145 protein-coding genes, 5 tRNA genes and 1 riboswitch (2 of these 151 cut by a window edge) are annotated in these 181,916 nt (G+C 51.5%); of the genes, 105 read left to right on the plus strand and 45 right to left on the minus strand.

The genetic code is table 11. The features are described from left to right. Window positions 1-35, minus strand: the start of a protein-coding gene (locus C7382_RS00230; RefSeq protein WP_116678311.1) for a M23 family metallopeptidase. The gene continues 967 nt to the left of window position 1, outside the view; only the first 35 of its 1,002 coding nucleotides appear in the window; the start codon lies at window positions 33-35; its stop codon lies off the left edge, out of view. Beyond that, on the minus strand, window positions 1-598 hold the 5' portion of the coding sequence (locus C7382_RS10040; protein WP_165815095.1) for a hypothetical protein. Its footprint begins 41 nt before the window's first position; only the first 598 of its 639 coding nucleotides appear in the window; the start codon lies at window positions 596-598; the stop codon falls past the left edge of the window. The genes C7382_RS00230 and C7382_RS10040 overlap by 76 nt, the downstream gene beginning before the upstream one ends. Window positions 599-688: 90 nt before the next feature. Here C7382_RS10040 and C7382_RS00235 point away from each other — a divergent pair. Continuing rightward, window positions 689-761 (plus strand) — tRNA-Pro (locus C7382_RS00235). A 129-nt stretch (window positions 762-890) separates the two neighbouring features. On the opposite strand, the gene C7382_RS00240 is transcribed toward C7382_RS00235, so the two are convergent. Genes C7382_RS00240 through C7382_RS00260 form a run of 5 tightly spaced genes read right to left on the minus strand, consistent with a single transcriptional unit; the run spans window position 891 to window position 8,330 of the window. Further along, window positions 891-2,315, minus strand: a complete 1,425-nt coding sequence (locus C7382_RS00240; RefSeq protein ID WP_116678312.1) for an alpha/beta hydrolase — start codon at window positions 2,313-2,315, stop codon at window positions 891-893. A gap of 13 nt (window positions 2,316-2,328) precedes the next feature. Beyond that, entirely contained in the window at window positions 2,329-5,814 is a 3,486-nt protein-coding gene (porW, locus tag C7382_RS00245) for a type IX secretion system periplasmic lipoprotein PorW/SprE (protein WP_116678313.1), read from the minus strand. Continuing rightward, window positions 5,801-6,613: a metal ABC transporter permease gene (locus C7382_RS00250; protein ID WP_116678314.1), complete on the minus strand. Its 813-nt coding sequence runs from the start codon at window positions 6,611-6,613 to the stop codon at window positions 5,801-5,803. Before C7382_RS00250 ends, porW begins: the two co-directional genes overlap by 14 nt. Then, window positions 6,606-7,049: a phospholipase gene (locus C7382_RS00255; RefSeq protein WP_116678315.1), complete on the minus strand. Its 444-nt coding sequence runs from the start codon at window positions 7,047-7,049 to the stop codon at window positions 6,606-6,608. Before C7382_RS00255 ends, C7382_RS00250 begins: the two co-directional genes overlap by 8 nt. A gap of 21 nt (window positions 7,050-7,070) precedes the next feature. Beyond that, complete coding sequence (locus C7382_RS00260) at window positions 7,071-8,330, minus strand: 3-phosphoshikimate 1-carboxyvinyltransferase (RefSeq protein WP_116678316.1); 1,260 nt, start codon at window positions 8,328-8,330, stop codon at window positions 7,071-7,073. A gap of 495 nt (window positions 8,331-8,825) precedes the next feature. Between C7382_RS00260 and C7382_RS00265 the strand changes: the two genes are divergently transcribed. Further along, window positions 8,826-9,455, plus strand: a complete 630-nt coding sequence (locus C7382_RS00265; RefSeq protein ID WP_116678317.1) for a peroxiredoxin — start codon at window positions 8,826-8,828, stop codon at window positions 9,453-9,455. A 168-nt stretch (window positions 9,456-9,623) separates the two neighbouring features. On the opposite strand, the gene C7382_RS00270 is transcribed toward C7382_RS00265, so the two are convergent. Further along, window positions 9,624-10,907, minus strand: a complete 1,284-nt coding sequence (locus tag C7382_RS00270; protein WP_116678318.1) for a T9SS type A sorting domain-containing protein — start codon at window positions 10,905-10,907, stop codon at window positions 9,624-9,626. A 617-nt stretch (window positions 10,908-11,524) separates the two neighbouring features. On the opposite strand from C7382_RS00270, the gene C7382_RS00280 reads away from it, so the two are divergent. The 4 genes from C7382_RS00280 (at window position 11,525) to C7382_RS00295 (ending at window position 14,392) form a co-directional block, all read left to right on the plus strand. After that, a tRNA-Asn gene (locus C7382_RS00280) sits at window positions 11,525-11,601 on the plus strand. Window positions 11,602-11,618: 17 nt separating this feature from the next. After that, a tRNA-Asn gene (locus C7382_RS00285) sits at window positions 11,619-11,692 on the plus strand. Between the two features lie 129 nt (window positions 11,693-11,821). Next, a complete protein-coding gene (locus C7382_RS00290) occupies window positions 11,822-13,201 on the plus strand; it encodes an MATE family efflux transporter (protein WP_116678320.1) in 1,380 nt (459 codons plus the stop codon). A 51-nt stretch (window positions 13,202-13,252) separates the two neighbouring features. Further along, on the plus strand, window positions 13,253-14,392 hold the full coding sequence (locus C7382_RS00295) for a metallophosphoesterase (protein WP_116678321.1): 1,140 nt from the start codon (window positions 13,253-13,255) through the stop codon (window positions 14,390-14,392). Window positions 14,393-14,480: 88 nt separating this feature from the next. On the opposite strand, the gene C7382_RS00300 is transcribed toward C7382_RS00295, so the two are convergent. Further along, the gene (locus tag C7382_RS00300; RefSeq protein ID WP_116678322.1) at window positions 14,481-15,185 is read right to left on the minus strand and encodes an SIR2 family NAD-dependent protein deacylase; all 705 of its coding nucleotides are present in this window, start codon (window positions 15,183-15,185) and stop codon (window positions 14,481-14,483) included. Between the two features lie 77 nt (window positions 15,186-15,262). Here C7382_RS00300 and C7382_RS00305 point away from each other — a divergent pair, with 77 nt between their 5' ends. Further along, complete coding sequence (locus C7382_RS00305; protein WP_116678323.1) at window positions 15,263-16,282, plus strand: acyltransferase; 1,020 nt, start codon at window positions 15,263-15,265, stop codon at window positions 16,280-16,282. A 2-nt stretch (window positions 16,283-16,284) separates the two neighbouring features. Here the strand turns inward: C7382_RS00305 and C7382_RS00310 are convergent, their stop codons facing one another. The 3 genes from C7382_RS00310 to nhaA form a co-directional block, all read right to left on the minus strand. Next, entirely contained in the window at window positions 16,285-16,857 is a 573-nt protein-coding gene (locus C7382_RS00310; protein ID WP_116678324.1) for an acyltransferase, read from the minus strand. 14 nt (window positions 16,858-16,871) lie between these two features. Continuing rightward, window positions 16,872-18,290 carry a chromosomal replication initiator protein DnaA gene (dnaA, locus tag C7382_RS00315; RefSeq protein WP_116678325.1) on the minus strand — a complete coding sequence of 473 codons (1,419 nt, stop codon included), beginning with the start codon at window positions 18,288-18,290 and terminating at the stop codon, window positions 16,872-16,874. Between the two features lie 955 nt (window positions 18,291-19,245). Beyond that, the gene (gene nhaA / locus C7382_RS00320) at window positions 19,246-20,598 is read right to left on the minus strand and encodes a Na+/H+ antiporter NhaA (RefSeq protein ID WP_116678326.1); all 1,353 of its coding nucleotides are present in this window, start codon (window positions 20,596-20,598) and stop codon (window positions 19,246-19,248) included. A gap of 136 nt (window positions 20,599-20,734) precedes the next feature. On the opposite strand from nhaA, the gene cysS reads away from it, so the two are divergent. From cysS to C7382_RS00350, 7 genes are all read left to right on the plus strand, one after another. After that, window positions 20,735-22,207, plus strand: a complete 1,473-nt coding sequence (gene cysS / locus C7382_RS00325) for a cysteine--tRNA ligase (RefSeq protein WP_116678327.1) — start codon at window positions 20,735-20,737, stop codon at window positions 22,205-22,207. Window positions 22,208-22,257: 50 nt separating this feature from the next. After that, window positions 22,258-23,277, plus strand: coding sequence for a patatin-like phospholipase family protein (locus tag C7382_RS00330; RefSeq protein ID WP_116678328.1), 1,020 nt, complete (start codon window positions 22,258-22,260; stop codon window positions 23,275-23,277). A 17-nt stretch (window positions 23,278-23,294) separates the two neighbouring features. Next, window positions 23,295-24,308: a glycosyltransferase gene (locus tag C7382_RS00335; RefSeq protein WP_116678329.1), complete on the plus strand. Its 1,014-nt coding sequence runs from the start codon at window positions 23,295-23,297 to the stop codon at window positions 24,306-24,308. Between the two features lie 122 nt (window positions 24,309-24,430). After that, a complete protein-coding gene (locus C7382_RS00340; protein WP_116678330.1) occupies window positions 24,431-25,108 on the plus strand; it encodes a hypothetical protein in 678 nt (225 codons plus the stop codon). Window positions 25,109-25,162: 54 nt separating this feature from the next. Next, window positions 25,163-27,400: a DUF5686 family protein gene (locus tag C7382_RS00345; RefSeq protein WP_116678331.1), complete on the plus strand. Its 2,238-nt coding sequence runs from the start codon at window positions 25,163-25,165 to the stop codon at window positions 27,398-27,400. Between the two features lie 135 nt (window positions 27,401-27,535). Continuing rightward, the gene (locus tag C7382_RS09980) at window positions 27,536-27,916 is read left to right on the plus strand and encodes a hypothetical protein (RefSeq protein ID WP_207772681.1); all 381 of its coding nucleotides are present in this window, start codon (window positions 27,536-27,538) and stop codon (window positions 27,914-27,916) included. Between the two features lie 29 nt (window positions 27,917-27,945). Next, a complete protein-coding gene (locus tag C7382_RS00350) occupies window positions 27,946-28,644 on the plus strand; it encodes a MarR family winged helix-turn-helix transcriptional regulator (protein ID WP_116678332.1) in 699 nt (232 codons plus the stop codon). On the opposite strand, the gene dusB is transcribed toward C7382_RS00350, so the two are convergent. Next, window positions 28,604-29,593, minus strand: coding sequence for a tRNA dihydrouridine synthase DusB (gene dusB, locus C7382_RS00355; protein WP_116678333.1), 990 nt, complete (start codon window positions 29,591-29,593; stop codon window positions 28,604-28,606). The genes C7382_RS00350 and dusB overlap by 41 nt on opposite strands. After that, entirely contained in the window at window positions 29,590-31,263 is a 1,674-nt protein-coding gene (locus C7382_RS00360; protein WP_116678334.1) for a SulP family inorganic anion transporter, read from the minus strand. The genes dusB and C7382_RS00360 overlap by 4 nt, the downstream gene beginning before the upstream one ends. Before the next feature lie 541 nt (window positions 31,264-31,804). Between C7382_RS00360 and C7382_RS00365 the strand changes: the two genes are divergently transcribed. The 5 genes from C7382_RS00365 to ispF all read left to right on the plus strand — a co-directional run bounded on the left by C7382_RS00365 (window position 31,805) and on the right by ispF (window position 38,417). Then, window positions 31,805-32,461 (plus strand): redox-sensing transcriptional repressor Rex, encoded by a 657-nt coding sequence (locus tag C7382_RS00365; RefSeq protein ID WP_116678335.1) that lies wholly within the window; start codon window positions 31,805-31,807, stop codon window positions 32,459-32,461. A 74-nt stretch (window positions 32,462-32,535) separates the two neighbouring features. After that, on the plus strand, window positions 32,536-33,201 hold the full coding sequence (locus tag C7382_RS00370; protein ID WP_116678336.1) for a fumarylacetoacetate hydrolase family protein: 666 nt from the start codon (window positions 32,536-32,538) through the stop codon (window positions 33,199-33,201). Between the two features lie 12 nt (window positions 33,202-33,213). Then, window positions 33,214-36,690: a type IX secretion system sortase PorU gene (gene porU / locus C7382_RS00375; protein ID WP_116678337.1), complete on the plus strand. Its 3,477-nt coding sequence runs from the start codon at window positions 33,214-33,216 to the stop codon at window positions 36,688-36,690. A gap of 66 nt (window positions 36,691-36,756) precedes the next feature. Then, window positions 36,757-37,932, plus strand: coding sequence for a type IX secretion system outer membrane channel protein PorV (porV, locus tag C7382_RS00380; protein WP_116678338.1), 1,176 nt, complete (start codon window positions 36,757-36,759; stop codon window positions 37,930-37,932). After that, window positions 37,932-38,417 carry a 2-C-methyl-D-erythritol 2,4-cyclodiphosphate synthase gene (ispF, locus tag C7382_RS00385; RefSeq protein ID WP_165815099.1) on the plus strand — a complete coding sequence of 162 codons (486 nt, stop codon included), beginning with the start codon at window positions 37,932-37,934 and terminating at the stop codon, window positions 38,415-38,417. Before porV ends, ispF begins: the two co-directional genes overlap by 1 nt. Before the next feature lie 102 nt (window positions 38,418-38,519). On the opposite strand, the gene C7382_RS00390 is transcribed toward ispF, so the two are convergent. After that, the gene (locus C7382_RS00390; RefSeq protein ID WP_116678340.1) at window positions 38,520-39,062 is read right to left on the minus strand and encodes an RNA methyltransferase; all 543 of its coding nucleotides are present in this window, start codon (window positions 39,060-39,062) and stop codon (window positions 38,520-38,522) included. Window positions 39,063-39,357: 295 nt separating this feature from the next. Between C7382_RS00390 and C7382_RS00395 the strand changes: the two genes are divergently transcribed. The 17 genes from C7382_RS00395 (at window position 39,358) to secDF (ending at window position 60,908) form a co-directional block, all read left to right on the plus strand. Further along, a complete protein-coding gene (locus C7382_RS00395; RefSeq protein ID WP_116678341.1) occupies window positions 39,358-39,951 on the plus strand; it encodes a DUF3575 domain-containing protein in 594 nt (197 codons plus the stop codon). 35 nt (window positions 39,952-39,986) lie between these two features. After that, a complete protein-coding gene (locus tag C7382_RS00400; protein ID WP_116678342.1) occupies window positions 39,987-41,426 on the plus strand; it encodes a DUF3868 domain-containing protein in 1,440 nt (479 codons plus the stop codon). A 238-nt stretch (window positions 41,427-41,664) separates the two neighbouring features. Further along, window positions 41,665-43,107 carry a fimbria major subunit gene (locus C7382_RS00405; RefSeq protein WP_116678343.1) on the plus strand — a complete coding sequence of 481 codons (1,443 nt, stop codon included), beginning with the start codon at window positions 41,665-41,667 and terminating at the stop codon, window positions 43,105-43,107. 441 nt (window positions 43,108-43,548) lie between these two features. Then, window positions 43,549-44,103 carry a YceD family protein gene (locus tag C7382_RS00410; RefSeq protein WP_116678344.1) on the plus strand — a complete coding sequence of 185 codons (555 nt, stop codon included), beginning with the start codon at window positions 43,549-43,551 and terminating at the stop codon, window positions 44,101-44,103. Window positions 44,104-44,105: 2 nt separating this feature from the next. Next, the gene (rpmF, locus tag C7382_RS00415; protein WP_116678345.1) at window positions 44,106-44,291 is read left to right on the plus strand and encodes a 50S ribosomal protein L32; all 186 of its coding nucleotides are present in this window, start codon (window positions 44,106-44,108) and stop codon (window positions 44,289-44,291) included. A 185-nt stretch (window positions 44,292-44,476) separates the two neighbouring features. Further along, window positions 44,477-45,484, plus strand: coding sequence for a beta-ketoacyl-ACP synthase III (locus C7382_RS00420; protein WP_116678346.1), 1,008 nt, complete (start codon window positions 44,477-44,479; stop codon window positions 45,482-45,484). Window positions 45,485-45,556: 72 nt separating this feature from the next. Beyond that, window positions 45,557-46,462: a GTPase Era gene (gene era / locus C7382_RS00425; RefSeq protein ID WP_116678347.1), complete on the plus strand. Its 906-nt coding sequence runs from the start codon at window positions 45,557-45,559 to the stop codon at window positions 46,460-46,462. A gap of 56 nt (window positions 46,463-46,518) precedes the next feature. Next, window positions 46,519-47,832: a ribosome biogenesis GTPase Der gene (gene der / locus C7382_RS00430; protein WP_116678348.1), complete on the plus strand. Its 1,314-nt coding sequence runs from the start codon at window positions 46,519-46,521 to the stop codon at window positions 47,830-47,832. A 47-nt stretch (window positions 47,833-47,879) separates the two neighbouring features. Next, entirely contained in the window at window positions 47,880-51,173 is a 3,294-nt protein-coding gene (locus C7382_RS00435) for a glycosyltransferase family 117 protein (RefSeq protein WP_116678349.1), read from the plus strand. A 15-nt stretch (window positions 51,174-51,188) separates the two neighbouring features. Continuing rightward, entirely contained in the window at window positions 51,189-51,836 is a 648-nt protein-coding gene (locus C7382_RS00440; RefSeq protein ID WP_116678350.1) for a polysaccharide deacetylase family protein, read from the plus strand. Between the two features lie 24 nt (window positions 51,837-51,860). Next, window positions 51,861-52,532: a tRNA (5-methylaminomethyl-2-thiouridine)(34)-methyltransferase MnmD gene (mnmD, locus tag C7382_RS00445; RefSeq protein ID WP_116678351.1), complete on the plus strand. Its 672-nt coding sequence runs from the start codon at window positions 51,861-51,863 to the stop codon at window positions 52,530-52,532. A gap of 1,300 nt (window positions 52,533-53,832) precedes the next feature. Next, entirely contained in the window at window positions 53,833-55,023 is a 1,191-nt protein-coding gene (locus C7382_RS00450; RefSeq protein WP_116678352.1) for a T9SS-dependent choice-of-anchor J family protein, read from the plus strand. 211 nt (window positions 55,024-55,234) lie between these two features. Continuing rightward, window positions 55,235-55,504, plus strand: a complete 270-nt coding sequence (gene rpsO, locus C7382_RS00455; RefSeq protein ID WP_116678353.1) for a 30S ribosomal protein S15 — start codon at window positions 55,235-55,237, stop codon at window positions 55,502-55,504. A 173-nt stretch (window positions 55,505-55,677) separates the two neighbouring features. Beyond that, the gene (locus C7382_RS00460; protein ID WP_116678354.1) at window positions 55,678-56,616 is read left to right on the plus strand and encodes a metal ABC transporter solute-binding protein, Zn/Mn family; all 939 of its coding nucleotides are present in this window, start codon (window positions 55,678-55,680) and stop codon (window positions 56,614-56,616) included. Then, window positions 56,606-57,235, plus strand: coding sequence for a metal ABC transporter ATP-binding protein (locus C7382_RS00465; RefSeq protein ID WP_116678355.1), 630 nt, complete (start codon window positions 56,606-56,608; stop codon window positions 57,233-57,235). Before C7382_RS00460 ends, C7382_RS00465 begins: the two co-directional genes overlap by 11 nt. 4 nt (window positions 57,236-57,239) lie before the next feature. Next, the gene (locus C7382_RS00470) at window positions 57,240-57,737 is read left to right on the plus strand and encodes a GNAT family N-acetyltransferase (RefSeq protein ID WP_243405605.1); all 498 of its coding nucleotides are present in this window, start codon (window positions 57,240-57,242) and stop codon (window positions 57,735-57,737) included. Between the two features lie 228 nt (window positions 57,738-57,965). Beyond that, window positions 57,966-60,908, plus strand: coding sequence for a protein translocase subunit SecDF (secDF, locus tag C7382_RS00475; protein WP_116678356.1), 2,943 nt, complete (start codon window positions 57,966-57,968; stop codon window positions 60,906-60,908). A 117-nt stretch (window positions 60,909-61,025) separates the two neighbouring features. Here secDF and rnc read toward each other — a convergent pair whose 3' ends face one another. From rnc to C7382_RS00490, 3 genes are read right to left on the minus strand one after another with little or no spacing between them, the layout of a single operon-like run. Further along, window positions 61,026-61,805, minus strand: a complete 780-nt coding sequence (gene rnc / locus C7382_RS00480) for a ribonuclease III (protein ID WP_243405606.1) — start codon at window positions 61,803-61,805, stop codon at window positions 61,026-61,028. 21 nt (window positions 61,806-61,826) lie between these two features. Beyond that, the gene (fabF, locus tag C7382_RS00485) at window positions 61,827-63,083 is read right to left on the minus strand and encodes a beta-ketoacyl-ACP synthase II (protein ID WP_116678358.1); all 1,257 of its coding nucleotides are present in this window, start codon (window positions 63,081-63,083) and stop codon (window positions 61,827-61,829) included. A 10-nt stretch (window positions 63,084-63,093) separates the two neighbouring features. After that, a complete protein-coding gene (locus C7382_RS00490) occupies window positions 63,094-63,330 on the minus strand; it encodes an acyl carrier protein (protein WP_116678359.1) in 237 nt (78 codons plus the stop codon). A gap of 171 nt (window positions 63,331-63,501) precedes the next feature. Between C7382_RS00490 and purN the strand changes: the two genes are divergently transcribed. The 8 genes from purN to C7382_RS00535 all read left to right on the plus strand — a co-directional run bounded on the left by purN (window position 63,502) and on the right by C7382_RS00535 (window position 72,578). Further along, window positions 63,502-64,083 (plus strand): phosphoribosylglycinamide formyltransferase, encoded by a 582-nt coding sequence (purN, locus tag C7382_RS00495; protein WP_116678360.1) that lies wholly within the window; start codon window positions 63,502-63,504, stop codon window positions 64,081-64,083. Beyond that, entirely contained in the window at window positions 64,080-65,120 is a 1,041-nt protein-coding gene (locus tag C7382_RS00500; RefSeq protein WP_116678361.1) for a TlpA family protein disulfide reductase, read from the plus strand. Before purN ends, C7382_RS00500 begins: the two co-directional genes overlap by 4 nt. A 29-nt stretch (window positions 65,121-65,149) precedes the next feature. Next, complete coding sequence (locus tag C7382_RS00505) at window positions 65,150-66,691, plus strand: YifB family Mg chelatase-like AAA ATPase (RefSeq protein WP_116678362.1); 1,542 nt, start codon at window positions 65,150-65,152, stop codon at window positions 66,689-66,691. Between the two features lie 16 nt (window positions 66,692-66,707). Continuing rightward, complete coding sequence (locus C7382_RS00510; RefSeq protein WP_116678450.1) at window positions 66,708-67,022, plus strand: hypothetical protein; 315 nt, start codon at window positions 66,708-66,710, stop codon at window positions 67,020-67,022. Window positions 67,023-67,654: 632 nt separating this feature from the next. Next, window positions 67,655-68,782: an aminotransferase class V-fold PLP-dependent enzyme gene (locus C7382_RS00520; protein WP_116678364.1), complete on the plus strand. Its 1,128-nt coding sequence runs from the start codon at window positions 67,655-67,657 to the stop codon at window positions 68,780-68,782. Beyond that, entirely contained in the window at window positions 68,766-68,990 is a 225-nt protein-coding gene (locus C7382_RS00525; protein ID WP_116678365.1) for a DUF3343 domain-containing protein, read from the plus strand. Before C7382_RS00520 ends, C7382_RS00525 begins: the two co-directional genes overlap by 17 nt. After that, the gene (gene selD / locus C7382_RS00530; protein WP_116678366.1) at window positions 68,987-70,033 is read left to right on the plus strand and encodes a selenide, water dikinase SelD; all 1,047 of its coding nucleotides are present in this window, start codon (window positions 68,987-68,989) and stop codon (window positions 70,031-70,033) included. Before C7382_RS00525 ends, selD begins: the two co-directional genes overlap by 4 nt. Window positions 70,034-70,046: 13 nt before the next feature. After that, window positions 70,047-72,578, plus strand: coding sequence for an alpha/beta hydrolase family protein (locus C7382_RS00535; RefSeq protein ID WP_116678367.1), 2,532 nt, complete (start codon window positions 70,047-70,049; stop codon window positions 72,576-72,578). A 104-nt stretch (window positions 72,579-72,682) separates the two neighbouring features. Here C7382_RS00535 and C7382_RS00540 read toward each other — a convergent pair whose 3' ends face one another. Next, window positions 72,683-73,564: a fructose bisphosphate aldolase gene (locus tag C7382_RS00540; protein ID WP_116678368.1), complete on the minus strand. Its 882-nt coding sequence runs from the start codon at window positions 73,562-73,564 to the stop codon at window positions 72,683-72,685. Window positions 73,565-74,171: 607 nt separating this feature from the next. On the opposite strand from C7382_RS00540, the gene C7382_RS00545 reads away from it, so the two are divergent. Continuing rightward, complete coding sequence (locus tag C7382_RS00545) at window positions 74,172-76,106, plus strand: DNA topoisomerase IV subunit B (protein WP_116678369.1); 1,935 nt, start codon at window positions 74,172-74,174, stop codon at window positions 76,104-76,106. A gap of 34 nt (window positions 76,107-76,140) precedes the next feature. Continuing rightward, complete coding sequence (coaD, locus tag C7382_RS00550) at window positions 76,141-76,599, plus strand: pantetheine-phosphate adenylyltransferase (RefSeq protein WP_116678370.1); 459 nt, start codon at window positions 76,141-76,143, stop codon at window positions 76,597-76,599. A gap of 81 nt (window positions 76,600-76,680) precedes the next feature. On the opposite strand, the gene C7382_RS00555 is transcribed toward coaD, so the two are convergent. Then, on the minus strand, window positions 76,681-77,307 hold the full coding sequence (locus tag C7382_RS00555) for a hypothetical protein (RefSeq protein WP_116678371.1): 627 nt from the start codon (window positions 77,305-77,307) through the stop codon (window positions 76,681-76,683). A gap of 289 nt (window positions 77,308-77,596) precedes the next feature. On the opposite strand from C7382_RS00555, the gene C7382_RS00560 reads away from it, so the two are divergent. The 4 genes from C7382_RS00560 (at window position 77,597) to C7382_RS00575 (ending at window position 82,601) form a co-directional block, all read left to right on the plus strand. Next, entirely contained in the window at window positions 77,597-79,201 is a 1,605-nt protein-coding gene (locus C7382_RS00560) for a S41 family peptidase (RefSeq protein ID WP_116678451.1), read from the plus strand. Window positions 79,202-79,248: 47 nt separating this feature from the next. Then, on the plus strand, window positions 79,249-80,769 hold the full coding sequence (locus C7382_RS00565; protein ID WP_116678372.1) for a right-handed parallel beta-helix repeat-containing protein: 1,521 nt from the start codon (window positions 79,249-79,251) through the stop codon (window positions 80,767-80,769). A 45-nt stretch (window positions 80,770-80,814) separates the two neighbouring features. Continuing rightward, the gene (ung, locus tag C7382_RS00570; RefSeq protein WP_116678373.1) at window positions 80,815-81,483 is read left to right on the plus strand and encodes a uracil-DNA glycosylase; all 669 of its coding nucleotides are present in this window, start codon (window positions 80,815-80,817) and stop codon (window positions 81,481-81,483) included. 71 nt (window positions 81,484-81,554) lie between these two features. Continuing rightward, entirely contained in the window at window positions 81,555-82,601 is a 1,047-nt protein-coding gene (locus C7382_RS00575; protein WP_243405607.1) for an endonuclease/exonuclease/phosphatase family protein, read from the plus strand. On the opposite strand, the gene C7382_RS00580 is transcribed toward C7382_RS00575, so the two are convergent. From C7382_RS00580 to C7382_RS00600, 5 genes are all read right to left on the minus strand, one after another. Further along, window positions 82,585-83,454 (minus strand): 4-hydroxy-3-methylbut-2-enyl diphosphate reductase, encoded by an 870-nt coding sequence (locus C7382_RS00580; protein ID WP_116678375.1) that lies wholly within the window; start codon window positions 83,452-83,454, stop codon window positions 82,585-82,587. The two genes, C7382_RS00575 and C7382_RS00580, sit on opposite strands and share 17 nt — an antisense overlap. Then, the gene (gene cmk / locus C7382_RS00585; protein ID WP_116678376.1) at window positions 83,451-84,146 is read right to left on the minus strand and encodes a (d)CMP kinase; all 696 of its coding nucleotides are present in this window, start codon (window positions 84,144-84,146) and stop codon (window positions 83,451-83,453) included. The genes C7382_RS00580 and cmk overlap by 4 nt, the downstream gene beginning before the upstream one ends. Before the next feature lie 13 nt (window positions 84,147-84,159). Further along, window positions 84,160-85,197 (minus strand): type IX secretion system protein PorQ, encoded by a 1,038-nt coding sequence (gene porQ, locus C7382_RS00590; RefSeq protein ID WP_243405608.1) that lies wholly within the window; start codon window positions 85,195-85,197, stop codon window positions 84,160-84,162. A 196-nt stretch (window positions 85,198-85,393) separates the two neighbouring features. Continuing rightward, window positions 85,394-86,002, minus strand: a complete 609-nt coding sequence (locus C7382_RS00595) for a C40 family peptidase (protein ID WP_116678377.1) — start codon at window positions 86,000-86,002, stop codon at window positions 85,394-85,396. 208 nt (window positions 86,003-86,210) lie between these two features. Beyond that, window positions 86,211-86,408, minus strand: a complete 198-nt coding sequence (locus C7382_RS00600; RefSeq protein WP_116678378.1) for a hypothetical protein — start codon at window positions 86,406-86,408, stop codon at window positions 86,211-86,213. A 189-nt stretch (window positions 86,409-86,597) separates the two neighbouring features. Between C7382_RS00600 and lon the strand changes: the two genes are divergently transcribed. From lon to folE, 6 genes are all read left to right on the plus strand, one after another. Beyond that, the gene (gene lon / locus C7382_RS00610) at window positions 86,598-89,108 is read left to right on the plus strand and encodes an endopeptidase La (RefSeq protein WP_116678453.1); all 2,511 of its coding nucleotides are present in this window, start codon (window positions 86,598-86,600) and stop codon (window positions 89,106-89,108) included. Window positions 89,109-89,113: 5 nt separating this feature from the next. Further along, window positions 89,114-89,650 carry a DUF1599 domain-containing protein gene (locus C7382_RS00615; protein ID WP_116678380.1) on the plus strand — a complete coding sequence of 179 codons (537 nt, stop codon included), beginning with the start codon at window positions 89,114-89,116 and terminating at the stop codon, window positions 89,648-89,650. Then, window positions 89,647-90,903 (plus strand): BT_3928 family protein, encoded by a 1,257-nt coding sequence (locus C7382_RS00620; protein WP_116678381.1) that lies wholly within the window; start codon window positions 89,647-89,649, stop codon window positions 90,901-90,903. The genes C7382_RS00615 and C7382_RS00620 overlap by 4 nt, the downstream gene beginning before the upstream one ends. 68 nt (window positions 90,904-90,971) lie before the next feature. Then, the gene (tpiA, locus tag C7382_RS00625) at window positions 90,972-91,727 is read left to right on the plus strand and encodes a triose-phosphate isomerase (protein ID WP_116678382.1); all 756 of its coding nucleotides are present in this window, start codon (window positions 90,972-90,974) and stop codon (window positions 91,725-91,727) included. A 61-nt stretch (window positions 91,728-91,788) separates the two neighbouring features. Beyond that, entirely contained in the window at window positions 91,789-92,295 is a 507-nt protein-coding gene (locus tag C7382_RS00630; RefSeq protein ID WP_116678383.1) for an SPOR domain-containing protein, read from the plus strand. 4 nt (window positions 92,296-92,299) lie between these two features. After that, window positions 92,300-92,881 carry a GTP cyclohydrolase I FolE gene (folE, locus tag C7382_RS00635; protein WP_116678384.1) on the plus strand — a complete coding sequence of 194 codons (582 nt, stop codon included), beginning with the start codon at window positions 92,300-92,302 and terminating at the stop codon, window positions 92,879-92,881. 99 nt (window positions 92,882-92,980) lie between these two features. On the opposite strand, the gene C7382_RS00640 is transcribed toward folE, so the two are convergent. Further along, on the minus strand, window positions 92,981-93,370 hold the full coding sequence (locus tag C7382_RS00640) for an HIT family protein (RefSeq protein ID WP_116678385.1): 390 nt from the start codon (window positions 93,368-93,370) through the stop codon (window positions 92,981-92,983). Between the two features lie 12 nt (window positions 93,371-93,382). Next, the gene (greA, locus tag C7382_RS00645; protein ID WP_116678386.1) at window positions 93,383-93,853 is read right to left on the minus strand and encodes a transcription elongation factor GreA; all 471 of its coding nucleotides are present in this window, start codon (window positions 93,851-93,853) and stop codon (window positions 93,383-93,385) included. Window positions 93,854-94,583: 730 nt separating this feature from the next. Between greA and C7382_RS00650 the strand changes: the two genes are divergently transcribed. The 8 genes from C7382_RS00650 to polA all read left to right on the plus strand — a co-directional run bounded on the left by C7382_RS00650 (window position 94,584) and on the right by polA (window position 107,334). Next, window positions 94,584-96,668, plus strand: a complete 2,085-nt coding sequence (locus tag C7382_RS00650; RefSeq protein ID WP_116678454.1) for an RNA degradosome polyphosphate kinase — start codon at window positions 94,584-94,586, stop codon at window positions 96,666-96,668. Window positions 96,669-96,741: 73 nt separating this feature from the next. After that, entirely contained in the window at window positions 96,742-98,766 is a 2,025-nt protein-coding gene (locus C7382_RS00655) for an alpha-L-fucosidase (RefSeq protein WP_373701130.1), read from the plus strand. A 133-nt stretch (window positions 98,767-98,899) separates the two neighbouring features. Continuing rightward, window positions 98,900-98,974, plus strand: a tRNA-Val gene (locus C7382_RS00660). A gap of 40 nt (window positions 98,975-99,014) precedes the next feature. Next, a tRNA-Val gene (locus tag C7382_RS00665) sits at window positions 99,015-99,089 on the plus strand. A gap of 72 nt (window positions 99,090-99,161) precedes the next feature. Beyond that, window positions 99,162-100,040, plus strand: a complete 879-nt coding sequence (locus tag C7382_RS00670) for a DUF3078 domain-containing protein (RefSeq protein ID WP_116678455.1) — start codon at window positions 99,162-99,164, stop codon at window positions 100,038-100,040. A gap of 133 nt (window positions 100,041-100,173) precedes the next feature. Then, a complete protein-coding gene (locus C7382_RS00675; protein ID WP_116678388.1) occupies window positions 100,174-102,480 on the plus strand; it encodes a cation:proton antiporter in 2,307 nt (768 codons plus the stop codon). Beyond that, entirely contained in the window at window positions 102,477-104,489 is a 2,013-nt protein-coding gene (locus C7382_RS00680; protein ID WP_116678389.1) for an alpha amylase C-terminal domain-containing protein, read from the plus strand. Before C7382_RS00675 ends, C7382_RS00680 begins: the two co-directional genes overlap by 4 nt. 52 nt (window positions 104,490-104,541) lie before the next feature. Beyond that, window positions 104,542-107,334, plus strand: a complete 2,793-nt coding sequence (gene polA, locus C7382_RS00685) for a DNA polymerase I (protein WP_116678390.1) — start codon at window positions 104,542-104,544, stop codon at window positions 107,332-107,334. 121 nt (window positions 107,335-107,455) lie between these two features. On the opposite strand, the gene C7382_RS00690 is transcribed toward polA, so the two are convergent. Beyond that, window positions 107,456-108,124 (minus strand): hypothetical protein, encoded by a 669-nt coding sequence (locus tag C7382_RS00690; RefSeq protein ID WP_116678391.1) that lies wholly within the window; start codon window positions 108,122-108,124, stop codon window positions 107,456-107,458. A 655-nt stretch (window positions 108,125-108,779) separates the two neighbouring features. Here C7382_RS00690 and C7382_RS00695 point away from each other — a divergent pair. The 7 genes from C7382_RS00695 (at window position 108,780) to C7382_RS00725 (ending at window position 118,741) form a co-directional block, all read left to right on the plus strand. Further along, window positions 108,780-109,751, plus strand: a complete 972-nt coding sequence (locus tag C7382_RS00695) for a DUF6261 family protein (RefSeq protein WP_133241521.1) — start codon at window positions 108,780-108,782, stop codon at window positions 109,749-109,751. Window positions 109,752-109,889: 138 nt separating this feature from the next. Further along, window positions 109,890-110,414: a PH domain-containing protein gene (locus C7382_RS00700; protein WP_116678456.1), complete on the plus strand. Its 525-nt coding sequence runs from the start codon at window positions 109,890-109,892 to the stop codon at window positions 110,412-110,414. Then, a complete protein-coding gene (locus tag C7382_RS00705; RefSeq protein WP_165815100.1) occupies window positions 110,398-111,924 on the plus strand; it encodes a PH domain-containing protein in 1,527 nt (508 codons plus the stop codon). The genes C7382_RS00700 and C7382_RS00705 overlap by 17 nt, the downstream gene beginning before the upstream one ends. A gap of 78 nt (window positions 111,925-112,002) precedes the next feature. Continuing rightward, window positions 112,003-114,987: a tetratricopeptide repeat protein gene (locus C7382_RS00710; RefSeq protein WP_116678394.1), complete on the plus strand. Its 2,985-nt coding sequence runs from the start codon at window positions 112,003-112,005 to the stop codon at window positions 114,985-114,987. A gap of 47 nt (window positions 114,988-115,034) precedes the next feature. Beyond that, window positions 115,035-116,810 carry a TonB-dependent receptor gene (locus C7382_RS00715; protein ID WP_116678395.1) on the plus strand — a complete coding sequence of 592 codons (1,776 nt, stop codon included), beginning with the start codon at window positions 115,035-115,037 and terminating at the stop codon, window positions 116,808-116,810. A gap of 21 nt (window positions 116,811-116,831) precedes the next feature. After that, window positions 116,832-118,055, plus strand: coding sequence for a Cof-type HAD-IIB family hydrolase (locus C7382_RS00720; protein WP_116678396.1), 1,224 nt, complete (start codon window positions 116,832-116,834; stop codon window positions 118,053-118,055). Window positions 118,056-118,069: 14 nt separating this feature from the next. Then, on the plus strand, window positions 118,070-118,741 hold the full coding sequence (locus C7382_RS00725) for a M15 family metallopeptidase (protein ID WP_116678397.1): 672 nt from the start codon (window positions 118,070-118,072) through the stop codon (window positions 118,739-118,741). A 25-nt stretch (window positions 118,742-118,766) separates the two neighbouring features. Here C7382_RS00725 and C7382_RS00730 read toward each other — a convergent pair whose 3' ends face one another. After that, on the minus strand, window positions 118,767-119,246 hold the full coding sequence (locus C7382_RS00730) for an S-ribosylhomocysteine lyase (protein ID WP_116678398.1): 480 nt from the start codon (window positions 119,244-119,246) through the stop codon (window positions 118,767-118,769). 24 nt (window positions 119,247-119,270) lie between these two features. After that, entirely contained in the window at window positions 119,271-119,957 is a 687-nt protein-coding gene (locus C7382_RS00735) for a 5'-methylthioadenosine/adenosylhomocysteine nucleosidase (protein WP_116678399.1), read from the minus strand. Between the two features lie 469 nt (window positions 119,958-120,426). Here C7382_RS00735 and nrfH point away from each other — a divergent pair, with 469 nt between their 5' ends. The 23 genes from nrfH (at window position 120,427) to mfd (ending at window position 151,750) form a co-directional block, all read left to right on the plus strand. Further along, entirely contained in the window at window positions 120,427-121,062 is a 636-nt protein-coding gene (nrfH, locus tag C7382_RS00745) for a cytochrome c nitrite reductase small subunit (protein ID WP_116678401.1), read from the plus strand. Continuing rightward, window positions 121,059-122,555 (plus strand): ammonia-forming cytochrome c nitrite reductase, encoded by a 1,497-nt coding sequence (nrfA, locus tag C7382_RS00750; RefSeq protein ID WP_116678402.1) that lies wholly within the window; start codon window positions 121,059-121,061, stop codon window positions 122,553-122,555. The genes nrfH and nrfA overlap by 4 nt, the downstream gene beginning before the upstream one ends. Window positions 122,556-122,634: 79 nt before the next feature. Then, complete coding sequence (locus tag C7382_RS00755; protein ID WP_116678403.1) at window positions 122,635-123,909, plus strand: cytochrome c biogenesis protein ResB; 1,275 nt, start codon at window positions 122,635-122,637, stop codon at window positions 123,907-123,909. 5 nt (window positions 123,910-123,914) lie between these two features. Further along, a complete protein-coding gene (locus C7382_RS00760; protein ID WP_116678404.1) occupies window positions 123,915-124,727 on the plus strand; it encodes a cytochrome c biogenesis protein in 813 nt (270 codons plus the stop codon). 126 nt (window positions 124,728-124,853) lie between these two features. Further along, window positions 124,854-125,063, plus strand: a riboswitch (cobalamin riboswitch). Between the two features lie 149 nt (window positions 125,064-125,212). After that, the gene (locus C7382_RS00765; protein WP_116678405.1) at window positions 125,213-126,388 is read left to right on the plus strand and encodes an ABC transporter substrate-binding protein; all 1,176 of its coding nucleotides are present in this window, start codon (window positions 125,213-125,215) and stop codon (window positions 126,386-126,388) included. Then, complete coding sequence (locus C7382_RS00770) at window positions 126,385-127,413, plus strand: FecCD family ABC transporter permease (RefSeq protein ID WP_116678406.1); 1,029 nt, start codon at window positions 126,385-126,387, stop codon at window positions 127,411-127,413. The genes C7382_RS00765 and C7382_RS00770 overlap by 4 nt, the downstream gene beginning before the upstream one ends. A gap of 9 nt (window positions 127,414-127,422) precedes the next feature. Next, a complete protein-coding gene (locus C7382_RS00775; protein WP_116678407.1) occupies window positions 127,423-128,430 on the plus strand; it encodes an ABC transporter ATP-binding protein in 1,008 nt (335 codons plus the stop codon). 22 nt (window positions 128,431-128,452) lie between these two features. Then, window positions 128,453-129,604, plus strand: coding sequence for an adenosylcobinamide amidohydrolase (locus C7382_RS00780; RefSeq protein WP_243405610.1), 1,152 nt, complete (start codon window positions 128,453-128,455; stop codon window positions 129,602-129,604). A 27-nt stretch (window positions 129,605-129,631) separates the two neighbouring features. After that, window positions 129,632-131,746 (plus strand): TonB-dependent hemoglobin/transferrin/lactoferrin family receptor, encoded by a 2,115-nt coding sequence (locus tag C7382_RS00785; protein WP_116678408.1) that lies wholly within the window; start codon window positions 129,632-129,634, stop codon window positions 131,744-131,746. An 851-nt stretch (window positions 131,747-132,597) separates the two neighbouring features. Continuing rightward, a complete protein-coding gene (locus C7382_RS00790) occupies window positions 132,598-134,214 on the plus strand; it encodes a S8/S53 family peptidase (RefSeq protein ID WP_116678409.1) in 1,617 nt (538 codons plus the stop codon). 230 nt (window positions 134,215-134,444) lie between these two features. Further along, window positions 134,445-134,810, plus strand: a complete 366-nt coding sequence (gene rplS / locus C7382_RS00795) for a 50S ribosomal protein L19 (protein WP_116678410.1) — start codon at window positions 134,445-134,447, stop codon at window positions 134,808-134,810. A 216-nt stretch (window positions 134,811-135,026) separates the two neighbouring features. After that, window positions 135,027-136,010, plus strand: coding sequence for a tryptophan--tRNA ligase (trpS, locus tag C7382_RS00800; RefSeq protein ID WP_116678411.1), 984 nt, complete (start codon window positions 135,027-135,029; stop codon window positions 136,008-136,010). A gap of 62 nt (window positions 136,011-136,072) precedes the next feature. Then, complete coding sequence (locus C7382_RS00805) at window positions 136,073-136,489, plus strand: DUF3127 domain-containing protein (protein WP_116678412.1); 417 nt, start codon at window positions 136,073-136,075, stop codon at window positions 136,487-136,489. Beyond that, window positions 136,489-136,962, plus strand: a complete 474-nt coding sequence (rlmH, locus tag C7382_RS00810; protein ID WP_116678413.1) for a 23S rRNA (pseudouridine(1915)-N(3))-methyltransferase RlmH — start codon at window positions 136,489-136,491, stop codon at window positions 136,960-136,962. Before C7382_RS00805 ends, rlmH begins: the two co-directional genes overlap by 1 nt. Before the next feature lie 65 nt (window positions 136,963-137,027). Further along, complete coding sequence (gene msrB / locus C7382_RS00815) at window positions 137,028-138,092, plus strand: peptide-methionine (R)-S-oxide reductase MsrB (RefSeq protein WP_116678458.1); 1,065 nt, start codon at window positions 137,028-137,030, stop codon at window positions 138,090-138,092. Between the two features lie 23 nt (window positions 138,093-138,115). Further along, on the plus strand, window positions 138,116-139,306 hold the full coding sequence (locus tag C7382_RS00820) for a hypothetical protein (RefSeq protein WP_116678414.1): 1,191 nt from the start codon (window positions 138,116-138,118) through the stop codon (window positions 139,304-139,306). Window positions 139,307-139,649: 343 nt separating this feature from the next. Continuing rightward, the gene (locus C7382_RS00825; RefSeq protein WP_116678415.1) at window positions 139,650-140,564 is read left to right on the plus strand and encodes a cation diffusion facilitator family transporter; all 915 of its coding nucleotides are present in this window, start codon (window positions 139,650-139,652) and stop codon (window positions 140,562-140,564) included. Beyond that, on the plus strand, window positions 140,564-140,917 hold the full coding sequence (folB, locus tag C7382_RS00830) for a dihydroneopterin aldolase (protein ID WP_116678416.1): 354 nt from the start codon (window positions 140,564-140,566) through the stop codon (window positions 140,915-140,917). Before C7382_RS00825 ends, folB begins: the two co-directional genes overlap by 1 nt. A gap of 317 nt (window positions 140,918-141,234) precedes the next feature. Further along, window positions 141,235-144,321, plus strand: a complete 3,087-nt coding sequence (locus C7382_RS00835; protein WP_243405611.1) for a SusC/RagA family TonB-linked outer membrane protein — start codon at window positions 141,235-141,237, stop codon at window positions 144,319-144,321. 29 nt (window positions 144,322-144,350) lie between these two features. After that, window positions 144,351-145,850 carry a RagB/SusD family nutrient uptake outer membrane protein gene (locus C7382_RS00840; RefSeq protein ID WP_116678418.1) on the plus strand — a complete coding sequence of 500 codons (1,500 nt, stop codon included), beginning with the start codon at window positions 144,351-144,353 and terminating at the stop codon, window positions 145,848-145,850. 358 nt (window positions 145,851-146,208) lie between these two features. Further along, window positions 146,209-146,580, plus strand: a complete 372-nt coding sequence (locus C7382_RS00845; protein WP_116678419.1) for a hypothetical protein — start codon at window positions 146,209-146,211, stop codon at window positions 146,578-146,580. A gap of 86 nt (window positions 146,581-146,666) precedes the next feature. Then, window positions 146,667-147,518 carry a GLPGLI family protein gene (locus C7382_RS00850; protein ID WP_165815101.1) on the plus strand — a complete coding sequence of 284 codons (852 nt, stop codon included), beginning with the start codon at window positions 146,667-146,669 and terminating at the stop codon, window positions 147,516-147,518. Between the two features lie 884 nt (window positions 147,519-148,402). Next, a complete protein-coding gene (gene mfd / locus C7382_RS00855) occupies window positions 148,403-151,750 on the plus strand; it encodes a transcription-repair coupling factor (RefSeq protein ID WP_243405612.1) in 3,348 nt (1,115 codons plus the stop codon). 483 nt (window positions 151,751-152,233) lie between these two features. Here the strand turns inward: mfd and C7382_RS00860 are convergent, their stop codons facing one another. From C7382_RS00860 to pheS, 3 genes are all read right to left on the minus strand, one after another. After that, window positions 152,234-153,553, minus strand: coding sequence for a phosphatase PAP2 family protein (locus C7382_RS00860; RefSeq protein ID WP_116678422.1), 1,320 nt, complete (start codon window positions 153,551-153,553; stop codon window positions 152,234-152,236). A 75-nt stretch (window positions 153,554-153,628) separates the two neighbouring features. Further along, the gene (nth, locus tag C7382_RS00865) at window positions 153,629-154,306 is read right to left on the minus strand and encodes an endonuclease III (protein ID WP_116678423.1); all 678 of its coding nucleotides are present in this window, start codon (window positions 154,304-154,306) and stop codon (window positions 153,629-153,631) included. A gap of 26 nt (window positions 154,307-154,332) precedes the next feature. Then, the gene (gene pheS / locus C7382_RS00870; protein WP_116678424.1) at window positions 154,333-155,358 is read right to left on the minus strand and encodes a phenylalanine--tRNA ligase subunit alpha; all 1,026 of its coding nucleotides are present in this window, start codon (window positions 155,356-155,358) and stop codon (window positions 154,333-154,335) included. Window positions 155,359-155,501: 143 nt separating this feature from the next. On the opposite strand from pheS, the gene C7382_RS00875 reads away from it, so the two are divergent. Both C7382_RS00875 and C7382_RS00880 read left to right on the plus strand, forming a co-directional pair. Next, on the plus strand, window positions 155,502-156,104 hold the full coding sequence (locus C7382_RS00875) for a hypothetical protein (protein WP_243405613.1): 603 nt from the start codon (window positions 155,502-155,504) through the stop codon (window positions 156,102-156,104). A gap of 248 nt (window positions 156,105-156,352) precedes the next feature. After that, entirely contained in the window at window positions 156,353-156,859 is a 507-nt protein-coding gene (locus C7382_RS00880) for a methylated-DNA--[protein]-cysteine S-methyltransferase (RefSeq protein ID WP_116678425.1), read from the plus strand. A 263-nt stretch (window positions 156,860-157,122) separates the two neighbouring features. On the opposite strand, the gene fabD is transcribed toward C7382_RS00880, so the two are convergent. From fabD to C7382_RS00895, 3 genes are all read right to left on the minus strand, one after another. Further along, window positions 157,123-158,004, minus strand: coding sequence for an ACP S-malonyltransferase (gene fabD, locus C7382_RS00885; RefSeq protein ID WP_116678426.1), 882 nt, complete (start codon window positions 158,002-158,004; stop codon window positions 157,123-157,125). A gap of 111 nt (window positions 158,005-158,115) precedes the next feature. Continuing rightward, entirely contained in the window at window positions 158,116-159,570 is a 1,455-nt protein-coding gene (gene pepD, locus C7382_RS00890; protein WP_116678427.1) for an aminoacyl-histidine dipeptidase, read from the minus strand. A 27-nt stretch (window positions 159,571-159,597) separates the two neighbouring features. Beyond that, complete coding sequence (locus C7382_RS00895) at window positions 159,598-160,647, minus strand: lysylphosphatidylglycerol synthase transmembrane domain-containing protein (protein WP_116678428.1); 1,050 nt, start codon at window positions 160,645-160,647, stop codon at window positions 159,598-159,600. A 130-nt stretch (window positions 160,648-160,777) separates the two neighbouring features. Between C7382_RS00895 and rsmA the strand changes: the two genes are divergently transcribed. Genes rsmA through C7382_RS00915 form a run of 4 tightly spaced genes read left to right on the plus strand, consistent with a single transcriptional unit; the run spans window position 160,778 to window position 165,776 of the window. Next, entirely contained in the window at window positions 160,778-161,554 is a 777-nt protein-coding gene (rsmA, locus tag C7382_RS00900) for a 16S rRNA (adenine(1518)-N(6)/adenine(1519)-N(6))-dimethyltransferase RsmA (protein ID WP_116678429.1), read from the plus strand. A 35-nt stretch (window positions 161,555-161,589) separates the two neighbouring features. Further along, window positions 161,590-162,942 carry a magnesium transporter gene (gene mgtE, locus C7382_RS00905; RefSeq protein WP_116678430.1) on the plus strand — a complete coding sequence of 451 codons (1,353 nt, stop codon included), beginning with the start codon at window positions 161,590-161,592 and terminating at the stop codon, window positions 162,940-162,942. Window positions 162,943-162,972: 30 nt separating this feature from the next. Continuing rightward, on the plus strand, window positions 162,973-164,478 hold the full coding sequence (locus C7382_RS00910; RefSeq protein WP_116678431.1) for a polysaccharide biosynthesis C-terminal domain-containing protein: 1,506 nt from the start codon (window positions 162,973-162,975) through the stop codon (window positions 164,476-164,478). Further along, on the plus strand, window positions 164,475-165,776 hold the full coding sequence (locus tag C7382_RS00915; protein WP_116678432.1) for a hypothetical protein: 1,302 nt from the start codon (window positions 164,475-164,477) through the stop codon (window positions 165,774-165,776). The genes C7382_RS00910 and C7382_RS00915 overlap by 4 nt, the downstream gene beginning before the upstream one ends. Window positions 165,777-165,804: 28 nt before the next feature. Here the strand turns inward: C7382_RS00915 and C7382_RS00920 are convergent, their stop codons facing one another. The 8 genes from C7382_RS00920 to C7382_RS00955 all read right to left on the minus strand — a co-directional run bounded on the left by C7382_RS00920 (window position 165,805) and on the right by C7382_RS00955 (window position 175,913). Then, entirely contained in the window at window positions 165,805-168,183 is a 2,379-nt protein-coding gene (locus C7382_RS00920; protein ID WP_116678433.1) for a toll/interleukin-1 receptor domain-containing protein, read from the minus strand. A gap of 1,118 nt (window positions 168,184-169,301) precedes the next feature. Further along, window positions 169,302-169,730, minus strand: a complete 429-nt coding sequence (locus tag C7382_RS00925) for an acetyl-CoA carboxylase biotin carboxyl carrier protein subunit (RefSeq protein WP_116678434.1) — start codon at window positions 169,728-169,730, stop codon at window positions 169,302-169,304. A gap of 31 nt (window positions 169,731-169,761) precedes the next feature. After that, the gene (locus C7382_RS00930) at window positions 169,762-169,995 is read right to left on the minus strand and encodes a hypothetical protein (RefSeq protein ID WP_116678435.1); all 234 of its coding nucleotides are present in this window, start codon (window positions 169,993-169,995) and stop codon (window positions 169,762-169,764) included. Window positions 169,996-170,159: 164 nt separating this feature from the next. After that, window positions 170,160-171,713 carry an acyl-CoA carboxylase subunit beta gene (locus C7382_RS00935; protein WP_116678436.1) on the minus strand — a complete coding sequence of 518 codons (1,554 nt, stop codon included), beginning with the start codon at window positions 171,711-171,713 and terminating at the stop codon, window positions 170,160-170,162. Between the two features lie 108 nt (window positions 171,714-171,821). After that, complete coding sequence (gene mce / locus C7382_RS00940; protein WP_116678437.1) at window positions 171,822-172,226, minus strand: methylmalonyl-CoA epimerase; 405 nt, start codon at window positions 172,224-172,226, stop codon at window positions 171,822-171,824. 232 nt (window positions 172,227-172,458) lie between these two features. Continuing rightward, window positions 172,459-173,214 carry a succinate dehydrogenase/fumarate reductase iron-sulfur subunit gene (locus tag C7382_RS00945; RefSeq protein WP_116678438.1) on the minus strand — a complete coding sequence of 252 codons (756 nt, stop codon included), beginning with the start codon at window positions 173,212-173,214 and terminating at the stop codon, window positions 172,459-172,461. Window positions 173,215-173,243: 29 nt separating this feature from the next. Beyond that, window positions 173,244-175,187, minus strand: coding sequence for a fumarate reductase/succinate dehydrogenase flavoprotein subunit (locus tag C7382_RS00950; RefSeq protein WP_116678439.1), 1,944 nt, complete (start codon window positions 175,185-175,187; stop codon window positions 173,244-173,246). A gap of 33 nt (window positions 175,188-175,220) precedes the next feature. After that, complete coding sequence (locus tag C7382_RS00955; RefSeq protein WP_116678440.1) at window positions 175,221-175,913, minus strand: succinate dehydrogenase/fumarate reductase cytochrome b subunit; 693 nt, start codon at window positions 175,911-175,913, stop codon at window positions 175,221-175,223. 519 nt (window positions 175,914-176,432) lie between these two features. Here C7382_RS00955 and C7382_RS00960 point away from each other — a divergent pair. The 4 genes from C7382_RS00960 to C7382_RS00975 are packed head-to-tail and all read left to right on the plus strand — an operon-like array spanning window position 176,433 to window position 180,730. Continuing rightward, window positions 176,433-176,642 carry a heavy-metal-associated domain-containing protein gene (locus tag C7382_RS00960; RefSeq protein WP_243405614.1) on the plus strand — a complete coding sequence of 70 codons (210 nt, stop codon included), beginning with the start codon at window positions 176,433-176,435 and terminating at the stop codon, window positions 176,640-176,642. A 33-nt stretch (window positions 176,643-176,675) separates the two neighbouring features. Next, on the plus strand, window positions 176,676-178,883 hold the full coding sequence (locus C7382_RS00965; RefSeq protein WP_116678442.1) for a heavy metal translocating P-type ATPase: 2,208 nt from the start codon (window positions 176,676-176,678) through the stop codon (window positions 178,881-178,883). 16 nt (window positions 178,884-178,899) lie between these two features. Continuing rightward, window positions 178,900-179,388, plus strand: a complete 489-nt coding sequence (locus C7382_RS00970) for a low molecular weight protein-tyrosine-phosphatase (protein ID WP_116678443.1) — start codon at window positions 178,900-178,902, stop codon at window positions 179,386-179,388. 4 nt (window positions 179,389-179,392) lie between these two features. Then, window positions 179,393-180,730 carry an MATE family efflux transporter gene (locus C7382_RS00975; RefSeq protein WP_116678444.1) on the plus strand — a complete coding sequence of 446 codons (1,338 nt, stop codon included), beginning with the start codon at window positions 179,393-179,395 and terminating at the stop codon, window positions 180,728-180,730. Window positions 180,731-180,799: 69 nt separating this feature from the next. On the opposite strand, the gene C7382_RS00980 is transcribed toward C7382_RS00975, so the two are convergent. Then, a complete protein-coding gene (locus tag C7382_RS00980) occupies window positions 180,800-181,006 on the minus strand; it encodes a hypothetical protein (protein ID WP_133241523.1) in 207 nt (68 codons plus the stop codon). A gap of 239 nt (window positions 181,007-181,245) precedes the next feature. Here C7382_RS00980 and C7382_RS00985 point away from each other — a divergent pair, with 239 nt between their 5' ends. Beyond that, on the plus strand, window positions 181,246-181,725 hold the full coding sequence (locus tag C7382_RS00985) for a Dps family protein (RefSeq protein WP_116678446.1): 480 nt from the start codon (window positions 181,246-181,248) through the stop codon (window positions 181,723-181,725). The last annotated feature ends 191 nt before the right edge of the window (window positions 181,726-181,916 follow it).

Here is a 181,916-nt window from a genome sequence, read left to right on the forward strand (position 1 = left end):
GAACAGCAAAGCAGAAGGATCGATTTTTTCGACATATTTCTGTTCCTGTTTTTAGTGTACCAGACAGTCGGCTCCACGCTGAAAAGGTTGTGGCTGATAGCGCTCCCGAGTCTGTCTTTGAAAAAAATTTCGCCCAAAGATGTGACAAAAAAACGAGCTTACCAAGCTTTTGGCGCGTTTTTTTTGCCTTTTGCACACATATTGCCATGGAGTGCAGGGCCATTTCGATGCATTTTGTCACGCAGTTTGCACGGAAAATGAGCAATGGGGATGAATGCTGTGTGCAGTTAATAACGAGCAGTAAACCTGTCTTATTGTCCACCAACTGCACATAAAGAAAGTCTCTTCTGACTTCACTTCTATGTCTTGTCGGATTGTCCTTTGAGGGCGTGTGGGCATCGTGCACGAAATGTCGGGCTGAAAAACGCGAGAATATGGTGCGGGCAATCCGGTACAACTCGCGCCAAAACATTTTTGATTTGGCGCCAAATTTTTTCAGAAATGGCACCAGAATAATTTTGAAATGGCGCGAGTTTTTTGACGATTCACAAGAGAAGGTGATTCTGGCAGATCCGCCTGCTTTCTCGCCGGAGTTCAATCTTCTTTGAAGGATGGAATGTGCTGTGTAGAAAGAAAACGAATTTCTTCCTTTGCTGTATCAAATAATTAGTATATTTGCACCCGCTATCGGGATGTAGCACAGTTGGTAGCGCGCCACGTTCGGGACGTGGAGGTCGGAAGTTCGAGTCTTCTCATCCCGACAGACGCCGTCAGTGTTCCTTGGAGGAATGTTGACGGCGTTTTTCGTCCGACAGCACAAAAAAGACGGAGACAGCTGAGCCTCAAACTCAGCTGTCTCCGTCTTTTTGCGTGGTGGTATGTATCCTCGTTTATAGACTGTCCAGAAAGTCTTTGATGGTTTGGATCAGTTCGGGGGCTACTGTCGCATCGAGGAATCCGTATTCGTTGGGTGTGCCCATGATGGCACGCTGCATGATGTGATTGATTTCGGGCAGATAGACGACTTTATTCCGCGAGCCGGTGCCATTCACACCGAGAAGTTCTTTCATCAGTGGCATATTCACTTCTTGCAGTACTTGCGTGTCCACTCCGCCGTATATGGCCAAAGTGGCAGGGAGAGGGTGCTTGGTGTATTCCGCTGATGCGATGTCCAGCACGCGGGCAGGGTCATAGGTGAGGAAATGCTTGATCCACGGATTGCTCATTTGTGCCGTAATCAGTTTGATGCCTTGCTCTCTCATCTCTTCTGTCAGCTCGGACGGGAGCAGGATGGATGCGTTCGCACGGCTATAGGCTTCGATGCGTTTGCTCACTTCTGTGGAGTCGCCCGGAAGTGTTGCGAGCCGTATCAACTCTTCCATGGCTGCGCGTTTGGCAGGACTTTGAGGTTGTCCTGTGGTCGCTTCCTCGATGGCTGCATTTTGTGAGAGGAGTATTTCCGACCCCTTGACGGAGGGAGCACCCACGAGAACCAGTCCGGTGACACCTCCGATCTGGCGCGCCACGATGGGGGCGATGATGCCTCCCTCGCTATGCCCCAGGAGGAATACTTTCTTGGTGAGCTGGGGGTAATGCTTGCGCATGAAGGCCAATTCGCTCTCTATGTCGGTTGCCAGTGTGTCGGTCGTCGCCAGTGCAGCATCGCCCGTGCTCTCGCCGAAGTTGCGGTCGTCGCAGCGCAGGACAGCGTAGCCGTGACGGGTGAGTTCGTCAGCCAAGACTGCAAACGGCTTGTGCTCGAATATCGTCTCATCTCGGTCCTGCAGACCGCTACCGCTGATGAGGATGACGGTTCCTTTGGTGTGGGCTGTCTCCTTGGGGTAGGTGAGCGTGCCCACGATGGTGATGTCTGCCGACTTATGGGGTATGTCCACGTCTTCTACCTCGTAAGGGAAGGGTGGCACGGGTGTCTGCGGGCGGTATGCCTTGGCTCCGTCGAGTCCGCGATAGAGTGTCATAGCCGTGCCGAAGCGCCCCTGACGGAACTCTCCTACGATGGAGTCGTTCTGTAGTTTGCCACGATAGGACAGCAAGAGATTCTCTATGGTTAGGCTCAGACTATCCCCTATGACAGTGACGGTGGATAAGGGTATGCCGAAAGCTTTCTGATCTGGGCTGTCCATCGTCCCCTGCCAGGCGTTACCTGTCTGTTGGAGGTGGAGGACCAGTGGTGTGGAGCCGAGACCTTGAGGGATGCGTCCGCTCCAGTCTCCGGCTAACTTCTGTGATTTACAACTTGCTGTGCTCATAACGAAGGCTATGATACTGACGATAGCCAAAAAACGATACTTCATAATGGTGATGCACTTATGTCCTTCCTATTTTATTCGAGTTGGTCTTGTTCTGACCGTCCTTCAGTCTTTGCTTTCTTTCCTTTTCTTTCGCTTTGCGTTCTTGTTCGCGTTGGCGCAACTTCTCCTTGCGTTCTCGTTCCTTTTGTTTCAGTTTTTCTTCGCGCTCTTTCTGCTTCTGACGCTGTTCTTTGAGTTTCTTGCGACGTGCTTGTTCGCGCTCTTGCTCTCGTTTTTTGAGTTCGCGTTTCCGGTCGCGCTCCTTCTCTCGTTTGGCTTTTTCGAGTGCTTTCTTCTCGTCTTTCTCGTTTTGGGCACGATCCTTGGCCAGACGTTGTATCTGCTCTGCGGAGACGCCCTTGCCCTCTTGCTGTCGGAGCGATGGCAGATCAGCCTTTGCTGCAATGGAGTCGGTGGCTGTCGTATCAGCAGTAGCGGGTATTGCGCTTGAAGTAATCTGCTCCCTGTCGATGTCGAAGGTGATAGGTGCTGCCACCTGCAGACTATCATGCTGCTGCTTCACGGGTGTGATCGGTCGGCTTGTCGCAGGAGCAGTCGAGTCGGGTCGGGTGATTGCCGGCTCTGGAAGCTCTTCCTCTTCAGTAACAGGAGAGCCTGGCGTCACTTCGTCCTCGTCCTCCTTGCCTGCCGCTTGGGCCCGGCCGCTGATCTGTTGCCAGCGATCCAGTACGAATGCCGTCTCTGGAACTTCTTCTTGGGCGAGGAAAGCCATATATTGGCCGATGCCTTTTCCTTGTATGAGAAGCTGGTAATTCGTTTCTGATATGGGGAAGAGAAGACTATTCTCTCCCATGGCGGACATGAATCCTTCGGGTGAGAATGCATCTTTAATGTATTGCCATCCCAAGCGCGTGTTCGGGAGCGAACTCATCAACCACTGGTCGAATCCGCCCACGGTGCTCTGTGTGATCTCCAACGTATGCTCCGTGAAGCGAGAGAAGTTGAACGACGCCAATGCAAAGAGTACTCTGTTCTGATTCAGCGTACCTGAGGGAGCCAAAAGGATGAGGCGCGTGCGTTCGAATGTTCTTGGCTTGACGAAGGGCGGTAATGAGTCGGGCGAAATGCTGTCCGCCTCTGCTCCTCCCCACTGGAAGTCCCAATTGATACCGCTATACCCTCCCTGCACAATCGAACGTCCGCGAAGCAATTCCGCCAGCATGGACGATGCCAACTCGGTGACTTCTGCCTTCGGGTAGTCTTTTACAAGAGCTTTGAGTGCATCTGAGAAGCCCTTGGCATCGCCATCAAGCACGTAACAGAGCGCGTTGAGGAAGTCGAACTGCGGAGCCAGCTCCGATAACGGGAAGCGTTCGCGGCATTCGTTGCGATTCCTGCGCACTGTCTGCACCGCTCCTCGGAGGTATGCTTCGAAAGCTTCGTCATATAATTGGTTTTGTCGTCGGTCCATCGTGGCCAACTCCTGCAGGTAATTAGGATTGCTGAGGGCTTTAGCCAGATTGTCTTGGGGATAATGTTGGAGGATGAGCGAGCGACATCGTTCGGCCTCTCGGTGCATATTCATACGAGTGTAGAGCATGAAGAGGCGATAGAGGACATCCATACGCTTCTCGTAGTTCGGATAGCGGCGCAGCAACGTCTCGTATGTGGCGGCCGATTCGTCGAACTTCTCCATTCGTTCGTTGAATACCGTACCCATTCCGAAGAGACCTTCCGCGATAAGTTTGCCCGCAGCTTCTTTCGCGTCCTCCGTCATGGGTAATTGAGCCAGATAATAAGCTCGATTGCGAGGGTCGGATGCTGCCGAGTCAGCGGCTGCAGCTTGTAATTCTTCTTCGGTCATCAAAGCTCCTGTCTGAGCTTCTTCTCCTTCTTCGGCGGCAGTATTTTCGTCTGTCGGTGTGTCAAAGTTGGCCTGCTTGCGTCTGCGCCTCCAATCATCTTCGAGTACACGTTTTCCCCATTTCCGCTCGAAAGCAGTCTTTCCTTGTGCGATCAATAGAGGATTGTAAAAGTAGAATTCTCCCGAACCCGTCTGCTGCGGCGCTTGAGGCATGCCTTGGTTTTGCGTCGGGCGGTTTATGAGACCATCGCTTTCTGCATTGAAAGCTTCTTGATTCTGTTTCAATTTTTCTATTTCCTCTTCATCTTTCAGCTTCTTTTCAGCCTCAATGTAGGCTTTGATGACACTGTCGATAACAGCCAGCCGCTGCTCTTCAGGCATGGCAGCCAGCGTCAGCAGACTATCCTGATCGTGTACGATGCGGGCATGACCCACCAGTTCATCCAGCTGGGAGGACAGTTCGGTCACGCGTTTGTAGTCGGGATTGAGACGATTGAGGGTTCCTGCAGCAGCCGAGAAACAGGGCTGTGCGAGGAGATACTGCCGCCTTTGCATATAGATGTCACCCAAACGAATTTGGCAAAGGGCATAATCCGTACCACGAGTCGTACTCTTTTCAATACCGGCCAAGAACGATTTGATGGCAGAGGTCGTATCGGATATGCTCATGAAGATGTTGCCGGCGGAAAAGAATATCTGATCCTGCACATCCTGATATTTGCTGCGTTTGGCCATTCGCTCCAGTTGATTGGCTACAGAACGAGGGTTCTTTTTGCTATCCAACTCCATCTTGCGGAGGCGTGCAGCGAAGTCCAATGCAAAAGGCGGCGTCGCGCCCAGAACTTTCGTGTAAGCCTTGCGTGCCTCGTCCTGCCTTTCTTCGTCCTGCAAAAGCTGTCCGAGTAAGTAGTACATGCGGGCACGTTGGTGACGATTCTTCTCCTTGGCGGCAGCCTGACGGAGGTAAGGAATGGCAGCACTCTTCTCTCCCGCGAGGATAAAACGCTCCGCCACGGCTTTGGAGTAGAGCCCGCGACGAACTGTATGCGGCTGATCTTTGGGGATGCGTTCCAATAGTCGCTGTCCTTCGTGGAGCCATCCCATCTCGCTATAGCAGCGCACCTGCCACAAGCGTGCCTCATCCCGAATGGCGGGTTCGTTGCTGTAGAGGCGGGCGATGTAAGAAAATGTAGCCTGCGCTTGGAGGAAATCGGCGTTGTAGAACTGCGATTTGCCCACGAGCATCCACGCATTGTGTAGGAAAGTATTGTACTCTCGTTTGTTTTGGAAGGCTACGGCTTTCGGATCGTTCTGCCATCCTTGTTTGCGTTCCGGTTTGGTGCGAATGCTGTGTAGCTGGATAGCTTTGCGCCCTTTGATGATAGCACCGTCAAAAGCTCCCCCCGTTTTGGCCTTTTCTTGTCCCGACTGCGCCGTGATGGGGTCCAGAAATATCTCTTCTGAATACCCTTCTGTATGGTTTTGGAGCATACCGACATAAGCATCGTTGTATGCTTTATCCCCGTTGTAGAACACATTGTAGCGCGTGGTGAAGTTGTGATAGAAGCGTGATCCCGCCGTGTTCTTTGACGTCGAGCACGAGAGGATGCCCAAAGCAGCGGCCGTGAGGATGGCCAGACGGGACAAAAGCGGATAGAGAGAACTATGATTGCGCATGGACAAAGTGCTTAATGGTTTTGGCCAGTAGGAACAAACAGACCAAAACCAAGATGATGAATGCTCCCGATGGGATGCCCAATGTATAACTTCCCCACAATCCGATCAGTGCGGCTACGGCAGCCAGCACTACCGAACCAACCAAAATGGCGGAGAAGCGGGAGGTAAAGAGATTCATGATGCTCTGTGGTAGTGTCAGTAGAGACATCAGAAGCATGATACCTACGAGGCGAATGCTTAACACGATACCCAGAGCGATGGCTACGGACATGAGCATCTCTACAAGCTGTACCCGCACACCCCTTGTTCGGGCAAAGTCCGGATCGAAAGCCGTGTACAGGATGGTGCGAAAGCCGAAGATGAATGCAGCGATCGTTAACAACGCCATGCCGCTGAGCAGGAATAGGTCGGTATGTGACACCAAAAGGATGTTGCCGAAGAGAAAAGCCGAGAGCCCTGTGCTGTACCCGGGTGTGAGAGCTACGAAGAGCGTGCCCAACGCCATTCCCAGCGACCAGAAAGCCGCAATGGCCGAGTCCTCCCGAAGTAGTCCTGTGCGAGCAGCCCCCTGTACGCCCAGTGCCGAGAGAACGGCGAAACCTGCCGCCGAGAGGAGTGGATTGATACCTAAGTATAGTCCCATTCCTATCCCGCCGAAAGATGCATGTGTGATCCCCCCGCTCACGAAAACCATCCGACGAGCAACTACATAGCTGCCCAAAAGCCCGCACACGATGGCCGTGAGCAGGCTGCCGAGGATGGCATTGCGGAAGAATCCGTACTCAAGAGCTTCAATCATCGTGTCTGTGTTGGATGCGGTGTTCGGATACAATCAGCAAGGCTTGCTCCTTGATGGTGAGCGGCATCTCTATCTGGCGTAGCTGAAGACTGCGTATCCACGCGGACACTTCCTCCTCTTGCAGGGTGGCGAGGACTTCTTCAAATTCCTCCACAGCCTCGTCTTCATATTCCTCGGGGCGTATGCCGGCATAGCGGTCGAGCTCTTCATCGTCGTAGTAAACGATGCTCTTGCTCACGGCTGTGAGCAAGCTGTCTTTTTCGCATGTGATGTGCATGCCGCAGCAGCCTTCCGGTATCACCCGCACCGACTCCTCTTCCAAGGGCTTGCCTTGTGCAGCGGCGGCTCTGCGCTTGCGTGCGTAGAGGATTTCCGTCAGAGCGGCGATAAGTCCGAGTGCGACCATGCCGATTATCAGTATCCAGATGTTGCTCATCTTCGGTGTTCTCTGTCTTCTTTATACTTCTTCCCATTTCAGTCCCAGCAGCTCAGTCGCGCCGAGGAAATCAGGGAAACTCTTGCCTACTACGGAGGCGTCTTCTAAGACGATCCCGCTTGTCGTTGTCATGGCTGCTGCTGCAAAAGCCATCGCCAGACGGTGATCCTTGTACACGCGGATCACCGGATTCTCTTCCGCCTTGTGTCGCTCTCCATCCCAGTAGAGAGCATCGCCATCGGCATGGACGGCGTAACCCAATCGTCCGGCTTCCGTGCAGATGGCTTCGAGACGGTCGCTCTCCTTCAGTCGCAGGTGTCCTATGCCCGTCAAACGGAACGGTACGCCTTTCAGCAAGCAGCATACGGTCAATGCAGGTACGAGGTCAGGACAATCTCGCATATTGGCTGAGCCGAAGTCTTCTGCCTGGCGTTCATGCCTGTAGCAGAGCGCAATGCCGCGCTCGGTCGGTATTGTAAGAACGCCCAGCCGCCCGAAAAGTTCGGCCGCACGGCTGTCGGCTTGCATACTGTCGGGCGGGAGGACCAGACCATCCAGCCGCACCTTCCCTTTGATTGCACCTGCCGATACCATATTATATATATAGCTCGCAGATGACCAGTCGGCCGTGGCCGAAAGATTATCAGGAGGAGCTAACGTTCCGGGGCGTACCACGATGGTGCTTCCCTCTCGTCTGAGATCGATGCCATAGGCAGTCAACAGGCGGCAAGTCATCTCCGTATAGGGAGCCGATACCTCACGGCTTGTCAGTTCGATGTGCAGCCCGTCCGGAAGGGTGGGAGCAATGAGCAACAATGCACTGACAAACTGCGAACTCATCCCCGCATCTATCCTTATCTTACCTTCACGCATGGCAGCCGGACGCACCGATAACGGAGGAAACCCCTCTGCGCCTTCGTATGACAGATCTGCCCCCAAAGATCTCAAAGCCTCCACTAATGGCCCGATGGGACGTGCATGCATCCGTTCAGTCCCCTGCAGGAGCACTGGCGAAGTGGCAAAGCGAGCTGCATAGGCTGTTAGGAAGCGCATGGCGGTACCTGCGTCCTGTACATCTATCCGACCCGCAAGTCCCGATGTCAATGCACGGTGCACCACTTGCACATCCGTGGGAGCATTGCCCGAGAGCGGCGCGAGTGCCTCTCCGCTCATGGCACGAAGCAGCAGTAGCCTTATCCATTCGCTCTTGGATGATGGCAGTGTCAGACTGACTTCGGGAGCCATCCCTATGGGATTAAACGTGCAGTGTAGGCTTTTCATTGCATCGGTGATTGTCGCTTTTGAGGGATGAATACCATTTGGAACTCCCCTCTCTGTACAATTCCTAAGCAACAAAGTTAGTAAAAAGCCTGTCTGTCTCTGCCCACGTAGTTTGTTTGTCCCTTGAGCAAGATTGGCCGTGGTTGATCCTCTGTAGTTCCGTCCCTTCTCCCAAGAAGACTTGTTCCCATATTTCTCTTCGCGCAGAAACTTCCTCAATCTCTGCTCTGTTTTCTGACTTTTTTCGCCTGTAGGTGCATGGATGGAGAGCAGAATGAGTGCAGAAGAGACGACTTTTTTATCCCACAGGATAGCTGATTAAGGCGTTGTTTATAAGTGGATTAGATTGTTTAGGAGTAGTCCTTATAGTGCGTGTCTATGAGAGCATAGAAATATTCGATGAATCTTCTATTGTGGGAGTGGACGTCGGCTCCTACATTTGCAACGGTTAAATGATACAAACAATTATCAATCAGAACAAAAAACAACATCAATATGACAACTTTGGTAGGAAAGAAAGCTCCGGTATTCCGAGCAACAGCTGTTAAAGGCAGCGAGATCATTCAAGACTTTTCGCTTGAGCAGTATTTGGGCAAGAAGTATGTAGTATTTTTCTTCTATCCGATGGACTTCACTTTCGTATGTCCTACGGAGCTGCATGCCTTCCAAGAAAAGAAAGCAGAGTTCGAAAAGCGCGATGTAGCTGTAGTAGGCTGCTCGGTGGACTCTGAGTTCTCTCACTTCCAATGGTTGCAGATGGACAAGAAGTTCGGAGGCATCAAGGGTGTGGAATACCCCATCGTGGCTGACTTCTCCAAGACCATCTCAGAAAACTACGGTGTATTGGCTTCCGAATTCGGCTACGACGACGAAGGCAATGCCGTGAGCGAAGGTGCTCCCGTATCCTACAGAGGTCTCTTCCTCATCGACAAGGAAGGTGTGGTGCGTCACATCACTATCAACGACCTGCCCCTCGGCCGTAACGTGGACGAAGCACTCCGTATGGTCGATGCACTGCGTCACTTCGAGCAGTATGGCGAGGTATGCCCCGCCAACTGGAGCGAAGGTAAGGATGCCATGAAGGCTACCAACGAAGGCGTAGCCGGCTACCTGAGCAACCACTAAGCATAGCAACAAATAATTTTTTCTCAGACCGTATATTTTTTGAATGTATGTAAAGGCAACTTCTCTCTACAGTTGTCGCCTTTATCTAAATAGCAAATCCCGCCTGCGAAGGCGGGATTTACTTTTTTATGTTCTATGGTAAAAGGCGGGAGGCTCGTTTTGTGCGGCTTACTGGTGCAAAACTTTGGCAAAGGCAGTGCCCACTCGGAGGATGTACACCCCTTGCGGATAATTGCTCAGGTCGATGCGGAAAGATCTCTCAACCGAGGGCAGCGTAAGAACGGTCTTTCCTGCAACATTGCTAAGGGTGACAGTCGCTCCTGCAAGAGCTTCGGGCAGACATACATGGACGACAGAAGTCGTAGGATTAGGGTAGATGAAAAGCTTGGGTTGAGCCCAAATTTCTGTCAGTCCAGTCGTGCCCGCATAAGGGATACGATCAATCACTATTCCTTCACTGTTGAAAATCTCCTCCATGGCAGTCCATCCACGTTCGGCGGCCTCCTGTACCTGCGTTGTGGTACATATATTGTTCTCGTCGGACAGATTGGAGAAGACAACAAATTTTTTCGATTCGCTTGCCGAATTGGTGTGCAACGAGGCGATCAGTTCATCCAGGGATTCGCCTGAGAGACCGAGGCTGTAACATGCTACGGTTTTCAGCTTGGTATTCGGTGAGAGGGAGAGTTGCGGAATGTGGTTCCGGCTACAGTCGAGAATGGTGAGATTCGTATTCTTGCCCAGATCGAGCTTGGTCAGTTTATTGGCAGAGCAAGTCAGCCCGAGGAGGTTGGTATTATTTGAGAGGTCTATCTCTTCGATTTCGTTCTCGTCAATGTATAGATAGTGTAGGTTGGGCAGTTGCCTCACATCCAATGTCTTTAGCCTATTCACAAAGCAGTCCACACGAGTCAGCTTGTCTGTAGCAGGGAGGATCAGCGTTTCGAGGACTTTATTGCGGTCGCAGTAGATCTCGGTAGCATTAAGCAGGGACGAGCAGTCAAGAGATTGTATCCGGTTGTATCCGCAGTCCAACGTTGTGAGGGAATGACTCTTGGAGAGATCCAGAGCTGTGAGCAGATTTTGTTGGCAGAAGAGGACTTCGAGCATTTCGTTGTGCGAGATGTCGAGTGAGAGGAGGTCGTTAAAGGGGCAATCCAGCTCCACCACGTCGCCATAGATGGTGATGGTCTTGCTCGTAACCGGATGGATTTCGGCGTAAGACTCTTCGCCGGTGTCGTATTGTTCATTGCCATTCCAGTCCACCCACACATTTTGTGCACCGCTCTGGGGCGTGATTGTCAGCATCCATACGGCATTATTGTCTTTAGCATCCCAGCCGCCTTCTGTCGTCATACGGATGTAGGGTGCATCCGTTGTGTAGTTTTGTGCATGGAGAGGAAAGGTGCTGAGAGGGAGAATCAGCGAGAGAAATAGAGTTCGTAGTCTCATAATTTGGTTTGTTTTGATGTTAGACAAATGGTTTTGCTAAAAAACAAAAATAAGAATTCTCGCCCCAAATGTATCGATTTGACATCGAACCAAAGAGAAATATGCTCCTAAATCGAATCCTTCCTCCCCCCCACTGTAGGGATGGAAACACGCATGTGAAAAAACGTATAGGAGAGTTGCGAATTTCAACCTATGCCAATAGTCGAGAAAACTCACGCCAAAAAAATATTGTTTTGGTGCCATTTCGGGAAGAATCATGCGCCGGATCGAAAAAGTTTTGGCGCGAAATTCCCTGATTTCCGGTGCCATTTTTCGCTGATTTTCGGCCCATAATTTTGAAAAGTGCGCTCTTGTGGCGTCAACGAGCTGTAGCGAGTTAAGAAAAGTGATGCTCCTTAGTATTTTCTGAGGACTCGGGGGGGGGAGTGGTATTGTCTGTGCGATAGGTCATTGTCGTCTCAGAAGAAACCGGAGACCTAATGGAAACGGATCACGTTTTTGCGACGGTAAAAGCATTTATCGCGAGAGAAAAGTCGCTTTTGGGACACAAACTTTTTGCGGAACTGTTTGCAGGTTTGAGATATTGCACTACATTTGCATCACGAAAAGCGAAAAATGCTTTCTTAGCTCAGTCGGTTAGAGCATCTGACTGTTAATCAGAGGGTCCTTGGTTCGAGCCCAAGAGAAAGCGCCAAACAGAAGTTTTTCCATTCTTCCTTAGCTCAGTTGGTTAGAGCATCTGACTGTTAATCAGAGGGTCCTTGGTTCAAGTCCAAGAGGAAGAGCAAAAGAAAAGACCGAAAGTCCGTGAGGGCTTTCGGTCTCTTTTGTATGGACGGGGCGTTTCTGTGCATTATCTTTGCAATCGCTCCTCGTCTGTATGAAATGAGAGAACAAGAGGAAGGAACAGCCGTATGTCGTCCCAGCAGATCCAAGCATTAGAATCGAAAAAAATCCCCAAGCTCCTGTTCAGCTATGCCTTGCCGGCAGTAGTGGGTACGGTGCTCAACTCTATTTATAACATCGTGGACCGTATCTTCATCGGGCAGGGTGTGAGCGAGTATGCACTCTCGGGGCTGGCCATTACATTCCCGATACTGATCTTCCTGCAAGCCTTCGGGATGCTGGTGGGTGCCGGAGCTTCTGTGCGCGTATCCATCCAATTGGGCCAAAAAAATATACGCGGTGCGGAGCATACATTGGCCAATGCCATCTTTCTGACGCTCTTCACGCAATTCATCACTATCGTCCCATGCTTTCTGTTCATGGAGCCGCTATTGCGCCTCTTCGGGGCGAGCGACCGCACGCTGCCGTATGCCATGGAGTATCTGCAGATAGTGATTCCTGCCAATATCTTCTCTACCCTGAGCTTCGGATACAACTCCGTCATGCGTGCCTCGGGCTATCCCCGCAAGGCCATGACGACTATGATCATAGGCGCATTGACCAATGTGGTGCTGGACTACGTATTCATCTATCCGCTTGATATGGGGATTCGGGGTGCTGCCATAGCTACTGCTATTTCGATGATGGTCTGCTCGTTTTATGTGCTGGCCCACTTTTTCCGGCGCGACAGTATCGTGCGTTTTCGTCGATCGGCCTTTAAGCTGTCTCTCCCTGCCATAGGCGGCATCACAGCCATAGGGGTGGCTCCTTTCGCCATGCAGTTGACGGGTAGTCTGGTCAACGTCATCATGAACCGATCTTTCGTTGCATACGGTGATACGCCTGAGACGACGGACTTGGCTATCGGAGCCTTCGGGATCATCAATAGCTATGCGATGCTCTTTTTTATGATCATCATGGGTGTCGCACAGGGGATGCAGCCGATCGTGGGCTTCAACTACGGGGCACAGGATATGGAGCGGGTGAAGACGACCTATCGCTACAGCTGTACTGTCAATCTTCTTGTCAGCATTGTGGGCTTTACGCTGGCGATGCTGATGCCTCGTGCCATTGTGGGGATGTTTACGAGCAGCAAGCCGATGGTGGACCTCTGTGCTCCGGCGCTGCGTATGACGCTTGCGGGCTTCTCTCTGCTCGGTTTTCAGATTACGACGACGCAGTTTTTCCAGAGTATCGGTCTGAGCAGGAAAGCGATTTTCCTGAGTCTGACGCGTCAGATACTCTTCTTGATTCCTTGTTTGCTCATCATTCCTCGTTTCCTCGGGCTGAATGGTGTGTGGTGGAGTCTGCCGATCAGTGATATGGCTTCGGTCATCTTGGCATTCTTCATGATCACGATTCATATGAAACGAATCGGGTATGCCGAGAAACCTGCTGCTGCCGAATGAAGTGAGGCGACTGAGCCGTTTCCCCATTAGGACTGTTATTAGGTTATAACGATGAAAGTATTTCTCGAAGCTTTTCTCCTCCAATATCTCCTGACCCTCTATATCGCATATCGCGGAGGGCAGGCTTTGCCGGCCCGAGGGGCTTGGCGCAAGATGTTCTATGCCCTGATGGCAGCCATATTCGGACTGTATGTCGTAGGTTTTGCAGGTAATAGGGTGTTGCCCGATGCCCTGATGAGCGGGATTATGTCCGTGACTGGATTTTGGTTTTTCATGGCGATCTATGTGATGTTCGCTCTGGTACTCGTCGAAATAGTCCGACTGATCGATCGTCGGTGGGTACATGGATATGCCCGATTGACTCAGAACGGGCGAGCACGCGTCCGTCTCATCCTCTTCTTCCTTATCGGATCTGTCTCGGCGGGGCTTATGATCAAGGGTATGCACATCGTGCGTTTCCCTGAAGTAAAGCACATGACTGTACAGCTCGATCGTCCTGCCATAGACGGCAGGCAGTCGATGCGTGTGGCTTTGCTGACCGATATTCACATCAGTGAGACCGTGACGGCTCCATACATTCGCTATGTAGTGGAGCGAACGCTGGCAGAACGTCCCGATGTGGTGCTCGTGGGCGGGGATGTGATCGACTACCACGGCAGATATGCCCGTCGCAATGGCATTACGGAAATGATGCGCCGCTTGCAGGATGAGACGCCGATGGGAGCATATTATGTGTTGGGCAATCACGAATATCGGGCCGACGAGGTGGAGAAACGTGAGTGGTTCCGCTCCATCGGTCATCTGCTCATTGACGAGGTGGCGACCCCGGGCGGGGTATTCTATCTGGTGGGAAGGGATGATAGTACGAATGTATTCCGTGCTCCGCTGCACGAACTAATGCCGCAGGTGGACACGACCAAAGCATCGATTCTGCTGGATCATCAGCCTCATGTGCTCGACAGTGTGGCGATGACTGGTGTGGATTTGGCTCTCTATGGGCACACGCATAACGGACAGATCTGGCCGTTTACGCTGCTGACACGACTGGCTTTTGAAAATCCGTGGGGCTATCAGCGGAAAGGACACACGCAGTTTTTCGTCAGTTCCGGTGTAGGAGCTGCCGGTCCGGCGATCCGTGTTTTTACCCGAAGCGAGATCGTTATACTGGATATTCAGTTTGCCAAAGAATAACCGTAGTCCGTCGGTCTGCATCCATTCGGACAAGAAACAACAAACCCCAAGCCCTGTGTGAACGATCAGATGCTTGGGGTTTTCTTTTTTAGTAGTCCGCTTCTTGTAGTGCTTGGCGCAAGAGACGGACGCCTTCGGTGGCAGTGGCTTGTATATAGCGGATGTCCTGCCGTGAGGTGCTGTGCACCGGCTTGGGGTCGATGAGGTAGATCGGACAGTTGTGCGGGGCGTAGTTGAGCAGACCTGCAGCCGGATAGACGTTGAGAGAGGTGCCGATAACCACTAATATATCTGCCTCGGACACTTCTTTGATGGCCGGCTCGATCATCGGAACGGCCTCTCCGAACCATACGATAAAGGGGCGTAGCTGAAAGCCATCGGGCGCCAAGTCGCCCACATGTAGGTCGGGCTGAGCCGGATCCACGGGGTAGAGTATGGTGTCCGTAGCTACGGAACGATTCTTCATCAGCTCGCCATGCAAATGAATGACGGATGTGCTACCTGCCTGCTCGTGCAAGTCGTCCACGTTTTGCGTGACAATGCGCATATCATATTCTCGTTCCATTTCCGCCAAACCGATGTGACCGGCGTTGGGATGACAGCCGAGGTAGTCGCGGCGACGCGCGTTATAGAACTTGAGGACGAGTGCGGGGTTGCGATGGAAGCCATCAATGGAGGCTACATCTTCCACGGGATAATTCTCCCACAGCCCGTTGGAGTCGCGAAAAGTAGAGATGCCGCTTTCGGCACTCATGCCGGCTCCGCTGAGAACAACGATTCTTTTCTTTTTCATATCGGGTTCTGCGTTTAGGGGTTATTAGCAAAGATAAAGAGAAGTCCGCGTATATTTGTCCCAATAATCAGATACTTATGACAGCAAAAGGGCGAAATGGTGCTATAGATGTCCTCCGTGTTTTGGCCGGATTGATGGTAATTGGGATTCATACATCGGGTGAGTATGTGCTCGAAGGCGTGAATGATGGAGCCAATTTCCTCGCGGGCCTCTGCTGGGAAGCAGTCGTGCAGCCGGCCGTTCCTCTCTTTGTGATCATCAGCGGTGCCTTTGTTTTGGGTCGGTATGAGGCATGGGGCATTTTCTATCGGAAGCGAATGCCACGACTGCTGGGCATACTTCTCTTTTGGTTACCCTTCTATTGGTTATGGATGTGGGTTAAGGGAAATGATATCGGTAGCTATCTGGCCGGGTTTTGGCAAGGGCGATCATTCGTGCATCTGTGGTATGTGGTGATGCTTTTGGGACTGTACGCTTTCGTACCTCTCCTGAACGAGGTGATCCGACGGTGCGAAGTCGATGGAGAAAACACCGCACGCAAACGTCTTTGGGCGCTAAGTGTTTCTTTCCTTTTGGTGGGAATCCTCTCCAATACGTATGACTATGTGTTGGGGTACAACCGTTTCTTCCCGCTCCTTTGGGTGGATTATATCGGCTACTTCCTCATCGGTTATACGCTCCGGCGCTATCCTCCCGTCCGGACGCTCCCCATCCTGTGCCTATATCTGCTCTCCTCTGTGGCCTTATACGCCGCCAGTCGTTATGCTTTTGATCGCGGAGAGGGGTTGTATCTGTACCGCAATCTTTCGCCGCTCATCGTCCTTTCGGCGGTGAGTTTCTTTGCTTTCTTCGTCTCTTTGCGCAGGTGTAACCCGAAGATCGAGCGAATCGGGCAGATGCAGGGAGATATATTGGGGATTTATTTGGTCCACATCGCAGTACTGAATGTGGTGACAAAGGTGCTCGTGCTCACGACTCCCGTCCTGATGCAGCACGCATGGCTCAATATCCCTGTGCGGGTAGCCTTAGTTTTTCTTATTTCTTGGGGAGTGGTGCGGCTGATGAAGCGACTGCCCGTCGCCCGCAGCTTGGTATAACTTCAGTCCACCAGTGGTTCTATTCCGTCGTTTTCTTGACTTTTTCTGTAACGCTCTCCCGTCTCGGGACAGGTAGCAAGGCCGTCCTTGTCGAACGTAAGGCGGTGTCCCGACCGGCTGATCCATCCGATTTGTCGGGCAGGGTTGCCCACAACCAGAGCATAAGGAGCTACATCGTGCAGCACAACTGCTCCCGCTCCCACCATAGCATAGGCGCCAATCGTCACACCGCAGAGAATCGTGGCGTTCGCTCCGATGCTCGCTCCTGTCGCAACGAACGTAGGTTTATACTCGGATTTGCGTTCGACAAAGGCTCGCGGATTGATCACGTTGGTGAAGACGCAGCTCGGACCCAGAAATACACCGTCCTCACATACAACCCCAGTGTACAACGATACGTTGTTCTGCACCTTACATCCATTGCCTAAACGAGCACCCGGCATCATGACAACATTTTGCCCGATGTTGCAATTCTCTCCTACTATGGCACCGCTCATCAGATGAGAGAAGTGCCAAACGCGCGTGCCCTGACCCAGGATGCAACCGTCTTCTACTATGGCGGTGGGATGAATCATAAGGGGCGTATTTGTTAATGGGCGATCATTTGCTCGGCTCGCTCCACCGTGTTGCGGAACGAAGCGTTCATCTCCATTTCATTGGTCACGCAACGGCAACCGTGCAATACGGTAGCATGATTGCGACCGCCCATTAGTTCGCCGATGGCTGACAGGGATTGTCCCGTGTATTTCTTCGAGAGGAACATGATGACTTGGCGCGCTTGCACGATGTCTTGCTTGCGACTCTTGCCTTTGATCTGTTCGGCCTGTACTTGGAACACCTTGCATACGGCTTGCTGGATGCACTCCACTGTGACTTCCTTCTTCTCCAGACGCACGGCCTGACGTACGATGCGCTTGGCAAAGCTCAAGTCTATTTCCTTGCCGATGACTACCGAATTGGTGATCAGAGAGACGAGGGTGCCTTCGAGCTCGCGTACATTGTCGCATACGTTCTCGGCTATGAAGTTCAATACAGACTCGTCCAACGATACACCGCTCTGGATGGTGCGTTGCTGCAGAATCTCGCGGCGCAAGCGCAAATCCGGACGCTCAATCTTCACGCAAGTGGCACCCGCCATACGCGTCACGAGGCGCTCCTCCATGCCGTTGAGATCCACGGGCGGCTTGTCCGAGGTGAGCACGATCTGCTTGCTGAGCATATAGAGGTGATTGAAGACCTGGAAGAATGCCAGCTGTGTCTTCTTCTTGCCGATGAGCCACTGGATGTCGTCGATGATGAGCACATCCACTTGCTGATAGAAGGCGATGAAGTCGTTGATCGTACCGGCGCGTGCAGCTGTGGTAAACTGCATCTCGAAGAGGTGGCTCGATACATATAATACTTTCAGACGAGGGTGCGTCTCTCGCACGCGCAGTCCGAGTGCATGACAGAGGTGGGTCTTGCCCACGCCTGAAGGTCCGTATATAAAGAAGGGGTTCATGGGCGTATTGCCCGGGCTGGAGGCAATGGCCTCTGCCACGGAACGTGCCACATAGTTACAGTCGCTCTGATAGAAGTTGCGGAAGCTGAGTTTGCTATTGAGTTGCGTGTCGAAGTCTTGCGCTTCAGTATGCGTGGCGGTATGGGGCATACCTTGCCGCATCTGGTCTGCCTCAAGCTGCTCTGTCGTCCCTTCTTGGGTACATCCTGCCAACGTCACTGTGCGAGGATGCTTGGGAGAGCTGTTATCCACGAGGGCATTATACTGGAGTGATGCATTGGGGCCGATCACGCGACCCAATACGGTGCGCAGCTGCTCAACGAAGTTGCCTTCCAAAAATTCACAGAAGAACTGGCTGGGTACCTGCAACGTAAGCGTATCTCCTTCGATGGATACGGGTACGATGGGTACAAACCAGGTCTGATAAGCCCGCTCATCCACTATATCTTGCAGGATATGGAGGCAGGCATTCCATATATCATTTACATTGGTCGAGTGATAGTTCATATATAATTCTCCGCTTGATGTGGAGCATGTGCTCACTTGTCTTTCGGGAAAACAAAGGTTCAAACAAAAGAGCAAAAAAACAACCGCCGAAAAGTGTAGCAAAATTCAAAAGAATTGTATCTATATTGTTTTCAATGTGTTACGGTTGTCAAGTATCAACAACGAACGTATTTTCCGTAATTCGTTGTTTTTCAGTGGATTAAATTGGTTGCATGGGTTGGTTGGTTAAGTTATTAACAACGAATGAGTAGCCCTGAGTTGCCTATGTATAAAGCATTTGCGAGGGGTGAGAAAAAAACTTTTCAACAGCCCTGTTATTTATACTGATTCCAAATAAGAAAAGCAGTGATTTGAAAATTTTTTGCCTCTTGTCGGACGATTTTCTGCACACTTGGCCGAATTTTGTTCACTCCCGACTCCGATTTTGCCTCGGAAGGGGTCATGAGCTGCAAACCAGAAGCATTTTCTCATTTCACAAAGGTAGTATAGATGGGTGGAGAAGCTGCATTCATGCGCGATTAGTGGGTTCCTTCGGCACCGTCTGATGGGGGCTGAGATGTTTATTCTGTCGATGCTTGTCTGAAAACACGCGTATTTCGCAGCGATTTTGGCGCAATGAATGCAAGAGATCCGGCGCATAATTTTTTGAGAAATGGCGCCAGTTCCGAAAAAAATATGCGCGTAAATGAAAAAGAAATGGCGCGTCTTTTTCGTTCAAACCCGCGCCAAAAGGCGCCGCAATTATGCGCCATATTCTCCGATTGTTTGGCTGTTCGGTTGCAAGTCTTTGTGTATGTGGCTTTGTGATTTTGATTGATCATTCACGTTGTTCGGGAGAATCATCCGTCCGAGTCAAGCATAATCGTAAAAAAGCCTCCGCTCATCCGAGCAGAGGCTTGCACCATATCTAATTGGGGAGGGGGTGGAGTCTTGTCCTAAAAGAAATCGTCCTATTTTACTTCGTGGACGCAGAATTGCGATTGAGTGTGTAGCGCAGTACTACCATACCTGCCACGGCTGCCAAGATGGACGACGTGAAGATGCCGAGCTTGGCTTCATTGAGGAAGTGCAAATGCTCAGCAGACGTATAGGAAAGAGTCGCGATAAAGAGCGAGACGGTGAATCCGATACCGCCCAATATGGACAGGCCGAAGAGATTCAGGCGGTTCATTCCTTGGGGCCAGGGACAAAGCTTGAGCTTGAGGAAGCCCACTGTAAAGAAGTATATACCCACCGGTTTGCCGACGAAGAGACCCAGGAAAATGGCCAATGGTACACCCCATAGCGCATCCGCCGTGACGCCGCCGAGCGTGATGCCGGCATTGGCGAAGGCAAATAGTGGCAAGACGAAATAGCCGACAATCGGACTGAGAATTCCTTCCATCAGCTGCATGGGGCTGATAGCGTTGCGTGTCCGCTGACGCATGGAGTTGATGACGCTGATCTGGGTGTGGCTGAGGACAAGTGAATTGCCTGCCTGTCGAATCTTATCGTCCGGCATGGCTTCAAAGAGAGAGCGCAACTCGGCTCGAAGATTCTTGGCATGCAGCCCCGGGCGAGCCGGAATGGTGAAAGCGGCCAGCACACCGGCGATAGTCGTGTGGATACCACTCTGGAGGAAGAAGAGCCATACGAAGAAGGTGCCTACGAAGTAGAACAAGAGACTGTTCACGCGCATACACCCCATGATGTACATAAATGCCAAGATGGCGAAGGCGATGGCTAACATACCAAAGTGAATATGCGAGCTGTAGAAGATGGCGATGATGATAATGCCCCCTATGTCGTCGGCCACGGCCAGCGCGGTGAGGAAAATCTTGAGACTCGTCGGGACGCGACTGCCCAGAGCAGCCAAGACGGCAAGAGCGAAGGCTATATCTGTAGCCATGGGGATGGCTGCGCCTCGCATACCGGGGCCTTCGTGCATGACAAGCAGGAAGAAAAGTATGGGGATGATCATCCCTCCCGTAGCTCCTACGATGGGAAGGAGGGCTTTCTTGACGGAGGATAGTTCGCCGACGAGGATTTCTTGCTTGATCTCAAGCCCCACAGCCAAGAAGAAGATAACCATGAGGACGTCATTGACGAACTGTAGGAGTGTCATCGTCTCGCCATGGTGGTAGAAGACTTCTTGCCCTCCGATTTGAAGACTGATGGGATAGTCGAGGATTTCGTAATAGATGCCGCTGAGCGAACTGTTGGCCATGATGACAGCGAGTACCGTGGCGATGAACAACATCATCGTGGCACTAGGTCTGAATTGGGTTATCCGTTCGAGGGGTTTAATAAAACGAAAAGCTTGTTTCATACGCTATTTCAATGAATAGGAGACCTAAAAAATGATAACAACTTTTTTGCGAACCTGTTTTTGCGCGCGACTGTTCGCAAAGTTAATTAAAAACTGTGCTACCTTTGCCATTATTGCAATAAAACCAATGATTACAATGGAACACTCCTTAGAGATTTATAATACGCTTAATCGTCGCAAAGAACGATTTGTCCCCCTCCACGAACCACACGTCGGACTCTACGTATGCGGCCCGACAGTCTATGGCGATGCCCACTTGGGACATGCTCGTCCGGCGATCACGTTCGACCTCCTTTTCCGCTACTTGCAGCATCTGGGATATAAGGTGCGCTATGTGCGCAATATCACCGACGTGGGACATCTGGAGCACGATGCCGACGAGGGGGAAGACAAAATAGCCAAGAAGGCACGACTCGAACAGCTCGAACCCATGGAAGTGGTGCAGCATTATCTGACGCGCTACCGCCATGCCATGGAGGCGTTGAACGTTTTGCCTCCGAGCATCGAGCCGATGGCTTCGGGACATATCATCGAACAGATAGAGCTGGTGAAGCAAATCCTTGAAGCGGGTTACGCCTATGAGAGTGCCGGCTCAGTTTATTTCGATGTAGAGAAGTACAATCGCGATCATCACTATGGCGTGCTGAGTGGTCGCAACATTGAGGAAATGATCAATAATACCCGCTCCCTCGACGGCCAGGACGAGAAGCGAAACGGTGTGGACTTCGCTCTTTGGAAAGCTGCTCAGCCCGAGCATATCATGCGTTGGCCCAGTCCGTGGAGTGAAGGGTTCCCCGGGTGGCACTGCGAGTGTACGGCTATGGGGCGTAAGTATCTGGGAGAGGAGTTTGACATTCACGGAGGAGGCATGGATCTCGTCTTCCCGCATCACGAATGTGAGATAGCTCAGGCAGTGGCTTCGCACGGCCATCCCATCGTGCGCTACTGGATGCACAACAATATGATTACGATCAACGGGCAGAAAATGGGTAAGAGCTTGGGAAACTTCATCACGCTGGAGCAGTTCTTTACTGGTGACCACCCCAATCTCTACAAGCCCTATTCGCCTATGACGATCCGCTTCTTCATCCTCGGCGCTCAGTATCGCGGTACGGTGGACTTCAGCAACGAAGCTCTCGAAGCTGCAGAGAAGGGGATGGAACGTCTGCTCGATGCCGCGGCTCTCTTGGACGGACTTAAGACAGCGGATGCGACCTCTGTGGAAGTAGCTGGGCTGCGTAAGCGTTGCTACGACGCCATGAACGACGATTTGAACAGCCCTATGGTTATCGCGGCACTGTTTGATGCGGCACGAGCCATCAATGCAGTCCACAATGGGCAAGGCACGATCACACAGGCCGATCTCGACGAGTTGCGTGAGGTATTCCGTCTCTTCCTCTTCGATCTGCTCGGCATGCGCGACGAACGTGCGTCGAGAGCTTCCGGCAATGAGGCCTTTGCCAAAGCGATGGATCTCCTACTGAATATCCGCGCAGAGGCCAAGGCGCGCAAAGATTGGGCTACGAGCGACAAGATTCGCGACGAACTGACTGATCTCGGCTTCACCATCAAGGACACGAAGGACGGTGCCGAGTGGAAATTGAACTAAGTCGTCGGTCACACACCACTGAGCATTAACAACTTTAATACTGATATACAATGGCTTATTTTTTCAAGAATCTGGTTTTTGAAGGTGGCGGTGTCAAAGGCATTGCCTATGTGGGTGCTCTTGAGGTCTTGCAGGAGGAAAAGATCTATCCTAAGATCAAACGAGTGGCAGGCACTTCGGTGGGTGCAATCGTCGCAGTTCTGGTTGGTTTGGGGTATACACCGTCGGAAATCAAATCGATCATGTGGGATCTGAACTTTAAGAACTTCTTGGATGATTCTTGGGGTATCATCCGCGATTCCAAGAGGCTGATTGAAGAGTATGGCTGGTACAAAGGTGATTTCTTCCGTAAATGGATCGGCAGTTTCATCAAGGCCAAAACGGGTAACTCGGAGACGACCTTTGCAGATTTGGCTGCCAGAAAGGGAGATCATTCTTTCCTCAATCTTTTCCTCATCGGGACCAATCTTTCCACGGGCTATGTCGAGATTTTCTCGGCCGAGCACACTCCTCGCGTCTGTATCGCCGATGCTGCTCGCATCTCTATGTCAATTCCACTTTTCTTTGCTGCCAAGCGGAGTATGCGTGGCGATGTGTATGTTGATGGAGCAGTGGTGGACAATTATCCCATCAAGGTGTTTGATCGTACAAAGTATGTTGCCAAAAACTTTACACGTACGTCCTACTATGAGCCTACCAACAAGAAGCTTGTCAAGAAGAATAGAAAGATAGCCGAATACGTATATAATAAGGAAACGTTGGGGTTTCGCCTTGATAGTAAGGAGGAGATAGCCATGTTTCGCGACAATGCCGAGCCACCTATCCGCCAGATTGATAGTTTCTTCGACTACACAGTGGCTCTTTTCGACACACTGATATCTGCTCAGAATAGTGCGCACCTCCACAGTGATGACTGGCAACGTACGATTTACATTGATACGCTGGGTGTCGGAGCTACGGATTTTTCTATCACTGAAGCCAAGAAGAAAGCTTTGTTGGAATCGGGCCGCGCCTATACCAAGTCTTATTTTGAGTGGTACAATAACGAAGAGGCCAAGTCAAATAAATAACTTAAGTCATTTGGCACATGAACTCTTCTGTCCCCATTACGTTCTCTATCGTAGTTCCCGTTTACAATCGGCCAAATGAGGTGCGAGAACTTCTGGAGAGTTTGCTGTATCAGACCTCACGCAACTTTGAAGTGATTATTGTTGAAGATGGTTCCTCACTCCGTTGCGATCGCGTTGTCGATCTATTCAGAGGCGACTTCAACCTTAATTATGTCTTGGTTCCCAATGGCGGACCCGCCGCAGCGCGCAATCTCGGAGCAAGAATGGCGAGAGGAGAGTACATTCTGATCTTGGATTCGGATGTCATCTTGCCGAGAGGCTATATAGCTGCCGTGCAGAAAGGTATCGAACAGACTCGTGCTGATGCTTTCGGCGGCCCCGACGCTGCTGCCGACGGGTTCACCCCCGTGCAAAAAGCTATCAACTATGCAATGACTTCGTTCTTCACGACCGGAGGAATACGCGGTGGTAAAGGTGTACGATTGGACAAGTTTTATCCTCGTAGCTTCAATTTAGGTTGCCGACGTTCAGTCTATGAAAGTCTCGGTGGCTTCTCAGAAGAGATGCGTTTCGGAGAGGATATTGACTTCAGTCTACGACTCTTCGGTGCGGGATGCATGGTGCGCCTCTTTCCCGAAGCCTTTGTCTTCCATAAGCGGCGAGTGGACTTTCGCAAGTTTTTCCGTCAGGTATATAATTCTGGTATTGCTCGTATTCACCTGCAGAGGCGTCATCCCGGAAGCATGAAGCTCGTACATATTCTGCCGGCTCTCTTCACGTTGGTGAGTGTGGTGCTGCTGGTCGGACAATTCTTCTGCTCGTGGTCACTGCTCCCGCTTGTTTTGTTGGCCATGCTTTTCTTCTTAGATGCGTGGCGCACCGGCCTCACACCGCGCAGCGCCCTCCTCGCAGTCCCAGCCTCTTTCGTCCAGTTGTGGGGATATGGAAGCGGCTTTCTCGTTGCATGTTGGAGGTGCTATGTATTGGGACATCGGGAGTTCAAAGCTTTTGACAAGACTTTTTACGATTGAGATTGCTTCGTTGTGTCCTTTGCGACAGAGGTTCTCTTTTTCTTGTGAAGTACTCTTTCAAGACCCTTTATCCCCAAACCTTTAGGACAATAACCACTAAACAATAAAAAACAAAAAATACAATGATGAAAAGAACCCTGTTACTGATTCCGTTCCTACTCGTTCTGTTCGCTTCTTGCAATACAACGAAGATGCTAACTTCCGGAGTGAAAGCCGGAGAAGTGACTGACTTGCAACTTATGGAACCATTGAGTTTTGTCGCGCTTATTCAGCAAGGTAGCGAACCCGTCCATAACGACTCTCTGTCGCGCATAGGCTCTCTCATGCTGGATGAGATTTTGTCTAAGCAAAGTCTCCTACCAGTAATGGGGAGAATAGACTTCTCTAATGATTGGCTTAGGCATCAAGTTAAAAATGAAGTGTTAGATCTTTGTGCGAGAATAGAAAAACAGAAAACGCTCGACAATGTAGTCTTGGGTTCGACCGTGGACTCGCTCCTTGAGGCCTCGGGCAAGCGCTTTGGCCTTTTCGTCCTTTTGCAAGGAGTGACCAGAACAAAGCGTAACTATCTCAACCAGTCAATCAAAGGAGGGGTTGTTGGTCTCTTGTCTTTGGGTATGTTTATACCCGTTCCCATCAAAGCTCAAACGAGAGTTTTGGCTCTTGTCGTAGATGCTGAGAAGAATGATGTAGCTTTTTTTCGTTCCACGGTTTTCAAGAACAAAGAGCCTTTGGACATAGAAGTACTCAAGTCGGATGTTGAGGATCTGTTCGAGAAGTATTTCTGGGTCACGAAATAGTTTCTAACACTACGCGAAGTAGTCCGAATGGCATGCACCTGTGTCCCTGTGTAGATGAAGCAAAAGTTTTGTTTTTGGCTCTTGACACTTTTGCTGCTCGGGTCTTCGCTCCGAGCAGAGGGACAGACTTTGCATTCGGGAGGGACGGAAGAGGAACGGAACAAGTATTCGGACAATAGTAATCCCTTCCTCAATCGGGCAACATCCGACTCCATCGCATTAGCAAGCGTCCGACTCATATCCGTCATGGCGCCGCACCTCTACCGTATGGCAGAGGGGCGCAGTTGGCGGGCTGAGGTGAACGGCCGTTCGTGGGCGTCGCGTGTTCTCCCCATGGCTCGCGGTTTTCGCCACGGAGGCATCCCTTGGCGGCGCTATCTCTCTCCTGATACTTTGTCCATGCATGCCGAAGTGTATGGCCGATACGACTCTGTTTCCGGAGCGTATCGTCGTGGCATTGTCTCTTTCCGTTCCGATGTGCCACAGCGCGACAAGCCCGATGATCTTGCTGCCTTTGCCCTTATGGGACAGAATATCTATGCATCAGATTTCGACTTTGGCGGGCGCCAAACCTTCCCCAATCCCCTCCGTCAAGGAGCCGAAGCATTCTATTATTATCAACTGGACAGCTTATTCGAAGCTGACGGATCCGAATATCGTCTGATCCGCTTCCGTTCTTTGAGTGGCTTGGCGCATGGACGGATGACGATTGATGCGTCGCGAGCGATACTCACCGACCTCGAAATCACCGTGATGATGAAAGGGGTCGTAAACGAGACCTACCGCGTCCGACTGGAAGAGGTGGAGCCCGGCCTCCCTCTTCCCGCACATGTCTCAGTTCTTGTCGGGCACAATACTCTTTTCGCTTCGCTCCGTAACAGCTATTCGGCCACGATGGATTATACCGGCGAACGGGTCGATCTGGCATCTATTCCCTCTCGTTTCCGTCCCGACAGCAGCCAGTATCGTCTCTCGGACGAGCTGCCGGTGGCTGCTATTCGGGCCGATCGTGGTGCCTTTGGAGTGCAAGACAGCTCCACGTTCTGGAAGCACGTTGTTGTCACCCGAGACCAAAAACTTAGCCAGCACGTGCCTTGGCATAAAGCTCTGTTCTGGGGACATAAATACCGCTTGAACGACCGTTGGCGACTTGGCAACGAAGGTCTCGTCTGGTCACAGTTCTATTACAATTATGCCGACCACCTATGGTTGGGACAGGCCGTTACGGCTATCTATGACTTTGCTCCCGGTTACCGCTGGGAATTGAAGCCCGGCCTGTATTATGTTACGAAGCGCCGCAAAGCCGTCTGGACGCTGGATAGCAAACTTCACTATGCACCCTCGCGCAGAGGCCTCTTGGAACTGTCGGCAGGGCATCGCTCTTTCGATCTCTATAGCACGCGCGACAAGATCGATCGGCTGACCGATTTGATGATGAACCTGCTCGACGGGCAAGGCCCCACGACTCGCTATGATGATTTATTCGTGCGCCTCACTAACAGCTTCGACCTGTATCCGAAGCTCACGGCCGAGCTGAGTCTGATGCTTTCCGATCGCAATCCGCTACCGCACGGCGAAACGTGGGGACTCTTCGGCGGGAGCATTACGGACATCTTGAATATAAGCAACTCCGATCCCGACATCCCCCGCATTGTCCCGCCGCATCGTTTGCTGGAGTTCCGGGCCAAAGCCACTTTCAACCCCCGTCCATTTTATCGCTATTCGGTCGACGGCTTCCTCCAGCGGACAGGTGAAGGCGTGTATGCACCGCTCATAGCCCTATCCTATCGGGGAGCCTTCGGGATGGGACGGAAAGAGGATGCGCGCTTCCATCACCTTGATCTGAGTGTGCAGCAGCGACTCATTCTCTCCACCGCCTCGTCGTTCTATTATCAGCTGAACATGGGAGGCTATCTTAGCAGAGAGGTGATCTATCCGAGCGAATACTTCTTCCTTAAAGGGAGCAACGCCTTCTGGCGATTTGGCGATAGCATGGAAGCCGCTTTCCAGACGCTGCCCCCCTATACGGCTACGGCGCAGAAGCATCTGATTCTGCAGACCAGCTACCGCACATCTCGGCTGCTCGTCAATTTCCTTCCCTTTTCCTTTTTGAAGACCAATGACGAAACCCTGCACTTCAAGTCACGCTGGGACATGGTTTCTCGTAAGCCGTATTTGGAAGTGGGTTACTCACAGAGCATCGGCACGCTCATGCAAGCCGGCATCTTCTTCGGCGGATACAACTTCTTTTACGAGCGTGGCTTGGCCATTCGTTTCACGTTCAATATGTAGTCCGTCAAATAAGGCTACATCCTCTCCCGACTACATAGAAAAGACGAAAGGTGTATCACCTTTTTTAACATGCCGCTGCAAATTGAGAGCAGTGGAGCGTATTCGTCGAATTTATGGGCTGAAAATCCGGAGAATATGGCGCCGGAAATTCGGAGCAACTCGCGCCAAAAGTTTTTCGATTTGGCGCATGAATTTTTCCGAAATGGCGCGAAAAAATTTTCTTTTTGGCGCAAGTTTTTTCGACCATCTGCACAGGTTGGAGAAAATAACACATCTGCATACTTTTTTACATCGTGTCCTCATTTCTTCGGACTGATGTATCATGACTATTCTTTGATGGATGGAATGTATATCATGCCGTGCGGACTTGTAAGGGTGAACCTCCGTCTTCCTCTTGCCCATCGCAGTCAGGCAATGCCAAGATTATCATGCATTCTCGATGCTATTCCGGTGGAATGGATTTTTGGTTGTGCGGAAAAATGTAATTTTACAGCATTGCTAAAGGTTACATCCTAAGAGGATCTATTATTGTCAGGACTAAGTATATGAAGCATAAGAAACTGCTTATCGAGCTTATCGACTATCTCGACGCTTTCGAAAGCGTACACGAAGGTGCACGCTACGAGCCGGACATCAAGGACTTTGCCGACTTTCTGCTCTGGCGGAGCGAGAAGAAAAAACAGGAAGAAGAACGGGTGACTGTGGAGCAACGACGTGCTGCCTCAGCCAAGGATACGGCGCGTGGCATCAGTCTGCTGCATCGCTATTCGCGCTTCTACATCAAGAAGGCATTGGCAGACTCTCCTTTGCAAACCGAGGACGAATACACCTATTTGGTTTGTCTGATGGGGGGTGAGAGCATGACGAAGACAGAGCTGAACAATCTCAATGCCATGGAGAAAACATCCGGTGCAGAAGTGATGCGCCGCTTGCTCAAGGCCAATCTGATCCAGCAGCGACCAGACGAAGAGGATCGTCGCAGTATGCGCGTCTCCATCACGCCGGAGGGGCGCAAGGTGCTGCTTAATCTATTCCCCAATCTGCGTCTCTGTGCCGATACGCTTGTCTCGGCTTTGTCAGACGAGCAGCTCATCGCCTTCGATCATCTGCTGTGGCTACTGTGCGAACGGCACAATGAAATCTTCACCGATAAGCACGATGTCGATCTGCGTGAGCTCCATACCGAAGCTCGCAACCTGAAACTTACTGAGGTGCAGCCATCATCTTTTCCACGTCGTCCATGATGGCGAATAGCTCCGTCTGTGTCGTCGCGCGGAGCATGGCCACACGTGTGGGTTTGAAATTGGGGATACCTTTGAAAATAGGACTCGCGGCGATGTGTCTGCGTGTGTGCAAGATGCCTCGCCGCTCGTCCAGCTTTTTGATGTTGTTGAGCGTCTGGCGGCGGAGTATCTCCATATAGTAAGAGAACGGACGCTGTGGAAGCGTCTCTCCCGTGTGGAGGAAGTGCTTCATTTCCTCGAATATCCAGGGCTGTCCTATGGAGGCTCTTCCCACCATGACGGCATCGACTCCGTACTCATCGAAGGCTCTTCGCGCTTCTTGTGGTGTGGTGATGTCTCCGTTCCCGATGATGGGTATATGCATGCGGGGGTTATTTTTCACGGCACCGATGAGCGTCCAGTCAGCCGTGCCCGTGTACATTTGGGCGCGGGTGCGACCGTGGATGGTCAGCGCGGCGATACCACAATCCTGTAGTTGTTCGGCCAGATCGACGATGATCTTGCTGTCATTATCCCAGCCCAATCGGGTCTTTACCGTTACGGGAAGGCTTACAGCCCGTACCACCTCCCTCGTTATTTCTATCATGAGCGGTACGTTGCGCAGCATGCCACTGCCCGCACCTTTGCCCGCGACACGCTTGACGGGGCATCCGAAGTTGAGGTCGATGAGGTTCGGCCCCGCCGCTTCGCACACGCGTGCTGCCTCCACCATGGAAGCCACATCGCGTCCGTATATCTGCACGGCCATGGGACGCTCGGCTTCGTCTATCACCATTTTGCGGAAGGTGCCGGCCACCTGACGGATGAGAGCATCGGCACTGAGAAACTCGGAATAGACCAGATCGGCACCGAACTGTTTGCACATGAGACGGAAAGCCACGTCCGTCACATCCTCCATCGGCGCCAACAGCAACGGCTCCGTGCCAAGATCGATCGCGCCTATCCTCATTTTTTCGTGATCAGATGTGCCTGTTGCAGAGCTAACTGGATGTCGGCGCAAACATTCTTCTCGCCCAATAGCTCGACAATACCCGCCTGAGTCAACTCTTCGCGGACCTGTTCACGGACACCCGAGAGGACAATATCGGTGCCTTCTCGGCGGCTCATTCGTATCAGGTTGCCCAAGTTGTGCAGACCGGTTGAGTCCATGAAGGGCACGCGACGCATCCGGATGATACGCACTCGGGGCCTGTCGCCGATCGTTGCCATCGTCTCTTCGAACCGATTGGCGATACCGAAAAAGAACGGTCCCTCGATTTCATATACCTCCACACCCTCAGGGATGTCCAGCACCTCGTCGTGGTGGGCTATCTCTCCCGCACGGGTGAGGTCAAGCTTCCCTTTGGACACGGTGATCCGTGTGCTCTCCGTGACGCGTTTCATGAAGAGAAGCATGGCCAAGAGGAGTCCTATTTCGATGGCGATGGTGAGGTCGAGAATGACCGTCAGCAGGAAAGTCACCAGCATGACGAGGCTGTCGCTGCGCGGTCCTTTACCAATATTGATAACAGAGCGCCAACCGCTCATATTGTAGGAGACCATGATGAGCACGCCGGCGAGGCATGCCATCGGGATGTAAGCCGTGAGCGGGCCGAGGAAGAGAAGTATGAGGAGTAGTACAACGGCGTGCACGATGCCGGCGATGGGGGTGCGACCACCGTTGTTAATGTTCGTCATTGTGCGGGCGATGGCTCCGGTCACGGGAATACCGCCGAAGAAAGGCACCACGATGTTGGCTGCCCCCTGCGCTATCAGCTCTGTATTGCTGTTGTGCTTCTCGCTGATCACACCATCAGCCACGCTGGCCGAGAGGAGCGACTCGATCGCACCGAGCAATGCTATGGTGAAAGCAGAGGGAAATAGTAGCCGGATAGTCTCCAGATTGAGCTCTACACCCACAGGCTTGGGGAGCTGTGCCGAGATCGTGAAGCGGTCGCCAATGGTCTCGAATGCACCTATGCCCTGCATCCTCAGTAGATAGGCTGTCACCGTCATTAGGACGATGGCGATGAGTGAGCCGGGGATCTTGTGCGTGAGTCGCGGACTATATATAATGATGCCGATGCTGAGCAGTCCCATGCCCAACGCCCAGAAGTTGACCGAAGAGAAGTGCGTGAAGTAAGTCCACCACTTACTGATGAAGTCGCCCGGCATATCCGTAATGCCAAGACCGAACAGGTCGTTCATCTGCGTGGAGAAGATCGTGAGGGCGATCCCCGCCGTGAATCCCACGACTATGGGGTAGGGGATAAACTTGATGAGCGTCCCCAGTCGCAGCAAACCCATCACGAGGAGTAGAACACCCGCAATAAAGGTGGCGATGATGAGGCCATCGATGCCGTACTTATGGATGATGCCATAGACGATGACGATGAAAGCGCCCGTGGGGCCTCCGATCTGGACTGACGAGCCTCCCAGGAATGATACGATGAAGCCGCCGATAATGGCTGTCACGAGACCGGTCTCCGGTGACACTCCACTGGCTATACCGAAAGCGATGGCGAGCGGTAGAGCGACGATGCCGACAATGATACCGGCCATAAGGTCTGCCATGAAACGTTCGCGGTTGTATCCGCGTATGGCATCAAAAAGCTTGGGTCTGAAAAACGATTCGTTCATAAAAACAAGGTTGTCAGAGTCGAAATTTGCTGCAAAGGTAGATATTTACTGATTGAGCCAATCGGACAAATCCCATAACGACACTGAGAAGAATAAAGGAGTGTCACCATTTTTACGCCGCTGCGACGTTTGGAGAGCAGTGGAATATCTTTCCTGAAATAGCAGGCCAAAAACTCACAGAATATGGCGCCAGATCCTTGGACAAACTTGCGCCAAAACTTTTTCGATTTGGCGCATAAATTTTTCAGAAATGGCGCGAAAATATTTTCCTTTTGGCGCGAGTTTTTTCGACAATCTGCCCAGAGGGGGGGTAGATTGGTGCTGTCTCTGCACTCTTTTCTGCAGGAATGGACTTGTTCCTTCAAAGGGTGATACGTGATGATGGAGCCTACTTCAGCTTCGTTGCGTGGCATACACGCTATCGTGGATGAGTGAGAGCGGAGAGCCAATACCTGTTTTCAGGAATATACATACCTATTATATAATAGGTCTTAGACTGTGATTACATATATTTGTAGTCAAATAATCTGCTAAGAACAGAATGAAAACGACTGCGAACGAGTCTTCTGCATCATCCCCAAGGGTGCCCGAACCCACACTGAGGCGTCTGCCTTGGTACCTGTCTTACGTCCAGCTGCTCCATGCAGACGGATGCGAGTCGGTCTCTTCTACGCGGATCGCTCAAGCCGTCGGGGTGGACCCTTCCCTTGTCGCCAAGGATCTCTCCTATGTGTCGGTGGACGGGCGCACGCGTGTAGGCTATCGTGTGGCGGATATGGTGGCGGTGCTCAACAATTTTCTGGGCTTCACACACCTACACAGAGCCTGTCTCTTCGGGGTGGGTAGCTTGGGTGCAGCCCTGTTGCAGGACTCAGGTCTGATCCACTTCGGACTGGAAATAGTGGCGGGCTTCGATGTGGATACTGAGCGTGTGAACACTAATATCAATGGTATTCCCGTTTATCATAATAGCCAAGCTGCAGATATCTGTGCCCGCGAGCAAGTGGAAATAGGTATCTTGGCCGTTCCGATTCGATCGGCACAGTCGGTCGCCGACGAGATGATCGCGGCCGGCATTAAGGCTATTTGGAACTTTACTCCGTGGCGTATCAGTGCTCCCGAGGGTGTGGTCGTACAGAATACGTCCATGTATGCCCATCTGGCTGTGATGTTCAATCGGATGAAGTCGTTACCCTGAGTGGTGCGCGCAGGAAGCGGAGGCCTTATTGGGTCACTCTTCTCACAGCGATGAGCCGCTCTTATACATGAACGATGAAGATAATTGCTGTCGGCATGAACTATAGTGCGCACGTGAGCGAAATGCAGCGTGCGGATCTTTTGCCCCTCAGTCCGGCTGCTGCCGACAGGGCGGGCAGGCGGATTGATGCAGAGCCTGAACCCGTGTTCTTCCTCAAGGGGGACACGCTATTGCGTGAAGGCTACCCTTTCTTCTATCCGGACTTCTCCGATGAGATTCACTACGAGACCGAGTTGGTGGTGCGCATCGACCGCGTGGGCAAGTGCATTGCCGAGCGTTTTGCCCACCGCTACTATAGCGAAGTGTCCGTAGGCATCGACTTTACGGCTCGTGACTTGCAGCGTCGTGCCAAGGCCGAGGGCCTTCCGTGGACGACGGCCAAGGCTTTCGACAATGCGGCAGCCGTGGGGCAGTGGGTGAAGAAGGAGACGTTGCAGCACGATGTTCAGGAACTGGACTTCCGACTCGATGTGGACGGACACACTGTTCAGTCGGGCAATACGCGAGACATGCTGCACTCGGTGGATCGTCTCGTGGCGTATGCCAGTCGTTTCTTTATGCTCCGAATGGGAGACATTCTCTTCACAGGTACGCCTGCGGGGGTGGGGCCTATCGCCATAGGGCAGCATTTGGAGGCCTTCTTGGAGGGTCGCAAGCTGCTTGATATTTCCATCAAATAAGCTATTTTTCAGATGAAAAGAATACTTTCTTTCATAGCTCTAATTCTCTTTGCCCTCTCTTCCGGGCTATCCTTGTCGGCTCAGCGGCCGCGGGGCGAGACTGCTACGCGCTCTCTCATGGCGTCGGGGCGCTGGGTCAAGATCAGAGTGCAGAACAGCGGACTATACCGCCTGACAGACGATGAGTTGCGAGCCAATGGCTTCAGCGATCCGTCCAAAGTGGGGGTGTACGGCTACGGTGGCGGGGTGTTGCCCGAAGATCTGAGCCGTATAGCGGCAGACGATATGCCGCCGGTGCCTGTGCTGCGTAGCGGCAATGCCATCTACTTCTATGCCGTGGGGCCTAATACATGGTTCTACAACCCCCAACAGAAAGTGATGGAGCATACGGTCAACACCTATAGCAGCTACGGCTACTATTTCCTGTCCGATGCCGCGGGAGCACCGCTCCAGATGTCCGACTACAGCGGGGGCGGGGGTGTACCCGTAGGAGACGTGGATTACTATGACGACTTGCAGCTTCATGAGCAAGAGCTCTACTCTCCCAAGGAGTCGGGACGCGATCTTTATGGAGAATCTTTCTCCGGTGTCAGCACCCGTACGATTAAGTTTCCTCTCAGAGGTAACGTGCGTTCATCGGGCAATCTCGGTACAGTCTTCGCCTATATTGGCAAGAGCAAATCGGCCGGAGGCGGACGCGAGATGTCGCTCATGGCCAACGGTATTTTGGTTTTCACGGATCCGTTTTCGATGACTGCCGGTGAGGTGAACAATGGTTATCTGGCGGGGAAAAAGCGCCGGCTCTATCATAGCACGCCGCTCACGGGCTTGGCTAATGAACTGCGACTGGATGTGAACTATAGTATGACGGGCGATGCCGTCAATCTGGACTTTATAGAGATCTCCACACAGAACGATCTCCGGTACGACGGTGCGCCGATGAGCATCCGTCGGTTCTCGAATTTGAACACGATGGCGGGTGATGTGTATCGTTATGTGATAAGCGGAGTGCCTGAGTCGTTGGTGGTTCTGCATGCCAATTCGTCGTTGACGACCTCGATCGTGCGCACGCAGTCAGCAGGCGACAAGGCGATCACCTTTACGGCTCCTCCGATAGAAGGAGACCGAAGAACCGTCAATCAGTTCTACGCTGTCGATCTCGCTCAGGCGGCTCGTCCTGAGATTGTCGGAGCAGTGCCCAATCAGAATTTGCACGGCGAGGAGATCCCCGATCTTATCATCGTCTCCACACTGGCTCTCATGTCTGAGGCCGAGCGTCTGGCGGCTTATCACCGCGAGCGGGATGGGCTGAAGGTGTTAGTCGTGTGGCAGGAATTGATTTTCAATGAATTCTCCGGTGGTACGCCCGATGCTACGGCCTATCGCTTGTTTGCCAAGATGTTCTACGACAGATGGAAGGCAACAGCTTCTGCGGGACAGACCTTCCCGATGCAGATGCTGCTCTTCGGAGACGGCTCGCACGACAATAGGAAGGTCTCTTTGGCCTGGCAGAAGCCTTACTTGCAGGGGATTGAATTCCTGCTGACGTTCCAAGCGGTCAATTCCACCAACGTGAGCAGTTACGTGACGGACGACTACTTCGGCTTGCTGGACGACCAACCGGCTTCTGTCAATATCGGTTGGCGCAATTACAATATGGCCGTGGGGCGTTTCCCTGTGCGCACGCTGGCCGAGGCTCGTATAGCTGTCGACAAAACCATCCGCTACGTAGAAGATAGAGAGAGTGGCGCATGGCGCATCCGCTCGTGCTTCGTGGCAGATAATGGAGACGCTCATGGTGTAGAGAGTTCACGTCTGATCGATACCGTCAAGCGTTATGCACCGGCCATCATGCCCGTACGTGTTTTCCAAGATGTCTACCCTCATGTGATCGAAAACGGATTGCATAGCATCCCGGGGGCTAAGAAGAAGATGTTCGAGACGCTCCAGTCGGGTGTGGTCCTCCTGAACTATACCGGTCACGGTGGTCCTGCAGGATGGGCAGACGAACACCTACTCACGCTCAACGATATTCACAACCTCAATTATAAGCACATGCCCGTGTGGCTGACGGCTACTTGTGACTTCTCCAATTTCGACAGCCAAAATACTTCGGGCGGAGAAGAAGTCTTCCTACATGAGAAGAGTGGTTCGCCGATATTGCTGACGACGACCCGTGTGGTCTATAATACGCAGAATGAAAAGATCAACGGATTCATGCTCAGACGTATGTTTGAAAAAGGTAAAGATGGTCAATTCCGCACAATGGGAGAGGTGATACGCTCGGCTAAGCAGGCGATGCTCAGCACTGTGTTCCCCGACTCGATCAACCAACTCAGTTTCTTCCTTATGGGTGATCCCGCAGTGCGTCTCTCGCTGCCAACCCATCATGTACAGCTGACGGATATAAACGGGAAAACTCCCGGCGGTCCCTATGGCTCCATTGCACTCAAATCATTGGAGAAAGTGACTCTGAAAGGAAAGATAATTGACGATGCGGGAATGACGGAAGAGGCGTTTTCGGGACAAGTCTATCTGACGGTTTTTGGTGGGCGCAAGACTATCTCGGCTCTGCAAGAGGAGGGAAACAACCTCTCTCTGAAGTATGAAGATTATCCCAACGTCATGTATGCCGGCATCGCAGAGGTGAAGGATGGATGGTTTGAGACCTCGTTTATCGTGCCCAAGGATGTGAACTACTCAGATAACGAGGGGCGCATCAACCTCTATGCCTACGACAAGGATACGAAGACCGAAGCCATGGGCGTGGACTACTCCATCAGTGTCAAACCCGGCACACCGGACGAAGTGTTGGAGGATACGACTCCTCCCGAAATCAAGAGCTGCTTCCTCAACGACAGTACGTTCCGATCCGGCGACGTGGTCAATGCTACGCCCCTACTCGTTGCAGAGGTTTTCGATCTCAATGGCATCAATATCTCCGGTAGTGGGGTGGGGCATGATATTACGCTCTGCATAGACGGACGTGCCGACTTGACTTACAATCTCAATGCATACTATGTCAATTCTGCGACGGATGCGGGACTCGGATCGATCCACTTCATGTTGCCTGCATTGGCAGAGGGCGATCATACAGCTCGCCTCACTGTGTGGGACATCTTCAACAACGTCACCGTTCACGACTTCTCGTTCCGTGTGGTAGATGGCATTGCACCCGATGTGGCGGACGTGATCCTCTATCCCAATCCGGTAAAGGACAATGGTACGTTCAGAGTCTACCATAACCGTCCGGAGAGCGATCTGGAAGTAACGGTCGAGATATACGACTTCACAGGTCGTCTCATCCGCACACTTCCTGCCAATACCTATAATTCGTCCTATGGAGAGCCTCTGGAGATCAAGTGGGATATGACATCTAATTATGGAGTGAAGGTGCCTAATGGCTTCTATCTATACCGTTGTGTAGTCGGTTCGTCCGGTGGACAGACGGCTTCGAAGGCCAAGAAAATGATCGTTGTAGGGCAATAGTCGGCGGCCTCCGAGCGTTAGAGACATAATTCAGAAACGAAAGAATACAAAAAGAAAAGAATAAAGATGATTATCAAAAGATTGATGAAACTCGGATGGCTCCCCATAGCGATAGTGTTGTTCGTGGCCCCGACCTCTTTGATGGCTCAAGAGCAACTCAATGTGGTGCATACTTCTGTACCCTCTATGAATATCAGTCCTGATGCTCGTGCTGCAGGTATGGGTGATATCGGTGTGGCTACAACGCCGGATGCCTATTCGCAATACTGGAATCCGAGTAAATATGCTTTTATGGATACGAAGGCCGGTATCAGTTTCTCGTATACCCCTTGGCTTTCTAAGCTGGTTAATGACATCGCTTTGATGCAGATGACAGGATTCTATAAGTTGGGTACGGAAGAGAATCAGGCCATTAGTGCTTCGCTTCGTTACTTCACGTTGGGTAAATTGGAGACATTCAACGAAATGGGTGACTCCATGGGTGAGGCACACCCCAATGAATTTGCTTTTGATTTGGGTTATAGTCGTCAGCTGTCGGAGGACTTCTCTATGGCTGTGGCATTGCGTTACATCCGTTCGGATCAGAGCACACAAAGCACCGGAGAGAATCAAGCGGGTAATGCCTTTGCTGCAGATATCGCAGGTTATTTGCAGAAGTACGTGGTGCTTGGCAATGCAGAGAGTTTGTGGTCGTTTGGTTTCAATGTCAAGAATATCGGTACAAAAATCTCCTATGACGGTGGAGCGACGACACTCTTTATCCCTACCTCTCTTAATATAGGTACGGGTTTGCTCTATCCTGTGGACGACTACAACAGCATTAGCTTCAATCTGGAAGCAAGTAAGTTGCTCGTGCCTACGCCTCCCATCATGGATCAGAACGATCAAGCTGCCTACGATGCTGCTTTCAAGAAGTACCAAGAAACATCTTCTATCAGCGGTATCTTCTCTTCATTTGGCGATGCTCCGGGCGGGATCAAAGAGGAGTTTCGTGAGATTACTTGGGCTTTCGGTGCCGAGTATAGCTATGATGATAAGTTCTTCGTTCGTGCAGGATATTCTTATCTGCACCCCACGAAGGGTAATCTGCAGTACTTCACTGCGGGAGCAGGCTTTAAGATGAATATCTTCCGTATTGACGCTTCTTATCTCCTCTCTACGATCCAGAGCAATCCGTTAGACCAGACGCTTCGCTTTACGCTGGCATTCGATATGGATGGTCTGCGTAATCTCTTCCACTGATGAAGCCTTTTCGTATTGGTTTCGGCTTCGATGTTCATCGCTTGTCCGAGGGTTATCCTTTATGGCTGGGAGGCATTCGTCTGGAGCATACGTCCGGTTTGATAGGCCATTCGGATGCCGATGTCCTCATTCATGCGCTTTGTGATGCATTGCTCGGGGCAGTAGCTTTGCGGGATATAGGTTATCATTTCCCGCCGTCTGACGAACAGTATAAAGGGATCGACAGTAAGATTCTGCTCCGTCGTGTGATGGAATTAGTGAGAGAAGAGGGCTATGAATTAGGTAATGTAGATGCTACTATCGCGGCAGAGCGACCAAAGCTCAAAGAACATATCCCTGCTATGCAACAGACTCTCGCTGAAGTCATGGGAGCGGAAGTATCAGAGGTGTCAATCAAAGCCACAACGACAGAAGGACTTGGGTTCACAGGTAGAGAAGAAGGCATCTCCGCCTATGTTGTGGCTCTGCTGATAGCCAAGGAGTAGAAACGAAGTTTTACTGTTGTAGAGACAGATAGCATAAATATGATGCGCCTCCGACGGAATACAAATTCCATCGGAGGCGTTCTTTTTTATATGCGAATGATTCTATGGCCGAAGCAAAGAGAGCATGGGTGCAACCATCTGCCAGATGACGATGCCTGCAGTGACACTTACATTGAGTGAGTGCTTGGTGCCGAATTGGGGTATCTCCAAACAGCAGTTGCACATATTGATGACGTTTTGACGGACACCTTTCACCTCATTGCCCAATATAAGAGCATAGCGCTTGCCTATTTCGGGATGAAATGTTTCCAAACTGATGCTGCCGTGGGCTTGTTCTACAGCACAGAGAGAGTAACCTTGACACAAAAGATCCTCTACGGCAGCCATTGTGCTCGGGTAATATTGCCAAGGGACACTCTCTTCCGCTCCCAAAGCTGTCTTGTGGATGTCAGGATGGGGAGGTCGTGCAGTAATGCCACATAGACAGATACCTTCGAGCCGGAATGCATCAGCTGTGCGGAAGATGGAGCCCACATTATTCATGCTGCGCACGTCGTCCAGAACGATTGTGAGAGGAAGTTTCTTGCTCTTGATGTATTCCTCTGTTCCGAGACGTTGCATTTCTGTGATTTTTAGCTTTTGCATAGGCTGTTTTTAGTTGCGACAAACTGTTATTCTTTCTGAGTTGAGGAGTGGTGCCGTTGTCATAATTTTATCATTGTTTGCAAAGATACAACAGCTCGTTGCATTATTCTTCTCCGTACGTTTGGTGTGTTTTTCTGTTGATTATTATGGTGATAAGTGTATTAATCCGTATTTTTTGTGCACCTTTGTGCTGAAAAGTGGCTTATTCACTTTTTAGATTTGTTAGAAGTCAAGTGTAATGTATAAGAATGCATGGGTAACATGCAGGTTATTTAGACATCAAAGTTTAAAGCGTATGAAGAAGAATTTGATTTTCTTGGTGTTGTTATTGAGTGCGATGTTTGGCGCATCGGCTCAGCGCGTAGCTCTTAAGAACAATTTGCTATACGATGCAACAGCCACTCCCAACTTGGCCTTAGAGGTTGGACTGGGGCCCAGAGTAACGATTGACCTGTTGGCGGGTGTGAATCCGTTCAAGATCAGTAATGATCACTTCTGGAAGCATTGGTTGGCACAGCCGGAGCTTCGTTATTGGTTTTGTGAGAAGTTCAATGGCACTTTTATTGGTGTTCACGGACATGCCGGTCAGATGAACGTAGCCGGTATCTCTGTTCTACCAGTTGGTTCTATCCATCCGAAGTCTGATTTCGACGATGCGAAGTATCATCGCTATCAAGGATGGTTTTATGGTGGCGGTGTGAGCATTGGTCGTCAGTGGATCCTTGGCAATCACTGGAATCTGGAAGCAAGTATCGGTGCCGGTTATATCCATTTCGAGTATGACAAGTATGAATGCAAAGATTGCGGTCTGAAAGTAGGAATTGATAAGAAAGCGGATTACTTCGGAGTGACGCGCGCTACTCTCTCTCTGATCTATCTGTTCAAATGATTTCAAACTCATAAACACAAAAGAAAGAGGCTTTTATGAAAAGAATAAAACTTACACTCATTACTCTCTTCGCTGCCATCGCCGGGTTGGCTGCTCAGAATGCATACGAAGGAGTTATTTCTTATAATGCAGGACTCGACAAGGTCGGTAATAAGGTGATCCTCAAAGGTGCCGCAGACCTGTCCAATATGAGTCTGAATACTAGCCAAATGCTTATCCTCACGCCCATTCTTCGTTCTGAGGATGGTACGAGCCGTGTCGAATTTCCTTCTGTGGTGATCACAGGGCGCAACCGTACCAAGGCTCTCAAGCGCGAGATCGCTTTCAAGTCTGCACTGCCGCAAGCCTATAATGCTGCTCAGTATATGCGTCGTCACAACGGTAAGAGCGAGGGGATTGCCTTAAACGGAGAGTGCCCTTATGCTCCTTGGATGATGAATGCCAAGTTGGTCGTTCGCGAGGAGGTGAGAGGTTGTGCCAAGTGCCCCATGGGATTGGGCGAAAACGCTATCCCGTTCACTCCGTTGTTCAACCCCGCCGAGGCTCCATACGTGCTGGCTCAGGTAACTCCTGCCGAGGAGGTGGAGAAGCACCGCGAGTCTCACTTCGATGCATACATCAACTTCAAGGTTGATAAGGCCGATGTGCTCAATGACTATCGCAACAACAGAGCCGAACTTCAGAAGGTGCATGACTTTATCACTACGGTAAAAAGCAATGCGAACTACTCTGTGAATAAGATGATCATCGAAGGTTTCGCTTCGCCTGAGGCTTCAATTGCGCACAATAAGTCTCTGTCTGAGCGTCGTGCCAAGAGCCTAGCGACAGTGCTTGAGAAGCAATACGGCAATTCGCTGCCTAAGGTGACTACCAAGTTTGGCGGTGAAGACTGGGCCGGTCTGAAGGCTGCTGTGGACAAGAGTGGCATCGCCGATCGCGACCGTGCTATGGAGATCATCAACTCTACGCAGTATGCCAATGATGACTTGCGTGAGCAGGCTCTGAAGCAGTTGTCTTCTTATAAGTATATGCTTAACGAGTTCTATCCCAATCTCCGTCGCAACTCGATCACGATGGGTTATATCGTGCGTGATTATACGCTCGAAGAAGCTCGTGGAGTCATCAAGACTGCTCCGCAAGAACTCAGCGAAGCTGAAATGTTCCGTGTGGCTATGTCTTATCCCGAAGGTCATCCCGAACGTTTGTTCGCTTTGAATACGACGCTGAAGTACTTCCCCGCAAGCGTAACCGGTCGCATCAACTTGGCTGTGGCTGCATTCAATGCTGGAGATGCACAGCAGGCGATCGCATTGCTCAGCCCCCTACAGGGTGAGAAGGGCGTAAGCAACATTTTGGGAGCGGCTTATGCTCGCATGGGCGACTTCCAGCGTGCCGAAGCATACTTTAAGAAAGCTATCCAAGAAGGAGATGCCAATGCTCAGCAGAATTTGGATTTGCTGCTCGGTAATAAGTAATAGGTCATTCTGATTTTTGCAAGCTGCCCGGATCTTGGATTCGGGCAGCTTTTTTATATCCTTTCGGCGGTTCTGTTCTTGTCTTTTTGCGCTTTTTTGTGCATCAAAAGGGTATTTTTGTGTGCTGATGGTGAATTTTGTGGTTTTTTTCGTGCCAAAACCCTTTGTGAATGCGGAAAAACGGGCATCTTTGCACCCTAAAAAGCAATCCCAACCACTTATTTAATACAATACTATAATGAAGCTAAAGCTATTATTTGCAAGCCTCGCTCTGATGTGTTTGAGCATTGCTTGCTCCGACCACCCCACACTCACCTACATCGACGAACCGGAACAGCCTGCTGATTCGGGCTACGTGTCCATCGACCTGCGCACCAACGAGCAGACGTCTCGAGGTCTGAGAGCTCACGATCCGTTGCAATCCGTTCGTCACATCACCTTCCTTTTCTTCCACGAGACGGAGTCCAGGCTTTTGTTTAGTCGCACCATGGAACCTACAAGCAGCCTCACCTTCGAACTCAAGATACCCAAACAAAACTACCGTTTGGCAGTCGTGCTCAATGCCGGTGATATCTATACAAAAGTTTTTCCCGAACTTCTCAGTCCTACTGCCTCCATCCTTGCTACTACGGAGGGGTTCTTGGATTCTTACCTTCTCATGACTAATGGTGGTGCCCCTGCCCCTGCCGATGCGGATCGTGCTGTCACCATGGCCAATGACCAAGGCTTGGTCACCCTCTCCTCTGCTCAAATCGTCAACAAAAAGACCGAACTGACAGATGAGAACCGCCTGAAAGTTCGCGTGGAGCCCTGTCTCGCACGCGTACTCGTCGTTGGTAAGCCCACCGTCCAAGGTGGTACTTATGAGTCCGACTCCACCTACTACGCTATTGATGTGGTGCCACTCAGGATCTATCCTCTGCGTCATTTGTCCAAGCTGGCCAATGGTGCCAATGAGTTGGCCGGCGACGGATCTCTACCCCAGGACCGTTACGCGCTCAGTTGGGCTGAGGCGTCTCTTACAGCAGGTGCGACTTACTCAGATGTATATAAGTATGTCAAGGCTTCGCATTTTGCCAGTGCCGTAGTGGCAGCCAAGATGCAAGAGAAAAAAGAAAACTACAATCTCAATAGCCCTGCAATCTATGCCAAGGAAGTCTCTGTCGCTCCCACCTACTACTACACGGCCTATGTGCCGAGAGTGGTGCTCCGTGCGGTGTACGTGCCTCACGGCATAGCAGGAGTAAACCCGAAAGAGGGTTGGGTCGAATTCCAAGGTCGAAAGATGAGCCTTGCAAAGTTCAAGGGTTTCGTGGACGAACCTACTACTGCCGATGCGGCGTTGGCCGAAAGCATCCGGAAGGCGCAGACAGATGGCGCATTGGTCTTCACCTCAGGCTTTAGTAGCCACGGTATCAATTTCTATCATCAGTCGCATAACTATTACGCCATTCCCATTCGTCACTTCGATGACGATAAGGCTCCGAATCAAAACTCCTACGGACGCTTTGGTCTGATCCGCAACAACGAATATCTCCTCACCGTCAAGAGTATTACCGGACCCGGATCTTCTGTTATCCCTGCCGTCTCTGCTACAGAGGCTGTGGAGAAAGACGGCTACGCCTCCGCTGCCATCACGGTGAATCAGACGACCGGACACCAACAGGATGTAGACCTGTAGTGAGTCGGAGGAGCTCTCCTTTTTCTACAGACGGCTCTGCCCTCCCTTACGATCTTGCCCCATCGCCCTGTTATGGCGGTGGGGCATTTGTTTTTTTACGCCTGACTTTTCGTGTGATTGTGGCGCCAATTCAAGTGAGAAAGACGCGCCATTTCTCTTTTGAAATGGCGCGTCTTCGGTGAAAAATATGCGCCAAATCGAAAAAGAAATGGCGCAAGTTCTTGTCGAATTCCGGCGCGTGATTTCACCGATTTACGGCCTCAAAAATATCTTTTTTGACCTTTGCAGAGAGAAGGTTTGCCCCATGATACGACTACAAGAGTCTCTTCTCGATGAGAGGAGATAGGCAATGGAGCACCGCTCCGCGGTATAAAAAAGTACGCGGTTGTTTGGAATCTCATTCTAAAACCTTACTTTTGCAAAGTTTTTCACTTATGCGAAATGGCACAACACGGAGGATATCAACTCAATCTGAAGTTGCTGTCGCAAGGCAGACACCGATTCGAATACGAATTGGATGGTGATTTTTTCGCACAGGCAGAGAGCTACGATATAGTCGGCGGAGCGATAAGCGCAGTCGTTGACTTGGAACGCAGCAGCGATGTATTCCATCTCACCATCACATTGGATGGTGTGGTACGTACAGCCTGCGATCGTTGTCTCGAAGAAGTGGAGATACCCGTGAGCGAAGAGGTCAAGCTCGTAGTGCGATTCGGCGAAAGCTATGAAGAGCTGAGCGACGACCTGCTGGTGCTCCCTCTGGCGGAGGGTGTGCTGGATCTGGGGTCGCTCTTGTACGAATACTCCGAGCTGGCTCTCCCCATGCAGCGTATGCACGAGGAAGGCGGGTGCAATCCTGATATGATGGATCGCATAGGGCACATCATGGCAGTCGATGCCACAGAGGCCGAGGGGGATGATGTCCCGGAAGCCCACGATGCCAGATGGGACGTGCTCGGTCAATTACTGGAACAAAAGAACAATTTAAACAAATAAAAATGGCACATCCTAAAAGAAGACAGTCCAAGACGAGAACCGCCAAGCGGAGAACTCATGACAAGGCCGCTATGCCGACTCTGGCCAAGTGTCCCAACTGTGGCGCATGGCACATCTACCACACCGTGTGTGGCGAATGCGGTTATTACAGAGGCAAGTTGGCAATCGAGAAAGAAGTAGCCGTATAACGGCTGCCGACGCTCGATCATCGTCCTGCCGCGCCGAGTGGCAGTAAGAGAGCAAAAGAGTCCCGAGGAGTCATTCTTTGGGACTTTTTTTATACTTTAGCACCCAAATGTAATCTTCACGGATGGGATGGTTGGGGGCTTTCCTGGTCAGCAACCTATCGCGTCTATTATGCAACACTTCGATTATGAACAAAATAAACGCAGCGATTACAGCTGTCGGAGGTTATCTCCCTGAGGATGTTATTACCAATGCCGATTTGGAGAAATTGGTTGATACCAATGACGAGTGGATCATGACTCGTGTAGGCATTAAGGAGCGTCGCGTCTTGCGTGACAAGGACAAGGGCGCATCCTATCTGGCCATACGTGCAGCGCAAGATCTCTTCGACCGTCACGGCATCGACCCCACAAGCATCGACGGCCTCATCCTGGCGACCAATACTGCAGACTATCACTTCCCCTCTACAGCCAGTATAGTGGCACATGAGCTTGGCTGTGGTGACATCTTCACTTTCGACATGCAGGCTGCCTGTCCTTCGTTCATCTATGCTCTGGAGGTGGGGGCCAACTTCATTCGTTCGGGACGCTACACCAAAATTTTGGTCGTAGCGACAGAGAAAATGACAGCTGCGACCGACTACCAGGACAGGGCTACCTGTCCGCTCTTCGGCGATGGCGCCGGCTGTGTCTTGCTCGAGGCTACAGAGGAGGAGCTGGGCGTTATGGATGCCGTCTTGCACTCCAATGGCATCGGCAAGGATCACCTCATCATGAAAGCCGGAGGCTCGGCATGCCCTGCCACGCACGAGACTGTGGACAATCGCTGGCACTACGTCTATCAGGAAGGACAAGTCGTGTTCAAGCATGCAGTCGTGGATATGTGCAACAGCTGCGTTGAGGTCATGGAACGCAACAACCTCACGCACGAGAACATCACATGGGTGATCCCCCATCAGGCCAACCTCCGCATCATCGACGCCGTAGCTCGTCGTATGGGCGTACCCTATGAGAAAGTAATGGTCAATATCGAGCGATATGGCAATACAAGTTCTGCTACCATCCCCATCTGTCTGTGGGAATGGGAGCATAAGCTCAAGAAGGGAGACGTCCTTGTGATGACCTCTTTTGGAGCCGGATTCACCTGGGGAGCTGTCTATGTGAAGTGGGCATACGACGGCAGTACGGTTCGATAATCAACAGAAACGAGGACAAGGGGCTGCTTTGCCACAATGGCAGCAGCCCCTTATTCGTACACCATATAGCGCATGGATAAGCAAACAGAAGGCACATCCCATCGTTCCGGATTTGTCAATATCGTCGGGAACCCCAATGTAGGCAAGAGTACGCTGATGAATTTGCTCGTAGGCGAGCGCATCTCCATCATCACCTCCAAGGCGCAGACCACCCGGCACAGGATCATGGGTATCGTCAATACGCCCGAGATGCAGATCGTCTATTCGGATACGCCCGGGGTGCTTCGTCCCAATTACAAGCTCCAGCAGGAAATGCGAGAGTTCTCGGAGTCTGCACTCGGTGATGCCGATGTGCTGATCTACGTGACCGACGTGGTGGAAAAGGCCGATAAGAATGCCGATTTCCTCGCTCGTGTTTCGCGCATGGAGTGTCCTGTGTTGTTGGTCATCAATAAGATCGACCTGAGCGATCAGGCTGCATTGGAAAAGCTCGTGGAGGAGTGGCGCAGCGTCCTACCCCATGCGGAGATACATCCCATCTCAGCGACCAACAACTTCAACGTGGGACTCCTCCAGCGCCGCATCGAGAGTCTGATACCGCCTTCCCCCCCCTACTTCGAGAAGGATGCGCTCACGGACAAGCCGGCACGCTTCTTCGTGACGGAGATTATCCGAGAGAAAATCCTCCTATACTATCAGAAGGAGATTCCCTATGCTTCGGAGGTTGTGGTAGAAGAGTTCAAGGAGGAGAAGTCGATCATCCGTATTCGGGCGTTGATCATTGTCGAGCGCGATTCGCAGAAGGGAATCATCATCGGCCCCAAAGGAGTGGCCATCAAGCGCGTCGGCTCTATGGCTCGGCGCGATCTGGAGCGTTTCTTTGAGAAAAAAATCTATCTGGAGATGTTCGTCAAGGTGGAGAAAGATTGGCGCAACAGGGACAATCTCCTTCGCTCATTTGGCTATCAGCTCGATTAATTTCGAGAAGCAACATCACGGAACAACCATCTACAATACACTATTAAGTACAGAATATGGGAGCATTAGTCGCCATCGTCGGCCGCCCGAATGTGGGTAAGAGTACGCTTTTCAACCGTCTGACACAGAGTCGGCAGGCCATCGTGGCCGAAGAAGCCGGCACTACGCGCGACAGACAGTACGGTCTGGTCCACTGGAATGGTCGCGAATTCTCCATCGTCGATACGGGTGGTTGGGTCGTCAACTCCGAGGATGTTTTCGAGGAAGAGATCAACAAGCAAGTACACATAGCAGTGGAAGAAGCCGACGTGGTGCTTTTCCTCGTGGACAACCAGACGGGTATCGTTTCGTTGGATGAGCAGGTCGCCGAAATCCTGCGCAGAAGCAAGAAACCCGTAGTCCTCGTAGCGAACAAAGTGGACAATACCGAGGACTATTATTCGTCTTCGGAGTTCTACTCTTTCGGTCTGGGCGATCCATATTGTGTGGCTGCTGTGAGTGGCTCCGGCACGGGCGATTTGTTGGATAGGGTGCTGGAACTTCTGCCCGAGGAGGGTGCTCCGTCCGAGTTGGAGGAGTCGGTTCCCCGCATTGCCATCGTAGGCCGTCCCAATGCCGGCAAGAGTTCTCTGCTGAATGCTTTCATCGGAGAAGATCGCTTCATCGTCACGGATATAGCCGGTACCACGCGCGACTCCATATATACGCGCTACGATAAGTTCGGATTCAACTTCTATCTCGTCGATACTGCTGGTATCCGCAAGAAGGGGAAGGTCAATGAAGACTTGGAGTACTATTCCGTTATCCGCTCCATCCGTGCCATCGAAAATTCAGATGTGTGCGTCCTGATGATTGATGCCACACGCGGAATCGAGGCACAGGACCTGAATATCTTCCAGATCATCCAGCGCAATAGCAAAGGGCTGGTCGTATGTGTGAATAAATGGGACCTTGTGGAGGACAAGAGCCAGATCGTGATCAAAACTTTTGAGAACGCCATTCGGCAGCGTTTTGCACCATTCACCGATTTCCCCATCCTATTTATATCGGCGATGACCAAGCAGCGTATTTTCAAAGTGCTGGAGACGGTCAATCAAGTCTATGCACGCCGCTCCACGCGCGTGCCCACTCACAAACTCAATGAGGTGATGCTTCCCATCATCGAAGCGACACCACCTCCCGCCACTAAGGGCAAGTATATCAAGATCAAGTACGTGATGCAGTTGCCTACGGCGGTGCCTTCATTTGCTTTTTTCGCCAATCTGCCTCAGTGGGTGAAAGAGCCGTATAAGCGTTTCTTGGAGAATCAAATACGTGAGCACTGGGACTTCTGCGGCACACCCATCAATATCTTTATCCGCGAGAAGTAAACAGTCTCATGACTGACGGACTGTAAACAAAGAAGAATACTAACGATATGGATCTGAAACGATTTAGATTTCTGAACAACGTAGCCGGCTGGGCAGTCTTTGCCGTTGCAGCTATTGTTTATCTGATGACGATCGAGCCTACAGCCAGCTTGTGGGATTGCGCCGAGTTCATCGTCTGCGTCAATAAGTTGGAGATCGGTCACCCGCCCGGAGCACCCTTCTTCATGCTCGTTTACAATGTTGTCTCGCACTTTACCAGCGATCCTGCACAGGTGGCGTGGTTCGCCAATGCTACGAGTGCGCTGGCCAGTGCTTTTACAATCCTTTTCCTCTTTTGGACTATAACGCACCTTGTCCGTCGTATGCTTGTGCCCCTTGCACGCAATGCTTCGGGCATGGAAGAACCGGCTCGCTCCATCAGCTTGGCGCATGTGATCGCTATTTTGGGGAGTGGTGCCGTGGGCGCATTAGCCTATACGTTCAGCGATACGTTTTGGTTCAGCGCAGTTGAGGCTGAGGTTTATGCCTTGAGTTCTTTCTTTACGGCTGCAGTCTTTTGGCTGATGCTCAAATGGGAGGAACGGGCTGACAATCCGCGTAGTGACCGTTGGCTCGTGCTCATTGCATATATGATGGGACTTAGCATTGGTGTGCACCTGCTCAATCTCCTCTGCATCCCTGCCATGGCATTGGTGTATTACTATCGTCGTTCTGCCAAGCCGACAAACAAGGGCGCTTTTATTGCACTTATAGTTTCTTTTGTGCTCATCATCGTGATGATGTACGGTGTGATTCAGGGTATTCCCAAGGTAGCGGGAGTTTTCGATGTCTTTGCCGTTAATACGCTTGGGCTTAGCTTTAATAGTGGTCTCTACTTCTATTTCTTCTTGTTGGCAGCCATCCTTATTTGGTCTGTGAGTGAAACTTACACCTCATTGGGCACAGGTGACAAGAAGAGCTCGACAAAAGGTATTCGTATGCGCGTGGCCACGCTCCTGAGTATAGTCCTCATGGGTATTCCTTTCATCGGTAGCGGAGTTGTTCTTGGCATTATTCTCACCGGAGCCATTGCCTATTGGTTGTTCGCTTCCAAGCATTTGAATGTGCGTTTCCTGCATACGGCTCTTATGAGTATGCTCGTCATCCTCGTGGGATTCTCTTCTTATGGTGTAATCCTCGTTCGTGCCGTGGCCAATCCCCCGATGAATGAGAATGCACCCTCTAACGCTTTCTCTCTGCGAAGCTATCTGGCTCGTGAGCAATACGGCAGCACGCCGCTTTTCTATGGCCCTACTTTTGCTTCCCAACCCGTCGGACTAAAGGACGGAGAGTCGGTAACCGGCCCTTCGCCCAAACAAAGCCCTGGGGACAAAGACCAGTACGAAACGCTCTATACGCAGCGAGAATATGACTATGGGGATACTGGTATGATGCTCTTTCCTCGTGTTTACTCCTCTGCTGACGGACATCCCCAAGCCTATAACATCTGGATGGGACGTTCCGAGACGGATAGCAGCATACCCACTTTCGGAGAGAACTTGAAGTTTTTCTTCAATTATCAGGTCAATTATATGTACTGGCGTTACTTCCTTTGGAACTTCGTCGGTCGACAGAACGACTTGCAAGGTGATGGAGGTCTTTTGCGTGGTAATGCGATGACGGGTATCCCCTTCATTGATAAGATGCTAATCGGCCCCACGGATGATATGCCGGACTTTATCGCTAAGAACCCCGGGCACAACGTTTACTATATGTTGCCGCTCTTGCTTGGTCTCATCGGGATTTCTTTCCAGTTGATGCGCAAGGAGAAAGGCACGCAGAGCTTCTGGATTACCTTCCTTCTCTTCTTCATGACGGGATTGGCCATCGTGCTATATCTCAATCAACCTCCCGGTCAGCCTCGTGAGCGGGACTATGCCTATGCGGGATCTTTCTATGCATTCTGTATCTGGATTGGTTTCGGTGTGGCCGGATTAGCCGATCTCTTGCGCCGTGCCAAGTTGAGCGAAACGGCTGCTGCTGTCGTTGCTTCAGTCGTAGCATTGCTTATCCCTTTGCAAATGGCTGGTCAGAACTGGGACGACCACGATCGGTCCGGCCGCTATGTGGGGCGTGACTTCGGTGTGAACTATCTGGAGAGTTGCGAGCCTAATGCGATTATTTTCACCTATGGCGACAATGATACCTTCCCTCTTTGGTACGCGCAAGAGGTAGAAAGCATTCGCACCGATGTACGAGTAAGCAACCTGAGTTACCTCGGTGCGGACTGGTATGTGCGCCAGATGAAGCAACAAGCCTACTTGTCTGCTCCGCTGCCGCTCAATGAGATGAGCGATGCATTCATCAGCCGGAATGCCTTTGTGCGTGTCGATCCCACCTATTCTTCCCGAGATCCTGAGCTGCGCATTATGTCTCTTCCGGGTACTTCGCTTACAGCTGATGGCAAACCCATCATGCATCTGTCTGAAGCGGTAAAGATCGCGACGCGTCCCGTACCCTATGGCAACGGTGTGATGCCGTCCGAGAATTTGTATCTGCCTGTTGATTCGCAAGCTCTGGGTGAGGTCTTCGGCGATTCGGCCAAGGTGCATATGCGTAGTGTGATGGATCTTTCATTGGCAGGCAAGGGCATTCTGTCTTTAGCCGATCTGAGCATACTCGACCTCATTGCCAATAACGAATGGAAACGACCCATCTATTGGGCTGTTACCTCCCCGAGCAATTCATTCTCGAACCTGCCCGACTATTTGCGACAGACCGGTATGGCCAATCAGTTGGTGCCCTTCAAGGCGCGCAGAGTAGGGGACAACATCGATGTTGAACGGATGTACACCAACGTGATGACCAAGTTCCGTTTCGGCGGAGCCAACAACCCGAAAGTGTATTTCGACGAGAATATCCGCAATTCGACCAACACCTACCGTGTGGCCGTCTTCGCTCCGTTGGCGATGGCACTCATCAAGCAAGGGGATATGGAACGTGCACGAAAGGTTCTCGCCAAGTGTTTGAAGGAGATCAGCCCCGTCACGGTGCCCTACGACTATCGTTCGCTTGTCTTCGCACAAGCCCTGTACGAAGCCGGCATGCGTACTGAGGCCGATGCTGTTGTGCATAGCATCGCTGCTTCTTCCATGCGCACGCTCGACTGGTTCTTCCGTCTGTCAGAATCCCGTTTCATGCAGATGATCGCCGACGGTGACATGGAACGAGAGTTGCAGACCGTGGGAACGGCACTGCGGCTGAGCACCGCTTTCGAAAGCAACGTGATGGACGAATTCCTGCCCAAGTTCCAATCCTATTACAATTCGCTCTACGGCTCGCAGAGCGGCGGCGAGCAATAGACGCTGCAACGGCCTATGTCCCTCCGACTCGTTGAGCGGTTTATCTGTCGTGTGCCCATGTGGTACCGGGCTTTATTCCCCGGTGCCACATGGCGCATTCCGGCCAAGAGCGGGAAGAGCATCTATCTCACTTTCGATGACGGCCCTATTCCGGAGGTCACTCCGTGGGTGTTAGATACGCTTGACGAGCTTGGCGTCAAGGCTACATTCTTCTGTGTGGCAGACAATGTGTGCCGCTATCCCGAGTTGTTTGCCGAGATACAGCGGCGCGGACACCAAGTGGGTAACCACACCTTCCACCATCTTCAGGGGCTCAAGGTGCGTACCCAAAACTATCTTCGCGATGTGAAGGCTGCCGACGAGTTGATCAATTCGCGCTTCTTCCGACCGCCCCATGGGCATATGCGCTTCATGCAGACCATCTTGCTGAGCAACCACTATGACATCATCATGTGGGATGTGATCACACGCGACTACAACAAGCGCCTCTCTCCCGACCAAGTCTTTGGTTCTGTCCGGCGTTATGCTCGTAATGGCTCCATCATCACTTTCCACGACTCCCTCAAGGCCATCTCCAATATGCAGGTTGCCATGCCGCGTGCTGTCCGATGGTTGTTGGACGAGGGCTATGTCTTCAAGCGCTTGGGTGATCCTGCTGACTGACTCGCTCTCCTCTCTCCCTTTCTCATGATTGTATATACAGAAGACGGTTCACCCACGATCCTTTCATCTCATTATGGCGAACACTACCATTCCATTCACGGTGCTCGTGCTGAGAGCGAGCATATATTCATCCGTTGCGGTCTCTTGCATCGACTTGGCGCGTGGGAACGCACCGAGGAACTACATCTTTTTGAAGTCGGATTCGGCACAGGCTTGAATACCTTGCTCACCCTTCGCGAGCAACAAACGTCCCATCTGAAACTCCGCTACAGCACCATAGAGAAGTATCCGCTTGGAGAGGATGTTTACAATCATCTCCATTTCTCAGTAGATCTACCCGAAGAGGATACCCTCCTACAAGCCCTTCATCGTGCACCGTGGGGAGAAGACAAGGTGTTACAGGCGGGCTTTACCTTGCATAAGTATTCCGACGACCTCACCGCCTTTGTTTTCCCTCCCGATATCGACCTTATCTATTTCGATGCCTTCTCTCCCGACACCCAACCCGATCTGTGGAGTGAGGATGTCTTTGCTCGTCTGGCAGCTTCGTGTCGTCCGGGTGCCGTCTTGGTCACCTACTGCGCCAAGGGCGAAGTGCGCCGCCGGTTGGCTCGTGCAGGCTTTCGCATGGAGCGTCTCGCAGGACCTCCGGGTAAACGTGAAATCCTGCGCGGCACCTATTGCCCGTTGGTATAGTCCCAATCTCCCCCCCCCCCCCCCCGACAAAAGAAGAAGTTACATCGTGGCTATCCTTCCGAAGAGGTTTTCGTGTTTGCTATCATGCTTTTGCTGACAAAGCCTTTCTACCGGTATTTTCGCAATTTCCACAGCAAATCAAATCTTGTCCTATACAAAGTCCGAATGGTCGAGTCTGTCGAGAACAGGATTCGTGTTAATTCCTGTTATTCGCATCGTTCTTTAATTATGTGCCAAAAAAGTTTTCAACACCGAATGGTTGTTTAGATCTATTCTAAATAAGACATATTAGGGTAGGGTGCCAGACGAACAAAAAGAGCCTCAATGAGCAATTTCGGTCGTTGAAAAAGGTGGGCTTCAAGAGCGGATGACGAACTTTATAAAAATCAGAATCAATCTTTATAAAGATCACTTCCAAACAATCAGATTATCGCTGACAACTTTTATAAAGTTTGCATCCTTAAGGTTATAAAGATTGCAACACACGAAAGCCTCTTTGGGTGGGTAGAGAAAGAGAAGTCCCCGCTTCGTTCGACTACGAACGAAGCGGGGACTTTATGCTTTCGACGAGGTCCGTCGCCCTTTATCCCACGCTATTGTGCACTATCGATCAAACAGTTTTTTACACACTCATCTGCACAGAACGCAAGCTGTGCAGGCACGGAAAGGGACAAAAGGGGGAGAGCAGAACAAATCCTGCCGGTTACTGATGCGTTTCTTCGGATCATAATCACAGTCATTTACTACTATATTGTGTGGGCTTATCGGCGATGCTGTTTGACATTCAACTATTTACCTTCACAGCACCCGCCTGCCAACGTGCAAATGTAACAAAAAGGGAAATACAGAGAAACGTATGCAAAGCTCTTGGCCGCATCCGATTTTTTTCTACCTTTATCGCGTTGGCATAACCATGCTTATACATAGCGTTTCTTGCTAAAAGTACTGACACTGCGCACATGGTGAGCAAGGTGGTGTAATACAAAATAAGACTTGACAATGTCACAGTGATGAGGACGAAAATGTGTCACTCGTATAACTGCTGAAAACATTGTTTGAGAATACAACTCTGTGGATTTCAATGACTGCTATACAAGTCGCCACATCAATGTTTCAACCAGTCGCTGGGGATAATGAACAGTTTGGCCCAAATCATATTTTAATATGCCTGACTTATTCATTTGGACACCTTTTGGGGACGGACTGCCAACGGGGAAATCAAGCGATAGTACTCCGGAAGAGGCAGAATTTCAAATGGCACTAAGGTTCATTATTACTAATCAAATAATCAATTGTCATCATGAGAAAGATTGTTTTTTTTAGATTATTCGTAACGCTTTTACTCTTTTGGTTGGCGGCTACTTCACTTTCTGCTCAAAACGCTAACGTTGCAAAAACGAGTGATCCCCTCCCTGCCAAATCGGATGTTATTTTATCTGAGGATTTTGAAAATGTAGCGTTCTATCCTGAGTATTTTGCCCCGATCAATTGGAGTGTCATAGATGCTGACGGAGATGGTATTTATTGGAATTTGTTTCTTTACTACAATTTCCCTGGGCACAATAGCAATCACTGTGCCCATTCCGCTTCATACGTCGGAGGCATTGGCCCTGTAACCCCGGATAACTACCTGATTACACCCCTTGTTGAAGGAGCCAGGCGCGTCACCTATTGGGTAAGTGTACAAGATGCCGATTACGCTGCCGAACACTACGCCGTGATGGTTTCGACAACGGGGACAGCCATTGAGGATTTCGCCCCATTGTTTGAAGAAACCATGACCGCGAAGCCGGCCGGTGCGTGGTATGAGAGAACGATCAACCTGCCCGAAGGAACTAAATATATCGCGTGGCGGCATTACAACTGCACGGATATGTTTGCCTTGAAATTGGATGACGTCACCATATATAGCTCGGCAGCAGAAGCCAACCCTGTTACTGACTTCGTCGCAACCCTTCTTGAGAACAACAAGGGACAATTGAAATGGAACTATCCCGAAGGTTATCAACCGAAGAGTAAAGACCAAGGAACGATGCAACTCACGGGCTATAACATCTATGCAAACGGTTCGCTCTTGGCCAAGATAGAGGATGCGACGACGTTGGAATACATCGACAGCACCTATATGATGCGAGACGAGTCGCTACAGGTGGAGTACTGTGTCAAGGCTGTTTACAATGATAGTGTTGAGTCAGCGGCCGTATGTGGCACACTGCAATACGTCATCACCTCGACAGAAGCAATTCAGTCCGAACTTCGTCTGCGAATCTTCCCCAATCCTGCATCGGACATCTTGCGAGTCGAAGGAATGAATGCGGATGGGTCTGCCTTTGAGTTGTATGACACAAGCGGTATTCGTGTCCTCAGCAGAGAGGTGAACGGGGCCAATACGACGATAGACGTCTCTCGACTGAGTAGTGGATTCTACCTGATCAAAGTCGTCAGCGGCAACCAAGTACATACCGAAAAGATAGAAATCACAAGGGACTAAGCGTTTCCTAATCAAGCTTTAATCCGAAGTTTACTGCCGGCGTTTGTATTCCGCAAAACACATGTGTCGGCAGTTTTTTTTCCATACCTATCGAGTTGTGTATATGTAAGGTGTGTATTGCGTATCAGTATTTGTATTACCTTTGCAGCCAGATCTATGACCGTAGTAGCGGGAGTAGTTATTGTTTAACACGTTAAAAAAACGGAAGAAAATGTATTTGGATTCAGCTAAGAAAGCGGAACTCTTCGAGAAGTATGGCAAGTCCGGCAAGGACACGGGTAGCCCCGAAAGCCAGATTGCACTGTTCACATTTCGCATCGCCCACCTGACGGAGCATCTGCGTGAGAACAAGAAAGACTTCGCCACAGAGCGTTCGCTGAAGATGTTGGTTGGTAAGCGTCGTCGTATGCTTGACTATCTGATCAAGGTGGACATTGAGCGCTATCGTGCCATCATCAAGGAACTCGGCATCCGTCGCTAATTCTCGCAGAATGCCTCTTGTGCATTCTCCCGAATAAAGAAACCTATCGGAGGCTGTGTCGTAAATGCAATTTACGGCGCAGCCTCTTCGGGTATCAAAGGGGTGGAGCAGAGCAGCCCAGCAGACTCGGCCCCATACAGCTATACATCAATTGATAATATGTGGTATACAAGATGATCAGAACTATTCTCTTGCGACTTTTCTCCTACAAGGATTCTTCCACCTATAGGTTGCTCACTGTAGTGCTCTCCATTGCAGCTATCAGTACTCTGGCTGCCTGCAAGCAGCACACAGATAAGCGTGCCGATCGCATCGTGGCGGTGACCATCGCTCCACAGCGTTTTTTTATCGAAGCCATAGCAGACTCTGCCGTACAGGTCGTACCCTTAGTTCCTGCCGGCAGCAATCCGGAGGAATACGATCCCTCTCCCTCCGTCATGAAGCAGTTGGCCGATGCCGATGCTTACTTCTACATAGGAGGATTGGGATTTGAGCAGAGAAATCTACAAGCTATTCGAGACAATAATCCTCGGCTCTCAATATTTGAGATGGGCGAGGCATTGAGTCATGCGGCCCATGAAGATCACGGAGAGGCATGTACGCATGATTCGCACGGACACTCGGGCGGTCACGATCCTCACTATTGGACCAGCATCATCGGTGCCAAAGCATTGGGACATGCTGCCTATAAAGCTCTCGTGGAGCTGTATCCCGATCAAGAGCATCGTTGGTCCGAAGGCTACGGTCGCCTTGAGAAAAGAATCGACAGTGTGTGGGCCGTTATCGACAATCTCTTTGCCGGAGGCCGGATGGACAAGGCTTTTGTCATTTACCATCCGTCATTGGGCTACTTCGCAGAGGAGTTCGGTCTCCGTCAGATCGTCATTGAACAGGATGGTAAGGAGCCTTCGGCGGCACATCTGCATCAGGTGATCGATCAGGCGCGAGCCGATAACGTCAGAATCGTGTTCATACAACCGGAGTTCGAGACCCGGCAGGCCGAGGAGGTGGCGCGCGCCATCGGTGCGGAGATGATCCGCATCAACCCCCTTCGCGGCTCATGGGAGGAAGAGATCCTGCATATAGCCCGTTCGCTTGTACATGGAAAATAATCGGCTACTGAGTCTCCGTTCGGCCTCTGTCGGTTACGGCAACAGAGACGTCCTACGGGACTACTCTCTGGATGTGGCTCGTGGCGAGCTGCTCGGCATTGTGGGACGCAATGGGGGCGGGAAGAGCACGCTGGTGAAAGCGCTCATCGGTTTGTTGCCTCTGCGCACAGGTAGTCTTACCTTCTACGATCGGCAAGGACAGCCCTCTATCCGTCCTTCCATCGGTTATCTGCCTCAGCTCAACCGTATCGACCGAGCTTTCCCTATTCAAGTAGGAGAGGTGATCGGTTCGGGGCTGACCGGCTACGTCGGAGGCGAGGAGCCAAGTGTCCTCCTGCAGCGTGCGGCAACGGACTTGCAGATAGCTGATTTGTTGCCACGGCCCATATCAGATTTGAGTGGCGGGCAGTTGCAGCGTGTCTTGCTCGCCAGAGCCATCGTATCCTGTCCCGAGTTGCTTATCTTGGACGAACCTAATAGCTATTTGGATGAATCGGCGGAGTTGCTTGTGTGCGAAGCCATCACCCAAAGACATAAACAAGGTGCGACTATTCTGCTGATTTCCCACGACAGAGAGAGCGTGGGACAACAGGCCAATCGCATAATATCCCTCGATTGACATTATGCATATCCGCCGCGCACTGCCTTCCGACTACGACCGTATTCTCTCCCTCTGGGAGGATGCGCGCCAAACGATGTTAGCCGCCGGCAATCCGCAGTGGCAAGGTGCTTACCCGGGAGTTGAAGAAGCTCGGGAGGATATAGCAGCGGGAGACGCATATCTGCTGGAAATAGACGGAGAGGCGATGGGCATCATGGCCGTGAACGACACTGTGCCCGCGGAGTATGCCCCTCTCCCTTGGCAAACGACAGGACTGGCCTATACGATACACCGTTTGGGGGTGCACTCTTCTTTATTGCGTCAGGGCTATGCTGCGACTATGCTGCTCCGTGCTGAGGCTATAGCTCGAGAGCAGGGGGCAACCTGTATTCACATAGACACGTATAGCCCTAATGTGGGGGCTCAGCAGCTATTTGAACAGCTTGGCTATCGTCGTGTAGGCCCTTTCGAAATGAAGCAGAAGCCATTGCCGTATATTGCCTTCGAGAAGGCGCTTTGAAGCAGCTTTCATCTCTCCTCGGTTACGCTTCTATGTATAAAATTTGGTGCTCGGTTGTGTCCTGATACGGGGTTTTTGCCTTGTGAATCCGTGTTATTAGTGTGATTTTGCATGTATTTTCTATATGTAAAGTGAGATGTGGTGTGAAAAAAAACGTAACTTTGCGCCCTATGAATATGCCGATAAATGGATGAGAAAATTCTAACAATAAAATAAGTAACAGACAAAATGCAAAACAAAGGATTTGTGATTGTTATCACATCGGCTCTGGCCATCATCTGTGCGTTTTACCTGTCATTCTCTTTCGTCACGAATCGATACGAGAAGAAGGCTAAGGCGATGGGCGATGTTGCCGGGATGGCCTATCTCGATTCTATGTCGAATGAGAAGGTCTGGTTCGGCTACACGCTGAAAGAAGCTCAAGCCCAGCAAATTGGTCTCGGCCTTGACTTGAAGGGGGGTATGAACGTGATTCTGAAGCTCAACGCAAGTGACCTGCTTCGCAATCTCTCTAACAAGAGTCAGGATCCCAATTTCAACAAAGCTCTGGAGAATGCCACCAAGAGTACCGAGCAAAATGACTTCGTTGACATCTTTGTCAAAGAATATCGCAAGCTCGACCCCAACGGACGATTGGCAGTTGTCTTCGGATCGGGTGATCTGCGTGATCAAATCTCAGCTAAGTCCACCGATGAAGAGGTGGTGGAGCTGCTGAAACAGAAATATAATAGTGCCGTAGAAGCTTCGTTCAACGTGCTTCGCACTCGTATTGACGCCTTCGGTGTAGTTGCTCCTAACCTGCAACGTCTCGAAGGTCAGGGTCGGATCCTTGTTGAGCTTCCGGGTGTTAAGGATCCGGAGCGTGTGCGAGCCCTCTTGCAGCGTAGTGCTAATCTCCAGTTCTGGCGCACTTATAACTTTGAGGAGGTAAGTGGCGACCTTATGGCTGCCAACGCTCGCTTGAGTGAGCTTGCTATGAACAAGAAGACTACTTCTGCGGTACCTGACACAACAGCTCTTGCGGTAGACTCTACCGGTCTTGCAGCAGACTCTGCCGCTGTCGCTGCTGACAGTGCAGCTACACAGCAAGTACAAACTGCCGATGCTACACGTACGGATGTCCTCTTTTCTCTGCTCACTCCGGTTAACCGTGGTGGTGCAGTGGTGGGTGTGGCACGTCGTGCCAATTTGGCTCAGATTTCCGAAATGTTGCAACAGGCGCATGACCTCAAGGTGACACGTGAGGACGTGCAATTCCTCTGGGGTGCCAAGGCAATTGTCGATCCCGAGACAAAGAAAGAAACGGATATGTACGAGCTTTATGCCATCCGCACAAACCGTACGGGCGATCCGGACCTCGGTGGTGAGGTTGTTACTTCTGCCAAGAGCGACATCCAGAATGACTTCGGTCGTTCAGAGCCTATCGTTTCGATGACAATGAACGAGGAGGGGGCTCGTAAATGGGCTCGTATCACGAAGGACAATGTGGGTCGTGCCATCGCCATCGTGCTGGATGGCGTAGTTTACTCTGCTCCGAATGTCAATGACGAAATCACGGGCGGACGCTCTCAAATATCCGGTAGTTTCACTGTCGAAGAAGCAGGCGACCTTGCCAATGTGCTCAACTCAGGCCGTATGGATGCTACTGTAAGTATCGAACAAGAGAATGTTATCGGCCCGACGCTGGGTTCCGAATCAATCAAGGCCGGATTCATTTCCTTCCTTTTGGCTCTTGTCATTCTGATGTGTTATATGTGTCTCGTTTACGGCTTCCTGCCGGGTATGATCGCAAACTCTGCACTTGTCGTTAATAGTTTCTTCACGTTGGGCGTATTGGCGTCATTCCACGCTGTGCTCACGCTCTCGGGTATTGCCGGTCTTGTGTTGACGCTCGGTATGGCAGTGGATGCTAACGTACTTATCTTCGAACGAATCAAGGAAGAGCTCCGTGCCGGTAAGTCTCCCATTCGTGCGGTGGCCGATGGTTATAACAATGCATTCTCTGCCATCTTTGACTCGAATGTGACGACGATTATTACCGGTGTCATCCTCTTCCTCTACGGAACAGGTCCTATCCGTGGTTTTGCCACGACGTTGATCATCGGTCTTATTGCATCGTTCATCACGGCTGTATTCCTCACGCGTATCGTATTCGAGAGTCTGGCCAAGAAAGGGCGTTTGGACAAAATACCTTTCACGACAAAGCTTACTCGTAACCTGCTCGTAGATCCTACTTTCAATTTCTTGGATAAGCGTAAGGTGGGTATCGCCATTCCGCTTGTAATCATTGCACTCGGTTTGGTCGCCGCATTCACTGTCGGCTTGAACAGAGGTATCGAATTCTCTGGTGGTAGAAACTATGTGGTTCAATTTGACCAACCGGTTTCTTCTGAGGCCGTACGTTCTGCCCTCAGCACTCCGCTTGAAGAAAAGGTTTTGGTTACCTCCATCGGTACAGATGGTATGCAGGTGCGTATCTCTACTAACTATATGATAGCAGAAGAGAACGAACAGACTGAAGAAGTGATCACTGGTAAGATGTACGAAAGTCTCAAGAGGCTCTACAAGCAAGAACCTACAGTAGATCGGTTCAAGGACAATATCATCAGCTCTCAGAAGGTAAGCCCGAGTATGTCGAGTGACATTACCCGCGGCGCTATCTGGGCAGTGTTCCTATCCATGATCTTCATGGCTATTTATATTCTGATTCGTTTCCGTGATATCTCTTTCTCTGCAGGTGTATTTGCGTCAGTGGCTGCGACTACGTTCTCAATCATCGCGCTCTATGCTATGCTTTGGAAGATTCTTCCGTTCACGATGGAAATTGATCAGAATTTCATTGCAGCAATCTTGGCTATCATCGGTTACTCACTTAACGATACCGTGGTCGTCTTTGACCGTATCCGTGAGACGACGAAGCTATATCCTCATCGTGATCGCTATCAAGTGATCAACGGTGCGCTCAATTCGACGCTTTCGCGTACGATGAATACTGGTTTGACTACTTTGGTGGTAATGTTGGTGATCTTCATCTTCGGAGGTGCTACGATGCGTAGTTTCACATTCTCCATCATTTTGGGTGTCATCATCGGTACCTACTGTACGCTCTTTGTGGCAACGCCGATTGCCTATGAGCTCCAGAAGCGCAAACTCAACAAAGCAAAGAAATAAGAGACAGTTAGTCTATGCACAAAAAAGCCCCGACGCTAATACCGTCGGGGCTTTTTGTTGAAAATAAAACAAAATGTAATCTCGTTCTCCTCAATTAGAAAAGGATTGTGAAGCTCTTTAATGCGCTGGGGACACGGAGCGAGAGGTATCCGCCTTTTGGCGGGAATCACGTGCTCGTTTGAGCTTCTCTAAAGCATCATGAGCTGCATTCTGATGTGCTTCTTTTTTGCTCATACCGATTCCGCTACCGATGCGATGACCATCAACAAAGACTGCATAATTGAAATGACCATGTGCACGCTTGGGTTCCGAAATGAGTCGAAACTCCAATTCTAAATGATGCTTCTGTGCCCATTCGAGCAGTAGCGACTTGTAGTTGGTCGTCGCGTTGGTCATGCTATCTTCCATTTCAAGGAAGATGGGGATAAAGCGCGTGAGGACAAATCTCTCAGCCATCTCATATCCTCTATCCAGATAGATGGCACCGATCAATGCTTCGAGTGTATTGCCCATAATGTCGGGACTCATCTGTGATACTTCGCCTCGGACGATCAGTAATCGTTCGAGGCCAAGCTCGCGAGCTACCACATTGTTGATTTGTCTCTTTACGACCGCGCTTCGACGTTGGCTCATATCTCCTTCATCCCAATGTGGATGTTTTCGATACAAATAACCGCTTATTGCCGTAGCAAGGACTGAGTCGCCCAAGAATTCCAGACGCTCGTTGTTCACGCGATACCCGCTGTCATCCACCAAACTGCATGAACTATGCCGGAATGCAAGTTCGTAGAAAGCAGTCTGCCGCGGTTTGAATCCGAGAATAGTCGGAAGCAAAACAAAAGACCCCCTCGGCTTGCGCCAAGGGAGTCTTGATAGATATGTACTTAAAGACAACATTGCAGTTATCTAAAGGATCGCTTATTTCTCGAACTTCTTAAATACAACGCTAGCATTGTGTCCACCGAATCCGAATGTATTCGACAAGGCAACACGTACCGGACGCTTTTGAGCTTCGTTGAATGTAAAGTTCAGGTTATAATCGATTTCGGGGTCACGATCATCATCCTGATGGTTGATTGTCGGCGGCACGATGTCCTCATGAACAGCCTTCACACATACCATCGCTTCAACAGCACCGGCAGCTCCGAGGAGGTGGCCAGTCATACTCTTGGTTGAGCTGATGTTCAAGTTGAATGCATGTTCGCCGAATACATCTTTGATTGCTTTTGCCTCAGAAATATCACCCACAGGCGTAGAAGTACCGTGTACATTGACATAGTCAACGTCCTCCGGCTTCAGTCCCGCATCTTCGATGGCATTGGACATAACGAGCTTGGCGCCTAATCCGTCGGGGTGACTGGCTGTCAGGTGATAAGCATCAGCAGAAAGTCCGGTTCCTACGAGCTCCGCGTAGATGTGTGCACCACGCTTGATGGCGTGTTCCATCTCCTCGAGAACCATGCATGCAGCACCTTCGCCCATGACGAAGCCATCACGGCTGGCACTGAACGGACGGCTCGCCTCTTGGGGAGCGTCGTTGCGGGTCGAGAGCGCATTCATTGCGTTGAATCCACCCACACCGGCAGCACATATAGAAGCCTCAGAACCACCGGCAATGATCACATCTGCCTTGCCCAAACGGATCAGATGACAAGCATCTATCACTGCATTGGTGGACGAAGCACATGCCGATGCAATAGAATAGTTAGGACCATGGAAGCCGTACTTGATTGAGATCTGACCGGCTGCTATGTCCGAAATCATCTTGGGGATGAAAAACGGATTGAAGCGTGGGCCGTTCTCCGGATTGTAGTCGCGTACTTCACTTTCGAAGGTCGCAAGACCGCCGATACCGGCAGATACGATCACGCCTACACGGTTTTTATCCACCGTTTCCAAGTCAAGGCCGGAGTCTTGTACACTCTCGTCGGCCGCTACTTGTGCAAGCTGCGCGTAGCGATCCAACTTACGCACCTCCTTGCGGTCAAAATACTGCAAAGGATCGAAACCCTTTACTTCACAGGCAAACTGTGTTTTGAACTTGGAGGCATCAAAGAGCGTGATAGGACCGGCACCACTCTTGCCGGCAACCAAGCTCTCCCACGTCTCGGGGGCAGAGTTGCCGAGCGGAGTCATGGCTCCTAACCCTGTTACTACTACTCTTTTCAGTTCCATCAGAGGTATCTTACTTCAGGTTTCTTTCGATGTAGTCGATAGCATCGCCTACAGTCTTGATCTCCTGAGCTTGGTCATCGGGGATAGACATGTTGAATTCCTTTTCGAAATTCATCATCAGCTCTACCGTGTCAAGAGAGTCGGCGCCGAGATCATTTGAGAAACTTGCCTCACGAGTTACTTCAGAAGGCTCTACATTCAATTTGTCAACTACGAGGTCGATTACTTTTTTTTCTACTTCAGACATAGTCTTGTTCTTTAAAATGGTTATTACAAATAATCTTCTTACTTATCTTTGCGCAATATTTGGCGCCATAACTCAGTATTACCACGAGGAAAAGCCCTGTAATAATGTTGATGTCTAAGCCACAAATTTGCACAATCACAATAGTTGTGTGCAGCAAAAGTAGTAAATAAAATGAGAAAAGTAGCGGTTTTTGCCTCAGGCAGCGGTTCGAATGCAGAAAATCTGTTCCATTTCTTCTCAAAAAGTGGTTCGGCGTGCATATCGGCCATTATCAGTAACCATGCTGACGCTGGTGTAATGACGCGTGCAGAGCAGCTCGGTATCCCCGCATATTCCTTTACCAGACGGGAGATGCTTGACGGCGCCAAGCCCATAGGCCTGCTACAAGAGTTAGGTGTTGAGCTTATTGTGTTGGCCGGATATATGTGCTTTGTCACGACTCCCTATTTACAAGCTTTCCCCGATCGGATCGTCAATATCCATCCCGCTCTCCTGCCCAAATATGGAGGTCAGGGCATGTACGGCCATCATGTACACGAAGCCGTGATAGCAGCCCGAGAGCAAGAAAGTGGTATCACCATCCACCTTGTCGATGAGCAGTACGACCACGGCAAGATCCTGCGTCAGGCTACCTGTGCAGTGCTGCCCGATGATACGCCCGACACCCTTGCCGAGCGTATCCATGCGTTGGAGTACGCGCATTATCCCGAGACGGTGGAAGAATATCTACGCCAACTCCCGCCCCGAAAATGAAGCATACCATCTCCCTACACTCTCTCCTCGTACACCTATATTATATAGGTATAGCAGTAGCTCTATTCCTGCTTACTTCCTGCGGGAGGGACCCCGAGGTGAGCCGACTGAGGATCGATCTTGAGAATCTCAGCCCCGCTGATAGCGTCCTTACGCTCAGAATAGAGGGACATTCGTTCTTCGACACAGAAGAGATACGGGTCACTCCCCCCAAAGGGCGCATCCGTCACCAAGTCAAAGGAGACAATGACCGTGTCCTTCTCTACTATAACGGAGGCAATAGCTTCCTCATTCTTTATCCGGAGAAGGGCCGAGACCTTAAGGTCACCCTCGATATCCGCCGTCCGCTCTTCCCCGAAATAAAAGGTAGTGACACACATGCGACGCTCAATGAGTTCGCTCGCGAGGCAGAAGAAGAGCTCCGTCAGTACCAAAGTCTGCTGCCATCGGCCGACTATGCAGCCAAGGCAGCTGCGCTGCGAACCCTCCGCCTCAAAGCCCTCGACTACTATTTCGCTCATCCCACAGCCGTGGGGATTCATCGCATCGCCGAGGTATATGAACTCTATGATGCCCGTTTCCTGAATGACTGTGGTGTAGCCCCCGACAAATTGCCACAACCTCTCGCGCTGTTTTTGCGTGGTGATGGATCCACATCGGTCGGAAGCTCGGCTCCCGATTTCCAAGTGAGAGATATTCAAGGCAAACCTTTCACCCTTTCGTGGCATAACAAAAAGGATATTCTCCTCCACTTCACGGACAATCCCGATGCCCGCACCTCCGCATTGCTAAAGACTTGGAAGGAAAAACATCCGAATGCTACAACCGAAATCCTCACTCTTTCGCTCCTTCCGTCAGACTCTACCACGAAGAAATATGTGAGCACACTGGCACTGCCCGGCCTCTTCGTCACCGACAGCATGGGGCAGGTCTCCACCCTGATGGAGCAGTATCATATCCACGCCCTGCCTCATACCATTCACATTGATACCCTCGGACTCGTCCGCGAACGTCTCACCGGCTACGACCTTCCGTAGCAGCCAACCTCTTTTGCCTGCCTCTTTCCATGTTAGTCAAGACCTTTGCCGCAGCACTGCATAGCATTGATGCCCTCACTGTCACCATTGAAGTCAATATCACCCGAGGCTGCTATCTCAGCCTCGTAGGTCTGCCTGATGCGGCTGTCCGTGAGAGTCTGGACAGGATACGCTCCACCTTCGACACCCTCGGCATCACTTTCCCGCAGAAGAGTGTGACCATCAACCTCAGCCCTGCCGACCTCAAGAAAGAAGGGACCGCTTATGATCTGCCCATCGCCCTTGCTCTTATGGCTGCCGACGGGGTCTTTGCCGGCGATGCCCTTCCCCGTTATATGATCATGGGCGAGCTGTCGTTGGACGGCTCGTTGCGCCCGATCAAGGGTGCTCTGCCCATCGCCATTCAGGCGCGAGCCGCAGGATTTGAAGGGCTTATTCTCCCGATGGATAATGCACGTGAGGCAGCAGTGGTGAACAACCTCGCCGTTTACGGCGTGCAGCACATATCCGAAGTCATCAGTCACTTCAATGGCAGTGGCGCACTCACCCCCACTGTAGTCGATACCCGCAAGGAGTTCTACGACCGACAGCAGCAGATACCCTTCGATTTCTCCGAGGTCAAGGGGCAAGAGAAGGTGAAGCGCGCCCTCGAAGTGGCGGCAGCCGGCGGGCACAATCTCATCATGGTCGGCAGCCCGGGCAGTGGCAAGTCCATGATGGCCAAGCGCATGCCCGGCATCCTGCCGCCCTTCACGCTAAGCGAATCGCTGGAGACCACGAAGATTTATTCCGTCGCGGGCAAGCTCGGACTCAACGCCATGCTCCTCACCCAGCGTCCTTTCCGCTCGCCCCATCACTCCATTTCGTCTGCGGCACTTGTGGGCGGCGGCACTTACCCTCAGCCCGGCGAAATCAGTCTGGCACACAACGGCGTACTCTTTTTGGACGAGTTGGCCGAGTTCAACCGCTCTGTCCTCGAAGTAATGCGCCAGCCGCTGGAGGATCGGCACATCACTGTCTCGCGCGCCAAGATGACAGTCGATTATCCTGCGGGCTTCATGCTCGTAGCAGCCATGAATCCCTGCCCTTGCGGTTACTACAATCATCCCACCCGCCCGTGTACCTGTCCGCCGGGGCAGGTAGAGAAGTATCTCAGCCGCATCTCTGGTCCGCTGCTCGATCGCATCGACATCCAAGTGGAGATCACCCCCGTCCCCTTCGAGAAGATATCCGACGAACGCCCTGCCGAGAGTAGCGACGCCATCCGTAGTCGCGTGATCGCGGCTCGCGAGATACAGAGCCGACGCTTCGCCGACCACGCAGGCGTGCACTGCAATGCGCAGATGGATGACAAGCTGATGAACCGCTATGCCCTTCCCGATGAGCAGGGACTCCACCGACTCCGAGTCGCCATGGAGCGTTTCGACCTCTCGGCGCGCGCCTATGGACGCATCCTCAAGGTAGCACGTACGATCGCCGATTTGGCGGGTAGTGCCGATGTCTGTGCCGATCATATAGCCGAGGCTATCGGCTATCGCAATCTGGATCGGAGCAATTGGGGCAAGGTCTGATGTGATGGTACGCTCTATGGCTGCTCTCCCTCCCGCGCTGGCCGCTCATCGCCTGATCATAGGAAACAAGTGTTTTTCCTATCCCCTGCTTCGACAAGCGGCCGATACCGACCGCTATGAGCTGAATGTTTTCGATCACGAAGGCGAGGCCACGATCTTTCTGTCGGGTACGCTTCTGCTTCTCTCAGCTGATCTTCCGCCACAGCTACCCCTTGCGACCGAGAGCATTGCACTCCCCGCTATGCAAGCCCTGCTTGATGAATTACAGGGCGCGCCCACACATCTCTATCTCTTCGCCACCCCCAACGCCCGTCCCGTCCTGATCCGTTGAATTGCGTTTCGTATTGCTCAGAGTGATCGGGACTGTCTGAGTGATCCGAGCAACCTGAATCGTCCGATTTTTTGGGTTGCACGGATTCTCCTTCTTGTTTATCTCTCAGGAGAGCGTCCTGCCCTTGTGAAAAAATCTGTAGATGTGTTATGATTCCACCTTCGTGCAGATCGTCGAAAAAACACGCACCAAAAAGAAATTTTTTTGGCGCCTTTTCCGAAAAATTTATGCGCCAAATCGAAAATGTTTTGGCGCGTGTTCTTCCGGATTTTTGGCGCCATCTTGTCCGGATTCTTGCTGCGTAATTCTGGAAAATGCGTTCCTCTGTTTGAGAGACACTGCGGTAAGTTAAAAAAAAACGTGATGCTGTATGGATCAAATCCCTATTGCCGGGATCTTGGTTTATTGGCCGCTTACTTCGGTGCGGACTCGCTTTGTCGTATATTTGGCGTTAACAGACTGAATGCCCGCAGTGCAGACGGCAATCATGCAGTCGTTTCTCTCGAAGAGATAGGGGTGCTAATCGCAGACTGAGACAAGAATCGGGCGGCAGACTCGCAGGATATGGCTACCTTTGACAGACGTAAGAGCGGGGAGCACCGACACTTTGCTTGACCGCATACCACAAGAACATGAACACCTACTACGATAACGCCACTACTTCCTATCCCAAGCCTTCGGCCATGCGCGAAGCTTTGGCGCACTTCTACGATGAGCCGGTGGGGAGCTACGGACGCAGTCACGACCGCGCGACGCTTCGTGTCGTGGCCGAGATAGAGGAGTTGCGCGATGTCGTGGCCTCTCTGTTGGGTGTGGCGGAGCCGTCGCACATCTGTTTCTGCGACAATGCCACGACAGGTCTCAACGCCATTTTGCGCGGAGTGTTACAAGAGGGCGACACGGTTCTCGTGAGTCCGATGGAGCATAATGCGGTGATGCGTCCTCTGCATTTCTTGTCAGAGACGCGTGGCGTCCGTGTGGAGGTGATGCCGGCTCTGCCCGACGGACGTGTGGATACGCAGCGACTGGCCGCAGCCATACCGACTGCTTGTGCGCTGGCGGTGGTGAATCTGCAGAGCAATGTAAACGGCATCATCCAGCCGATAGCGGAAATCTCTCGCATCCTGAAGCAACGTGGTGTACGTATCCTCGCCGATGCGACACAGTGCCTCGGCTCCATGCGACTGCAAACCGATGCATGGAACATAGACTATCTGGCATTTACGGGACATAAAGGGCTGCTCGGGCCGAGTGGGACCGGCGGCTTTTATATGCGTCGGCCACTCGATGTGAGTCCGCTCACGCTTGGCGGAAACGGACTGCACTCCTCTCTTTTGTCGATGGGTACAGAGATGCCGGAGCGATTTATGGCCGGTACGGCGAATGTTCTCGGACTCACGGCTCTGTTGGCTGCCGTGCGTCATCTGCCGTCTTACCGACTTTCCCATGACGAATGGCAGGACTATCTGCTGCGTATGCGCGAGTTGTCCGGTTTGCGGGTGTATAGTTCATCTGATGGGACTGCTCAGGGTTTTCTCTGTTCGCTTACGCACGAACGGCTCTCTCCTGCCGAATTGAGCGACGCTCTCTATCACGGTCACGGCATTATCACGCGAGCCGGTTTGCATTGTGCACCGTTGGCACACGAGACAATCGGTACGGCAGCGACGGGCACGACACGCATTTCGCTTTCTCCTTATCATACGGCCAAAGATTTGGACCACCTATTAGAAGCTCTCCGCGATGTCGTACGCCGCTGACAGTCGTTTCGTCCTTTTCGCCACGACGCGCGACTTCATCCACGCCATGCAGGCTGCCGAACGCATAGGGTTGCCCCATCGCGTCATCGCGGTACCCGTCCATTTGAGAGCGGATTGCGGTATGTGTCTGCACATAGATGCGGCCGAACAGGAACGTTTAGAAATTGTTTTACGACAAATCCCCATAGCATACGAGATAGGACTATGAAATCAGCTACATTCGATCTGCTTACCACGGTGGAGTATGGCGGCTGCTCGGCGAAGCTCGACCCCGCCAAACTGGAAGAATTGCTGCGCGATATACCATTACCAACGGACAGTCGGATACTGGTCGATGCGCGCACACACGACGATGCAGGTGTATATCAACTCAATGACGAGACGGCTCTCATCGTGACGACCGACTTCTTCCCGCCTCTTTGCTCTGATGCTTATACTTTCGGGCGCATAGCTGCTGCCAACGCGCTGTCGGATGTATATGCGATGGGTGGCCGCCCTTTGTTGGCACTCAATCTGACAATGTTTCCCTCTGCAGGCATTCCCGCCGAAGTGTTGGTGCAGATACTTCGTGGTGGACAGCAGAGCATAGACGAGAGTGGGGCGTTCACGATGGGCGGGCACACGATCGATGACGCGACGCCCAAGTACGGATTGGCGGTGACCGGTACGGTGCATCCGCAACATCTGGTCACGAATGCAGGAGTGCGCGAGGGGCAACGACTCGTTCTCACCAAACCTTTGGGTACAGGTGTAGCTATGGCCGGGCATCGACTTGGGCTCTTGAGCGGGGAAGCATACGAGGCAGCTATCGAACAGATGTGTCTCCTTAATAAAACGGGTGCGGAGCTGATGTTGCGTTACGGCGTGAAAGGTGCAACGGATATCACGGGTTTCGGATTGCTGGGGCATGCCAAGGAATTGGCGGAGGCGTCGCAAGTGACGCTCCATATTGACAGTCAAGTAGTGCCGGCGTTGCCGGAATGTCTGCAATTGCTGCGCGACGGCTGTATTCCGGGGGCGGCCTTTCGCAATTTGCGCTTCGTGGGCGAACAACTCGAAGCGAGCTGCTCCACGGAATATAAGATGCTATTGGCCGATGCACAGACCTCCGGCGGACTGCTGATGGCGGTGGATGCCGATCGCGCTGATGCGCTGGTCGCCGATCTGCATGCGACGGGGTTGCATCCCCATGCAGCTGTGATAGGTTATGCCACCGCAGAAGAAGGAAAAACAAGAATCATAATCACATAATTCAAGATTTCTGATGAAAAAACAACTTTTACTGGTTTGGGTTCTGGCTGCTGCGGCTACGTGTGCAGTGCAGGGGCAAACGTTGCAGCGAGCTAAGGTGGGAGGCCCCTGGCCTGTGCGCGCTGCCATCCTCACGGATACCGTGGGAATGAACGGAGCGAAGTATAATCCGTCCGATCTACTGCGTCAGTCTTATGACGTGACGGGCAAGTCGCTGCGCGAGATCACGGCAGATAAGGAGGGACGCTTTGTCGGTCAACGGAGCAGCACGAGCAAAGCTTCGACTTCGGAGATGACAGTTTACACATTTTCCCTCACGGCAGAGCGTTTTGCCAAAGGCGATATCGAAGTGTATGGTCAGGGACGAATGTCGCTTTGGCAGGACAACAAACAAATCGGAATAAGCGAGGGTACTAACGCCAAGGGCGACAGTACGGTGCGATTCACGGCACCGCTTACGCTTGTGCCGGGTACACATGAGTTTGTTCTCAAGAGTTTATTGCTCGAAGGAGACAGCACTTTGACGGATGTACGTCTCGTACTCAAACCAAAGACGGCCCGTGATTCAACGGTGCTCTACCCGAATTATACGGGAAAGCGACGCCTGACGCTGGATTATATGATGAACGGTACATTCATAGGTGGCGGCAGTTTGTCTCCTTCGGGGAAGTACGTTGTCACATCGTATCGTGTAGGACGTGACAATAAAGCTGCGGTGACGTACTCTCAACTGCGTGATGCCAAAGGCCGTGTCCTCACAGATATAAACGACCGTGACGTCATCGGCTGGATGCCACATGAAGATTTGCTGATGGCTATTCGCAAAGAAGGAAATGTAAAACGTCTGATCGCTTTCGATCCGATGGGCCAAAGCGAACGAACGCTCATCGCTGATATGCCTGAGACTTCCTTCAGAATGTCGCCGGACGGAAAGTACTTTATCTTCATGAAAGAGGAGAAAGGACCAGGTAAGGACGCGCTTTTTGTGCGTAATATAGATCCCGATGACCGTCAGAACGGCTGGCGCAATCGAGCACAACTCTTCCTTCTTAATGCCGAAAACGGTGTGTACAGTCCGCTCACCTTCGGTTATTCCAATACATATATATACGACATCGCACCGGACAGCAAGCGTGTTTTGTTGGGAACACTGTCTACAGATTGGACGAAGAGTCCTTATCGATTCGTGACAGTGACAGAATATCATCTGGAGACAGGCAAGATCGATACGCTTGTGGTGCGTGATCCCTCCATCGACCAACTGCAATACACTCCCGACGGTAAGCGTCTTGTCGTCACGGCTGCTGCCGATGCTTTCGGCGGTGCGGGTGTCAATCTGCCTACCGGTATGACAGTTAATGGCTATGACAAGCAGTTTTTCCTCTTTGACATAGCGACGCGGAAAGTGACTCCGCTTACGAAGAACTTCGATCCCAGTGTTCAGTCTGGTCGTTTCGACAACAAAAACGGTTACTATTACTTCATTGCAGAGAAAGGTGCTCGCAAAGCGCTCTATCGTCTCAACCTGTCTTCGCAGGAGATCAGAGAGATACAGACGGGCGAAGATGTGGTGCGTTGGTTTGCAGTCGCTGCGGACAACGGCGCGCTCTGGTATGCCGGACAAAGTGCCAACAACGCCGACCGCCTTTATCGTCTCGACGGCAACCGCGGACAACTTGTCTGGGATCTCTCTGCCGAAAAGCTGGCTAATGTAGACTTTACGCCTGCCCGAGACTGGAATTACACGGCTCCGGACGGCACTGTTGTGGAAGGTTGGTATTACCTGCCGCCGCAGTTCGATCCTATGAAGAAGTATCCTATGCTCGTATATTACTACGGCGGAACCAGTCCGACGAGCCGTACATTGGAGGGACATTACTCGTTGGCGATGTATGCAGCGCAAGGCTATGTCGTTTATACGCTCAATCCGAGCGGTAGTACAGGCTATGGACAGGAATATGCCGCCCGTCACGTGAATGCATGGGGCGACCGAACTGCAGACGAGATCATCGGTGCGACGAAGGAATTTGTGCGTCAGCACAACTTCGTCGATGGCAAAAAGATCGGATGTTTCGGTGCCAGCTATGGCGGATTCATGACACAGTACCTGCAAACTAAGACGGATATTTTCGCCGCTGCGGTCAGCCATGCCGGCATCAGCTCCATCAGCAACTATTGGGGTAGCGGATATTGGGGTATGGGATACAGTACCGTGGCAAGCGCAGGGAGCTATCCGTGGAATAATCCTGAGCTGTACGCCAACCACAGTCCGCTCTTCCGTGCCGATAAGATCCACACGCCGTTGCTCCTACTGCACGGATCGGTGGACACGAACGTGCCGAAAGCAGAGAGCGTGAACCTCTACAATGCGCTCAAGATACTGGGACGCGAAGTTGAATTCATCGAATTTACCGAACAGGATCACTTCATCCTCGAACCGGAACGTCGTATCCGCTGGACCAATTCGATCTTTGCTTGGTTTGCGCGTTGGCTGCAAGACGACCCGACATGGTGGAACGAACTTTATCCGCCGACTAATCTGTAGCGGTCGTTCTACACGCCTAAAAACAGCAGGGGCTGTGCTTAAGGAAAATCCTTGGCACAGCCCCTGTTTCTATTGATGCTCGCCGCGACGAGCAGGGTGTTTGTTTAGGTGATTGAAGCCTTGTAAACGCCGTTGATCGAAGCTTCAAGCATGGCGTTGAAGTCAGCATCGCTTTGCTGAGCAGAGAGTCCTTCTACGAGTGCACGAGAGAAGGATGCGATGATTCCATGGTTGCGGCTGAGCAAATCGTTGGCATGCTCACGTGAGTAACCACCGGAGAGAGCCACGACGCGCAACATCATAGGATGCTCGATAACCTCCTTGTAGTAGTTTTCTACTGTCGGAATCGTGATTTTGAGCATTACCGGCTCAGTCATTTTGTCAAGCTGTGCGAGCAGTTCGCGTTTGAGGATCTCTTCAGCTTTGGCCTTGTCGGGGCAGTGAATATCCACCTCGGGTTCGAGGATCGGCATCAAGCCGTGGGCAAGAATCTCCTTACCCCATTGGAATTGTTGTTCCACGATGTCGCGAATACCTTGTTCATTGGCCTGCTTGATCACGCTGCGCATCTTCGTGCCGAATACATGGAAGTTTACGGCTTCGTCGCAGAGCTTACCCAGACCGGGGAAAGGCTTCATCAGCTGTACGCCGTTAGCCTCTTCTTCCAACCCCTTGTCCACTTTGAGGAAGGGAACGATGTGTCTTTTCTCCCAGAGGTAGTCCGCCGTGTGCATTCCTTCGATCTGGCCACGCATGGTACGCTCGAAGAGGATAACACCGATGATCTTACCTGTGGCGAAAGCCGGAGAGGTGATCATACGGGTGCGCATTTGGTGGATGAGGTCAAACATCTCTTCTTCCGATGCGTATGCATCCGGCTCGATGCCGTATGCTTTCAGTGCTTTGGGCGTAGAGCCACCACTCTGGTCCAGTGCTCCGATGAAGCCCGGAGCCTGACGCATCTGTTGCATTTGTTCTTTGTTCATAGCTTGTGTATTTGAATATGATAAGAGAGTTATTCTCAGAGTTCTTCTGCATTCAGCCCAAAGGTATAGATTATTTGTGAGAGGCATCCTCCCAAAGAGAATAATCCATCCGAAATGAAAGAAAACGGCTTCGGGGGCGCTCGCCGCGAGGTCTGTCTTCCGAAGCCGTAGACTGAAAGCCGGGTCGGTCTCTTGCTTGATGTCCGATGGAGTCCTACTGTCTATCCGATAGCGCCCCTTTTAATTAGAATCGGACATGCCGCTGAAGGTCTGCTTGATGACCATGTCGTGTATTTCTTTATTGCTGGCAACGCCAAGATAGGCCTATATAATAATGGCGCCAGAAAACAGCGAAAACTTGCGCCTAATTCTGCGAAAAATGGCACCAAATTATTTTTGATTTGGCGCCAAAAAAATTTCAAAATCGCGCCGTTTCCCGAAAGAATATGCGCCACGTTTTTTGACGCGATGTCTCATTTTTTTTACGGGCGTAATCAGAAGTGTGCCATCGGGGCGGTCGCGAAGTGTTGCGGCGCGCCCGAGGATGATGGGACGAAGCCGGTGAATTGGAACAAATGTTGTACTTTTATGCCTCATTCAGAACACCATGGAGCAAGAGCTACAACTGCAAACGGAGTATATCGAGAGCGACATCAAAACCCTGGAGTGGGACGAGCATATTCGCCGTCGCCCGGGTATGTACATCGGTAAGCTGGGCGACGGCACGCATGCCGACGATGGCATTTACGTACTGTTGAAAGAGGTGCTGGACAATTCGGTGGACGAATTCGTCATGGGTGCCGGCAAGCATATCGACATTACGATAGCAGACGGCACGGTCACCGTGCGCGACTACGGCCGCGGCATCCCGCTCGGCAAGCTGGTGGACGCTACCTGCAAGATGAATACGGGAGGGAAAATCGACTCGAAAGCCTTCAAAAAATCGGTGGGGCTGAACGGCGTCGGCATCAAGGCCGTGAATGCCCTCTCTACAGACTTCGTGGTCACGGTGTGGCGCGACGGCCTGACGAAGCGCGTGCGCTACAGCCGTGCCGCACTCTTGGAGGAGACCGATCCCGAGCCATCGACCGAGCTGTCGGGTACAGAGGTGCGCTTCACGCCGGATGAGACACTTTTCCGCAACTATCGGTATGCCGAGGAGTTTGTGCTCTCGATGATCAAGAATTACACTTTCCTCAATACAGGGCTCACCTTCCTATACAACGGTAAGAAGTTCGTCAGCCGCAAGGGTTTGGAGGATCTGCTTGCCGAGAACATGACGGGTGACGCTCTCTATCCCATCATTCACCTGAGCGATACTGACATCGAGGTCGTGGTGACCCATACGCAGCAGTATGGCGATGAGTTCTACAGCTTCGTCAACGGGCAGAACACAACTCAGGGTGGGACGCACCTGAGTGCTTTTCGTGAGGCGGTGGCACGCACGATCAAGGAGTTCTACTCCAAGAATTTCGAGTACAGCGACATCCGCAGTGGCATGGCGGCAGCCATCAGCATCAAGGTGGAAGAACCTGTCTTCGAGAGTCAGACCAAGACCAAGTTGGGCAGCCGCGACATGGGGCCTGACGGTCCGTCTATTCAGAAATTTGTGGGCGACTTTCTCAAGAAAGAATTGGACGACTACCTCCACATCCATACGGAGACGGCGGAGGAGATGCTGCGCAAGATACAGCAGAGCGAGCGCGAGCGCAAGGCCATGAGCGGAGTGACCAAGCTGGCTCGCGAGCGTGCCAAGAAGTCGAACCTCCACAACAAAAAGCTGCGCGACTGTACCATTCACCTCAACGACCCTAAGGCCAAGGAACCGGAGCGTACCAGTATCTTCATCACCGAGGGTAATTCGGCCAGCGGTTCCATCACCACTTGTCGCGATGCGAACTATCAGGCGGTCTTCAGCCTGCGTGGTAAGCCGCTCAACTGCTTCGGTCTCACCAAAAAGGTCGTGTACGAGAACGAAGAGTTCAACCTCCTCCAGGCGGCTCTCAACATAGAAGACGGGCTGGAAGGCCTGCGTTACAACCGCGTCATCATCGCCACTGATGCCGATGACGACGGGATGCACATCCGTTTGCTCATCCTTACGTTCTTCCTACAGTTCTTCCCCGATCTTGTGCGCAAGGGACACGTTTATGTGCTGGAGACGCCGCTCTTCCGCGTATTCCTGCCACCCGAAGCCAAGAAGCAGACCTTCGGAGCCGCCCCCAAGCGCGGACGCAAGAAGGCGGAGACGGACGAACCCAAACCTGTGACCGACATATACTGCTACAACGAGGCCGAGAAGCAGGCAGCTCTCAAGCAGCTGGGCAAACGTGCCGATGTGACCCGCTTCAAGGGTTTGGGAGAGATTTCGCCTGAGCAGTTCAAGGATTTGATTGATGAGGAGCACATTCGCCTCGAGCCGGTGAGCCTCAAGCGTGAGGATAAGATCAAGGAACTCCTCTCGTTCTACATGGGTAAGAATACGGCTGAGCGTCAGGAGTTCATCATTGACAACTTGGTTGTGGACGAAGGGGCCGTCTGATTGCGGTTCATAACCAACCTTATTCCATAGCATTATGAAAAAGACCATTGCTCTCTTTGCCGGTTCGTTCGATCCGTTTACACGAGGCCATGCCGATGTCGTTGAGCGTTCGCTGGCGCTTTTCGATGAGGTGATTATTGCCATCGGGGTCAACGAACAGAAGCGTACCCTCTACTCTGCCGACCAACGCCGCGAGCAAATAGCCCGCTACTATGCTGCCAACACTGCTGTGCAGGTGGTGACTTATCGCGGACTGACGGTGGATCTTGTGCGCGAAACGGGCGCTACCGTCCTCGTGCGCGGCATACGATCGGGCACAGACTTCGACTATGAGCATATGCTGTCCGACCTCAATCGTCAGCTCTCCGGCGTGGACACCGTCCTGCTCTGCACCGATGCTCGCCATTCTTTCATCAGTTCGAGCGTGGTGCGTGAGCTGATTACCTTCGGAGGAGACCCCTCTCCTTTCCTGCCGGAAGGCTTCATATTATAGTAGAACCTGAGACAAAAAAGGCCGCCCGACAGACGTCGGGCGGCCTTTTTTGTCGGTTGACGATGCTACGCGATGCGCAACTTAGAAACGGGCAGTGAGCGTAGCCATAGCCGTTAGCATCTTGTTGCCATTGTCATAGATGGCAGTGGCTCCGGCTCCGATGGTCTTGCTTAGATAATATTGGTAGGCGACGCGCGCTCCATAGCCGAGTCGAGTCATCGAATTGGTGTAGATATTGACGTTCGATTCTTGGTTGAGATAGGCGAAGCGGATGTTGTGCTTATTGGACAAACCTACCTGTGCCGCTATCACCAGATCGTGATCGCTGTTGTGAAAAAGCATACGCATTGGAGAGAATCCTACCACTGCCATATAACAATTGGCACTGCCTGAGTCGAAGAATGTCCAGGTCTCGTTGTTGTCGGGTGTCACGGTTACATTGAGCGTTCCCTCGTTTTCGTTGGAGGCGTAGGAGTATGTGTCGCGAGAGCTCTGGCGAGTGGCATTGTACATAGAGATGCCCACTTCCAGAATGCTACCTATGCGATGTCCCAGATAGAACCCGTAGGTGAAACTGCCCGGCACATTGTCCGTCTCGGAATAGCCTGCTCCGATCTGCATAGACCAGGGTTTGCCAATGTCTTGAGCGCTCACATGACTACCTGTCATGCACAATAATGCTGCGATAATGAGTAGAGTTTGCTTCATATTTTCTTGTCTTTATAAATTAAATATCTGTCGATTGCGTGCTCGAAACGGCATAACCAATACAAAAATAAAATGAAAGACTGAATATATGGAGCTAATCAATGAATGAATGCATGGTTTTTGTCGATTTTTTTGCTTTCTTATCTATTCTGTTTCTCGTGAGGATTCCAACCGGTCGATGAGGGCACTGAATATCCATTTTCCCCGTTTATGAATAAGGAATACTATCTTTGAATGTAGGAAGCCAAGGCGTTTGCTCTTGGAAGACGACAAGAATACAATATCGAACATGAACAAAGCAATCAAACTAATCATACTCTTACTGATGACAACGGCGGCCGCTTCAGCGCAGAAGTTGAGCCGAGAGCTGCAGCAATCGCTCAGTAAGATGGAGATGGCTGCCTATGCCATCAGCTCGCTTTACGTGGACAGCGTCAATAATGACAAGCTGGCCGAATATGCCATTCGGGGTATCTTGAATGAGCTGGATCCTCATTCGCTTTACACCGATGCCAAGGAGACCAAGAGCGAATTGGAGCCGCTCAATGCGGGATTTGACGGGATTGGTGTCCAATTCAATATGCTCACGGATACGGTCTATGTGGTGCAGGTGATCGCGGGTGGCCCGTCCGAGAAAGCCGGACTGCTGGCAGGTGACCGCATCATATCGGTGAACGATACGATCATTGCAGGGGTAAAAATGAGAACCAACGACGTCATGAAGCGTCTGCGCGGGCCACGTGACAGCAAGGTGAGGCTGGGCGTGCGCCGCGGAAGCGACAGCCTGAACTTTACGGTGCAGCGAGGCCTCATACCGGTGCATAGTCGTGAGGCTTGCTATATGGTCGATGATCGTACGGGGTATATCCGTCTGAGTCGATTTGCCCGCACGACCTATGACGAATTTGCAGAAGGTATCGCTCATCTGCGGGCTGCCGGTATGCAGCGATTGGTGCTGGATCTGCGCTTCAATGGCGGAGGCATTCTGGATCAAGCAGTCCAGATGGCGGGGACTTTCCTGCCGAAAGGCAGCACGGTGCTGACGGTGCGGAACAATCGTTCGCCTCAGATGAGCGATCGTATGGATGCACCGAGCGATAATCTGCTGCCCAAGGATATGCCATTGGTCATATTGGTGAACGAATTTTCGGCTTCGGCCAGTGAGATATTGGTGGGAGCTATTCAGGATTGGGATAGGGGTGTGGTGATCGGTCGGCGCACCTTCGGCAAAGGACTCGTGCAGCGTCCGCTACCGTTGCAGGACGGTTCTATGATACGGCTGACTGTGGCACGCTACTATACTCCCTCGGGACGTAGCATCCAGAAGCCTTATGCCAAAGGCAACTTCAAAGCATATGAGGAGGAAATCCTTGATCGCTTCAAACGTGGTGAGTCCATCCACAGCGATAGTATCCGCTTCCCCGATTCACTCCGCTACAAGACACTCGTTACCCATCGTACGGTTTATGGCGGTGGCGGGGTCATGCCAGATCTGTTCGTCCCGACGGATTCGGCTTTGTTCAACAGGCTACACCGCGAGATGTTGAACAGAGGTGTTTTCAATCGTGCTGTGCACAAATATGTGGATGCAAACCGTAAGCAACTCAAAGAACGCTATCCCGACAGACAGTCCTACGCCTCATTCCGCGTGCCGTCGGAGCTAACCGAAATGCTCAAGCCGCTGGCGGAAGCAGAGAAAATAGTATGGGACGATCAACTCTTTGCTGACGCTCGAGATCTTATCGAACGTCAGCTCCATGCTTATATTGCACGCGATGTGCTGGGAGAGGACGATTTCTTCTACTTCTTCAACCGTATGGACAAGGAATACTTGCGTGCGCTCAGTCTGCTGGATGACCCTGATGAGTACAGACGCTTGCTTGGTTTGGAATAAAGAGGTGGTGCAAATATCATTTATTCGTACTGATACGTTTTTATAATATGAAAGAGATAAGTAGACTTTTTCTCGTCGTTTTGGCTGCAATAGGGTTCGTCTTGGCGAGTGGTAGTTGCTCGGATGATTTCGATAAATATGCCGATTCGCCCAATGATCGTGCCGAATATTCTGTCGATACGGTTAAGTTCGACACCCTTTTCAGTCGTGTCAGTTCCTCCACACAGGTGCTTATGGTGTACAATCGGCTCAATCGCTCCCTTCGTTTGAGCGAAGTTGAGCTAGTCGGAGGTAAGACTCGTGGCTATCGTGTGAATGTAGATGGTCATGTGGGGACCAAGTTTTCAGATTTGACGATCCTGCCGAAAGACAGTATGTTCATCTTTATCGAAGCAACCTTCCCCGAAGGTGAGAGTGACGACCCCGTCGAAGTGAAGGATTCGCTCCGTTTCCTCATCAACGGTCGCACGGACTTTGTCCTTTTGCAGGGTTTCAGACAGAATGTTGATGAGGTCGGCAGTCTCATTATCGAACGGGATACGACATTCGGTGCCACAAGACCTACTTTGTTGCGGGACAGTATCGTGGTCAGATCGGGAGCAACGCTTACGTTGCCTGCCGGCAGTCGCATTTTGATGGCAAACAACGCCCACATCATGGTACGTGGCAGACTGATCGCCGAAGGAACACCCGCTCAGCGCATTATGATTGAGAATTTGCGTCACGACCTCTTATTGCAAGATGTGCCATACACCTTGGTGCCCGGACAATGGGGCGGAATAAGCATTTCCGAGGAGAGCAAAGGCAACGAACTTCGCTATACAACAATACGAAATGGCCGCTGGGGCATCATCGCGGAGGGAGGAACAGACGTCAGTACGCCCAAGTTGCTGATGCAGGGATGCATGGTGACCAACATAAAAGGGACGGGCGTGGCTGCATCCGGCGGATTGATTCGGATAGAAAACTCGGAGATTAGCAATACTTCCGGCTATACGTTGGCGCTTTTCGGGAGTGTTTGCGAACTGATTCAGAGCACGATCTGCAATTTCTACCGATGGGACACGCGTCAAGGCGAAGCCTTGCGCTATGTTTCTGCCTTTGCTCCTGAGGTTGCCGGCGGTGCATATATCCCTTCTTCGGGCAGTCGATTGGTTTTATCCAATAGTATTATTGATGGAAGTCGCTCTGTAGTCAAAATTGGAGACAAGGAGTCCGGAGGAGAAATAGCCCTGTCGGATGGTTCGACGGATGGGAACGAGGCTGCCGTTCTTAGTCGCATGACGATGCGCAATAGCTATATGCGTGCTCGTTCAAGCATCCTTTCCGGAGGAATTAGCGTGATGGAAGCTGACAAGGAGAACCTCGTTGATAGTACGTACTACTGCGTGGGCTATGATTTGGAGAAGAAGAAATATAATTTCCGATACGACTATCATCCCTTGCCGAAGGCTCCGTTTGTGGGTTTGGCCGATCCGACAGTTATGTCAGCGTACCCCACCGATCTCACAGGGACGCCCCGTCGGACGGCAACGGTGGGAGCCTATGAAGTGAAACCTCGCCCCTGAAGATGAGAAAAATCATCCCCTTACCCATACGTATATAATAAGGATATGAGAGAAGTCCGAATGGAAGAAGGTTGGAAAGCAGTCCTTAAAGAGGAGTTTTCTAAGCTGTATTTTGAGATGCTGACTGAGTTTGTACGTGGCGAATACCGAAGCGGAACGATTTACCCGCCTGCCAAATTGGTCTTTAGGGCCTTTGATGATTGTCCTTTCGACCGCGTCAAGGTCGTTATCCTCGGACAAGATCCCTATCATGAGCTCGGACAGGCCGAAGGATTGGCCTTCTCTGTGCCGCAGGGCGTCGCAGTGCCACCCAGTTTGCGCAACATTTGTGAAGAGATCCGCATTGATACAGGTCAGAATGCGCACATCCAAGGCGGCAATCTCAGCTCGTGGGCAGAACAAGGGGTGCTATTGCTGAATGCAACCCTCACGGTTCGTGCCGGACAAGCGGGCAGTCACCAAGGCAAAGGGTGGGAGACCTTTACAGATGCAGCGGTAGAAGCACTGGCTCGTCGGCGCGAACATCTCGTTTTTCTCCTATGGGGCAGCTATGCACGACGTAAGGCAGCGATGATCGATCCACGGCGACATCTCATCCTCGAAGCGCCACATCCATCCCCATTATCGGCCCATCGTGGTTTCTTCGGGTGCAAGCATTTCAGTCGTGCCAATGCATATCTCACACAGCATGGCCTCACGCCTATCTGCTGGTAGAGAGACCTCACTATTTTCTCGAAACAATCCTGACTGAATCGTTCCTTGTTTATTCTTGCAAGATGAAAAAAATGATGAAAGCACTCATCCCAACCCTTGGTATTGCTGCCGTAGCGGGGAGCATGGCTCCGGCGGCTAAGCCTGTTTCGTTTAGGGTGATGACATACAATGTGGAGAACCTCTTCGATACGTACGATGACAAAGAGAAGGATGATAACGACTTTCTTCCCGATGGGAAAATGGAGTGGACGGAGGGGCGATACAACCGCAAGCTCCGCCAGATCGCATCGGTTATCAGCGAAGTGGGGCAAGACAATTGGCCGGCATTAGTCGCATTGGCCGAGATTGAGAACGATACTGTGATGACCAATCTGATCCGTCGCACGCATCTTGGCCGTCAAGGCTACCAATATGTAATGACCAATAGCCCAGATAACCGAGGGATAGATGTCGCATTGCTCTATTTGCCAGAGCAGTTTCAGTTAGTGCACAAGGAGGAGTTTCGCATTCATTTCCGCGAAAGCAAAGACAAACGCTCGCGTAATATCCTGCATGCACGAGGACGTTTGGCCAATGGTGATCTGTTAGATGTGTTTGTCGGGCACTTCCCCTCGCGTAGAGGAGGGGTAGGAGAGAGCGATCCTGACAGACACGATGCCGCCCAACTGCTACGGGATAAGAGTGATGAAATTCTAAAGTCGAGGAAGAACGCCTATATCCTCATCATGGGCGATCTGAATAGCAACCCGTCCGAGGCTCCCCTCATACAGACGCTTCGTGCGCAGAACTCCCTGCCCAAAGATGGAAATGCCTCGATGTCACAGCTGTATAACCTAACCGGCAACCCTGTCCGGCAGACACCTCCGGGTACAACCATATATAAAGGGAAGTGGAAGCAGCTCGATCACATTATCGTATCGGGTAGTTTCTTGCGATCGGAGTCGCGTGTCCGCTATCGTGATGGCTCGGTCAAAAATGTGGTTTTGCCTCGTCTCGTCCGCGAAGCTCCGTACAACGTGTCGCGTATCGTGCCCAATCGCACTTATCAAGGGGTGTATTACAGAGGAGGGCACAGCGACCACCTGCCAGTGGTCGCCGACTTTATAGTAGATCTTTGACCCTCGCAGCTACTGTCTCCATCTGCCATCGAGGCGTGGAGGTAGCGCCGCAGATACCGATGTTGGAAGGCATCGGGTTCAGCATGGCGGGAGTAATGGCTTCGGGAGAGGAGATAAAGATGCTGCGGGGATTGACGTCTTGGCAGTGCTTGAATAAGATCTTTCCGTTCGAGCTCTTCTCTCCGGCGACGAAGAAGACCAGTTCGTGTGCCGCTGCAAACGCTTCGATATGTGGTATGCGGTTAGCCACTTGACGACAGATCGTGTCGTGGTGGTCGAAAGTCACTCCGGGTTCCATCCGAGAGGCGATACATTCGATAATGTGACGAAAGCCATCCAAACTCTTGGTCGTCTGGGAAAAGAGAATCACCGGCTTGCTGTAGTCTATCTTGTCCAGCTCTTCTTCGTTTTCGATGACGATGGCCATCCCATCTGTCTGCCCCACTAATCCGTTTACTTCTGCATGTCCTCTCTTGCCGTATATTACCACCTGAGCATCCAAGTGGCGTGATCCCTCGTATCGTGACTTGATCTGATTCTGCAGGCGCAGCACCACGGGACAGGTAGCATCCACAATAGTGAGATTATTTTCTTTCGCTGCTCGGTAAATATGAGGAGGTTCGCCATGCGCGCGCAGTAGCACTTTCTTGCCTTGGAGTTTGAAGAAAGTATTGTAATCGATTGTCTCCAATCCTCGATTGCCGAGCCTTTCCACCTCCAGCGTGTTGTGTACGATGTCGCCCAGGCAGTAGAGTTTGTCCTGACTATTGTCCAACTGCTCTTCCGCCTGCCTGATGGCATTGACCACGCCGAAGCAAAAGCCCGAGCCTTCGTCTATCTCAATAGGTATCATGCAGTGGTGATCTCTTCGAATCGCTTCAGGAGCCAAGCCTTTTGTTCGGGAATGGTTATTTCGGAGTTGTCCAAGACGATCGCATCTTCGGCCTGTCTTAGAGGAGAGACGGCACGAGTGGAATCGATCCGATCCCGCTCTTGCAGATTGGTCAGGACTGCTTCGAAAGTCGTGGTCGTATCACCTTTGGAACGCAATTCGTCCAATCGGCGTTGTGCACGCACCTCCGGTCGTGCGGTGACGAATACCTTCATTTCCGCCTGTGGGAAGACTGTCGTGCCTATGTCACGTCCGTCCATCACGATTCCTCGTGCCTCGCCCATGGCTTGCTGCTCGCGCACCATCGCTTCGCGCACGAAGTCAAGGGTGGCGATGGGGCTTACTTTGGCCGACACTTCCATCCCGCGTATTTCGCGCTCTACGTTTTCCCCGTTCAGATAGGTCTCGGGAAGTTTCGTCTCGGGGTTGAGTCGGAACGTAATACGAACCTGCTCCATCTCTCTGCGGAGTGTTTCGGTGTCAAGCTTCTCGCCCTGCCACAGTCCGCGACGGATGCTGTAGAGCGTGACGGCGCGGTACATGGCACCGGTGTCCACGTAAACATAGCCGATGGCTTGCGCCAGGTCCTTGGCCATGGTGCTCTTGCCGCAAGAGCTGTGGCCGTCTATTGCGATAATAATAGGATGTGTCATGAAAGAGGGATCATTAGAATATGCTATGCCCGCCGAGTCGGATGCCTATCGAGCACATGAACGAAAGTGCAGCCGGATGGTACGAAGCAGTAGAAACGGAAACGCGCATGGCGCCGGAGGTAAATCCGAATCCGGCCGAGAGCCCGCCCCATTTGTTGCCGCCTTCGATCTTGAAGTCTTGTGCGATCTGCGGGGTATAACCCAGTCCCACCCAGAAGTTTTCCGAGGGAGTGAACTCTGCCCCCAGAGAGAAATGTCTGAGAAACTTTTGGGCCTTGGTCAGATCAGTTGGCACCAGATGTTTGAAGTAGTGCGGATTCAGGTTGAAAAGGGTGATATGTGCCCTAAAAGGAGCACTGACAAAGCTGCGAGAAAAGCCCAACTGGAAGTCCCAAGCGAGAGGCTCACGCTCATCCGTATAGCCGTTGAGCTGTGCCCCTACGTTCTTGAACAAGGCGGAGGCGGAGTAGCCCTTGTCGTCATCGTAGTAGCTGATGCCCACATCGACCCCCACTCCGAACGAATTGTACGTCTCGATGGAGGAGTAGAGAGCCTTCAAACTCACACCGCCACGGAAGTAGTCGCTCAGCTCGTGGCTGTAGAAGCCCTGTACGGCTATGTCCGATGCTCCGAATGTGCCTGTGGACTGGGCGTTGGGGTCGTACCCCTGCATGGTGCCATAGTTGAGGAAGCGGGCACCCACACCCCACATGCCGCGCTCACCGACGGATGCGGCATAGACGGCGTTGCCCATATGAGAGCCTCCCATATAATAAAGGTAGGAGATGAATACGCGATTGCCGGACTCATCGCCCAACAATGCCGGATTCTCAAATGCCAGCCCGGGGTCGTCATCCACTATGGTGATAGCCTTACCCCCTGCCGCCATGGCCTGAGCTGTGGCAGGGAGATTCAGAAAACGGAATACTTGCTTCTCTTGCTGTGCACTGAGAGTGACGGCAAGAGCGAGAAATCCCAGTATGATGCCTAAATACTTGCGAATCATGAACACGCGGTTGTGATGATGATGAGCAAAGATACTCTTTTCCACCTTGTATATATAACGATGGGGTGGCCGTCCTATTGTTTGGCGAGGATTATGCTCTCTGTGCGCGGACGGTTGCTTCGTGTCGCCAATGCCTCAATAGGACTCTGTCTATGGGGCAAAAAGAAGAGACTGCATCCCGACCCATTGATCGCGTGGCAGTCTCTTTTTCGTTGTTGAGTATTGTGTGTTCTTTCTCGGATCAACTGCTCCAAGGCAGGAGCTTCTTGAGGTCGGGTACGCGGCCGAAGCTGACCAACCGACGTGAGAAGTATGCACTGCGGCTGAGCTTCTCAATGACGATCCCTCGCGAATTGCTGCTGTGCATCATGGTGATGTCGTCGCCATCGACGGCGATCACCAGTGCTACGTGACCCACGCGACTGCTTTTGGCATTGCGACCTTTGAAGAAAAGGAGGTCGCCCGGACGCACTTCGTCGCGCTTGATAGGTGTGGTGTATTGGCTTTGTGCTGCAGCATTGCGCGGCAGTTTGATGTCAAACTTGGAGTAGAGGTAGGAGACGTATCCGGAGCAATCCATCGGCCATGGCGACGGTCCGCGATAGCGGTAGGGCTTGCCGAGGAAGGTACGCCCCAGATTGATCAGTTTGTCTATGATAGGTGCTTGGGCTTCTTCGGTCGTTCCCTTTTGAGAGGGGGCGGACATTTCTTGTCCGTGGCGCACCTTGTTGTAGAGCTGCATGGCATGTTCGGTGCTGAACAGGCTCTGCGCCTTCAGAAGCGTAGGGGATGAAAATATGATGGCGAATAGCGTAAGGAGTGTCACTCTCACTGTGCGCTTTTTTCTCATAAGTGCTTGTTTTAGAGGAACTAATAGGCGTGATTTGTCACTTTTCCGGCAAATCACTTCCCGACAAAGATAGAAAAATTTCTTTAAACCGTTCCATCCTCTTCCTGCATCTTTTGCCTGTTTCGTATCGCGTGTGCGTATATATAAACGCGGTGCGTCGTCGGGAAGTAGAGATATTACAGTCATCCGATGTATGAGACCGATGGGATTAGCCGGAAAGATAGGGCACGCTTCCTGTAATACTGGGGCAATTCTTGATGAGGCGTGAGGTGGTCGGGTCGGATTTACGTGCCAAAAAACGACCGGAACACGCGCCAAAAATCCGGAAAAATGGGGCCAAAATTTTTTCGTTTTGGCGCGAAAAATTTTCGGAAATGGCGCCTTTTCGAAAATAATTATGCGCCATGTTTTTTGGCACTACATACGACACTTTTTTCGCGCCAGAGTGCCTTATCGCAGAGCCTCGTGTATGGCTGGCATCGAAGCTTCGCAAGCGGGCGGACAAGCGTGTCGGCTTCTTGCTGTTTAGTCCTGCCAACGAGATAAATGTCGTATATTTGTACCTCGGTATTTTATGCTGCTTAAAAAGATAATGATGAATAGCAAAGGAAATATACGACTGGTAGACGAGGACGAAGATGATAGTTATCCCGTCATTTTCCCCGTATTGTCGGTTTGTGAAGACGACGAAGATTTCAAAGTAAAGGAGGATCTCATGCAGGAGGAGATGCCTATTCTGGCACTCCGCAACATGATTCTTTTCCCGGGCGTAGCCATGCCCATCATGGTGGGTAGGGAGAAGTCCCTCAAACTCATTAAATACGTAGAGAAGAAAGGTGTTTACTTTGGTGCCATCTCTCAGCGCGACATGGACGTGGAGGAACCCGAACGGAGCGACCTGTACGACGTGGGCGTCGTGGCCGAGATTATCAGAGTCTTGGAGATGCCCGACGGCACTACGACAGCGATCGTGCAAGGACGTCAGCGGTTTGCCCTACAGGAGATAACTGCCACGGAGCCTTTCATGAAGGGGCGGGTGAAGCTCCTTACGGATGTGTTGCCGGCCAAGAATAAGGATCATGAGTTCGAAGCTCTCGTATCCACCATACAGGATATGAGCCTCAAGATGATGGAGTTGCTGGCAGAGCGTCCACCTCGCGAGCTGATTCTCTCGATGCGTCGGAACAAGAACCCGATGTACCAGATCAACTTCGCCTCGGCCAATATCTCTACGAGCATAGCCGTCAAGCAGGAACTCCTCGAAATCAGCAGCATGAAGGACAGGGGCTACCGCCTCCTCTACCTCCTGCACAAGGAATTGCAAGTGATGGAGCTGAAGGCTTCGATCCAGATGAAGACGCGTGAGGAGCTGGACAAGCAGCAGAAGGAGTACTTCCTGCAGCAGCAGATCAAGACCATCCAAGAGGAGTTAGGCGGAAACATTAACGATATAGAAGTACAGGAGCTGCGTGCCAAGGCCGCGGGTATGAAGTGGAGCCCCGAGGTGGCGGAGACTTTCGAGAAAGAACTTCGCAAACTGGAGCGCCTGCACCCGCAGTCGCCCGATTACTCCGTACAGATGCAGTATGTGCAGACGATCATCGGCCTGCCATGGGGTGTATTCAGCAAGGACAACTTCAATCTGAAGCGTGCCCAAACCGTGCTGGACAGAGACCACTTCGGCCTAGAGAAGGTGAAGGAGCGCATCATTGAGCACTTGGCCGTTCTCAAAATGAAAGGCGATATGAAGTCGCCCATCATCTGTCTTTATGGTCCTCCGGGCGTGGGTAAGACCTCTCTCGGCAAGAGCATTGCGGAGAGTTTGGGGCGTAAGTATGTGCGCATATCGCTGGGAGGCTTGCACGACGAGGCGGAGATCCGCGGACACAGACGCACCTACATCGGTGCCATGTGCGGGCGCATCATCCAGAGTCTGCAACGTGCCGGCACGTCCAATCCTGTCTTTGTCCTCGACGAGATAGACAAGATCGACAGCGACTACAAGGGCGACCCTTCTTCGGCGCTGCTCGAAGTGCTCGATCCCGAGCAGAACAATGCTTTCCACGACAACTATCTGGATATAGACTACGACCTGAGCCATGTGCTCTTCATCGCCACGGCCAATAGTCTCAGCACCATCTCCCGTCCTCTCCTGGACCGTATGGAGCTGATCGATGTGAGTGGCTATATTATAGAAGAGAAGGTGGAGATTGCAGCCCGTCACCTGGTGCCCAAGCAGTTGGTAGAGCATGGATTCAAGAAGAACGACATTAAGTTTACCAAGAAGACCTTGGAGAAGCTTATTGACGACTATACGAGAGAGAGTGGCGTGCGCTCGCTGGAGAAGCAAATCGCAACCGTCATTCGCAAGATAACGAAAGAAGCTGCGATGAACGGCACCCATCCGACCAAGGTGGAGCCGTCCGATCTGGTCACCTACCTGCGTGCTCCGCGTTATACGCGCGACCGCTATCAGGGCAATGGCGATGCCGGTGTGGTCGTGGGGCTGGCATGGACTTCAGTGGGAGGTGAGATACTCTTCATCGAGACGAGCCTGCATCGCGGACGTGAACCCAAGCTGACACTCACTGGTAACCTCGGGGATGTGATGAAGGAGTCAGCGGTCATTGCCTTGGACTATGTGCGTGCACACAGTGACGAACTGGGCATTTCGCAAGAGATATTCAATAATTGGCAAGTGCACATACACGTGCCCGAGGGTGCTATCCCTAAGGATGGCCCGAGTGCCGGTATCACAATGGTGACCTCTCTGGTGTCGGCACTGACACGTCGTAAGGTGCGCGCGAGCATCGCCATGACGGGCGAGATCACGCTGAGGGGCAAGGTGTTGCCCGTGGGGGGCATCAAGGAAAAAATCCTTGCGGCGAAACGTTCGGGTATTAAGGAGATCATCCTATGCGAAGAGAACCGCAAGGATATTGAGGAGATCAACGATATCTATCTCAAAGGGCTTACCTTCCACTACGTCTCTACTATCAACGACGTCTTGCAAAAGGCCTTGCTCGACGAGAAAGTAACAGACACTGCCGATATTTCTTCTTTCGACAAGAATGCGGAAGAGGACAAAGCAGAGAAAGACAGCTAAACACTATGCCGAATACAGCAGAACAGTTCGAGCACGTGCTCACCGTCTGTCGCGAGGTCTTCAGCAAGAAGCTCCACGACTACGGCACTTCGTGGCGGATCATGCGCCCCGAGTCGCTGACCGACCAGCTTTACATCAAGGCCAATCGCATCCGCAACATCCAGATGTTGGGGCAGAGTCGGGTGGACGAAGGTGTGGAGCCGGAGTTTATCGGTATCGTCAATTATGGTGTGATCGCCCTCATTCAGCTGGATCTGGGCGTGGCGAATCGTCCCGAGATGGACCCTGCCGAAGCGCTGCGACTCTACGATGAGAAGAGCCATGAGGCGATGAGGCTGATGTTGGACAAGAATCACGACTACGGAGAGGCTTGGCGACAGATGCGTGTCTCGTCTTTTGCCGATCTCATCCTGACGAAAATATTCAGAACCAAGGAGATCGAGGATCTCGGTGGTGAGACATTTATATCCGAAGGTGTCGATGCCAATTACATGGATATGATCAACTATGCTATTTTTGCACTGATACAGTTGGGTATATGAAGCGTTTTCTGGCAGAACTCTCTCGGATTATCCTGGGACTGACGTTTGTCTTCTCTGGCTTTGTCAAGGCGATTGACCCGCAAGGCGGGGCCATTAAGATCGGCGAATACTTCACCGCTTTCTCGTGGCCTAAGGCAGATAGTCTCTCCCTTTCGCTCAGCATCCTTTTGTGCTGTGGCGAGTTTATCTTGGGAGCTCTCTTATTGATGGGCATTTACAGGCGCACGGCTGTACGACTCATCTTTGCTTTCATGTGTGTCATGACCCCGCTTACGCTCTATCTGGCTATATTCAATCCGGTGGCTGAGTGTGGTTGCTTCGGCGATGCCATCATGGTGAGCAATTGGGAGACCTTTTTCAAAAATGTAGTCCTGCTCGCAGCGGCTACTTTCCTCTTGAAAAATGCCCGCAAACCGCAAATGCTTTTCTCTGCCAACGGCCGTTGGCTTCCTGCTATACTCGCCATTGGTGGCATTTTTGTCTTCACCATTGCCAATCTGGTGTATCTCCCGATGCTGGATTTTCGGCCTTTCAAAGTGGGGAAGTCGCTAAGTGAGCTTACGCAGGTGCCCGACGGAGCACCGGAGGATGTGTATGACTACGTTTTTGTCTACGAGAAAAATGGCAAGAAGGAGGAGTTCGACATGGAGAATTTGCCCGACGAGACTTGGACTTATGTCGATCGTCATGAGCGATTGATCAAGAAAGGCTACACACCGCCCGTCACAGATTTTTTGTTGTTGCGTGATGGCGAGGACGTAACCTCGCAAATCGTCAATGACGATGGCGTGACTCTCTTGTTACTCTCTCCCACATGGGAAAAAGCTCGGGACGAAAAGATGGACAATATCAGCGAAATGTACGATTATGCCTGCGCTCACGGATGGAATTTCTACGGCGTTTCCGCCTCCACTTCGGACGAAATTTCTGCATGGAGATACAATACCGGTGCGGACTATCCGATGCTCTTTTTGGATGCTGTTACGGTCAAGACGGTTACGCGTGGCAACCCTTCGTTGATAATCCTCAAGGATGGTGTGATCCGAGGTAAGGTGAGCGATGCCGGTTTCCCGAACGTAGGGCAGGCACAAGCCTTCTTCGATCGCTATCTCGAAGGAGAGATATATCGTAATACTTACTGGGGAAGGCTCTCAATACTCATCGTATGGGCTGCTGTTTTCCTCTTTGGTGTTTCTCGCAAAATAGGGTTCTATGTCAGTTCTTTGTCCCATAGTCGGAAGACCGACGAGTAAGTAATCTACAGAGACGGACTGAACGACAGAATCAACACATACAAATCCCCCTAAATTCTTGGTTAGTTATGAGAAAAAACATTGTAGCTGGCAATTGGAAAATGAACAAAACCCTCCAAGAGGGGCTTGCTTTGGCGAAAGAATTGGATGCGGCTCTGAAGGGACGTACGGTCAATTGTGACGTAATCATCGGTACACCCTTTATTCATTTGGCGAGTATAGCAGCTGCGATCGACACCACGCGTATTGGCGTTGCAGCTGAGAACTGTGCAGATAAGGAGTCCGGAGCTTACACCGGCGAGGTGTCAGCCACTATGGTGGCGAGCACAGGGGCGCGATATGTAATCATAGGTCACAGCGAGCGCCGTGCCTATTATCACGAGACTTCTCCCATCCTAATGGAGAAAGTGAAGTTGGCTCTTGCCAACGGACTCACACCGATCTTCTGTGTTGGGGAAGTATTGGCTGAACGCGAAGCCGGCACGCACTTTGAAGTGGTGGCTCGTCAAGTAGAAGAAGCCCTCTTCGGTCTGAAAAAGGAAGACTTCGGCAAGATTGTATTGGCTTACGAACCGGTATGGGCTATCGGTACCGGCCGAACGGCTACAGCCGACCAGGCTCAAGAAATGCACGCACACATCCGTAAGATCGTCGCTGCCCGTTACGGAGAAGAGGTCGCTGCGGATTGTTCTATCCTCTATGGTGGTAGCTGCAATGGCGAGAACGCCAAGGAGCTTTTCAGCCGTCCTGATGTAGATGGCGGGCTCATCGGAGGAGCATCTCTCTCTGTAGAGAAGTTCATGCCCATCATCGAAGCATTCTAAAAGTGCGCCAGTGCGCATGGCCCTACGGGCAAGTTTCAATAAAAAGAGGAATCAAACAGAAATGAAATCGATTATCACGCTAAGTATCTTGCTCCTGACATTGGCTTGCGGTTCCCTTGTGGAAGCACAGGTATCCTCGTCGGCACATAGCAAGGCTCCGGTCAGCATCTTCGAAGCTCTGGGTACAGAGCAGAACGGCGAAGGCGTCATCACCATCTACCAACCGGCTGCAGTGAAAGCTGCAGTGGGGCGGGTGTCGGGACGTCTCTCGGGGTTGATCGAAACCGAAGGCGGCATCCGTGTTATGCAGGGCTATCGTGTGCAGGTGTATAATGGCAATGTAGCCTCTTCGAAGCGGGACGCTAATCATCGTGCAGCACAGATCGCGCAGATGCATCCCGAGCTACAGTGCTATCTCACCTATCGCGCACCTTTCTGGCGATTGCTCGTAGGAGACTTCGCCTCGCGGCAGGAAGCAGACGAAGCTGTGCGACAACTCAAGAAATCATTCCCCTCCTATGCACGTGAGATATACGTCGTAAGAGACAAGATACGCTTAGGTAACTAACCTCATGACAGAAATAGAAAAAGAAGAAGTGCGCCTCCGGCTTCAGCATCACTACTCAGAGGTGCTGTCGTTGCTCGGAGAGAATCCCGAGCGCGAGGGCTTGCTCAAAACTCCGCTCCGTGTGGCCAAGGCCATGCAGTTCCTCACCAAAGGATACAATGAAGACCCCGAAGCCATCCTTCGCTCGGCTATGTTCGAGGAGGACTACCAGCAGATGGTGATTGTGAAGGACATCGATTTCTTTTCGATGTGTGAGCACCATATGCTCCCCTTCTTCGGCAAGGCTCACGTGGGCTATATCCCCAATCGGCATATCACCGGTCTGAGCAAGCTCCCCCGTGTAGTCGATGTTTTTGCTCGTCGCCTGCAAGTACAGGAGCGACTGACGACACAGATCAAGGAGTGCATCCAGAAGACGCTCGACCCCTTGGGCGTCATCGTCGTCATCGAAGCTCAGCATATGTGCATGCAGATGCGTGGTGTGGAGAAGCAGAACTCGCTCACGACGACGAGCGACTTTACCGGAGCTTTTGAGGAATCGACCACGCGTGAGGAGTTTCTCAATCTGATCGGTCGCAGACGTTAGGCGAGATTACACGTTCCGTCGAGTGCATAAAAGCAATGCCCCACAGAGGTCTTTTCCTCTGTGGGGCATTGCTTTTTCTGTTTCGGAGGGAGGTCCGGATCAGAATGCAGCGCGGATTTTTTCCGCTATGGCAGCAAGCTCTTCCTGCGAGGGTGTCAGTTTCGTACGGCCGAAATGCATATCGGCTTCCGACTGCATCGGCACCAAGTGAATGTGTGCATGGGGCACTTCGAGCCCGATCACCGTCATCCCCACCTTGATGCAGGGGATGGCACGACCGATGGCTCCTGCCACTTGCTTGGCAAAGACCATCATCTCTCCCAGTTCGGCATCGTCCAGGTCGAAGATGTAGTCCACTTCCTTGCGGGGCACCACCAGCGTGTGGCCGGCAGCGAGGGGATTGATGTCGAGGAAAGCAAAGAACTTGTCGTTCTCCGCGATCTTATGGCAAGGTATTTCGCCTGCCATGATGCGGCTGAAAATAGTCATGAATCAGCGTCTTTATAGGGTGATGTCAATAATCTCGAACTCCACTTCTCCGCTGGGCACCTTGATCGCAGCGATGTCGCCCACCTTCTTTCCCATCAGGCCTTGCGCGATGGGCGTATTGACGGATATCTTGTTTTCTTTCAGATTAGACTCCGAATCGGACACGAGCGTATAGGTCATCACGGCCCCCGTCTTCATGTTCTTGATCGTCACCTTGTTCAGTATCTGCACGCACTCGGTGCTCACTTGCGATTCGTCTATGATGCGCGCATTAGCGATCAGCCCTTTGAGTTGGGCGATTTTTGTTTCCAGGATGCCTTGAGCTTCCTTGGCGGCATCGTATTCGGCGTTCTCGGACAAGTCGCCTTTGTCGCGAGCCTCAGCTATCTGCCGAGAGATCTCGGGACGCTGCACGCTTTCGAGTTCGTTCAGTTCAGCGAGGATCTTGTCGTATCCTTCCTGAGTAATATAATTGTAAGCCATCTTTCGTTCGTGTATGTAACGTTTCTAATAATTTTCTCTGTTAGACTGCAGAACGAACCATCCGACAAAAGCTAAAAAAGAATCTCGGCTCATTCCTGTCGCAATATGCGGAATGTCTCCGAAACTCTCTGATTACGTTGTCGGCAATGGACGCTGCGAGGTCCTCTGCAAAGATAGTAATCTTTTCATTACCAATTCATCCTGTCTTTTGTCGCTTACGGGAGGTGTGTAGCGCAAGGTCTGTTCGGGAGAGAGCCGAGGGATGTAAAAGCTCTTCCGGAAAGGCCTATGTTTCATGAGTAATTCGGTTGGGCAGACAAGAACAATGGGGCATTACGTTTTTTTACTCACTGCGCACCGACGGGAGCGGTGGTGTGTCGTTCTCGAATATATAGACCAAAATCTCGCAGAATATGGTGCCAAAAATCCCGAAAAATCGCGCCAAAAATTTTTTGATTTGGCGCATAATTTTTTTCAAAATGGCGCCAAAATAATTTCTTTTTGGCGCGTGTTTTTTTCGACCGTATGCGCGGGCCGGATATCATATACATCTACCTGTTTTTTGCCAGTGCGTATCCTTTGCAGGATTGGCACCGTAGTAGGTGGTTTTGGGTGGGCAGGTAATAATTGCTATCTTTGATACTTTATAAAAATAGGAGTCGGTGCTGTGCTCGACAGTCAGCCGTTGCAGGTGTCGGACTCCTCAATGATAAACGAAAATATGACTGCTGTGGACGCATCGACATATCCTTTCTTTCGCCGCGATATGAGTTGGCTTGCCTTCAACGAACGTGTGTTGATGGAGGCCGCCGATCGCACCCTGCCGGTGTACGACAGGATCAAATTCCTCTCTATATTCTCCTCCAACCTCGAAGAGTTCTATACAGTGCGTGTGGCCTATCATCAGGCTGTGCTCCAGAAGCGCCGCGATCGTAACGATGCAGAAGAGGATGCCGATGCCGATGTGCACATCCTCCAGGCCATACGGGAGACTGTGATGCGACAGGACGACCACTACTATCGCATCTTCTACGACCAGATACTGCCCACGCTGGAGGAGCACGGCATCCGGCTGCGCACGCACGCTCCGTCCCATCCCGATCATCGTGCCTATCTGCGTCGATTCTTCCATGAGGAGGTGTTCCCGCTGCTCTATCCCATGCTCTTGTTACCGGGCAAGGTGCGCACGTTCATCCGATCGGGTAGGGTGTATCTGGCAGTGCGTCTGCACGAAATAGGAGCTGCAGAGAACGAATATAGCTACGCTCTTCTCAATGTGCCGACGGACGGCTTGCCCCGATTTGTGGATATGCCGCGCCTGCAGACTGATACCTTCCATTATTACTCTTTCCTCGAAGATATTATCAAGGAACATCTTGATGTGGTATTCCCCGGTTACGAGGTGCTGGACAGCTATTCGATCAAAGTGTCGCGCGATGCGGACTTGCTCCTCGATGTGCAGCGGACGGAAGACCTCCCGGGGGAGATTCGTAAGAAAGTGAAGACGCGGAAACTGGGTGCTCCCACGCGTTTCATGTATGACGGGCGTATGCCGGAGGACGTGCTCCACTATATATGCAGTTCGTGCGATATCGATCCTGAGGAAGCTATTCGCAGCGGCAACTATGTCAATCTTCAAGATCTGGCGCATCTGCCCAATCCCTTTGCACCGAGACTGGAGACCGTAACACCCGAGCCGCTACTCTCTCGTCAGCTGGAGCAAGCTCCTTCGCTTATGGAAGGTATCCGTCAGCGAGACTATCTCATCCATGTGCCCTATCATACCTACGACTATGTGGTGCGCCTTCTGCTGGAAGCTGCATTCTCTCCCGACGTCTCGGAGATACGCCTCACGCAGTATCGTGTGGCGGAGAATTCTTCGATTATCAGCGCACTGGAGGCCGCCGCACAGAGTGGCAAGAAAGTATCGGTCTTCGTGGAACTCAAGGCACGATTCGACGAGGAGAACAATCTCCGTCTCTCGGAGCGGATGCGTCGCTCCGGGATTCGCATCGTTTACAGCATGCCGGGGCTCAAAGTCCATGCCAAGACGGCTCTCATCCTGCATCACCCGCGCGCCGGCGAGCGTCCGCAGGGTATTGCGTTGCTATCGACCGGTAATTTCAACGAGACTACCGCCCGCATCTATTCGGATACGACTCTGATGACAGCCAATACGGATATTGTGCACGATGTGTACCGTCTCTTCCGTATTCTCGACGGTGACCCCGAGCCGGCACGTTTCACCCGGCTCTTAGTGGCACGCTACAACATGAGCGAAGCCATCACCCATCTGATCGATCGGGAGATAGAACACGTGAAGCAAGGTCGGCGCGGCTATATGCTGCTGAAGATGAACGGGCTCCAAGACAAGAATGTAATCACGCAGCTCTACAAGGCTTCGGAAGCGGGAGTGGAGATCGATCTGATTGTGCGGGGTATTTGCTGTCTTGTTCCTGACATGCCGCAGAGTCGTAATATCCGCGTAACAAGGTTGGTGGACATGTATTTGGAGCATAGTCGCATCTGGTGTTTCCACAATGCAGGGGACGAGGAGGTATTCATTTCTTCCGCCGACTGGATGAAGCGTAATCTCTACAACCGCATCGAGACGGCTTGTCCCGTGTTGGATCCGGTTCTTCGTCGCGAGATTATAGACATTCTGGAAATTCAGCTTAGTGATAATATCAAAGCTTGCCGCATCGACTCGTCGCTGAACAACATCTATAAGCACAACAGCAGTGCCGTCCCTGTCCGTGCACAGACGGCCATCTATCGCTATCTCAAAGAAAAAGAAGAAGCAATATCTCTCTAACCGGTCAATGATGAAACGGAACTACATTTTCCGCACTCTAATCCTCCTTCTTTCATGTCTGAGCCCGGCTCTCATGCCTGCCGCGGCACAACAGACCGAAGCCTTCCGTAGTTGGCATCGCGATAAGTTCAGCCTTTTTATTCACTACGGCCTCTACAGTGAGCTTGGCGGTGTGTGGCAGGGTAAGCCTGTGAAGGATGGTTATAGCGAACAGATCTATTCTTTCGGCATACGGGACATGAGCCAGTACGAACCGTTGGCGCAGCAGTTCCGTCCCGATCGGTGGAATGCCGATGCCATCGTGGCGCTGGCCAAGAAAGCGGGTATGCGCAGTATTGTCTTTACATCGAAGCATCACGATGGCTTCTGTATGTATCACTCGGCTGAGACTCCGTTTAATATCGTGGACGCTACGCCTACGCGGCGCGATGTGATGAAGGAACTGAGTGATGCCTGCCGACGTGCAGGAATGAAGTTTGGGGTCTATTTCTCTCTCATCGACTGGCATTTTCCCGAAGCTACTCCTATCAGCGATCACAATGCCGATCTCATCACACCCGCGCATCACCAATATAATATGCGTCAGGTGCGTGAGATCCTTACCAGCTATGGTCCTGTGAGTGAGCTGTGGTTCGATATGGGGTCGCTTTCTCCCGAGCAGAGCGAAGAGCTGTACCGATTGGTGCACGAACTGCAACCCGACTGTATGGTGAGCGGACGACTGGGCAATGACTGTGCTGACTTCGCTGTGATGGGCGACAATGAGCTGCCCACAGAGCCGATTGCCTTCCCTTGGCAGACGGCAGCATCGCTCTTTCCCGAGACCTGGGGCTATCGTTCTTGGCAGGAAAGAGGGACGATAGCCGACAAAGCCAATGAGAAAATAGAGGAGCTGATACGTGTTGTTTGTCGCGGAGGCAACTATTTACTGAATATCGGTCCCGAGGGTGACGGATCAGTATTGCCCTACGAGGCCGAAGTGCTCACGACTATTGGAGAGTGGTTGGCTTTGCATGGCGAGGCAATATACGATACGGAGCGTTCGCCTTTCGGTGAGCTTATGCCCTTTGGCGAAGTATCAACGAGAGATTCTGTCCTCTATCTCTTTATTCGTCCTGACATGGCAGGAAAGGAAGTATTTGTTCCCGTGAACGGGGATTATCTCGAAGAAGTGGCCAATCTCTCTACCTCCAGTACTCTCGATATGGTCATCCGTAAGGACGGTTTGCGCATCAAGATGCCGACTGTTATGCCGCGTCACCATCTGGTGCTGGCTCTTACTTTCAGCCGCCGTGACTTTGTTCTGGCCGATAAACCGCTGGCCTCTCCACTCAACCTGGCCAATAGTACCCGCATCTATGGGCATAGTTGTTGGGACTATTATACCGGATTCAAGAGCGTAACGGGGATGAAGTGGCAGGCTGTGGCGGCTCCGCATACCATTATATATACAGATGTAGAAGCGGGCAAAGAGCTGTCTCTCGCAGTCGGAGGCAAAGAGCAGATCATTCGGTTGGATGGCGGTAGGGTTGAGACGGTGACTGTACCGAAGCATGGTGTCCGACGAGGCAAACCCTATGTGCGTCGTGTGGGTGGTGTATTCGGGATGATTCCCGACCCAATACTCCGTGGAGATACATTACCTCAGCCTCAAGGTTGGCAGGAGATGCCCGTAGATCAAGTGGAACGTCTGCCTTGGGGAGAAATCAGCTCTTGCCTTTTGGTGCAAGACATTACCTCGGACAAGGAACAGACGATAGTCTGCCACCTGACTTTCGGCAATGGCATTTACGTGACGCTTAACGGCAAGCAAATCACAGCCGAGCTACAACGTCAAGCGGATACACCTAATGAGAGAATGGTACTTCTGCCTTTGCAGAAAGGAGCGAACCGCCTTGCTGTAAAATTCACCAACCGTTTCGGTGAGGATCTGGTGCGTGGCATCAGTTGGCCTCAGGCCTACAAGCGATATGTGCTACCGATCGGCGGTGCTTCGTCGGTATCAGTGGGCAAAAAAGGTGTCACAGTCGAACTGCGTCCGGCCTCCGTGCGCCATCAAGGAACGCCTGCGATCATTCCTAATATCGTCTTACTTTAAGAGAAAAGATAGGGAGACGCAAAAAAATATTGGCACAAAAGGCCAAATCTGTTGCGTAGTAAAAAATATCATATATCTTTGCAACGTCTTTCGAAGAGAGGGGCTTTTCTCTCAATCAAAATACTGCCAAAAGGGGCCTATAGCTCAGCTGGTTTAGAGCATCTGCCTTACAAGCAGAGGGTCATAGGTTCGAATCCTATTGGGCCCACTCGGATGGCAAAGTGAAAGATGGAAAGAGAGACAAAAAGGGGCCTATAGCTCAGCTGGTTTAGAGCATCTGCCTTACAAGCAGAGGGTCATAGGTTCGAATCCTATTGGGCCCACATCTTTTTGAGCCGTGCAAGTAAACACTTGTGCGGCTTTTTTGTTTTACATAAACACAAAGAGAATAAATGATGAAACGAATGATTATTTCTTTGGCAATGGGCGTCTCTCTATTCGCCTTTGCCCAAGCACAGGAAGCTACGCCTGATGCACCCAAGAAGGACTGGACCATAAAAGGAGTTACCGGTCTAAACGTATCCCAAACATCGCTGACCAACTGGGCTGCCGGAGGTGAGAACACAGTAGCCGGCAACGTGTATCTGAATGTGGATGCCAACTACTTGAAGAATAAGTGGAGTTGGGACAACGGTCTGCGTACGGACTTCGGTCTCACTTATACTGCCTCCAATAAGTGGAATAAGAGTGTGGACAAACTGGAACTCTTCACTAAAATCGGCTATGATCTGGGTCAGCATTGGTATGCCAGTGGCCTTTTCACTTTCCTGACGCAGTATGCCAAGGGTTATGAGAAAGCTACAGACCAGCAGAACGGTATCATGCATATTTCTAACCTCTTTGCACCGGCTTACTTCACGCTTGGTGCAGGTGCCGATTATAAGCCAAATGAGAAGTTCTCTCTTTACCTGTCACCTGCCACGGGCAAGCTGACGGTGGTTGCAGATGATTACCTCTCTTCTATCGGCGCGTTCGGTGTGGAGCCAGGGAAGAAGTCTATGTTCGAGATGGGAGCTCTTGTTGTGGCAACTGCCAATCTTCACTTGATGGAGAACGTGACGCTGATGACCAAAGCGAGCTTCTTCTCGGCGTATACGCACGACTTCGGCAACATTGATGTCAATTGGGAAGCGATGTTGGCCATGAAGGTGAATAGATTCCTCACCGCTACAGTGTCAACGAACCTCATTTACGACGATGATGTGAAGATCAACGGCGGTCCGAAGATTCAGTTCAAAGAAGTAGTAGGCGTAGGCTTCGCATACAACTTCTAATAAAGCAATTCTGCATTGCAGTCATAGGCTGCGACCATCTCCTTCGCGGGGATGGTCGCAGCCTTTTTATTTATTCCCGTGTTGTGCTGAGAAATTAGTACTTTTAGGCAGAAATAATATGTGATTCTGTTATATGGAACGACAGAGAACAGACAAACGCAAGCTTAGCATTTTCTATATCAGCTTGCTCGTGCTCTTTCTGTTCGGACTTTGGTTCGTGGGAATGAAGGGGGGCGAGATGCAATCTACTATCGTCGGTCATGCAGTTGAGCCTGAGGCGCAGGGCGGCCTTTCCGGTGCTTTCTCCGCTTTCGGCACATCGGTCAGGCATCATTTCACGGGAACGATCGGCATGCTTCTGTTGCAAATTATCGTCATCTTGACAGTTGCCCGCATCGTCGCCTGGCTGTTCGGGAAGATCGGACAGCCGACCGTTATCGGAGAGATCGTGGCTGGTATTTTGCTTGGTCCTTCGTTGTTGGGTGCTTTGTGGCCCGAAGCATATCAGACGGTATTCCCACGGGAGAGCTTGGGCAATCTGGAGTTGCTTAGTCAATTCGGTCTGATTTTGTTCATGTTTGTCATTGGGATGGAGCTTAATATAAAGGATATTCAGGCTCGCTTCCGGCAGTCGTTAGTTATCAGCCATGCCGGCATCTTTATTCCCTTTCTCTTAGGATTGTCCATCGCTTATGTCACCTACAGAGAGTACGCCGCCTCGACTACCTCCTTTCTTCCCTACGCCTTGTTCATCGGCATATCGATGAGCATCACCGCCTTCCCCGTTTTGGCGCGCATCATACAAGAACGGCAGATGGGCAAGAGTCATCTGGGCATGTTGTCGCTCAGTACGGCTGCAGCAGGGGATATCTCAGCCTGGTTGATGCTTGCAGGCGTCATGGCGATTACGCAGAGTGGTAGTTTCCTGAGCGCGATCTACAATTTTCTCTTCCTCATCCTCTATCTTCTCGTCATCTTCGGTCTTATTCGACCGTTCTTCAAGATGATCGGCAAACTCTACGACAACCAAGAGGTCGTGGGTAAGACGATGATTGGATTCATCTTCGTTTTGCTGTTGGCCAGTGCATACGCCACGGAATTGCTGAGTATGCATGCCCTCTTCGGTGCCTTCATGCTGGGATTGGTGATGCCGGAGAACTTCAAATTTCGCAAGATCTTGACAGAAAAGGTGGAAGACGTCTCCCTCGCACTCTTTCTCCCGCTTTTCTTCGTCAGTTCCGGTTTGCAAACGAAGCTCGGCTTGCTTGACAGCCCCACTCTTTGGTTGCTGACGGGAGCTTTCACGCTGGTCGCCATTGTCGGGAAGCTCGGCGGCACCTACGTGGCCGCCCGGATATGTGGCGAAGGCAAGAAAGCCTCTCTTTACTTGGGAGCCTTTATGAATACGCGCGGGCTGATGGAATTGGTGGTGCTTGCGATCGGACGCGAATTGGGCGTACTGCCGCCGGTGATCTTCACCATCTTGGTGATGATGACCCTTATCACCACTTTCATGACCACTCCGTTGTTGCGTCTTATCGACCTGCTGTTCAGGCGCGAAACTCGTCGTGAGTTTGAAGCCCTGCAGGAAGCCAATATGGGTGGCGTTCTGCTTTCCTTCGGCAGAGCCTCCAGCGGTGCGCATTTGCTGCATGCTACCGACCTTCTGCTCAATAATAAGGAAGAAGAAAAGCCTTTCGTTACGGCCCTACACATCACCGTGGGAGCAGAAACCAATCTCACTGCTTCGGAAGTGTATGAGGAGCGCGCATTTGCCCCTATCCGCGAGGAGAGCAATCGCCGGCAGCTGCCGATCCGCACCTTGCATCATCACACTTTCGAGCACCCCGAAGCAGAAGTCGTACGCACTGTCAACGCCGGAGGCTACAGCTTCCTACTCGTAGGAGCGGGTATCAACCTGTCGGATCGGAAGAGCGACAAAGAGTTGTTGCACTTCCGTCGCAAGCTGCAGCGGAAGCTCGGGCCCATCTCGATCGCTACCCCCGAGTCGTGGCTGAATGCCCACGAACTATTGCGCGACAAAATGCACTATTTTGTAGAAGAAACAGCCTGTAGCGTCGGCGTTTTCATTGATCGGGGATTCAAGAAAGGCGGAAAGGTTCTCCTCCTGACGGAGAATCAAGAAGACGTCGCTCTGCTTCCCTATGCGCGAGCCTTGGCACGCAACAACGGCAGCATGCTGGACGTCCTCCCCGAGTTGCAGCCTGTCTCCGCCGATTGGCAGGCAGGCGAACAGCAGCTGCCGGCAGGATTGCCCTCCACCGTTTCGCTCGGTGACTATCATTTTATGATCGTGAGCTATCGTTATTGGATGCGTTTTGCTCAGGATTGCCCCTCCGTCCTCGAACATCTACCCTCTACCATCGTTCTCCATCACAGGAATGACCGTCCTCTCGCCCCCAAAGCTGAAGCGGAATGAAAATAATCGAACAAGACCCTTGGTTACGCCCGTATGAAACCGTTATCGAGAGTCGGCTGAGGTATGCACGCAAGCGCGAAGCATCCCTCACCGGCGGATTGTCGGGCGGACTGTCCGACTTTGCCAACGGACACCTTTATTACGGCCTCCATGCCGATGGCGATGCATGGGTGATCCGCGAATACGCCCCCAACGCCACGGCTCTCTATCTCATCGGAGATTTCTCTCGTCACCAACGTCAGCCTCAGTACCGCTTCTCGGTAGTGGACCGGAGCGCAGGCGACTGGGAGCTTCGTGTCCCGCGGAGAATCCTCCCGCATGGTACGCGCTACAGGCTCCTGCTCGAATGGCCCGGCGGCGAGGGAGAGCGCATTCCCGCTTGGTGTAGGCGAGTCGTCCAGGATGCCGATTCCTATCTCTTCTATGCGCAGGTGTGGCAACCCGACGAACCGTATCGGATGCAACACGAGCGACCCCTCCCCGACGATGCGCCGCTGCTCATCTACGAATGTCACATAGGCATGTCGTCCGAGCAGGCCAAGATCGCCACTTACGAGGAGTTCCGCACCGACGTGCTGCCCCGCATCGCACGCAGCGGATACAACGCCATACAGCTCATGGCCGTTCAGGAACATCCTTATTATGCCTCTTACGGCTATCACGTATCGAGTTTCTTCGCTCCGAGCAGCCGTTTTGGCACGCCCGAAGACCTCAAGCGTCTCATCGACGACGCCCACGGCTTGGGGCTGCGTGTCATCATGGATTTGGTGCACGCCCACGCCGTCAGGAATGAAGTTGAAGGCTTGGGATGCTACGATGGCACCCGCAGCCTGTTCTTTCACGATGGCGATCGAGGCATTCACCCTGCATGGGACTCCTATTGCTTCGACTATGGTAAGGACAGCGTGCTGCACTTCCTTCTTTCCAATTGCAAGTATTGGCTCACGGAGTATGGGTTCGACGGCTTCCGGTTCGACGGCGTCACCTCCATGCTCTACTACAACCGCGGATTGGGGGAGACTTTCGACAGCTACGAACGTTACTTCGATGGTGGTCAGGACGTCAATGCCATCGCCTATCTCATCCTCGCCAACAAATTGATCCACACCCTCTGCCCTGCGGCCATCACCATTGCCGAGGAAGTGAGCGGCATGCCCGGTATCGCCTTGCCGACGGCTGACGGAGGATACGGATTCGACTACCGCCTGGCAATGAACATACCGGACTATTGGATCCGGCTCGTGGCAGACCATCGCGATGAAGACTGGCAGCCGGCAGACATCTGGCATCAGCTCACCAATCGGCGGGCGTCCGAGCCGGCCATCAGCTATGCCGAGAGCCACGATCAGGCGCTTGTCGGGGACAAGACGCTCATCTTCCGCATGATCGACTCTGCCATGTATGACCATATGAATAAGGAAAGCACCGAGCAGTCCGTCGATCGGGGCATTGCCCTCATCAAAATGATCCGTCTGGTCACTGCCGCGACTATGAATGGGGGCTACCTCAACTTTATGGGCAACGAATTTGGCCATCCGGAATGGATCGACTTCCCGCGGGAGGGCAACGGCTGGTCATTCCACTACGCCCGTCGTCTGTGGAGCCTTGCCGACAGTCCTTTCCTACGTTATGCCGGATTGCAGTCCTTCGATCGCGACATGATCGGTCTCATCCGCTCCGTGCCGAGCTTCCACCGGCTGCCGCTGCGAGAATACTGGCTCCACGGAAACGATCAGGTGCTCTGTTTCGGACGAGACTCACTCTTTTTTGTCTTCAATTTCCATCCCGTCCGTTCCCATGCGGACTACGCCATTCCCCTGCCGCCCGGTCGGTACGAAGTGCTGATGAGCAGTGACGCCCGCCGCTACGAAGGCTACGGACGCGTCGATGAGCGTGTAGCACACCACACCTGCCGCGCCGCTTCCGCTGTCGGCGGAGCCTCCCCGCAAGAGCTGCTCAAGCTCTATCTGCCGGCGCGAACGGCCCTCGTCCTTCGCCGCATCGTCTGATGCCACGCGCTTGATGGGCGCGGCTTTTTTTTCATCTAATTTCTTTTTGCCCATGCTACCTTCACAGGCCGAACGCCTTTTCCTCCTCGATGCTTACGCCCTCATCTTCCGGGCCTATTACGCTTTCATTCGTGCGCCTCGCCTCGACTCCTCGGGACGCGACACCGGCGCAGTATTCGGCTTCGCCCTCACCCTGTTGGATATTCTCGAAAAGGAATCTCCCCACTATCTGGCCGTTGTTTTCGATCCCCCGGGTGGCAGTTTCCGCCATCGGGAGTATCCGGAGTACAAAGCCCAACGAGAAGATACCCCCGAAGCCATCCGCCTCGCCGTCCCACTTATCAAGGAGCTTCTTGCCGCCTTTCGGGTACCCGTCGTCGAAGTGCCCGACTTCGAGGCCGACGATGCCATAGGCACATTGGCGCGTCAGGCCGCTGCCGAGGGGCTGGAGGTGCGCATGGTCACGCCCGATAAGGACTTCGGCCAGTTGGTTACTGACACGATACGCATCTATCGTCCCAAAACGAGCGGTGGCGGATACGAGACGTGGGGGCCGGAGGAGGTAACCGCCAAGTTCGGTCTTTCCCGTCCCGAGCAGATGATCGACTACCTCGCTCTCGTAGGCGACGCTTCCGACAACATCCCCGGATGCAAAGGCATCGGAGCGAAAACCGCCGAGAAGTTGCTCGCCGACTACGACAGCATAGACGGTATTTATGCGAACGTCGATACTTTCAAAGGCGCCCTTGCCCGCAAGATAGCGGAGGGTGAAGAACAGACCCGTTTCTCGCGCTATCTGGCCACGATCCGCACCGACGCACCGGTCGCCTTCGACCGCGATACCTTCCGCCGCGTCGCGCCCGATATGGAAGCCGTCCGCGCCTGCTTTGGCGCCCTCGAATTTCGCTCCCTGCTGCGTCGCGTGGAAGCACCCGCGCCCGACGTCCCTGCGGGCGATCTCTTCGCCGACGAAGCTGCCACCGACGCCTCGTCCGTCGCCGATCTCTTTGCCGACGGTGCTGCGTCAGCGACTGCCGGGCTGCGTTCGCTCGCCGAAGTTCCGCACGATTACATCATTTTGGAGAATGATTCCGAGATCGCCGACTGCGTCCGCACCCTCTCCGCCGTTCCGCGCTTCGCGTTCGACACCGAGACGGACTCCAAGGACGCTCTCGTGGCGCAACTCGTTGCAGTCACCTTCGCGGCAGAGAGCGGCCGGGCTTACTTCATCTCCATGCCCGAAGATGCAGATGTCGTCCGTCGTCGTCTCGACCTTCTGCGCCCCCTTTGGGACGATGCCGCCATCGGCAAGGTGGGACAGAACATCAAATATGATTTGCAGGTATTGGCGCGCTATGGTGTGGAAGTGCGGGGCACACTCTTCGACACGATGATCGCCCACTACCTCCTCTTCCCCGACCTCCGCCACGGGATGGACGAGATGGCCGAGAGTCTGCTCTCTTACCGCACGATTCGATATGACGAGCTGATGCCCGACAAAGAACGGAGCATCCGTGACGTGCCGTTGCAGCAGCTCGCCGACTACGCGATGGAGGACGCCGACATCACGTGGCAACTCTACGAACACCTCTCGCCCCTCCTCGACGAGGCGGGAATGACCGACCTCTTTTGCCGCATCGAGATGCCGCTCGTGCCCGTCCTCGCCTCCATGGAGCGCGCCGGCGTGATGCTGGATGTGGATGTCCTCAACCGCACGGCATCCGGCCTCAACGAGGAGATGCAGCGGATCGAAGAGGAGATCTACCGCCACGCAGGCCATCCGTTCAATATCAACAGTCCCTCGCAGGTGGGTGCAGTGCTTTTCGACGAACTCGCCGTAGCCGACAAGCCGAAGAAGACGAAGTCCGGCACTTACTCCACAAATGAGGAGATTCTCACCAAGCTACGAGACCGTCACCCCGTTGTTCCTCTCATTCTCGACTACCGCGGCCTCAAAAAGCTCCTCAGTACCTACGTGGATACGTTGCCGCGGATGCGTTACCCTGATGGCAAGCTGCATACCTCGTTCAATCAGACGGTGGCAACGACGGGACGCCTCTCGAGCAGCAATCCCAACCTCCAAAACATACCGATACGCACCGAGATCGGCAGGGGACTGCGCGCCGCCTTTGTCCCCGACGATGAAGACTGCATTTTCCTCAGTGCCGACTATTCTCAGATCGAGCTGAGACTGATGGCGCACCTGAGCGGCGATGCGAGCCTCATCGAGGCTTTCCTCCACGGCGAGGACATCCACCGCGCCACGGCAGCGCGCATATACGATCTCCCGCCGGCCGAAGTGACGGACGACATGCGCCGCCGAGCCAAAACTGCCAACTTCGGCATCATCTACGGCATATCGGCATTCGGCCTGAGCGAACGGCTCGGTATCACGCGCACCGAGGCCAAAGCCCTTATCGAAGGTTACTTCGCCTCCTATCCGCAGGTAAAGGAGTACATGGATCGGAGCATAGCCGAGGCGGGCAAGCTGGGCTACGTAACGACGATTTGCGGCCGCAAGCGGTTTTTGCGCGATATCCACAGCGCTAACTCCGTCGTCCGCGGATACGCTGAGCGCAATGCCATCAACGCGCCCATCCAAGGCAGCGCGGCAGACCTCATCAAGCTCGCGATGATACGTATCTGGGACGAGTTCGATGCTCGCCGACTGCAGGCGCGCATGATCTTGCAGGTGCATGACGAACTCAACTTCAACGTACCCGTCGCAGAGTTGGACGAGGTGCGCGAGATCGTCCGAGAGGGAATGGAAGGCGTGATGCCCGAGCTTCGCGTGCCGCTCATCGCCGATATAGGCGTGGGAGCCAATTGGCTCGAAGCACATTAGCCGTTCGGCGGCTCGATCGCGCGGCGGACAATCGAGTTTCGTCCGCTATCTGTATCAAAAACGAAGGGTGCATGGACGATCTCCATGCACCCTTCTTCCGTTTTGAAATTTCTATGAGTAGTTAGATATTTAATCCTATACCGATGCCGCTGTCAATAAGTAAAACGCGGGTTTTATCCTTTTGCTGGAATTCGTTGATTCTTTTGCTAAATAAGCAAGCGGTCAAATCAGTTCCGGCCATAAGGTAAACGGTCTTATTGATTCTGTATTGCAGATGCATCCCGATACCAGCCTCGAATCCGAACCTCGTCTTGCGCTGCTTATCCCAAGCTAACGAAGCAGAATTGTAAATCTGCTCATGGCGGCTGAGCCATACCATTCCGATCTCTGTAGAGAAGATGAAGCTAAGATTCTCTACAGGGCGTATGGGAAGGGCTATTCTATTATACGCCCCGAGAACGTAAAACGCATGATTCAGGCTGTTTTCTTTGCCGGATGCATCGACAGAATAACCCGAAGAGGGAGATAAGAAACGGAATACTGCACCGGTTGCATTCTCTGTTTTGCTTGCAGGCCAGCCCAGATAAACCGCTCCTGACAAAAGTCCGTCATGTACAGGCCTGTAGCCCTGCATCAAATTAGTAGTTGAAGCTGCCAAAGCACCATGTCCTAACTTAATAGAAAAGTCGAGGAGGGATTCATCTTTCTTATTCTCTTGTGCCAAAGAATAGTTACCTGTAAAAAAGAGAACACCAAGAAATACCAATGTTGTCTTAAACAAATATTTCATTGCAATTTAATTTTTTAAAAGATTTATTCGGGGCAATTGTGCGATTTGCAGAGGTGCTGCAGCTAAAAAAAACAGATGCAAATCGAATCAGTTGCTCGAAGACGTCGCAAAGGTAGATATTTTTTTCAAATGGCCAAGTGGACAAGGAATTTTTTTTGTTTGTTTCTGTGAAAGAAAGTTTCTATCTTTGTCTTCTGAAAAAAAAGTATCAGATCTTTGAGTTGCGGTGGGGCGTTTGTAAGGGCAGAGAGCTAAGTCTTTGATTTAGTGTGCGTTTTGGGTTGTTCGCAAGCCGAAATATTGCATTCCTCATCGGGGATGCATAGAAATCGGCAAAAAACCATGCAAAACCCATCGGGGATGCAGAAAAATGAGCGAAAAACATGCATTCCCTGTCGGGGATGCAGGAAAAACAGGCCAAAACTATGCAAAACCCATCGGGGATGCAATTGGCAGAGGTTGCACAGATGCGTGGCGTTTGTGCAGAGCGGAACGTCTGTACAATAACTTGACATCGCTAAAGTGAGAGAAGAAAAAAAGAGTAATGAAAATAAGAAATGAGAAATTATTCTCGTTGATTCATTTATAAAAAAATAAGAAAATGATTGAACAAATCACTGTTAAAAAATTTCAAAACGGAGAGCTTCTGAATTTTATGATCGATGAAGTAAAGGACGCTCGTACGCTCGAGGCCGCCGAGCTGAAAGAGACGCTGGACACGCTGGACGAAGTATTGGCTGCGTTCCAAGTGAGCCTGCGCAAGAAAAAAGCCAGCGTCCATACGGAGCAGGTGACTATCTACGACCGTGCCCGTGACGAAAAGCTGCGCAATCTGCGTCAGAGCATCCAGGGAGCACTCTATCTGCCCGGCAAAGACAAGCAAGAGGCGGCGAAGCGACTGACGATGCTGATGCGCGTGTACAAAAACTTGCATCTGATGAGCTATCGAAACGAATCGGAGCACATGAACAAGCTCATACAAGAGCTGCGTGAGCGACAATACGCCGCCGATGTGCAACTCCTCGGCATCAAGCAGTGGGTGGATGAGATGGAAGCCGCCAATAAGGAGTTCGACAAGTACTTCGATGAGCGCGACCACGAAATGGGCGGTCGTGTCATATATGACAAGAAAGAACTCCGCCGTCAGATAGGAGTGCAGTATGAATTGCTGCTCAACCTCGTACACGGACTTTTCTACATCAAGCCTTCCAAGCAGATCGAATTATTCATCGGACGGCACAACGAGCGCGTACGTAAGATGCGTTCGCTCTTTGCCTTCCGTACGACCACAGGCAGCAGGGCTCTACGGTCTAAGCGTGCCATGCTGCGCGAACTGGCCGTGAAGCTCGGTTGGGAGCTGCCCGAAGGGCAAGAAGACTACCAGTACTTCAGCTCTTCGCGCATATTGCATCCCACGGAGAAGCAATGGTACCGTCTCGGAAAAAGAAACGGAGAGGATACGCTCGTAAAATATACGCCGCGCAAGACCAAAACGAATAGCGTCACTTCGCCCGTAACGGAAGATGCCGGCACTTCGCCTGTAACACCCACACCGCCTACGCCCGGTGGCGGCTCCTCGGATTCATCCGACGGCGGTGCAGAAGGCTCCATCGGCGGCGGCCTGTGATACGGTTCTTTTGCCGGATATTGAGATGTGGTAGAAGTGCCTCGGCACTTCTACCCTCATCCGAACGGCTGTATACCGGCCGACAATATAAGAAAAAAGACAACCGTACTTTTCGCTTAACGGAAATAAGGATAGAACATGTTTAAGAATCTTCAATTGGCTACTGCCACGCTGCCCGACGCCGATGCCTTGGTATATGAACCATTGGACAGCCGTTATATACGCATTATGCGCATCGGCAGTGCGCTGCTTTGGATAGTCATACTTGCAGCCGTATGGGTGATTTATCTGATCGCGGACGAGCCAAAAGCATGGCTTCCTGTGTTTTTGGCCCTTTCGGCAGCGTTGCTGCTTGGCCTCATCGGCAATCAGTCGATCCTTCATCGAGCTTTCCAATATCGTGGCATAGCCGTGCGCGAACACGACGTGACCTATCGGAGCGGACTCTTCATGAGCCGCGAGACAAGCGTGCCTTATCGTCGCGTACAACAAGTAGTCCTCTCGCAGAACTGGCCGGAGAAGCGCATCGGCCTCTACAGCATCAAGATACAGAATGCGGCCGACGCAAGCGCGCATTTACGCATCAGCGGCTTGGGACAAGAACGCGCCGAGCGCATCAAAGCCTTTATCCTTTCACACATCGTACATGACGAGGGCCTTTGACTTCGACAAGCCGCGGAGGCAGGGACGCGGAGCATGGGTGCTTATGTTTCTCAAATTGATACGCACCCTTATCAAGCATTTATTCCCTGTGCTGGTGGTTACCATATTCCGCAAGATGTCTTGGAGCCGCACGTTGCTGGTCCTTGCCATTTTTGTCGGTGCGTTGCTCCTCATCGCCTTTGTACTGAGTCTCATCCGTTATCGGAAGCTCCGTTTCTGTGTGCGGGAGGGCTTCCTCCTCATCTCCGACCATATCTGGGGACGGCGAGAGACAAGCATCCCGCTGGAGAAGATCCACAACATCCGCACGCGAAGCGGTTTCTTCTATCAGTTGGTTGAGATGGAGTTGCTTCAGTTCGACACCCTGGGCGAAAGCAAAGCCGAGGTAGAGCTATTACTCTCGATGGAGGAGTCTGCCGCACTCCGTGCGCTGATCGCCTCGGCGACAGCCACCGGCGAGACGACAGCCATGCCGACAGCCACAACCTCGGACTCAGGCATGGCGTCGGAGGCTCAGAGCACAGAGGCGACGCAGGATTTTCATTATAGCATGGGGCAACTCTTAGCCGGGGCCTTCACGCAGAATCCGTTGCGGGTCTTTCTCGTCATCGGCTCGGTCATCGCTCTGCTGTACCAGAATCTGGATAAGTACCTGATAGAATATCACGAGGCTATTCTGCGCAAGACCGAGACCTTCGTCTCCGGCACTTCGGTACTCACACTCGCGACATTGCTCTTCGGGGCGTATCTCATCTGTCTGCTACTCTACGGGGGCAAAATCGTCCTGCAACAGTATGGCCTCACGGTGCGATTGGACGAGCGCGGTCTCGCCTATCGTGCGGGACTGCTCACCGTGGTACGCCAGCAGATCAGACACGACCGCATACTCTTCCTCACCATCAAGCAGAACCCGATAGAGCGACGTCTCGGTCTCTCATCGGTGCAGTTCGAGCAGGCACGGCAGGTAGCCGGCAATGAAAAGAAGCGCGATGCAAGCATCACCCTATATGGCTGGCGCGAAACGGACATCCTTCTACGCTGGTGGTCAGGCGACAGCCCTGCATCCCTCTCCCGCGAATGTGATGTGCGGAGCCTGCCTGCATTGGCACGCCGCAATATCCTCGTAAGCGTCCTTCCCGTCTGTGGTGCCTTGATGCTCATCGGGTATCTCTGGTCGCCCTATTTTTACGCCTTTGCGGCAGTGTGGGCAATAATAGGCACGATGCAGTCCGTTCTCATTTATAAGCATAGCGGTGTTTCCATAGATAAGGACTATCTCGTGGTGCATGGCGGTGCCTTTGCCCGCAAGCGAAGCGTGCTTCCGCTGGTACAGATGGAGCAGGTGGAGCTGTCGGCAGGCTTCTTCCAGCGAAGAAGAGGTACTGCCAACTTGCGTTTTAGTACGAAAGGACAGGCACTGGAGATAAAATATCTGCCGCGAAATGCGGCCGGTACGATACGAAATGTTATCTTGCACGAAATAGAGAAAAATCGGACAGCAGACCAATGAAAACGAAGCAGGCAGCGCACCCCCGAGCGGCAGAGAGTCGCCACGGCATGCAGCCTTGCGAAAAACATAGACAAATCAATGAAAAAACAGATATGGGCCGCACTCTTACTGGGCGGCAGCATGATTTTCCCCGTCGGGGCGCAAAATAAGGCGGCGGAGCCTGCCGAACATCTCTTCCATGAGGGAAAGGAAATGTTCGTACAGCGCAATTACATCGGCGCGCTGGATCGCTTCCGTCGCTACGAGCAGCAAGGCGGCAGACAGTACGCCATCGAAGCGGATTACTACACCGCTGTGGCGCGATATATGGCGGGCGTGGATCCGTCGTTTGTGGCGAGTGCGACAGGTGCATTCCTCGAGCGTTTCCCCGAGTCGCTGGACCGCTCCCGCGTGATGCTGGCCTTCGGGCGTCTGCTCGTGGAGCAGGAGGATTACCGGCGTGCGGGCAGTATCTTCCCCGAGATCGACGACCTCACGCTCGACGATGAGGATCTGGCGGCTTACCTCCTCTACTACGCCTATCTGAGGATGCAAGACGGGCAGAGCGATGCGCTCACCGAACAACTGCTCATCGGTGCGGCCAAAAACAAGGGCGACATGGGAAGTCAGGCCCTTATCTTCCTCTCCTCGATGCAGATCGAGGACGGACGCCTCGGCGATGCAGAGCGCACACTCGCTGCATTGCGCGAGCGACCGAAGTTTGCCGACGATGCGACTGCTTACACGGCCGAAATACATCTACTGCGTGGAGAAAACCGCGAGGCGGCGGATATAGCCGACCGCCTGATGGCTCGCTCTGCTGCAATGCGCAATCGCGCCCAGCTCTTACGCGTAGCAGGCAACGCTTATTACCGATTGGGCGACGCGCAGAAGACGATGGATTACCTCTCATCCTACAGCAACCAAGTGGGCGACCGCATCGCGCCGGCCGATGCTTACGCACTCGGCGTTACGTACTTCAAGCAGGGAATGATGGCAGAGTCGATGCGTCCCCTCGCGGCTGCAACCGCCGACAAAGGAGAATTGGGCGCAGAAGCAGCTCTTTATCTCGGGCAGGCACGACTATCGGAAGGCCTTCATAGCGAAGCCCTCGTAGCCTTCGAAATGGCAGCGACGCAGCAGGTGTCGAAGCCTGTGCGGGAGGTGGGTATGTACAATATGGCCATGCTGATGCGCAGCACGGGGCAGTCGAGCTTCGGGCAGGCAGTCCGCGTGGCGGAGGGATTCCTCAACGAGTTTCCCCGCTCTTCCTATCGTGAGCAAATGGCTTCCATCCTCACGGAATCCTACTATACGGGCAAGGACTATGCTTCGTCGCTCCGTTCCATCGAGAAAATAAGCCGTCCCACGGAATCCATCCTGGCGGCCAAGCAATTTGTCCTCAGCCGTATGGCCGCGGAGCGCGAAGCTGCCGGCTATGATGCCGAGGCACTCTCCCTCGCTACGAAAAGCATCGCTCTGGGCAATAAAGGAGATTACTACGGCGAAGCGCTCTTCCTCCGAGGCGGCCTGCACTACCGAGCCGACGCGTTTGACGCCTCCGCGGCCGATTACCGTGCCTATCTCGCCACAGCCGGCAGCGATCGCGACGCTGCCAATCTGCCGTTAGCCTATTATCGCCTGGGTTACTCCCTCTTCAATGCAGAGCGATATGACGGTGCCCTGGATGCCTTCCGCGAGTACGTCTCCCGCAACAACGGAGCACCCGAACTGATGGCGGACGCCCATGCGCGCATCGGCGACTGCCGCTATATGAAGCGCGACTTTGCGGGAGCACGCGAATCTTATTCGGCGGCCTATCGTGCCTATCCTTCGGGCGGTGACTATGTCTTGCTGCGACGTGCGCGCTTGGAAGGGCTGGCGAAGCAGTACAACGAACAGATAGCAACGCTGGACAAACTCATACAGGACTTCCCTCACAGCCGGCATCTCACGACGGCTCTCTACGAAAAAGGTCGCGGAGCTGTGCTCAGCGGCAAGAATGCCGTTGCGGAGCAGGCTTTCAATGCAGTGGTAAAGAAAAGTCCCGAGAGCCGCGAAGCGCGACAATCGTCTTTGCAGTTGGGCTTGCTCTATTATAATACGGGGCGTACACAGGACGCCATCAGAACGTACAAACGCATCATCGATCGCTATCCCAGAAGCGAAGAGACGGCAGTGGCTCTCGCGGATCTGCGCTCCATCTATCTGGAAGAGGATCGCATCGACGAGTATTCGGCTTACGTCAGCGGTCTCGACGGGAAAGTGACGGTGGCTCCGTCCGAAACCGAACAGCTGACCTTCCTCGCTGCCGAGCGCAAATACCGTCGCCATCAGGCTGACGCACGCCGCGACTTGGAAAACTACCTCAGCCGCTATCCGCAGGGAAGCGACCGACACAAAGCGGAGCTATACCTTGCCGACTTGGACTACCAAGCAGGCAATCTGGAAGCAGCCTACGCACGATACACGTCTCTCGTGGGGAATGCGGGACTGCCCGAGGATTATAAGATCGATGCACGGCTACGCCTCGGACGCATGCAACATGAAAAGGGAGAGTACAAGGCTGCCATGAAGACGTATCAATCCGTTCTCGACACGGACGGAGCCGAAGCGGTGCGCGATCAGGCTGTCGGCGGCTTGGCCGAAGCTGCTTACGCATCGAAAGACTATCGCGCTGCCTTGGCTGCACTCGACGGGCTGCCCAAAGATGATATGCCGCGGCCGCTCCGTCTCGTCCGGGCCAAAAGCCATCAGGCACTCAAGCAGAACGCCGAGGCGCTGAAGGAATACACGGCTCTTGCACAGGACTTCTCCACGATCGAAGGCGCGGAGGCCGTAGTGATGCAGGCGCAAATGGAAATGGAGGCCAAACGGCTTGCGGGTGCCAAGGCGATACTCGAAAAGTTCATCGCGAAGAGTACGCCTCATCAGTATTGGCTTGCAAGGGGCTTCATCCTCTTATCCGATGTATATCGCAAGGAGGGAGACACCTTCACAGCCAGACAGTATCTAGAGAGTTTGCTGAATAACTATCCCAATCACGATGACGACATTCACGAGATGATCGCGGATCGTCTTTGATACAGGAAGAAATGCTTCGTCGAACCATTAACATAAACGACACCAACATGAAATATCCCCTATATGCAACTGTCCTAATGGCGTTCGCTTTCTCTTCGGCCTGTTTTTCGGCTGCTGCACAGTCGTCGCATACACCCGACAAGAAGCGCGTCGATACGCTACGCCGTGAACTGACGATCGTCAATGACCAGACCGTGGAAATGGAGCGTGCCGACCCGCTGCCAACAGTTTATCGCAAGCAGGAACCGCAGCTCAAGCCATTCAAACCGGAATATAACCGGCGCACATTCGGATTCACACCGGCGGCAACGGCTTCGGGCACAAACAACCTCCCGCCCCTGTCGAAATCGCATGACACTAACTGCCCCGGCTACCTGAACATAGGAGTGGGACATACGTTTAACCAGCGACTCGACGTGGGCTATCATCTCCTCAACACGGAAGAGCAGCAGCTCAATCTCTTTGTCTCTTATCTGGGGATAAAGTCGGCTTTCGAGACCGAAGCGTATGCCGGAGACAGGAAGGAGCGCCAAATGGTGGCGGGGATTCACTACGGACAAGAAGGGACGCTCTCCCTCAGCACGGGACTGGACTATACGAACCGTTACTTCAACCACTACGGCCGTGGGCAGCTACTGCTCATCAACCTTTTGCCGCCGAACACCTCGGACAACAATCCGATCATGGATAATAGCACGCACGACGTGCACGCCTACTTCGGCGCGAAGACTGATTTCATCGATGCCAAGTTGGACTATCGTTTCTTCCGCTCGATTCCTTATATGGGGGACGATCCGATGCATCCGCTCACGGAGCATACGCCCGAATTTAGCGTGGCCATGAAGCAATCGCTGTCGGAGAATCTCGTATTGGGTGTGGCAGGACGTGTCGGCGGTATGTTCTACTCCCACGACAACGAACCGACGCAAACGGGGCCGACGACCTTCACCGACAAGCATATCTACTACGCTGAAGGGACGCCGACGCTTACTCTCGCGGGAGGAGAGAAGAATTTCAACTGGCGGATACAAGCGGGAGCCGGCGTATCGGCACAATTCGGTGCGCAGAGCCGCCTCTTCTTCTGGCCCAAGCTCGACGCGGCATTCAACTTCGCCTCCTCCTGGCGTTTGTATGCAGAAGTATTCGGAGGCATCAGGCAGAACGGTCTGGCCGATGTCATGCGCGAAGAGATGCCTTATCTCATGCCCAATTCGATTGTCCTCCCGACGCGGAATGCCATCACAAGCCGTCTGGGCATAGCCGGCAGCATCGCGAACGCCGTGCGGCTGGAGCTTTATGGCAACTACTCCTTGCTGAAGGGAGCCGCATTCTATACGCCTACGCTCCCTGCATACAATCCGTCGGAAGTGTATCAGTACAATGTAAGCTATCTGCCACTTTATGCCGACGGCAGCAATTGGCGAGCCGGCGCCAAGGCGGAGTACTCCTATCGCGACATGCTTCGCTTCTTCCTCGATGCATCATACGGCGACTGGACTCTGGAGAAGGGTATCATCCCCGCTATGCAACCCAAACTCATCCTCAAGGGTGAAGTTGCCATCCGTCCCATCTCTCCATTGGACATCAGACTGGGATACACGCAGCTCAACGGACGCTCACGGTACGAAATCGGGTCGAACGGATTGGTTGCTGCTCCCATCAAGAACGCGCACCTGCTGACGGCGCACGTTTCGTACAACCTGAAACCGAATTTCGGTCTCTATTTGAAGCTCGATAATGTACTGACGGAGACGAGCGAAGTGATTGGCTTTTATCCCGTGCAGCCGTTCCATTGTTTCGTAGGATTTAACTGGACTTTTTAATCCTCTCACACGCTATTTGCAATGAAATATAAGATTATTGTAGTAGATGTATTCAACACCTTGCTCAATGGCAAGTGTGAATTGACAGAAGAGAATCGTAATGCCCTGATCGCCATCCAGCGAGATCTGGGGATCCGTGTCGTGCTGACGTCCGGTCGCGCTACCGCAGCCCTCAAACCACTGGCGGAGGAACTTTCGCTAAGCGAATACAGCGGCTACCTCATTCCCTATCACGGCGGACAGGTCGTGAACTGCCGCTCGGGTAAAACCATTGCTTCGCATCGCATGGCATCGTCGTTGGTGGATCAGTTGGAGGCGCGTGCGCTCGCCGAAGGCGTGACCCTGCTGAGTTTCTGCAAGGATTCCATTTATGCTACGGCCCCTGCAGATCCGCTCGCGATACAAGAGGCAGAGATTTGTTGCCAGCCGCTCGTTCCCAAACGCCCGACATCCGCCGACGTCATCAAATGCTCCTTCGTCGGCACGACGGAGAAGATCGCCGAAATGGAAGTGGTGATGCGCCGCGACTACGGCGACAGGTTGAATATCTTCCGCTCGTCCGAGACGCTCCTCGAATGTCTGCCGGTAGAGGTGCAGAAGATTCAGGCCATTTCCGATCTGCTGGACAAGCTCGATTTCTCTCGTGACGAACTAATATCGGTCGGAGACAGCTATTGCGACGTGGAGATGATACAGCTTGCCGGACTGGGTGTGGCAGTGGCCAATGCCCGCGAAGCGGTGAAAGCTTGCGCCGACTACATTACGACGAGCAACGAAGAGAGTGGCGTGGCGCATCTTATCGAGAAGCATATCCTCAATGAATACGAAGAGGTGCCCTTCTCCGTGGAGGACGTCAATAGTATCGTCCCGGGGACGCTCATGGACAGCCTCGGCATCCGCTGCACGAAGATCGCAAGCGGCTATGTGGAAGCGACCATGCCCGTCGATATTCGCACCCGTCAGCCGATGGGTATCCTGCATGGCGGCGCGAGTCTGGCTTTGGCTGAGACGCTTGCGGGGTTCGGTTCGGTTGCGCTATGCAAGCCCGGCGAGATACAAGTGGGGCTGCAAGTGAGCGGCAACCACGTCTCCTCTGCACTCGAAGGCGACATCCTTCGCGGCGAAGCTACCATCATGCACCAAGGGCGCAGCACGCACGTCTGGAGCATCAACATCTATTCGACCAAGAGCGGCAAGCTGATTTGTACCTGTAGGGTACTCAATACGATACTGAAGCAGCGTTAAGTCTTTCCGCACGGATGCTTCGTTTGTCCCGATTGACAGCCATGCTCCTCGTGGCCTCGGCTTTCTTGCACGCGCAGAGCTTCACCGAAGAAGATTTCCTCCGGCGCGGGTGTGTGGATATTCATAGTCTGGATACGACCATCCGCGTGGCGCTCATGTATGCCACGACGGACAACTTCGTGGGTGAAGATCTGTATGGCGACTTCGACAAGGCTTACTTCGAGCCGCGCTTTGCCGAGCGCATCTGTTGCGCCCAGCAGCTCCTGCGCAGCGAATACCCGCATTACACCCTGCTAATAAAAGACGCTGCACGCCCGATAAGCGTGCAGCGTCGTATGTATGCCTGTGTAAAAGGTACGGCTCATGCCGTCTATGTAGCCAGCGGGCAGCGCGGCGGACGGCACAATTTCGGCGTGGCGGTCGATCTCACTATCGCCGATAGCAGCGGCATTCCGCTTGATATGGGTACGCCTGTGGATCACTTTGGCCACGCGTCCCACGTCGGCCAAGAAGAGGCTTTGGCTGCAAGTGGACTGATCAGCCGCCAAGCCGTGGAAAATCGCCGACTTCTCCTGCGCATCATGCGCGCCGTCGGACTCGTACCCTATCGTCGCGAATGGTGGCACTACGAGCTTCGCGAGAGCATGAGCTACACGCGCTCACACTATCGTTTACTCGACTTTTGAGACCCGCGTAGATAATAAGGGAGCCTTAGTCGGGATAGTTCAGATTCTCCTCCGTTGCTACATCCAGCACTTCGCGCAGATACTTCTCCGCCTCGTACTTGGCCATCGGCAGGTTGTGCAGCAGGCAGTTGCCACAGTCTCGGGGTTCCGTCCCAGGCACTTCCCCCTCGAAATCTCTGATAAAGCGGAATGTTTCCTGCATAAGCGGGAGGATGTCCCGTGATGTATAGTCGCCGCGCATGAGGAAATAGTTGCCCGTGAGGCAGCCCATCGGCCCCCAGAAAACGATGCGATCCTTGTAATCGGGATGATTGCGCAGATAAGTCGCTGCCAAGTGCTCCACTGTGTGCAGCTCCGGTGCGCCGAGTACCGGCTCACGGTTGGGTTCCTTCATGCGGATATCGAACGTGGTGATGACTTCGTCTCCCACATAGTCTTTGCGCGAAACGTATATGCCCCTCTTGAGGCGGATGTGATCTAACTGAAAGCTGGGTATCTTTTCCATTTTTCTATCGTGATTAGTCTGTTGTTATATCGCTTTGAGTAGTGATTCCAAAACGGCGAATGTGGACGGCGAAGCCGTTCGCCAGAACGCCGTGTATTCGGCGTAGTTGTCGTGTCCCTCGCCGGCTATGTCGCTGATCACGCGCATGGCGATGAAGGGGGTGTCGTAGATGTAGGCTGTCTGCGCCACCGCTGCCGACTCCATATCCACGGCCTTGATGCCGGGAAAGGTGCGACGCACAAAGTCCTGCTCCTCGGAGGAGGAGAGGAAGCGGTCGCCACAACATACGAGGCCTTCGCGCACCGGCACCGACAGCGAGCGGATAATCGTCAGCAAACCATCCGACACCGGATAGTAAAGCGGGAAGCCCTGCACCTGCCCCCATGCCACATCGCAGCCACACGACACATCGTGATAGCACACGGCAGTGGACACGACGGTGTCTAGCAGCTCCACGGCATCTCCCATTCCGCCGCTTACCCCCACGTTGATGAGGAAGTCCGGACTGTAACGCCGGATCAGCTCCGCCGCGCACACGGCTGCCGCCACCTTGCCGATGCCGCTGAGGGCATAGATCACCTTGTTGTCTCCCACCATTCCTACGACGGCATGGAAAGAAGGGGCATCTATCCGCTCTTTGTCCGCGAGGATGTCGGGCAGCAGACGCATCTCTTTTTCCATCGCCACCACGATGCCGATCGTCTTGTTCATACTCTTGTTTTTGATGCTTTTTGCGTTCCGATTCTTATCGAACGGTAAAGGTACGGATTATCCCCAGTCCGCAGGAGGACGCGCCTCCTTGCATGAAGAGAATAGATTGAGGCCAAAAACGGACGAAACATCGCACCAAAAAGCGGCGAATATACGTGCATAAATTTCCCCGAAATGGCGCCATTTAGGAAATAATTATGCGCCAAAACAAAAAAGAAATGGCGTGACTTCTGTGCTTGTTTTGGCGCGATGTTTCGTCCGTTTTTGGTCTGAAAAAACTGATAGTCAGTCCGACTCTGAACAAAAAACTCATCCAAAGTGTTGCAAAATCCATGTTTATTTTCTATGTTTGCGAGTGTACAACTGTCAGTAAATGGCAGAAAAATGTAAAGCAGCGATCGAGAGATAGAACAAAGTAGGGGAGGGAAGACCCCGGAAAAGCGAGATTATCAATTAAACTCTGTGTTCCATGACATGGCTTAACTCCATAAAGGAATGGACGAAAAACAACCTGCTCCATTCCAACCGGCACAAAATCTTTGCGCTCGTTTTTGCCGGCGCATTTGTTGGCTTGGGCGCCTACCTGGTATATATGTCACGAGCCTATAGCTACCTGAGCGACGATCCCACCGTCTGCATCAACTGTCATGTGATGGGACCCTACTACGCCACATGGCAACACAGCTCCCACAACGGTCGCGCCACTTGTAGCGACTGCCACGTGCCTCACAACAACATTTTCAGCAAATACTACTTCAAAGCCTCGGATGGCTTGCGACACTCCTACGTCTTCACGATGCGTCAGGAACCTCAGCGCATGCAGGCCATTCCGGCGAGTCAGGCCGTCATTTATGACAATTGCGTCCGCTGCCATGCTCAGCTCAACCAAGAGTTTGTGCAGAGCGGTATGCTCTCCAAGGCCGACATACGCCACGGGGGAGAGAAGGCGTGCTGGGACTGTCACCGCGACGTGCCACACATGGGCAAGAACAGCCTCAGTGCCACGTCCAACAGTCTCATCCCCTATCTGAAGTCCCCCGTACCTCGGTGGCTGAGAGAGCACATCAGCAAGAAAGAATCAACTAAACAATCAAGAGCTTTATGAAGGACAAAGAACGCAAACTGAAGCCTTGGCAAGGCTGGCTTCTATTCGGAGGTTCCATGGTTATAGTATTCTGCTTGGGATTATTGGCGGCTTCGATTACGGAGCGACGCGCCGAGATCCAAAGCATCTATGCCAACAAAAAAGATAAGATTGCCCCCTTCGAATCGCGTAACGAAATGTACAAGGGCAATTATCCCCGCGAATACGAGACGTGGACACAGACTGCCGACACGACATTCCGATCCGAGTTCAACGGTAGTCAGGCGCTTGATGTGCTGGCGCAGCGTCCCAATATGGTTATCTTCTGGGCCGGCTATGCTTTCTCCCGCGAATACACCTCACCGCGCGGTCACATGCACGCCATCGAAGACATGAGCCGCACGCTGCGTACGGGGCACCCCGGCATAGATGGAGCTGACGATATGCAGCCCGCCACCTGTTGGACTTGTAAGAGTCCCGACGTGCCTCGTCTGATGCAGGCTGTGGGTGTGGACGAATTTTACAAGACGAAGTGGAGCCGATTCGGCAGCGAGGTGGTCAATCCTATCGGCTGTGCGGACTGTCATGATCCCGAGACAATGAATCTGCACATCTCTCGTCCGGCATTGGTAGAGGCCTTCCAACGTCAAGGTCGCGACATCACCAAAGCCACGCACCAGGAGATGCGCTCGCTCGTCTGTGCCCAGTGTCACGTAGAATACTTCTTCAAGGGAGATGGCAAGTACCTCACCTTCCCGTGGGACAAGGGTACGACGATGGAGGATATAGAGCGCTACTATGACGAATCCGAATACTACGACTACATCCATACGCTGAGTCGCACACCCATTCTCAAGGCACAGCATCCCGACTTCGAGATCGCTCAGCAGGGTATCCACGCCCAGCGCGGCGTATCGTGTGCGGACTGTCACATGCCCTACATCAGTCAGGGAGGTGTGAAGTTCAGCGATCACCACATAACGAGTCCTTTGGCGCATATGGATCGCACCTGCCAAGTGTGTCACCGCGAGAGCGAAGAAGTGCTGCGACAGAACGTCTATGACCGTCAGCGCAAGGCCAATGAGATACGCAACCAGCTGGAGACCGAATTGGCCAAGGCGCACATTGAAGCACAGTTTGCCTGGGGCAAGGGTGTCACGGAGCAAGAAATGCAGCCCGTACTCAAGTATATCCGCCAGTCGCAATGGCGTTGGGACTATGCCGTGGCCTCTCATGGCGCATCGTTCCATGCTCCCCAAGAAATCACTCGCATACTCGGTAGCGGACTGGAGCGAGCCATGCAAGCGCGTATAGAGGTGGCTCGAGTGCTGGCTCGTCACGGATACACGCAGGAAGTTCCCATGCCCGACATCTCTACGAAAGAGAAGGCGCAGAAGTACATCGGCCTCGACATGGATAAGTTGCATAAGAACAAGAAACAGTTCATCGAGACCGTCATTCCTCAGTGGCTCAAGGAAGCCAAAGAGAAGGGACGTTTGGTCGCTGCCAGATAGAGCCGAAGACAAATTAATCATTGCGGATCCCTTACTGCACCGAACGCAGTAAGGATCTGCAATACTCACCTTAAACCATATGTGGCAAGAACGCTTCGGATACAAGGAAGGGGCTCTATTCATATTGGGTCTCGTTCTGGTAGGTATCTTATTACAATTGATAGTCGGCCCCGTGCCGGCTATTGCTTTTGCCTATCCGCTGAATATCGCGGGAGGAGGGCTGCTCATCCTCTGCATTCTCTTGTGGAGCATCCTGAGATCGAAAGCGCGGCGAAGTCATTCGCGGCGCTTCTCTTTCCTCTCGGGTTATGTGGCTTCGCTCACCTCGATGGGAGGGTTGTTGGTGCTGCTCCTCGTGATGGGACTCACCAAGCAGGTAACTCCCGAAATGAGTACCGGCTTGCGACATCCCATCCACAGTCTGGGCCTCAGCTCTATGCTCTCAACCTGGTACTTCCTGCTGCTCTACCTATACTTTCTCTTGGTGTTGGGTTGTGTCACGGCCGACCGCATCCTGCGATTGAAGCTTCGCCTTCGCGATGCGGCTTTCTTGCTGAATCATGCCGGACTTTTCTGCGTCCTCTTCTTTGGCCTCATGGCTGCTGCTGATATGCAGCGGTATAGAATGCAGATATTCACCGATGCGGAGTATCCCGAGTGGAGAGGGATCAATGAGAAGACCAAGGCGATCGAAGAGCTGCCCATCGCCATCGAACTCAAGAAATTCGAAATAGAGGAATATCCTCCCAAGCTGATGGTTATTCAGAACAGCACGGGCAAGCCTATTCCCTTGTCCCGCCCCGCGCATCTCTCCGTCGATCATGCACCACTGAGCGGGACAATAGATGGTTGGCAGATAGAGGTGCAGGAGCACCTGCCGTACTCGGCAGCCGTCATAGCGCGGGACACGATTGTCTTCCGTGAGTTCCGATCCTCAGGGGCGGTACAGTCCGTGCGAGTACGAGCTGTCTCCATGAGCGAACCTCGACAGGTAGTCAGTGGTTGGGTGTCATCCGGTAGTCACCTTTTGCCCTACCGTAGTCTGACGCTCACCGACAGTCTCTCGCTCGTCATGGCGGAGCCAGAACCGAAGCAATACAGCTCACACGTCAATCTCTATGCTGCCAATGGGGATGTTGATAGCGCCACCATTCTCGTCAATAAGCCGTTGCGGTATAAGGGATGGTACATATATCAACTCAATTACGACCGCGAACAAGGACGTTGGAGCACTATGTCCGAATTGGAACTGGTCAAGGATGATTGGCTCTTGGGCGTTTATGCGGGCATCAGTATGCTGCTCTCCGGCGCCATCTTGCTCTTCCTGAGCCCTCCGAAACACGATAAAAGCTGACGATTATGATGGATATACTACCGTTCCTTGATTGGAATCACTTCGCATTTTTCGCCATTCCCACCATGCTACTGCTTGTAGCATCGGCAGTGTCGTCCATGTATATGCGTCGCACATGGGCTTTGGTCGCGGCTGTGCTGGCCGTGCTTGTATTAGCCTTGTTCATCGGAGGTATGTGGCACTCATTGGAGCGTCCGCCGCTCAGGACGATGGGAGAGACGCGTCTGTGGTATTCGCTCTTCCTCATTGTCGCCGGTATTATTGTGTACATGCGCTGGGGCTATAAATGGATTCTCCCATTCTCGGCCGTTCTCTCCACTGTTTTCATGATTATCAATCTGGCCAAGCCGGACATTCACAATAAGACATTGATGCCGGCACTGGAGAGTCCCTATTTCGTTCCCCACGTTATCTCGTACATCGTGGCTTATTCGCTCCTCGGTGCAGCTTTGTTGGTCGGGTGTTACCTCCTGATCAATAAGCGCAGAGGCGTTCCGATGAAGGAAGATCTCCTCATGCATACGTCCGATAATCTCGTTTACTCCGGTGTGGCCTTCCTCATGATAGGTCTCTTATTGGGTGCCATCTGGGCGAAGCAGGCATGGGGTACTTATTGGGAATGGGACCCGAAAGAGACTTGGGCAGCCATCACGATGATCAGCTATCTGCTCTATATGCATCACCGTCTGTACCGTCCGCGAGCTTTTGCAGTCTCTATCGTCTTGCTCGTTATGAGCTTTTTATTCTTACAGATATGCTGGTACGGTGTCAATTATCTCCCCTCTGCCCAAGGCTCCAGCATCCACACGTATTCCTGAATTGAGCATTAAGGGGATGTAATATCTTCCATTTTTGGTTATAACGATACCAGTATCTATCTTTGTTGCCGATTGAGTTTCACGGAGAAGGTGGATCCCCTTATGGGGGCGTCCCCAAACTCGGGAAAATCAGTCCATGTGTTCGGTTCGCAAAGCCATTCCCTCCCTTGGGAAAAGTGCCGAGTGATTAAAAGGGAATTTGGTGCAAGGCCAAAACTATCCCCGTAGCCGTATGGTCGTATCTGTCGCTACCGAAGCGAAAAGCCACTGCTGATAAGCGGGAAGGCGTAGCGATTTAGACCGAGTCGGAAGACCTGCCGAATGTGACGAAGGAGTAGCGCCGACAAAGCTGCGGTGTTGCCCTGCAGAGTATTAATTCTTTCGGGTCGAAGAGAATTGATTCTGATCGGACGACTGACTGCCACGGCAACAGGGGATCGCGAATCTATTCGAACCGACTCGGGACCCAACTGACGATCCGACTTATGTCCAAAGGTTTTGGATGGTTCATCTATGCGTTGATTGCGATCACGCTCTTTTCTTGTAATGGTTCCTCGAAGAGCGAACGCTCTGAGACCGCTACTGTGGCCGTCGACTCCGCCGACTTCCATTTCCTTGTTCAATTCAAATATGCCAAAGGTATCGAGGTCGTCAACGGTCCCGACTACAAGACAGTATATGTATTCCATCCGGACAAACCCGATACGATGGCTACTTATATCCTCTATCCCCGCGACAAAAAAACTCCTACGGTAGCGGGTCGCAACGTGGCTTACATCCCTGTGCCGGCTCGCAGCATCGCTTGCCTGGCGACGACACAGATCGGTTCTCTCCCGTTACTCGAACAAGTGGATAAACTGGTGGGCTGTATCAATCTAAACAGTGTATGCAACGCTGATATTCGGGCTCGAATAGATCAAGGGCTGGTGCTGGAAATAGGAGCCGGTATGACCAAGAATATTGAGCAGATAGCGGGGTTGCACCCCGAAGTCTTGTTGCAAGATTTCTTTCACGTCTCGGATAAGGATGAGGAGCTGGTAGCTTCCGGCATCCAAACCGTTTTGTACAACGAATGGAAGGAGCGGAATTTGCTCGGTCGGGCAGAGTGGATGAAGCTCACGGCCATGCTACTCGGATGTAACAGTCTGGCAGACGAAGTTTTCAGCCGGATAGAAGCAGATTATATCGAAGCACAGCAATTGGTGGCTGGTACCACTACTCCCATTTCCGTCATGTACGGGCAGGACTATAGCGGCACGTGGTATCTACCAGGAGAACATAGCTACACGACAGCTATGTTCCGAGATGCGGGGATCAAGTTCGACTATGCAGCAGACCGAGTGGGCAGTCAGCCATGCAGCTTCGAGTACATATTCAGTCGCCATCGCCATGACAAAATATGGATATGCACGATGATGGGCAACATCCATACAATGGCGGACTTCCTTGCTCTCAACGAGCGTTATGGGCACTTCGACGCAGCCAAGGAAGGACGTATCTTTATCGACCGCAAACGTGTCAACGAATATGGCGGTAACGACTATTGGGAGAGCGGACTGTATCGTCCCGATCTCCTGCTGAAGGACCTCATCAAGATCACACGTCCGGAGCTTCTGCCCGACTATGAGACCTCTTATTGGATAGAACTCCCACGCTCATGACTCGTACTACGCTCATCTTCACCGTGCTCGTCCTGCTGACGATCGCTGCTTTCATCGCCGATTTGGTGTGGGGCAGCCTGGATATATCGCCTGCCGACGTGCTGTCTGCGCTGAGCGGCAGGGGCGATCTGGAGACCAAAGACTATGTTATCCGCAACTTCCGCCTCCCGAAAGCCTTGACTGCACTCTTTGCTGGTGCAGGCATATCCATTGCGGGATTGCAGATGCAGAGCCTCTTCCGCAATCCGCTCGCCGATACCTCCATCCTCGGCATCAGTAGTGGGGCGGGGCTTGGGGTGGCTCTTTACATCATGTCTTTTGCCATTCTCCCCGGCATCAGCTTGCAGACGGGTTCGGCTGATACATGGGGCGTCGCTTTGGCGTCGTGCATCGGTTCGATGCTTGTCCTCATGCTCATATCCGTGGTGGCAGCATGGCTCAGAGATATGGTCTCTGTGCTCATCGTGGGAGTCATGATCGGTTTCTTGGCCAGCTCGTTTATCTCCATCCTTCAGTTCTTCTCGGATAACGAGATGCTCAAAGGCTATCTCATCTGGTCTTTCGGCAGTGTGGCAGGCACCACGTGGCGGCAACTTTCTCTGATGATCCCCATCGTTTCTGTCGGGCTCTTCCTCTCTATGCTGATGCCTAAATATATGAATGCCTTGAGCATCGGAGAAAACTATGCTCGCAGCGTGGGCATTCGTGTCGAGCGCGACCGGATCATCATGATAGGCATCACCAGTGTGATCACAGGGACGATAACGGCCTTTACCGGTCCCATTGCCTTTCTCGGTATCGCCGTGCCACATTTTACCCGTTTGGCTTTCAAGAGTTCGAACTACCGCATACTACTCCCCGGAACGATGCTGTGCGGAGCTCTCTTGATGCTGATATGCGACATCATTACGCAAGTGCCCGGGCGAGGCTTTGTACTCCCGATCAATGCCATTACCTCGATGATCGGTGCGCCCGTCGTGATCTGGACCATCGCGCGCAATCGCAAGAAACGTCTAATCTTCTGAGCCTGACCCATGAGTACCCATGCCGATAATATCGTACTGAGCCGTCTCTCCACAGGCTATAAGAGCAGGAAAACGGAGCGGATCGTCTCCAAGCGGATTGACCTCTCAGTCCTGTCGGGAGAGTTGGTGATGCTGATGGGGCCTAACGGCTGCGGCAAGTCCACGCTCATGCTCACGATGGCAGGACTCTTGCAGCCTATGTCGGGCGAGATCACCATCGCAGGACGCGACATGCACAGTCTGCGTATGAGTGAAAAGGCCAAGATGTTCAGCTTGGTTCTCACTGACAAGATAGCATCCAGGAACCTAACGGTTCATGACATTGTGGTTATCGGACGCTATCCTTATGTGAGTTATAGAGGAAGGTTGAGTGCCGAGGACAAACGCATCGTGAGTGAATCACTTACGGCCTGCCGACTGACAGGATTCGAATCCCGCCTCTACAGCGAATTAAGCGACGGAGAGAAACAGCGCGTCATGATAGCGCGTGCGCTGGCTCAGCAGACACCCGTCATGCTCTTGGACGAACCGACAGCGCACTTAGACTTGCCAAGTCGTCTGGAGGTCATCGCCATGCTGCGCGATCTGACTCGCAATACCTACAAAAGCATCCTTATGTCCACGCACGAAATGGATCTGGCTTTGCAATGGGCTGACACTGTGTGGTTGATGGATAGGGAAGGAGTTGTCACCTGTGGCGCGCCCGAGGACTTGGTGTTGAGTCATGCTTTTGAACGTGTATTCGGCAACGATAAACTCAGCTTCGATCCGGAGCTTGGCGCCTTCTCTGTCAAGCATAGCACAGCCGTGCCAGTCTTGGTTGAGGGATGTGGTGCTTCTTATAAATGGACGCTCAATGCCCTGCATCGTAACGGCTTCGTAGAGACTGCCGATACGGCCTGCACAAGAAAAGTCCTTATTCAGGAAAACGGTTGGTTGTTGCAGTTAGAAAATCGTAGCGAGCGCCACGACTCTATCGGCTCGCTTCTACATGCCTTGCACTGTGTCCACAAATAGATAAATAAAGCCCGATCGTTCTATGTCCACTCCCATTCCCGAACTCGGCCAACTACAACCACTCTTCTTCAGCCCGATGGGCGATCCCATCTATCATTACGGTGAGAGTATGATCGTGCGTTTTGTCGGTCACCGCGGCGTAGTCAGTACGTCTAATCTTAACGGAGGTTACCGAGAGGATTTACAATACGCTTTCAATAATAGTTGCGGGCGGCATCCTGATGTAGTAGCTAAGCGCTCAACGGGCATGAGAGGCAAGACAATGACCGAGCATTATGCCGCCTTGGCAGAAGACTTGGGGCTTCCGCTCGCTGTTACGACGGGCATGGGGACAGCAGCTCTTATCGAGAATACAGCCATCTCTACACGCGAATATCATGGCGTCACGGTCATGGCTGTAACGACTGCGGGCATTGACGTCAACGGAGGACGGGCCGGAGAGCCGGCTGCCTACGACGAATTTACGCAGACCGACCTCATCAAACCCGGTACAATCAACGTCTTTCTCTTCATTGATGCTCTCTTGGATGCAGGAGCCTTGACGCGCGCCATCGTTACTGCAACCGAAGCTAAAACAGCAGCCCTGCAAGAACTTATGGCCAATAGCCGATACTCCGAAGATTTGGCTACCGGCTCTGGTACCGATTCCATGATAGCCGTTTGCAACAGAGCGTCCGAAACGGTGCTGTACAATAGTGGCAAGCATGTGTTGATGGGCGAGATGATAGGGCAGACAGTGAAGGAGTCGGTCAAAGAAGCCCTTGCTAAGCAGACTGCTATGACGCCTTTGCGGCAAGCATCGATCGAATGGCAGACGAAGCGCTACGAGATAACGAAGGAGGCGATAATCGCTCGTTGTCTCGAATTGTATCCGTCCCTGCAGAAAGAGGCATTGGAAGAAAAAATGATACAGATGGATCGAGACCAAAATCTCCTCGCTACAGTGGCTGCCATCGCTCATCTATGCGACCAAAATCGCTGGGGCATTCTCTCCGATGCAAGCATGAGCCACACAGCAGGCAGTATGCTCGACTCCCTTTTTGCAGAGAATAAGATCACAGATATAAAAAGGATGGACTATACATCTGTCGCAGATGAGCCGATCTATCGTACTGTCCTTTCCCAAACGATCCTGACTCTCGCCGGGATACTCAAACAGAGAATCACTACCTAAAGTAATAGTTTCAATAAATAACCCGTTATGAAAAAAATTTTCTTCGCGCTATTGTCTCTGGGCATATCAGCGCAGGCTTTTGCCAAAACCGACAATGAACAAGTTGACTCTTTGCGGTCGCAAAATCTGGAGCCCGTCACGGTTTACTCCACGCGTACTTCCGTCCCCTTGAAGCTCGTGCCGGCCAAGCTGGAAGTTATTCCGGCACGCAATATCGAGCAGTCCGGATTTACGAACATGACTGATCTGCTCAAGAGTCAAAGTTCCCTTGATGTGACCCAGTACCCGGGCTTTAATTCCAATATTGGTATCCGCGGTTTCAAGCCTTCGGGCAAGTATGTAAACGTGTTGGTGAACGGTATCCCTGCCGGTACAGACAACATCTCTACGCTCAGTGTTCAGGACATCGAGCAGATCGAGATCCTCAAAGGTCCCTTTTCCTCTATTTATGGTACAAATGCCATGGGCGGTATCATCAATGTTATCACCAAGAAGTCCAAGGACAAAGTGCGAGGCAACGTTTCGCTCGGCGGTGGTAGCTACGAGACCGTTGTGGGAGCCTTCAATATGGGTGGTCGCTTCGAGGATATCTTTTCCTTCGATCTGAGTGTGGGGTTGGACAAGCAGAACAGGGCCTACAAGACGGGTACAAAAAACTTCCTCTCCCTCAGTCCTCTTGAAGAACTTATCGTTGATCCTAAGACACAGGGACAAAAGATGGAGAATAGTGATTACACGATAGGCTCCGGACGTCTCCGCTTTGGTATCGATTTCGCTCAGGGATGGTCACTGAATGTGTACGAGAATCTCTTCATCGGTAACGATATCCCTCTTGGTGGCAGTATCTGGAAGGTGTATGGTCAGACTAAGAAAAATCTGAATCGTTCTGCTACTTCGGCCGAACTCCTCGGGCAACTTGGCAACCACAGTTTGCAGTTCTCTCCCTATTATAATGTGGAGAAGGCAGAGAACTACGACAAGGCTGATCCTACGGGCTTCGTCGATTTCAAATCCGACTATACTTCGCTTGGCGCTTTGTTGCAGGACAAAATCTCTTTCGGCCGTCATAATGTGGTTGTCGGTGTGGATGCCCGCAGTGCTACGACAAACTCTGAGCGATTCTCACAGGCAGGCGTCAATACGCTCCCGTACAACCCCGGCTACTCAACTAACAACCTGGGTGTATTCGGACAGGCCAACTTCTACCTGCTCGACAACGCCCTCACTCTTACTGCCGGTGCTCGAGCGGACTTCATGGCTTTCATCCTGAAAGAAAACAAATATCTCCATAATGACTATAAGAGAGAAAATCACAATGTAGTCAGCCCCAATGTCGGCCTCCGATACGAATTCGTCAAGGGACTCACGGCGCATGCCACTTATGGTAGCGCTTTCACGGCTCCGGATGCTTATCAGAAAGCCGGTTACTATGTGGGTGCTTTTGGTACGACAATGGGTAACCCCGACCTCAAGCCCGAGCGTTCTGCTACGTTCGACTTCGGATTCGGCTACAACAATCCTTCTTGTGGTATCCAAGCCGACGTGACCTACTTCCATACCGATCACAAGGATCTGATCATGTCAGTCTATGATGCCAACTATACAACCACCTATGTCAATACCGACAAGGCTCGTATGAGTGGTATCGAGGCCATGTTGTCCTATGACTTCGGCACTCTCTTTGCCAATAAGTTCTCGCTCCGCGCATTTATGAACGGTACTTTCATGCTCAATGCAGAGATGAAGGGCGATGCTGCCGACTCTCAATGGACCGATCTTTACTACGTACGCAAGCAGAACGTTACCTTCGGTCTCGATTTTCGCTGCAAGCAAGGTCTTGAGCTCATGCTGAACGGTCGCTTCATGGGACGTCGTATCGAACAGAACTGGTATACTTACTATCCCGAAGTACGTCCCGACTTGGCTGCTCTCTTGCAGGCCGAAGAACCCGAACTGGCTGCAAAAGGTCTGCTGCGTCATCCGCAAGCACTCGTCTTCAACGCGGCGGCTTACTACCACTTCAATAAGGTCTTGAGCGTTGGGTTGCACCTGAACAATATCCTCGACGAGAACTATACGGAGAAGGACGGCTACAATATGCCGGGTCGCAACCTCTTCGGCAAGCTCACTGTCAACTTCTAAACACGACAGAGGAGCTTTTTCCTTTAAAGGAAGCGGGTATGCCGAGTGAAATTTGGCATACCCGCTTTGCATTTGTAGTCCAGCCATGGCGCGAAAAAACTTTTCAACAACGAATACTTGTTTAGACTCATTCTAAATAAAAGCTCTTGGGGAAGGTGGCCGATGAGGCGACTGAGCCCGAAAGATTGGCCTTGGGAGGTCGTATGTCGATTTTTGGAAGAGTGGATGATCATCTTTATAATCCTTAGATGCAATTTTTATAAAAATCATTTCTAATTATTATAATCATTGCAAGTGAACTTTATAAAGATCAGAAACAGACTTTATAATCTTTACATCCTCCTTTGACCCAATTCTCGGTACGATAAACGCAAAGCGCCCACAGAGTTTTGATGATAACTCTGTGGGCGCTTTGCGTTGCTTCGGGAGCGTAAGTAGCGGTCTGTTATTCCTGACTGGTCATAATTGAGGGATTCGGATTAGCCTCAGGGAGTAGAAATCGAGTCATGTGCCGATCTGGTATGATAGGGCAAGATTGTGTGGGGAGAATCGAAAAGAGGTGCGTTGGGTACATCTTGGGGCATTTAGTTAGTGGCATCTTTTTGAGAGGCGATCGGATCAATTCAGAGAATAGGTGCTCGTTGGTCTGCAAAAGTAGCAGTATCGGGCGACTTGCACAAGGGGGCGATCACCGTTTGCCAAATTCAAAGCAGTCCGAAAAACCGATAAATTCCAATTTTCTTCTTCCTTTTTCCTATCTTAGTCGCGGATTAGCTCCCCTCCATTGTGTAAAAGCGGATATAAATAGAGGATGAAAATTGTAAAACGAACTGATAATAAGAACATTAAGTATGAGAGCAAGAATTATTCTAGCATTGCTTTTTGTCACCATGCTTGCGTATGGACAAGAGGCTAAAAAGAACACAGCGGGCACTCCCTCGCAGGAGTCGATTTCTTATGTGGAGAATGAGTTTATCATTTGGCTGGAGCAGGGGGTGGATGCAGCCTCATTCGCAGCGCGATCCAACGAAGCAATTGCTCCTAAAGAGCTGTTGTCCAAGGACCTGAACATTTGGCTTTTTGAGATCAAAGGCGATGTTAAACACAGAGATCTGATCATGCAAAATCTCTCTCGAAATGGTGATATCCGTCATATCCAAAATAATCACACCAACATCTCGATGCGAGACGTTACGCCTGATGATACCTACTACAACCAGCAATGGGCACCAGCGAAAATGCAGCTTCCCAAGGCATGGGACGAATACACGACCGGTGGTCTCACGGCTTTGGGCGATACGATTGTTGTGGCTGTTATCGATGGGGGAGTGTTTCTCAATCACCAAGATCTGAACCTCTGGAAAAATCGCCACGAGACTCCGGGTAACGGGATAGACGATGACGGCAATGGCTACATTGATGATTATCACGGATGGAATGCGTATACTAATAATGGCAATATAATATCGGACAGTCACGGTACGCATGTGGCTGGAATTGTCGGTGCTATCGGCAACAATGGCAAGGGAGTCGCCGGGGTGAATTGGGCTGTGAAAGTGCTTCCGATTCGTGGTAGTTCGGGAACCGAATCTATCGTCGTAAAGGCCTATTCTTATGTGCTGGCCCAGCGCAAACTCTACAATGAAACAAATGGAGAAAAAGGCGCCTTTATTGTGGCCTCCAACTCTTCTTTCGGTATAGACTATGCCAATCCGAACAATTACCCTATATGGTGCTCCATGTATGACGAGATGGGCAAGCAAGGTATCCTCAGTGCTGCTGCAGGACCCAATAGAAACGTGAATGTGGATCAGGTGGGTGATGTTCCTTCTACATGCGCAAGTTTGTATATGCTCGGTGTGACGAATACGACCAACCTCGATCAAAAATACGTTAGTGCGGGCTATGGGACTACCCATATCGACATTGGTGCTCCCGGCACCAATATTTATTCGACTATGCCGAACAATGCATATGCCAATAATACCGGTACATCTATGGCTACGCCTCAAGTGGCAGGTGTAATAGCTCTCATGTATGCGGCGATGCCCAAGAATATGATCGAGTCTTGCAAGGCAGATCCTGCAGCTTTCGCTCTCAAGGTGAGAGAGTTTTTGTTGGAAGGGGCCGATGAGCTTGCCTCTCTGAACAACTTGGTAGCCGGAAAAAGAAGACTCAATGCCTATGGTGCTATACAAAAGGCGGTGGCATATGGCAATAGCATGGACGAGGTCCTGAGCGACAACGATGTGAGCATCTTCCCCAATCCGACAGTTGGTGAACTGAGAGTCCAGGGGGGTGTAGACCGCGTAGAGGTTCTGGATGCTGCCGGTAAGAGCGTGGGTGTTTACGAAATGGCCGGTAAGAATCAGGACGTGATCAATATCTCTCACCTCCCGACCGGTGTTTATCTGGTGAAGATGAACACAAGCAAAGGTGAGATCCTTAAGAAAGTGGTGAAAGAATAAGCCTCCTGCTTACTTCCCCATGCGATAATAGAAGGGCTGTGTCACGCTGATGGCGCAGCCCTTTTTACTGCCGCAAACAAATTCTCAACGAGTAGGAGTCTGTGGTGGGTTTTGTGATTTCGATCGAATTTCGTTTCTTTGCAGTCGCTTTGCGTAATCTCTGGCAGGAAATAACGAGTTGCCTGTGAATATTGCGTTTAGTAAAAGGACTAATCCAAAAAGCAAGAACAATGGACTTTATTAAGATCGTAAACGAAGAGTTCAAGTCAGGGAAAGAACATCCCAAATTTAACAGCGGCGATACCATCACGGTAGAATACCGCATCAAGGAGGGTAACAAGGAACGTATCCAGAAGTATCGCGGCGTGGTTATCCGCATCAGCGGTCATGGCGAGAAAAAGCGTTTCACCGTTCGCAAGATTTCTGACGGCATCGGTGTGGAGCGTATCTTCCCGCTCGAAAGCCCCTTCATCGAAAGCATCACCGTTGAGAAGTACGGTAAGGTACGTCGTGCCAAGCTGTATTATCTGCGTGGCCTCACCGGCAAGAAAGCTCGTATCAAGGAGCGCCGCGTGAACGTTGCTTCCAAAGCGTAACATTTCGTAGAGCGAGACTTCAAGTCTCTCTGCACGCATACAGCATCACTGCCCGAGCTTACGACTCTTCGTCGTTTGCTCGGGCGAGCTGTTTTATATCCCGTGCTATCTGCTCGTGCATAGACTGTTGCTCGGTCAGTTTCTTATTATATGTAATGAACGCCCTCTTTTCATTATCTTTGCAATCATCGAAAAAAATTAAATAGGAATTGTAATATGGAAACCGTAGTCAGTGGCATCAGGCCGACCGGCAATCTGCATTTGGGCAACTATTTTGGCGCTATCAGGAGCTTTTTGGATATGCAACACAGCCATAATTGTTACTTCTTCATCGCCGACTGGCATTCCCTGACGACGCATCCGCATCCTGACAACATTGTACGCAATGTGCGCACCATTCTGGCTGAGTATTTGGCCTGTGGCATCGATCCCGAGAAAGCAACCATCTATGTGCAGAGCGATGTGCCCGAGGCGCTGGAGCTGTATCTCTACCTTAATATGAATGCCTACTTGGGGGAGTTGGAACGTACCACATCGTTTAAGGAAAAAGCTCGCCAACAGCCGGACAACGTCAATGCCGGTCTTCTCACTTACCCTACGCTCATGGCTGCGGACATCCTCCTACACAAGGCTGTCAAAGTGCCTGTAGGCAAAGATCAGGAGCAGAATATGGAGATGGCCCGCAAGTTTGCCCGCCGTTTCAATACGATATATGGTGTGGACTTCTTCCCCGAGCCTGCCTCTTTCTCGCTTGGTGCTACGGCGGTGAAGGTGCCGGGTCTGGACGGTTCCGGCAAGATGGGCAAGAGCGAAGGCAATGCCATCTATTTGGCCGACGATCCCAAAGCAATCAGCAAGAAAGTGATGAAGGCTGTAACCGATGCCGGTCCCCAAGAGCCCAACAGCATCAAGCCGGAACCGGTGGAGAACCTCTTCTCCATGCTGCGCATCGTATCCAGCGAAGAGGTTTACAATCACTTCGATGGACTCTATAACAGCTGTGCCATCCGATACGGCGATCTCAAGAAGCAGTTGGCCGAAGATATCGTGTCTTTCACCGCTCCGATACGTGAGCGTATCTTGGAGATTCAGGCCGACGAAGACTATCTCGATAGAGTCGTACGTGAAGGAGCTGAGCGGGCACGAGAAAGCGCTGTGCGCACCGTTGCCGAAGTGCGCCGGATCATCGGCTTTCGTTAAGCTTTCGACGGATAAAGGCAAGTCCTAAAACAAGAAACAAGATCATAAGAATAGATACAATTATGGATATTCAGATTCAAGGTCAGCTCGTTCAGGTGCTGCCTCTCAGCTCCGGAGTCGGCAAGACTTCCGGCAAGGAATGGAAAAAACAAGAGTACGTACTGGAAACCCCCGATCAGTTTCCCCGCAAGATTCACTTCAGTGTCTGGGGCGATCGCATTGACCCTTCCTATCAAGTAGGTGATCAGGTGACCATCTGGGTAGATGTGGAGAGCCGTGAATTCAATGGTCGTTGGTACACGGATGTGAAGGCTTGGCGCATGGAGCGAGGCTTGGTAGCCCCGCAAGCTCCTCAGATGCAACCCGAAGCAACTCCTGCATCGGCTCCTTCTTTCGCCGCACAGCAGCCGACCATGCCTGCTCAGCCGGCAACGGGTTGGGCATCCAATTCCGACTCCGGCGACGACTTGCCCTTCTGATGAAGATACTCCTGCTCGTTGTAGGTAAGACCGACAGCAAACTGATGGCTCAAGCTACGGACGAATACATCCGTCGGCTGAGCCATTATGTGTCTTTCGAGATAGAGGTGATTCCCGATGTCCGCATCGGTAGTAAAACCTCTCCCGAACAGCAGAAGGAAATGGAGGGTAGGGAGATTCTTGCCCGTTTGCGCCCTTCGGACAGTGTCGTCTTGCTGGATGAACGTGGCAAGGAGCATAGCAGTATGGAGTTTGCTTCCTATTTGCAGAAGAAGATGCTTGCCGGCATTCACCGCCTTGTTTTCATCGTTGGCGGACCGTATGGATTCAGTTCGGCGATATACAATGCAGCAGCCGAGCGTGTATCGCTCAGTCGGATGACTTTCTCCCACCAGATGATCAGACTCTTCTTCACCGAGCAGATCTATCGGGCAATGACCATTCTCAATCACGAACCCTATCATCACGAATAACACTAAACCTTTTTCGTATTTTCCCGTCTATTTCTATATCACGTAGCAATGTTCGGACAAATATGATGACGAAATATTTCTTCTTACTTGTCAGTATGGTCTCTTTAGGATTATTCAGTGCCGGCAGTTGTTCCCCATCGGCACATCAGAGCGACAGCATCCCCGAAACGCGGACAATCTATCTGGCGGGAGGATGCTTTTGGGGGACGGATCACTTCCTCAAGCAGATACGCGGAGTGCGGAACACAGAAGTGGGATATGCCAACGGCAACATAGAAGATCCCACTTATGAAGAAGTGTGTACGCAGACTACCGGTTTTGCAGAGACAGTGCGAGTGGAGTATGCGCCGACTGAGCTCTCTCTTACACTATTGCTCGAACTTTTCTTCAAGACAATTGACCCGACTATCCTCAATAGACAAGGACCTGATATGGGTACGCAGTACCGCACAGGGATCTACTACACCGATCCGGAAGATGCTGCTACTGTCACCGCAGCTTTGGAGGCATTGGCGCAGCAGTATGACCGGCCGATCGTGGTGGAGCATGAACCACTCAAAAACTTCTATGCAGCCGAGCGTTACCATCAAGATTATCTGGAGCATAATCCGCGAGGTTATTGTCATATAGATCCTGCGCTCTTCGAGTTGGCCAGAAAAGCCAATCCCGATCCTAACGGGCGTGTCTATCAACGTGCCGAGGACGAGGAGCTTCGTCGTCGTCTGACACCGGAGCAGTATGCCGTCACTCGCAACAATGCTACGGAGCCGGCATTTAGGAATGAATATTGGGATGAATTTGATGAAGGGATTTACGTAGATGTCACGACAGGTGAACCGCTTTTCCTTTCGACGGATAAGTTCGAATCGGGTTGTGGGTGGCCCAGCTTTACGAAGCCCATTCGGAAAGACCTCATCGTAGAACGTATCGACCGCACGCATGGAATGACCCGAACCGAAGTCCGCAGTAACACGGGGGATGCCCATTTGGGGCATGTCTTCAATGACGGCCCGATGGAGAAAGGCGGACTACGTTATTGTATTAATAGCGCTTCGCTCCGATTCATCCCCAAAGAAGAGATGCAGCAAGAGGGCTATGGAGATCTTTTGCGCCTGCTGGATAAGCGGTGATAGAAGAATAGAGAGGGGTCGCTATGATCAAGGTAAATTCAAAACACAAACGTGTATGGACGATCACTGCCATTGCATTGGTGGTCGTTATCTCTTTGGGGGTATGGCTTTTTCGTTATTCCCCATATGGGTATAGATTTGAGATTCGTGACGAGCTGGGCGGTAACATCTTTCCTTCGGCAATTCTCTCTGTGGCGACGACCGATGCCGAGGTGATTCAGCCGGCGGAGGGCTTGTATGTGGGCAATCCGAAGTCAGTCATTTCCGTACGGCTACGCACGCGCTCTGCGGTCAGCCGAGTGAGGATCGAAGTGGAAGAGACACCTTTCTTTGCGCGTTCTGTCTCTGAATTCATATTGGATAAGGCTCGTTCCTATTATACTATATATCCGGATATCATCTGGAAATATGAGGTGTTGCGTAACAATAATCAGGCTGAGCCTATAAGTGTGGCTGTGAAGGTAGAGATCAATGGTGTAGATCTTGGCCAACAGGTGCGTACCTACTCGGTGCGCAGTCTCAATGAGTGTCTCCTAGGCTATTTCACTGCCGACAGAGTTTTCCATGAGACGGGGATTTTCTTTGCCGCCTATGTAAACGAGGAGAATCCCAAGATTGACCAGCTTTTGCGAGAGGCCTTGAATACGCGAATTGTCAATCGCTTTTCTGGTTATCAAAATGCTCACACACCTGTTGACAAACAAGTTTATGCCCTTTGGAATATCCTGCAGAAACGACAATTCAAATATAGCTCGGTGGCCAATTCGAGTCTGTCGAGCAATGTAGTTCTCTCTCAGCGGGTGCGTACCTTTGATGATGCCTTGGAGTCTTCTCAGATCAACTGCGTAGATGGTAGTGTGCTTTTCGCTTCATTACTCCGGGCGATTAATATCGAGCCCATCCTTGTTCGTATGCCTGGGCACATGTTTGTCGGCTATTATACAGATGGCACCAAGCAACAGAAAAATTTTTTGGAAACAACGATGATCGGAGATGTCGATCTGGATGACTTCTTCCCCGATGAGCAACTTGATTCTACAATGATGGGCAAATCCCAGAATCAGATGTCTCTTCTCACTTTCGAGAAATCGAAGGAGTATGCCAATAAAAAATATGAAGAGAGTGAAGAGCTGATTCACTCCGGTCAGTCTGGCTATATGTTCTTGGAAATATCCAAAGGCGTTCGCAAGCGTATCCAGTCCATCGGCAAGTAACAATAGCCTTTTATCCCTTCGCTTTTACAATGGGTGAGGTCTAACAAAGTGCGTCCGATAAAGGTTTCTTCCTTTATCGGACGCATCCTATATAATGAAAGCCGCACTGCGGATAGCGTAAACTCCGAAAGACAAGATTTGAGGATTCCATCACCTTTGTAATCCGCTGTGCGTAGAAGCAACCCGAAGGTGCGGCCCGCCATCAGCGATGAAATTGTCCACGGAATAAATTGTTATGATGAGTTTCCCGATCTAACAGTGCGGCTTATTCCTTTTGTCCTATTGCAAAGTTAGCAATATTGTTTAGATTTGCAACCCCATTTTGTCTCACTATAACAATAGTATGACTCCCTCTATTCAACCCGATCGTCGATCCCGACGCATCAGACGTGTCACAGTTATGGGTAGTATCCTTAACCTGCTGCTGACAATCGGCAAGTTCGTTGCCGGCATCGTTGGCCTTAGTGGGGCTATGATTGCCGATGCTGTCCACTCACTATCTGATCTGATGACGGATGCAGTCGTTTTTGTATTCGTCTCTATTTCGGGCAAACCTTCAGATAAGAAGCACGATTATGGCCATGGCAAATACGAAACTATGGGTACAGTCATTATTGCTGTTGCTCTCATCATCGTTGGGGCCATGCTATGTTCTGAGGGATTAACCAAAGTGTATAACCATTTGCACTATGGTACAGAGTTGTCTCGACCAGGACTCATCGCCCTTATCATGGCTATTTTCTCCATTGCGCTGAAAGAATGGTTGTTTCGCGTCACCTTCCGTGTTGGTAAAGAAGAAAATAGTCGTTCCGTAATTGCCAATGCGTGGCACCACCGTAGCGATGCCTATTCTTCTATTGCTACCTTTGTCGGCATATCCGGCGCTTCCCTTTTGGGAAAGGGGTGGATGATCCTCGAGCCTCTGTCTGCAGCTGTTGTCAGTGTCTTCATTATTAAGGTAGGGTTCCAGATGGCTCTTCCGGCTTTCCGAGATTTGCTTGAGCAAAGTCTGCCCGATGATCTAGAAGCTGAGATTGAACAAATCATTCGCACAGAGTCTGCCGTGGTTGATGTGCGTAAGCTGCGCACCCGTAGCATCGGCAACTATTACGCTGTCGAAGCCGATGTCTTGGTGGATGGCGAGATGACAGTAGCTTCGTCTCATGCCGCGACTCAGCGGATTGAGGAGAGTCTGCGTCGCCAATATGGAGAGCCTACACATATTGTAATACATATTGAGCCTTCCTCCAAAAAGTGATGCAGACCGAAATCAGATTGGATGCCATGCGTTTTTATGCTCATCATGGAGTCATGGAGCAAGAACAAATAGTCGGTAATTGGTTTGTAGCGGATTTGTCTCTGCAGGTCGATCTGTCTCAGGCCGTTGAGTCCGACTCCATAGAAGATACACTTCACTATGGACACATATATGAAGCCGTAAAGGAAGAGATGTCTATCCCTTCTAAGCTCATTGAGCATGTGGCAGGGCGCATCCTTCGTCGTATCCGTCGTGATTTCCCTCAAGTCTCAGGAGTCACGGTGAGTCTCAGTAAGCTCAATCCTCCTGTTGGAGCTGATATTCATTCTGCCACAATAATCTTGAGAGACTGACAAAATGAGCCAAAAATCTGCCATTTCTGCTAAGTTTGGATGGCAAATAGACGAGAAGCGGATTTCTTAGAGAGAAAAACAATCGAAAAGATTAGTCAGAATATGAATTTTTTACTTAGTTTTGTCGCTGACCGTAATATAGGAGAGTCGGATGCAGTTTCGTTTTTACTGTGACCTGGCAGCAAAGAGTACGGACACACCAAGGAAAAAAAGGATAAAGAACATTCAGTAATAATTTTAAGTTTAACGCAAAAGAAAAGTCTATGAAAAGAATGACGCTATTCTTCCTTTGCTTGCTTACGAGCATTGGGTGGGCCATGGCCCAGAATAGAACCGTGAAGGGTACAGTTATCTCCTCCGAAGATAACGAGCCGCTGATCGGTGCGAATGTCGTGGTTGTAGGTAATGCCACTATTGGTGCAGCAACTGACTTGGATGGTAACTTCACGTTGAGTGTACCCGCCAATGCCAAGACGCTGCGAGTGTCTTACTCTGGTATGACCACAAAAGAGGTCGCCATCGCTAACGTGATGAGGATCGTATTGGATCCTGATTCCAAGCTTTTGGAACAGGTGGTAGTTCTTGGCTATGGTACGGGGCAGAAGTTGAGTACGGTTTCTGGATCTGTTGCCAAAGTTTCCAGTGAAAAGCTTGCAGAGAAGCCCGTTGCCAACATCATGGATGCTCTCCAAGGTCAGGTGGCAGGTATGCAGGTTATTACTGGTTCCGGTGACCCCACGGCTGTTGCCTCAGTGAAGATTCATGGTAGTGGATCTCTTACTTCGAGTGCAGCCCCGCTTTACATTGTGGACGGTGTGCCTACAGATTTGGGTGTTGTAGCTGGGATGAATCCTAATGACTTTGAATCGTTTACGATTCTTAAGGATGCTTCTTCTACGTCAATCTATGGTGCTCGTGCTGCCAATGGTGTTATTGTGATCACAACCAAGCGTGGAAAGATGGGAGAACGTAACCGTGTTACCTTCAACGCCAGCTATGGAGTGTCTTCCATTATCACTAAGAAGCCGTTCGAGAACATGATGAGTGGTGACGAGTTCGCTCGTTGGCAGTATAGCGTTGGCTATGCTGCGGCAAACCAATACAGCACGTTTGAAGATTGGAAAGATCATATCATCGCAGATGCAAGTCAGGCTTTGGCCGACTATTCACCCTATCTTGCCGACCAGATACAGAAGGGCATACTCAATCCCATCAATTTCAATCAAGATACAGACTGGGTTGGCTATCATTTCCGTACAGCTCCTACTATTCAAGGTGATGTTTCTTTCCAAGGAGGCTCTCAAGGTACTTCTTATTTTGCTTCTTTGGGTTATTTTGACCAAGAAGGTATTTCTCGTTCAGAGTCTCTTTTGAGACGTTATACCGGTCGTCTTAACCTCGAAAGCCGTATAAACGATTGGCTTAAGATTGGAACTAATGTTTCCGCTGCTCTCGCTAAAAGACGTGCTTCTGGTTTCTCAAGTAATGCGTATATCACAGAAGGTTCATTTGCAGCTATGGTTGCTGCTCCCTATCTGAATCCCTACACTTCCTCTGGTGATTTTGCGGACGCGTATTATATGGACTTCTCAGACAAAGTAATGTTGGGTATTCCTTATCGCGATAGCTATCGTCCTTATAACCGCGAAGCCTACCAGGCGACGATGAGTGGATATGCACAGTTTACTCCGGTAAAGGGGCTGACATTGAAGGCTCAAGCTGGCTTTGACTTTATGCAAGAGCGTACATCGGCTAAAAAGTTGCCGAATGATCCGTTGGCGTCAGATCCTTTGGGAACAAGTCGCGAACGATTCTATCACTATTTGACCAAGACGTTCACGAATACAGCTGAGTATAAGTTTTCTGTAGAAGATAAGCACGATGTAACGCTTTTGGCTGGTCACGAGTTTATTGATTACGAATATGACATGTTCGGAGCTTTTGGACAGGGTTATGAGAATCCTAAATTCATGATGTTGAGCCAGGCAAAGGCTGGTAATTATCTGACTTTGCCCGAACAAGCTAAGGCAGAATATGCATACCTTTCTTTCTTCGGCCGTGCAAGCTATGGCCTTGATAAGTGGCTTTATGTAGACCTCTCTCTCCGTAATGACAAATCTTCTCGTTTCGGTGCCAATAAGCGTAATGCAATGTTCTATTCGGGTGGTCTTATGGTGGATGTTTTCAATAAGTTCATCCAAGAAAGCACTTGGCTCAATGATCTTCGCTTTAAGATGAGCTATGGTACGACCGGTAACTCTGAAATGCTAAACTATACTTCAGGTGCACCTGAATACTATGCTCACTTGCCTCTTGTAGGTAGCAATCCTTATACGGATAGTGGCTTGGGCCTTTCTGTAGCTACGCCGGGTAACCCGAATCTCTCTTGGGAGCAGCAATCACAGTTCAACGTAGGTGTTTCTGCCGGATTCTTTAATGGAAGACTTACCGCAGAGGTTGATTTCTATGTTCGCGCTACGGATGATATGCTTATCGAGGTTCCTCTGCCTTATTTGAGCGGTTTTACGGCGCAGCTTCAGAACGTAGGAGCTTTGAAGAATACGGGTTTTGACATCACAGTGGGTGGTGACATCGTTCGTACAAAGGACTTCAAGGTTTACGGCTCTGCAACCTTCAACTACAACAGAGAAGAGATCACTCGTCTATTCTCAGGTCTTGATCGTTATGTGCGCGATGGATACAGCTATGCTTGGATTGTAGGCAAGCCAACTGTATTTTATGTGGCCGAATATGCAGGTGTCTACAAAGAACAAGGTGGCGAAAACTATGTCGACGCTGAAGGTAAACCTTTCAAAGGCGGTGACCAAATGTGGTACGTCCCTGGCGAATACAATGCTGATGGCAGCCGTAAGGTCACTAATGTATATTCAGCAAGTCTCGCACATGCTATTGAAGACAAGGCTCTCAATCCTCCTGTAACAGGTGGTTTCTCTCTTGGAGCATCGTGGAAGGATCTCTCTTTGGATGCAGACTTTGCATACATCATCGGTAAGTGGATGATCAATAACGACCGTTTTTTCACAGAGAATACTTCTTCTGGATTCAACTTTACTAATAAAGACAAATCCATCCTCAATGCATGGACGGCAGATAATCCTACTTCAGATGTTCCTCGTATCGGACAGCAAATGCAGTTTGACTCTCGTCTTCTCGAAAATGCTTCTTTCCTCCGATTGAAGAATCTGAAGCTGACCTACAACCTGCCTCAGAGCCTCTTTGCAGGTCAGAAAGTTCTTTCTGGAGCTCGTGTTTACATGATGGCACGCAATCTGCTTACTGTTACTAAGTTCAAAGGATTTGACCCCGAAGCAGGTGCAAACCTGTCTATGAACCAGTATCCCAATACTAAGCAGTACATGTTTGGCGTTCAGCTATCTTTCTAATGTAATCCACTTAAAAAGAAAATTTGAAAATGAAAAAGATATTTAATTTTGCAGTGGCTGGTTTGCTGCTTGTCTCAAGCTTTACCGCTTGTGACTTGGATCGCACTCCCTACAATTCTGATATCCAGCAGCCCTATGAGGACATGGCCACCACGCTGCAGTACCGGGACGGATTATATTCGATTCTTCGGGATGCAGAACAGCCCAATAGATACACCCTTTCAGAATATATGTCGGACATGTACGCTGTAATGCAGGGTGATGGCGGTCACGCAACACCTTATGTAACTTGGAATGTTTCTCGAATCGAGTCTGCAGACCATGCGGAAAACTACTACTTTTATTTTAATAGATTGATCCAGCAGGCTAATGCTTTTGTTGGTAACGTGACCAAAGCATATGCTGGTGGCATCTATAAAACAGAAGTAGATAAAGCCAATGCGCTTATTTATTTGGCAGAGGCCAAGACTTTACAGGCTTTAGCTTTGTACCGTCTTATGGAGCGTTTCGCTTATCCCTATGATGCAAATGCAACTACTTCTCCTCAGAATTTAGGCGTTGTTTTGGTAAAGGAATACGATCCATGGGCAAGTGGTGCACGTGCAACCCAAAAGGAGACGTATGATTACATCTTGAGTCTGCTGAACGAAGCTATTCCTGCATTGGCAGAAACAAACAGCAACAACATCTATGTCAGTCGTGACTTCGCACTTGGCGTACGTGCTCGTGTACATATGCTGATGGGAAATTATACAGATGCAGCTGCTGACATTAGAGCGTTCTATCAGAAGTACAACCTCATTTCTGTAACTTCTGCTGACGATTTTGCTGCCGCATATAGAAAAGCCAGTGCAAATCCCGAACTCATCTTCCGTGGTTATGCATCTGTAACGACTGGTAGTTTCACTTACCAAGATTTGACAGGTGCATCTTTGGTTGGTAACAGTATTCGCTACAATCCTCGTGTTACTCCTCTGCAGTGGGTTTGTGATCTCTATAATGACGCAGACTACCGTAAGAGTACTTATATCTTCAAAGGTGTGAATGGAGATGGTGGCAAGGGTTATGTAGTGTCTAAGTTCCTCGGGGATCCTGACTTGCGAGAAGATTCTTCGAAGGAAAATTTCAGAATAGGCTGCCGTTTCTTCTCTCTTGCTGAAGCGTATCTTATCCTTGCAGAAGCTGACATTATGACCGGCAATACCGCAGAAGCGATGGAGCTTCTCAAAAAGTTGAGTAAGTCTCGTGGTGCTGAAGTTTCGGGCACAGACTATATGCAGATACTGAAGGATGAGCGTACTCGTGAGTTGATCGGTGAAGGTTCACGTCTTAATGACTTGATCCGTTGGAAAATGGATGTAGTAGTATCTCCGGTTCAAGCAATCCTTCATAAGATTGCCACACCGAAAGTTCTTGATACTCCGGATCCTACTCGCGTCCCTGCAGGATTCTATGCCTTCACTTGGGAAATACCCAATCGTGATCTCACAGTGAACACAGCTCTCGTTCGTAACTGGCCGAAACAATAAGATATAACTTATTGAATTTCTATAAAGGTTGGGGCATCTATTGTGATGCCCCTTTCTTTTTTGAGGAATGCGCATTCTTACAATATGTGCACCTCTATGTCAAATTTGGAGGATGCACTCTAAGTTCTTCATCGATATAACTCCCAAACAGCTCGCTATGATTGAACAGAAATTAAACAATAGAACACCCTTCGAACGTTTCTTCTTAAATTTAAATTAGTGTTGCACTTATCAGTGAAATGTGCAGGATATGAAAAATACAGTTTTTATACAAACGATTATCGTAGTAGTTGTTTTTTTGTATCTTGTCGGCGGATGATAATATCTCATATAATGTCAACCCTAAAACAGAAAGAAGATGAAAAATTTTTTGTTAGGAATTTTTTTGGTCGCGACGATGTTCTCTGCAGCTAATGCGACAGATGTTACCAAAACTTCAAGAGTTGTTAGTGTCTCAACAGTTACAAATGTGGCAAGTGTAGCTTATCTTACCAACTTTTACTGCCTAGATCTTGGAGATGGTCTTGTTCAGGTGACGGTTTTCTGCTCAGATGGTAGATCTTGTATCTTTAATTTGAAGATCCAAGGAAATTATCATGATCCAAACAATGTAGCAAATCAAGCGAGAATTGCAGCAAATAGATTCTGTGAATCTGGTCGCCCGTGTATCGTGGGGACTACACAGCCATTCTCGAAAGGGGTGGAAGCTCAAAAAGATACAATGAAGTAACCCTTTCTTCCGATCTTTGGGGCTGTTTGATCCATCGTGAGCTACTCACAGATCAAGCAGCCCTTGATCGTTTAAAGTATATGACAATGAAATTCTATCGACTTGGAATCGGCCTCCTCATTATATCGTTTAATTTGCTCTGTTCCTTTGCCCAAGAGGTTACTTTGGAGGGTTTTAAGATTGATACCCTCAAAAAAGATTTTTTGGATAGATGTGTTTTGCGTGTCTATTATGACACAACAATAAAGCAAGATACGCTTGACGAGAATGTAAAGAGAGGGGTAACCCTGCTCCAGATAGGAAAGAAATCAAGCAAATTTGTCGATTTCTTCCAGCATTATACCGACTCCTTGCATGATCAAATGGCAAGAAGAATGGAGCATCAAGCCATAGCGAGTGAAGTCGCGAGCTACCAATTCTCGCTTTTTTCTAAGATTGTTTTCAGGAATCAGGTTTTTAGGGATTATCCGACCTTGGGGCGCAATGTAGTACGGCTTGGAACCGAACTTGGCGAATTCTATTCTTATGACGAAGAACAAGTCTCGTTTGATTGGGATACTACTTCTAAAGAGGAGAAAATAATCCATGGTTATAGGTGCCATAAGGCAACCTGTATATATGGAGGACGAGTCTATACGGCATGGTTCTCGCCAGAACTTTCATATAAGTTGGGGCCGTACGTTTTCGGGGGCTTGCCCGGCTTGATCTTTGAGATTGCCGATGCTGAAGGAGAATTTGTTTTCTCACTGAGAGCGATTATTCCGGAAAGAGGTAATGAAGATCCTATATTTTGGATCCGTAGTAGTAATGAGTCTTTTGGGAATAAGGAACAGGCTTGGAGACAGATTATAGAAAGGCATCGCAACATCCTTTTTGAGATTGACGAGGGAAAATTCATCAAGGAGGAGATACCCTATAATCCTATTGAGCGGTATTGATAGATCGCGGGACGAGAAATTTCTCTTCTGCAACGAGTGAAGGCCCCAATTTAGGCGGGGTTTGATTGTCTACTGCTTGTTTACTTCGCATATTCTCGTGCCTAAAAACTTATCCACAACGAGGATTCGTTTAAACTTGTTTGGACTCATTCTAAATAAGTAGTAGTTGGAATGGCTATCTGATGAGCTGTAAGAAACGGAAAAAGAGGTTCCAACAGCCAAAAACCGATTCTTAGGGCTTAGGATGATGATCTTTATAAATCCTAATTTCAATATTTATAAATATCGTTTTCAATAATTATGATGTTAGACTGTAAACTCATAAAGATTGGAGATGGATTTTATAAAGGTTACATACTCTGAAAGCTTGCTTGAGTAGACCGGAATGAAAAACCCCGTTGCATTCGATGCCGAATGCAACGGGGTTATGCTTGGTAATATCTATCTGCGTCTATTCCTCCTTATCTACCTTGTTTCTGAATGAATTCCCTCTCTGTCGCGCAGCATAGCCTCGCAAGCAAAGAAAAGAGATGGGCACCGGACAAGTCCCGCAAGTTGCTAATAGGCTTCTATGTTTCCTCATTGTCATCATTTACTGTCCGTAGTTTCGTTTCGGTTTGGAAAGAGCTTATATTTATATGTAATCTTGTGTACTCTGGAAATCATCCATTGCCGACGTGCAAATGTAGCAAAAAGGGAGCTTTCTCACGAACTGCATATCTAAGCCAAATCCGCATTTATGCTATTAGGCGCGAAAACATTTCTGCTCGGAATCCTCTTCTTAGTATATCTTTGTTGTGTGCTCTTGTGGTGGAACAGATCTTGCAGTCGCTGATTTTTATTGGTTTCTCCTTTGATGCGGCAGGTTACTAACATATTGGCTGATGAAACGTGCTGAACGAAACGACATAACTTCCCTCTTTCAAAGTCATGCAGGTGTGCAGGCATTGACCAAAGCTCTTGAGAAGGAGCGGTTCATTGCGCTGGATGGCCTGCGGGGCTCCTCTCAATCTATTATAGTCCATGGACTCCGAAGTCGGAATCGGCCGATCCTCTGCATCGCTTCCGACATGGAGGAGGCCGGTTATTTGTATTCCGATCTTGAGCAATTCGGAGGGGAGGGTACTGCGCTATTCTTTCCCTCGTCTTACAAGAGGGCTGTCAAATACGGTCATACCGATTCGGCTCAACAAGTGCTGCGTGCCGGGACCTTAGCAGAACTATCAGGACAGGGAAACTGTCCGCTCATCGTCTCCTATCCCGAAGCGGTGGCGGAGTGCGTCGTAGCCGTAGCGACGTTGGAGCGCGAAAAGCAAAGCATCCGACAAGGTGACCGTTTGGATCGGGAGTTCGTACGCGAACTCCTCGTTCAATGGGGATTCGAACGCACAGACTATGTGTATGAGCCCGGCCAATTTGCGATGCGTGGGAGTTTGCTTGATGTCTTCTCTTATAGTCGCGAGCTGCCGATGCGTATCGACTTCTTCGACGATGAAGTGGAGAGTATTCGTCTATTCGAAGTGGAGAGTCAGCTGTCCGTTCAGACGCTGACTGAAGCCCTTCTGATGCCCGATGTGGCCGGAGACGAACATGCCGAGGAAAGTTTTCTCTCCATCCTGCCGAAGGATACCATCATCGTGCTTCCCGACAGATCTTTTCTGGAGGAGCGTTTCCAGAGCATTTATACGGATCCGCCCCTGTTCGATGACGGCGAGGGCTTCGCCTCTTTGGAGGACATGCAGCGTAAGCTCACGCCGCCGAGCACGCTCATGAGCGGGCTGGAAGCGTTTTGTACGATAGCTGTGGGGAGCGGTCGAAGCGGCAACTATAGAATCGGCTTTCGCATGCAGTCGCAGCCGCTCTTTCATAAGAACTTCGATCTCCTCATTGATCAGCTGGATGAATGGAAAGAAGCCGGATACAAACTCCTGCTGGCGACTGCCTCGGACAAGCAATACGAGCGGGTGGGCGAGATATTGGCCGAGCGTGGGCGAACGGATTTGCTGCCTGAGCATCTGTCCGTGACACTGCATGCCGGATTTACGGACGAGACAGCGCGTCTGGCCGTCCTGACGGATCATCAGCTATTCGACCGTTACCACAAGTACAACCTCAAGAGCGACAAGGCCCGCTCGGGCAAGGTGACGCTCTCGCTCAAAGAGCTCAATCAGTTCAGCACGGGAGATTACATCGTGCACATCGATCACGGCATCGGTCAGTTCGGCGGCCTTATCACGATGGACACGGGAGGTAAGCGGCAGGAAGTCATCAAGCTGATCTACCGCAACAACGACATTATCTTCGTCAATCTGCACAGCCTCCACAAGCTGTCCAAGTATAAGGGTGGAGAGAACGCCACGGGCGTAGAGCTGAGCCGCCTGGGCTCGGGTGCTTGGCAGAAGATCAAGGATCGCACGAAGACACGCGTCAAGGACATTGCCCGCGATCTCATCCGTCTTTATGCCCGCAGACGGGAGGAGAAGGGCTTTGCTTTCAGCCCCGACAGCTACCTGCAGCACGAATTGGAGGCTTCGTTCATCTACGAGGACACGCCGGATCAGGAACGTGCGACCACAGAGGTAAAGGCTGATATGGAGAGCGACCGACCGATGGATCGGCTTATCTGCGGCGATGTCGGATTCGGCAAAACAGAGGTGGCCATACGCGCTGCCTTCAAGGCTGCGACTGATGGCAAGCAAGTCGCCGTCTTGGTCCCCACCACGGTGTTGGCCTATCAGCATTACCGCACTTTCAGCGAGAGGCTCCGGCAGTTTCCCGTGCGGATCGAATACATCTCACGAGGCCGATCGGCCAAGGATGTCAAAGCCGTGCTACACGATTTGGCAGCGGGGCAGATTGATATTGTCATCGGCACGCACCGGCTTGTGAGCAATGATGTGCACTTCCGCGATCTCGGTCTCCTCATTATCGACGAGGAGCAGAAGTTCGGCGTTGCGGTCAAGGAGAAACTGCGCAAACTGCAGGTCAATGTGGACACGCTGACGATGTCGGCCACCCCCATCCCGCGAACGCTACAGTTCTCGCTGATGGGTGCGCGCGATCTCTCCAATATCAGCACACCACCGCCCAATCGTTATCCGATCGCCACTGAATTGGCACGCTTCAGCCCCGACATTTTGCGCGAAGCTGTCAACTTCGAAATGTCGCGCAACGGGCAGGCCTTTGTCGTGCACAATCGCATTGAGAATATAGAAGAGATAGCTGCCATCATCCGCCACGAGGTGCCGGACGCACGCGTAGCCGTCGGGCACGGACGTATGGCACCGGCCGAGCTGGAGCGCCTCATTCTGGACTTCGTCCACTACGAATATGACGTGCTCGTGGCCACTACGATCATAGAAAACGGTATCGACGTGCCCAATGCGAATACGATCATCATCAACGATGCCCACCGCTATGGCCTCAGCGAGCTGCACCAGCTCCGCGGTCGAGTGGGCCGGAGCAATAAGAAAGCCTTCTGCTATCTGCTGAGTCCTCCTTTGGGCGTGCTGCCGGACGATTCGCGCCGCCGTCTGCAAGCCATCGAAAACTTCAGCGACCTCGGAAGCGGCATCCGGATTGCTCTGCAGGATTTGGACATAAGAGGGGCAGGCAATGTATTGGGTGCCGAGCAGAGCGGCTTCATCGCCGATCTCGGTTACGAAGCCTATAGCAAGGTCTTCGACGAAGCGGTGCGAGAGCTCAAGGCCGAGGAGTTTGCCGAACTGTATGCCACCGACGAGAAGGCCAAGGTGTCGGCAGCGCAGTTCGTCGTGGAGACGACAGTGGAGAGCGATATGGAGCTGTCATTTGCCGAGGACTACGTCCCGTTGGATTCGGAGCGAATTCTGTTGTATCGCGAGTTGGATAATCTCTCTACGGATGAGGAGTTGGAGGCTTTCAGGGAGAGGATGAAGGACCGCTTCGGACAAATACCGCCCGAAGGGGAGGAGCTGATCCGCGTGCCGCATCTGCGCCAACTGGGGCGTTCGCTCGGGATCGAGAAGATTGTGCTGCGTGGCGGACAAATGAGCCTGCATCTCATCAGCAAGGAGGACAGCCCGTACTATCAGAGCGAGGCCTTCGGCCGACTGCTTGCGTACATCGCTGCACATACGCGTCGGTGCGAGATCAGGCAAACGGGAGGGAAACGAATCGTGCGAATCCGAGAGGTGAATGACGTGCTGACAGCTTGCGATGTTTGTAAAGCCATTGCCACTACTGATGCGTAGCGTAAGAATTTACGAGAGCTTATTATTCCGACCCTGTAGAAGCCTTCGGACTTCTGCAGGGTCTTCTCTTTGGTACGGATGGGTATAATCAGATTGCGTAGACGGAGCGATGTAACGGCCTAAGAACCGATCGTAGGCATACGATGCCTCCCTGCACGATGCAGGAGACCGGCGTAGGCGTACGACGCCTTCCTGCACGATGCAGGAGACCGGCGTAGGCGTACGACACCTTCCTGCACGATGCAGGAGACCAGCGTAGGCGTACGACACCTTCCTGCACGATGCAGGAGACCGGCGTAGGCGTACGACGCCTTCCTGCACGATGCAGGAGACCAGCGTAGGCGTACGGTGCTTATTGAAACGCGCTAATTGTCAGCGACTTATGCGCGATTTGCGTAAGTCGTATTTCCAAGGCGATATTTCTTGTCCGGATGGATGATGTCGGGGTTTTTCTGAGCGATTTCGCTCGGGTACACCGGCATGTCAGTCTCTGAAGGGATAGAGTTGCAAGCCGATTCCCAGGTCCCAACCTCTGTATGGGGCGGAAGTTTTGTCGAGAACGATCGTCTGTGAGCGGACTTTTTTGTGCAGATGATATTGGGCACGCCCCAATTGGTAGCCGACGAATACTTCTACCCCCATTCTGTTTGTGAGCTCTTGCGCCATACCAACGCGGAATATAGGCTGAAAGCCGGAGCGTCGATGCAGCTCGAAGGACATCTCTTCCGTTTCTCCTTCCTCTCGAGTGAAGTCTGTCGGGATCAATACCGAAGGGACGAAGGCGCCCCATACCGATGCCGACGACCAAGGACGCCAATGTGCTCCTACGCTCAGCCCGACAGAGATGGCCGGAGCCACATAGGTTTTTGCCGGTCTGCCCCCGTCTCGCAGATGCAATTTCTCGGTGGATACGTTCAGGAGCGTGCCGAAACGCATCCAGCGCGCAAAGCTCGGATGGCAGCTTGCCGCGAGTGTGACGCCGAAAGCATCGGCTCGCTCCACGACCGTATTGCCTTCGTGGATAAGCTGCCGAATGTGTCTGTTGCCGGCGGCTACCGTAATGGCTGCCGACTGCAGCGTCCCTTCCTGCCGTTGGGTAATGCTGTAGTTGTACCCTGTGGGGGAGCGGAAGAGCAGGTCGCTGATCCAATAGCCCATTTCGGCGGCAAAGATCCCGACGGCAGCCCCACAAAGTACATCGCTGGCCCAATGTCTGTTGTTGGCGATGCGGCTCAGCCCCGTGAGGGAAGCCATCGTATATCCGGCCACGCTAATCCACGGACAGCGTTCGCCATACTCCAAATGCAAAAGGGTGGCGCTGGCAAAGGCCGTGGCCGTATGCCCCGAAGGGTAAGAATTGGCCGCCGTCATATCGGGGCGCAACCGTCCGAAGGTAGTCTTCCCCACATAGACAAAGCCCGCCATCAATCCCATACCGAGCGCATCGGACAAGAGCATCTTCCCCCACGTGTCGCTACGTCCTCGGTAACCGACGGTGCGGAGTGAGAGTTGTGTGGCCAACGGGATGAACTGGCTCACGTTGTCCACCTTGGTATGGAAAGAATGTGCTCCCGTGAAGCGCAGTTCGCGGATGTTGTCGTCCACATTGATGGAGAGGGCGGAAGCCGCCACCAGCGGAAGCCCGTGCTTGAGTGTGCCGTTGAAAGGCTTGTGATGATGGATGCTGCGTAGCGGAGTGGCTCGTGCGGCCGAATCGGCCACGCCGACTGTGTCCGTCTGGGCGCAGACGTGGAGGCAAAAGAGTGATAGGAGAATAAAAAGAAGAAGACTCTTCCGTTTCATTGATAATCAAGCCTCCCCTTATCCGACGGTGACGATCGGCAACACCGTCTCAGCCGGGAGGTTCGGACGTGTTTGTCAGTTCTTATTGTGAGGTATATCGGACTCTGCAGCTTTCTTGCGAATCCTTGCATAGTGGAGACAGAACGGAGCGATGCCACAGTCGTCGCACTTCGGTTTCCGAGCCAGACAGATGTACCGCCCATGCAAGATGAGCCAGTGATGTGCCCGGGGGATCAGCTCTTCGGGTATATGACGCACGAGTTCGCGCTCAGTCTCCAGCGGAGTCTTCGAATTAGTCGTCAGTCCTATCCGATTGGACACGCGGAATACATGCGTGTCCACGGCCATCGCCGGTTTGCCGAAGACGACCGAGGCGATGACGTTGGCCGTCTTGCGCCCTACGCCGGGGAGCTTGGTCAGCTCCGCCACCTCAGCCGGCACGACTCCTCCGAAGTCCGACAGGAGCATTCGTGCCATGCCGGCCAGATGCTTGGCCTTGTTGTTGGGATAGCTGACACTGCTGATGTAGTGGAGCAAGTCCTCTGCCGAAGCACGTGCCATGTCCTCTGCTGTGGGATAGGCACGGAAGAGTGCCGGCGTGACCATATTGACGCGCTTGTCGGTGCACTGAGCCGAGAGGATGACAGCAACCAAGAGTTGGAAAGGGTCTTGGTAGTGCAGCTCCGTATCGGCATCGGGCACGTGACGGGCAAACCAGTCGATCACAGCCTTGTATCGTTCCTCTTTACGCATCGGATGGGGACTCTCTGAGAGGGGGATTAGTGAACGCTCTTGAACTGCTCCAAGAAGTGGAGATCGTTCTCGGAGAAGAGACGCAAGTCTTTGACGCGATACTTGAGGTTGGTGATACGCTCGATACCCATTCCCAGCGCATAGCCGCTGTACACCTTGCTGTCTATGCCGCAATTGTCGAGTACGTTCGGGTCCACCATGCCACAACCGAGGATTTCCACCCAGCCCGTATGCTTGCAGAAGTTGCAGCCTTTGCCGCCGCAGATGTTGCAAGAGATGTCCATCTCGGCCGACGGTTCGGTAAAGGGGAAGTAGGACGGGCGCAGACGTATCTTGGTATCGGGGCCAAACATCTCTTGCGCGAAGTAGAGCAGTACCTGTCGGAGGTCGGCAAACGAAACATTCTTGTCCACATAGAGCGCCTCCACCTGATGGAAGAAGCAGTGGGCGCGATAAGAGATGGCCTCGTTGCGATAGGTGCGCCCCGGGCAGATCACGCGAATGGGGGGCTGCGTCTTCTCCATCACCCGGCTCTGCACACTGGAGGTATGCGTACGGAGGATTACATCGGGGCGGTACTCGATGAAGAAGGTGTCCTGCATATCGCGCGCCGGATGGTCCTCGGCGAAGTTCATCGATGAGAATACATGCCAGTCGTCCTCTATCTCGGGGCCGTCGGCTATGCTGAATCCGAGACGGGCAAAGATGTCGCATATCTCCTGCTTCACCAGGGAGAGGGGATGGCGCGTGCCCAATCGCGTGGGATAGGCCGTGCGGGTGAGGTCCAGCTCGTCCGCAGCATCGCTTGCTGCACCGGCCTGCACACGCTCGCGGAGGGCATTGATATGCTCTTGGGCGCGAGTCTTCAGCTCGTTGAGCATCTGGCCGATTTGTTTTTTCTCCTCGGCGGGCACGAGCCGGAAGTCATCGAAGAGACGAGCTATCACGCCTTTCTTACTGAGATACTTGATGCGCAGGGCTTCTGTCTCTTCGACGGAAGCGGCCACGCTCTGGCTTATTTCGTGTAAGAGTTGATTGATTTTTTCTTTCATATCGTTACGATACAAGTGCTGATATTGGGATATAGAAACAAAGGTAGAGGTTTTTTCCATTATCTTAGGCGCAACATATTAGTAATGGCGCGGCTATCTCGCGATTTTTCGTCCGATGTGCCGCCTCCTATCACAATAGCAAAATGATGAAACGTACCATTATCACGATCTCCCTCTTGGCTGCTGCCGCACTCATGTACGGGGGATGCAAATCGAATCAAACGACCAGTCCTACAGCAATGACACAGACCGAAAACCCCAATGCTCAGTCCGGAACGTCCTACCAACCCGCCATGATGGGCGGAGAGGATCAGTCGGGACGTATAGAGAACGGCACAGCTTCCATGGCTCTCGCCCCCATCATCATCTACAAGACGCGTGGCGACTACAAGAATTTGGTGCCCATCACGCTCACGCCCGACAAGCAGCACGTGGTGGCTCGTCCCGCTCCGTCGGATCTCCTGATAGGCGATGGCCTCAGCACACCGATAGAGCTTGCCGATGGCTATCTGTTGGACCGCCGCGGCGTGGGACCCACCTCGGCATTCGTGAGCTATACTTACGAGCAGTATTTCGCTATCAAGGGTATCCCTTCGGAGCACGACTTGCTCAACCACATCGTAGATGCCGATCCGTTTACGGAAATGTACCGATGCGACCGCAGCCGATGCAATCCGCATGACATCTCCTCCATGAATGCCTACATCAAAGCCGGCAAACCCGGAGCGGTAAGGCTCAAAAAATAAGACACGCATTTCTCCGAAAAATGCGCGCCACAGGGGGATGAGAACACGCGCGTAAACTTTTTCGATTTGACGCCATTTCTCAAAAGTTTTGGCGCCAAATCGAAAATGAAATGGCGCGGCTTTTGGCAAGACAATGGCGCAGTAATTTCGGATTTATCGGCACGAAAAATCCGAACAAGCCCTCAAATCAACGCTGCAGTACCGCTGTGGCGGCAAAAGCGGAGTGCAGAAACATAGATTAGAAGGACATGAAGACGATTCAAATACAATACTACCAATCGCCCTGCGGGGAGCTGATACTCGGATCCGTGGAGGAGAAGCTCTGTATGTGCGACTGGGTGGCGAAAGGGCGTCGGGAGGTTATCGACAGCCGACTACAGCAAAGACTGTGCGCCACCTACGAGGAGAGTCTCTCGCCCGTCGTCGCCAAGACGATATCCCAATTAGACGAATACTTCGACGGTGAGAGGACCACCTTCGACATTCCGCTCCTCTTTGCCGGCACAGCCTTCCGACAGCGCGTGTGGGAAGAGTTGGTGCGCATCCCTTACGGGGTCACGATCTCGTATGCCGCGCTCGCACAGCGGATAGATCACCCGACGGCTGTAAGGGCCGTAGCGAATGCCAACGGAGCCAATCCGATCTCCATCCTCGTACCCTGCCACCGCGTCATCGGCAGCGACCACAGCCTCACGGGTTACGGCGGCGGGCTGGACAAGAAGGAGTTTCTGCTCCGCCTCGAAAGAGCTCTATAGGCATCCGCATAGTTTGTTGACGAGGCTTTTCTGCCTAATACGGAAGATGTCCTCCATTGAGATCCTTCCATGATTTTTATTTTTCATGGAGGTTATGTTCTGCCTTCTCTGAGTAATGAAAAGAGAAAGCAGCGGTGGTGACACCCAGGACTATGATATGCCTGACGACAACCGTCGCAGTGTCTGTCGGCTGCGAGCATAAAAAGAGAGGAGCAAGGCACCGTGCCTTGCTCCTCTCTTTTTATATTGGAATCCTAAAGGGATTATTGACGTCCCTCTGTCGTAGTGTTGGGCGAAATCTTCTTGACCAAACCTTGGAGTACGGTTCCGGGGCCCAGTTCCATGAAGTAATCAGCACCGTCTGCAGTCATGTTGAGTACGCTCTGTGTCCAACGTACCGGTGCTGTCAGCTGTGCTATCAGATTCTTCTTGATCTCAGCAGGGTCCGTTACTGCCGAGGCTGTAACGTTCTGATAAATTGGGCAGACGGGGCGGCTGATCGTAGTCCCTTCGATGGCTTTGGCCAGTTCTTCGCGAGCAGGTTCCATTAGCGGAGAGTGGAAAGCTCCACCTACAGCCAATTTGAGAGCACGCTTGGCTCCGGCTTCTTTGAGGAGCTCGCAAGCCTTGTCCACGCCTTCCACCGAACCGGAAATAACGATCTGGCCGGGGCAGTTGTAGTTGGCGGGCACTACCACTTCGTCAGTGACCTGTGCGCATATCTCCTCTACCTTCTCATCGGGCAGACCGAGTACGGCCGCCATCGTAGAAGGACGTATCTCGCAAGCCTTCTGCATAGCCATGGCACGCTTGGAGACGAGACGGAGACCATCCTCGAAAGTCATGGCTCCTGCAGCCACAAGGGCAGAAAATTCGCCGAGTGAGTGGCCTGCCACCATGTCGGGACGGAAGTCTTCACCCATCGTCTTGGCCAGAATCACCGAGTGAAGGAAAATAGCCGGTTGGGTTACTTTGGTTTCTTTCAGCTCTTCGGCTGTGCCGTTGAAGAGGATGTCCGTGATGCGGAAGCCCAGAATCTCATTGGCTTTTTCGAAATAGGCTTTGGCTTCGGGGTTCTGTTCGTACAGATCTTTACCCATGCCGACAAACTGTGCTCCCTGTCCGGGAAATACAAATGCTTTCATCTGTTCTTGTCTTATTGTCTTTGTTTACGATCACTCTCTGCCATCACGATACTCTTCTTACCCATAAAGGAGTACCTAAAAGTACCGGAGGTACAGAGGTGAAGGGAATGATTATACTTGTTCTAATACTTTCGTTAGTATCTCCCATGTGCGGGCTACGGATTGGATGTGAACCATTTCGTCCGGAGAGTGCGGGAAGCGGATTTCGGGCCCTACGGATATCATGTCCATATCCGGCATGGCTCCTTGGATGATGCCACACTCTAGTCCTGCGTGCATGACGAGTACTTCGGGTTTCTTGCCATAATAGTTTTCGAAAGCGTGGCTCATCACATCGAGGATGTGTGACTTGATATTGGGCTGCCATCCGTTGTATGAAGCGTCGAACTCTACTCGTGCTCCTGCCAGAGAGAAGGCACTCTCAATAGCTGATGCCACCCACATTTTGCGCGATTCGGAAGAGCTGCGCACGAGGAAGCGAACGGACACTTTGCCATCCTTAGCCGTGATCAGTGCTAAGTTGGTAGAAGATTCTACCGTGCCGGGGAAGTCTTGTAGCATGGATTGGGGACCATTGACGCAAGCCTCTACGGCATTGATGAGGGCGTCATGGATCTCCTCGGGCATAATAGCCTTAGGGCATTCGATGCGGCCGGCTTCGAACTTGATATTCTCTTCTATACCATTGAACTCCTTGCGGAAGAGGTCTTGGTAGTCGGATACGAGTTCCCACAAGGCTTCTGCATCATCTTCTTGTATGGTGATGACTGCAAAGGCTTCGCGAGGAATAGCGTTGCGGAGCGAGCCTCCCTCTATCCAAGCCAGACGGGCACCGTAGAATCCGATGGCTTCTTTGAGGAATCGGGCCATGAGCTTATTGGCGTTGGCGCGGCCAAGGTGGATGTCCACACCGGAGTGGCCGCCTTTGAGTCCTGTGAGCGATACCTTCACGCCGATCTCTTCGGGAGAGGCGAGTTCTTCTTCCTTATATTCGAGTGAGACATTGACGTCCACACCTCCGGCACAGCCTACGAAGAGTTTGCCTTCGGCTTCAGAGTCGATATTGATCAAGATGTCTCCACGGGAGAAGCCCGGCTTGAGTCCGTTGGCTCCATCCATACCCACCTCTTCGTCGATAGTGAAGAGAGCTTCCAACGGGCCGTGCTTGAGCGTATTGTCTGCCATCGCGGCCATTGCGTAGGCTACGCCTATGCCGTTGTCGGCTCCGAGTGTAGTGCCCTTGGCTTTCACCCATTCCCCGTCAATATAGGCGTCAATGGGGTCTTTGGCGAAGTCATGCTTGGTATCGGAATTCTTCTGAGGCACCATATCCAAGTGAGCTTGGAGGGTGACGATAGGTTTGTTTTCCATTCCTGCAGTGGCAGGTTTGCGGATGATTACGTTGCCCACTTCGTCCTGCTCTGTCACTAGACCGAGCTTTTTGCCGAAGTCGAATACGTACTTGGTCACTTCATCCATCTGTCCTGTCGGACGAGGTATTTGCGTCAGGTCATAGAAGTAGTCCCAGACGGCTTGGGGTTGGAGGTTCTTGATCTCTGTTGCCATAACTATGAAAAGTATTTTAGGTGGATGTTATTTGTTTGATTGAGTTATGCGATTGTAGTTCTTATTGACGAAGGGGAGTAGCCCGATGGCTACGAAGCCTACGGCCGTCGTCCATATCGTCTGAGTCGTGTGCACGACCAATGCAAAGGCTCCGGCATCTTCTTTGGTGACGCCGAAGGCTACAAGCGAAGCTATGACCATGAAGTGCCACGGCCCTACACCTCCTTGTACGGGGACGGCCACGGCTATACTGCTCATCGCAAAGCTGATAAGCCCTACGCCCATACCCAGCGACCGAGTGAAGTCGAAAGCAAAGAAAGTGGTGTAGAAGTAGAAGAAGTAGCCCACCCAGAGGAGGATGGAGTAGAGGATGAAGAGCCACTTGCGCTCCATAAGCCAAATGGAACGCAGGCCTTCTAGTATGCGTCCGATGAGTGTTACGATCTTACGGATGGGGCCTACGTGTGAGAGGTATTTGTACAGCAGGAAAAAGATGATACCGAGGCCGATGATGGCTACATACAGCCAAATAGAATTGAAGATGGCGAAGAAGCCTTGCGTGAGCTGCGGATTGCGAGCAAAGAAAGCATCGAAGAAGCCTTGGAAACCCATCATGATGCCAAGGGTAATGAGTCCCACCGTCACCAAGTCCATGATACGATCCATAAAGAGCGTGCCCAACAATTGGGGGAAGGGTATCTTCTCGTAGCGGCTCTCCTCGGCACAACGCCAAAACTCGCCGGCACGTGGTAGCGCCATATTGACGGTATAATTGCCCAACGTAGTAAGGATAGCATTGATCTTACGGGGGTGAGGTGTTGCGATAGGCTCGATGAGAAGCTGCCAGCGCAGGCCACGGATGCAGTTGGCTACGAGGCCGAACAAGAGGGAGAAAGCGATGATATAATAGTTGACGCCATCCAAGACGATCTTTCCGATGGCCGAGAAGTCCATTTTGCGGTACACCAACCACAGGAGTAAGCCGCCTATAGCAAGGGGTATGAGTACCTTGGCAACGGATTTCCATTTGCTGGTGCTTGCTACCGACTCTATATCTTGCTCTGTATTATTAGTCATTCAGTTTTGTGCTTATCTTGACCAAACTATTTCTTATTTAGATCGCTGAAAGTATGATAGGACAAAAATAACAATCAAAATATCGTACCTTAGCATTTTCTAAACAACGCAAATATAAGAATTTATATTCATGACACGAGTCAAGGCGAAGAAGGCCCTCGGCCAACACTTCCTCTGCGATCTCAGTATAGCCGAGCGGATCGCAGATACCCTCGCAGAGCATAAAGAGCTACCTGTCTTGGAAATTGGACCCGGGATGGGAGTACTCACACAGTTTCTCTTGCGCAAAGGGCATGATGTACGCGTCATCGAAATCGACAAAGAGTCGGTCTCTTATTTGCAGGAAGAGTTTCCGGAGTTATCCGGTCGCATCATAGCCGGTGACTTCTTACACTATCCCTTGGAAGAACTCTTTCCCGAGGGTGGTCAGTACTGTCTCATCGGTAATTATCCCTATAATATCTCCAGCCAAATCTTTTTCCGTTTGCTCGAAGTGCGAGAACAGATACCCTGTTGCTCCGGCATGCTCCAGCGTGAGGTCGCTATGCGTTTGGCATCTCCCCCCGGGAAGAAGGATTACGGTATTCTCAGTGTCTTGCTCCAATTGTGGTATGATGTGGAATATCTATTCACAGTGGATGCACAGGTTTTTGATCCCCCGCCCAAAGTACAAAGCGGTGTCATCAGACTCGTTCGCAACGAGCGCAAAGAATTACCCTGTAGCGAGAAAGCTCTGAAGACGGTGGTCAAAATAGCTTTCGGACAGCGTCGCAAGACGTTGCGCAATTCGCTCAAGAGTATGATCCCGACGGGATTTGACAAATTGGACGATCCTGTTTTCGGCCGACGTCCCGAGCAATTGTCTCCGGATGAGTTCATCGCACTCACACTTATGCTACAGGCATAACACACTTCGTTTTTTAGCCAGAAACCCACAACGTTATGGACTTCACGAAAGAATATCTTCATAACCTACGAGAGATCATCGACCAAAAGCGCGATGCCGAGGCTCTCGAACTCATGAGTCGGCTTCACCCCGAGGATATTGCCGATCTATACGATGAGTTGGATCTTGACGAAGCGGTTTATCTCTATCTCTTGCTTGATGGAGAGAAAGCCGGTTTGGTACTCCTTGAGTTGGATGAAGATGAACGTAACAAGGTTCTCGAACAGATTCCATCCGAGACCATTGCCGGCAAGTTCGTCGGCAATCTGGAGACCGACGACGCTGCTGAGCTGATCCGCGAATTGGATGAAGAGCAGCAGGATGAGATCCTCAGCCAGGTGACGGACATCGAGCAAGCAGGAGACATTATCGACCTGCTCAAGTACGAGGATGATACGGCCGGTAGTATCATGGGTACGGAGATGATCATCGTCAATGAGAACTGGAGTATGCCCAAGTGTATCGATGAGATGCGTATGCAGGCCGAGGATGTGGACGAGATCTACTATGTCTATGTGATAGATGACGAAGAGCGTCTGAAAGGTGTGCTGCCGCTCAAGAAGCTGATCACAAGCCCTTCTGCCTCGAAGATTAAGTATGTGATGAAAGAGGAGCCGATCTCGGTCAAAGACAACGACCCTATTGAAGAGGTGGCGGAGAAGATAGAGAAGTACGACCTCGTAGCCCTGCCTGTTGTGGACAGCATAGGTCGTTTGCTGGGGCGTATCACCATTGACGACGTCCTCGATGAGATTCGTGAGCAGCACGAACGTGACTATCAGTTGGCTTCCGGTATCTCGCAGGACATCGAGGCTTCGGACAAGGTCTATATGCAGACGGCAGCTCGCCTCCCGTGGTTACTGATCGGTATGGTGGGCGGACTGACCAATTCGATTCTGCTGGGTGGATTCGACTCCCTATTTGCTTCAAACCCCAAGATGGCACTCTTCATTCCCCTGATCGGTGGTACTGGTGGCAATGTGGGTATCCAGTCCTCGGCTATCGTGGTACAAGGGTTGGCCAATAACAGCCTCAAGCAGGCCAAGCTCTGGAGTCTTGTTGTCAAGGAGTTTATCGTTGCGCTTATCAATGCTTCCATCATCAGCTTGGTTGTTTTCCTCTTCAACTATTTCTTTCTTGGTGATGTTCTCGTGATGTCTGCCGTGTCCATCAGCTTGTTTTCTGTGGTTTTGTTTGCCAGCATATTCGGCACCCTTGTCCCGATGATGCTCGATAGGCTGAAGATCGATCCGGCCATTGCCACCGGCCCCTTCATCACCATCACCAATGACCTCATCGGGATGATGATCTATATGCTCGTGGCTACGGCCTTGGCGCAAGCATTATAATCTGAAAAATAAGGAAGAGCACAGCACCCTATGGGAATCGTCGAGCGCCAAAGCATCAAAGGAACGTTGGTCAGCTATGTGGGAGCCTTTATCGGCTTTCTGACCACTTTCTTGATTATTACCGAATTCCTGACTCCCAAGGATATCGGCCTCACCCGCAATATCGTCGAGGCTGCGACGCTCATCAGCAGCTTCGCGCTCTTGGGACTCAATTCTTCTGCATTCCGCTTCTATCCCTACTTCCAGAATGGAGACCGAGAAGCGTCGCCCGATGGCGTGCGCGACAATGGTTACTTCTATTATATGATGACGGTGGCATCGGTCGGAGGCATCCTGATGTCCCTGCTGATGCTATTGGCCAAAGGCCCCTTTGTCGCCATGTTCAGCCGCAATAGCCCGGAGTTGGTGGACTTCTACTATGCCATCATTCCGCTTTTTGTCTTCATGCTCTTCTGGTTGGTGTTCGAATTATATGCCACCCAATTGATGCGGATAGCCATCCCCAAGTTGATTCGCGAGGTGGTACTCAGATTGCTACTCATAGGCGTTTACCTGCTCTATGCCTTCCGTTTTGTGAGTCTGGAGCTGTTCATCTCCATCTTTATTGCGGCCTATGCCCTATGTATGCTGCTGATGTTGGGGTATATCCGACGCATTGGTCGGGTCAATCTGCGGCGCAATCGGGGTTTCCTCACGCCGGAGCTCAAACGCAACTTCCTCCGCTATACCCTCTTTTACGTTGTGGCAAGCATCGGCAGTAAGCTGAGTAGCCGTTTGGATCTTTTTATGGTCAGTTCTCTGGATGAGGGCGGACTCGATTCGGGCGGTATATTCTCCATTGCTTTCTATATGGTGGCCGTTGTGGAGATTCCCTCTCGTTCGCTCCTCAGCGTCTCCACGCCGCTCATGGCGGAAGCGATGAAACGGAACGATTTGGCCAAGGCCGACGAGCTTTTCAAACGTGTCTCCCTGCATCAACTGCTATCGGGCGGACTCATCTTCCTCCTCATTTGGTTCAATATCGACAGCATCTTTGCTATCCTGCCCAATGGACATCTCTATGCTGCAGGGAAGTACGTAGTCTTCTTTTTAGGCATGGCCAAGATGATCGAGATCCTGCTGAACTATGGCAATCCCATCGTGAGTTGCTCCAAGTACTATCATTGGAATCTCTACTACACCTTTCTGGTTACCATCTTGGCCGTCCTCACCAACCTCTGGCTCATCCCCATCCTCGGTATCAATGGAGCTGCCATCGCTACGCTTATCACCACATTCTTGAGTTATGGCGTGCAGCAATTTATGATCGGTCGCAAGCTCCATGCTTCGCCTTTCTCGCCGGCATTGTTCCGTCTGGTTGCTCTCTTTGCCCTCCTTTTCGGTCTCAATGCTCTGATACCCCACGTTACCTCTCCGTGGATCGACATCCCGCTTCGTTCGATTCCCATCGGGCTGGGTGCTCTTGCAGCAGTCTATGCCCTGCGCATCTCACCTGAATTTGGTAGAGCAGTAGATAAATGCCTCCGTCGCCGATGAGTCTCCTCCGACAAATTACCTCCCGTCTCTACGCCAAGTCCCCGAAGCGACTGCAATATGCCATCACCGAGGGGAAGCGTTCCTTGCGGCGACTGACCGTTGAGCCACGACTTATCCGCGAAGCGCAGGCTCGCATAGCCCGACAGAAAGAGGCGTTGGCTGGTCGGGAATCACTCTCCGTCGTCTTCTTGGCTGTATACGACTCTATGTGGAAGTACGATGCCCTTTTTGCAGCGATGCGGCAGCACCCGCGCATTCGTCCGACTTTGGTTGTCTGCCCTGCGGACAATTTACCTGTCGATGAGCGGGAAGCTCTCTTGCAGAAGACGCTCAGCCATTTCCGTTCCAAGGGTTTCGATCCTGTCTCTGCCTGTCAGGCGGATGGTGAGATCCGAGATATACGGACGGATTTCGCTCCGGACTTTATCTTTTATACTACTCCGTACGATATTCAGCTTCCACCGGCTCTGCGTCAGCGAGCTTTCCCCGATGTTCTCTCTTGTTATGCCCTCTATGGTTATCCGTTGGAGGAGTATCCCGACTGGTACGACTTGCTGTTTCACAACCTCTTGTCCTATTACTTCTTGGTTTCGGAGGAGGATTTGCGCATCTATTCACGTCTTTCCCGATTGCGAGGGAGCAATGGGGTGGTGAGTGGGGCACCGCTTTTCGATGCTTTCCGACAGGCGATGGATCGACAAGACCGATTGGAGGATGACGGACTGCCCCTTGTCATTATAGCACCGCACCATTCTATCGAACCGTGGGGCTACAGTCTCTCCAACTTTCTGGATTATGCCGATGCTTTCTTGCAGCTGGCGCAGAAGTATGAGGGGCGGCTGCGATTTGTCTTCAAGCCTCATCCCATTCTCAAGACCAAGCTCTACAACTTAGATAGCTGGGGGCGTGAGCGAACAGATCGTTACTATCAAGCATGGAACGAAATGCCCCACACTGAGCTGAACGAGGGTGCATATATCGAACTCTTCTGCCGTTCTGCCGCGCTTGTGCACGACTGTAGTGCCTTCACTGTAGAATACCAGATAACGGGACGTCCTGCCCTCTTTATGCGGAAGAACGGCCGACTCCCTCACGGACTCAATCGGGCTGCACAAGAGGCCTTTGCCCTCCATACTCTGGCCGACAGCGTATCCGATATCGATGCTTTCTTGCAAGGCATTGCCTCGCATCGCCCCGACCCCTTAGCCGAACGACGTCAAGCCTTTATCCACGACTATCTCTTGCCTGCAGACGGTCGCACCGCATCCGCCACCATCATCGAGACCCTCCTCTCCTAGTTTTTTGTGAATGGACACCAATAGAGGATTACAAAGCTTGTTCTTCTTGTTCTTCTATTGTTCGAATTTTTAAATATGTATGTAGAGGCCTATAGTTGTTGTCACCTAATAAAAGATATTGGTATATTTCCCACGGAAACCGTTCAATGTTATCGCTATTTCGAATGTTTTCCGGAGCGTCTTGCATTAATTCTTCTAATACTTTGTGTAGTTCCGATTGCGTTTCTTGGAATTTTTCTTCATTTTTGAATTCTTTGTAAAAGTATCCCAAATGTATCATGGCCAAAGATTTTAGAAACAAATATTCGAATTTTGGCAAATGTGTTTTGAGTTTGTTGCAGGATTCTATTGCCCCGATATATTGATTGAGAGAGTTTGTCTGGTCTTTTCTGTGGCGGAAAATGTCGCCCACGTATAAAATTGATTTGATTCCCTTTACTGGGTCATAAAGTTGAAGATTGGAATAAATTTCCATTGCATTGTCAAATAGACCATCCCTATGTAGAGAGACTGCTTTGTAAAATAGTAATTCATCTTTCCTGATTTTTCGATGTTCAAAGTTCTTATTAGATTCATCGATTAATAAACCAAGTTCAATGATATCTAGGCACTCTTTGTCTAGTCCGAAAAAGTAGAAACATTCCCAAAGTTGAATAATGAAGAATATCATCTTATTTGCTTCCTCATTTGTTCCACAGGGAAATAGTCCATACATATGGTGTGTTAGCTCTTTGGCTCCATGCAATGATGAGGAGCAGTTTATCCATGTCCCTAAGCGCATTTGGTAGTTGATAATTTTTTTGAGCTCTTCTAATTCCCTATTAATGTGATTTTCAATAATGTCTTTTTTTATGCAATGTGCTTTGAGATACTCCATTGTTAAAGTGTGAACAATGAAGTGATCGTCAAGGCTGTCGATGCCAATAGATAATAATCTCTTTTTGATTTTTGTAAACTCTCTAACATCCTTGTCTTCGGAGGAGAAGCCCATGTCTTCCTTTATCTGGTAGAGATTAAGTTCTTTTTTTGCAATCCCTAGGCAGCCGATTTCAGAGAGAATGTCTCTTGCTTTTTCATCTGTTTCATCGTCTATTTCTAACCGATTTATTGCGTTTTCTTGAAGAGCAATGATTGTAGGGGAACTATGTACAAAGTTAAGATCATCTTGTCTTGAAAGGCTTTCCCACTTGCGACTATCTTCTTTTAATTGATGTAAGAATAATGATAGAGAGACATCTTGCCAGCCTGATCGTAAAACTGAATTTGCCAGCTCTAATGCAAATGGTAAAAACCCGAAAAATGAAGCAATTTCTATTGCTGCACCGCTATCGCTATCATTTCTTTCGAAGCCGAATAATAGAATGTCAAGAGCCTCTTCTTTGTCCAATTTTGGAACAGGAATTTCAATAAGATATGGGCTGCTAATCGATAGGTCGTTTGATAGTAGTATAGATCTTGATTTTCCCGATTTGGGGAGGAATTCATCAATTTCACTCAATGTGTAGACATTGTCAAAGATGAGTAGCGTCGGGTTGGTGTTTGTAAAGTCTTTAACTAAGCTAATCCTATAGTCGTTTTGTTTAGATTTTTCGATCTCGTCAGGTACCTTGATGTCAAGAAAGGGAGGAGATGATAGCTCTAAAAATTGTTGATCAAGAGGAAAGTTGCAATCAAGGTAAAAACAGCCGTGGAATTGACTCCCATATTTGTACGCAAATTCGGTGGCAATTGCAGTCTTCCCTTCTCCGCTTATTCCTTTTATTAATATTGATTTGACTATTGACGCATCTTCAATTTTATTCTCTTCAAAATAGTCGGCAATTCTATTTATAACGCCCATGCTTCTTGTTGAGAGATTAATTTTTCTTTTTAGCTTGTTTTTGATGTTGTTGTAAAATGAGAGTTTATTGCAATTGGAAGTTGTGAAATTCTGAAAATCAGGGCGAGGAATGATGGCTGGTTTTATCCTTTTGACCCCGACAAGATGGTTTATCAATTCAGAAAAGTCCCTGCTTGTGAAATCATTATCATCGGTTAAGTCTACGTATACTCCTGCTCGGAGAAAATTTGGGAGGATTACTTTCTGGTTCTCATCATGCTCGAAGACAACCCCTATGACTTTATTGTTTTCAGGTACTCCAGATATTACTCTGAGATTTCTTGCTTCATTTCCCACACCTCCACTGTAGCTGTCGGCTTTGTTTTTGTAGTCTTGGTTGCATATAACTAATACATAATCATGATTAAAAATAAGGTTTTCCATGAAGTAAAATGCGTCATCCCCTAAATGGAGGTCATAGTAATCTATCGTGAAGTCAATCCCATTTTTTCCCAGTTGTTCTGTAAGGTTTAGAATTTTTTCGAAGTGCGTTTCCGATGACTTAGTATATGATATTGCTACTTTCATTTTTTTTGTTTTTTAAATATTATGCATTGTTTTTTGTTGAGTTGTGGTTTGTTTTAGATATGTCGCTTTGTCGAATTTATTGTTTTGAGACGGTTGTAGATTTAGATATTTTTATAGTGCTACCGCACTTTTTTCTGCATTTTGAAAGTGTTATTGCATTTCTAGTTGATGATTTCTTGCTCTATCATTTTTGCATAGTCTTTTATGTGAAATGTTATCTTTACAAAGATAGTATTTTTTTAGAATTGCTGTCGGGTGGATAATGCGCATCCCTCCGATCAATGCAACACTAGTTCAGATTTAGAAAGAAACGTTCGAACGAGGTTCAGTACCTGAGCTTCTTTCTGGGTCTATGGTTTGGTTTATGTTCGATCCTTGCGAGCTGTTTAGCGGGTAAATTGATGAACGAAGAATGTTTAGGGAGGCATTGCCGAATGAACGCATTTTGCTGTTCGATGTGCGGTTTTTCTTTAGAGGTGTACGATCCGAAATATATCGGCATTTTATGAGTCTTGCATTTACTATTAGGGAAATACAGTCAATGCCCGAAAGCCTCGAAAAGGGTTGGAAACAGCGCCGTTGATGAACAAAGAGCAGAAAAAGCATTTTTCTGTTGAAAAACTGCGAACAAAACGCAGAAAAACCGTTTTTCAACCAAAAAACCGTCGACAAAGACTCAAAAAACGATTTTTCGGCTCTTTGTCGACGATTTTTTGGCGAAAAAATCATTTTTCGACTCTTTGTCGACGAACAGTGACTCAAAAAATGGTTTTTTAGCTCTTTGTCGAGAATTGACATATTGCCGATAACTCAGGGAGCTCGTTTTGCTTGAGCAACGGGCGAAAAATTTCTTCACAGTAGGATGTTATGGCACTTTCAATGTAAACTTTGAGAGCAAGAATCTGGATTTGAGTGGAATGTGCACCAACCCTTGGTATGGATAGATAGAACTATATTTCCATCATCTCCTCCTTTTTCAAGGGGCTTCCTTAAGCATGATTTCGTTGGTTTTGTCCAATTGTATGGGCAGAGCACTCAGGTTCGAACACATACAAAAAGGCCGTGTCATAATATCAGTATGACACGGCCCTTCGGGATTGTTTATGCGCTGTGAGACCTTAGCCTATCAGGATGATGTCGGCACCTTCGAGGATGGAATCGCCCTTGTTAGCCTTGATGGCTACGACCTTACCGGCTCTGTCGGCATTGATGCTGTTTTCCATCTTCATGGCTTCGAGCACGGCTACCTTCTGTCCTACCTGAACTTCGTCACCGACCTTCACACATACGTCGATGATAACGCCTGGCAATGGTGATTTGACACCAGTCTCTTTACCTCCGGCAGGGGCAACGGGGGCTGCTGCGGCAGCAGGTGCAGGAGCGACGGCAGGTCGCTTGATGGCAGGCTTGGCTGCTTTCTTCTTCTCGGCAACGATCTCTACCTTGTAAGCGGTATTGTTCACTTTGATGTCGGCTATGCCATCTTCGATGCTGTTGATGGCTACCTTGTATTCGTTACCGTTGATTTTATACTTGTATTCTTTCATTGTTTTACTAAGCATTAGTGAGTGAATGAAGTTATTTCGGAAGCTGACGGATCAAGAGGGACTTGAGCGCCCATCCTGACTGGCGACGATTGATCGTCAGCTTCATCGGTGTGGTGTCATGCGCCTCGTAAGCCTCTTGATAGAGAGCCATGGCGATAGCGGCATACACTTCCTCTGTTACAGCTCCGTTGCGAGCTTTGCCGGCCTTGGGGGCTGCAGCCTTTGCTTTCTTGGCGGGGGCTGCTTTCTTATCTTTTTCTTTCATTGCTTATCTGGTTTGCCTGTGAGCATATACCTTTCTATCGTGAGGTCTCTCCCCGAAGCCTTCCGGGTGGCTTGCTCTCCGTTGTGAGTGATGCTCTTAGGGAGCGTGAGCCGTAACCCGGATGCTACTGTGAAGAGGAGCCTCCTTTTCCTCTTCAGAGAAGATTAGAGAGGCAGGTTGTCGTGTTTCTTAGCAGGGATTGTCTGCTTCTTGGTGCGAAGCTGCTCAAGGGCGCGGATGATGCGGAAGCGTGTATTGCGTGGCTCGATCACGTCGTCCATATAGCCATAAGAAGCGGCATTGTACGGATTGGCGAAAGCCTGACGATATTCTTCTTCCTTCTCCAAAGCTGCTTGCTGAGGATTCTCGGCAGCGGCTACTTCCTTGGCGAAGATTACTTCCACGGCTCCGCTCGGTCCCATAACGGCGATCTCGGCCGAAGGCCATGCATAGTTGAGGTCGCTGCGCAGGTGCTTAGAACTCATCACGATGTAGGCACCACCGTAAGACTTACGCAGCGTCACTGCTACCTTGGGTACAGTGGCCTCGCCATAGGCGTAGAGCAACTTGGCTCCGTGCGTGATGACACCGTTGTACTCCTGACCGGTACCCGGTAAGAAGCCCGGCACGTCCACGAGCGTAACTAAGGGGATATTGAAGGCGTCGCAGAAGCGGATGAAGCGGGCTGCTTTGCGTGAGGCATTGGAGTCGAGACAGCCGGCCATTACTTGCGGTTGGTTGGCTACGATACCTACGCTCTGTCCGTTGAAGCGTGCAAAGCCGACGATGATATTGCGTGCAAAGTCGCGATGAACTTCCAAGAATTCACCGTGGTCCACGATGTGGCCGATGACTTCGTACATATCGTACGGACGATTGGCTTCGTCGGGGATGATTTCGTTCAGGGCGTCTTCTACACGATCTACGGGGTCGGTACATTCTACACAGGGAGCTTCTTCCAAATTGTTCTGGGGGAGGAAGCTGAGCAAGTGACGGATCAGACGGATACCGTCTTCTTCGTTATTGACTGCAAAGTGTGCCACGCCGCTCTTTGTGGCGTGTACATCGGCTCCTCCGAGCTGCTCTTGTGTAACGTCTTCTCCGGTTACGGTTTTCACCACCTTCGGTCCCGTGAGGAACATATAGCTGGTGCCGCGAGACATGATGGTGAAGTCTGTCAGTGCAGGAGAGTACACAGCGCCACCGGCACAGGGACCGAAGATGGCAGAGATCTGTGGTACCACACCGGAGGCAAGGATGTTGTTTTCAAAGATTTCGCCGTATCCCTTCAAGGCATTCACTCCTTCTTGGATACGTGCGCCACCTGAGTCGTTCATGCCGATAACGGGAGCTCCCATACGCATGGCCAGTTCCATTACCTTACAGATCTTGGAGGCAAGCATTTCGGATAGGGCACCACCAAATACAGTGAAGTCCTGAGCGAAGACATAGACCAGACGGCCTTCGATCGTTCCGCTACCTACTACGACACCGTCACCGAGGAATTGCGTCTTGTCAATACCAAAGTTGGTACAGCGGTGCTTAACGAACATATCCAGTTCTTCAAAGCTGCCTTCGTCCAAGAGCATGGCGATACGCTCACGGGCTGTGTACTTGCCCTTTTCGTGCTGGGCTGCAATTCTCTTCTCTCCACCAACAAGACGTGCTTGTTCGCGTAGTTGGATCAGCTCTTTTACTCTTTCCAGTTGAAAACTCATATTCTCTTTCTCTAAAAGTTTAGGTTATTATTTTGATCGACATGCGCAAGGCTATGCGAGTAGTGCGATTGCTCGTACTGCTTCGGGCTCTGTGCAGTGCAGATATTCTTATTTGTGATCACATAATTCGGTGAGAACACCCATCGTGCTTTTTGGGTGCAGGAACGCAATGTTGAGCCCCTCCGCACCTTTGCGCGCTTTTTCATCTATCAACTTGACGCCCTTGGCGGCAACTTCGGCCAAAGCTTCGTTGGTGTCCTCCACGCAGAAGGCGATGTGATGAATGCCTTCGCCACGCTTCTCGATGAACTTAGCTATGGGGCTTTCGTCCGAAGTCGGCTCCAATAGCTCTAACTTTGTCTGGCCTACCATCATGAAAGCCGTGCGCACCTTCTGGTCGGCAACTTCTTCGATGTTATAACACTTCAGTCCCAATACATTCTCATAGTAGGGGAGCGCCTCCTCGATGCTTTTGACTGCGATGCCGAGGTGTTCGATGTGTGACAGATTCATTGATTTTTGAATTTTGTTGTTGGATTGACTTTTCACTTATTGAAAATACTAATGATAGTATTTTCGCAAATGTAGAAATTATTCTTGATTAGCCGATTATCTATTTCCTTTGTCTTGAGAGGAAATCTCCATCCATTCGTAAATGGACATAGTAAGGGCGGAAGCAACAAGGGCCGTACACGAGAAGATAATGCTCTCGGTACGGCCCTTGTATATTAGGATTGACGGGAAATTAGTCGCGACATTTGGCTACGATATACTCCCTGTTGAGTCGGGCAATGTGACTTACTGACACGTTCTTGGGACATTCCATTTCACAAGCACGTGTGTTGGTACAGTTCCCAAATCCAAGTTCGTCCATCTTGGCTACCATTGCCTTCGCACGGCGAGCTGCTTCGATGCGTCCTTGAGGCAGGAGCGCGAGCTGGCTCACCTTGGCAGAGACGAAGAGCATGGCCGATCCGTTCTTACAAGCAGCAGCGCATGCACCACAGCCGATACAAGCGGCAGCGTCCATCGCTTCGTCCGCATTCTTCTTGGAGATGGGGATGGCATTGGCATCGGGAATACCGCCCGTATTCACGGAGACGAATCCACCGGCTTGGATAATCTTGTCATAGGCAGAGCGGTCTACCATCAAATCACGAATGACAGGGAAACCGGCCGAACGCCACGGCTCAATGGTGATCGTGTCGCCATCGTTGAAGCGACGCATATGGAGCTGACAAGTGGTAATGCTGTCGTCGGGTCCGTGAGGATGACCGTTGATGTAGAGCGAACACATACCGCAGATACCCTCGCGACAGTCGTGGTCGAACGCTACGGGAGCTTTGTGCTCCATGATGAGCTGTTCGTTGAGGATGTCCATCATTTCAAGGAAAGAGGCGCTTTGCGAAATGTTCTGCAATTGGTAAGTTTCGAAGTGACCTTTTTCGCGTGGTCCCTTCTGACGCCAAACCTTAACCGATATATTGATATTCTTATCCATTGTGATTCTGTTTTAGCGGGTAGGCATTATTAGTTCTTATAGTTGCGTTGAGCGCGGACAGTCTCTTCGTATACCAAGTCTTCTTTGTACATGGTCGGAGCCTTGTCCTCTCCCTGATATTCCCAACAAGAAACGTAAGCAAACTTGTCGTCGTCACGCTTGGCTTCGCCTTCTTCGGTCTGATGTTCGATACGGAAGTGTCCGCCGCAACTCTCTTCGCGATCCAATGCGTCATGTGCCATGAGCGAACCGATCTCGATGAAGTCGGCCAAACGAAGCGCTTTCTCCAATTCTATGTTTAGGTCGTTGCCTTCTCCGGGTACATATACATTCTTCCAGAACTCTTTCTTGAGGGCATCCAACTTGACAATGGCTTCTTCGAGACCTGCTTTGTCGCGTCCCATACCCACGTTGTCCCACATGATATGTCCCAGTTCTTTGTGGAGGTCATCCACAGACTTCTGTCCCTTGACGTTCATGATGCGGTTGATGCGGTCTTGGATGGCTTTCTCAGCAGCTTCGAACTCAGGAAGATCCGTGCTGAAGCGTGGCACCTGAATTTGATCGGCCAGATAGTTCTGCATCGTGTAAGGAATAACGAAGTAACCGTCAGCAAGACCCTGCATCAAAGCAGATGCTCCGAGACGGTTGGCACCGTGGTCTGAGAAGTTGGCTTCTCCGATAGCGAAGAGACCCGGGATAGAGGTCATCAGTTCGTAGTCCACCCAGAGACCTCCCATCGTGTAGTGGATGGCGGGATAGATCATCATCGGAGCCTCGTATGGGTTCTCATCGGCAATCTTTTCATACATCTGGAAGAGGTTGCCATACTTCTGTTCTACTACGTTCCTGCCGAGGCGATTGATGGCATCACTGAAATCGAGGAATACAGCCAGACCGGTATTGTTCACACCGAAGCCGGCGTCGCAACGCTCTTTGGCAGCACGGCTGGCCACGTCGCGAGGTACCAAGTTTCCGAATGCCGGATAGCGACGCTCCAGATAGTAGTCGCGCTTTTCTTCGGGTATATCCTTGCCCTTGATTTCTCCACGTTGTAGACGCTTGGCATCCTCTATATCCTTGGGTACCCAGATTCGGCCGTCGTTACGGAGCGACTCGGACATAAGAGTCAGCTTAGACTGGTAGTCTCCGTGAACGGGGATGCAAGTGGGGTGGATCTGAGCCATACAAGGATTGGCGAAGTAAGCGCCCTTCTTGTAGCACTGCCATGCGGCTGAGCCGTTAGATGCCATGGCGTTGGTAGAGAGGAAGAAGGCGTTGCCGTATCCGCCGGTAGCGATTACAACGGCATGAGCAGCAAAGCGTTCGATCTTACCTGTAACCAAGTTGCGAGCGATGATACCGCGAGCACGTCCTTCCACGAGGACAACGTCCAACATCTCGTGACGAGTGTAGAGCTTCACCTTGCCCAATCCTACTTGACGTGACAGGGCCGAGTAGGCACCGAGGAGCAACTGCTGCCCCGTCTGTCCGCGAGCATAGAACGTACGAGATACCTGTGCACCACCGAATGAACGGTTGTCCAAGAGACCGCCATATTCGCGAGCAAAGGGTACTCCTTGAGCTACGCACTGGTCGATGATTGCGTTGGATACTTCTGCCAGACGATATACGTTAGCTTCACGGGCACGATAGTCTCCACCCTTGATAGTATCGTAGAAGAGACGGTACACAGAGTCGCCGTCGTTCTGATAGTTCTTAGCGGCATTGATACCTCCCTGTGCAGCGATCGAGTGTGCGCGACGGGGAGAGTCCTGAATACAGAAGTTGAGTACGTTGAAACCCATCTCGCCGAAAGAAGCGGCAGCCGATGCTCCAGCCAGACCGGTTCCGACTACGATGATGTCGAGGCGACGCTTGTTTGCGGGGTTCACCAACTTCTGATGATCCTTATAATTGGTCCACTTGTCTTTCAGCGGGCCGGCAGGGATTTTGGAATTTATTGTAGCCATTGTGCAATGCTTTAGAATTAGAAGGTATTAACATTAACCGATAAATGCTTGACACGCAAATACGATCATAACCAAAACGAAACCGCCTACCAGAATTGTGGACGCCACGTTGGAGATCGTTTTGATACGCTTCATCCAAATGGTATTGCTCCATCCCAATGTCTGTAGTGCACTCCAGAAACCGTGCGTCAGGTGGAACCACAATGCCACCAGCCATACAGCGTAGAGCACCAGGAAGAGCGGTTGACTGAAGGTGTAACGGATCAGTTCCGCACCCTTGGCAGGATGATCAAAGCCTTCGATGCCATATACACTTACGTCCGTGTGGCAGATTTCTGCCAACTGCATCTTTGCCCAGAAGTTGAACAGGTGCAGACCGATACCGAGCAGGACAATGATTCCGAGAACAAGCATGTTCTGCGAGCTCCATTCTACTCCTTGAGGCTTACCCGTCATGGCATAACGGTCAGAACCGCGAGCGCGGAGGTTCTGCACGTTGAGCACAAAAGCATACACGATGTGCAAGACCATCAGTGCAGCCAAGCCAATAGATGCAACCAAGGCATACCAATTGGCTCCAAGAAATTCACATATCATGTTGTAGCCCTCAGTCGAGAAGATCGCCACGAGGTTCATGGACATGTGAAACGTCAAAAACAGGATTAGCGCCAGTCCGGTGACACTCATCACCACTTTACGGCCAATCGAGGATTTAAGTAACCACATAGTTTTTTACCGATTAAGTTATTGAGTTATTGTTTCTTTCCCTTTAGCAAATCATTCCGCTCACAAGCGTTTTTTTGACTTCGTTCTTGTTTATTTACAGACGTTCAGCCCTTAGGGCAACAAAGATAACGGAAAAAAATACATAATCACGAGATATAGTGAAAAAGCCATCCGATATCGTCATTTTATATCCCTAATCATGGTGATGTAATCCGCTCTTATTTTTTTTCTTTTTGATGGTCTAATGCATTTGTTTACAGTTCGTTATGGTTTCTGTTTCTTAGCATTTCGAGAGACTTGTTTAGCCCTTTGTTAGGTGCTGTACCGCCCGTATTTTTTCTCTGTGTCTGCCGAGACAAAGCACTTGTCGTTCTCTTGCAGCATCTTAATGCTATGCTTGTAAGACCATAGTTGGCGAACTTTAGCAACTTGGCTGCTGTTCCTTTTGAAAATATGGTGCATAAAGCAGAGCTTTCTGTGTGCCACTTCAAAAACAAGATCTACAAAAGCATATCAAAGATGGAATCAAAAAGCTTTTCAGTCGAAGGGATGATGTGTGGCGGTTGTGCCGCCACGGTGGAAAAAGCGGCCCTCTCCATTTCGGGCGTTAGTACGGCATTTGTCTCTTTGGAGTCTCATAGTCTCACCATTGAGTACGATCCTGCAATAGCATCTCCTGCATCGGTGGCCGATGCTGTGCGAGCGGCAGGTTTCGAATGCAGTCTCTGAACAGGATTTATTTCTAACCCGTAAGTTAATGTCATGAAAGAGCAAAAACGTTTTCCTGTCGTTGGGATGCGCTGTGCCGGTTGTGCCCATGCCGTAGAGCAGGTAGCTTCCAAAGTAGATGGGGTGGACGATGCCCATGTGCAGTTGGCCGAGAATATGCTCTCTGTCTCCATTCAAGATAGTCCAGAGGCGGTGGATGTACTGCGCAGAGCTGTTCGGGGCATCGGTTTTGATCTGATTGTAGAGGATTCTGAGGCCGATCAGCTCCGCCTACGCGACGCCATGGAAGCGACAGAGCTGCTCCGGATGAAGCGGGACACGGTCATGGCTTGGGCCTCTTCCGTCGCCCTCATGTTTCTGATGGTCGTTCCGCATTTTGCAGCCATGCCCTATCTGATGATGCTCATAGCTCTTCCCGCTTATATATGGGCCGGAAGGGCGTTTCATCTTTCGGCTTTGCGTCAGCTCCGTCATGGCGTGTTCTCGATGGATACCCTGGTATCGCTCAGCACTACGATCTCCTTTTTCTACAGCGTGGTAGTCCTATTTTTCTTTCGTGAGGGGCCGGTGGGCATGGCCTTGCACCTCTATTTCGATGCTTCCGCCATGATTATTGCCTTTGTCCTTTTGGGTAAATTGATGGAGAAACGCGCCGGCAGGAACACCGGACAAGCCATTCGCGAACTGATGCGCCTGCAACCTGCTGAAGCGTTGGTAGTCCGAGGAGGAAAAGAGGTGGTGATGCCTGTCACGGCTCTTATAGCCGGCGATCTTGTGCGGGTGCGTCCCGGCGAACAGGTGCCGGTGGATGGCGTGGTCACCGAAGGCAGCAGTTCTGTTCAGGAAAGCATGATAAGCGGCGAGCCACTTCCGCGAGAAAAAGAAACCGGATCGGCCGTTTTCTCCGGCACCATCAACGGATCCGGAGTCCTCACCGTGCAGGCTACCCACGTGGGTAGCGATACAGTGCTGGGACGCATCATTCGTACTGTGCGCGAAGCACAGGCGAGCAAAGCTCCCATTCAGCGCCTCGCAGATAAGATTGCGGGCATATTCGTCCCCATCGTCATCGCATTGGCCATCCTTACCTATGTAATATGGAGACTCGCGGGAGGCGAAGACGCCGGCATCTATGGCCTTTTCTGTGCCATTTCTGTTCTGGTGATAGCCTGCCCGTGTGCGTTGGGCTTGGCCACTCCCACTGCCTTGGTGGTAGGCATTGGTCGGGCAGCTTGCAATGGCATACTCGTGCGCAATGCCGAGGCTTTGGAGCGCTTTGCAGCTATCGACACGGTCATTTTGGATAAGACGGGTACACTCACCGAGGGCAAGCCACAGGTGACGCAGACTCACTGGTTCGTTCCTGACGGGGAGATGCCCGCATTGAGGCGGTTGCTCTACTCGGCCGAGATCCTCAGCACCCATCCTCTGGCTGCTGCTGTATGCCGTGCATTTGTCGGGGACGGCAGCACGGTGGAGCTGTCTGATGTGCAGAATTATGCGGGCCGGGGGATATCATTCACATACGAAGGGTCAGTTTACAACGTAGGCAGTGCCGCTTTTGTCGCAGAGTCAGGAGCAACAGTTCCGAGCAGTGTATCGGCTCCGCCGGACGATGCCGCCGTTCTCTTTTTTGCCTGTGGCGACAAGATGTTGGGGCGCTTCTGCGTTACCGATGAATTGCAGCCCCAAGCTGCCGAAGTCTTGGAGCAGTTGCGTCGTCATAAGGTCCGCACTGTTATGCTCACGGGCGACCGCCCCGAGGCTGCTGAGTCATTGGCACGCAAATTGGGGCTGGAAGAGTACCGCGGAGGCATGATGCCGTCCGACAAGGCAGACTATATTCGGATGCTACGATCCCAAGGGCATCATGTGGCGATGGTTGGCGATGGGGTGAACGACTCCGAAGCGCTGAGCATGGCCGACGTGAGCGTGGCTATGGGCGATGGCAGTCACATCGCCATGGAGGTGGCAGGGATCACGCTCATGCGTTCCGATCTGCGTCTCCTGCCTGCTGCCTATGAGCTTTCGCGTGCTACACGTCGCACGGTGAAGGGCAATCTCTTCTGGGCTATGTGCTACAACTTGATAGCCATCCCCATCGCTGCGGGTTTGCTCTTTCCGCTCAACGGCTTCCTCCTCAGCCCCGCAATTGCGGGTGCGGCCATGGCTTTTAGCTCTGTCTCTGTCGTGGCTAATAGCTTACGTCTGCGCACAAAGCGTGTACCTTTGCTGCGCTAACATTTATAATAACCGTATGAAGCAACATAAAATCCTATTCGTTTGTCTGGGCAATATCTGCCGTTCTCCGTCGGCCGAGGCTGTCTTCCGTTCGTTCGTGGAGCAACGGGGCGAAGCTGACCGATTCATAATAGACTCGGCAGGACTCATCGCGCACCACCAAGGTGAGAAGGCCGATGCCCGAATGCGGGCACATGCTGCTCGTCGGGGGTACGACCTCACGTCCCTGTCGCGCCCCATTGAGTATGCCGATTTCGATCGATTCGACTACATCATCGGCATGGACTTCTCCAATCGTGAGCGTTTGCAGGCCTTGGCACCCACCGATGAAGCCGCAGCTAAAATCCACCTGATGACGGACTTCAGCCGCGCCGGAGTGCATGACCACGTCCCCGATCCTTACTATGGCGGAGCATCGGGGTTTGAATTGGTACTCGACATCTTGGAAGAATGTACCACAGGGCTGTACGATCACCTCACCAAGAGATCCACTTCCCCGCAGTAATAGCATGAAAACCACCCTCCGCAGGGAGATGGACGGCCGCATCCTCAGATTGGCCGTGCCCAATATCATCTCCAATATCACTGTCCCGCTCCTCACCATTGTGGACGTGGCGTTGGCAGGTCACATGGAATCTGCCGGCTCCATCGGCGCGGTCGCTGTGGCTGCCGGGGTAGTGAACTATGCCTTCTGGCTCTTTGCCTTCCTGCGCATGGGGACTACGGGTTTTACGGCTCAGGCTTTTGGCCGTAGCGATGTGCGTGCCATCACACGCTATTTGGCTCGGGGGGTGTTGTTGGCATTGGGCGCGGGACTTTTGTTAATAGTCGCAGCCCCCTTGGTCGAACGCTTCGGTCATCTTCTCGCCTCGGGGCAGGAGACCATTGGACGCGAGGCACGCGAATACATTCGCATTGCCCTTTGGGGTGCGCCGGCAGCCTTGTTGATCTATGTTTTCAATGGGTGGTACGTCGGGATGCAGAATACACGCATTCCCATGTGGGTGGCTATCCTGTCCAATCTCATCAATATTGTCCTCAGTTTCTACTTCGTCAAAGGACTTGATATGGGCGTGGTCGGTTTGGCAACCGGCACAGTGGTGGCCCAATATATAGGCCTGGCACTGTTAGTCGGCGTGGCCATGTTCCGCTATAGGCGGGTGTTGCGTTTCTTCCGCCTCGGCAGTCTTTCCGATACTTCGGGCTACGGCGTGTATTTGCGTACAGGGGGCGATCTCTTTGTTCGTACGGCCATGCTGGGTGCAGTCACACTGTTTTTTACCTCCGCTTCGTCGGCCATAGGAGAAACTACGGTCGCTGCCAATGCCTTGCTGATGCAGCTTTTTACACTATTCTCTTATTTTATGGATGGCTTTGCCTACGCAGGCGAGGCACTCACGGGACGCTACGTCGGTGCGCGGCGGGCCGATGATTTACGACTGATGATCCGTCGCCTTTTCTTCATCGGCACGATTGTTTCGCTTGTCGTTACCATCCTTTATCTGTTATTCCCTGTCGCTCTTCTATCTCTCTTGAGTGATAAGCAGGCGGTAGTCTCCCACGCGAGTCGGTATGCCGTATGGGCGGGGATTGTGCCCCTTGTATCCTTTGCCGCTTTCTTGTGGGACGGAGTCTTTGTGGGGGCTACGGCTTCCGCAGCCATGCGCACGGCTATGACAGCTGCTTTCGTCGTTTTTTTTGCTGTGTACTATGCTTTTCGTTTGCCGATGGGCGAGGCTGCTCTTTGGCTTGCCTTCAATCTTTATCTCCTCACGCGTAGTCTGATGCAAACGCTGTGGTATCGCAGGCGTTTTTACAGCTGGGCGGCCACGGGAGCAGGGCACTGATGCCGGAGATCTGCTGCTCCCTTCATATCTTATATTGCACGATCGGTGTGAAACGATTTGTCCTTCCGGTCAGAGGCGTAGGCCGATAGTGTGTCCGCCGTCTGAGCGTCGTCCTCGAATTTTTGCGCCGCAATCCAAAAGAATGTGGCGCAGAAATGCCGGAAAAACACGCGCCAAAACTTTTTTGAAAAGGCGCATAAATTTTTCCGAAATGGCGCCAAAATAATTTCTTTTTGGCGCGTGTTTTTGCGAGGGGGTGCGCAGGATAGAGGTCATAATGCATCAGCATGCTTTTTTTTACTGGGGCATATCCAACTCTTTAGCCTGGCTATGTAGATTTTTTCTTTCTCGCTCTTGTTCGTGTGAGCCGACTAAGTTCATCTGCCGCAACCCATTGTCTTGTGTTGATTGATAAGATCAATACACCTATATACCCCCTCTGTTGCTGATAGTTAGCTCTGCCGGTATCTTTGTGTCAGAAGCAAATAACTAACAAATTAAAAACAAGAAAAAAGATGAAAACGATTCTCCAATTAACAGGTTTGAATGAGCAGAATGTTGCTCCCGTAGTGAAAGGTTTGGCAGGTCTCTTGGCAGATATGCAAGTTTATTATTCTAATCTCCGCGGTTTTCACTGGAACATTCGTGGTGCACAGTTCTTCGTGTTGCATGAGCAGTTCGAAAAAATGTATGACGATATGGCCGAAAAGATTGACGAGGTGGCAGAACGTCTTCTCCAACTCGGAGCTAAGCCCGAAAATCGTTTCAGTGAGTACCTCAAGGTTTCAGACATCAAGGAACAGCACGAATTGTTCTCGCCAGAGGAAACTCTTGCCAATGTGACGGAGACTCTGCAGTTGCTCATGGCAAAAGAACGTGCCATTGCGAATGCTGCCGGCGAAACTTCTGACGAAGTGACGGCAGATTTGATGATCGGCTTCCTCTCAGAACAAGAAAAACTCGTCTGGATGCTTTCCGCATATGCTGCTAAATAGCCAATCTTTTCCCTTATAGCACTTTCCTCAAAGAGACTGCAGCGTCGATGCTTTCGGTTGCTTCAGTCTCTTTTTTTGTGATTGCTCCAAAAAAAATTGGCTGTTCATCGCGCGCGCGATCATTATTATAATGTAGTTTTGTTTGGGATGATTTCGAGTTGCTTTGGCGCAAAAAAAGTATTCAAAAGGTT

The sequence above is a fragment of the Porphyromonas loveana genome (assembly GCF_003096695.1).
Taxonomy (GTDB): Bacteria; Bacteroidota; Bacteroidia; order Bacteroidales; family Porphyromonadaceae; genus Porphyromonas; species Porphyromonas loveana.

Excerpts from the sequence above, each read along its gene's own strand:
- C7382_RS00240 (WP_116678312.1), bottom strand. The coding sequence starts at position 2,315 with ATGAAGTATCGTTTTTTGGCTATCGTCAGTATCATAGCCTTCGTTATG.
- porW (WP_116678313.1), bottom strand. The coding sequence starts at position 5,814 with ATGCGCAATCATAGTTCTCTCTATCCGCTTTTGTCCCGTCTGGCCATC.
- C7382_RS00250 (WP_116678314.1), bottom strand. The coding sequence starts at position 6,613 with ATGATTGAAGCTCTTGAGTACGGATTCTTCCGCAATGCCATCCTCGGC.
- C7382_RS00255 (WP_116678315.1), bottom strand. The coding sequence starts at position 7,049 with ATGAGCAACATCTGGATACTGATAATCGGCATGGTCGCACTCGGACTT.
- C7382_RS00260 (WP_116678316.1), bottom strand. The coding sequence starts at position 8,330 with ATGAAAAGCCTACACTGCACGTTTAATCCCATAGGGATGGCTCCCGAA.
- C7382_RS00265 (WP_116678317.1), top strand. The coding sequence starts at position 8,826 with ATGACAACTTTGGTAGGAAAGAAAGCTCCGGTATTCCGAGCAACAGCT.
- C7382_RS00270 (WP_116678318.1), bottom strand. The coding sequence starts at position 10,907 with ATGAGACTACGAACTCTATTTCTCTCGCTGATTCTCCCTCTCAGCACC.
- C7382_RS00290 (WP_116678320.1), top strand. The coding sequence starts at position 11,822 with ATGTCGTCCCAGCAGATCCAAGCATTAGAATCGAAAAAAATCCCCAAG.
- C7382_RS00295 (WP_116678321.1), top strand. The coding sequence starts at position 13,253 with ATGAAAGTATTTCTCGAAGCTTTTCTCCTCCAATATCTCCTGACCCTC.
- C7382_RS00300 (WP_116678322.1), bottom strand. The coding sequence starts at position 15,185 with ATGAAAAAGAAAAGAATCGTTGTTCTCAGCGGAGCCGGCATGAGTGCC.
- C7382_RS00305 (WP_116678323.1), top strand. The coding sequence starts at position 15,263 with ATGACAGCAAAAGGGCGAAATGGTGCTATAGATGTCCTCCGTGTTTTG.
- C7382_RS00310 (WP_116678324.1), bottom strand. The coding sequence starts at position 16,857 with ATGATTCATCCCACCGCCATAGTAGAAGACGGTTGCATCCTGGGTCAG.
- dnaA (WP_116678325.1), bottom strand. The coding sequence starts at position 18,290 with ATGAACTATCACTCGACCAATGTAAATGATATATGGAATGCCTGCCTC.
- nhaA (WP_116678326.1), bottom strand. The coding sequence starts at position 20,598 with ATGAAACAAGCTTTTCGTTTTATTAAACCCCTCGAACGGATAACCCAA.
- cysS (WP_116678327.1), top strand. The coding sequence starts at position 20,735 with ATGGAACACTCCTTAGAGATTTATAATACGCTTAATCGTCGCAAAGAA.
- C7382_RS00330 (WP_116678328.1), top strand. The coding sequence starts at position 22,258 with ATGGCTTATTTTTTCAAGAATCTGGTTTTTGAAGGTGGCGGTGTCAAA.
- C7382_RS00335 (WP_116678329.1), top strand. The coding sequence starts at position 23,295 with ATGAACTCTTCTGTCCCCATTACGTTCTCTATCGTAGTTCCCGTTTAC.
- C7382_RS00340 (WP_116678330.1), top strand. The coding sequence starts at position 24,431 with ATGATGAAAAGAACCCTGTTACTGATTCCGTTCCTACTCGTTCTGTTC.
- C7382_RS00345 (WP_116678331.1), top strand. The coding sequence starts at position 25,163 with ATGAAGCAAAAGTTTTGTTTTTGGCTCTTGACACTTTTGCTGCTCGGG.
- C7382_RS09980 (WP_207772681.1), top strand. The coding sequence starts at position 27,536 with ATGGCGCCGGAAATTCGGAGCAACTCGCGCCAAAAGTTTTTCGATTTG.
- C7382_RS00350 (WP_116678332.1), top strand. The coding sequence starts at position 27,946 with ATGAAGCATAAGAAACTGCTTATCGAGCTTATCGACTATCTCGACGCT.
- dusB (WP_116678333.1), bottom strand. The coding sequence starts at position 29,593 with ATGAGGATAGGCGCGATCGATCTTGGCACGGAGCCGTTGCTGTTGGCG.
- C7382_RS00360 (WP_116678334.1), bottom strand. The coding sequence starts at position 31,263 with ATGAACGAATCGTTTTTCAGACCCAAGCTTTTTGATGCCATACGCGGA.
- C7382_RS00365 (WP_116678335.1), top strand. The coding sequence starts at position 31,805 with ATGAAAACGACTGCGAACGAGTCTTCTGCATCATCCCCAAGGGTGCCC.
- C7382_RS00370 (WP_116678336.1), top strand. The coding sequence starts at position 32,536 with ATGAAGATAATTGCTGTCGGCATGAACTATAGTGCGCACGTGAGCGAA.
- porU (WP_116678337.1), top strand. The coding sequence starts at position 33,214 with ATGAAAAGAATACTTTCTTTCATAGCTCTAATTCTCTTTGCCCTCTCT.
- porV (WP_116678338.1), top strand. The coding sequence starts at position 36,757 with ATGATTATCAAAAGATTGATGAAACTCGGATGGCTCCCCATAGCGATA.
- ispF (WP_165815099.1), top strand. The coding sequence starts at position 37,932 with ATGAAGCCTTTTCGTATTGGTTTCGGCTTCGATGTTCATCGCTTGTCC.
- C7382_RS00390 (WP_116678340.1), bottom strand. The coding sequence starts at position 39,062 with ATGCAAAAGCTAAAAATCACAGAAATGCAACGTCTCGGAACAGAGGAA.
- C7382_RS00395 (WP_116678341.1), top strand. The coding sequence starts at position 39,358 with ATGAAGAAGAATTTGATTTTCTTGGTGTTGTTATTGAGTGCGATGTTT.
- C7382_RS00400 (WP_116678342.1), top strand. The coding sequence starts at position 39,987 with ATGAAAAGAATAAAACTTACACTCATTACTCTCTTCGCTGCCATCGCC.
- C7382_RS00405 (WP_116678343.1), top strand. The coding sequence starts at position 41,665 with ATGAAGCTAAAGCTATTATTTGCAAGCCTCGCTCTGATGTGTTTGAGC.
- C7382_RS00410 (WP_116678344.1), top strand. The coding sequence starts at position 43,549 with ATGGCACAACACGGAGGATATCAACTCAATCTGAAGTTGCTGTCGCAA.
- rpmF (WP_116678345.1), top strand. The coding sequence starts at position 44,106 with ATGGCACATCCTAAAAGAAGACAGTCCAAGACGAGAACCGCCAAGCGG.
- C7382_RS00420 (WP_116678346.1), top strand. The coding sequence starts at position 44,477 with ATGAACAAAATAAACGCAGCGATTACAGCTGTCGGAGGTTATCTCCCT.
- era (WP_116678347.1), top strand. The coding sequence starts at position 45,557 with ATGGATAAGCAAACAGAAGGCACATCCCATCGTTCCGGATTTGTCAAT.
- der (WP_116678348.1), top strand. The coding sequence starts at position 46,519 with ATGGGAGCATTAGTCGCCATCGTCGGCCGCCCGAATGTGGGTAAGAGT.
- C7382_RS00435 (WP_116678349.1), top strand. The coding sequence starts at position 47,880 with ATGGATCTGAAACGATTTAGATTTCTGAACAACGTAGCCGGCTGGGCA.
- C7382_RS00440 (WP_116678350.1), top strand. The coding sequence starts at position 51,189 with ATGTCCCTCCGACTCGTTGAGCGGTTTATCTGTCGTGTGCCCATGTGG.
- mnmD (WP_116678351.1), top strand. The coding sequence starts at position 51,861 with ATGATTGTATATACAGAAGACGGTTCACCCACGATCCTTTCATCTCAT.
- C7382_RS00450 (WP_116678352.1), top strand. The coding sequence starts at position 53,833 with ATGAGAAAGATTGTTTTTTTTAGATTATTCGTAACGCTTTTACTCTTT.
- rpsO (WP_116678353.1), top strand. The coding sequence starts at position 55,235 with ATGTATTTGGATTCAGCTAAGAAAGCGGAACTCTTCGAGAAGTATGGC.
- C7382_RS00460 (WP_116678354.1), top strand. The coding sequence starts at position 55,678 with ATGATCAGAACTATTCTCTTGCGACTTTTCTCCTACAAGGATTCTTCC.
- C7382_RS00465 (WP_116678355.1), top strand. The coding sequence starts at position 56,606 with ATGGAAAATAATCGGCTACTGAGTCTCCGTTCGGCCTCTGTCGGTTAC.
- C7382_RS00470 (WP_243405605.1), top strand. The coding sequence starts at position 57,240 with ATGCATATCCGCCGCGCACTGCCTTCCGACTACGACCGTATTCTCTCC.
- secDF (WP_116678356.1), top strand. The coding sequence starts at position 57,966 with ATGCAAAACAAAGGATTTGTGATTGTTATCACATCGGCTCTGGCCATC.
- rnc (WP_243405606.1), bottom strand. The coding sequence starts at position 61,805 with ATGTTGTCTTTAAGTACATATCTATCAAGACTCCCTTGGCGCAAGCCG.
- fabF (WP_116678358.1), bottom strand. The coding sequence starts at position 63,083 with ATGGAACTGAAAAGAGTAGTAGTAACAGGGTTAGGAGCCATGACTCCG.
- C7382_RS00490 (WP_116678359.1), bottom strand. The coding sequence starts at position 63,330 with ATGTCTGAAGTAGAAAAAAAAGTAATCGACCTCGTAGTTGACAAATTG.
- purN (WP_116678360.1), top strand. The coding sequence starts at position 63,502 with ATGAGAAAAGTAGCGGTTTTTGCCTCAGGCAGCGGTTCGAATGCAGAA.
- C7382_RS00500 (WP_116678361.1), top strand. The coding sequence starts at position 64,080 with ATGAAGCATACCATCTCCCTACACTCTCTCCTCGTACACCTATATTAT.
- C7382_RS00505 (WP_116678362.1), top strand. The coding sequence starts at position 65,150 with ATGTTAGTCAAGACCTTTGCCGCAGCACTGCATAGCATTGATGCCCTC.
- C7382_RS00510 (WP_116678450.1), top strand. The coding sequence starts at position 66,708 with ATGGCTGCTCTCCCTCCCGCGCTGGCCGCTCATCGCCTGATCATAGGA.
- C7382_RS00520 (WP_116678364.1), top strand. The coding sequence starts at position 67,655 with ATGAACACCTACTACGATAACGCCACTACTTCCTATCCCAAGCCTTCG.
- C7382_RS00525 (WP_116678365.1), top strand. The coding sequence starts at position 68,766 with ATGTCGTACGCCGCTGACAGTCGTTTCGTCCTTTTCGCCACGACGCGC.
- selD (WP_116678366.1), top strand. The coding sequence starts at position 68,987 with ATGAAATCAGCTACATTCGATCTGCTTACCACGGTGGAGTATGGCGGC.
- C7382_RS00535 (WP_116678367.1), top strand. The coding sequence starts at position 70,047 with ATGAAAAAACAACTTTTACTGGTTTGGGTTCTGGCTGCTGCGGCTACG.
- C7382_RS00540 (WP_116678368.1), bottom strand. The coding sequence starts at position 73,564 with ATGAACAAAGAACAAATGCAACAGATGCGTCAGGCTCCGGGCTTCATC.
- C7382_RS00545 (WP_116678369.1), top strand. The coding sequence starts at position 74,172 with ATGGAGCAAGAGCTACAACTGCAAACGGAGTATATCGAGAGCGACATC.
- coaD (WP_116678370.1), top strand. The coding sequence starts at position 76,141 with ATGAAAAAGACCATTGCTCTCTTTGCCGGTTCGTTCGATCCGTTTACA.
- C7382_RS00555 (WP_116678371.1), bottom strand. The coding sequence starts at position 77,307 with ATGAAGCAAACTCTACTCATTATCGCAGCATTATTGTGCATGACAGGT.
- C7382_RS00560 (WP_116678451.1), top strand. The coding sequence starts at position 77,597 with ATGAACAAAGCAATCAAACTAATCATACTCTTACTGATGACAACGGCG.
- C7382_RS00565 (WP_116678372.1), top strand. The coding sequence starts at position 79,249 with ATGAAAGAGATAAGTAGACTTTTTCTCGTCGTTTTGGCTGCAATAGGG.
- ung (WP_116678373.1), top strand. The coding sequence starts at position 80,815 with ATGAGAGAAGTCCGAATGGAAGAAGGTTGGAAAGCAGTCCTTAAAGAG.
- C7382_RS00575 (WP_243405607.1), top strand. The coding sequence starts at position 81,555 with ATGATGAAAGCACTCATCCCAACCCTTGGTATTGCTGCCGTAGCGGGG.
- C7382_RS00580 (WP_116678375.1), bottom strand. The coding sequence starts at position 83,454 with ATGATACCTATTGAGATAGACGAAGGCTCGGGCTTTTGCTTCGGCGTG.
- cmk (WP_116678376.1), bottom strand. The coding sequence starts at position 84,146 with ATGACACATCCTATTATTATCGCAATAGACGGCCACAGCTCTTGCGGC.
- C7382_RS00595 (WP_116678377.1), bottom strand. The coding sequence starts at position 86,002 with ATGAGAAAAAAGCGCACAGTGAGAGTGACACTCCTTACGCTATTCGCC.
- C7382_RS00600 (WP_116678378.1), bottom strand. The coding sequence starts at position 86,408 with ATGGCGCATAATTATTTTCGAAAAGGCGCCATTTCCGAAAATTTTTCG.
- lon (WP_116678453.1), top strand. The coding sequence starts at position 86,598 with ATGAATAGCAAAGGAAATATACGACTGGTAGACGAGGACGAAGATGAT.
- C7382_RS00615 (WP_116678380.1), top strand. The coding sequence starts at position 89,114 with ATGCCGAATACAGCAGAACAGTTCGAGCACGTGCTCACCGTCTGTCGC.
- C7382_RS00620 (WP_116678381.1), top strand. The coding sequence starts at position 89,647 with ATGAAGCGTTTTCTGGCAGAACTCTCTCGGATTATCCTGGGACTGACG.
- tpiA (WP_116678382.1), top strand. The coding sequence starts at position 90,972 with ATGAGAAAAAACATTGTAGCTGGCAATTGGAAAATGAACAAAACCCTC.
- C7382_RS00630 (WP_116678383.1), top strand. The coding sequence starts at position 91,789 with ATGAAATCGATTATCACGCTAAGTATCTTGCTCCTGACATTGGCTTGC.
- folE (WP_116678384.1), top strand. The coding sequence starts at position 92,300 with ATGACAGAAATAGAAAAAGAAGAAGTGCGCCTCCGGCTTCAGCATCAC.
- C7382_RS00640 (WP_116678385.1), bottom strand. The coding sequence starts at position 93,370 with ATGACTATTTTCAGCCGCATCATGGCAGGCGAAATACCTTGCCATAAG.
- greA (WP_116678386.1), bottom strand. The coding sequence starts at position 93,853 with ATGGCTTACAATTATATTACTCAGGAAGGATACGACAAGATCCTCGCT.
- C7382_RS00655 (WP_373701130.1), top strand. The coding sequence starts at position 96,742 with ATGCCTGCCGCGGCACAACAGACCGAAGCCTTCCGTAGTTGGCATCGC.
- C7382_RS00670 (WP_116678455.1), top strand. The coding sequence starts at position 99,162 with ATGAAACGAATGATTATTTCTTTGGCAATGGGCGTCTCTCTATTCGCC.
- C7382_RS00675 (WP_116678388.1), top strand. The coding sequence starts at position 100,174 with ATGGAACGACAGAGAACAGACAAACGCAAGCTTAGCATTTTCTATATC.
- C7382_RS00680 (WP_116678389.1), top strand. The coding sequence starts at position 102,477 with ATGAAAATAATCGAACAAGACCCTTGGTTACGCCCGTATGAAACCGTT.
- polA (WP_116678390.1), top strand. The coding sequence starts at position 104,542 with ATGCTACCTTCACAGGCCGAACGCCTTTTCCTCCTCGATGCTTACGCC.
- C7382_RS00690 (WP_116678391.1), bottom strand. The coding sequence starts at position 108,124 with ATGAAATATTTGTTTAAGACAACATTGGTATTTCTTGGTGTTCTCTTT.
- C7382_RS00695 (WP_133241521.1), top strand. The coding sequence starts at position 108,780 with ATGATCGATGAAGTAAAGGACGCTCGTACGCTCGAGGCCGCCGAGCTG.
- C7382_RS00700 (WP_116678456.1), top strand. The coding sequence starts at position 109,890 with ATGTTTAAGAATCTTCAATTGGCTACTGCCACGCTGCCCGACGCCGAT.
- C7382_RS00705 (WP_165815100.1), top strand. The coding sequence starts at position 110,398 with ATGACGAGGGCCTTTGACTTCGACAAGCCGCGGAGGCAGGGACGCGGA.
- C7382_RS00710 (WP_116678394.1), top strand. The coding sequence starts at position 112,003 with ATGAAAAAACAGATATGGGCCGCACTCTTACTGGGCGGCAGCATGATT.
- C7382_RS00715 (WP_116678395.1), top strand. The coding sequence starts at position 115,035 with ATGAAATATCCCCTATATGCAACTGTCCTAATGGCGTTCGCTTTCTCT.
- C7382_RS00720 (WP_116678396.1), top strand. The coding sequence starts at position 116,832 with ATGAAATATAAGATTATTGTAGTAGATGTATTCAACACCTTGCTCAAT.
- C7382_RS00725 (WP_116678397.1), top strand. The coding sequence starts at position 118,070 with ATGCTTCGTTTGTCCCGATTGACAGCCATGCTCCTCGTGGCCTCGGCT.
- C7382_RS00730 (WP_116678398.1), bottom strand. The coding sequence starts at position 119,246 with ATGGAAAAGATACCCAGCTTTCAGTTAGATCACATCCGCCTCAAGAGG.
- C7382_RS00735 (WP_116678399.1), bottom strand. The coding sequence starts at position 119,957 with ATGAACAAGACGATCGGCATCGTGGTGGCGATGGAAAAAGAGATGCGT.
- nrfH (WP_116678401.1), top strand. The coding sequence starts at position 120,427 with ATGACATGGCTTAACTCCATAAAGGAATGGACGAAAAACAACCTGCTC.
- nrfA (WP_116678402.1), top strand. The coding sequence starts at position 121,059 with ATGAAGGACAAAGAACGCAAACTGAAGCCTTGGCAAGGCTGGCTTCTA.
- C7382_RS00755 (WP_116678403.1), top strand. The coding sequence starts at position 122,635 with ATGTGGCAAGAACGCTTCGGATACAAGGAAGGGGCTCTATTCATATTG.
- C7382_RS00760 (WP_116678404.1), top strand. The coding sequence starts at position 123,915 with ATGATGGATATACTACCGTTCCTTGATTGGAATCACTTCGCATTTTTC.
- C7382_RS00765 (WP_116678405.1), top strand. The coding sequence starts at position 125,213 with ATGTCCAAAGGTTTTGGATGGTTCATCTATGCGTTGATTGCGATCACG.
- C7382_RS00770 (WP_116678406.1), top strand. The coding sequence starts at position 126,385 with ATGACTCGTACTACGCTCATCTTCACCGTGCTCGTCCTGCTGACGATC.
- C7382_RS00775 (WP_116678407.1), top strand. The coding sequence starts at position 127,423 with ATGAGTACCCATGCCGATAATATCGTACTGAGCCGTCTCTCCACAGGC.
- C7382_RS00780 (WP_243405610.1), top strand. The coding sequence starts at position 128,453 with ATGTCCACTCCCATTCCCGAACTCGGCCAACTACAACCACTCTTCTTC.
- C7382_RS00785 (WP_116678408.1), top strand. The coding sequence starts at position 129,632 with ATGAAAAAAATTTTCTTCGCGCTATTGTCTCTGGGCATATCAGCGCAG.
- C7382_RS00790 (WP_116678409.1), top strand. The coding sequence starts at position 132,598 with ATGAGAGCAAGAATTATTCTAGCATTGCTTTTTGTCACCATGCTTGCG.
- rplS (WP_116678410.1), top strand. The coding sequence starts at position 134,445 with ATGGACTTTATTAAGATCGTAAACGAAGAGTTCAAGTCAGGGAAAGAA.
- trpS (WP_116678411.1), top strand. The coding sequence starts at position 135,027 with ATGGAAACCGTAGTCAGTGGCATCAGGCCGACCGGCAATCTGCATTTG.
- C7382_RS00805 (WP_116678412.1), top strand. The coding sequence starts at position 136,073 with ATGGATATTCAGATTCAAGGTCAGCTCGTTCAGGTGCTGCCTCTCAGC.
- rlmH (WP_116678413.1), top strand. The coding sequence starts at position 136,489 with ATGAAGATACTCCTGCTCGTTGTAGGTAAGACCGACAGCAAACTGATG.
- msrB (WP_116678458.1), top strand. The coding sequence starts at position 137,028 with ATGACGAAATATTTCTTCTTACTTGTCAGTATGGTCTCTTTAGGATTA.
- C7382_RS00820 (WP_116678414.1), top strand. The coding sequence starts at position 138,116 with ATGATCAAGGTAAATTCAAAACACAAACGTGTATGGACGATCACTGCC.
- C7382_RS00825 (WP_116678415.1), top strand. The coding sequence starts at position 139,650 with ATGACTCCCTCTATTCAACCCGATCGTCGATCCCGACGCATCAGACGT.
- folB (WP_116678416.1), top strand. The coding sequence starts at position 140,564 with ATGCAGACCGAAATCAGATTGGATGCCATGCGTTTTTATGCTCATCAT.
- C7382_RS00835 (WP_243405611.1), top strand. The coding sequence starts at position 141,235 with ATGGCCCAGAATAGAACCGTGAAGGGTACAGTTATCTCCTCCGAAGAT.
- C7382_RS00840 (WP_116678418.1), top strand. The coding sequence starts at position 144,351 with ATGAAAAAGATATTTAATTTTGCAGTGGCTGGTTTGCTGCTTGTCTCA.
- C7382_RS00845 (WP_116678419.1), top strand. The coding sequence starts at position 146,209 with ATGAAAAATTTTTTGTTAGGAATTTTTTTGGTCGCGACGATGTTCTCT.
- C7382_RS00850 (WP_165815101.1), top strand. The coding sequence starts at position 146,667 with ATGAAATTCTATCGACTTGGAATCGGCCTCCTCATTATATCGTTTAAT.
- mfd (WP_243405612.1), top strand. The coding sequence starts at position 148,403 with ATGAAACGTGCTGAACGAAACGACATAACTTCCCTCTTTCAAAGTCAT.
- C7382_RS00860 (WP_116678422.1), bottom strand. The coding sequence starts at position 153,553 with ATGAAACGGAAGAGTCTTCTTCTTTTTATTCTCCTATCACTCTTTTGC.
- nth (WP_116678423.1), bottom strand. The coding sequence starts at position 154,306 with ATGCGTAAAGAGGAACGATACAAGGCTGTGATCGACTGGTTTGCCCGT.
- pheS (WP_116678424.1), bottom strand. The coding sequence starts at position 155,358 with ATGAAAGAAAAAATCAATCAACTCTTACACGAAATAAGCCAGAGCGTG.
- C7382_RS00875 (WP_243405613.1), top strand. The coding sequence starts at position 155,502 with ATGATGAAACGTACCATTATCACGATCTCCCTCTTGGCTGCTGCCGCA.
- C7382_RS00880 (WP_116678425.1), top strand. The coding sequence starts at position 156,353 with ATGAAGACGATTCAAATACAATACTACCAATCGCCCTGCGGGGAGCTG.
- fabD (WP_116678426.1), bottom strand. The coding sequence starts at position 158,004 with ATGAAAGCATTTGTATTTCCCGGACAGGGAGCACAGTTTGTCGGCATG.
- pepD (WP_116678427.1), bottom strand. The coding sequence starts at position 159,570 with ATGGCAACAGAGATCAAGAACCTCCAACCCCAAGCCGTCTGGGACTAC.
- C7382_RS00895 (WP_116678428.1), bottom strand. The coding sequence starts at position 160,647 with ATGACTAATAATACAGAGCAAGATATAGAGTCGGTAGCAAGCACCAGC.
- rsmA (WP_116678429.1), top strand. The coding sequence starts at position 160,778 with ATGACACGAGTCAAGGCGAAGAAGGCCCTCGGCCAACACTTCCTCTGC.
- mgtE (WP_116678430.1), top strand. The coding sequence starts at position 161,590 with ATGGACTTCACGAAAGAATATCTTCATAACCTACGAGAGATCATCGAC.
- C7382_RS00910 (WP_116678431.1), top strand. The coding sequence starts at position 162,973 with ATGGGAATCGTCGAGCGCCAAAGCATCAAAGGAACGTTGGTCAGCTAT.
- C7382_RS00915 (WP_116678432.1), top strand. The coding sequence starts at position 164,475 with ATGAGTCTCCTCCGACAAATTACCTCCCGTCTCTACGCCAAGTCCCCG.
- C7382_RS00920 (WP_116678433.1), bottom strand. The coding sequence starts at position 168,183 with ATGAAAGTAGCAATATCATATACTAAGTCATCGGAAACGCACTTCGAA.
- C7382_RS00925 (WP_116678434.1), bottom strand. The coding sequence starts at position 169,730 with ATGAAAGAATACAAGTATAAAATCAACGGTAACGAATACAAGGTAGCC.
- C7382_RS00930 (WP_116678435.1), bottom strand. The coding sequence starts at position 169,995 with ATGAAAGAAAAAGATAAGAAAGCAGCCCCCGCCAAGAAAGCAAAGGCT.
- C7382_RS00935 (WP_116678436.1), bottom strand. The coding sequence starts at position 171,713 with ATGAGTTTTCAACTGGAAAGAGTAAAAGAGCTGATCCAACTACGCGAA.
- mce (WP_116678437.1), bottom strand. The coding sequence starts at position 172,226 with ATGAATCTGTCACACATCGAACACCTCGGCATCGCAGTCAAAAGCATC.
- C7382_RS00945 (WP_116678438.1), bottom strand. The coding sequence starts at position 173,214 with ATGGATAAGAATATCAATATATCGGTTAAGGTTTGGCGTCAGAAGGGA.
- C7382_RS00950 (WP_116678439.1), bottom strand. The coding sequence starts at position 175,187 with ATGGCTACAATAAATTCCAAAATCCCTGCCGGCCCGCTGAAAGACAAG.
- C7382_RS00955 (WP_116678440.1), bottom strand. The coding sequence starts at position 175,913 with ATGTGGTTACTTAAATCCTCGATTGGCCGTAAAGTGGTGATGAGTGTC.
- C7382_RS00960 (WP_243405614.1), top strand. The coding sequence starts at position 176,433 with ATGGAATCAAAAAGCTTTTCAGTCGAAGGGATGATGTGTGGCGGTTGT.
- C7382_RS00965 (WP_116678442.1), top strand. The coding sequence starts at position 176,676 with ATGAAAGAGCAAAAACGTTTTCCTGTCGTTGGGATGCGCTGTGCCGGT.
- C7382_RS00970 (WP_116678443.1), top strand. The coding sequence starts at position 178,900 with ATGAAGCAACATAAAATCCTATTCGTTTGTCTGGGCAATATCTGCCGT.
- C7382_RS00975 (WP_116678444.1), top strand. The coding sequence starts at position 179,393 with ATGAAAACCACCCTCCGCAGGGAGATGGACGGCCGCATCCTCAGATTG.
- C7382_RS00980 (WP_133241523.1), bottom strand. The coding sequence starts at position 181,006 with ATGACCTCTATCCTGCGCACCCCCTCGCAAAAACACGCGCCAAAAAGA.
- C7382_RS00985 (WP_116678446.1), top strand. The coding sequence starts at position 181,246 with ATGAAAACGATTCTCCAATTAACAGGTTTGAATGAGCAGAATGTTGCT.